This window comes from Streptomyces buecherae (assembly GCF_014295035.1).
Lineage (GTDB): Bacteria > Actinomycetota > Actinomycetes > Streptomycetales > Streptomycetaceae > Streptomyces > Streptomyces youssoufiensis.
In genome coordinates, this window is record NZ_CP060404.1 from 3336810 (window position 1) to 3566956 (window position 230147).

At 72.6% G+C, this 230147-nt stretch carries 190 protein-coding genes, 4 tRNA genes and 5 pseudogenes (2 of these 199 cut by a window edge); 64 read left to right on the forward strand and 135 right to left on the reverse strand.

Annotation, left to right across the window (positions count from 1 at the left end; all coding sequences use genetic code 11):
• Together H7H31_RS12490 and recQ are read left to right on the forward strand one after the other, a co-directional pair.
• Positions 1–329, forward strand: the 3' end of a protein-coding gene (locus H7H31_RS12490) for a trypsin-like serine peptidase (protein WP_187060456.1). 829 nt of this gene lie to the left of the window's left edge; the window shows 329 of its 1158 coding nt (coding positions 830–1158); its start codon lies off the left edge, out of view; its stop codon occupies positions 327–329.
• A 158-nt stretch (positions 330–487) separates the two neighbouring features.
• Complete coding sequence (recQ, locus tag H7H31_RS12495; protein WP_232109810.1) at positions 488–2803, forward strand: DNA helicase RecQ; 2316 nt, start codon at positions 488–490, stop codon at positions 2801–2803.
• A 161-nt stretch (positions 2804–2964) separates the two neighbouring features.
• Here recQ and H7H31_RS12500 read toward each other — a convergent pair whose 3' ends face one another.
• Complete coding sequence (locus H7H31_RS12500) at positions 2965–3396, reverse strand: OsmC family protein (RefSeq protein WP_187060457.1); 432 nt, start codon at positions 3394–3396, stop codon at positions 2965–2967.
• A 243-nt stretch (positions 3397–3639) separates the two neighbouring features.
• Between H7H31_RS12500 and H7H31_RS12505 the strand changes: the two genes are divergently transcribed.
• The 3 genes from H7H31_RS12505 to H7H31_RS12515 all read left to right on the forward strand — a co-directional run bounded on the left by H7H31_RS12505 (position 3640) and on the right by H7H31_RS12515 (position 7177).
• Positions 3640–4413 (forward strand): MerR family transcriptional regulator, encoded by a 774-nt coding sequence (locus H7H31_RS12505; RefSeq protein WP_187060458.1) that lies wholly within the window; start codon positions 3640–3642, stop codon positions 4411–4413.
• A 7-nt stretch (positions 4414–4420) separates the two neighbouring features.
• The gene (locus tag H7H31_RS12510; RefSeq protein ID WP_187117907.1) at positions 4421–5710 is read left to right on the forward strand and encodes a glycosyltransferase; all 1290 of its coding nucleotides are present in this window, start codon (positions 4421–4423) and stop codon (positions 5708–5710) included.
• A 285-nt stretch (positions 5711–5995) separates the two neighbouring features.
• A complete protein-coding gene (locus tag H7H31_RS12515; protein ID WP_187062330.1) occupies positions 5996–7177 on the forward strand; it encodes a 4-hydroxybenzoate 3-monooxygenase in 1182 nt (393 codons plus the stop codon).
• Between the two features lie 67 nt (positions 7178–7244).
• Here H7H31_RS12515 and H7H31_RS12520 read toward each other — a convergent pair whose 3' ends face one another.
• Together H7H31_RS12520 and H7H31_RS12525 are read right to left on the reverse strand one after the other, a co-directional pair.
• Positions 7245–9113, reverse strand: a complete 1869-nt coding sequence (locus tag H7H31_RS12520) for an MFS transporter (RefSeq protein WP_187062331.1) — start codon at positions 9111–9113, stop codon at positions 7245–7247.
• A 453-nt stretch (positions 9114–9566) separates the two neighbouring features.
• Positions 9567–12716: a D-alanyl-D-alanine carboxypeptidase gene (locus H7H31_RS12525; RefSeq protein WP_232109811.1), complete on the reverse strand. Its 3150-nt coding sequence runs from the start codon at positions 12714–12716 to the stop codon at positions 9567–9569.
• Positions 12717–13129: 413 nt separating this feature from the next.
• On the opposite strand from H7H31_RS12525, the gene H7H31_RS12530 reads away from it, so the two are divergent.
• From H7H31_RS12530 to H7H31_RS12545, 4 genes are all read left to right on the forward strand, one after another.
• On the forward strand, positions 13130–13885 hold the full coding sequence (locus H7H31_RS12530; protein ID WP_187062333.1) for a GOLPH3/VPS74 family protein: 756 nt from the start codon (positions 13130–13132) through the stop codon (positions 13883–13885).
• A gap of 746 nt (positions 13886–14631) precedes the next feature.
• Positions 14632–15507, forward strand: a complete 876-nt coding sequence (locus H7H31_RS12535) for a helix-turn-helix domain-containing protein (RefSeq protein WP_187062334.1) — start codon at positions 14632–14634, stop codon at positions 15505–15507.
• Positions 15508–15848: 341 nt separating this feature from the next.
• The gene (locus tag H7H31_RS12540) at positions 15849–16058 is read left to right on the forward strand and encodes a DUF397 domain-containing protein (protein WP_187062335.1); all 210 of its coding nucleotides are present in this window, start codon (positions 15849–15851) and stop codon (positions 16056–16058) included.
• Positions 16059–16695: 637 nt separating this feature from the next.
• On the forward strand, positions 16696–17886 hold the full coding sequence (locus H7H31_RS12545; RefSeq protein ID WP_187062336.1) for an aminotransferase-like domain-containing protein: 1191 nt from the start codon (positions 16696–16698) through the stop codon (positions 17884–17886).
• Positions 17887–17980: 94 nt separating this feature from the next.
• Here the strand turns inward: H7H31_RS12545 and H7H31_RS12550 are convergent, their stop codons facing one another.
• Positions 17981–19075, reverse strand: a complete 1095-nt coding sequence (locus H7H31_RS12550) for an ADP-ribosylglycohydrolase family protein (RefSeq protein ID WP_187062338.1) — start codon at positions 19073–19075, stop codon at positions 17981–17983.
• 430 nt (positions 19076–19505) lie between these two features.
• Here H7H31_RS12550 and H7H31_RS12555 point away from each other — a divergent pair, with 430 nt between their 5' ends.
• Entirely contained in the window at positions 19506–20534 is a 1029-nt protein-coding gene (locus H7H31_RS12555) for an endo alpha-1,4 polygalactosaminidase (protein ID WP_187062337.1), read from the forward strand.
• Between the two features lie 169 nt (positions 20535–20703).
• On the opposite strand, the gene H7H31_RS12560 is transcribed toward H7H31_RS12555, so the two are convergent.
• The 3 genes from H7H31_RS12560 to H7H31_RS12570 form a co-directional block, all read right to left on the reverse strand.
• Positions 20704–21570, reverse strand: coding sequence for an AraC family transcriptional regulator (locus tag H7H31_RS12560; RefSeq protein ID WP_187060014.1), 867 nt, complete (start codon positions 21568–21570; stop codon positions 20704–20706).
• Positions 21571–21728: 158 nt separating this feature from the next.
• Positions 21729–24647 carry a bifunctional FO biosynthesis protein CofGH gene (locus H7H31_RS12565; protein ID WP_269475449.1) on the reverse strand — a complete coding sequence of 973 codons (2919 nt, stop codon included), beginning with the start codon at positions 24645–24647 and terminating at the stop codon, positions 21729–21731.
• A gap of 123 nt (positions 24648–24770) precedes the next feature.
• Positions 24771–25625 carry a TIGR03619 family F420-dependent LLM class oxidoreductase gene (locus tag H7H31_RS12570; RefSeq protein WP_187059903.1) on the reverse strand — a complete coding sequence of 285 codons (855 nt, stop codon included), beginning with the start codon at positions 25623–25625 and terminating at the stop codon, positions 24771–24773.
• Positions 25626–25931: 306 nt separating this feature from the next.
• Here H7H31_RS12570 and H7H31_RS12575 point away from each other — a divergent pair, with 306 nt between their 5' ends.
• Positions 25932–27440 (forward strand): CehA/McbA family metallohydrolase, encoded by a 1509-nt coding sequence (locus H7H31_RS12575; RefSeq protein WP_187059904.1) that lies wholly within the window; start codon positions 25932–25934, stop codon positions 27438–27440.
• Between the two features lie 241 nt (positions 27441–27681).
• Here H7H31_RS12575 and H7H31_RS12580 read toward each other — a convergent pair whose 3' ends face one another.
• Positions 27682–29505: an APC family permease gene (locus H7H31_RS12580; protein ID WP_232109812.1), complete on the reverse strand. Its 1824-nt coding sequence runs from the start codon at positions 29503–29505 to the stop codon at positions 27682–27684.
• 791 nt (positions 29506–30296) lie between these two features.
• Here H7H31_RS12580 and H7H31_RS12585 point away from each other — a divergent pair.
• Positions 30297–33275 carry an AfsR/SARP family transcriptional regulator gene (locus H7H31_RS12585; protein ID WP_187062934.1) on the forward strand — a complete coding sequence of 993 codons (2979 nt, stop codon included), beginning with the start codon at positions 30297–30299 and terminating at the stop codon, positions 33273–33275.
• 65 nt (positions 33276–33340) lie between these two features.
• Here H7H31_RS12585 and H7H31_RS12590 read toward each other — a convergent pair whose 3' ends face one another.
• The 3 genes from H7H31_RS12590 to H7H31_RS12600 all read right to left on the reverse strand — a co-directional run bounded on the left by H7H31_RS12590 (position 33341) and on the right by H7H31_RS12600 (position 35575).
• A complete protein-coding gene (locus H7H31_RS12590) occupies positions 33341–34414 on the reverse strand; it encodes a hypothetical protein (RefSeq protein WP_187062935.1) in 1074 nt (357 codons plus the stop codon).
• 179 nt (positions 34415–34593) lie between these two features.
• On the reverse strand, positions 34594–35067 hold the full coding sequence (locus H7H31_RS12595; RefSeq protein ID WP_187062936.1) for a hypothetical protein: 474 nt from the start codon (positions 35065–35067) through the stop codon (positions 34594–34596).
• Entirely contained in the window at positions 35060–35575 is a 516-nt protein-coding gene (locus tag H7H31_RS12600; protein WP_187062937.1) for a hypothetical protein, read from the reverse strand. The genes H7H31_RS12595 and H7H31_RS12600 overlap by 8 nt, the downstream gene beginning before the upstream one ends.
• A gap of 1176 nt (positions 35576–36751) precedes the next feature.
• On the opposite strand from H7H31_RS12600, the gene H7H31_RS12605 reads away from it, so the two are divergent.
• A complete protein-coding gene (locus H7H31_RS12605; protein WP_187062938.1) occupies positions 36752–39673 on the forward strand; it encodes an AfsR/SARP family transcriptional regulator in 2922 nt (973 codons plus the stop codon).
• A gap of 211 nt (positions 39674–39884) precedes the next feature.
• Positions 39885–40145, forward strand: a complete 261-nt coding sequence (locus H7H31_RS12610; protein ID WP_187062939.1) for a hypothetical protein — start codon at positions 39885–39887, stop codon at positions 40143–40145.
• 536 nt (positions 40146–40681) lie between these two features.
• On the opposite strand, the gene H7H31_RS34575 is transcribed toward H7H31_RS12610, so the two are convergent.
• The gene (locus H7H31_RS34575) at positions 40682–41305 is read right to left on the reverse strand and encodes a hypothetical protein (RefSeq protein ID WP_187062940.1); all 624 of its coding nucleotides are present in this window, start codon (positions 41303–41305) and stop codon (positions 40682–40684) included.
• Positions 41306–41708: 403 nt separating this feature from the next.
• Between H7H31_RS34575 and H7H31_RS34740 the strand changes: the two genes are divergently transcribed.
• Positions 41709–42878: a hypothetical protein gene (locus H7H31_RS34740; protein ID WP_187062941.1), complete on the forward strand. Its 1170-nt coding sequence runs from the start codon at positions 41709–41711 to the stop codon at positions 42876–42878.
• A 364-nt stretch (positions 42879–43242) separates the two neighbouring features.
• Here H7H31_RS34740 and H7H31_RS12625 read toward each other — a convergent pair whose 3' ends face one another.
• Positions 43243–45987, reverse strand: coding sequence for an outer membrane protein assembly factor BamB family protein (locus tag H7H31_RS12625; RefSeq protein ID WP_372455930.1), 2745 nt, complete (start codon positions 45985–45987; stop codon positions 43243–43245).
• A 437-nt stretch (positions 45988–46424) separates the two neighbouring features.
• Positions 46425–47096 (reverse strand): hypothetical protein, encoded by a 672-nt coding sequence (locus tag H7H31_RS12630; protein ID WP_187062943.1) that lies wholly within the window; start codon positions 47094–47096, stop codon positions 46425–46427.
• A gap of 224 nt (positions 47097–47320) precedes the next feature.
• Here H7H31_RS12630 and H7H31_RS12635 point away from each other — a divergent pair, with 224 nt between their 5' ends.
• Positions 47321–47794, forward strand: a complete 474-nt coding sequence (locus H7H31_RS12635) for a MarR family winged helix-turn-helix transcriptional regulator (protein WP_176163594.1) — start codon at positions 47321–47323, stop codon at positions 47792–47794.
• 157 nt (positions 47795–47951) lie between these two features.
• Here H7H31_RS12635 and H7H31_RS12640 read toward each other — a convergent pair whose 3' ends face one another.
• The 5 genes from H7H31_RS12640 to H7H31_RS12660 all read right to left on the reverse strand — a co-directional run bounded on the left by H7H31_RS12640 (position 47952) and on the right by H7H31_RS12660 (position 53113).
• The gene (locus H7H31_RS12640; protein WP_187061639.1) at positions 47952–48749 is read right to left on the reverse strand and encodes a class I SAM-dependent methyltransferase; all 798 of its coding nucleotides are present in this window, start codon (positions 48747–48749) and stop codon (positions 47952–47954) included.
• 99 nt (positions 48750–48848) lie between these two features.
• Positions 48849–49673: a TauD/TfdA dioxygenase family protein gene (locus H7H31_RS12645; RefSeq protein WP_197995955.1), complete on the reverse strand. Its 825-nt coding sequence runs from the start codon at positions 49671–49673 to the stop codon at positions 48849–48851.
• Positions 49670–50638, reverse strand: coding sequence for an L-tyrosine/L-tryptophan isonitrile synthase family protein (locus tag H7H31_RS12650; protein ID WP_197995956.1), 969 nt, complete (start codon positions 50636–50638; stop codon positions 49670–49672). Before H7H31_RS12650 ends, H7H31_RS12645 begins: the two co-directional genes overlap by 4 nt.
• 1090 nt (positions 50639–51728) lie before the next feature.
• On the reverse strand, positions 51729–52160 hold the full coding sequence (locus H7H31_RS34580) for a response regulator transcription factor (RefSeq protein WP_308283785.1): 432 nt from the start codon (positions 52158–52160) through the stop codon (positions 51729–51731).
• Positions 52161–52297: 137 nt separating this feature from the next.
• On the reverse strand, positions 52298–53113 hold the full coding sequence (locus H7H31_RS12660; protein WP_187061640.1) for a VOC family protein: 816 nt from the start codon (positions 53111–53113) through the stop codon (positions 52298–52300).
• 423 nt (positions 53114–53536) lie between these two features.
• Between H7H31_RS12660 and H7H31_RS12665 the strand changes: the two genes are divergently transcribed.
• Positions 53537–54184 (forward strand): TetR family transcriptional regulator, encoded by a 648-nt coding sequence (locus tag H7H31_RS12665; RefSeq protein ID WP_187061641.1) that lies wholly within the window; start codon positions 53537–53539, stop codon positions 54182–54184.
• Between the two features lie 768 nt (positions 54185–54952).
• Here H7H31_RS12665 and H7H31_RS12670 read toward each other — a convergent pair.
• Positions 54953–56170 (reverse strand): S8 family peptidase, encoded by a 1218-nt coding sequence (locus H7H31_RS12670; RefSeq protein WP_187061642.1) that lies wholly within the window; start codon positions 56168–56170, stop codon positions 54953–54955.
• A 741-nt stretch (positions 56171–56911) separates the two neighbouring features.
• On the opposite strand from H7H31_RS12670, the gene H7H31_RS12675 reads away from it, so the two are divergent.
• Both H7H31_RS12675 and H7H31_RS12680 read left to right on the forward strand, forming a co-directional pair.
• On the forward strand, positions 56912–57793 hold the full coding sequence (locus H7H31_RS12675) for a hypothetical protein (RefSeq protein ID WP_187061643.1): 882 nt from the start codon (positions 56912–56914) through the stop codon (positions 57791–57793).
• A 39-nt stretch (positions 57794–57832) separates the two neighbouring features.
• Complete coding sequence (locus H7H31_RS12680) at positions 57833–58510, forward strand: pyridoxine/pyridoxamine 5'-phosphate oxidase (RefSeq protein WP_372455931.1); 678 nt, start codon at positions 57833–57835, stop codon at positions 58508–58510.
• Positions 58511–58940: 430 nt separating this feature from the next.
• On the opposite strand, the gene H7H31_RS12685 is transcribed toward H7H31_RS12680, so the two are convergent.
• Positions 58941–59606 carry a GNAT family N-acetyltransferase gene (locus H7H31_RS12685; protein WP_187117908.1) on the reverse strand — a complete coding sequence of 222 codons (666 nt, stop codon included), beginning with the start codon at positions 59604–59606 and terminating at the stop codon, positions 58941–58943.
• A gap of 279 nt (positions 59607–59885) precedes the next feature.
• Between H7H31_RS12685 and H7H31_RS12690 the strand changes: the two genes are divergently transcribed.
• Complete coding sequence (locus H7H31_RS12690) at positions 59886–61067, forward strand: flavin-containing monooxygenase (RefSeq protein WP_187059759.1); 1182 nt, start codon at positions 59886–59888, stop codon at positions 61065–61067.
• A 223-nt stretch (positions 61068–61290) separates the two neighbouring features.
• Here H7H31_RS12690 and H7H31_RS12695 read toward each other — a convergent pair whose 3' ends face one another.
• A complete protein-coding gene (locus H7H31_RS12695; protein ID WP_187117909.1) occupies positions 61291–62655 on the reverse strand; it encodes an MFS transporter in 1365 nt (454 codons plus the stop codon).
• 107 nt (positions 62656–62762) lie between these two features.
• Between H7H31_RS12695 and H7H31_RS12700 the strand changes: the two genes are divergently transcribed.
• Positions 62763–63275 (forward strand): MerR family transcriptional regulator, encoded by a 513-nt coding sequence (locus tag H7H31_RS12700; RefSeq protein WP_308283781.1) that lies wholly within the window; start codon positions 62763–62765, stop codon positions 63273–63275.
• A gap of 426 nt (positions 63276–63701) precedes the next feature.
• On the opposite strand, the gene H7H31_RS33870 is transcribed toward H7H31_RS12700, so the two are convergent.
• Positions 63702–64502: an ATP-binding protein gene (locus tag H7H31_RS33870; RefSeq protein WP_408648002.1), complete on the reverse strand. Its 801-nt coding sequence runs from the start codon at positions 64500–64502 to the stop codon at positions 63702–63704.
• A gap of 704 nt (positions 64503–65206) precedes the next feature.
• Here H7H31_RS33870 and H7H31_RS12715 point away from each other — a divergent pair.
• Positions 65207–67615: a serine/threonine-protein kinase gene (locus H7H31_RS12715; protein WP_187117910.1), complete on the forward strand. Its 2409-nt coding sequence runs from the start codon at positions 65207–65209 to the stop codon at positions 67613–67615.
• A gap of 66 nt (positions 67616–67681) precedes the next feature.
• Here H7H31_RS12715 and H7H31_RS12720 read toward each other — a convergent pair whose 3' ends face one another.
• From H7H31_RS12720 to H7H31_RS12735, 4 genes are all read right to left on the reverse strand, one after another.
• A complete protein-coding gene (locus H7H31_RS12720; protein WP_187061112.1) occupies positions 67682–67846 on the reverse strand; it encodes a hypothetical protein in 165 nt (54 codons plus the stop codon).
• Between the two features lie 313 nt (positions 67847–68159).
• Positions 68160–70823 (reverse strand): protein kinase, encoded by a 2664-nt coding sequence (locus H7H31_RS12725; RefSeq protein WP_187061113.1) that lies wholly within the window; start codon positions 70821–70823, stop codon positions 68160–68162.
• A gap of 228 nt (positions 70824–71051) precedes the next feature.
• Positions 71052–72932: a serine/threonine-protein kinase gene (locus H7H31_RS12730; RefSeq protein WP_187061114.1), complete on the reverse strand. Its 1881-nt coding sequence runs from the start codon at positions 72930–72932 to the stop codon at positions 71052–71054.
• A 437-nt stretch (positions 72933–73369) separates the two neighbouring features.
• Entirely contained in the window at positions 73370–75076 is a 1707-nt protein-coding gene (locus H7H31_RS12735) for a glycerol-3-phosphate dehydrogenase/oxidase (protein ID WP_187061115.1), read from the reverse strand.
• Between the two features lie 470 nt (positions 75077–75546).
• On the opposite strand from H7H31_RS12735, the gene H7H31_RS12740 reads away from it, so the two are divergent.
• Positions 75547–76848, forward strand: coding sequence for a nucleotide sugar dehydrogenase (locus H7H31_RS12740; protein ID WP_187063617.1), 1302 nt, complete (start codon positions 75547–75549; stop codon positions 76846–76848).
• A 215-nt stretch (positions 76849–77063) separates the two neighbouring features.
• Positions 77064–78218 (forward strand): sensor histidine kinase, encoded by a 1155-nt coding sequence (locus tag H7H31_RS12745; protein WP_187063618.1) that lies wholly within the window; start codon positions 77064–77066, stop codon positions 78216–78218.
• 181 nt (positions 78219–78399) lie between these two features.
• Here H7H31_RS12745 and H7H31_RS12750 read toward each other — a convergent pair whose 3' ends face one another.
• Entirely contained in the window at positions 78400–79593 is a 1194-nt protein-coding gene (locus H7H31_RS12750; RefSeq protein WP_187063619.1) for a rod shape-determining protein, read from the reverse strand.
• Between the two features lie 344 nt (positions 79594–79937).
• Between H7H31_RS12750 and H7H31_RS12755 the strand changes: the two genes are divergently transcribed.
• Positions 79938–80576 carry a hypothetical protein gene (locus tag H7H31_RS12755; protein WP_187063620.1) on the forward strand — a complete coding sequence of 213 codons (639 nt, stop codon included), beginning with the start codon at positions 79938–79940 and terminating at the stop codon, positions 80574–80576.
• A 168-nt stretch (positions 80577–80744) separates the two neighbouring features.
• Here H7H31_RS12755 and H7H31_RS12760 read toward each other — a convergent pair whose 3' ends face one another.
• The 5 genes from H7H31_RS12760 to H7H31_RS12780 form a co-directional block, all read right to left on the reverse strand.
• A complete protein-coding gene (locus H7H31_RS12760; protein ID WP_187063621.1) occupies positions 80745–81872 on the reverse strand; it encodes a GuaB3 family IMP dehydrogenase-related protein in 1128 nt (375 codons plus the stop codon).
• Between the two features lie 99 nt (positions 81873–81971).
• Positions 81972–82238, reverse strand: coding sequence for a hypothetical protein (locus H7H31_RS12765; protein WP_187063622.1), 267 nt, complete (start codon positions 82236–82238; stop codon positions 81972–81974).
• Positions 82239–82359: 121 nt separating this feature from the next.
• Entirely contained in the window at positions 82360–83862 is a 1503-nt protein-coding gene (gene guaB / locus H7H31_RS12770) for an IMP dehydrogenase (RefSeq protein ID WP_176163573.1), read from the reverse strand.
• A gap of 270 nt (positions 83863–84132) precedes the next feature.
• The gene (locus H7H31_RS12775; protein ID WP_176163572.1) at positions 84133–84735 is read right to left on the reverse strand and encodes a sigma-70 family RNA polymerase sigma factor; all 603 of its coding nucleotides are present in this window, start codon (positions 84733–84735) and stop codon (positions 84133–84135) included.
• A 442-nt stretch (positions 84736–85177) separates the two neighbouring features.
• On the reverse strand, positions 85178–85789 hold the full coding sequence (locus H7H31_RS12780; protein WP_003948568.1) for a response regulator transcription factor: 612 nt from the start codon (positions 85787–85789) through the stop codon (positions 85178–85180).
• 379 nt (positions 85790–86168) lie between these two features.
• Between H7H31_RS12780 and H7H31_RS12785 the strand changes: the two genes are divergently transcribed.
• A complete protein-coding gene (locus H7H31_RS12785) occupies positions 86169–86483 on the forward strand; it encodes a WhiB family transcriptional regulator (protein ID WP_176163571.1) in 315 nt (104 codons plus the stop codon).
• A 390-nt stretch (positions 86484–86873) separates the two neighbouring features.
• Here the strand turns inward: H7H31_RS12785 and H7H31_RS12790 are convergent.
• Positions 86874–87788, reverse strand: a pseudogene (locus H7H31_RS12790) (LysR family transcriptional regulator); the annotation flags it as partial.
• 79 nt (positions 87789–87867) lie between these two features.
• On the opposite strand from H7H31_RS12790, the gene H7H31_RS12795 reads away from it, so the two are divergent.
• Both H7H31_RS12795 and H7H31_RS12800 read left to right on the forward strand, forming a co-directional pair.
• The gene (locus tag H7H31_RS12795) at positions 87868–88542 is read left to right on the forward strand and encodes an MOSC domain-containing protein (protein WP_187063624.1); all 675 of its coding nucleotides are present in this window, start codon (positions 87868–87870) and stop codon (positions 88540–88542) included.
• A gap of 106 nt (positions 88543–88648) precedes the next feature.
• Positions 88649–89452 carry an SDR family NAD(P)-dependent oxidoreductase gene (locus tag H7H31_RS12800; RefSeq protein WP_187063625.1) on the forward strand — a complete coding sequence of 268 codons (804 nt, stop codon included), beginning with the start codon at positions 88649–88651 and terminating at the stop codon, positions 89450–89452.
• 296 nt (positions 89453–89748) lie between these two features.
• Here the strand turns inward: H7H31_RS12800 and groL are convergent, their stop codons facing one another.
• On the reverse strand, positions 89749–91377 hold the full coding sequence (groL, locus tag H7H31_RS12805; protein ID WP_187063626.1) for a chaperonin GroEL: 1629 nt from the start codon (positions 91375–91377) through the stop codon (positions 89749–89751).
• Between the two features lie 94 nt (positions 91378–91471).
• Positions 91472–91780: a co-chaperone GroES gene (groES, locus tag H7H31_RS12810; protein WP_014178834.1), complete on the reverse strand. Its 309-nt coding sequence runs from the start codon at positions 91778–91780 to the stop codon at positions 91472–91474.
• Between the two features lie 300 nt (positions 91781–92080).
• Here groES and H7H31_RS12815 point away from each other — a divergent pair, with 300 nt between their 5' ends.
• Both H7H31_RS12815 and H7H31_RS12820 read left to right on the forward strand, forming a co-directional pair.
• Positions 92081–93301, forward strand: a complete 1221-nt coding sequence (locus H7H31_RS12815) for a class I SAM-dependent methyltransferase (RefSeq protein ID WP_308284209.1) — start codon at positions 92081–92083, stop codon at positions 93299–93301.
• A 413-nt stretch (positions 93302–93714) separates the two neighbouring features.
• Positions 93715–94560 carry an SAM-dependent methyltransferase gene (locus H7H31_RS12820; RefSeq protein ID WP_187063628.1) on the forward strand — a complete coding sequence of 282 codons (846 nt, stop codon included), beginning with the start codon at positions 93715–93717 and terminating at the stop codon, positions 94558–94560.
• Positions 94561–94740: 180 nt separating this feature from the next.
• Here the strand turns inward: H7H31_RS12820 and H7H31_RS12825 are convergent, their stop codons facing one another.
• Entirely contained in the window at positions 94741–96267 is a 1527-nt protein-coding gene (locus tag H7H31_RS12825; RefSeq protein WP_232109815.1) for an MFS transporter, read from the reverse strand.
• 581 nt (positions 96268–96848) lie between these two features.
• Here H7H31_RS12825 and H7H31_RS12830 point away from each other — a divergent pair.
• The 4 genes from H7H31_RS12830 to H7H31_RS12845 all read left to right on the forward strand — a co-directional run bounded on the left by H7H31_RS12830 (position 96849) and on the right by H7H31_RS12845 (position 101022).
• The gene (locus tag H7H31_RS12830) at positions 96849–97469 is read left to right on the forward strand and encodes a TetR/AcrR family transcriptional regulator (RefSeq protein ID WP_232109816.1); all 621 of its coding nucleotides are present in this window, start codon (positions 96849–96851) and stop codon (positions 97467–97469) included.
• Positions 97466–99211 (forward strand): hypothetical protein, encoded by a 1746-nt coding sequence (locus tag H7H31_RS12835; RefSeq protein ID WP_187117911.1) that lies wholly within the window; start codon positions 97466–97468, stop codon positions 99209–99211. The genes H7H31_RS12830 and H7H31_RS12835 overlap by 4 nt, the downstream gene beginning before the upstream one ends.
• 366 nt (positions 99212–99577) lie before the next feature.
• Complete coding sequence (locus tag H7H31_RS34975) at positions 99578–100291, forward strand: RNase A-like domain-containing protein (protein WP_372455932.1); 714 nt, start codon at positions 99578–99580, stop codon at positions 100289–100291.
• 320 nt (positions 100292–100611) lie between these two features.
• Positions 100612–101022, forward strand: a complete 411-nt coding sequence (locus H7H31_RS12845; protein WP_187059702.1) for a contact-dependent growth inhibition system immunity protein — start codon at positions 100612–100614, stop codon at positions 101020–101022.
• 382 nt (positions 101023–101404) lie between these two features.
• On the opposite strand, the gene H7H31_RS12850 is transcribed toward H7H31_RS12845, so the two are convergent.
• The 4 genes and pseudogenes from H7H31_RS12850 to tsaB all read right to left on the reverse strand — a co-directional run bounded on the left by H7H31_RS12850 (position 101405) and on the right by tsaB (position 104412).
• A complete protein-coding gene (locus tag H7H31_RS12850; RefSeq protein WP_176163561.1) occupies positions 101405–101662 on the reverse strand; it encodes a hypothetical protein in 258 nt (85 codons plus the stop codon).
• A complete protein-coding gene (tsaD, locus tag H7H31_RS12855) occupies positions 101659–102834 on the reverse strand; it encodes a tRNA (adenosine(37)-N6)-threonylcarbamoyltransferase complex transferase subunit TsaD (RefSeq protein WP_187060123.1) in 1176 nt (391 codons plus the stop codon). Before tsaD ends, H7H31_RS12850 begins: the two co-directional genes overlap by 4 nt.
• 238 nt (positions 102835–103072) lie before the next feature.
• A pseudogene (rimI, locus tag H7H31_RS12860) lies at positions 103073–103525 on the reverse strand (ribosomal protein S18-alanine N-acetyltransferase); the annotation flags it as partial.
• Positions 103526–103704: 179 nt separating this feature from the next.
• Complete coding sequence (gene tsaB / locus H7H31_RS12865) at positions 103705–104412, reverse strand: tRNA (adenosine(37)-N6)-threonylcarbamoyltransferase complex dimerization subunit type 1 TsaB (RefSeq protein ID WP_187060124.1); 708 nt, start codon at positions 104410–104412, stop codon at positions 103705–103707.
• 98 nt (positions 104413–104510) lie between these two features.
• Between tsaB and H7H31_RS12870 the strand changes: the two genes are divergently transcribed.
• Positions 104511–105068, forward strand: a complete 558-nt coding sequence (locus tag H7H31_RS12870; RefSeq protein WP_187060125.1) for a hypothetical protein — start codon at positions 104511–104513, stop codon at positions 105066–105068.
• Positions 105069–105605: 537 nt separating this feature from the next.
• Here the strand turns inward: H7H31_RS12870 and tsaE are convergent.
• The 6 genes from tsaE to glmS all read right to left on the reverse strand — a co-directional run bounded on the left by tsaE (position 105606) and on the right by glmS (position 113127).
• On the reverse strand, positions 105606–106259 hold the full coding sequence (gene tsaE, locus H7H31_RS34750) for a tRNA (adenosine(37)-N6)-threonylcarbamoyltransferase complex ATPase subunit type 1 TsaE (protein WP_187117912.1): 654 nt from the start codon (positions 106257–106259) through the stop codon (positions 105606–105608).
• Positions 106260–106410: 151 nt separating this feature from the next.
• Positions 106411–107607 (reverse strand): alpha/beta fold hydrolase, encoded by a 1197-nt coding sequence (locus H7H31_RS12880; RefSeq protein ID WP_187059881.1) that lies wholly within the window; start codon positions 107605–107607, stop codon positions 106411–106413.
• A complete protein-coding gene (alr, locus tag H7H31_RS12885; protein ID WP_187059882.1) occupies positions 107604–108857 on the reverse strand; it encodes an alanine racemase in 1254 nt (417 codons plus the stop codon). Before alr ends, H7H31_RS12880 begins: the two co-directional genes overlap by 4 nt.
• A 173-nt stretch (positions 108858–109030) precedes the next feature.
• On the reverse strand, positions 109031–110662 hold the full coding sequence (locus H7H31_RS12890) for an NAD(P)H-hydrate dehydratase (protein ID WP_187060633.1): 1632 nt from the start codon (positions 110660–110662) through the stop codon (positions 109031–109033).
• A gap of 82 nt (positions 110663–110744) precedes the next feature.
• The gene (locus H7H31_RS12895; RefSeq protein WP_187060634.1) at positions 110745–111185 is read right to left on the reverse strand and encodes a holo-ACP synthase; all 441 of its coding nucleotides are present in this window, start codon (positions 111183–111185) and stop codon (positions 110745–110747) included.
• A gap of 94 nt (positions 111186–111279) precedes the next feature.
• On the reverse strand, positions 111280–113127 hold the full coding sequence (gene glmS, locus H7H31_RS12900) for a glutamine--fructose-6-phosphate transaminase (isomerizing) (protein WP_187060635.1): 1848 nt from the start codon (positions 113125–113127) through the stop codon (positions 111280–111282).
• A gap of 153 nt (positions 113128–113280) precedes the next feature.
• Between glmS and coaA the strand changes: the two genes are divergently transcribed.
• Positions 113281–114285: a type I pantothenate kinase gene (gene coaA / locus H7H31_RS12905; RefSeq protein ID WP_176166335.1), complete on the forward strand. Its 1005-nt coding sequence runs from the start codon at positions 113281–113283 to the stop codon at positions 114283–114285.
• A 150-nt stretch (positions 114286–114435) separates the two neighbouring features.
• Positions 114436–115386: a DUF389 domain-containing protein gene (locus H7H31_RS12910; RefSeq protein ID WP_187060636.1), complete on the forward strand. Its 951-nt coding sequence runs from the start codon at positions 114436–114438 to the stop codon at positions 115384–115386.
• Between the two features lie 114 nt (positions 115387–115500).
• Here the strand turns inward: H7H31_RS12910 and H7H31_RS12915 are convergent, their stop codons facing one another.
• From H7H31_RS12915 to H7H31_RS12935, 5 genes are all read right to left on the reverse strand, one after another.
• Positions 115501–115995 carry a GNAT family N-acetyltransferase gene (locus H7H31_RS12915; protein WP_187117913.1) on the reverse strand — a complete coding sequence of 165 codons (495 nt, stop codon included), beginning with the start codon at positions 115993–115995 and terminating at the stop codon, positions 115501–115503.
• A gap of 83 nt (positions 115996–116078) precedes the next feature.
• A complete protein-coding gene (locus H7H31_RS12920; protein WP_187060265.1) occupies positions 116079–116276 on the reverse strand; it encodes a hypothetical protein in 198 nt (65 codons plus the stop codon).
• A 125-nt stretch (positions 116277–116401) separates the two neighbouring features.
• A complete protein-coding gene (locus H7H31_RS12925; RefSeq protein WP_187060266.1) occupies positions 116402–117496 on the reverse strand; it encodes a methyltransferase in 1095 nt (364 codons plus the stop codon).
• A gap of 163 nt (positions 117497–117659) precedes the next feature.
• Positions 117660–118487 carry a helix-turn-helix domain-containing protein gene (locus H7H31_RS12930; protein ID WP_187060267.1) on the reverse strand — a complete coding sequence of 276 codons (828 nt, stop codon included), beginning with the start codon at positions 118485–118487 and terminating at the stop codon, positions 117660–117662.
• A gap of 213 nt (positions 118488–118700) precedes the next feature.
• The gene (locus H7H31_RS12935) at positions 118701–119621 is read right to left on the reverse strand and encodes an NmrA family NAD(P)-binding protein (protein ID WP_187060268.1); all 921 of its coding nucleotides are present in this window, start codon (positions 119619–119621) and stop codon (positions 118701–118703) included.
• Between the two features lie 214 nt (positions 119622–119835).
• Between H7H31_RS12935 and H7H31_RS12940 the strand changes: the two genes are divergently transcribed.
• Positions 119836–120702 (forward strand): helix-turn-helix domain-containing protein, encoded by an 867-nt coding sequence (locus H7H31_RS12940; protein WP_187060269.1) that lies wholly within the window; start codon positions 119836–119838, stop codon positions 120700–120702.
• A gap of 111 nt (positions 120703–120813) precedes the next feature.
• Here the strand turns inward: H7H31_RS12940 and H7H31_RS12945 are convergent, their stop codons facing one another.
• Positions 120814–121407 (reverse strand): hypothetical protein, encoded by a 594-nt coding sequence (locus H7H31_RS12945; protein WP_187061788.1) that lies wholly within the window; start codon positions 121405–121407, stop codon positions 120814–120816.
• A 261-nt stretch (positions 121408–121668) separates the two neighbouring features.
• Between H7H31_RS12945 and H7H31_RS12950 the strand changes: the two genes are divergently transcribed.
• The 4 genes from H7H31_RS12950 (at position 121669) to H7H31_RS12965 (ending at position 125232) form a co-directional block, all read left to right on the forward strand.
• Positions 121669–122841: a helix-turn-helix domain-containing protein gene (locus tag H7H31_RS12950; RefSeq protein ID WP_187061789.1), complete on the forward strand. Its 1173-nt coding sequence runs from the start codon at positions 121669–121671 to the stop codon at positions 122839–122841.
• A 152-nt stretch (positions 122842–122993) separates the two neighbouring features.
• On the forward strand, positions 122994–124190 hold the full coding sequence (locus H7H31_RS12955) for a helix-turn-helix domain-containing protein (RefSeq protein WP_187061790.1): 1197 nt from the start codon (positions 122994–122996) through the stop codon (positions 124188–124190).
• Positions 124191–124303: 113 nt separating this feature from the next.
• Positions 124304–124543 carry a hypothetical protein gene (locus H7H31_RS12960; protein ID WP_187061791.1) on the forward strand — a complete coding sequence of 80 codons (240 nt, stop codon included), beginning with the start codon at positions 124304–124306 and terminating at the stop codon, positions 124541–124543.
• A 38-nt stretch (positions 124544–124581) separates the two neighbouring features.
• Entirely contained in the window at positions 124582–125232 is a 651-nt protein-coding gene (locus H7H31_RS12965; RefSeq protein WP_187061792.1) for a hypothetical protein, read from the forward strand.
• Here the strand turns inward: H7H31_RS12965 and H7H31_RS12970 are convergent.
• Both H7H31_RS12970 and H7H31_RS12975 read right to left on the reverse strand, forming a co-directional pair.
• A complete protein-coding gene (locus H7H31_RS12970; RefSeq protein WP_187061793.1) occupies positions 125214–126116 on the reverse strand; it encodes a serine hydrolase in 903 nt (300 codons plus the stop codon). The two genes, H7H31_RS12965 and H7H31_RS12970, sit on opposite strands and share 19 nt — an antisense overlap.
• 236 nt (positions 126117–126352) lie before the next feature.
• A pseudogene (locus tag H7H31_RS12975) lies at positions 126353–127243 on the reverse strand (LysR family transcriptional regulator); the annotation flags it as partial.
• A 362-nt stretch (positions 127244–127605) separates the two neighbouring features.
• Here H7H31_RS12975 and bla point away from each other — a divergent pair.
• Entirely contained in the window at positions 127606–128571 is a 966-nt protein-coding gene (gene bla / locus H7H31_RS12980) for a class A beta-lactamase (RefSeq protein WP_187061794.1), read from the forward strand.
• A gap of 144 nt (positions 128572–128715) precedes the next feature.
• Here bla and H7H31_RS12985 read toward each other — a convergent pair whose 3' ends face one another.
• The 3 genes from H7H31_RS12985 to H7H31_RS12995 all read right to left on the reverse strand — a co-directional run bounded on the left by H7H31_RS12985 (position 128716) and on the right by H7H31_RS12995 (position 132360).
• Positions 128716–129063, reverse strand: a complete 348-nt coding sequence (locus tag H7H31_RS12985) for a VOC family protein (RefSeq protein WP_187061795.1) — start codon at positions 129061–129063, stop codon at positions 128716–128718.
• Positions 129064–129275: 212 nt separating this feature from the next.
• A complete protein-coding gene (locus tag H7H31_RS12990) occupies positions 129276–130658 on the reverse strand; it encodes a cryptochrome/photolyase family protein (RefSeq protein WP_187061796.1) in 1383 nt (460 codons plus the stop codon).
• A gap of 172 nt (positions 130659–130830) precedes the next feature.
• Positions 130831–132360, reverse strand: a complete 1530-nt coding sequence (locus tag H7H31_RS12995; protein ID WP_187061797.1) for an SDR family oxidoreductase — start codon at positions 132358–132360, stop codon at positions 130831–130833.
• Positions 132361–133552: 1192 nt separating this feature from the next.
• Here H7H31_RS12995 and H7H31_RS13000 point away from each other — a divergent pair.
• Positions 133553–134557, forward strand: coding sequence for an esterase/lipase family protein (locus tag H7H31_RS13000; protein WP_197995957.1), 1005 nt, complete (start codon positions 133553–133555; stop codon positions 134555–134557).
• Between the two features lie 484 nt (positions 134558–135041).
• Positions 135042–135671: a DUF4232 domain-containing protein gene (locus H7H31_RS13005; RefSeq protein WP_187060157.1), complete on the forward strand. Its 630-nt coding sequence runs from the start codon at positions 135042–135044 to the stop codon at positions 135669–135671.
• 853 nt (positions 135672–136524) lie between these two features.
• Here the strand turns inward: H7H31_RS13005 and H7H31_RS13010 are convergent.
• The 6 genes from H7H31_RS13010 to H7H31_RS13035 all read right to left on the reverse strand — a co-directional run bounded on the left by H7H31_RS13010 (position 136525) and on the right by H7H31_RS13035 (position 144525).
• Positions 136525–137040, reverse strand: a complete 516-nt coding sequence (locus tag H7H31_RS13010) for a lytic polysaccharide monooxygenase auxiliary activity family 9 protein (RefSeq protein ID WP_187060158.1) — start codon at positions 137038–137040, stop codon at positions 136525–136527.
• A 1033-nt stretch (positions 137041–138073) separates the two neighbouring features.
• Positions 138074–139273, reverse strand: a complete 1200-nt coding sequence (locus tag H7H31_RS13015) for a serine hydrolase domain-containing protein (RefSeq protein ID WP_187060241.1) — start codon at positions 139271–139273, stop codon at positions 138074–138076.
• Between the two features lie 666 nt (positions 139274–139939).
• The gene (glmM, locus tag H7H31_RS13020; RefSeq protein WP_187060242.1) at positions 139940–141298 is read right to left on the reverse strand and encodes a phosphoglucosamine mutase; all 1359 of its coding nucleotides are present in this window, start codon (positions 141296–141298) and stop codon (positions 139940–139942) included.
• Between the two features lie 161 nt (positions 141299–141459).
• Positions 141460–141975 carry a 30S ribosomal protein S9 gene (gene rpsI, locus H7H31_RS13025; RefSeq protein WP_176163527.1) on the reverse strand — a complete coding sequence of 172 codons (516 nt, stop codon included), beginning with the start codon at positions 141973–141975 and terminating at the stop codon, positions 141460–141462.
• A gap of 40 nt (positions 141976–142015) precedes the next feature.
• Positions 142016–142459: a 50S ribosomal protein L13 gene (rplM, locus tag H7H31_RS13030; protein ID WP_187060243.1), complete on the reverse strand. Its 444-nt coding sequence runs from the start codon at positions 142457–142459 to the stop codon at positions 142016–142018.
• Positions 142460–142905: 446 nt separating this feature from the next.
• Complete coding sequence (locus H7H31_RS13035; protein WP_176163525.1) at positions 142906–144525, reverse strand: ABC-F family ATP-binding cassette domain-containing protein; 1620 nt, start codon at positions 144523–144525, stop codon at positions 142906–142908.
• A gap of 98 nt (positions 144526–144623) precedes the next feature.
• On the opposite strand from H7H31_RS13035, the gene H7H31_RS13040 reads away from it, so the two are divergent.
• Together H7H31_RS13040 and H7H31_RS13045 are read left to right on the forward strand one after the other, a co-directional pair.
• Positions 144624–145463, forward strand: coding sequence for a hypothetical protein (locus H7H31_RS13040; RefSeq protein WP_187059788.1), 840 nt, complete (start codon positions 144624–144626; stop codon positions 145461–145463).
• A gap of 463 nt (positions 145464–145926) precedes the next feature.
• Complete coding sequence (locus H7H31_RS13045) at positions 145927–147993, forward strand: glycosyltransferase (protein ID WP_187064892.1); 2067 nt, start codon at positions 145927–145929, stop codon at positions 147991–147993.
• 138 nt (positions 147994–148131) lie between these two features.
• Here H7H31_RS13045 and truA read toward each other — a convergent pair whose 3' ends face one another.
• The 32 genes from truA to H7H31_RS13205 form a co-directional block, all read right to left on the reverse strand.
• A complete protein-coding gene (gene truA, locus H7H31_RS13050; protein ID WP_187064893.1) occupies positions 148132–148998 on the reverse strand; it encodes a tRNA pseudouridine(38-40) synthase TruA in 867 nt (288 codons plus the stop codon).
• A 118-nt stretch (positions 148999–149116) separates the two neighbouring features.
• Entirely contained in the window at positions 149117–149629 is a 513-nt protein-coding gene (gene rplQ / locus H7H31_RS13055) for a 50S ribosomal protein L17 (RefSeq protein WP_176163521.1), read from the reverse strand.
• Between the two features lie 153 nt (positions 149630–149782).
• Positions 149783–150805: a DNA-directed RNA polymerase subunit alpha gene (locus tag H7H31_RS13060; RefSeq protein WP_144380962.1), complete on the reverse strand. Its 1023-nt coding sequence runs from the start codon at positions 150803–150805 to the stop codon at positions 149783–149785.
• Between the two features lie 175 nt (positions 150806–150980).
• A complete protein-coding gene (rpsK, locus tag H7H31_RS13065) occupies positions 150981–151385 on the reverse strand; it encodes a 30S ribosomal protein S11 (protein WP_009715860.1) in 405 nt (134 codons plus the stop codon).
• 102 nt (positions 151386–151487) lie between these two features.
• Positions 151488–151868 carry a 30S ribosomal protein S13 gene (rpsM, locus tag H7H31_RS13070; RefSeq protein ID WP_176163520.1) on the reverse strand — a complete coding sequence of 127 codons (381 nt, stop codon included), beginning with the start codon at positions 151866–151868 and terminating at the stop codon, positions 151488–151490.
• A gap of 182 nt (positions 151869–152050) precedes the next feature.
• Positions 152051–152164, reverse strand: coding sequence for a 50S ribosomal protein L36 (gene rpmJ / locus H7H31_RS13075; protein WP_003956441.1), 114 nt, complete (start codon positions 152162–152164; stop codon positions 152051–152053).
• Positions 152165–152222: 58 nt separating this feature from the next.
• A complete protein-coding gene (gene infA, locus H7H31_RS13080) occupies positions 152223–152444 on the reverse strand; it encodes a translation initiation factor IF-1 (protein WP_030262853.1) in 222 nt (73 codons plus the stop codon).
• A gap of 322 nt (positions 152445–152766) precedes the next feature.
• Complete coding sequence (gene map, locus H7H31_RS13085) at positions 152767–153609, reverse strand: type I methionyl aminopeptidase (RefSeq protein WP_176163519.1); 843 nt, start codon at positions 153607–153609, stop codon at positions 152767–152769.
• Between the two features lie 157 nt (positions 153610–153766).
• Positions 153767–154462 (reverse strand): adenylate kinase, encoded by a 696-nt coding sequence (locus H7H31_RS13090; protein ID WP_187064894.1) that lies wholly within the window; start codon positions 154460–154462, stop codon positions 153767–153769.
• Complete coding sequence (gene secY / locus H7H31_RS13095) at positions 154462–155775, reverse strand: preprotein translocase subunit SecY (protein ID WP_187064895.1); 1314 nt, start codon at positions 155773–155775, stop codon at positions 154462–154464. Before secY ends, H7H31_RS13090 begins: the two co-directional genes overlap by 1 nt.
• Positions 155776–155976: 201 nt before the next feature.
• The gene (rplO, locus tag H7H31_RS13100; RefSeq protein WP_176163516.1) at positions 155977–156441 is read right to left on the reverse strand and encodes a 50S ribosomal protein L15; all 465 of its coding nucleotides are present in this window, start codon (positions 156439–156441) and stop codon (positions 155977–155979) included.
• 2 nt (positions 156442–156443) lie between these two features.
• Positions 156444–156626: a 50S ribosomal protein L30 gene (rpmD, locus tag H7H31_RS13105; protein ID WP_176163515.1), complete on the reverse strand. Its 183-nt coding sequence runs from the start codon at positions 156624–156626 to the stop codon at positions 156444–156446.
• Positions 156626–157228: a 30S ribosomal protein S5 gene (rpsE, locus tag H7H31_RS13110; protein WP_176163514.1), complete on the reverse strand. Its 603-nt coding sequence runs from the start codon at positions 157226–157228 to the stop codon at positions 156626–156628. Before rpsE ends, rpmD begins: the two co-directional genes overlap by 1 nt.
• Before the next feature lie 47 nt (positions 157229–157275).
• A complete protein-coding gene (gene rplR / locus H7H31_RS13115) occupies positions 157276–157659 on the reverse strand; it encodes a 50S ribosomal protein L18 (protein ID WP_176163513.1) in 384 nt (127 codons plus the stop codon).
• A 3-nt stretch (positions 157660–157662) separates the two neighbouring features.
• A complete protein-coding gene (gene rplF, locus H7H31_RS13120; protein WP_176163512.1) occupies positions 157663–158202 on the reverse strand; it encodes a 50S ribosomal protein L6 in 540 nt (179 codons plus the stop codon).
• A gap of 21 nt (positions 158203–158223) precedes the next feature.
• Positions 158224–158622, reverse strand: a complete 399-nt coding sequence (gene rpsH / locus H7H31_RS13125; RefSeq protein WP_176163511.1) for a 30S ribosomal protein S8 — start codon at positions 158620–158622, stop codon at positions 158224–158226.
• Positions 158623–158902: 280 nt separating this feature from the next.
• Positions 158903–159088: a type Z 30S ribosomal protein S14 gene (locus H7H31_RS13130; protein WP_030890724.1), complete on the reverse strand. Its 186-nt coding sequence runs from the start codon at positions 159086–159088 to the stop codon at positions 158903–158905.
• Between the two features lie 2 nt (positions 159089–159090).
• Entirely contained in the window at positions 159091–159651 is a 561-nt protein-coding gene (rplE, locus tag H7H31_RS13135) for a 50S ribosomal protein L5 (RefSeq protein WP_176163510.1), read from the reverse strand.
• Positions 159651–159974 carry a 50S ribosomal protein L24 gene (gene rplX, locus H7H31_RS13140; RefSeq protein ID WP_176163509.1) on the reverse strand — a complete coding sequence of 108 codons (324 nt, stop codon included), beginning with the start codon at positions 159972–159974 and terminating at the stop codon, positions 159651–159653. Before rplX ends, rplE begins: the two co-directional genes overlap by 1 nt.
• Positions 159975–159977: 3 nt before the next feature.
• Positions 159978–160346, reverse strand: coding sequence for a 50S ribosomal protein L14 (rplN, locus tag H7H31_RS13145; protein WP_176163508.1), 369 nt, complete (start codon positions 160344–160346; stop codon positions 159978–159980).
• A gap of 102 nt (positions 160347–160448) precedes the next feature.
• Positions 160449–160733, reverse strand: a complete 285-nt coding sequence (rpsQ, locus tag H7H31_RS13150) for a 30S ribosomal protein S17 (RefSeq protein WP_187064896.1) — start codon at positions 160731–160733, stop codon at positions 160449–160451.
• Positions 160733–160957 (reverse strand): 50S ribosomal protein L29, encoded by a 225-nt coding sequence (gene rpmC, locus H7H31_RS13155; protein WP_030890741.1) that lies wholly within the window; start codon positions 160955–160957, stop codon positions 160733–160735. Before rpmC ends, rpsQ begins: the two co-directional genes overlap by 1 nt.
• On the reverse strand, positions 160957–161376 hold the full coding sequence (rplP, locus tag H7H31_RS13160; protein ID WP_176163506.1) for a 50S ribosomal protein L16: 420 nt from the start codon (positions 161374–161376) through the stop codon (positions 160957–160959). The genes rpmC and rplP overlap by 1 nt, the downstream gene beginning before the upstream one ends.
• Before the next feature lie 5 nt (positions 161377–161381).
• A complete protein-coding gene (gene rpsC / locus H7H31_RS13165) occupies positions 161382–162218 on the reverse strand; it encodes a 30S ribosomal protein S3 (RefSeq protein WP_187064897.1) in 837 nt (278 codons plus the stop codon).
• Positions 162218–162565 carry a 50S ribosomal protein L22 gene (rplV, locus tag H7H31_RS13170; RefSeq protein WP_176166333.1) on the reverse strand — a complete coding sequence of 116 codons (348 nt, stop codon included), beginning with the start codon at positions 162563–162565 and terminating at the stop codon, positions 162218–162220. The genes rpsC and rplV overlap by 1 nt, the downstream gene beginning before the upstream one ends.
• Positions 162566–162648: 83 nt before the next feature.
• On the reverse strand, positions 162649–162930 hold the full coding sequence (rpsS, locus tag H7H31_RS13175; protein WP_014178772.1) for a 30S ribosomal protein S19: 282 nt from the start codon (positions 162928–162930) through the stop codon (positions 162649–162651).
• Between the two features lie 12 nt (positions 162931–162942).
• A complete protein-coding gene (rplB, locus tag H7H31_RS13180) occupies positions 162943–163779 on the reverse strand; it encodes a 50S ribosomal protein L2 (RefSeq protein WP_176163504.1) in 837 nt (278 codons plus the stop codon).
• A gap of 47 nt (positions 163780–163826) precedes the next feature.
• The gene (gene rplW / locus H7H31_RS13185; RefSeq protein ID WP_187064898.1) at positions 163827–164159 is read right to left on the reverse strand and encodes a 50S ribosomal protein L23; all 333 of its coding nucleotides are present in this window, start codon (positions 164157–164159) and stop codon (positions 163827–163829) included.
• On the reverse strand, positions 164159–164833 hold the full coding sequence (rplD, locus tag H7H31_RS13190; RefSeq protein ID WP_176163502.1) for a 50S ribosomal protein L4: 675 nt from the start codon (positions 164831–164833) through the stop codon (positions 164159–164161). The genes rplW and rplD overlap by 1 nt, the downstream gene beginning before the upstream one ends.
• 8 nt (positions 164834–164841) lie before the next feature.
• Positions 164842–165486, reverse strand: a complete 645-nt coding sequence (gene rplC, locus H7H31_RS13195; RefSeq protein ID WP_176163501.1) for a 50S ribosomal protein L3 — start codon at positions 165484–165486, stop codon at positions 164842–164844.
• A gap of 13 nt (positions 165487–165499) precedes the next feature.
• Entirely contained in the window at positions 165500–165808 is a 309-nt protein-coding gene (rpsJ, locus tag H7H31_RS13200) for a 30S ribosomal protein S10 (RefSeq protein ID WP_003948644.1), read from the reverse strand.
• Positions 165809–166265: 457 nt separating this feature from the next.
• Complete coding sequence (locus tag H7H31_RS13205; protein ID WP_372455063.1) at positions 166266–166847, reverse strand: Uma2 family endonuclease; 582 nt, start codon at positions 166845–166847, stop codon at positions 166266–166268.
• 404 nt (positions 166848–167251) lie between these two features.
• On the opposite strand from H7H31_RS13205, the gene H7H31_RS13210 reads away from it, so the two are divergent.
• Complete coding sequence (locus tag H7H31_RS13210) at positions 167252–169459, forward strand: PIG-L family deacetylase (RefSeq protein ID WP_232109817.1); 2208 nt, start codon at positions 167252–167254, stop codon at positions 169457–169459.
• 279 nt (positions 169460–169738) lie between these two features.
• Here the strand turns inward: H7H31_RS13210 and tuf are convergent, their stop codons facing one another.
• The 15 genes from tuf to H7H31_RS13285 form a co-directional block, all read right to left on the reverse strand.
• A complete protein-coding gene (gene tuf / locus H7H31_RS13215) occupies positions 169739–170932 on the reverse strand; it encodes an elongation factor Tu (RefSeq protein WP_176163497.1) in 1194 nt (397 codons plus the stop codon).
• 248 nt (positions 170933–171180) lie between these two features.
• Complete coding sequence (gene fusA, locus H7H31_RS13220) at positions 171181–173283, reverse strand: elongation factor G (protein WP_187064900.1); 2103 nt, start codon at positions 173281–173283, stop codon at positions 171181–171183.
• A gap of 38 nt (positions 173284–173321) precedes the next feature.
• Entirely contained in the window at positions 173322–173792 is a 471-nt protein-coding gene (rpsG, locus tag H7H31_RS13225) for a 30S ribosomal protein S7 (protein WP_176163495.1), read from the reverse strand.
• Positions 173793–173794: 2 nt separating this feature from the next.
• Positions 173795–174166, reverse strand: coding sequence for a 30S ribosomal protein S12 (rpsL, locus tag H7H31_RS13230; protein WP_003948652.1), 372 nt, complete (start codon positions 174164–174166; stop codon positions 173795–173797).
• Between the two features lie 486 nt (positions 174167–174652).
• A complete protein-coding gene (locus tag H7H31_RS13235; protein ID WP_187064914.1) occupies positions 174653–175123 on the reverse strand; it encodes a DUF1707 and DUF4190 domain-containing protein in 471 nt (156 codons plus the stop codon).
• A 224-nt stretch (positions 175124–175347) separates the two neighbouring features.
• Complete coding sequence (locus H7H31_RS13240; RefSeq protein WP_187064901.1) at positions 175348–179262, reverse strand: DNA-directed RNA polymerase subunit beta'; 3915 nt, start codon at positions 179260–179262, stop codon at positions 175348–175350.
• Positions 179263–179384: 122 nt separating this feature from the next.
• The gene (gene rpoB / locus H7H31_RS13245; RefSeq protein WP_176163493.1) at positions 179385–182867 is read right to left on the reverse strand and encodes a DNA-directed RNA polymerase subunit beta; all 3483 of its coding nucleotides are present in this window, start codon (positions 182865–182867) and stop codon (positions 179385–179387) included.
• Positions 182868–183457: 590 nt separating this feature from the next.
• The gene (rplL, locus tag H7H31_RS13250; protein WP_187064902.1) at positions 183458–183844 is read right to left on the reverse strand and encodes a 50S ribosomal protein L7/L12; all 387 of its coding nucleotides are present in this window, start codon (positions 183842–183844) and stop codon (positions 183458–183460) included.
• A gap of 130 nt (positions 183845–183974) precedes the next feature.
• Positions 183975–184505 (reverse strand): 50S ribosomal protein L10, encoded by a 531-nt coding sequence (rplJ, locus tag H7H31_RS13255; protein WP_187064903.1) that lies wholly within the window; start codon positions 184503–184505, stop codon positions 183975–183977.
• A 265-nt stretch (positions 184506–184770) separates the two neighbouring features.
• Complete coding sequence (locus H7H31_RS13260) at positions 184771–185640, reverse strand: hypothetical protein (RefSeq protein ID WP_187064904.1); 870 nt, start codon at positions 185638–185640, stop codon at positions 184771–184773.
• Between the two features lie 141 nt (positions 185641–185781).
• A complete protein-coding gene (gene rplA / locus H7H31_RS13265; RefSeq protein ID WP_187064905.1) occupies positions 185782–186498 on the reverse strand; it encodes a 50S ribosomal protein L1 in 717 nt (238 codons plus the stop codon).
• Positions 186499–186614: 116 nt separating this feature from the next.
• The gene (gene rplK / locus H7H31_RS13270; protein WP_176163488.1) at positions 186615–187049 is read right to left on the reverse strand and encodes a 50S ribosomal protein L11; all 435 of its coding nucleotides are present in this window, start codon (positions 187047–187049) and stop codon (positions 186615–186617) included.
• Positions 187050–187243: 194 nt separating this feature from the next.
• Complete coding sequence (nusG, locus tag H7H31_RS13275) at positions 187244–188167, reverse strand: transcription termination/antitermination protein NusG (RefSeq protein WP_187064906.1); 924 nt, start codon at positions 188165–188167, stop codon at positions 187244–187246.
• A gap of 81 nt (positions 188168–188248) precedes the next feature.
• Positions 188249–188536, reverse strand: coding sequence for a preprotein translocase subunit SecE (gene secE / locus H7H31_RS13280; protein WP_176163486.1), 288 nt, complete (start codon positions 188534–188536; stop codon positions 188249–188251).
• A gap of 110 nt (positions 188537–188646) precedes the next feature.
• Positions 188647–188719, reverse strand: a tRNA-Trp gene (locus tag H7H31_RS13285).
• A gap of 201 nt (positions 188720–188920) precedes the next feature.
• On the opposite strand from H7H31_RS13285, the gene H7H31_RS13290 reads away from it, so the two are divergent.
• Together H7H31_RS13290 and H7H31_RS13295 are read left to right on the forward strand one after the other, a co-directional pair.
• Positions 188921–190156, forward strand: coding sequence for a pyridoxal phosphate-dependent aminotransferase (locus tag H7H31_RS13290; RefSeq protein ID WP_187064907.1), 1236 nt, complete (start codon positions 188921–188923; stop codon positions 190154–190156).
• Positions 190157–190296: 140 nt separating this feature from the next.
• On the forward strand, positions 190297–191367 hold the full coding sequence (locus tag H7H31_RS13295) for an adenosine deaminase (RefSeq protein ID WP_187064908.1): 1071 nt from the start codon (positions 190297–190299) through the stop codon (positions 191365–191367).
• Between the two features lie 69 nt (positions 191368–191436).
• Here H7H31_RS13295 and H7H31_RS13300 read toward each other — a convergent pair whose 3' ends face one another.
• Complete coding sequence (locus tag H7H31_RS13300) at positions 191437–192018, reverse strand: TetR/AcrR family transcriptional regulator (RefSeq protein WP_187064909.1); 582 nt, start codon at positions 192016–192018, stop codon at positions 191437–191439.
• A gap of 138 nt (positions 192019–192156) precedes the next feature.
• On the opposite strand from H7H31_RS13300, the gene H7H31_RS13305 reads away from it, so the two are divergent.
• The gene (locus H7H31_RS13305) at positions 192157–192795 is read left to right on the forward strand and encodes an NAD(P)-dependent oxidoreductase (protein ID WP_187064910.1); all 639 of its coding nucleotides are present in this window, start codon (positions 192157–192159) and stop codon (positions 192793–192795) included.
• 55 nt (positions 192796–192850) lie between these two features.
• Here the strand turns inward: H7H31_RS13305 and H7H31_RS13310 are convergent, their stop codons facing one another.
• The 8 genes from H7H31_RS13310 to H7H31_RS13345 form a co-directional block, all read right to left on the reverse strand.
• Positions 192851–193930, reverse strand: a complete 1080-nt coding sequence (locus H7H31_RS13310) for a UDP-N-acetylmuramate dehydrogenase (protein ID WP_187064911.1) — start codon at positions 193928–193930, stop codon at positions 192851–192853.
• A 123-nt stretch (positions 193931–194053) separates the two neighbouring features.
• Positions 194054–195508 (reverse strand): DHA2 family efflux MFS transporter permease subunit, encoded by a 1455-nt coding sequence (locus H7H31_RS13315; protein WP_187064912.1) that lies wholly within the window; start codon positions 195506–195508, stop codon positions 194054–194056.
• Between the two features lie 247 nt (positions 195509–195755).
• Positions 195756–196379: a TetR/AcrR family transcriptional regulator gene (locus H7H31_RS13320; protein WP_232109818.1), complete on the reverse strand. Its 624-nt coding sequence runs from the start codon at positions 196377–196379 to the stop codon at positions 195756–195758.
• Positions 196380–196603: 224 nt separating this feature from the next.
• Positions 196604–197038, reverse strand: a complete 435-nt coding sequence (locus H7H31_RS13325) for a MaoC family dehydratase (protein WP_187061261.1) — start codon at positions 197036–197038, stop codon at positions 196604–196606.
• A 5-nt stretch (positions 197039–197043) separates the two neighbouring features.
• Complete coding sequence (locus H7H31_RS13330; RefSeq protein WP_176163478.1) at positions 197044–197496, reverse strand: MaoC family dehydratase N-terminal domain-containing protein; 453 nt, start codon at positions 197494–197496, stop codon at positions 197044–197046.
• Positions 197497–197586: 90 nt separating this feature from the next.
• Entirely contained in the window at positions 197587–197751 is a 165-nt protein-coding gene (gene rpmG / locus H7H31_RS13335; RefSeq protein ID WP_003956487.1) for a 50S ribosomal protein L33, read from the reverse strand.
• A 115-nt stretch (positions 197752–197866) separates the two neighbouring features.
• Positions 197867–197939, reverse strand: a tRNA-Met gene (locus tag H7H31_RS13340).
• A gap of 54 nt (positions 197940–197993) precedes the next feature.
• Positions 197994–198066 (reverse strand) — tRNA-Thr (locus H7H31_RS13345).
• 324 nt (positions 198067–198390) lie between these two features.
• Here H7H31_RS13345 and H7H31_RS13350 point away from each other — a divergent pair.
• The gene (locus H7H31_RS13350; RefSeq protein ID WP_187061262.1) at positions 198391–199665 is read left to right on the forward strand and encodes an amidohydrolase family protein; all 1275 of its coding nucleotides are present in this window, start codon (positions 198391–198393) and stop codon (positions 199663–199665) included.
• Positions 199666–199786: 121 nt separating this feature from the next.
• On the opposite strand, the gene H7H31_RS13355 is transcribed toward H7H31_RS13350, so the two are convergent.
• Entirely contained in the window at positions 199787–200794 is a 1008-nt protein-coding gene (locus H7H31_RS13355) for a hypothetical protein (RefSeq protein ID WP_187117914.1), read from the reverse strand.
• Between the two features lie 681 nt (positions 200795–201475).
• On the opposite strand from H7H31_RS13355, the gene H7H31_RS13360 reads away from it, so the two are divergent.
• The 3 genes from H7H31_RS13360 (at position 201476) to H7H31_RS13370 (ending at position 203947) form a co-directional block, all read left to right on the forward strand.
• Complete coding sequence (locus H7H31_RS13360) at positions 201476–202138, forward strand: NAD(P)H-binding protein (protein ID WP_187061264.1); 663 nt, start codon at positions 201476–201478, stop codon at positions 202136–202138.
• Positions 202139–202930: 792 nt separating this feature from the next.
• Entirely contained in the window at positions 202931–203290 is a 360-nt protein-coding gene (locus H7H31_RS13365) for a hypothetical protein (protein ID WP_187061265.1), read from the forward strand.
• A gap of 87 nt (positions 203291–203377) precedes the next feature.
• Entirely contained in the window at positions 203378–203947 is a 570-nt protein-coding gene (locus tag H7H31_RS13370) for a VanZ family protein (RefSeq protein ID WP_187061266.1), read from the forward strand.
• A 541-nt stretch (positions 203948–204488) separates the two neighbouring features.
• Here H7H31_RS13370 and H7H31_RS13375 read toward each other — a convergent pair.
• A tRNA-Tyr gene (locus H7H31_RS13375) sits at positions 204489–204570 on the reverse strand.
• A 197-nt stretch (positions 204571–204767) separates the two neighbouring features.
• Between H7H31_RS13375 and H7H31_RS13380 the strand changes: the two genes are divergently transcribed.
• Positions 204768–205256, forward strand: coding sequence for a YajQ family cyclic di-GMP-binding protein (locus tag H7H31_RS13380; RefSeq protein ID WP_176163472.1), 489 nt, complete (start codon positions 204768–204770; stop codon positions 205254–205256).
• A gap of 264 nt (positions 205257–205520) precedes the next feature.
• Positions 205521–206882 carry an HNH endonuclease gene (locus tag H7H31_RS13385; RefSeq protein WP_187061328.1) on the forward strand — a complete coding sequence of 454 codons (1362 nt, stop codon included), beginning with the start codon at positions 205521–205523 and terminating at the stop codon, positions 206880–206882.
• Between the two features lie 73 nt (positions 206883–206955).
• Here the strand turns inward: H7H31_RS13385 and H7H31_RS13390 are convergent, their stop codons facing one another.
• The 12 genes and pseudogenes from H7H31_RS13390 to H7H31_RS13445 all read right to left on the reverse strand — a co-directional run bounded on the left by H7H31_RS13390 (position 206956) and on the right by H7H31_RS13445 (position 219885).
• A complete protein-coding gene (locus tag H7H31_RS13390; protein WP_187061329.1) occupies positions 206956–207348 on the reverse strand; it encodes a YccF domain-containing protein in 393 nt (130 codons plus the stop codon).
• A gap of 4 nt (positions 207349–207352) precedes the next feature.
• Positions 207353–208210, reverse strand: coding sequence for a zinc metalloprotease HtpX (htpX, locus tag H7H31_RS13395; protein ID WP_187061330.1), 858 nt, complete (start codon positions 208208–208210; stop codon positions 207353–207355).
• Between the two features lie 273 nt (positions 208211–208483).
• Positions 208484–210193 carry an NADH-quinone oxidoreductase subunit N gene (locus tag H7H31_RS13400; RefSeq protein WP_187061331.1) on the reverse strand — a complete coding sequence of 570 codons (1710 nt, stop codon included), beginning with the start codon at positions 210191–210193 and terminating at the stop codon, positions 208484–208486.
• Positions 210193–212082, reverse strand: coding sequence for a complex I subunit 4 family protein (locus tag H7H31_RS13405; protein WP_187061333.1), 1890 nt, complete (start codon positions 212080–212082; stop codon positions 210193–210195). Before H7H31_RS13405 ends, H7H31_RS13400 begins: the two co-directional genes overlap by 1 nt.
• 217 nt (positions 212083–212299) lie before the next feature.
• Entirely contained in the window at positions 212300–214312 is a 2013-nt protein-coding gene (locus H7H31_RS13410; RefSeq protein ID WP_187061332.1) for an NADH-quinone oxidoreductase subunit 5 family protein, read from the reverse strand.
• On the reverse strand, positions 214309–214707 hold the full coding sequence (gene nuoK / locus H7H31_RS13415) for an NADH-quinone oxidoreductase subunit NuoK (RefSeq protein ID WP_176163466.1): 399 nt from the start codon (positions 214705–214707) through the stop codon (positions 214309–214311). Before nuoK ends, H7H31_RS13410 begins: the two co-directional genes overlap by 4 nt.
• Before the next feature lie 299 nt (positions 214708–215006).
• A pseudogene (locus H7H31_RS13420) lies at positions 215007–215645 on the reverse strand (NADH-quinone oxidoreductase subunit J family protein); the annotation flags it as partial.
• Complete coding sequence (locus H7H31_RS13425) at positions 215642–216289, reverse strand: NuoI/complex I 23 kDa subunit family protein (RefSeq protein WP_187059802.1); 648 nt, start codon at positions 216287–216289, stop codon at positions 215642–215644. The pseudogene H7H31_RS13420 and the gene H7H31_RS13425, both read right to left, overlap by 4 nt.
• A complete protein-coding gene (locus tag H7H31_RS13430; RefSeq protein ID WP_187059803.1) occupies positions 216289–217251 on the reverse strand; it encodes a complex I subunit 1/NuoH family protein in 963 nt (320 codons plus the stop codon). Before H7H31_RS13430 ends, H7H31_RS13425 begins: the two co-directional genes overlap by 1 nt.
• Positions 217248–218801, reverse strand: a complete 1554-nt coding sequence (locus H7H31_RS13435) for an NADH-quinone oxidoreductase subunit C (protein WP_187117915.1) — start codon at positions 218799–218801, stop codon at positions 217248–217250. Before H7H31_RS13435 ends, H7H31_RS13430 begins: the two co-directional genes overlap by 4 nt.
• Complete coding sequence (locus tag H7H31_RS13440) at positions 218798–219451, reverse strand: NADH-quinone oxidoreductase subunit B (RefSeq protein ID WP_187063671.1); 654 nt, start codon at positions 219449–219451, stop codon at positions 218798–218800. Before H7H31_RS13440 ends, H7H31_RS13435 begins: the two co-directional genes overlap by 4 nt.
• On the reverse strand, positions 219442–219885 hold the full coding sequence (locus H7H31_RS13445) for an NADH-quinone oxidoreductase subunit A (protein WP_254391085.1): 444 nt from the start codon (positions 219883–219885) through the stop codon (positions 219442–219444). The genes H7H31_RS13440 and H7H31_RS13445 overlap by 10 nt, the downstream gene beginning before the upstream one ends.
• A gap of 476 nt (positions 219886–220361) precedes the next feature.
• Here H7H31_RS13445 and H7H31_RS13450 point away from each other — a divergent pair, with 476 nt between their 5' ends.
• From H7H31_RS13450 to H7H31_RS13470, 5 genes are all read left to right on the forward strand, one after another.
• Entirely contained in the window at positions 220362–221495 is a 1134-nt protein-coding gene (locus H7H31_RS13450) for a sensor histidine kinase (protein ID WP_232110294.1), read from the forward strand.
• Positions 221496–221694: 199 nt separating this feature from the next.
• On the forward strand, positions 221695–223026 hold the full coding sequence (locus H7H31_RS13455; RefSeq protein ID WP_187063673.1) for a sensor histidine kinase: 1332 nt from the start codon (positions 221695–221697) through the stop codon (positions 223024–223026).
• Positions 223027–223282: 256 nt separating this feature from the next.
• Positions 223283–223942: a response regulator transcription factor gene (locus H7H31_RS13460; protein ID WP_187063674.1), complete on the forward strand. Its 660-nt coding sequence runs from the start codon at positions 223283–223285 to the stop codon at positions 223940–223942.
• Between the two features lie 317 nt (positions 223943–224259).
• Positions 224260–226230 (forward strand): 2-oxoacid:acceptor oxidoreductase subunit alpha, encoded by a 1971-nt coding sequence (locus H7H31_RS13465; RefSeq protein WP_187063675.1) that lies wholly within the window; start codon positions 224260–224262, stop codon positions 226228–226230.
• A 196-nt stretch (positions 226231–226426) separates the two neighbouring features.
• Positions 226427–227443 carry a 2-oxoacid:ferredoxin oxidoreductase subunit beta gene (locus H7H31_RS13470; protein WP_232109820.1) on the forward strand — a complete coding sequence of 339 codons (1017 nt, stop codon included), beginning with the start codon at positions 226427–226429 and terminating at the stop codon, positions 227441–227443.
• 512 nt (positions 227444–227955) lie between these two features.
• Here the strand turns inward: H7H31_RS13470 and H7H31_RS13475 are convergent.
• Positions 227956–228294, reverse strand: a pseudogene (locus H7H31_RS13475) (winged helix-turn-helix transcriptional regulator); the annotation flags it as partial.
• Positions 228295–228626: 332 nt separating this feature from the next.
• Here H7H31_RS13475 and H7H31_RS13480 point away from each other — a divergent pair.
• Both H7H31_RS13480 and rarD read left to right on the forward strand, forming a co-directional pair.
• The gene (locus H7H31_RS13480; protein WP_187063677.1) at positions 228627–229499 is read left to right on the forward strand and encodes an SDR family oxidoreductase; all 873 of its coding nucleotides are present in this window, start codon (positions 228627–228629) and stop codon (positions 229497–229499) included.
• Positions 229500–229812: 313 nt separating this feature from the next.
• Positions 229813–230147: the start of an EamA family transporter RarD gene (rarD, locus tag H7H31_RS13485; RefSeq protein ID WP_232110295.1), read on the forward strand. The gene runs 718 nt beyond the window's last position; 335 of the gene's 1053 nt are visible here — the first part of the coding sequence; its start codon is at positions 229813–229815; its stop codon lies off the right edge, out of view.

The following is a 230147-nucleotide window of genomic DNA, read 5'->3' on the forward strand; positions in this document are numbered from 1 at the left end:
GGGCGCCGCCCGCCGGGCGGATCAGCGGGGTCAGCGCGTACGGCTACCCGGCGGCGCCGCCCTACGACGGGGCGCGGATGTTCCGCTGCGCCGGCCCGCCCGGGCGGCTGGCCGCCGAGGGTGGGGCGCCCGCCCTGTACCGCGTCGGCTGCACGATGACCGGTGGGGCCTCCGGCGGTGGCTGGTTCGTGAGCCGGGACGGGGTCACCATGCTCGTCTCCAACAGCGCGATCGGCTCCACCGCGCACACCTGGCTCGCCGGCCCGCACCTCGGCCGCGCGGCGCGGGAGGTCTTCGACGCGGTCAGCCAGCGGTTCGCCGAGCGCTGAACCTGGCCCACGGGCCGCGCCGGCTCCCCGGTCGGCCCGGCGTACGCGGGGGCGTGGCCCGTGCGCCGGGCGTGCGCCAGCGGGCCGGGGTCGGCCCGATGATCTCCCGTGCCGGGAACGGCCCGTGCGGGGCGTCGCGGCCCCCATAGAATTGCCGAATGACTCCCCCTCCCCTCGATCACGACCTCGGCGACGTCTCCGCGGCGTCCGAGGCACTCGACGCGACCGACGCCCCCGGGGCGGCCGGCCCGTCCGGCGGCCCCGGCGGCCCCGCGAGTGCCGCCGCCGCGCCGGCCACGGGGCAGGCGGACACGGATCGCACCCCAGCCGGGTCCGCGGGCGCGGGGGGCGGCGGGGAGGAGTCGGCGGCCGTCCGCACGCTGCGCCGGGTCTTCGGTTACGACGCCTTCCGTGGCCCGCAGGAGGAGATCATCGAGCACGTCGTCGGCGGCGGCGACGCGCTCGTGCTGATGCCGACCGGTGGCGGCAAGTCGCTGTGCTACCAGATCCCCGCGCTGGTGCGCGGCGGCGTCGGCGTCGTCATCTCGCCGCTGATCGCGCTCATGCAGGACCAGGTCGACGCGCTGCGCGCGCTCGGCGTGCGCGCCGGCTTCCTCAACTCCACGCAGGACTTCGAGGAGCGGCAGGTGGTCGAGGCGTCGTTCCTCGCCGGCGAGATCGACCTGCTCTACCTGGCCCCCGAGCGGCTGCGCACGGAGTCCACACTGCGGCTGCTCGACCGTGGCCAGATCTCGCTGTTCGCGATCGACGAGGCGCACTGCGTCGCCCAGTGGGGCCACGACTTCCGGCCCGACTACCTGGCCCTGTCCGCCCTGCACGAGCGCTGGCCCACCGTGCCGCGCATCGCGCTCACCGCGACGGCCACCGAGGCCACCCACGAGGAGATCGCCGTACGGCTGAACCTCAAGGACGCCCGGCACTTCGTCGCCAGCTTCGACCGGCCCAACATCCAGTACCGCATCGCGCCGAAGAACGAGCCGAAGAAGCAGCTCCTCGCGCTGCTGCGGAGCGAGCACCCGGGCGACGCGGGCATCGTCTACTGCCTCTCGCGCGGCTCGGTCGAGAAGACCGCCGAGTTCCTGGTGCGCAGCGGCATCGACGCGCTGCCGTACCACGCGGGGCTCGACTCCCGGGTGCGCGCCGCCAACCAGGCCAGGTTCCTGCGCGAGGACGGCGTGGTCATGGTCGCCACCATCGCGTTCGGGATGGGCATCGACAAGCCGGACGTGCGGTTCGTCGCCCACCTCGACCTGCCCAAGTCCGTCGAGGGCTACTACCAGGAGACCGGCCGCGCCGGGCGCGACGGGCTGCCGTCGACGGCCTGGCTCGCCTACGGGTACCAGGACGTGGTCCAGCAGCGGAAGATGATCGATGGCTCCGAGGGCGACGCCGCCCACCGGCGCCGGCTCGGCAGCCACCTGGACGCGATGCTCGCGCTGTGCGAGACGGTCGAGTGCCGCCGGGTGCACCTGCTGGCCTACTTCGGGCAGAAGTCCACGCCGTGCGGCAACTGCGACACCTGCCTGACCCCGCCCGACTCCTGGGACGGCACGGTCGCCGCGCAGAAGCTGCTGTCCACGGTGGTGCGCCTGGACCGGGAGCGGCGCCAGAAGTTCGGCGTGGGTCAGATCGTGGACATCCTGCTCGGCAAGAAGACCGCCAAGGTGATCCAGCACGACCACGACGCGCTGTCGGTCTTCGGCATCGGCGCCGACCTGCGCGAGTCCGAATGGCGGGGCGTGGCACGGCAGTTGCTGGCCCAGCGGCTGCTGGCGGTCGAGGGTGAGTACGGCACGCTGGTGCTCACCGACACCAGCGGCGAGGTGCTCAGCGGCCAGCGCAAGGTGCCGCTGCGGCGCGACCCGGAGCCGGCCAAGCGCGCGCCCAGGGCCGAGGCCAAGGGCGGTGGCGGCGGCTCGCGGCGGGCGGCGCCGGTGGACCTGCCGGAGCCGCTGGTGCCGGTCTTCGAGCGGCTACGGACCTGGCGGACGGCGATCGCGAAGGAGCAGGGCGTCCCGGCGTACGTGATCTTCCAGAACGCGACGTTGCAGGAGATCGCCGCGAGCGCCCCGAGCACGCTCGGCGAGCTGGGCGCGATCTCCGGCGTCGGTGAGAACAAGCTGGCCAAGTACGGGCAGCCGATCCTCGACGTGCTGGCCGAGCTGCGTGCCGACGGCACCCTCCCGGCCGACGGCGGCCTTGATCACGACGCTGGTGGCGACACTGGTGACAGCGCCGGTAGCGGCGCCGGGGCGGGCGCCGGGGCGTCGGCCCAGCCCGCGCGCGCGGCGGCTCCGCGCGGCGGCCAGGCGGCGGGCGCGCGGGCGAGCGGCCCGGGCGCCGGCCCGAGCGGGAGTGGCGCGGGGCCCCGCGCGGCGGCGGCCGAATCGCTCTACGACTGGCCGGACGAGGAGCCCGAGCCGGAGCCCCCGTTCTGGGACGAGGGCGCGTAACGGGCCGAGCGCCCGGCGGGGCCGGCCGGGGCGGCGTACGACGCGACCCGGCCGGGCCCGGTGGGTGCCGCCCTGTCGAGGACGGCGGCCGGGCCCGGCCGGGTCGTGGTGCGCGGGCCGGCGGCCGGGGGTGCGTGGCGCGCCCGGGGCCGCGGGGTGCGTCAGGCCAGCAGTTCGGCCTGGAGCGTGATGTTCTTGACGCCGGCCAGCGCCTGGCTGACCGGGCAGTTGGCCTTGGCGTCCGCCGCCGCGGCCTGGAAGTCCTCCTCGGACAGGCCGGGCACGCGGGCCTTGACGGTCAGCACGATGCCCGTGATGCCCTCGCCCGGCTGGAAGGTGACGTCGGCCCGGGTGTCCACCGACTCGACGGTGAAGCCCTTGCCGGCGAGGCCGTGCGAGAAGGCCATCGAGTAGCAGGAGGAGTGCGCCGCCGCGATCAGCTCCTCGGGGCTGGTGCGGCCGGCCGGCTCCTCCGCGCGGGAGGGCCAGCTCACGTCGTACGTGCCGAGCTTGGAGGAGTCCAGGGCGACGGTGCCCTTGCCCTCCAGCAGGTTGCCTTCCCAGTGCGTCTGTGCCGTGCGCGTCGTTGCCATGCGGATGCTCCCGGGTTCTCAGCGTAAAAGCGGTGTGCGCTGCTCAGCTTAGGGGCGCGACGGTGTCGGGCGGGGTTGCTCCGGCCGGCGATCGGGCAACGCCTGGCGTACGGCGTTCCCGCGCGCGTGACGGGGCGGGGGCCGGGCCGGTGGGCGCGTGGCCCGGAGGGGGCGGGTTCGGGTCCCGGTTGACCCTCACCTCGCGTCAGGCTCCAGGCTTTTCCCGAACGGGAGGTCACCACCATGAGCTATTCAGTCGGGCAGGTCGCCGGCTTCGCGGGGGTCACGGTGCGCACCCTGCACCACTACGACAAGGCGGGGCTGCTGACGCCGAGCGAGCGCAGCCCGGCCGGTTACCGGCTCTACGGCGACGCCGACCTGGCCCGCCTCCAACAGATCCTCTTCTACCGCGAACTCGGCTTCCCCCTCGACGAGATCGCCGCCATCCTGCGTGACCCGCAGGCCAACGCGCTCGACGCGCTCCGTACCCGACACCGCGAACTCACCGCGCAGATCACCGCGTTGCGGCGGCTGGTCGAGGTCGCCGAGCAGGCCATGGAGGTGCGGCGCACGGGCGTCCAGCTCTCCCCGCGCGAGCGCTTCGAGGTGTTCGGGGAGGTGGCGTTCGACCTGAGCTACGCCACCGAGGCGCACCTGAAGTGGGGCGCGAGCGAGGGTTACCAGCAGGCGATGGCCCGCGCCGCCGAGCACACCAAGGAGGACTGGCGGCACCTGATGGCGGAGGCGGCCGAGTGGCGGAAGCGGCTGCTCGACGCGTTCGACCGGGGCGTGGCGCCCGACGGGGAACTGGCGCTGGAGCTGGCCGAGGAGCACCGCCAGCACATCGCGCGGTGGTTCGCGCCGTGCCCGCCCGAGATGCACTGCCGCATCGCCGACGACTACCTGGCCGACGCCCGCGCGTTCGCGCTGGTCGTGCCGCCGGCCGAGCAGCGGCCCGGGCTCGCCGAGTTCCTGCACGCGGCGGTGCGGGCGGGCGCCCGGCGCCGGCGGGGGTGACGCGGCGATGAAGATCCTGATCATGGCCGCCGGCTCGCGCGGCGACGTCGTCCCGTACACCGGTGTCGGCGCCAGGCTGCGCGCGGCGGGCCACGAGGTCACGCTCGCCACGCACGCGCCGTACGCGCGCGCGGCGGCCGACGCCGGCCTGGCCTTCCGCCCGCTGCCGGCCGACCCGCGCGGCGGGGACGCGCGCGAGGGCATGGGCGAGGACGAGGGCGCGGGCGGGAGTGGGGGCGCGAGCGGCGGTGGGGGCTCGGCGCCACGGGGGCGGCGGGCGCTGTTGCGGACCGCGTCCGCCTTCGTCGGGCGGCTCGGGCAGGGCATGGTCGACGCCGCGGAACCCGGCACCGACCTGCTGCTTCTGTCCACCACCACCGCCCCGCTCGGCTGGCACATCGCCGAGGCGCTGGAGGCGCCCAGCCTGGGCCTGTATCTCCAGCCGACCGCGCCCACCGGGGACTTCCCACCGGTCGTCGGCGGCACCCGGTCGCTGGGCCGGTGGGGCAACCGCGCCGCGGGAAGGCTCGCGCTGCGCGTGGTGGACCGTATCCACGCGGACGCCGCCCGCGACCTGCGGCGCCGGCTCGGGCTGCCGGCGGCCGAGGCGCGCGCGGTGCGCGGGGCCCGGGAGGCGGCCCGGTGGCTCGTGCTGCACGGGTTCAGCCAGGCGCTGGTGCCCCGGCCACGGGACTGGCGGACGGGGCTTGAGGTCACCGGCAACTGGTGGCCGCACCTGCCCGCCGACGCCGCGCTCCCCGTCGAACTCGCGGACTTCCTCGCGGCCGGCCCGCCCCCGGTGTTCGTCGGCTTCGGCAGCATGGGCGGCGGCGCCGGCGAGCGGCTGAGCGAGCTGGCCGCGCGGGCGCTGCGCGACGCCGGCGTGCGGGGCGTGGTGCAGGCGGGCTGGGCGGGCCTGGCCGCGCACGGCGACGACGTGCTGACCGTCGGGGAGGTGCCGCACGCCCTGCTCTTCCCGCACGTGGCGGCCGTGGTCCAGCACGCGGGGGCCGGCACCGCCGCGGCGGCGGCCCGCGCCGGCGTGCCGACGGTGCCGGTGCCGGTCCTGGCCGACCAGCCGTTCTGGGCCCGCCGCCTGGCGGCCAGCGGCGCGGCCACGCCCCCGATCCCGTTCGCGGAGCTGACGGCGGAGCGCCTCACGGCGGCGATCACCACGGCCGTACGGGAACCGGCGCCGCGCTCCGGCGCGCAGCGGCTCGCGCGCGCGATGGCCACGGAGGACGGGGCGGGGGCGGTGCTCCGCGCGGTGGGCGCGCTCGCGGCGGCGGGCGGATAGCGCGGGGCACGGAGGGGCGGGGCACGGAGGGGGCGGGGTGCCGGCGGGCGGAGCGGGGGGCCGCCCGCCGGCGGGCGGGGGCGGTTTCCGACCGCGTGGCGTGTCCTTCGCGTCGACTTCTCGGCGCGCGGGTGCCCGGCGGCCGGGGGCACTTCCCCCGCGGGCGGCTGGGCCCCAGGATGTGTCGCCGAGGGCGCGGGGCGGGCCGCCTCCGGCGACCGCCGCCGCGCGGCGACGAGCGTGCCAGCGGCTCGCCCAGGTCCCCGGAACCAAGGAGCAGCGGCCATGTCCGTGCCGGACGAGAACACCACCGTCGTGATCGTGGGCGCGGGCGTCGCCGGCCTCACGCTCGGCACCTTCCTGCTGCGCGGCGGCGTCGACTGCGTCGTACTGGAGCGGCGCGAGCGCGCGTACGTCGAGCGGCGGCAGCGCGCGGGGGTCGTCGACTCGCGGGCGGTGCGCATGTTCCGCGCGTGGGGCCTGGCCGACCGGGTCGTCGGCGGCGTTCCCCTGGAGCCGGTGCTGCACTTCCGCCTCGACGGCGAGCCACGACCCTTCCGGTACGCGACCGACGGCCACGCCGACGCCCGCCTGTGCCCCCAGCAGGTGCTCGTACGCAACCTCATCGACGTGTTCGTCAGCGACGGCGGCGACCTGCGCTTCGGGGCCGAGGACGTGGAGCTGGCGGACATCGCCGGTCCCCGGCCGCGCGTGCGCTACCGGGACGGCGCGGGCGTGACCCGCACTGTTGGCTGCGACGTCGTCGCCGGCTGCGACGGCGAGCACGGCGTCAGCCGGACCAGCGTCCCCGCCGGGGCGCTGACCAGCTACTCCCGGAACTTCGGGTACGCCTGGCTGTCCGTACTGGCCGATGCCCCCGCCAGCCGTCAGACCACGATGGCGATTCACGACCGGGGCTTCGCCAGCCAGTTCCCGCGCGGCCCGGGGGCGAGCCGCTGCTACCTCCAGTGCCCGCTGGACACCGTCGTCGAGGAGTGGTCGGACGATCGGGTCTGGGGGGAGATCGAGACGCGCTTCGGGGAGTCGGTCGCCGCGCGAGGGCCGATCACCAGCAAGACGCTGGTGCCGCTGCGTAGCGTCGTCCACGAGCCGATGCGCCACGGCCGCCTGTTCCTGCTCGGCGACGCCGCGCACGTCGTGCCGCCCACGGGCGGCAAGGGCATGAACCTGGCCCTGCACGACGCCGGCGTCCTCGCCACGGCCATCCTGGCGTGGTCCACGGAGCGGGACCCGAGCCTGCTGGAGGCGTACTCCGCGACCTGCCTGAGGCACGTGTGGAACTACCAGGCGTACGCCGCGTGGGTCACCGACCTCGTGCACGACGCCGGGGACGCCTCCTACCGGGGCGCGTTCCGGCACCGCCTGGCGCGCGCCGAGTTCGAACGCCTCTTCGACTCCGAGACCGCCGGCCGACTCTTCGGCGAGTTCCTCACCGGCCTGAACTGAGACCGCCCGCTCGCCCCACACCGTCCACCGCCCCGGCCCGCGTGCGGCCGGGGCTCGGGCGGGGCGCCTACTCCATGTTGTCGGGGCAGGGCGTGCCGCGCGGGAACTGGTAGGGCGCGCCGATCCGGTACGTCCCGGCGTGCGGCGCGTGCAGCACCGTCCACTCGTCCTCCGGCTGCCCGTCCTTGGCCTCCACGACGCGCTTGGTCAGGCAGCCTTTGAGGTTGACCGGCGCGCCGCCGTCGACGTCGGACTTGGGCGCCTTGATGCGGTCGCCCTTGCGGTCCACGAGGCCGAGCCAGGGCGAGTACGGGACGCGGATGAGGACCGGGCCCGGCTCCTTGACGGTGAGGGTGAGCTGGTCGGGCTCCGCGCTCACCAGCTTGCCGGGCGGCTCGGCCACCGGCGTCGGGTCCTCGACCTTGAACAGCTTCCAGCTCGCGTTGGACCAGATCTCCTCCAGGTACGGCAACCCGTCGAAGATCAACTCCGCCTCCTTCTCACCGGCGGTGTCCACCTTGCCGGTCGGCAGGACGACGTAGTGCACGGCCCAGCGGTTGAGCCAGGCGCGGTAGCTGTGCGGGGTGAGCGTGTCGTCGTAGAAGATCGGGTTGCGCTCCAGGTCGGCCTGGCGGTTCCAGCCACGGGCCAGGTTGACGTAGCGCAGCAGGGCCGAGGACTCGCGGTGGCTCTTGGCCGGCACGACCTCGACCCGGCCCTGCTCCTTGGCCTTGACCTGCTTGAGCTGGTCCAGCATGGGCGCCAGCTCACGGGCCCAGGCGGCGGACGGGGTCGTGTTGACGATGTCGTCACCCGACTTGAAGCCCTGCCACACGGTGAGGGCCACCAGCGCGGTCACCAGCGCCGTCCACTGCCGGCCGGCGCGCAGCAGCTCCGCCCGGCGGGGCCGGGTGTACTCCGACAGCGCGGCGACCAGCACCACGCCGCCGAACAGCATGCCGAGCCGGGTGATGTTGCTGCCGATCTGCGAGGGGATCAGCCAGGTGAGGAGGACGGCGAGCGAGTACAGGCCGCCGACGAAGCGCACCGTGCGCCAGCTCTTCGGGCAGAACACGACGGCGCCGATGCCGGACAGCAGCGGCAGGATCGTCGACGGGAAGGTCATCGGCTGCTCGCCGGAGAACGGGAACAGCCACCAGGACAGGGCCACCACGATGGTGGGCGTGACCCCGAGCGCGTAGGCCGCCCAGCGCCGCTTGGTCAGCCACAGGGCCGCCGCCACGATGCCCACGAACAGGCCGGCCACCGGGCTGCCCATGGTCGCCAGGGCCGCCAGCAGCGCGGCCAGCAGCCAGCGAACGACCCGGTGCAGGGCCCGCGTGGAGCGCCACCGGGTCGGCCAGGCGAAGATCACGGCGAGCGCGCCGAGCCCGAACATCGTGCCGAGCCCGAACGTCACGCGCCCCGATATCGCGTTGCAGACCAGCGCGAACGCCGCGTACAGCGCGGGCCACATCGGCCTGCTCACCGCGCGGCTGCGCACCAGGAGCAGCGCCACGAGCCCCGCGGAGAGCGTGCCCGCTATCACCATCGTGGTGCGGACCCCGAGCACGGCCATCAGATAGGGCGAGATCACGCTGTACGAGACGGGGTGCATGCCCCCGTACCAGGCCAGGTTGTACGCCGAGCCGGGGTGCTGGAGGGCGAACTCGGCCCACGCGTCCTGCGCGGCCATGTCACCGCCGCTGTTGGCCACCACCAGCACCCACACCAGGTGCAGCAGGCCGGCGAAGATCAGCGCGGCGGGAACGGGTCGCCAGAGCGCGAGGGCGATTCGGCGAAGCATGCCTGGCCGCTCCAGGGTGTCGACCGAGCCGCCTTCGCCCTCCCCCGACCGCCGCTGTGCGGGTACGCGTATCTGTCCCGTGGCGCTCGCGTCTTCCTGGTCCGTCCGCGCCGGATCAACGGTGGTCACTGCAGCTCTCCCCGTCTGCCCCGAGGGTCATCCCCCATCTTCAGCGCTCTTCGGGCTGGTCTGCCACCCGATGGTCTCGCGCTGGTCCGCGATGGGGCGCGTGCGATGACAGGCCCGGTCGGACCGTGGCGACGCTAGCACGACCGCACCCCCTGCTCTTCCCGGATCGGCGCGTGACCTCGGCTTTCGCCGACTCTTCACCGTCCGGCTGTGCGTAAGGTCACCGCGTCCGGGCGCCCCCGCACGCGGGTCGGTCACCGGCCGCGCACGGCACGCGCACCGGGCGGGCACGTTCCGGGCGTCGTGCGCCGGCGCGGGCGTACGACGCGAGTCCCTGCCCGGCGGGCGGCCCGGCCGGGCACGGCCACGCCGCCCGCCGGGAGCGGGCGGCGTGGCCGGGGCGCCGCGCGGCCTGTGTGCTGACCCCGCGGGTGGCGGGTCAGAACGGGCCGGTCAGGTGACGCGGAGCAGCTTCGTACCGAAGGACGGCTCGGCGAGGTCCTCGCCCAGCGCGACCGGGACCTTCACCTGTCCCGGGCCCTGACCCACGGTGAGGGTGCCGATCTCGGTGCCCGCGTCCTGCGTGTGCGGCAGCTTCTTGCCGCCGTCCGTCAGGTCCAGGTTCACCGTCAGGCCGGGCCAGCCCACCGCGGTCACGTCCTTGACCGCGACGACCGGCGTCTTGCCGCCGAGACCGTCGTCCACCTCGCCGACCACGTCGCCCTTCTTGACCACCTTGTGCGCCCGCAGGGTGTCCTGCGCCTTGAGGATCAGCTTCTTGCTGGCGTCCAGGGCGCCGGTCAGGATCGAGTTGTCACGCTCGGCCGGCGGCTGCGAGAGCACCGCGCCGATGATCAGCTGCGTGGTGCCGCCGATCTTCTTCTCGGCCGCGAAGACCAGGTTGCCGCCGGCCTTCGTGGTGGTGCCGGTCTTGATGCCCACCACGCCGTTGAACGGCACCAGGTGGTTCCAGTTGCCGTGCACGTCGCCGCGGCTGTCCTCGTAGTTCGGCATCTTGACGACCTCCCGGAAGACCGGGTCGTCCATCGCCTTCTTGGCCAGCTTCACCTGGTCGACGGCGGTGCTGACGGTGGTCGCGTTCAGGCCGCTGGGGTCGGTGTACGTGGTGTTCTTCATCCCCAGGTCCTTGGCGGCCTCGTTCATCTTCGCGACGAACGCGGCCTCCGACCCGGCGTCCCAGCGGGCGAGGAGCCGCGCGATGTTGTTCGCGGAAGCGATCATGATGCTCTCGATCGCCTCCCGCTGGGTGATCTGCGCACCCTCGTCCACCTTGACGACGGACTCGCCATCCGCGTCCTTCCCGGCGTCGGCCGCCGCCTTGGCGTCGATCTTGATCTTGGGCCCGTCGGTGCCCGCCTTCATCGGGTGGTCCCGCATGATCACGTACGCGGTCATCACCTTCGCCACGCTCGCTATCGGAGCGGGCTTCTGCTCCCCGTACGCGCCCAGGCTGCCGAGCCCCTCGACGTCCACGACGGCCTGCCCCTTGCCGGGCCACGGCATCGTCGGCTTGGCGCCGTCGAAGGAGAAGGAACTGTTCGCGGTGAGCTTCAGCTCGGGCGTCGGCAGCGGACGCAGCGACTGCGCGACCCCGAAGAGGATCGCGAGGACCAGCACCACCGGCGTCCAGATCTTCACCCGGCGCACGATGGTCCGGGTCAGCGTCGGCTTGGGCGGCGGCGTGTTGGTGAGCTGCGCCAACAGGTCGAGCGGCGCCGGCGGGCCGGCGGGCCGCTCGGACTCGCCGGTCGACGTGGCGCCCTTGGCCGTGGCGCCGGTGGCCGCGCCGGCCGGCAGGTCCAGCACGGGCTGCTGCGCCGTGCGCTCGGTCACGGGCGGTGTTCCAGCGCCGGCCGCGGCGGCGGGCCGCGCGCCGGCCGCCGGCTTCGCCGGCCGCTCGTCGGCGGACTTCAGCGGCACGAACTGGCTGGTCCGCTCGGCGCTCGCCGGCTCCTGGCCTCGTCCCGCGCCCTTGCCCTTGCCGCCCGCCGTGGCGCCGGCGTCGCGCGGCAGGTCGGAGGGGCGCAGCGCCTTGAACGCGGTCGTCGGGCGGTCGACGGCATCACCCGCCGGGCCCACGCCCTTGCCCGCGCCCTTGCCCTTGGCCTCGTACGCGGCGTCCTTGCCCGCGGTCTTGCCCTCGTCCTTGCTCTCGGCCTTGTCCTCGCCCTTGCCGGGGCGGGCGCCGGCGCGCTCGCCGGCCGGCGCGTCGCCGGCTTCCCTGGGTCGGAGGGTGCCGAACACGGAGGTGGGGGTGTCCACCGAAGCGGCGGCCCGGCCGGTCGCATCGGTACGGCCGGCCCCGTCAGCCCCGGAGGCCCCGTCAGCCCCGGTGGCCTTGGCGCTGTCGTCCTTGTCGTTCTTGCCGTTCTTGCCGCCGTCGCTCTTGCCGCCGGCGGCCTCGCCGTCGCTGGCCGTGGTCCCGCTGCCCTTGCCGCCGCTCGGCTTGGTCCCGCCGCCGTCGCTCGCGCCGTCGCGGGTCGCGCGGGCCGCAGCGGCGCCGTGCACCGCGCCGAACACGGCCGTGGCACGGTCGGCGGGCGTCCCGGGGACGCCGCCGGAGCCGGATGCGGAACCCGATACGGAATCGTCGTCGGACGCGGAGGACGACGCGTCGGCCGCCGAGCCGCTCGCGGCGGCTCCCGCCCCGGCCGGGGTCGCCACCGACTCGCCCTTGCCCTTGTCGCCGCCCTTGCCCTTGCCGCGATCGGCGGTGCCGGCCCCACCGGCGGGGGCGGCGGAGTCGGTACGGGCGCCGGCCTCCGACCGGCCGTCACCTGGCGCTTCCTCCCGGTCGTCGGGACCCGCCTTGGCCACCCAGGCGGCGACGGCGGCCCGCAGCCGAGCGTCGCCGACCGGCACGGCCGGCCCGTCGCCCGTCACGGACGACGCCGACGCGTCGGCGTCGTCCGCCTCGGCATCCGACGCCGAGGAAGGGGCCGACGTGGAGTCGGAGGTGTGGGAAACGGAAGCGGCGGCGGAACCGCCGTCCGCCCCCTCGTCCCCTTCTCCGTCCGCGTCCGCGTTCCCGTCCGTGGCGCCGTCGTCGGCGGGCGCCGCGTCCGTCGCGGACCGGTCGGCGCCGGGCCGCGTCGGCAACGGGCCGGTGCGCAGCACGGTGGTCACCCGGTCCTCGCCGTCGGCGGCCGAGCCCGACGTACCGTCGTCGTCCGCCTCGTCCCGCGCGCCGCCGGCGCCCTCGTCCGCCGCGTCCGATTCGCTGTCGCGAACCTTGGCCGGGCCGCCGGAGCCGGCGGCGCCCGCCGTGGCCCTGCCCGCGTTCCCACCCGGGTCGCTCGACGTGCCGGGCTCGTCCGACGCCTGGCCGGGGGTGCGACGTATCGCCGTGAAGACGGCCGTCGCCTGGTCACCGGACCGCTCGCGGCCCGCGGGCTCGCGCTGGTCGGATTCCGGTTCCGCGTCCGCCCGGGCCCCGGTCGCGCCGCCGCGACGCGCCGGAACGCCGGAGGCGCCGCGCTCGGCGCCGTCGCCGCCGGACCGACGCTCGGGCCCACCCGAGCGCTCCGAGGCGCCCGAGGAGGGCCTGGAGGCCCCACCAGGCGCCTCCGCGCGGCCGTTCACGCCCGGCGCCCTGGCGGCCGTCCGTGCGGCGCCCTCGCGCGCCGGAGCGGAGCCCGGAGTCTCCTCCGCTTCGCGCCGGTCGGTGAGCCGCGGGTCACGTTCGCCCCTGATGGTCTCCCCCGATGACTTTCGCTGCTCTGACCTGTCGGGGGACTCGCCCGCCACCGATGCCTCCTCGAAATACGTTGCGCGGGACGCACCACTGCCCGTGGCACCGCGCCCCGCCGCCCAACCGTCTATCCAGTGTCCTGTGTCGCCGCGGCGCGCCAGCACGGCCGCTCCGCCAAGGGGCGTCGCCCACCTGCTAGACGAGAACGACATACCTACCGGTTCCCGCTCGAAGTGCCCACGCGCTCTCGACAGACCAATGTGAGAGGGGTCACCCTGTCATTCATCCACGCGGGGAGGCATGGATGGGCAGGAGCCGCAGAACAATTCCGGAGGAGCTTCTGCTGCTCGCTTTGGACCCGGCCACGGGCACCACAGCGCAGCCGCAGTCGCTTGACCTCGGCCTTGCCGGGGCCCAGCTAGTAGAGCTGGCTCTGGCAGGACGGATAGCCCCAGATGGGGATCGTATAGCCGTGGTGCTACCACGGCCGACCGGAGATCCGACGTTGGACTCCGCGCTCGAACTGCTGCGCCGACGCGGCAGTCCGGTGCGCGCCGTCCACTGGATCGGCGGGCCCCGACTGGGGCTGCGCCAGACGTATCTCACGCACCTGGAGCGGTGCGGCATGGTGCATGCCGTGGCGGGTCAGATGTGTGGGGTGCTGCCGACGACGCGCTACCAAGCGACGGAGACGGCGATCAGCCGGGAGATCAGGGCCCGACTCGATAACGCGATCCGCACCGGTGTACCGCCGGACCCGCGGACCGCGGCGCTTGCCGCCCTGGCCCACGCGGTCGGGCTCGGCAAGCACCTCTACCCGGGGAACGAGGGGCGTTCATCGCGCTCCCGGCTCCGGGACCTGATCAGGCACGACCCGATGGGCGGGCTCGTGGCGCACGCCGTGATGGACGTACAGAACGGCGTCGCCGCTCAGCCAAGGCGAGCACCGGCCACTGGCCGGCAGGTCGCCGGGGCCCGGCCGACGGCGGAGGCCGCGGCGGGCGTTCCGGCGCAGTCGGCGTCCGCCAGCGGGAACATGGCCCGCGTCGGCGCCCGCTGACGAGGGTCCGGCGTCACGCGCGAGGAAAAACCGTTTCATCGATGTGCTGCCGCGCAGGACGCTGCCCGGCCGGCACATCGCCAGCCGACGCGCTGCCGGCCGACCCACCGCCCCACGGCGTCCCTTCGGCCGGCATGACGCCACGCACCATGGGCCCAGCCCAGCACCACCAGCAACATCAGGCACCACCAGCAACATTCAGCCAGCACCACGAACAACCAGAGCACCATCAGCACCACGAGCACCGCTTCCGAGCGGTGCTTCGCGCAGGACCGTACGGCCCGCGGTGCCGAGCAGACGCTCGGCACCGCTCGCACCATCCGCACGACATCTCCACCCGTGCCGCGCGGTACGGGCGACGCCACCGGCGCCGCCCCGCCACCGCACGGCACTTGGGTGCCACTGGCACCACCGGCACCACACCAGCACCGCCCGGGCGGCGTGCCGAGCACGCTTCGCCGGGGCGCACCGCGCCGCGGTCCACTGACCGGTTCGGGAGCCGCTGAAAGCGCGCGGGGTGGGGGACGGTCACCGTGACGTACGGCCGTTCCGCCGCCCCGCGCGCCCGCCCGCGCGCCGGCGGACCGCCCGCGCATCGCCGAACGTGGCCACATCAAGACCCTCTGTGTGCATTTTCCAGCGCCGCCCCGATCAGGGATGGCAGGCTGCTGAACGGCAGTGGTCTCCGTACGTACGGAGACGGTCCCAGCAACGGGCAGCAGAGTGAACCCGGAGGTGCACTTCCCGTGACATCCAGTGTGGGCCCCACGGTCAGGCGACGCCGGTTGGGCCAGGAACTGCGCAGGCTCCGCCAGGAGAAGGGCATGACGGCGGAGGAGGTGGCCGAGGAGCTGATGGTCTCCCAGTCGAAGATCAGCCGACTGGAGAACGGCCGCCGCAGCATCAGCCAGCGCGATGTGCGCGACCTGTGCCGCACGTACCGGGTCGAGGACAAGCGCCTGGTCGAGTCGCTGATGCAAATGGCCAAGGACTCGCGGCAGCAGGGCTGGTGGAACGCGTTCGGCGACGTTCCGTACAGCGTCTACATCGGCTTCGAGAACGACGCGGCCTCGCTGCGCGTTTTCGAGTCCCAGGTGGTTCCGGGGCTGCTCCAGACCCCGCAGTACGCCGAGGCGGTCATCGGCGGGGCGATCCCGGAGGGCACGGCGGAGCAACTCGCGCAGCGGGTCCAGGTGCGCATGCGCCGACAGGAGCGGATCACGGACCCGCTCAGCCCACTGCGCCTGTGGGCGGTGGTGGACGAGTCGGCGCTGCGCCGCCTGGTGGGCAACTCGCGCGTCATGGCGGAGCAGTTGGAGTACCTGATTCGCATGAGCCACGAGCCGCACGTGACCGTGCAGGCGCTGCCGTTCGACCTGGGCTCGCACCCGGGCATGAGCGGCCAGTTCTCCATTCTGGAATTCTCCGACGAGTCCGACACCAGCGTGGTCTACCTGGAGGGCGTCACCAGCGACCTGTATCTGGAGAAGCTTTCCGACGTGCAGAGCTACAGCATGATGTACGAGCACCTGCGGGCCCAGGCGCTCAATGTGGACCAGACCCGCGAGTTCATCGCGAAGGTTGCCCGGGAACACGCGCGGAACCACGAATCCGGGAAGTAGACCGCCGCGCCCGATGTCCTTTTCGGCACGCGCTGGATACGGCATTCCCCGTCGGCCCGGCAACCGGCCCCGCCCGGCGACCCACACGCGGGTCCGCCACCGCTCGCGGCGCCAGCGCGGGCCGAACTCCGTTCCCCGCGCGTCCCGTTGAGCCCTACCGACTCCGGCGCTCCGACGCGGGGAGGGAGGCTACACCGTCGCGCCCCACGCGTGGAAGGGCGCCAGGGAATGTGCCATCCGGTCGAGTGAACGCCCCATTCCCCTGGCGAGGGAGGCGAGTAGCGTCGAGCGCGTCGCCCGAATGGTGGCGAGAACCATCCGGCAAACACATCGGAGTAAACATGGCTATTCGACGCGGGGAAACCCACGCCTGGCAGAAGTCCACGCACTCCGGAGGCAACGGCGCGTGCGTGGAAGTGGCGTCTCCGGCCACCGAGGTTATCGCGGTGCGCGACTCCAAGGACCCGAGCGGCCCCTCCCTGGCGTTCTCCCCGGAGTCGTGGAACAGCTTTATCGCGGGCGTCAACGACGGTGCTTTCAAGGGGGCCTGACCCACCGGCCGCCCGCGCCACAGAGCAGTTCCCGGCAGCGCCCACCCGGCCGCGTCGAGCGGTCAGCGCGCTGACCACGCCAGGAACCGTCCCGGTCCGTTCCACAGCTCTCCTGACCGGTTCGGCTCCACCACGATCCCCACGAGCCGCTACGAGACCGTGTGAGCCGCAGCTCGCCGCGGGGGGTCGTCGCACCAGTCGCACCATCCGAGATCCACGCCTGTGACCTCGGAGTTCTTCTGTACGGCGGCGACGCGTCGCACTCGCTGACGCGCCGTCGACACGAGCCCTCTCGACCGGTCGCCGTCCCTGCCGAGGGGGCTCGCCGCCGTCCGCCACCCCCTGCCACCCCGTCACCGTCGGGAGGGGCGACCCCACATCGCCTCTCCCCGGCCGCCGTTCGCCCCCCGCGTCGCCCGCTGCCGCGCCGCCTTCCCCTCCGCGCGCCACCGACGCCGAACAGCACGGCCGAAACACCACCGCCGAACACCGCTCCCGGCAACCGGCGACCATGCCCCCATATACCCGCCCATATGCGCACATCGGTCGGTGCGTTGGTCCGCGCACGGGCGTGCACGCAGATGGTTGACCTGGCCATCTACTCCGTAGACTGCACCCGGGAGACAAGGAGCAGTCGATGCGCGCCAACACCCCCAGCCTCGCCGCCCGGGTCGGCTCGGTCGCCGGTTCGCCGGTGCGGGAGATCCTGCGGCTCACCGCCCGGCCGGAGGTCATCTCGTTCGCGGGTGGCCTGCCCGCGCCGGAACTCTTCGACACCGACGGCATCGCCGCCGCCTTCCGCCGCGTACTCGACGAGGAGCCGCGGCGCGCGCTGCAGTACTCCACCACCGAGGGCGACCCCGGACTGCGCGCGGCGGCTGCCGCGCGGCTGACGGCGCGCGGCCTGCCGACCGACCCCGCCGACCTGTTGGTCACCACCGGCTCGCAACAGGCCCTGACGCTGGTCGCCAGCGCCCTGCTCGACCCCGGCGACGTGGTCCTGGTGGAGGAGCCGTGCTACCTTGCGGCGCTCCAGTGCTTCGGGCTCGCCGGGGCGCGGGTCGTCGCGGTCCCCGGGGACGAGGAGGGTCTGGACCCGGCGGCCGTGGAGGCGGCCGTCGTACGGGAGCGGCCGAAGCTGCTCTACACCGTGCCCACCTTCCAGAACCCCACCGGCCGCACCCTGAGCGCCGCCCGGCGCCGGGCCGTCGCCGAGGTCGCCGCGCGGCGCGGGCTGTGGGTGGTCGAGGACGACCCGTACGGCGAACTGCGCTTCGAGGGCGAGCCGGTGCCGTGGATCGCCGCCTTCGCGCAGGACGCGGGCGCCGCCGACCGCACGGCGCTGATCAGCAGCTACTCCAAGATCATGGCGCCCGGGTTGCGCCTTGGCCTGCTGCGCGCGCCGGCGCCGCTGCTGCGCGCCTGCAACGTGGCCAAGCAGGCGGCCGACCTGCACACGCCGACCGTCAACCAACTCGCCGCCGCCCGCTACCTCGCCGACAACGACCTCGACGCGCACCTCGCCCGGGTCCGCGGCGCCTACCGCGAGCGCCGGGACGCGCTCATCGCCGGGCTGCCGGACGCGCTCCCCGCCGGCTCGCGGTGGAACCGGCCGCAGGGCGGCATGTTCGTCTGGGCCGCGCTGCCCGCCGGTCGGAACGCCACCGAGGCGCTGCGCGAGGTGGTCACGCACGACGTGGCGTACGTGCCGGGCGCCCCGTTCTACTCGGGCGAGCCCGACCCGACCACGCTGCGGCTCTCGTTCGTGACGCACACCCCGGACGAGATAGCCGACGGCCTGAAGCGGCTGGCCAAGGGCCTGCGGTAGCGCGCTCGCGCGCGGCGCCTCTCAACTGCGGGGCGCTCGTGCCTCCCCATCGCCGGGGCTCGCGCGTCTCCGACCCACGGGGCTCGCGCGCCGCTCAACCCCGCGGGTAGCGGGCCAGCCAGGCGGGGGACGACTTGGCCGGGGTGTGCAGGGCGGGGCCCTGGGTCATCTCCATGGCGAAGTCGTCGGCCAGCTCCAGGATCGTGCCGCGGCCCTCCAACTCGGCCAGCCAGCCGGGCGGCAGGGCCGTCTCGCCGTGCAGGGCGCCGAGCAGGTTGCCGCAGATGGAGCCGGTGGAGTCGCTGTCGCCGCCGTGGTTGACCGCGAGCAGCAGGCCGTGCCGGATGTCCTCGGCGACCAGCGCGCAGTACACGCCCATCGCCAGCGCCTCCTCGGCCGTCCACCCCTCCCCCAGGGACTCGACCCGCTCGGCCGTCGGCAGCCCCTGGCGTACGGCGCCGAGCGCGTGCTTGAGCGCGTCGGAGGTCTCCTCGTGGCCGGGCCGGGTGGCGAGCATGGCCAGCGAGCGCTGTACGGCGCCGTCCAGCGCCTCGCCGCGCGCGAGGCCGTGCACGATGAGGGCGAACGCGCCCGCCGCGAGGTAGCCGGTGGGGTGGCCGTGGCTCTGCGCGGCGCACTCGATAGCGAGTTGGAAGACGAGTTGCGGCTCCCAGCCGACGAGCAGCCCGAACGGCGCGGAACGCATCACCGCGCCGCACCCCTTGGAGTCGGGGTTCTTCGGCGCGTCCAGGGTGCCCATCGGGCCGTCGGCCAGGCCGGACAGGCAGGCCCGGCCGGGGGCGCGCTGCGCGTACAGCCACTCCTCGCGGGCGAGCCAGCCGTCGTTGTGGTTGCGCTCGTCGGGTCCCCAGTCGTGCTGGGTGGCGTACCAGCGGCGGTGGGCCGCGTACACGTCGGTGGGTGGGTGCCAGGCGCCGGTGTCGCGTCTGACCTGGGCGCGGATCAGCCCGTCCACGGTGAACAGCGTCATCTGGGTGTCGTCGGTGACGCTGCCGCGCCGGCCGTAGGCCGGGACGAGGTCCGTGACGCCGTCGGGCCCGTGCGCCTCGCGGATGGCGGCCAGCGAGTCGAACTCGATGCCGGCGCCCAGGGCGTCGCCGATCGCGCCGCCGAGCAGACAACCGCGGACCCGACTACGGAAGTCCTGCTGCTCGGCGCGGCCCCACATCGCGGACGCCGCACGGGCAGATGCGGTCACGACCTCGCCCCTTTCCGTTCGTTTCTATGGCTCTTCGCGCAGCACCCAAACTGGTTCAGCACTGTAATGGACCATGAATGATCGCTTCCGGCCCGTCGCCGAATGTGAACCACATCATCGCGACGCCCCGCGCGGAGCACCACACCCCCTCGCCGACGCCGCCGAACCGACCGCCGCGGCCCGCCTTCGCCCACATCGAACCACCCGCCCGCCGAGCGGCCCCCTAAAGGTGCGCGGCCCCGCGCCGGCCCGTACCGGGGCGCGTCCGGCCATTCCGGCACCTGTCCGAGAGGCGAGCAGCGCGGCCCGTCGCGCCACGCCGGGCCACCTAGCATCACCCCGTGCGGGGCGCGGCCGGGAACGTCGCGCTCCGGGGGACGCACGGGGGCAGGGGGAGTTCATGAGGGTGGGCGGGTTGGCGGTCGCGCTGGTGTTGGTCGCGTCCGTTCTGGCGGGTTGCGGTGAGAGCGGGCGCGCGCAGCGATCACAGGGGGCGCGCGACAGGGCCGAGCCGTCCGCGGAGGCGCGCGAGCCCACCGGCGGGGCGACCCGTGAGCCCGCCACCGGCGACTGGTGGCGCCCCCGGCCGGGCGCCGCGGCCGACTGGGACTGGCAGATCAGCGAGCCGTACGACCTGTCGGCGCCCCGGCAGATGTACGACCTCGACCTGTTCGACCTCGCGCCCGCCGGGTCCGAACTGCGCTACCCGGACGGCGAGGTGATCCCCGTACCGGCCGGCACGCTCGCCGGGAAGATCGCCACCCTGCACGCCCGTACGCCGCGTCCGATCGTCATCTGCTACGTCGACACCGGCGCGTACGAGGACTACCGGCCCGACGCCCACCGCTTCCCCGGCCACCGCGCCGCCGCCGAGGGCGGGCCGCCGAACCGGCCGCGGCGGCCCGCCGCGGGTTCCGTGATCGGCTGGGACACCGGGTGGGAGGGCGAGCGGTGGCTGGACATCCGGCGGTCGCGGCGGCACCTGTTCGCCGACGCCGTCTGGGCCCGGTTCGACCTCGCCCGGCGGATGGGGTGCGACGGCGTGGAGCCCGACCAGAACAATCCGGTCGACAACGACCCCGGGTTCCCGATCACGCTGGAGGACCAGCTCTCCTGGTACCGCGAGGTCGCCGAACAGGCCCACCGGCGCGGCCTGTCCGTGGGTCTGAAGAACGGCCACGACCAGCCGGGCTCGGCCGCCCGGCTGGTCGATGCCTTCGACTGGGCGCTACCCGAGGAGTGCGCGCAGTTCGACGAGTGCGACGAGCTGTTGCCGTTCATCAAGGAGGGCAAGGCGGTCTTCGCCGTGGACTACGCGGGCTCGGTGCGGGCCGGCCCGGCCTGCCGCCAGCACCGCTCCCGTGGCTTCGACGGCCTCATCAAGGACGAGCCACCCACCGGCGCCCACCGCGTGCCCTGTCGGTCCTGAGCCGACGGGTCGGCGGGTTGGCGGGGCGGCGGGGCGGCGGGTTGGCGGGGCCGGGTGAGCGGGCTGGCGGGGCCGGGTGAGCGGGCTGGTTCAACACCCGTCCGCCCGCTGCCCTCCTCGCACCCGCACCCGCACCCGCACCCGCGCCCCCGCCCCCGCCCCCGCCCGGTCAACTCCGGACGCGCTCCACCGGAATCCACAGCTCCGCCTCGGCCCGCGTCCCGTCCTCCGACAGGTGGGTCCGCAGGATCTCGGGCCCCGGCCTGCTCTGGTACGGGTTGGACGGGAACCACTGGGTGAACACGTCCCGCCACAGGTGCTGGAGCGTCAGCGGGAACGGACCCTCGCTGTCGAACACGGCCCAGGTGCCGGCCGGCACCTCCAACACGTCCAGGTCAGCGGGGGCGTCGGCCCCGGTCACGACGGCGTGGTAGTAGTCCAGCTCCGTCCCCTCGGCCCGGCTCGGGTCGAGGTTGTGGCTGACCCCGACCACGCCGCGCGGCTCCTGGTCGGACAGGGCGGTGATACGCCCCAGCGTCTTTCGGTCGATGCCGCGGATGAACTCCGCGATCGCCGGGTTCGCGCCCTCGTGGACGAGCGGCACCCGGGCCTTCCTGCCCACGACGTGGAACCGCTCCTTCTCCACCACTCGGTATCGCATGCTGCTACTCCCTTCGACGGTCAGCCGGAAGGAGATCCGAGGCTGCGAACACAGCGGCGCGCCATCGCGCCGCGCCTCGCCCGGGCCCACGCCGTGCACGGCCCGGAAGGCCCGCGCGAACGCCTCCCCCGAGCCGTAGCCGTAGCGCACCGCGATCTCCAGGAGCGTCCGCTCGCCGGCGAGCACCTCGGCGCCCGCGACGGTCAGCCGCCTGCGCCGGACGTACTCCGACAGCGGCATCCCGGCCAGCGCGGAGAACAGCCGCCGGAAGTGGTACTCCGACGTCACCGCGATCCGCGCCAGGTCGGCCATCTCGATCCGTTGGTCGAGGTGCGCCTCGATGTGTTCCAGGGCCTGGTTCAGCCGGTCCAGCACCTCGGTCTCCTTCCCTTACGCCCACCACGCTAGGAAGGCCGCACCCCCACGGACCCGACTTCCCGTGCCCGCTTCGGTCGGGCTCGTCGGATCGGTCGGGGCCGTCCGGTCCGCCTGGTCCGCCTGGTCCGTCCGGTCCGCCTGGTCCGTCGGGGGGTTCACACCGCGCCGTCCTCCAGCACCGGCAGCAGCTCCGGCAGGTGGCCGTCCGACGCCAGCGCCGCGGCCTGCCGCTCCGCCGGGACCTGGCCGTACGTCGTCGTCCTTGGCCGCGCCGGGCGGCCCGCCGCCTCCGCTATGGCGACCAGGTCCTGGATGGAGCGGTACGAGCCGTAACCCGAGCCCGCCATCCGGGAGATGGTCTCCTCCATCAGCGTGCCCCCCAGGTCGTTGGCGCCCGAGCGCAGCATCTCGGCCGCCCCCTCGGTGCCCAGCTTGACCCAGCTCGTCTGGATGTTGGGGATGTACGGGTGCAGCAGCAGCCGGGCCATCGCCGTGACCGCCCGGTTGTCGCGGGTGGTGGGGCCGGGGCGGGCGATGCCGGCCAGGTAGACCGGGGCGTTGGTGTGGATGAAGGGCAGGGTCACGAACTCCGTGAAGCCCGGGGCGCCCTTCTCCAGGGCGGCCCGCTGCATGCCGGCGAGCGTGCGGAAGTGGCCGAGCCAGTGCCGGGGCTGGTCCACGTGCCCGTACATCATCGTGGACGAGGAGCGCATGCCCAGCTCGTGCGCGGTGGAGACGACCTCGACCCAGGTGGCCGTGGGCAGCTTGCCCTTGGTGAGCACCCAGCGCACCTCGTCGTCGAGGATCTCGGCCGCCGTGCCCGGGATGGAGTCGAGCCCCGCCTCGCGCGCGGCGGTCAGCCACTCGCGGATGGACAGGCCGGTGCGCGAGGCGCCGTTGACGACCTCCATCGGCGAGAACGCGTGCACGTGCATGCCCGGCACGCGTTCCTTGACCGCCCGGGCGATGTCGAAGTAGGCGGTGCCCGGCAGGTCCGGGTGGATGCCGCCCTGCATGCACACCTCCACCGCGCCCACCTCCCACGCCTGCTCGGCGCGGTCGGCGACCTGGGACAGGGAGAGGGTGTAGGCGTCGGCGTCCGTGCGGCGCTGGGCGAAGGCGCAGAAGCGGCAGCCGGTGTAGCAGACGTTGGTGAAGTTGATGTTGCGCGTGACGATGTACGTGACGTCGTCGCCGACCACCGAGCGGCGCAGGTCGTCCGCCACCCGGCACAGCGCGTCCAGCGCGTCCCCGTCCGCGTGCAGCAGCGTCAGCGCCTCGTCGTCGGTGAGCCGGGTCGGGTCGTCGGCGGCCACGGCCAGCGCGGCCCGCACGTCGCCGTCGATCCGCGAGGGCACCATGCCGGGGGCCGCCGCCTCGCGCAGCGCGTCCCAGTCGCCGTAGACGTGGTCGAAGTCGGCGCGTCGGTCGCCCGTGCGGCCCTCGGTGTCGATGGTGCGGTGCAGTTCGGTGCGGCCCGTGCCGGTGGTGGGCAGCGCGAAGCCCTCGTCGGGCTCCTGCCACGGCAGCCCGGTGGGCAGGGCCTCGGCGCGGGCCAGGCCGGTCTCGGGGTCGGCGAGCGCGCCGACGTGTGGGAGCAGCCGGGGGTCGAGCCAGGGCTCGCCGCGCTGGACGAACTCCGGGTAGACCGCGAGCCGTTCGCGCAGCTCGAAGCCGGCGGCGGCGCTGTGCTCGGCGAGCGCGTCGATCTGCGGCCAGGGGCGCTCGGGGTTGACGTGGTCGGGCGTGAGCGGCGAGACGCCACCCCAGTCGTCGATGCCCGCGCCGATCAGCCGCGCGTACGCGCCACCGGCCGCCGGCTGCGTGACGTCGCCGTCCACCAGGTTGGGCGGGGCCTGGAGGTTCACGGACGGGCCGAGGATGTGCCGGGCTACGGCGACGGTGGCGACCAGGTCGTCCAACTCCGCGTCCGGCGCGGCGCGCATCGCCGTGTCGGGCTTGGCCCGGAAGTTCTGGATGATGAGTTCCTGGATGCCGTGGTAGGCGCGGGCGACGCGGCGCAGCGCGAACAGCGACTCCGCGCGCTCCTCGGGCGTCTCGCCGATGCCGATCAGCAACCCGCTGGTGAACGGCACCGAGCTGCGGCCCGCGTCCTCCAGGACCCGCAGCCGCACGGCCGGCTCCTTGTCGGGCGAGCCGTAGTGCGGCTGGCCCGGCTCGCTCCACAGCCGCTCGGCCGTGGTCTCCAGCATCATCCCCATGGACGGGGCGACCGGCTTGAGCCGCTGGAAGTCCGTCCAGGTCATGACCCCGGGGTTGAGGTGCGGCAGCAGCCCGGTCTCCTCCAGGACGCGGATGGCCATGGCGCGCACGTAGGAGATGGTGTCGTCATACCCCTCGGCCTCCAGCCACTCGCGCGCCTCGGGCCAGCGGTCCTCGGGCTTGTCGCCGAGCGTGATCAGCGCTTCCTTGCAGCCCATCTCGGCGCCACGGCGGGCGATGGCGAGCACCTCGTCCGGCGACATGTACATCCCGTGGCCGGCGCGGCGCAGCTTGCCCGGGACGGTGGCGAAGGTGCAGTAGTGGCACTTGTCCCGGCACAGCCGGGTGAGGGGGATGAAGACGCTGCGCGAGTACGTGATGACGCCGGGCCGGCCGGCGGCGGCCAGGCCCGCGTCGCGCACCCGCGCGGCGGACGCGCACAGGTCGTCCAGGTCGGCGCCGCGCGCCTGGAGCAGCACCGCGGCCTCGCCGACGTCGAGGGCCACCCCGTCGCGCGCCCGGCGCAGGGCGCGGCGCATGGCGTTGGCGGTGGGCGCGGCGGAGGGGACGGCCGGCGTGGGCAGTGGGACGGCGGGGGTGGGCGAGGCAGCCGGGGCGGCGGGGGTGGGCGAGGCGGTTTCGGCCGGCGGGGCCGTGGGGGCCGAAGTGGTCGGCGCGGGCGGCCCGTCGGGGGTCGCCGGCGCGCCGGCCGGGAGTGCCGTGCCCGCTGCCGGCCGCGGTACGGCCTGGTCAGCGGGGGTGTGATCGGGCGTGGCCGGGTGCGACTGCCGCGCCTGCCGCGACCGCTGCGGCTGTCGTTCGGGGTCCTGTCCCTCTGCGCTCGTCGTCATTCCTTGAGGATACGAGCGGCCCCTGACAGTGGCGCCGAAGATCGCTGCGGGCTATGTCACAGGTCCGGGCACGCCGCGCGCGACCGCCCCGCGCGGTGCGGGACGGCCGTGGGGCGGGTGGGGTCACAGGTACTGCGCGTAGTCGTCGAGCGCCCGCAACACGGTGTTCTCGTCGCCGGTCGGCGTCTGCAACACGACCTCGGTGATGCCCAGGTCAGCGAAGTGCGCGAGCTTCCCGGCGGAGGGCAGCACCCCGTACGGCACCACCTCGGGCTCGCCCGGGCGGCCCGCCTCCGTCCACGCCTGACGCAGCTTCGGCAGGGTCTCGACGAGGCCCTTGCCGCCGAGCGGCAGCCAGCCGTCGGCGTACTCGGTGATGTGTGCGAACAGCTTGGGCCCGGCCGCCCCGCCCACCAGGGTGCGCGGCCCGGTCAGCGGCGCGCCCGCGCGCTCCCGTGGCGCGTGCGACGGCTTGGGGTGGGCGTGGCTGGCCGGCACGGAGCCGAACTCCCCCTCGTGGCCGGTCGGCTCCGGCGCCCAGAGCGCCTGCATCAAGGCCATCCGGTCGCGTACCAGCTCACGCCGGGTGGACCAGCCGACGCCGTGGCTGGCGGCCTCCTCCACGTGCCAGCCGAAGCCGAGGCCCAGGGTGAACCGGCCGCCGGAGAGGAAGTCGAGGGTGGCGACCTGCTTGGCGAGGTCGATCGGGTCGTGCTGGGCGACCAGGGTGACGCCGGTGCCGAGGCCGAGCCGCTCGGTGACGGCAGCGGCCTGACCGAGCGCCACGAACGGGTCGAGAATGCGGCCGTACGCGCGCGGCGTGGGCTCGCCGGAGGGCAGCCGCGAGGCGGCGTCCACCGGGATGTGGGTGTGTTCGGGCAGGTAGAGCCCGGCGAACCCGCGCTCTTCCAGCTCGCGCGCCAGTCGGAGCGGGCCGATGGTCTCGTCGGTGAGCATGCTGGTGATGGAGACACGCATGGCCGGGGGTTACCTCCGCGTCGGCTGGGCTTGCTGCCCGTATGTTCTCTCACCGTCATCGGGTTATCCACAGGGCTTTCCGCCTCTGTCACAGACGCGTACAACGGTTGTCACACGGCAGTTCGGCACCCGGCCGCGAGGCGCGAGGGGGTCGTTCGGCCGGCGGTGGCGGCTGTCTCGTGCGCCGTCGCGCGAATGGGGGCACGGGCACGCGGGGCGCTGGTCGCCCGGCGCCGCGCGGGCCAGTTGGACGGGTGACGGCGACCTGCGATCGGGCAGGGCGCGGGCCGCTGATGGGGGATGGAAATGGACCGTCGATCACTGCTGAAGGCGTCGGCCGCCACCGGCGCGGCGAGCGCGCTCACGCTCTCCACCGTGACCTTCGCCCAGGCGGCGGACGGGCGCGGCGAGCAGAGCCGGCGCGTCACCGGCGAACTGCCGACCGGCGCCCCGGACTTCGTCTACCTGCCGATCGAGGTGCCGAGCGGCGTCCGCGAGATCCACGTCGCGTACTCCTACGACAGGCCCACCGTGCCCGCCGGCACCCAGGGCAACGCCTGCGACATCGGCATCTTCGACGAGCGCGGCACCGAGCTGGGCGGTCGCGGCTTCCGTGGCTGGTCCGGCGGGGCTCGTACGGAGTTCACCATCAGCGCGGAGGACGCGACGCCGGGCTATCTGCCGGGGCCGGTGGGCGCCGGCACCTGGCACGTCGTGCTCGGCCCGTACACCGTCGCGCCGCAGGGCCTGCGCTACGAGGTGACGATCACCCTGCGGCACGGCCCGCGCGGGCGCGCCCCGCGCCCGGTCTACCCGCCGCAGCGCGCCAAGGGGCGCGGGCGCGCCTGGTACCGGGGCGACAGCCACCTGCACACGGTGCACTCGGACGGCAAGCGCACCCCGCGCGAGGTGGCGACCGCCGCCCGCGCCGCCGGCCTCGACTTCATCACCACCACCGAGCACAACACGCACTCGGCGCACGCCGCGTGGGACGGGCTGTGGGGCGATGACCTGCTGATCCTCACCGGCGAGGAGGTCACCACGCGCAACGGACACGTGCTGGCGCTCGGCGTGGACCCGGGCACCTTCGTGGACTGGCGCTACCGGGCCAGGGACAACGCGTTCGGCCGCTTCGCCCGCAAGATCCGGCAGGCCGACGGCCTGGTCGTGCCGGCCCACCCGCACGCGTCCTGCGTCGGCTGCAACTGGAAGTTCGGCTTCAACGACGCGGACGCGGTCGAGGTGTGGAACGGGCCGTTCACCCTTGAGGACGACGTGTCGATCGCCGAGTGGGACAACGCCCTGGTCGCCGCGGTCCGTGGCGGCAGGCCCTGGCTCCCGGCGATGGGCAACAGCGACGCCCACCGGGAGGGCCAGACGGTGGGCCTGCCGCAGACGGTGGTGCTCGCCGACGACCTGTCGCGGCCGGCCGTCCTGGCCGGCATCAGGGCGGGGCGGAGCTGGATCGCGGAGTCCGCGGCGATCGACCTGTCGTTCACGGCGCTCGGCGGGCGCGGGCGGCACGCGGGCATAGGAGGCCGCCTGTCGGCCGCCCGGGACGAGCGGGTCACGGTCCGGCTTCGGATATCGGGCGCCCCGGCCAAGGGCACGATCCGCTTCCTCACCGACCAGGGCCAGTTGTTCGCGACGGCCACGCCCGCGTCGGGCTCGGGCACGGTCGAGTGGCAGACCACGCCCTCGTACGCCGCGTACGTCCGGGCCGAGGTCCGGCACGCCCCGGCGGACGGCGGCACGTCCGGCGTCCCCGGCCCGATGGCGGCCATGACCAACCCGATCTTCCTCGGCGACCACTGACGAGCGGCCGACCTCCGGCGCGGCGCTCGGGTGGGGCGGTCGGGCGTGGTGCTCGGGCGTGGTGCTCGGGTGCGGTGGGTCGCCACGGCGCTCGGGTGCGGTGCTCCGGCGGGGTGGGTTGCCACGGCGCTCGGGTGCGGTGCTCGGGCGGGGGCTCCGGCGCGGCGGGCCGTGCCGGGGGCGGCTTGGTGCGGCGTCCGCCGTGGACCGGTCGCGCCCGGTCGCGCCCGGTCGGGTGTGGTCAGTCCTGGACGGTCAGGGCCGGGGTGGCGCGGGTGAGGACCTCGCCTCGGAAGAAGGCCGGGCTGCGGCGGTGCATCACGGCCATGAGCACCGCCCCCAGCAGGAGCAGCCCGACGCCGATGGCGAAGACGCTGCCGACCCCGAAGAGCGAGCTGCCGCTCCCGTAGGAGGGGTCGCCCATGTCGTACAGCGTCTTGCCGAAGACGGCGGCGAGCAGCAGGCCACCGAGGGCCGGGGCGACGCCCTTGAACAGCAGGTCGCGTGCGGAGCGGCGCAGGTCGTGGCGGAAGTACCAGGCGCAGGCGAAGGCGGTGATGGAGTAGTAGAAGCAGATCATGAGGCCGAGGGCGTAGATGGTGTCGATCAGCACGTTCTCGCTGACCAGGCTCATCACGGCGTAGAACAGGCCGGTCGCCACGCCGGCGGCCACGGTCGCCACGGCCGGCGTGCGGTGGCGCGGGTGGACGCGGGCCAGGGCGGGCGGTAGCGCCTGGTACGCGCTCATCGCGAGGACGGTGCGGGCCACGGGGATGAACGTGGTCTGCAGGCTGGCCGCGGCCGAGGCGAGGACGGCCACGAACAGCAGCACCCCGAGCGCCGAGCCGAGGACCGGGTCGGCGAGCGCGGCGAAGACGTTGTCGGCGGTGTCGGGGTTACCGAGCCCGGTGCCCCGGTCCCCGACGCCGGCGTACATCTGCGCGGCGACGGCGGTCAGCAGGTACGAGCCGACGAGTACGACCATGGCCAGCAGCGCGGCCCGGCCCGGCGTGCGGTCGCTGCCCGAGGTCTCCTCGTTGACGGTCAGACAGGCGTCCCAGCCCCAGAACATGAAGATGGACAGCGAGAGGCCGGCGGTGAAGGTGGCGAAGGACCGCACCGCGAAGGGGTTGAGCCAGCTCCAGGAGAAGTCGATGGAGCCGGGGAGGTCGCCGGTGCGCGCCTTGCCGATGGCCAGGGCCACGAAGAGCACCAGTACGGCCAGTTGCAACCCGACCAGCGCGTACTGGACGCCCTTGGTCGCGGTCATGCCGCGGTAGCTGATCGCGGTGGCCAGGGCGATGAAGGCCAGGCAGGTGGTGATGTGTACGGCGGTGTTGTCGTCCAGTTCGGCGACGGCCGTGCTGCCGGTGAGTTCGCCGAGCAGGAGATAGCAGAAGGAGGTGGCGATTCCGGCGAGGTTGGAGAGCACGATGATCGTGGCCACCACCAGCCCCCAGCCGCACATCCAGCCCACGCGGGGCCCGAACGCCTTGACCGTCCAGGTGAAGGAGGTGCCGCAGTCCGGGACGGAGCGGTTCAACTCGCGGTAGGCGAAGGCGACGAGCAGCATCGGCAGGAAGCCGGCCAGGAAGACGGCGGGCGTCTGCAACCCGACCTCGCCGACGGTCGGCCCGAGGGTGGAGGTCAGGCAGTAGACGGGCGCGACCGTGGAGACGCCGATCACGGCACTCCCGAGCAACCCGACGGACCCGCCGCTCAGCCCCTTGTCCCGCACCCCGCGCCCGCCCGAGCCGGACGGCTCGGGCACATCGGGGGCATCGGGCGAGCTGGGTGGGGCGGGTGTGCCGGCTGTGTCGGGTGGGGCCAGTCGAGCGGTGGCGGCGACGCCGGCGGGGGGCACGGGGTCGGCGGGTCGGGTGGCCGGTGGGGCGGTCAGTGGGGTGGCCGGTGGAGCGGCGGGCCCGGTGGCCACCTTCGCCGCGGGGCCGTCCGCGACTCCGCTGGCGCCGGCCCGCGCGCGGCGGCCGGGCCGGCGCCAGCGCGAGGCGACGCTCCGTACCGTGTCTCCGGCCTGGGGCCGCGGGGGGTCTGCCTGAACCATGAACAGGACGTTAAGCCGTGCTGTTTTCGCAGCCGGAAGATCAAATTCCAGGCGGTGAAGCTTGATTGAGAAGCCAAAAAGCAGAACCTTGGCCGAAAATGCTCGGTAAATCGCCGCGAGATCCTGGGCTTCGGAGGCATCACGCGCCTTTACCCCTACTACGGGAATCGCATCCGCGCCCCGTTTGTCCGGGTTCAAAAATTTCCGTCACGCAGCGCGAACGGGGGTAGGCCAGCACACCCGCCCACCAGGGAGCCTCCGAGACGCACGACCCACTCGCTCGGTCCACTGACCCCCACCAACACCTCACGCCCGTCGCAAGAGGCCCGCCCGTCGCCCCGCCACCTGCGCGGGACCCGGTCGGTCGCCAGCGCCGCGCCGGAGGCGGCCCCACACCCACCGCACAGCGCCGTGGCCAGGCCGGATATCACCACGCGCCGCACCTTGGCCGCCGCGCATCGCACCCCCGTCCGACGAAGCGCCGACCGCACCGACCGAGCAGCCGCACCCCCTCCCGTACGGACTCCCGCCCGCCCGTCGCGCACGGGGTGGCAGCGCTCCTCGCGCTCTCCGCCACCATCCCCGCGCACGGCGCCCGGCCCACCGCGCGTACTGACACCAGACGCTCGCATCCCAGCCTGGCGGGCACTCGCCGCGCCCACTTCACCACCGTGGGCAACGGGTCGCGATCACGCCTCGTTGCACACAGTCTCCGCTTCTTCACTCTGCGAGGAGGAGGAAGGAGGCAAACTGACGGGCACTGCGCTGGTCTATGCCTGGGGAGGAGAGTCATGGCGAGTGGGGGTCGGCCGCGGGATGGGGCGGATGGAGGTGCTCGTGAGGTCCGCCCGGGCCTGCGGTTCGGCGTGTTGGGACCGGTCCGGGTGTGGCGCGAGGGAGCACTGCTCGACGTGGGTTCGCCGCAGCGACGCGCACTGCTGGCGGCCCTGTTGCTGCGCCAGGGGCGGACCGCGACGGCGCCGGAGCTGATCGCCGACCTGTGGGGGACCGAGTCTCCGGACGCCGCGGTCGCCGCGCTGCGCAACCACGCCTCGCGGCTGCGCAAGGTGTTCGAGGCCGACGCTGATCTGCTGGTCAGCGAGTCGGGCGGGTACGCGATGCGGATCACGGCGGATGCCCTCGACCTGGGCCGGGCCCAGGAGTTGCGCACCCTGGCCGACCGGGCGAGCGCCGCGGGCGACCACCTTGGCGCCAGGGACCTGATCCAGCGGGCGCTTGACCTGTGGGACGGCGAATCCCTGGCCGGCGTGCCGGGCCCGTACGCCGAATCCCAGCGCAACCGCCTGGAGGAGTGGCGCGTCGGTCTGCTGGAGAGCCGCCTGGAGCTGGACCTCACCACGGGACACCCCGCTGACTGCATCGCCGAGTTGACCGCGCTCACGGTCGCGCATCCGTTGCGGGAGCGGCTGCGAGAGCTGCTGATGCTGGCGCTGTACCGCTGCGGCCGGCAGGCGGAGGCGCTCGCGGTGTACGCCGACACGCGAAGGTTGCTCGCCGACGAGTTGGGCGTGGACCCGAGGGCCGAGTTGTCCGCTTTGCAGCAGCGGATTCTGCGGGCCGACCCGGCACTCGACCCGCCCGCGACCCGACACGGCGCGACACAGCGGGACGCGGCGGTCCGCCCCGCCCAGCTCCCGGCGGCGGTGGCCGACTTCACCGGGCGCGCCCGACTGGCCGCGGAGCTGCTCAGCCACCTGGCGCCGACCGAGGGCCCGACCATGGCGGTCGCGGCCGTCTCCGGAATCGGCGGCGTCGGCAAGACCACCCTCGCCGTACATGTCGCGCACGCCGCCCGGCACCACTTTCCCGACGGGCAGCTCTACGTGGACCTCCAGGGCGCGGGCCCGGGCCCGGCCGAGCCCGAGGTCGTGCTCGGGGCCTTCCTGCGCGCTCTGGGGGTGCCCGGCGCGGCAGTGCCCGACGGTGTCGAGGAGCGCGCGGCCCTCTACCGCAGCACGCTCGCCGGTCGCCGTGTCCTCGCCCTGCTGGACAACGCGCGCGACGCGGCTCAGGTCAGGCCGTTGTTGCCGGGCACCGAAGGCTGCTCTGCCCTGATCACCAGTCGCTCCCATCTCACCTTGGACGGCGCCCTGCTCCTCGACCTGACCGTGACGAGTCCGGCGGAGTCCCTCGCCCTGTTCGCCCGCATCGTGGGACCGGAACGCGTCGCCAGCGAGCAACAGGCGGCGAACGCGGTGGTGACCGCGTGCGGCCACCTCCCACTGGCCATCCGCATCGCCGCCTCCCGGCTGGCCACGCGGCCCCAGTGGACCATCGCCGTGCTCGCCGCGAAGCTCGCCAACAAACGCCGTCGACTCGACGAGCTACGCGTCGGCGACCTGGCCGTAGGAGCCAGCTTCGAACTCGGGTACACCCAGCTCACCCCGGCCCAGGCACGGGCCTTCTGCCTGCTGGGCTTGGTCGACGCCCCGGACGTCTCGCTGGCCGCCGCCACCGCCCTCCTCGACCTGCCCGCCTCCGCCACGGAGGCCCTCATCGAGTCGCTGGTCGACACGTCGCTGCTGGAGACCACGTCGCCTGGTCGCTACCGCTTCCACGACCTGGTGCGTCTCTACGCCCGGGCCCGCGCCGAGAAGGACCAGTCGCCCGCCGACCGCGAGGCCGCCCTCGCCCGGTTGCTGGACTTCTACCTGGCCAACGCGATCGCCGTGTACGCGCTGACCCGGCCCGGGGACCGCGTCGTGGATCACCTCGGGCCCGCCACGCGTCCCGGGCTGGTGTTCCCGGATACCGATGCCGCCGTGGACTGGCTGAACGTCGAGTCCACGGCGCTCCTGGCGTCCGCGCGCCAGTCAGCGGTCGGCGACACCCTGCGCCGTGCGGTGGACCTCATGCAGGCCAGCCGCGACCTCGCCGAATCAGGCGCCCACTCGCCGTCGTACCTCCAGGTCGCCCTCCACCTGGCACGCGCCGCGGAGCAGGCCAAGGACCCGATCGCCGAGGGCCGGGCCCGTACGGTGCTGGCCTACACGCACAGCCTGGCTGGCAGGTTCGACCAGGCGGCCGAGGAAGCGGAGCGCGCCATGCGCATCGGATGCGCCGAGAACGATCCGGTGCCATGCGGACAGGCCGCGAACGAGCGCGGCATCGTGGCGATCTACCAGAGACAGTGGGGGGTCGCCGAGTCGCACCTGACGCGCGCGCTGGAAGCGTTCCGCGCCGACGGCAACAGGCCCGGCGAGGCCAGCGCACTGTCGAACCTGTCGCATGTCCACGCCTCACTCAACCAGGTGCACCGCGCCCTGGAGTTGGCCGAGCGGGCCATCAACATCTACCACGAGCAGGGCAACTCGTTCCGCCTGGCCAACGGCCTGTACGCCTACGGCCGCGTGCTGGCGAAGGCCCAGCGGCCGGAACACGCCCTGCAACGGTTCACCGAGGCCCTGGCGATGTTCCGGGACAGCCGGCAGGGGCTGTGGGTCGGCATGACTCTGTACCGCATGGCAGAGGTCCACCTGGTCACCGCGCGACCGACGATGGCGGCGACGCACGCCGAGCAGGCGCTGGTCCACCTGCGGAACACGGGCGGCGCCTGGCGCCGGGCCACCGTACTCACCGCGCTCGGCCAGGCCCTCGCCGACCTCGGCGAGACCGGCCGCGCCCGCGTCTGCTGGGGCGAGGCCCTCGCCGTGCACGAGCAGCTCAACGCGCCCGAACGGCACGAGGTGCGCCGCTTGCTCGCCAAGCTCTCCTACCCCACCGTTCCTCACTCAGCGTCGTTGGCCTGACGTGTCGCCTCCCCTCACCGCCCCGCACGCGACCCCCGTGTCGTCGTGACGCGACGGGCCCGGGCTCAGCTCGCCCGGGCGGCCAGCCCCGGCACTCGGCGCAGCGTCGCCGCCGAGCCCACGCCCGGGCCCGCGGCGCCGGCCCGCCGCTCCTCGTACTGCCGGGCCAGGTAGCCCGCCTGGAAGCGGCTGTCGGCGCCGATGTCGTCCATGAGGTTCGCGATGCGGCGGCGGCAGGTGCGCAGGGATATGCCCAACCGGCGCGCTATGACCTCGTCCTTGGCGCCCGTGGTGAGGAGCCTGACGATGGCGGAGTCGATGTCCCGCGAGATGTCCCGGTCGCGCGGGCCCTGGCCGATGCCGGAGAAGGGGGTCGCGGCCATCCAGAAGATGTCGAAGACGCCCGTGAGGTAGCGGGCGACGGCCGAGTTGCGGACGACCACGCCGAGTTCGGCGGGGTCGGGGCCGGGCAGGATGGCCTGGGAGCCGTCGATGACGATCATCCGGGGCGGCAGCACGTCCAGCGTGCGGACCTCGGCTCCGGCGGCGCACAGCGCCGCGACCCCCTGCTTGGTGGTGGCGCTGTAGCGCACGCTGTGCTGGCACAGCGTGCGCTGGCGCACGCCGCGGCCGAGCAGGTTGAGGTACTTCGGCAGTCCCAGGTCCGCCTCCTCCTGGGTGCGGATGCCGAAGGGTTGGATCACGCACGCCTCGGTCTGGCTCACCGCGGTCATCTCGCTGATCATCTTGTGCAGCAGTTCGGGGTCGTCCACCACCTCCACGCCCTCGGCGGGGTACTGCCCCATGGCGGCCTCCAGGTGGACGGGCATGAACGCCTCGATCGCCGCGCGCTGCCTCGCCAGCCGGGACTGTTCCTCGCGCAGCGAGTGCTCCCGTGGGCCGAGCCGGTCGGCCGCCGCCGTCTGCGGGTTGATCGCCACCAGGCGGGTGTGCGCGACCGACAGCCGGCGCAGCAGCCCGAGTTCGCGCAGCTCGGCCAGGGCGGCAGCGGCCTCGTCCTCGGAGACCTGAAGTTGCTCGGCGGCCTGGCCCGGCTCGATGCCCCCCTCGCGCACCGCGTGCTGATAGAGCCGCATGACCGTCACGCTCTGGGTCTCACCCGGTTCGATCGGCTTCATGACTCCCCCTTCGCTCAGCCCCCGTTATCAACTCCAGGGTGTCGCATGACGCTAACCGTCCGATAAGCGATTCGCCTGCGCGGGGTAGTCCCGGCCGCACGGACGGTGGCGACGGGCGGCCCGTCGACCGTCGTACGGGGTCGGCAGACGCCGCGTCGGGGAGCCGGCGGCACCGCCCGTCAGGCGTGGGGGGTGACCTGGGGGCGCGGGCGTAGGTCGTCGTCCGCGGCGTAGTAGACGCCGGCATCCAGGTAGAGCCCGGCGCGGAACACGTGCGCGCGCAACGTGCCCACCTCGCGGAAGCCGCAGTCGAGCAGCGCGGGCAGGCCGGCGTCCGACGCGCAGGCGACGGCGGTGAACGAGGTGTAGCCGGCCGTGGCGCGCACGAGGGCCAGGAGCGCGGTCAGGGCCGCGCTGTCGTCGGCGGCCACCGCCACCCGCGCCTGGCGCGGGTTGGCGGGGTTCGGCGCGCAGCCGACGAGGGTGCCGCGCTCGGTGTCGTAGAGCGTGGCGCGCATGCTGGTGAGACGGTTCAGCAGCCACTGGTCGTTCTGCGTGAGCGGGTCGAGGCCGAGGAACCCGAGACCGCTGTCGGGCAGTCGGCGCAACCTGCGGACGGCGGTCGGCAGTTCCAGCCGTACGGGCTCAGCCATGGGCGACCAGTCCCCAGATCTCCCGCTCCACCTCGGCGCCCGCGTACCAACATCCCCGTGGTACCACCGCCTCCCAGGCGAACCCGGCCGCGCGCAACGGTGCCAGCGGGGGCCGGGCCGCCGGCGTGACCCAGCCGTGCAGGCGGCGCAGGTTCAGGACGCGACGACCGTGCGTCACGGCGGCGTCGACGAGCGCGCCGAGCAGGTCGCCCTCGCGCTCGCCGTGCTCGCCGTGCTCCCGGGCGTCCGGGTCGTCGCGCCCCTTCCCCGCGCGCGGTCCGATCTCCAACCGGGCCTGCCCACTGGCCCAGTCGATGTCCGTATAGCGCACGTACGCGATGTCGCGTACGACGTACAGCCGCTCGTCGCGGCGCTCCCGTGGCTCGGATATCCGGTGCGGTTCGGCCGCGTCCGACCAGTCGGCCGGCCGCACCCCCAACAGCTCGTCCGGTAGTCGATATCCCGTGAGCAGTGGCGCATCAGAACTGCGGTACGCGACGAGCCTCATCAACTGACCTCAACCAATCCATACAACAGCGATAACCAGTAGGCGCCCCCGTCCCGCCTCCCCGACAACGACGACCCCGCGCCGTGCCCATCTCCGCGACGGTGGGCACGGGCGGGTCCCCCGTTCGCCGAGAGCCAGTGGAATAACTGACCCCGCGACCCTCGGATTCATAAATCCCCGCGATCCTCGGGCCGCTTCGGAAGTGAGCGTGCCAGGAGTGGCGGTGCGCGTCTACGCGGTCCACCCCTCAGCAAAGGGACCGGCACTTAGCGGACACCGAATCCGTTGGTAATTTCACTAGTAAACCGTCCGACGAGTGACGCGTATACGCTGTATGGGCATATGCGACATGGTGCGCGCGGACCGTTTCACGGGATCATCGCATTCGCGAACACCGCGCCGATTGCCGCCGGTCGGCGATCCCGAAATCGACCGACCGGAACCCCTTCTCCGGCCCGCCTCGACCCCTGACCCGATCGTCCACGACCGCGAAGCCCCGGCCCCGCGCGCAAGGGGCGCGCCGCCCCGTCGGACCGGGCTCCGTGCCGCGGGCCTCCCGCCGGCCCGCACCAGCGGCGGCGCCGGACGGGGCGCGCCGTCCGCCAAGGGCCCGTTCGATGGCCTGCGCGCGCACCCCACGCGGTTACGCCCCACCCGCACCACCCGTCTCAACCCACCGCCCCGCTGACCGGATGCGGAAGGCGTTGCGCGGCGCGAATGGCGCGACCGTCAACGCGTCGACCGGCCAGTAGCGTTCGGCCTCGAACAGCCCGTACGGTGCCGATACAGCGCGTCAGAAGCCGCCTCATCGGGCAACCGACAAGCGGTTCAACCCCCGCAACGGCCCGACCCGCTGGCCAAACCGCGACCATGACGCCGCCTGAGAACACGTCACCGCGGACACCAGTGATCCACTACACAATGAAAAGTGCAGATTTATCATGGCTGGTGTGGGAATCCCGGGAACTCAACCGCCACCCGTAGCACTTCTTCCATGTCAAGCGATGACCGATCGTCGTCGGCGCACTGGGTCGCGCACGGATGCCGGTCCGGAGGATATTGCGAATCGGCCAACTCTTGCGGGCCTTGTGCAGAGGACCGGCCCCTACTGACGCGGAGGCCACCGACAGGGCAAACTGACCGGTGCGAAGCGGAGACACTCGGCAAGGGGAGACCATGGGCGGCGATCAGGGGCAGGCGCACCAATTGCGCTTCACCGTGCTCGGGCCCGTGCGGGCCTGGCGTGGCGAGGAGCAACTCAACACCGGCTCACCGCAGCAACGCGCCCTCCTCGCCGCCCTGCTGCTGCGTGACGGCCGCACGGCCACCGCCCAAGAGCTCGTTGACGGCCTGTGGGGTGAGGAGCCTCCGGAAGCCGCGATCGCCACCTTGCGCACGTATGCCTCGCGGCTGCGCAAGACGATGGGTCCGGACGCGGGAGCACTGGTCAGCGAGTCGGGCGGGTACGCGCTGCGCGTCCACCCGAACGCCCTCGACCTCGACCACGCGGAACACCTCGCCGCCCGGGCCGAGAAGGCGCGGGCCACGGGGGAGCGAACGACCGCACGCGACCTCATCGCCCAAGCCCTCGCCCTGTGGGACGGGGAGCCGCTGGCGAACCTGCCCGGGCCCTATGTGGAGAACCAGCGCACCCGACTCCTGGAGTGGCGCCTCGGCCTCGTCGAGACGCGCCTCGACCTGGAAATGGAACTGGGACACCACACCGAATCCATCTCCGAACTGACCGCCCTGACGGCCGCCCACCCGCTCCGTGAACGGCTGCGCGAACTGCTGATGCTGGCCCTGTACCGCAGCGGCCGACAGGCGGAGGCCCTGGCCGTCTACGCCGACACCCGCCGGCTGCTCGCCGACGAACTCGGGGTCGACCCGTGCCTCGAACTGGCCGCACTCCAGCAGCGCATCCTGCAAGGGGACGCAAGCCTCAGCGCACACGCACCGGAGGCCCAGGCGAAAAGTCAGCCCACCTTCGTGCGACCGGCTCAACTGCCGGCTACGGTGGCCGACTTCACCGGCCGCGCGAGCTTCGTGGTGGAGCTGAGCAACCAACTCAACACGGCCGAAGGCAGCGTGATGGCGGTCTCCGCGGTCGCCGGCATCGGGGGCGTCGGCAAGACCACGCTGGCCGTGCACGTGGCGCACGCCGCCCGGCACCACTTCCCCGACGGGCAGCTCTACGTCGACCTCCAGGGCGCGGGCCCCGTCATCGCCGAACCGGGTGCCGTACTCGGGTCGTTCCTCCGGGCGCTCGGCACGCCGGACGAGAGCATCCCGGACACGCTGGAGGACCGTGCCGCCCTCTACCGCTCCACGCTCGCCGGGCGCCGCATCCTGACCCTGCTCGACAACGCCCACGACGCCGCTCAGGTCCGCCCGCTACTGCCGGGAACCGAGGGCTGCGCGGCGCTGATCACCAGCAGGTCGCGGATGATGGACCTGGAGAGCGCCCATCTGGTCGACCTCGACGTGATGAGCCCCGAGGAGGCACTCGTCCTGTTCACGCGCATCGTGGGCGAGGACCGTACCTCCGGGGAGCGCGACGCGGCCATGGACGTCGTCGCAGCCTGCGGCTTCCTGCCGCTGGCCATCCGGATCGCGGCGTCCCGGCTCGCGGCGCGGCGCACCTGGACCGTCTCCGTCCTGGCCCGCAAGCTGGCCGACCAGCGCCACCGGCTCGACGAACTGCAGGCCGGTGACCTCGCGGTCAAGGCGACCTTCGAACTCGGCTACGACCAGTTGGAGCCCCCACAGGCCCGCGCTTTCCGGCTGCTCGGGCTCGCCGACGGCCCGGACATCTCGCTCGCGGCCGCGGCGGCCATCCTCGACCTCGACGTGTACGCGGCCGAGTCGCTGCTGGAAAGCCTGGTGGACACGAGTCTGCTGGAGTCAGCGGCCCCCGGCCGCTACCGCTTCCACGACCTCGTGAGGCTCTACGCGCGCACATGTGCCGAGCGGGACGAACTACCACCGTCCGAGCGAGACGCCGCGCTCTCCCGACTACTCGACTTCTACCTGGCCAGTGCGACGAAGGTGTTCGCCCACGCGCGACCCAGCGATCGCCTGGTGGAGCACCTGGAGAAGACCCACTACGCCGGCCTGTCCTTTCCCGACCGCGCCTCGGCGATCGACTGGCTGTTCGCCGAGGCGGGTTGCGTGCTGGCCAGCATCCAGCAGTTCGCCTCGACCAGCACGCTGCGCCGGGCCACCGATCTACTCCTCGCCTCCAAGGACCTCGCCGAGTCCGGCGCCAACTCTCGGCAGTACGAGACCGCTGCCCTCGTGGTCTGCGAGGCGGCCCAGGCGGCCGGTGACGCCCGCGCCGAGGGCCGGGCGCGGATGATGCTGACCCATGCGCACCGGCTGGCGGGCAGCTTCGACCAGGCGGACGCGGAGGCCCAGCGGGCGATCGAGCTCGCGAACTCGGTCGACGACCCGGTGCCCGCCTGTGAAGCCGTCAACGACCGGGGCATCATCGCGTTCTCCCAGAAGCGCTATGGGGACTCGGAACGGTACTTCCGCCAGGCCCTGGACGCCTTCCGGCGGGACGACAACCTCGCGGGCGTCGCCGGGACCCTGTGCAACCTCTCACGGGCACACGCCGCTTTGGGGCGCATCGAGGAGGCCATCGAGCTCGCCACCGAGGGCGTCACCACGTACAGCAGTCTGGGACTCGGCCTGCGGGTGGCGAACGGCCGTTACGCGTTGGGGTTCGCGCTTTTCCAGGCCAACCGATTCCCGGAGGCGCTGGAACAGCTCACCGCCGCTCTGGCGCTGTTCCGAGACAACCGGCAACGGTTGTGGGAGGGGTCCACCCACGCCCGGTTGGCTGAGGTGCACCTGGCCGCTCAGCGGCCGGCCGAGGCCGCCACCAACGCCGAGCGGGCCCTCGCACTCCGTTTCATGGGCGGTGAATACCGCCGGGGCGTCGTTCTCACCGTGCTCGGCAAGGCGCTGCGGGAACTCGGGCAGCTCGATCGGGCGCGCGCCTGCTGGACGGAGGCTCTCTCCATCCACGAGCGGTTGGGCTCGGGGGAGGTAGCGGAAGTGCGATCGCTGCTGGTCCCGGTACCCGTCGGCTAGCAACCTCGTCGAGCGTTCATCAATCGTTTATCGCCGCCCGCCACTCTCGTTGCGTCGATCCGCAGCACCAGGGGAGAACGGATCGGAGATACGGCCGCGCGGCTTCATCCATACGCGGCCTACGATGTCCGTCCGGCGGCCAACGGGGGAGCCGCCGGGCGGTGTTCCGACCATCCCCCGCAACGCGTCGCCACCAACGGGGAGAACAGCAATGAGCACCACTGAGTCCAACGTCGTCACGGCCGTGAACGACCGTCCAACCAACACCACCAAGCGCAAGCGGCCGGCCGTCCAGCCGCTGGACAACCACGTTGACTTCATGGACAGCGGCACTCTGGACAACCACGTCGACGGTGCGGACATCGCGCCGGAGGACAACCACGTGGACGGAAAGAAGGACGCCATGGCGGACAACCACGCCGACGACGCGGGCTCCACGACGCAGGACAACCATGTGGACGGGGCTGTATAGACGGCCACGCGCACGGCTTCCATAGCGTGTGAGGTCACGCGGAATGAGCGCCGGCATCGATGGCGAGGAGGGGGAGCCATCGGTGCCGGCCTCACTCCTTTTGGGTATACACCTCTCGCCAGCATTCGATCGCTTCAAGACAAACAGACCGATAGCGCACAGCGTCGTTGATCTCGTGCGTTTCACTCAGTGAACAACAAACACATCTCTGACAAGGAGTTGGAATGTCGCATTCACGAATGCTATGCGTCTCGCTGTTGTTCGGCGCTGCGCTGACCGTCGGCACCGCCACGTCCGCGGTCGCGGACAACCACACAGAGGGCGCGACCGCGATATCTTCGGACCACACTCCGGACAGCGCGACCGTGACTCCGCTGGACCACACCCCGGACGGTGCGCTGCGTTGATCTCGTACGGGGTCCGCGAGTACGCCTGATCGTTTCACCACGCTGGAGCGCCAGCCAGCTCGGGACAACCGACGGAAAGGGTGGCGCGGCGCGCTCTTAGCCGCCGCGCCACCCTCGCCTGGCGTCCCGCTAACTCGCGGACTTCGACGCGCTCGTCACCTGGCAGGTGTAGTACGTCTGCTCGCTGAAGGTGTAGTAGCTCGACATCGTGACCGTCTGGGACTGGCCCGGGCCCACCGTGACGCGCTCGTAGTCGGTGCCCATGGTCTGGCTGTTGGAGCTGGCCGCCCACTTGACGGTGATCGAGTAGTCGTACGACGTGACCGTGGACGGGTTGTGCACCGTGACGTCGTACTCGAGCTGGCTGGACGACTGGTCGTAGCGGCAGTTGCTGCCGTTCGTCTCGCCGGACACGTCCCCGACGTAGGTCGGCTCGGTCGGGGTGGGGGACGGCGTCGGGGTGGAGTCGTAACCGGAGGACGTGCCGCCGTTGTACGAGCCGCCGCTGTAGGAACCGCCTCCGTACGAGCCGCCCCCGTAGTCGCCGCCGGATGAGCTGTCACCCGACGAACTGCCGCCCGACGAGCTGCCGCCGGACGAACTGCCCGAGACGAAGCCGTCGCTGGACGACGACGAGCCGCTGTCGTTGTCGTCGCAGCCGCCGCCCCCGCTGCGCCGGGCGCCGGTCAGGGCGATAAAGACGACGGCAACCATGGCGACCACCCGCAGGTGGCGTCGGCGACGCACATTCATGAAATACCCCCGTGGAAAAGACCGTTACAAGCCAATAAGTGCCCATTGACGAGTGCACGCCAGCATAGAGCAACGAAGCGACGGCACCGACCCCCTCGGGGGAGGGCCGCCGCGGCCCTGCGCCCGGCCCGACTGGGTACGGGGTGAACCCGGCCGCGGCACCTGGCGGGAGTGCGTGGTGTGACGCCGTCCGGACGGTGCCGGACCGCTGGGTGGTCGCCCGCGACGGGTCTGCATTCCACCACGCCCCGGGACGGGGATCGGTTCCCTCCGGCCCCATTGGTTCATCTCTTCACCAACTCCCCCCGCACCGTTACCCAGTGTGTTCCTCGCGTGGCAGGCTCGCCGGGGCGGGCGTAGCGTCGAGAGGGAGAGCGCGTACGCGACAGGCGAGGAGTCGGGGATGGTCCGCAACGTCTTCGGGAGCCTCATCGCTCTCATCGGAGCGACGGCCGTCGTCTGGAGCCCCTTCCGTGCCTGGTACGACGGCCGTCACGGGCGCGATGTGCGGGTGGACGACCTCTTCGGCGGGCTCGACGGCGGGCGCGGCGTCGAGGTGAGCCTGCTGCGCTCGCTGTTCCTGCCCATGGCCTGCGCCGCGCTGATCGCGGTGGTGGGCCTGCTGCTGCGGTCGCGGCTGCTCGTCGCGCTGGCCGGCCTGGTGGCGCTGGGCTTCACGGTGCTGTGGATGGTCCGCCAGGGCCAGGCCGCCGGCAGCCTGACGGTGGACGGCGAGGGCAACGGCCTGGGCCTCGGCGTCGCGGGCGCGCTCGGTGGCTCGATCCTGCTGCTGAGCGCGGCGGCCCTGATGAGCGGACGCCCCGCACGCCGGGGCCGGCACGCGCTGACCGGCGAGCGGGCGGACGAGACGTACGGCGGATATGGGGCGTACCCGGTGCCGGGCCCGGGTGGCTACGGCGGGCCGCCACCGGCCGCCGGCCCGGGCGGCGGATACGGCGCCGGGACCGGTACGGGGGCGGGCTACGGCGCCGGGGCCGGTACGGGTGCGGGCTACGGCGCCGGGCACGGCAGGCCCGGCGAACGGCGGCCCGGCGGCGCGCGGGACGGTGAGCCGCCGCTGCCCGCGGGCTACGCGGCCGGGGCGTTCCAGCGCGACCCGCACGAGCCGGAGGCGTACCCGCGTGACCTGTACGCGCCACGGCCCCAGCGCGCGCCGCGGGGCCCCGAGGCGCGCGCTGGCGCGCGTCCGCCGTACGCGACCGGGACCGGGGCCGGTGCCAGCGCGAGCGGCGCCCCCACTCCCCGCGTCACCTGGCCCGCCGCCCCGGAGGCCGAGCGCGAGGACAAGACGATCGAGATGCCGCCGGTCACGGACGACACCCCCGCCCCGAGCCAGCCTCCTACCGGCCACCGCGCCCCCGCTCCGGACGCCCCCGACCAGGGCCGCGACGCCGGCCCGCCGCCCGGGGGCCCCGCGTACGACACCGGCGACGGGCCCTCGCCGGACGAGCCCGAGACCGCGCCGTGGCCCGGGCCAGCCGCCCCGGCCGAGTCGGACACCGAGCGAACGCTGCCGCAGCCCGTCCGGCGCGAGGACGACGAAACCCCCTGACGAGGCCCCTGGCAAGGCCCCTGGCAAGGCCCCTGACGACGCCCCTGACGGGGTCGCGGGGCCGGGCCGTGCGCCACGTCCCGGGAGCGACCGGCAGCCGCCTGGCGCGGCAGCGCGTACGCGACATACGAGACGTACGGGATGTACGAGACGTACCCGAGGGGCGGCAGGGCGTACGGGCGGGGCGACGAGCCGTACGGGCCACGGCAGACCGTACGGGTAACCGGGTAAGCCGAGGGGCGCGCGCCCGCGCGCGGCGGGCGCCGGGACCTCGTGGCGCCGGCGGCGTGAGGCCGCCGGTCGCGGGGCCCGGACCGGCGTCGGGGCGCCGGAAGCGACCCGGGGGCGTGTGGCGGCGGGCGGGTTACGGCTGGCGGGCGGGAGAGCGGGAGAGGCCCGTGCCCTTGGCGGCGTCCAGGGCGTAGACGCAGCGGTCCTTGCTGCAGGCGTAGACGACGCCGGCGACGGCCACCGGCGAGCCGGTGATCTCGCCGCCGGTGGCGAGCTTCCAGCGGAGTTGGCCGCCGGTGGCGTCCACCGTGTACAGGCAGTGGTCGGCGGAGCCGAAGTGCACCCGGCCGTCGGCGACGACCGGGGCGCCGATGACCTCGCCGCCCGCGGCGAACCGCCACTTCGGGGTGCCGGTCACCGCGTCCAGCGTGTACAGGGCGCCGCCACTGCCCAGATGTACGGAGCCGGCGGCGACCAGGACGGGTTCGATGGACTGCCGGGGCTCGGTGGCGATCCGCCAGCGGTCGCGCCCGTTGGCGGCGTCCAGGGCGTAGACGGTGCCCAGGTAGTCGGCGATGTAGATGCCGCCACCGGCGACGGCGGCGCCCGGCGCGAACGCGGGCGGGCTCAGGAAGACGGCCGGCGCCTCGAAGCGCCAGCGCACGTCGCCGCGGGCGATGTCGATGGCCAGCACGCGGGTGCCGGCGGCGACGTAGGCGACCCCGTCGGGCGCGTGCAGCAGCCGGACCGGCACGCCGCCGCAGGAGGCGGCGTCGCCGACGGGGTAGGACCAGCGTTCGACGCCGGTGCGCGCCTCCAGGGCGCGCAGCCGCGCGTCCGACCAGACGTAGACCGTGTCGCCGTGGATGACGGGGCCTGACTCCGGGGTCTCGAAGTCCGTCTGGGCGCCGCTCATCTCCCACAGGAGTTCGCCGTTGGCCGCCTCCCATGCCTGCACGCCGCCGCCCCGGGTGCCGGTGACGACGGTGCCGCGGTCGACCGCGAGCGAGTAGACCCAGCCCTCGGTGGCCAGCCGCCACCGCTCGGCGCCGTCGGTCGCGTCCAGCGCGTAGAGCGTGGTGCCGTCGGAGGCGTGGATGCGTCCGCCCGAGACGGCCATCGCCCAGGCCACGTCGCGGGTCTTGAAGACGCGCCGCCCGGTGCCCGTGTCCAGCGCGTGGACCTCGAAGGACGTGACGTACAGCAGGTCTCCGGCGACCGCGGGGGTGCCCCAGACGTCGTTGGACATCCGGAACCGCCAGGGCCGCCAGCGCCCCGGTCCGCCGCCCGCCGGGTCACCCTCGTGGCCCGCCTCGTCGCGGGGGCCGTGGCCGGTGGCGGGGCCGACCGCGGGGCCGTGTCCGGTACCGGGGTGGTGGCCGGCCGGGTGGCCGCCCGGGGCGCCGCCGTGTCCCACGCCGGGGCCGCCGGTCGGTGGCCTGACCCAGCCGGTGGCCGGGCCGCCGTCGAGGGCGGCCCGCCCGCTCCTGGCGTCCGCGACACGCGGCCCCGGGCCGATCGGCACCTGGGAGCCGGGCAGCCGCACGGAGCCGTCGGGCCCCTCGCTGAGCGCCGGTCCGCCGCTCGCGCCCGGCGCGGCGGCGTCCAGCGGACGCTGGGGGCCGGCGTGCGGCGCGGAGGGGGGCGGACAGGAGGCGGCCGACGAGGGTGGCGACGAGAGCGGGGGCTGCGCCGAGACCTGGGCGGAGGCGCCGGGTCCGGTGGACACCGGCGCGGGCGTGACCGGCGGCGCGGGCGCGGAGGGCGCGACGGCCGACGGCGGGCCGATGCCCGCCGCGCTGGGGGCGGCGTGCCGGCCGGCGCCGGGCGCGGGGCCGGTGAGGCCGCCGCGCGGGTCTCCGCCGGCGGCCGGGCCCCAACCGGAGCCGCCGCCGGGTTGGCCGGTGGGACCTGGCCGGTCGGACCTGGCGGGGCCGCCGCCGCTGCGGCCCTGGCGCTGGCCGCCGCCGGCGCGGGCGCCGGGGGTCCGGCCGCCGCGCCGCTCCTCGATGAGGGCGACCGCGCTGTGCGGCAGCCAGGCGGAGGCGGTGCCGCTGTCGTCGCCGGCCGAGAACAGGTGCGGGGCCAGTTGCGCCTGGAGGTCGGCGGGGGTCGGCCGGTCGTCGGCGGTCATCTGCATGCAGGACTCGATGAGCGGACGGAGTTCGTCCGGCAGGCCGGTCAGGTCCGGGCCCTCGCGCAGCAGCATGAAGACGGTCTCGACGGGGTTGGCGCCGTGGTACGGGGCGTGCCCGGTCGCGGCGAAGACCAGGGTGGAGGCGAGCGAGAAGACGTCGCTGGCGCCGGTGACGCTGCGGGAGTCGCGGGCCTGCTCGGGCGACATGTACGCCGGGGTGCCGACGGCCACGTTGGTCATGGTCAGCCGGGTGTTGGAGACGCCGGAGGCGATACCGAAGTCGATGACGCGCGGCCCGTCCTCCACGACCAGCACGTTCGACGGCTTGAGGTCGCGGTGGACGAGGCCACCGCCGTGGATGGACTGGAGTGCCTCGGCGATGCCGGCCGCCAGCCAGCGCACCGCCTGGGCCGGGAGCGGCCCGCACTCGTTGACTATTTCCTCCAGCGAAGGCGCGGGCACGTAGGCGGTGGCCAACCACGGCACGGCGGCCCGTGGATCGGCGTCCACGACGGCGGCGGTGTAGAAGCCGCTGACCGCGCGGGCGGCCTCCACCTCGCGCGTGAAGCGGACCCGGAAGAGCTGGTCCTCGGCCAGTTCGGTCCGTACGGTCTTGATCGCGACCCGTCGGCCCGAGGCCGAGCGGGCCAGGTAGACGAGCCCCATGCCGCCCGCGCCGAGCCGCCCGAGGACCTCGAACGGGCCGATCCGTCTCGGGTCCTGTTGCGTGAGCTGCTCCACTGTGCCTGCCACCTCCCCGTGGGGGCCGAAAATGTACGACCCCTTGCAGCGTCTCACCGACATAGCCCACCGGCGGTACGCAACCCGCATTCTCTCTGGCGAAGGCGCCGGTTGCGAACCCGGGGGCAATTCGCCGTGTCCCGGGCGGATCGGTGACGATCTCTCCCATGGGGGCGGCCCCGCGCGGGCCCGTACGGGAAGTGGAGGGGCTACCTCCGCGCGCGGCGCGAGCCGGCGCGCACCCTGTGCCCGCGGGCGCTCACGCGGAGCGAGGGGCGGCGGGCCGGGGCGGCGGTCGGTGCGGGAAAGGCGCCGGGGCGCGGCCTGGGGTACGGGCCGGGGCGCGGCCCGGGGCGTCGGGGTGCGGCCGGGGGAAAAAGGCCCGGCCCGCCGGGTTCCGCGGGGGATGGAAGCGGCGGGCCGGGGGTTCGGGTGGGTCAGGCGCCGGTCGTGGAGCCGGGCCGGACGACCATGAGGACCACGACGACGGCCCAGGTCAGCGAGAACAGGCCGGTCACCATGCCCAGCTTGGGCAGCCGGGCGGCCATGGCGCGCATCGCGCCCGTGTCGCGCTCCTCGTCCTCGAGCAGGGTCACGACGGCGTCCTGGTAACCGAGTACGGCGATGCCCAGCAGGATCGCGGCGACGACGGTCAACACCATCGAGGCGATCAGCCAGGTGTCTCCCATCACACCCATCTGCTGCGCGGTGAGCAGTCCGAAGGCCGGCACGGCGACGCTGAGCACCGCGTAGACCCGGCTGATGCGGTGCAGCAGCATCACCGAGGCGATGGAGCGCACCGTCTCGGCGGCGCTCGCGACCCCGGTCGTCCCCGTCGACTCGGCGTCCCCGGCCGGGCTCTCGGCGGTCCTGGCCGCCACCGCCGCCTCCCGGCCGCCCTCGCTGGCCGCGGCCACCTCGCCGGCGGCGGTCCCGCGCGCGGCGCCGGCCTGGCCGGCGGCGTCCTCGGCCGCCGACGCCGCGCCCGGGGCGCCGGCGGGCAGCAGGGCCTGCCGGGCGAAGCGGGGGAACAGGCTGGCCGCCACCGTGACGGGGCCGATGAACATCACGGCCACCAGCACGTGGATGCTGAGCAGGAGCTTGGTCATGGCACGCCCTCCCGGCGGCGCCCGACGCGGCGCCAACCCCTTGTTTCAGTCAGCCTTAAACTCGTATCGAGGCTAGCATTCGCGCCGCTGACCGATGACGGGCCGCCCCCTCCTGGAGGCCGGCCGACGAGTGGCCGCCCGGCACGGGCGGCGGAGGGCGGGAGTACGTGAGGCAGAGCCCGGTCGAGCATCCGCGCACGCCACCGGCGTCGGGGCCGGTACCGATGACGCCGCGCACGGGCATGCTGCTGCTCACCGCGGGGCGGCTGATGCGCGAGGAGATCGACAGCGCGCTGGGGGCGCGCGGGCTCTCGCTGCGGCACGTGAGCGCGCTCGGCCACCTCTCGCGCGAGCCCGGCCTGTCCTACAGCGCGCTCGCCCGCCGGGCCGGGGTCACCGCGCAGAGCATGCAGGCCACGGTGCGGCAGTTGGAGAAGGCGGGCGCGGTGGCCCGCGAGTCGCCGGCCGGCCGGGGCCGCACCGCCGAGCTGCGGGTCACCGCCCGTGGCCGGGACCTGCTCGGCGAGCTCGACGGGGTGGTGCGGGCGGCGGAGGAGCCGCTGCTCGCCGGCCTGTCGGAGGAGCAGCGCGCCGCCCTCGCGGGGGGCCTGCGGCAGGTCCTGGCCAACGGCTGGCGGGCTCGGCACAACGAGTCGCCGCCCATCCAGCCCCCGCCGCCCCTGGCGCCCACCCCGTAACCCTTCGCCCTCAAGCGCACCGTGGCGCCCCGGCCACCGCCGCGCGCCCACCGCCGCGCGCCCGCCCACCGCCGCGCCCCCGGACGACGGCGGGCGGGCCCGACCGGTGGGTCGGGCCCGCCCGGGTAGTGCGGGACACCGTGCTGGCGGGTGCGGGTCAGGCGGCGCGCCGGCCGCGGGTGGAGACCAGCGGCCACGAGGTGACGGCCACGGCCGGGTCGGCCAACAGCTCGCCCATCCGGTCGAGTTCGGCCTCCGTCGCGCCGGCGGCCAGCAGCCGGTCGCGCAGTTGCACGGTGTTGTGGGCCATCAGCCGGGCGCCGGCGCTGCCGCCCGACCAGCTCTCGGCGTGCACCCGGGTGTGCACGTCGGTGAGTCCGACGCCGGCCAGCGCGGCGTGCACCGCGTTGCCCCAGGCCGGGTCGGCGCCGCTGGCCACCAGGGATCGCTGGGTGAGGTCCACGACCCGGTCGATGACCTCGGCGTCCGCCGCGCTCGGCACGGTCAGCGGGCGCTGGAGCGAGGTCGCGTCGAACTCCTCGATCAGCAGCCAGCCGCCCGGCGCGAGCGCCTCGACCAGGGTGGCCAGGATCTCCCGCCGTTCGGGTAGGTGCCCGAGCACGAGGCGGGCGTGGATCAGGTCGTAGCGGTCGGCGGACGGCAGCGGCCCGCGCACGTCGTGCTGGCGCGTCTCCAACCCCGCCGCCGGGGCGGTCAGCCCCGGCTCGATGTCGGTGGCCAGCACGCTGCCGCCGCCGGGCCGCACCAGGTCGGCCAGGTGGTGGGCGATGGAGCCGCCGCCCGCGCCCACCTCCCAGCAGCGGGCGCCCGCCGGAAGGTCCAGCTCGGCGACGCGGGCGATGGTGATCGGGTCGTACGCGGCCTCCAGCGCCCCCAGCCGGGACGGCGCCTGCGCGGCCTGGTTGTCGAACGCGTAATCAGTGGTGACGGACATCGGGACCTTCCAGCGGTACGGGACCTCGCGGCGGTACGGGACCTTGCGGCGGTACGGGGCGGGCGGGCGCCACGGCGGCGGGGCGCCCGCGACGGGCGGTCAGAGGATCTGGACGCGCTGCAACCGGCGCGGCGACTCCTGGTGGAAGGACTCCCTGCGGTGCAGCACCGCGTGGTTGTCGATCAGCAGGAAGTCGCCGTCCTGCCAGGTGTGCGTGTAGCCCGCGTCGCCGCGGTAGAGCCGTGCGTGCAGGTCGGCCAGGAACTCGTCGTGGTCGGCGGCCGGGATGCCCTCGATGTCGAGGGTGAGCGGGTTCTCGTACTCCTCGGCCGGCAGCGGCTCCGCGTACCGCAGCGTCGCGCGCCCGGTGATCGGGTGCGGGGAGACCAGCGGCGTGGTGAAGCTGCCGCCGAAGTGGCCGCGCTTCTCGACGGTGTAGGTGATCCACACCCGTTCCCACTGCGCCCGGCGCTCCGGTTCGGCGGCGTCCAGGAGGCGGGTGGTGTCGACGAAGGTGGTCTCGCCGCCCGCGTCGGCCAGCGGCGCCCGCAGGCACTGGAAGAACATGTACGCCGGCGTCTGCTCGGCGAACGCGCCGTCCCAGTGGTAGGGCACGCAGCCGGTGGTGAAGAGGTAGTTCTTCGGGCGCTCCTGCACCACCAGGTCGAGCACCTCGCCGAAGTCCCAGGTCAACAGCGGCCCCCAGCGGCGGGCGCTGTCGGCGAACTCCTCCTTGGACAGGCCGGCGAAGCCGCGCAGCACGACCACCCGGAACTCGCCGACCCAGCGCGCGAGCAGGGCGGGCGACAGGGCGTTGACGTCCGCGTCGCCGGTCGCCTCGATCAGCGCGCCGAAGGGCTTGAGGAACGAGCGCTCGATGCGGACGGCCGCGTGGGGGGAACCGTGGGGTGGCGCCACGCTCACGACATGACCTCCTGGAGGGTGAGGTGGGGCGCGACGAAGTGGCTGGGCCGGTCGCCGCGCCACACCAGCGACGCCTTGAGCTCCTCGGCGTGGGCGCGCTTCGTCAGGAACATCCCGTCCCCGGTCTCCAGGGCCACCCCGTGCCACGGGGTCAGCCAGCGGTCCCGGGTGCGGACCAGGTGGAAGCCGATCTTCTCGGAGTGCACCGGCTGCGGGTGGATCGACAGGCGCAGCGCGTCCGGGTACGTCTCGGCGACCAGGCGGCTCCAGGCGTTGGAGCGCCGGATGACCTCCCACGCGATCGGCTTGGCCTCCTCGCGGATCTTGGAGCGGCTCTTGCCCTCGCTCACCGCGAGCCGGTCCTCGAACATGAAGCGGTGTATGCCGTTGAACATCCCGCGCACCTGCTCGTCCTGCGTGGCCCGGTGCTTGAGGCTCTCCAGCGACTCGGCGTACTTGGCCATGAGTTCGTCGCGTATGACGTCGTAATCGGTGCTGTCGTACGCGTCGGCCAGCGCGTAGAAGCCGATCGACGAGCCGTTGAAGGAGCGCACCATCGCCTCCAGCTCGGACCGGTAGCTGGTGGCGTCCTCGTCGGTGACCCCGACGACGTCGGCGAAGACGTGGCCGTCGGAGCAGATCGTGACCCGGGCGCCCGGCGCGTGGTAATGCGACAGGTGGTCACAGAAGGACTGGAGGAATTCCAGGGCCAGGCGCTCCCCCATGTCGGGCAGCGCGCCCAACGTCTTCTGCCCGTTGGGCGACTTGGCGGGGAAGGCCGGAATGACGAAGTGCAGAGGTTCCCCCGCGTCGAGGAACTTCTGCACCTTCTTCTCGTGCGGGGCGCGGCACGCCTCGCACGGCTTTTCCGCGCAGCCCCCGTCGGGGCCGGCTATCAACCGCCGGAAACGGAAGACGTGGTTGAGGATCTCGGTGCTGGCCGCCTGCTGCTTGACCTGCGTCACCGCACTCTCCTGCCTACTTATAAAGGGGTAAATGGAGGTGAAACATCCGGCCTCGTACGAGACCGATGTGCCTGCCCGGCGCCCGGGACCCGACGCGCGTAGCGGCGCCGACCCCGGGGTCGCGGACCTTGTTGCTCGAAGCCGAAAGCCCCGGGGCGCCCAAAGAGAATGAGCAGACCCGGGAATCGCGGATCGTGGGCTGGTGCGAACGGTAAAAGAACTGACCAGGTACGGGACTTCGCGAGCGAACGCGTGGAGAACGGCCGCTGCCGCCCCGCGCGTGACGGCATGAAACATGGGCATGGGTGACCGGCCGGACAGGGCGGCGCCGTGGCGGCACGGCGGCGGCCGTGGGCCACGCCGCTCGGGCGGGCGCGGCGTGCGGACCGAACGCGTACGGCACCGCGCCACGGCGAGCCGCGACGGCTCCCGCACGGTGGCGCGCCGCCGGTCGCCGCGACCGATACCCGTACTCGGCATCGATGTCAGTACCGAACGGTCGATCGGCCCCACCGCGCCCGAGATCACCGCCGACCCGCGTCACGGGAGCCCGTCTCAGCGCCACACCCCCCGTCGGTGGCGCGTCGCGCCGCGCGGCGAGCCCGACTCCGCCCTGGCGCGCGGTCACGCGGCGCGCTCGGCGTCGGGCCGCCGGACCGGACCGCGCCACCGCGCGCGACCGGCGACCGGTGCGACGCGGGCCCGTCGGGCGGGCCGGCCCCGCCGCGTCGGGCCGCCGCCGCCCACGGGACGTCGGCGCATCCGATCGAGTTCAGTAAACGGCCACGAAAGCCGCGAACGAAACCCCGCCGATAGCCATTCGATGCGTCAGAGCGCGCATTCGGCTCTCCCTCCCCGGATTCCCCCTGCGCGACCGGTCGCCGCGTCAAGACGCATGCACCGCCACCGCGTTCCCGCCATCGGCTCGTGACCGACGTGGGGGGTGGCCGCCGGGCCAGGCCCGGGCGGCAGGTCGCTCTGCCACACCTACTGTGTACGCCAATTCGAGATCACCGCTATTGCCTCTTGCGGCATAGCCGTTGTGGCTATGCCGCATCGGCTATGCCCAACCAGGCATGATCCAAACGAGCTATGCCGCTTCCGCCGTCAGCGCATTACGGTGGTTGTAGACCATTAACGCCGCCTCGACGCGTGAGCGAGCCCCCAGCTTGCGCATCAGGCTGGTCACATGGGCCCGCACCGTGCGTTCGGCGATGTTGAGCTGGCGAGCAAGCGAACGATTGGATTCCCCGTCGGCCAGTAGCAACAGGACCTCCACCTCTCGCTTGGTCAACAGTGAGAAGTCGGGAGTCGAGTGTCCCGGCCTCCCGTGCCGTCCCCATTCACCCGTGCCGATCGATTGCCCCCGTGAGTGCACGTGGCCTCCCCTAAGACCTAACCAAACCGGGTCAACTACTCGTACCCCCATGAGAACAGAGGTTCCTCCCACCGAGGCGGGCCAGCGAGTGATGAGTGACCCAAGCCACCCGCCATGCCCACCCTTTGAGGGGAGATACCTCATCAAAGTGGCGTAGTTCAGGATGAGTAGTGCGCCCGCCCTGTTGCCCGCTGCCACCGCCCCGTTGCGAGGCGCCACCCGCCCCCGTGGACCCGCCCCGGGAGGCTCCGAGTCCCGGGCCCGGATGCGGAGGTGTGGGTTCAGGCGGGCGGGCCCTCCGGGTGGGGGGCGTCGCCGCGGGTCCTGGTGTCGATGACGGCGAAGCTCGCGCCCTGGTTGTCGACCACCACCGCCGAGCGACCGTGCGGCGTGGTCACCGGGTCGATGGCGACCCGGCCGCCGAGCCGCCCGGTGGCGGCCACCGCGGCGTCGCAGTCCTCGACCACGAAGTAGGTCAGGAAGTGGGCCGGCATCTCCTCCGGATAGCCGCTGCTGATCAGCCCCCGGCCACTCACCGCGTGTCGCGCCCCCGCCGGCCGGCCCCGTGGGACCCAGCGCACGAAGTCGGGCCGCCCCGCCTCGTCGTCCACCTCGGCGCGCAGGCCGAACACGTCCTCGTAGAAGGCGTCGACGCGCTCCGGCGCGCGGGTGTAGACCTCCGCCCAGCCGTACGAGCCGGGCTGCCCCTGCTCCTCGAAGCCCGCGTGGCTGCCGGCCTGCCACAGGTTGAAGACCGCGCCGCCGGGGTCGGCGATCACCGCCATCGTGCCGAAGTCGCCCACCCGCACCGGGTCCATGATGACCGTGCCGCCCGCGGCGCGGGCCCTGACCGCCGTCCCGAAGACGTCGGCGGTGGCCAGGTAGACGTTCCACGCGGTGGGCATCCGCCCGTCGGGCTTGGCCACCAGGGCGGCGACGTTCCTGCCGCCGTGGAACGCCTGCGTGTACGAGCCGTAGTCGGGCGCGGCGGGCCCGAAGGTCCAGCCGAGCAGCTCACCGTAGAAACGCTTGCCCGCCGCGACGTCGGGCAGCGCCACATCCACCCAGCAGGGCACACCTTCCGGGAATACGGCCATGGCTCGGTGTCCTCCCGTACAGAGTGATCGACACTCGGCAAGTGCCTTATCGGCCACGCTAACGGCGCAGCGCCCATCCCGCCCGCCCCGCGACGCGGACCGGTGAAGGAGACTCCTCTACGACGGGGAGGCGAGCGGCTCCCGGGCTCCGTGCGTACGGAAGGGGAACAGTGGGCGAAGGAGGGTCGCACACACCGTCTCCACGAGCCGGGCACGAGTTATCCACCGATGTTATCCACAGGCTGTTGATAACAGGAATCATCCGTCCGGCCGAACCCACAGCGCTCGGTAGATGGGCCACTCACCGACCGCCCCGCCGCCGCCCCACCCGCTCTGAACTGGCCTTTCCCCGACTCGATCGGGCCGCACCCCATTTGCAGGCAGCCGGATCGCGCTCTGATCACCCCTCGGTAAGCTGACGGCATGACAGGACAAGTTCGCACGGTTGACGGCCGAGTGGCCGGGCGCCGCGGACAGGCGACGCGGCAGAAGCTGCTCGACTGCCTCAGCGAGATGCTCAGTTCCTCGCCGTACAGAGACGTCAAGGTCATCGATGTCGCGCGCAAGGCAGGAACCTCACCCGCGACGTTCTACCAGTACTTTCCCGACGTCGAGGGCGCCGTCCTCGAGATCGCCGAGGAGACGGCGCAGGAGGGCGCCGGCCTCACGGATCTCGTGGCGGGCCGCTCCTGGGCGGGGAAGTCGGGCTGGCAGTCGGCCGAGGAGCTTGTGGATGGCTTCCTCTCCTTCTGGCGCAAAAACGATGCCATCCTGCGGGTCGTGGACCTGGGCGCCGCCGAGGGCGACAAGCGGTTCTACAAGATCCGCATGAAGCTCATCAACGCCGTCACCAGCTCCCTGGCCGACTCCGTCAAGGAGCTCCAGACCAAGGGCAAGGTGGACAAGGACGTGAGCCCCGCGGCCGTGGCCGGGTCCCTCGTGGCGATGCTCGCCGCCGTGGCCGCACACCAGAAGGGCTTCCAGAGTTCGGGCGTCAAGCAGGCCGAACTGAAGACCAACCTGGCACTCCTGGTCCACCTGGGCGTCACGGGCCGCAAGCCGTCCAAGTAGCGCCCCAGCGGCCCACCCCGGCCCCTCCCGGGCCCCAAGCCCAGCTCACGGACGCCCACCCACCGAGGGCGCCGCCCCTCCCCCACAGCGCGCCACCGCGCGCGCCCCGCGCGCTCCGAGCGCACCCCCGCGTCGCCCCGACCGGCAGCCGCCGCCCGCCGCCCGCCGCACTCGGCCCGCTCTCCTAGCGCGCCGCTCCCGACGCGACGTACGCACGCGGTTCATGCGGCGACAGGCATGCCCGCTTTTCCAGCCCGCGTCATTCCCTGCTCCGCCCCGGCGCGGAACGCTCCAACGGCGTCACAGCGCGGCCGGCATCGCGCGACTCACCGCCGCCCCACGCCCCCACCATGAATGCGACCGGCCGCCGACCATAAGCCCAAGCTTGCTTCTCCGCCCGCTCATTCGGCATTCCACCGGCGCGATAGGTGGCAACGGAAGACAACCCCCGGCGCGAATTCGGGGGGCGCACGCGGGCGGAGAAGGGCGCGCTATTCGCGACGGAAAAGCCGCCGCCCGCAAGCCCGCGCAAGCCCGCACGCGTCCGGTGTACCAAGGGACCTATACAGCACGGAAATCCGGGCCGGACGCGGCGGTCCGTCATCATGACGGCCACCACGCCCGACCCGGTCTCATCCGAAGCGGTCAACCGCGGTCGTCGCTCCCCGTGTCCGCCATCCGGCTCGCCCGGTGGTCGTCTCGGCCCAGGGCCGGCCCGACCTGGCGCGCGCCGCGCGGCAGCGGTCGTGGGGGATGCGTCTCAGCGGCTTACTCGACCACCTTGAGCAGCTTGTTCGGCGTGCCCTGACCCGGGTTGCTGATCTTGTCCGGGGTCGCGCCGTCGGTCAGCGCCTTCGCCACCGCGTCCGGCGTGGCGTCCTGGTGGGCGCCCAGGTAGACGGCCGCCGCGCCCACGACGTGCGGGGTGGCCATCGAGGTGCCCGAGATGGTGTTGGTGGCGTCGTCGCCGGTGTTCCAGGCGGAGGTGATGTCCGAACCCGGGGCGTAGATGTCGACGATGTCGCCGTAGTTGGAGAAGCTCGACTGCTCGTCGGCGTCGGTGCTGGAGGCGACCGTGATGGCCTCGGGGACCCGCGCGGGCGAGCCCTGGCCGGCGTCGGTCGACTCGTTGCCGGCCGCGACACCGAAGGTCACGCCGGAGGCGATGGCCTTCTGCACCGCCGCGTCCAGCGCCTCGTCGGCGCCGCCGCCCAGGCTCATGTTGGCCACGGACGGGCCCTGGTGGTTCTCGGTCACCCAGTCGATGCCCGCGACGACCTGCTCGGTGGTGCCCGAGCCCTGGTCGTCCAGCACCCGCACGGCCACGATCTTGGCCTTCTTGGCCACGCCGTGGTCCGCGCCGGCGATGGTGCCGGCGACGTGCGTGCCGTGCCCGTTGCCGTCGTCCGCCGAGTCGTCGCCGTCCACGGCGTCGAAGCCGTGCGTGGCCCGGCCCTCGAAGTCCTTGTGCGTGACCCGCACGCCGGTGTCGATGACGTACGCGGTGACGCCCTCACCAGCGCTGTCCGGGTAGGTGTACGTGGAGTCGCCCTGCGTGTCGGTCTGGTCGATGCGGTCCAGGCCCCACGACGGCGGGTTGTCCTGGGTTCCGGTGGCCTTGAAGGTCTTGTTCTGGACGACCTTGGCCACGGCCGGGTCGGCGGCGAGGCGCTTGGCCTCGGTCTCGCTCAGGCCCTTGGCCGAGAAGCCGTTGATGGCCGAGTCGTAGCTGCGCGAGAGCTGGCCGCCGTACTCCTTGGCCAGGTCCTTGCCCGAGTCGGCGGCCTTGACGCTCTTGCCGCCCTTGAGCATGACGATGTAGCTGCCGTCGACGGCGCCCTTGGCGTTCGCGCCGTAGACCGTGCCCTCGGCGGGCGCGTCGGTGGCGCCGGCCGGTACGGCCACGAACGCCCCGGCGGCGACCGCCGCTGCGGCGCCTATCGCCAGGGTGAGACGACGGTTGCTCATGCGCTTGTGAGATGCCATGAAGAGTTGACCCTTCGCGTGCGTGCTGTGGGGGGAATTTGTTGCAATCACGCTTGGCAGCGGGATGATTTCCACTGCGCCTGCAAAGACTCTGCCCGGTTCTCCATGGTCATTTCAATAACCAGATCACCCTGTTACACAGTCGCCAGGACTCGGCAATAGCGAATGCCCCAAAATGTGGACATAGCCCGGGAATTGCCGCCGGATGATCTTAACGTCAGGTCCCCTTTGGCCCCGTTCGTTGATCTTTCGACGCCACTCTCGGCACCAAGTACGGACCAATTCCGCCTCGTCGTACGGCACTTCATGGTGACGGCATTCACATGGCTTTCGCGTGTCGGCGGAAGATGTGCGCATTCGGTGACGCCGATGAATCCGGCGGACACTTTCGCGGCGCGGGCGACGGGTGCGGCGGGGAGGTTTTCGCGGAGCCGACCGCGTCGCGGCGCGACGGGTGGGCGGTCAGGGCACGGCGTACGCGGGGCGCGCGGCGGTGCGACCGCGCGGCGCCAACAGGGCCCCGTGTGGCGGCACTTACCGTCCGACCGGTCGTCGGACGTGCGAGCCGGCCGGGGCGGTGACCGGGCCAACGGCCGTGCCAGCGACGGGCCTTCGGTCCGGGCGGGCGCCTCCTGCCAGGGCTTTTGGCGTGCGGGCCGCAGTTGTCAGTGGGGCGCGCTATACATGTTGCTGTACTCGCGGCATCACAACCGGTAGCCGAGGTGCGGGACGGGGGCGAGCATGAAGCTGGCGAAGGAGTTACCCGAAGGCGACGTACGGGTCATGGCGGACCGGCGCGACTTCGGCCGCTTCGTCGGGAGCGCGAAGACGGAGCGCGACGGGGTGGCCTGCCTCGGCTGCACCCTGAGCATCCTCATGTTCCTGCTGGGCGCGATCGTGACCGCCGCGAGCGTGGCATCCGACCGGGACATGGGCACGGTCGGTCGGTTCGTCGGCGTCGGGCTGGTGGTGCTCAGCGTGGTGGTGCCGATCGGCACCAGGGTCTGGCAGGAGCTCAAGGGGCCGCCGCCCGTGGTCTTCCACTGCTTCGAGCACGGCTTCGTGCTCACGCACGGCGCGGAGGTGCGCGCGCTCCCCTGGTCCGAGGCGCGGGTCAGCTCCTTCCGCGAGAGCGCGTACGCGCCGCACGGCGGGCCGGGCGAGGCCGTCGAGTGGGCCGAGGTCCGGGACCGGGCCGGACAGGTGGTGTACGCGGTGAGCGGTGAGGCCGCCGTGCGCATAGCCGAGGTGGCGACGGCCGACGAACTGCCGCGCACGGAGCACCGCCTGGGGCGCGGCGGCACGGTCGGCTACGGGCGGTTCACCCTCTCCGCCGACACCCTGTTCCTGGACGGCAGCGCCACGCCCTGGCGGGACGTGCGCCGGGTGGAGACCACCGACCAGGCCGTGCGCGTCTACCGCGCCGACGGCCCGGGCAGCCCCGCGCACTTCAGCGCGGCCCGACGCGAGACGCCGTACGCCGCGGTGGTCGTCGCCCTGGCCCGCACGTACATAGCCGCGGCCCGCCCGGGGCCGGGCGCGCGGCCGGTCGCGCACCCGGAGGGCGGCTGCCCGGTGGCCAGCGGTTCCGGGCCCCTCCCGGACGAGCCGCCCGGCGAGTAGCCGGCGCGGAGGCCGCGCGGCGGCGAGTATGGAGGGGTGATGACCCCGATGAGCGACGAGGACCAGCGGGCCTTCCGCGAACTGCTGAGGACCCTGCGGGTCTGGGAGGACCGGCTACCGCACTTCGACCCGGAGGCGGCGCCAGCCGAGCCGCTCCCCCTGTTCCAGCGCTGGCTGCGCGAGGCGGCCGACGCCGGGGCGCGGGAGCCGCACACCATGACGCTGGCGACGGCCGACGACGAGGGCCGGCCCTCCGTGCGGGTGGTGATGCTGCACGACGCGGACGAGCACGGCTGGCACTTCGCCTCCCACCGCACCAGCCGCAAGGGCCGCGACCTGGCCGCCAGACCGTACGCGGCGCTCGCCTTCTACTGGCCCGAGGTGGGGCGCCAGGTGCGGGTGGCCGGCCGCGTGGTGACGGCCGGGCCCGAGGAGAGCGCCGCCGACCTGCGCCGGCGTTCCCCGGGCGCCCTCGCCGCGGCGCTGGTCGGCCGGCAGAGCGAGGTGCTCGACGCCTACGAGGAGTTGGACCGGGCATCGGCCGCCGCCTGGGAGCGCGCCCAGCGCGAGCCGGACGCCCCGGCCCCGACCTGGACGCTGTACGTCCTGGACCCGGAGGAGGTCGAGTTCTTCCAGGGCGACGAACACCGCCGGCACGTACGGCTGCGCTACCGCGCGACCGACGACGGCTGGACCCGCGAGCTACTCTGGCCCTGACGGGCGCGGGGGCTCCGGCCGCCGGGCCGAGGTGTGCGAGCCGGACGGGGCGCGGCCCGGCTCGCGGGTCGGACGGGCCGGGCAGGCCGGACGGGTGCCGGCTCAGGGGCCGGGCGGGTCGGCTGGGGCGGAGGGCCAGGACGGGCGCGGCCTGACTCGCGGACCGGGCGGGGCCGCCAGGGCCGGTGCGCGGACCGGGCGGGGTCGGGTGGGGCGAGCTCGCGGGCTGGGCAGGCCGGACGGGTGCCGGCTCAGGGGCCGGGCGGGTCGGCTGGGGCGGAGGGCCAGGACAGGCGCGGCCTGACTCGCGGACCGGGCGGGGCCGCCAGGGCCGGTGCGCGGACCGGGCGGGTCGGCCAGGGCGTGCGGGCGGGCCCGAGTACGCGGGGCACGGCGCGAGCCGGCACGGGAACGGCGCGAGCCGGCGGGCTCAGGAGGGATGGCGCTCGCGGTCAGGGGTGGGTTGCTGGGGGGCCGTCGCCCAGGCGGGGGTGTGGGCGCGGGCGGCGTCCGCGGCCGAGGGGACGGCGGTCTGGCCGAAGCGGTACGGCGGCAGGTCGGTGGCCAGTCGGGCGTGCACGTGGATGTCGCGCGGCGTGCGCGACAGGTCCACCATGGCGCCGCGGAAGATGCCCTCGACGCGGTAGGCACAGCGGTCGGCCACCCGGCACGAGGCGTCGTTGCCCACGGCGTGGCCGAGTTCGAGCCGGTGCAGGCCGACGTGCTGGAACAGCCAGCGGGTCATCGTCTCCAGGCCGCGCGCGGCCACCCGCTGACCGCGAGCCTCGGGCAGCACCCAGTAGCCGACCCGGGCGCTGCGGTGGTCGAGGTCGAGCGTGCCGGCGTAGACGCTGCCGAGCACCTGGGAGGTCGTCAGGTCCGTGATGGCGAAGGAGGTCATGTCGCCGCGCCGCCAGCCCTCGGTGCGGGCGCGGAGGAAGTCCCGCGCGCCGTCCGGGTAGGCCGCGGGCGAGTTGACGGCGCTCCAGCGGCGGTATTCCGGATCGGCCAGGCCGCGCTCGATGGCGGGGAGGTCCTGTTCCTCCCACGGGCGCAGCACCAGCCCGTACATCTCCAACTCGACCGGCTCCAGCATCCGCGTCTCCCTTCGCACGCCGCCCCGCCCGCAGCCGCCTGTCCGTCCGCCTCCGCATTCAACACCGCCGAGGGGGAGCCGGGCCCACCGGGGGCGGCCGTTCCGCTCGGTACGGGTCCGCCGCGACGGGCCGCGCCGTAACGGGTCGTCAGGCCGGTGCCCGCCGCCCCGTCCGGACGAACCGTCGACGGCGCGCGGGTCGCGGTCCGTAATCCTTCCGCAACCGATTCGGTACCGGTTTGACCGAAACCCGTCAATGATCCGACTACGCTCACGCGTATGGCCGACAGAACTCCCGCCCCCCGCACCCCCGTGTACGTCATCGGCGGCGGCCCCGGCGGACTCGCGGCGGCTGCCGCGCTCGGCGAGCGCGGCGTGCGCGCGGTCGTCCTGGAGCGGAGCCACGCGGTGGCCGGCGCCTGGCGCGCGCACTACGACGGGCTCCGGTTGCACACCACCCGCCGCATGTCCGCGCTGCCGGGGCTGCCCATCCCGCGCGGGTACGGCCGCTGGGTGGGGCGCGACGACCTGGTGCGGTACCTGGAGCAGTACGCGGAGCACCACCGGTTGGAGTGCGTCACCGGCGTCGAGGTCGCGCGCGTGGCCCGCGCGGCGGCGGACGGCGACGTTCCGCCGAACCCCTGGGTGCTGCACGCCAGCGGCGGGCGCGAACTCACCGCGCGGGCAGTCGTCGTCGCCACCGGGTACAGCCACACGCCCTACCTCCCCGACTGGCCGGGCCGTACGGAGTACGCCGGAGAGTTGCTGCACGCGGCCGACTACCGCAACGCCAGCCCGTACCAGGGCAAGGACGTCCTCGTCGTGGGCGCCGGCAACTCGGGCGCCGAGATCGCCACCGAGCTGGCCGAGGGCGGCGCCGGCCGGGTCAGGCTCGCGGTGCGGACCGTGCCGCACGTCGTGCGCCGGTCGCGTCTCGGCTGGTCGGCGCAGCGGTCGGCGGTGCTGGCCCGCCGGTTGCCGGTGCCGGTGGCGGACCGCGTGTCGGCCGTCCGGGCCCGGCTGTGCGCGCCCGACCTCGCCGGGCACGGGCTGCCCCGCCCCGCGTCGGTCGGTGTCGCCGGGCTCTACTCGCGCGCCCGGGCGGGGGCCGTTCCGGTGCGGGACACCGGGCTGGTCCGCGCGGTGCGGGCGGGCCGGGTCGAGATCGTCGCGGCGGTCGAGTCCTTCGACGGCGACAAGCCGGTCCTGGTGGACGGCAGCCGCGTGGACGCGGAGGTGGTCATCGCCGCCACCGGCTACCGTCCCGGCCTCGACGACCTGGTCGGCCACCTCGACGTCCTCGACGCCCGGGGCCACCCGCGCGCCCACGGCGCGCGCCGCCAGGCGGCGGCCCCCGGCCTGTACTTCACGGGCTACGCCAACCCGGCCAGCGGCATGCTCAGGAAGTTGGCCACCGAGTCCCGCCGAATAGCCCAGCGGATCGCCCGCGACCTGCGGTAACCGGCCCACCCCGGGGCCTGCCGCGCCGCCCTTCCCGCACACCGGCCCGCCCTGCCTGTTCCGTACGCCCCGTCTGTCCCGTACGACCCATACCCCCCGTACGCCTCACGGGCCTTGGTCGTCTCGCGGGTTCGCGCGCACGCCTTCGGGCCGCCGCGCCCCGGACCCGGCGGCGACCCGGCCGGCGCTCCCCGACCCGCCGTCGGACGGACCACCAGGCGCCTCACTCGCCAGCGGCCCCGACCCGTCCCCCGCCGCCGGCCCCCTCGTCGGCCCCGGGCCCGCTCACCGCGCAGCCCGCCACACCGGGGCCCGCCTGCCCGGAAGCCGCGGCGTCGGCAGCCGCCGCGCCAAGAGCCGCCGCATCGGAAGCCGGCGCTCCGGAAGCCACCGCGACCGCCTGGTCGGCCCGGGTCGCGCGGCGGCGCGTGGCGGCCGACCGTCGCTCGCCGGCCCCCGCGACCAGGGTGAGCAGCAGTGCGAACCCCACCCCGCTGAGGACCGCCGTACTCGGCGACGTCGCGTTCTGTACGACGCCGGACAGGGTCGCGCTCGTCGCGTAGCCGAGCCCTACGGCCGCGTACAGCATCGAGTATCCGGCGGCGAGCGCGCTCTGTGGCAGGGCGTCGCGCAGCGACAGGTTGCGGGTCACCTGCACCCCGGACTGGAGCAGCCCCGCCAGCAGCATGGCGCCCGCGATCAGGGCGAGCCCCGGCAGCACCGCCGCGGCCGCCACGCACGCGATGACCGCGAGCAGCAGCACGAAGCTCTGCGTGCCCAGCGTTCCGGGCCACCCGCGCAGCCCGTAGAGGAAGGCACCGACGGCGGCGGCGACCGCGTAGCCCGCGAGTACCGGCCCGGCCCAGCCGACCGCGATGCCGCGCTGTTCGAGCAGGGCCGGCAGGACGAGTTCGGCGAGCGCGAGCAGCGAGAGCGCCGCGGCGCCGGTGACGTACACCGGCCAGGCGGCGGCCAGGGTGCGCAGCATCGACGCGCCCTCGCGGTCGCTCTCGTCCGCGTCCCACCCAGCCGGGAGCGCCCAGAGGCCGGCCGCGGCGCACGCCGCGAGCACCGCGCCGAGCAGCAGCGGCAGCGCCGGGTGCACGCCGAGCGCGAGCCCGGTCGCCAGCGCGGGCGAGGCCGTCCACACCCCGTAGGTGAGGATGGCCTCCATGCTGAGCGCCTGCGTGCCGAGGCGTTCCGGCACCAGGCTGGTCAGCAGCGCGCGCAGCCCGCCGGGGGCGGCGGCCGGCGCGCCACCGGCGACGACCGCGAGGGCGCCCAGCAGCACCGGATGCGCCGACCCCACACACCCGAGCGCGGCGAAGGCGGCGGCGCCGACGGCGAGGCCGAGCGCGAGGTGGGGGCGCGCGCGGGCGGAGTTCAGCCGGGCTCCCAGGGCGACGGCGCCCACCACCTCGCCGACGACGTACGCGGCGGCGAGGACCGCGCCCAGCGTGTAGCCACCGGACCGTTCCCGTACCAGGAGGACCAGGGCGAGCGGTGCCATGGCGACCGGTGTACGAGCCGCCAGGGCGACGAAAGACCAGTTCAGCACGGGGCGAGTGACGAGTTCGCGGTAGGCCATGGGGCGACGATAAAGCCTCCCATTGGTGGCATGCTCAAGACAGTGTGACGAAGTGACGCACGGGACCGGAGAGACTGGAGCGGAGACCGGGCGGAGGAGGAGAGCACATGTCGCAGGCGCGTACGCAGACCCGCGCTGGCCAGCACCCCCGGGGCGGCACCACCGCCCCGATGACGGCGCACCCCACGGACCCCGCCCCGGAGCGGACGCCGGCGTCGACGTCGGAGCCGGAAGCGGAAGCCGAGTCGGGCCCGCCGTTGCGCATCGGCCAGCTCGCGGAGCGCACGGGGGTGAGCGTGCGGCTGCTGCGGTACTACGGGCAACAGGGCCTGCTCACACCGCGCCGGCTCGGCAACGGCTACCGGGTCTACGCCGAGGACGACGTACGACTCGTGCGCTACATCAGGTCGCTGCTCGCCGCCGGCCTGACCACCGCCGTCATCGGCCGGCTGCTGCCGAGCGTGTGCGAGCGGGACGGGGTGCTACGGCCGTGCACGCCGGAACTCGCCGACGAGTTGCGGCGCGAGCGGGACCGGATCGACGCACAGGTCGCCGAACTCCTGGCCTCACGGCGGCTGCTGGAAGAGGTCATCGAAGCCGCGCCCCGCCACGCTCCCTGACGGGGGCGCGTACGTGACAGGGGTGCGTACGTGACAGGGGTGCGTACGACGCGCCGGCAGGGCCCGTACGGCGCGGCTCACCACGGCCCGTACGGCGCGGCCCGACGCGACCCGCGTCCACGGGTGAGCGCCCGCCACTCGCCCCTCGGGGAGTGCGGCCGGGCGCCACGAACCGTACCGAGCGGGGGACTTGGCTGGGCGGTGCGCTCGTGCGCGCCCCGAGCACGGCACCGCGCACCGCCAGCCCATCCGGCGCCGCCGCCCTGGAAGCGCGCCGAACCGCGATCCGCTCTCGCCGAGGACCAGGCCACGGGCGTCTCCGCACCCGGGCGCGAGCGGCCCTCGGCGTCCCCTCACGGCGTATCGCTGCACCTAAGGGTGATCAATTGAACACGCCACGTCAACACCTGGTCTGGACTTATTGACTCACATCTGCCGCGCGGCGCGGCGCCGGGTGGCGCACGCGCCCGCCAGTGACACCGCGCGCTCGATGGCCACCGCCGTCCCGGTGGCGGCCACGGTCCCGGCGGTCGTCACGGTCGCGGCAGCCGCCGCCGGGCCCAGGACCTCGGAACCGCCCGCTTCGCTCCGGGTCGCGCCGCCGACCAGCCCGTGCGGCACGACCTCGGTGGGCTCGACGTGCTCGGGGAGCTGGGCGGCCAGGTGCGCGCCGGAGTACGCCGTGGGCGGCGCGGTGGCGCCCTGGCGGTCCACCTCGCACCAGATGCTCTTGCCGTTGCCCTCCGGCTGCCAGCCCCAGCGGTCCGCGAGGCCGTCCACCAACTCCAGGCCGCGCCCGTTGGTGTCGTCGTCGTCGGCGCACCGGGGGCGCGGCGGGCAGGCGCTCGCGTCGGCGACCTCCACCCGGACCATCGCCACCGCCGGCGGGCCAACGCCGGTGGCCGGCGCGGGCGTCGGGTCGGCCCCGTACGCCCCGTCGGCCAGCGCCGCGAGCCCGGCGCCCGCGCCGGGTGGCAGCGCGGGCGTGCCCGCCACTGCCGGGTCGGCCGCGTCCAGACCCGCCGCGCCGTAGGCGGCGGCCGGGGCGCGGCCCTGGCCTCCGTCCGCGAGGTCTGCGGGATCTGTGGGGTCCGCGCACTGCGCGGGGAAGAGCATCCGCAGCACGGCGGGGCAGCCCGTGTGCACCACGGCGTTGGTCACTAGCTCTGAGATCAACAAGACGAGCGTCTCTGCCAACGGCTCGTCAACGGCCACCCCCGAGCGCACGAGGCGGGACCGCGCCCAGCGGCGCGCCCTTCCCACCTCGGCCGGGTCTGGCCGGACCTCCATCTGTACCTGAAGCACCTGCACCGCTCACACCATCCGAACCGGTGGACACATCGCTTCGCGCCTCTCCGGGATCACGGAACGTGACCCCACGACGAGACAGCATGGTTGACGTACAGTCACCTCACCAAGCACTTCGGACATATTCCAGCGCCAAGGAGTATGGGTGGTGCATACTGTGCGACGCACATCGCGGGGAGTCGAACAACGGCCCGCGCAAGGGCCGCACGCCCCGTCCGAGCAGCACCTGGGCGCGCCGCCGAAGCCGCCGTCGCGACCCGCTCCGCGTCCTCGTGCCTCCGCACAGCTCGCATCCAACGGAGCGTACCGGAGGGCGAAGCCGACTCCCCCGAGTAACGAGCCGCGCCAAGGACACAACACGGCATCGACGCTCCGTGACGATGCACTCCCGGCCGCGCGCCCCTCCCGCAGGCCGCCCTGCGCCCCGTCGAAGCCGCGCCAGATGCCGCGACGTAGGCGCCGTGAAGGTCCCCGCGTGAGTCGCCGAGGGCGGCTCGGCCGGCTCCCGCCGCGCCCCGTCGCACGCCGTCGCGCGCCGCCCTCCGTCGTCCGCGCCCGGGGCCCTCGCGCGCGACTGCCCCCTTGTGTCCCGTACGTCTCAACATCGAGCGATGATGGACGACATGACGCACGGAGGGGAGGGCGCGATGTCGGGGGAACAGCCGCCGGTGGGACGAGGCGGTGGTCCGGGGCCGTTCCACGGCCGGGGGCTGCTCGCCGGCCGCTACCGGCTCGGCGACCACCTCGGCGACGGTGCGCTGGGGACCGTATGGCAGGCCAGCGACGAACTCGTGGGCCGCGAGGTGACGGTCAAGCAGCCCCGGCTGCCCGCGGGGCTCCCGGCCGAGCAGCGCGCGGGGGCGTACGAGTTGCTCGGGCGGGCGGCGCGTGCCGCCGCCCGCATCGAGCACCCCTCCGTCATCACCGTCCACGACGTGCTCACCATCGAGGACCGGCCGTGGCTGGTGATGGAGTTGGTACGCGGTGGCTCGCTCGCGGCCACGCTGCGCGGCGCCACCCTCGGCGTGCGGCAGGCCGCGCACGTGGGCCTCGCGGTCGCCGGCGCGCTGCGGGCCGCGCACGCCGCGGGCATCGTGCACGGCGACGTGAAGCCGGGCAACATCCTCTTCGGCCGCGAGCGCCCGGCTGGCACCGGCGCCGCCCCGGGTGCGGGCGACGGTGCCCGGCGGATCGTGCTGTCCGACTTCGGCATGGTGCACGCGGTGGACCAGCAGCGACGGGCGGCGCTCGGCGACCCGGCCGGCGCGGCGCACCCCGGCACCCCGGCCCCCGGCGCGAGCGCGGCCGGGCCGGCGGCGGCCCACGGACCGGCCGGCGCGCTGGAGTTCGTCGCCCCCGAGCGGCTGGGCCCCGAGCCCGCGGCGCTGGCGCCGCCGGCGGACCTGTGGGCGCTGGGTGTCGTGCTGTACGCGGCGGTGGAGGGCGTGCTTCCGTTCCGTCGCGAGACCCCGGCGGAGACGGTGGCGGCGATGCTCGGCGCCGCGCCGCACCCACCCGTACGAACCGGGCCGCTGACCGAGCTGATCGGGCGGCTGCTGGCACGGGACCCGGCGGCCAGGCCCGGGGCCGAACAGGCCGAGGAGGCGCTGCGCGCGCTGGCGGCGGCGCCGGACCCGCAGCGGCCACGGCCCGGCAACCAGCCCCGCAAACCCTCGGCGATGGACACCATCCAGCTCCGCGCGCTACGACCGGGCGACCCCGCCCCCGACACCGGCGCTGACACCGGTGCCGGCGCCGAGCCAGGACCGCCGGCGCCGTCGCCGGCACAGCCCCAGCGCGCCCCCAGGTCCGATGACACCCAACAGCTCACCACGCTCGGCAGCCGGTCACGCCCCGCCGACCCGTCCCACCAGCCCGCACGCCCCCACCAGCCCTACCCGCAGGACCAGCACGGCCAGCACGCTCCGGCCGACCAGGGCGCCGCCCGGCCGCCGGCCGCCGGCCCGGCGGTCCCTCCGTACGGTCAGGCCGGTACGCCGCTGCCGCCGCACTCCGCCGCGTACGGGACGTCCAGCGGTGCGGGCCAGGCGGCCGGGGCCGGCAGGGCGGGCGGGTTGCCCGGCGCGCTGCCGCCGGCCGTGCCCATGACGGCGCAGGCGGCCGGCACGGCCGGCGGTGCGGAGGCCGGCAACACAGCGGGTAAGCGCGGGCCGTGGGGCGGGGTGCGGCCCCGCGTCGCCGTCGGGGCGTTGGGCGCGCTGGTGCTCGTCGTCGGGGCGGGCGTCTTCCTCCTCACGGGCCCGCTCAGCGACGACGAGGCCGCCCCCGCTCCCCCGACCAGCGCCCCGCCCAGCACGGCCGCGAGCCCCACCGCCACCCCGACGCCCACGGCCACCCCGACCGACGCCGGGCGCCCTGCGCTGCCCGCCGGCTGGCGGCTGCACCCGCACCAGCCGCTGACCGCGACGGTGGCCCTGCCCGACGGCTACGCGCTGCGCGACACGACCCGCACGCAGGCCGACTGGGTCGGCGGCGACAAGCGGGCCTTCACCATCAGCCTCAAGCGCGACGCGAGCCGCGGCGCGACCGCCACCGAGGCGTCCGAGAAGCAGATCACCTGGTACCGCACGATCAAGGACTCGGCGATGGAGGGCGTGCGCACCCGCCGGCACAGCATCGACTGGTACGGCCAGCGGGCCCGTTGGATCGAGGTCGACTACCGGGCCCGGGGCAAGCGCGAGCAGCGCCGCCGCCTGGAACTCTTCGTCCCCGGCGCCGAACAGCGCGTCTACCAACTCCTCATCGACACCACGGCGACCGGGCCACACCGCGCCGAGCAGGACGAGCTCTTCGCCATCGCCCGCGACCAACTCCGCGTCGACACCGCGCCGGACCCCTCCGCCACCCCGACCACCGACGCCAAACCCGACACCGATGCGGACGTCACTCCGAAGCCCGACGCCGATGCGGACGCGGATGTCACACCGAAGCCCGACGCCGAGGCCAAGCCCGACGCGCGGCCCGACGACCGGGAGAGCCCGACCGGGAAGCCGACGCCCAAGGGCGGCTGAGCCCGGACGGCCGACCGTCGCGCCCAGGCGGCCGGCCCGGGGCGAGCGCCCCACCCGTCGCCAAGGTCAGCCCGCCTCAGCCAGCGGCGCGCGGGTGTGCTCGCCGAGACCGCTGGCGGTGGCCTCGTCCCGTACGCCGACCAGTGCGTTGACGCGCCGGGACGGGTGGCAGCCTCCCGGGCGGACACCTGCCGGCAGCAACAGCCGCACCCCGCCCCGGCGCTCAACCACCCAGGCCGTCCGGAACCAGCTCGCCGCCGAAGCAGAGGCAGGGGCAGGGGCAGAAGGCCGCGACCGTGGTCCGTGCCTCGCGCGCCAACCGCTGTGCCTCACCCGAGCCTGGGCCGCACTCCGTTCCGCGTCAGCGCCGTCTGATCGGCCGCCCGTTCAGGGGCTCGCCGTCCGTCGTTTCGGGCTCGCCCCGTGCTGCCCGCGCCCGCCCGCCGGCGTTCGCGCCCGCCCGGTGTTCGCGCCACCCGCCGGCGTGCGTGCCACCCGGCGGCCCGGGCCAGTCGGCGGCCCCGGGCGGCCGGCGGCTCGGTGTTCAGCGGGTGGCGCGGTAGCTGGCCGCCGCCTGGTCGAAGTAGCGGTCCACGGCGCCGCGTTCGTCGGCCGGGCCGATGATCTGGAGCACGTGGTACCGGCCACTGATGATCATGGCGAGGTTGCGCACGTATACCTGCCGCCCGCTGGTGTCCTTCCACCCGAAGGCGCCCTCGGCCATCGCGGTCTGGCCCACGTCGATCCGGCGCAGCCCGGTGGCCGACGCCCAGTCGGAGTCGCGGTACGGGGCCAGCTCCGGCTCCAGGTTCTGCTGGTACTTCATGGGGTCGCCGCCGTACTCGGCGGTCTTGTCCCGGCCGGGCACGACGATCATCTCGTAGTCGCTGCCGAGGTAGCGGATCTGGCCACGGCCGTTGGGCGGGCGGCGCTTCCAGTCCTCGGCGACGGCGACCTGGAAGCCGTCCGGGTCCTTGCGCAGCGCGAATCCCTTGGCCAGGGCGGTCGGGTCGGTGGACTGCGGCTGCTGCCCGGTGGGCGCTCCGTCGCCGGACCGCTCGCCGGGGTCGACGCGGCCGGCCTCCGGGTCGGTGGCCGGCGGGCCGCTGTGCGAGGTGCCGGCGCCACGGTCCGAGCCCTCGCCCTCGTCCGCCTTGGGCATGAACAACATGGCGTACAGCACCCCGGCCGCGAGCAGCAGCAGTATCAGCACCAGGAGCAGCCGGCCCAGGTGGCGCGGGGCGCGCGCGCCGGGCGCGCGGGTGTCGCGGAGCGGGGCGGTGTCGTGCGCCTCCAGGCGCAGGTGATTCTCCTGCCGGGGCGCCGCGTCGTGCGTCTCGTGGTGCTGTCGGGGCACCCGGGGCGGCTTGCCCCGCTTGTGCCGGTGCCGGCCGTGCAGGGTCGCGGCCTGGCGTCGTCGGCGCACCAGTTCGCCGCGGCGGCGCAGGATCGGCAGCCGCCTGGGGTCGCCGGTGCCGATCGCCTCGGCGGGCGGCACGGTGACGGTGCGGCTGCCGACGTCGGGCTCGGGCGCCGACCTGATCAGCGAGCGCAGCCAGCCGCGCAACTCCTCGAAGTCCGGCCGCTCGGTGGGGTCCTGGCGCAGCAGCGACTCGACCACGGGCCGCAGCGCGCCGCACTCCTCGGCGTACGCGGGCGGCTCGGCGCACACCAGGTGGACCAGCTCGCTCGCGTTGTCCTCGGGATAGGGCGCGTGCCCCTGCACCGCGCGGAACAGGAGTACGCCGACGGCCCACAGGTCGGAGGCCGGGCCGACGGGCGGGGCCAGCCGCCAGTTCTCGTGCACCGGGCCGGCCTGCTCGGGGGCCCAGCGCTCGGTGACGGCGCCGACCACGACGATGCGCGCCTGCCGGGCCCGCTCGGCGGCGAGCGCGGAGTCGGGCCCGCGGTAGCCGTCGCCGCCCCGGGGTGCGGCGGGGGCCACGCGCGCGTCGGCGTCGTCGGCCGGCTCGCTCGCCTCGGGCGCTTCCGGTTCGGCGCCCTCCTGGTCCTCGTCCCAGTACGGCTCGTCCCGGCCCTCGGCCCACCACTCGTCCTCGACCGCCGCGCCCGGTCGCGCCCCGGCCGCGCCCGGCGCCACGGCGTGCGCGCCGGCGGCCGGGCCCGCGCCCGGTGTCGTGTCACTCCTGTCGGCGGGCGGGCCCTCGACGGCCTCGCGCGCGGCGGCCCGCGCCCCGGCGCGGTAGGCGGCGATGGCGCCGGCGCGCGGCGCGCGCGACGGCGTGGCCCGGCCGTACGGGTCGGCTCCGTTCTCGCCCGGGCCACCGCCGGCTGGCGCGGCGCCGCCCGGCGGGCCCTGGTCCCGGTAGACGGGGCCGGCGGGGCCGCGCCGTACGACCGGGGCCGAGGGCGGCGGCGTGGCGTTCCGCGTCGGGCCTGTCCCGGGCGGCGGGCCGCCCGGGGCGGCCTCCCGTACCGAGTCGGGGCCGGTGCCGGGGCGGGCCGACGGCACCGCGCCGGCGTCCACCCGTGGGGCGCCGGCCGCCGGGCGCGCGCCCGGCTCCGCCGCGCGGGCGGGGACCGCGTCGTCCAGCGGCTCGCGCGGGCGGGGGGCGCGCAGCGCCTCGGGCACCGGGTCGTAGCCGCAGAGCGCCTCCTCCGCCGCGCCCGCCGCCAGCCCGGTGAGCATCGCGCGGCCGTCGTCGCAGACCAGCACGGTGCGGGTGGTGATGTTGCGGTGCGTCCAGCCGTGCGCGTGCAGGGCGCGTAGCGCGGTCAGCACGTCGGCGGCGACCTCGGCGGCGCGGTGCGGGGTGAGCGGGCGCTCGGCGAGCAGCGCGGCAAGCGGCCGGGCCGGCACGTACTCGCTGACGATCCACAGGCTGCCGGCCTCGGCGAAGACGTGGAAGACCTGGTCGAGTCGGGGGTGGTCGGGCACCTGGGCGGCGGCGGTGGCCGCGTCGATGGCGCGCCGCACGGCCGGGTCGCCGATGCCGTCGAAGTGCGCCGGCCTGCGCCGCGCGTCGAGACCGCCGCCCGGCCGACCGCCGGCGCCGTACGCCCCGTGGGCCGCGCCCTCGCCGACCACCTCGGCCTCGACGACCTCGGGCAACGGCACCTGCCTGAGCAGGACTTCCTGGCCGCTGTAGGTGTCGAACGCGCGGGTTTCCACGAACTCGTACTCATCGGCGGGCGGCAGCGGCAGTCGATAGCGGTCGGCGAGTACCCGACCCGCGTAGTCGTCCACGACGCCTCCCCAAGCGCGCGATTCGCCCAAGGCTCACCGCGCGTCACCGTTCTACCGGTCTCTAACTCCGCGCTTGTACAGCTACCCACGACGGCGGGTTCTCACGATACGGGCCCGAGCGGCTTCCTGCCGACCGCTCCACCGACTCCGCTCGTTCGACGGTGGCCCGGCACCGCCCTTGCGCCGCAAGGGCGCCGGGCGCGCTCCCACTCCAGAGCGTACGACCCGTCAGCCGCGCGGGGTGAAGGTGCGCAGCGCGGTCTGTCGCAGCGTCGCGCACTCCTTCTCCGTCCAGGCGTCCTTGGCGCAGGTGATCATGACGGCGTAGCCGCGGTGGGCGTCCACCTTGAAGCCGCGGTTGAGCACCCGCACCGCCTGGCCGCGCTGCTGGCGCTCGAAGCTCCAGTCGGCGACGGTCGGGTAGCCCTTCCACTGCACGGGACGGATGCCCAGGCTCCGGTAGCCCTTCATCGTGCGGGAGGCCCCGGGCTCGGCGCCGCGCCACGCCTTGGCGGCGTCGGGCAGCGGCTTGGCGTTGAAGTCGACCTGTACGCGCGGGAATCCGCCGGAGGCGCTGTAGACCGTGCCGCCGCTGTAGCCCGGGATGGGCCGCTTCTGCCAGCCCTTGGGCAGCGCCATGCCGAAGTGGAACGCGTCGTCGCTCACCCGCTGGTAGCCGGCCGGAAGCGCGTCGCGCGGCTGCTCGGACTTGCCGTCCCCCTGGTCCTGTCCGTCCTTCCCCTCGCCCTGCCCGGTGGGGTCCTGGGCGCCGGTGGACGGCGCGTCCGCGTCGCCGTCGCCGGTCGGGTCGGCGTCGGTGGTCGGGTCCTGGCCGCTCGAAGCGGTGGGCTGGGCACCGGACTTGTCGCCGTCACCGCCGCCGTCCAGGGCGAAGGCGAGCACCGTACCCAGCACGGCGAGCAGGACGACGACCACGACGATGACCAGCGTCCGCTTGGGCACCACGTCGGTGATCGAGGCGCGCGAACCGCCGGCGGGCCCCGACGCGGCCGGCGCCCCCGGGACGGCGTGCGGCCGGGGCGGGGTCGTCGCGTCCCGGCGCGGTCCGGGCTGGCCGCCGCTCGCGAGGCCGGTGGCGCCCGCCGCGCGGCCCGCGGGCCGGCCGGCGGCGCCGGGCAGCGTGCCCGCGGCCGGCGCCTGGTGGGCCGCACCGGGGCGCGGCGGGGTCAACGGGCCGGTCGGCGCGGCGGGCAGCGGCATGGTGCGGGTCGGCTCGACGGCCGACACCGGCCGGTCGATGACGTCGTCGGGCGCGTTGACCGCGGCCGTCAGCAGCGCCCGCGCGCCGGCGTCGTCCAGCCGGTGCGTCGGGTCCTTGGCCAGCAGGCCGTAGATGACCTCTTCGAGCATGCCCGCGTTCTTCGGCGGGTCGAGCGGCTCGGTCATCACGGCCGTCAGCGTCGCGATGGCCGTGCTCTTGTCGTACGGCGGGACGCCCTCGACCGCCGCGTACAGCAGGCCGCCGAGCGACCACAGGTCCGACGGCGGTCCCGGCCGGTGGCCGCGGGCGCGCTCGGGGGCGATGTAGGAGGGCGCGCCGACCAGCATGCCGGTCGAGGTCACCGACGGGTCGCCCTCGACCTGCGCGATGCCGAAGTCGGTGAGCACGACCCGGCCGTCGTCGGCGATCAGCACGTTGGACGGCTTCACGTCGCGGTGCAGGATGCCCTCGCGGTGCGCCGCGCGCAGCACGTCGAGGACGGCGAGGCCGACCTCGGCGGCCCGGCGCGGGGTGAGCGCGCCGTCGTCGCGTACCACGTCGGCCAGGGAGCGGCCCTCGATCAGCTCCATGACGATCCACGGCCGGTCGTCCTCGTCGACGACGTCGTACACCGTGACCGCGCCGTTGCTCCGAATCCGGGCGATGGCCTTGGCCTCGCGCAGCGTACGGGTGATCAGGCGGCGCTTCTCGTCCTCGTCCACGCTTGACGGAAAGCGCAGTTCCTTCACCGCGACGGTGCGGCCCAGCGTCTCGTCACGGGCTCGCCAGACCGTCCCCATGCCGCCCCGGCCCAGGACTTCGCCGAGCCGGTACCGCCCAGCGAGGAGGCGCCCAGTCGTGCCCTGCGTCTGCTCCGCCTCCGACATGCGTCCCCTCTGCAATCAACCCACCCTGGCAGAGCGTCCATTGTCTCTCATCCACGAACGGGCGGAAGTACCGGCCCAGCGCGCGCGTGGGCGCGCCCCGGTCACGACACGGGGCGACGGGGTGTCGCGCGAGGCGGGCGGGGGGCCAATCATTTCCCGCCACTCCTGGTTGAGCAGGGACGTTCGACGCGGCCCCAGCGGCGCGCCGCGCCCGCTGTTCCCTCGTCATTCCGTAGATATTCGGCCAAGGTTCGGCCGGACGTGGCCTCATCGGCCGCCCGTACGGAGGGCCGGCGCGCGGCCGGGCGCCCTCCGTACGGTCCGAGCGCCCGCGCGGGCCCGGGGCCGCCGGGGCGCTAGGCGCGGGCGGTCACAGCGGCTGGATGGACTGCGGGGCGCGGCGCGGCCGGCGCCGCCGGGGCGTCGGGCGCCGGCGGTCACAGCGGCTGGATCTCCGGCGCGCCCAGCCGTGCCGCGTCCGCCGTCAGGTCGTCCGGCTGGCGCTGCGACTCGCGCTCGGCCTCCACCCGCTTCTCGTACCGCTCGACCTCCCGCTCCACCTGCCCCGCGTCCCAGCCAAGGACCGGCGCCATCAGCTCGGCGACCTCGCGGGCGCTGTGCGTGCCGCGGTCGAAGGTCTCGATGGAGATGCGGGTGCGCCGGGTCAGCACGTCGTCCAGGTGGCGGGCGCCCTCGTGGGAGGCGGCGTAGACGATCTCGGCGCGCAGGTAGTCCTCGGCGTGCGGCAGCGGTTCGCCGAGCCGTGGGTCGGCGGCGATCATCTCCAGGAGTTCGTCGGCGAGCGAGCCGTACCGGTTCAGCAGGTGCTCGACCCGGGCCACGTGCAGCCCGGCGCGGCGGCCGAGTCGGGCCCGCGCGTTCCAGCGGGCGCGGTAGCCCTCGGCGCCCACCAGCGGCACGTCCTCGGTGACGCAGCCGGCGACGCGCTGGTCGAGCCCGTGCACGGCCTCGTCCACCGCGTCCTTGGCCATCACCCGGTACGTCGTGTACTTGCCGCCCGCGACCACGACCAGGCCCGGCAGCGGGTGCGCGACGGTGTGCTCGCGTGAGAGCTTGCTGGTCGCGTCCGACTCGCCGGCCAGCAGCGGGCGCAGCCCGGCGTACACGCCCTCCACGTCGTCCCGGGTGAGCGGCGTCGCGAGCACCGAGTTGACGTGTTCGAGCAGGTAGTCGATGTCGGCGCTGGAGGCGGCGGGGTGTGCCTTGTCCAAGTCCCAGTCGGTGTCCGTGGTGCCGATGATCCAGTGCCGGCCCCAGGGGATGACGAACAGCACGCTCTTCTCGGTGCGCAGGATCAGCCCGGTCGTGGAGTGGATGCGGTCCTTGGGCACGACCAGGTGGATGCCCTTGGAGGCGCGGACGTGGAACTGGCCGCGCTCGCCGATCATGGCCTGGGTGTCGTCGGTCCACACCCCGGTGGCGTTGACGACCTGTCGGGCGCGCACCTCGAACTCGCCGCCCTGCTCCAGGTCGGAGACCCGGGCCCCGACGACGCGCTCGCCCTCGCGCAGGAAGCCGACGACGCGGGCGCGGTTGGCCACGGTCGCGCCGTACGAGGCGGCGGTGCGCACCAGGGTCGTCACGAAGCGCGCGTCGTCCATCTGGGCGTCGTAGTACTGCAACGCGCCCACCAGCGCGTCCTTGCGCAGAGCGGGCGCCACGCGCAGCGCGCGGCCGCGCGTCAGGTGGCGGTGGACGGGCAGCCCGCGGCCGTGTCCCGAGGAGACCGACATGGCGTCGTAGAGGGCGACGCCCGAGCCCGCGTACAGCCGCTCCCAGCCCTTGTGCTGCAGCGGGTACAGGAACGGCACCGGCTTGACCAGGTGCGGCGCGAGCCGCTCCAGCAGCAGCCCGCGCTCCTTCAGCGCCTCGCGTACGAGGGCGAAGTCGAGCATCTCCAGGTACCGCAGCCCGCCGTGGATCAGCTTGCTGGACCGGCTGGAGGTGCCCGCCGCCCAGTCCCGCGCCTCGACCAGGCCGGTGGCCAGGCCGCGGGTCGCGGCGTCGAGCGCGGTGCCGGCGCCGACCACGCCAGCGCCGATGACCAGCACGTCCAGCTCCTGCCCCGCCATCTGGGCGAGCGCCGTGGCGCGCTCCGCCGGTCCCAGGGTCGCTGTCCTCACCACTGCCTCCCACTGTGATCGGGGTCACGCTCACTTCTGTACGATTTTGACCGCTTGGGGCCCGCCCAGCCAGCCTGCGCCGCCGTCCCGGCCCGCTACGCCACCCGAGTGACCAGCACCGCACGCCCCACACCCGGCGGCGCGCGGCACCCGGTTCCCCGCGCCACCGCACCCCCCGCCTACCCCGCCACCCACGGCCCTGCACTCCCGCCCCACGCGCCCGCGCGCCCGCGTGATCGCGCGCCCGCGCGTGACCTCCCCGCGCCACCCGCGCCCGGTCTCGGAGATCCACGCGCCGCGTACGCCGCCCCCGCCCCCGCACGCCCCCGTCGCGGGCCGCACCACGACGGGCCAGGCCCCCAAGCGGGCTACGCCGCGTCAGGCCCGACCCTCAATCCGCGCCGTGGGTCATATTTCCGCTTAGTGTGAATTCGCGCCATCCGGAATCGCCCGGGAAGGACGGCACCTCCATGCGCGCCGATCTCGCCGTCATCGGCCTCGGCCACCTCGGCCTCCCGCTCGCCCAGGCCGCGACCGCCGCCCACCTCCAGACCATCGGCTACGACCCCGACCCGCACACCGTCGCCGAACTCACCGCCGGCCGCCCGCCCGGCGGCTGCGCCGGGGGCGGCGCGGCGCAGCAGGAACCCGGGGCCGGCCCGCCGTCCGCGGCCGGCCTGCGCCGCATGCTGGCCGGGGGCTTCCGGGCCACCACCGACCCGGCCGTGCTCGGCCGCGTGCGCACCGCCGTCATCTGCGCGCCCACCCCGCTCGCCGCCGACCGGTCGCTCGACCTGACCGCCGTCGGCGACGCCGCCCGCACCCTCGCCGGCCACCTGCGCCCGCACACGACGGTGCTGCTCGAATCCACCGTCTACCCCGGCACCACCGAGGAGTTCCTCCGCCCGATCCTCGAAGCCGGCTCGGGGCTGCGCGCCGGGCGGGACTTCCACCTCGCCTACTCGCCCAGCCGGGTGGACCCCGGCAACCGCGCCTTCGGCTACGCCAACACGCCCAAGGTCATCGGCGGCCTCACGCCGGCCTGCACCGAGGCCGCCGCCGCCTGCTACGGGCGGTTCGCGGACAAGGTGGTCCGCGCCCGTGGCCCGCGCGAGGCGGAGGCGGTCAAGGTGCTGGAGAGCAACTACCGGCACGTCAACATCGCGCTGGTCAACGAGATGGCCATCTTCTGCCACGACATCGGCGTCGACCTGTGGGACGTGGTGCGCTGCGCGGAGACCAAACCGTTCGGGTTCCAGGCGTTCCGCCCCGGGCCCGGCGTCGGCGGCCCCGGCGTCGCCGTCGACCCGGGCCACCTCGGCTACCCGGGCCGCACCCTCGGCTACCCGCTGCGGATGGTCGCACTGGCCCAGGAGGTCAACGGCCGGATGCCGCGCTACGTCACCCAGCGCTGCGCGACCCTGCTCAACGAGCACGGCAAGTCGGCGCGCGGCGCGCGGGTGCTGCTGCTCGGCGTCAGCTACAAGCCCGATGTCGCCGACCAGACCAGCGCCCCCGCCCGCGAGATCGCCTCCCGCCTCCAGGAACTGGGCGCCCAGCTCAGCTTCCACGACCCGTACGTCCCGCGCTGGCGTGTGCACGGCCGCCCGGTGCCGCGCGCCGAGTCCCCGTACGAGGCCGCGGCGGACGCCGACCTGACCGTGCTGCTCCAGCAGCACCGCACGTACGACCTCCAGGGCCTGGCCGCCAAGGCCCAACTCCTCCTGGACACCCGCGGCGCCAGCCCGGCCGGCACGGCCCACCGCCTCTAGCCCGCGCGGCCCCCTCACGCGCCCCCCGTGCCCCACGTCCTTCGGTCGTGAGCCTGGCGACATAACGGTCACACCGCCGCACATTCGCTCTATCGTGAACAGGACCCGTTCCACGCCCGTACGCGCGCGCGTACGCCGACCGGCACGCGCGCCGTGCCCCGACCCACCCCAACAGCCGGCCCCTGCGCCTTTCCACGAACCCTCCGGGCGGACCGATGCCGCGACTGAGCACGCGCCGGGCGGCGGCGTGGGCGGAGGACCGGTTCCTCGCCCTGGTCCGCTCGCCCCGCCGCGACCTGCTGCTCGCCGTCGCCGTCGCGGTCATCGTCGTCCCCGCGACGCTGCTGCGCCCGGAACTCGGGCTGGTCCGCGAACTCTGGCTGACCCTGCTGATCGCGCTGGCGGGCACCGCCGCCATCGCCGTCCGCCGCCGGCACCCGACCGCCTTCGCGGGCGCGGCGGGCGCCGTCTTCCTCGCCAGCGGGCAACACCTGCCGCTGTACGTGGCCACCTACACCGCCGTCCGGCTGCGCCGCCCCTGGCTCGCGCTCGCCACCGTCGCGGTGCCGATCGCCGCGTGGACCACCAGCCGCGCCTTCGACGGCGCGGCCCTCTTCGAGGAGCGGCCGGTCCTGAACGAACTCGGCGAACTCCTCTTCCCCGCCCTGCTCGGCCTCGCCGTGGGCGCCCAACAGACCGCCGAGCGCTCCCGGCGGGCCCAGTGGGAGAGCGAACTGCGGGCCCGCGAGCTCGACGAGCGCAACCGCATCAGCGCCCTCGTCCACGACGGCGTGGGCCACCGGATCAGCCTGATGTCGATCCAGGCCGCCTCCATCGAGGTGCAGCCCGGCACGGACGAGCGCACCCGGAACAAGTGCTGGGCCATCTCGGACGCCGCCGGCGAGGCCATGGAGGAACTCCGGGTCGCCCTGGAGATGCTGCGCCGCCCGGCCTCCGTGGCCCGCCCGAGCGAGCCCCTGCTGAACGAGCTGGAACCGCTCCTGCGCACCTACCGCGCGCACGGCATGCCGCTGGAGGCCGAGGTGTCGGCGGCGGCCCACGACGCCCCCGAGCAGGCGCAACGACTGTGCTCCCGGGTGCTGCGCGAGGGCCTGAACAACGCGGCCCGGCACGCCCGCGGCGCCGCCACCCACCTGCGCGTCACCCGCGCCGGCGACACGCTGCGGGCCAGCGTCGTCAACGCCCCACCGCCCGGGCCACGACAGTCGCTGCCGGGCACCGGTCAGGGCATCAACGCGCTGGCCGAGACGCTGGTGCGCGTCGGCGGCACGCTGCGCGCGGAACCCACACCCGACGGCGGCTTCCGCCTCACCGCCGAACTCCCCCTGACCGATCCCGACCCCGACTGACTCCGGCTCGACCACGGCCCCCGGCTGACGCTGACGCTGACGCTGACCGCGACTCCGGCTGGCCACCGCCGGGCGCGGCCCTCCCCCGTACGCCACCGGGCCCGGCCTCCCCGTACGCGGCCGGGCCCGACGTCCGCTGAACGCCACGGCCACCGTCACCGCCGTCCGGCGGGCGCGGGGCTCAGACCCGGGACATCTGCACCAGGCGCTGCGGCTGCGCGTCCAGCACCTTGCGCAGCGCGTCGAAGTCCTCCACGCACCGCCCGGTGCCCACCGCCACGCAGTCCAGCGGCTCGTCGGCGACCAGTACCGGAATGTCCAGCTCCTGGCTGAGCCGGGTGTCGAGGCCACGCAGCAGCGCCCCGCCGCCGGTCAGCACGATGCCACGGTCCATGATGTCGCCGGCCAGCTCCGGCGGCGTCTCGTCCAGCGTCTGCCGCACCGCGCTGACGATCGCCTCCACGGGTTCCGACAGCGCGTGCCGCACCTCGTCCGCCGTCAGCTCCAACGTCTTGGGCAGCCCGCTGGCGTGGTCCCGGCCGCGCACCGTGCACCGGTCCGGCGGCACCAGCGCCTGGGTACGCTCCGTGTCGCTCTCCGCCGCGCCCTCGGCCACCTGCTCGACCGCGGCGGCCTGCTCCGCGGGCAACTCCACGTCGGACCCGGCCCGCCGGCTGAGCGCGTCCAGGGTCTGCGCCGACCAGTAACCGGTGGGCGCCGCCGAGCCGATGGCCATCTTCACGTGCTCCGCCGTGCGCTCCCCCATCGCCAGCGAGTGCGCCTTCTTGACGTACGACGTGATCGCCGCGTCCATCGCGTCGCCCGCCGTACGGACCGAGCGCGCGGTGACGATGCCGCCCATCGAGATCACGGCGACCTCGGTGGTGCCGCCACCGATGTCCACGATCATGCTGCCGGTGGGCTCGCCGACCGGCAGCCCGGCGCCGATCGCCGCGGCCATCGGCTCCTCCACCAGGTGCACCTGCCGCACCCCGGCCTGCGAGGCGGCCTCGATGACCGCGCGCCGCTCCACACCGGTGATCCCGGACGGCACGCAGATCACCACCCGGGGCCGGGAGAACCGGCGCCCACCGCTGACCTTCTTGATGAAGTGCCGAAGCATCCGCTCGGCTATCTCGAAATCGGCGATGACCCCGTCCCGCAGGGGGCGCACCGCCACGATGTTGGAGGGCGTACGGCCGATGGTGCGCTTGGCCTCCGACCCCACCGACAGCACCGTGCCGTCCACCGCGTTGACGGCGACGACCGATGGTTCGTTGAGCACGATCCCCTTGCCCCGCACGTACACCAGGGTGTTCGCGGTGCCGAGGTCGATGCCCATGTCACGTCCGCTGAACGACTTACTTTGCGCCATAAGATGAGATTATTCCCTATGCCGGATTCTTATCTCGGCTTAACGCCCGCCAGATGGCGCCCCCCTGAGCCCCTTCCGACCTGCGAGACCCCCACGGCCCCCGCTCCACAAGCGGTCGCATGCTGTGGAGGCCCTGCACCAACTCTTCACGGCCGACAGCGCCGAATGGGCATATAGCGGGCCAGGTTGTCTCGGGCACGTCCCAGGCGTGTCACGGACAACTCCTCAGCTTGTCTGACCGTCCGACCAAGCTGTTAGTTTGTGGCTCGAAAATAACCAACCGCACTCCACCTTTTTCTGTCCCCGGAGCGCGGTCGCACACACCTTCATCCCCGGGGGATCTCATGAGCCAGCCTTGGCAGCAACCACAACAGCCCCAGCAGCCCCAGCAGCCAGGCGGGTACCCGCAGCAACAGGGTGGCTACGGCTACCCGCAGCAGCCCTACCCCGGGGGCCAGCAGCAGCCCCAGTACGGCGGTGGTTTCCCGCCACCGGCCCCCGCCCCCGCGCCGCAGGGCAACGTGGGCCTCGCCCTCCTGGCCGGTGTCGCCGCCGCCCTCGTCGGCGGGCTGCTCTACGCCTTCCTGCTGAGCGCGCTGGCGGACACGGACGGCCAGCAGCCGGAGATCACGCAGTTCGCCTACGCGGGTGTGGCGCTGGGCGCGCTCGTCGGCTTCGTCGTCGCCAAGCTGGGCGGGCGCAACCAGGGCCTGTGGATCGTCGGCGCGGTCTTCGCCCTCATCGCCGTCTTCCTCGGTGAGATGTACGGCTACGCGCTGGTGGCCAGCGACTTCCTGTCCAACGTCGCGGAGCGCATGGGTGGGGACAGCAGCCAGGCGCCGTCCGCCAACGAGTTCTTCTTCGACCACTTCGGCGACCTGTACGACGGCTGGAAGGAAGACGCCGACGCCCTGACGTACATCTTCATGGCGCTGTCGCCGATCGCCGCCTACGGTGCCGCGCACAAGCTGAGCAACCGCTGAGCGACGGGCTGACGCCCACCCCACGCACCAACGCCGCGCCCCGCCGAGTCAATCGGCGGGGCGCGGCGCTGTGTTGGACCGTGGCCGCCGGAAGTCGGTGAGCCGGCCGCGCGGGGCGCGGGCCGGCTCGGTGGCGGGGCGGCCGGGCAGGTCAGGGCTGGTGAGTCGTCACCGCTTGTCGTGCTGCGACGGGGCGACCGTCACCTCGACCCGCTGGAACTCCTTCAGCTCCGAGTAGCCGGTGGTGGCCATCGAGCGGCGGAGCGCGCCGAAGAAGTTCATCGAACCGTCGGGGATGTGCGAGGGGCCGAGCAGGATCTCCTCGGTGCTGCCGACCGCGCCGAGGTTCATCCGCTTGCCGCGCGGCACGTCCTCGTGGACGGCCTCCATGCCCCAGTGGTAGCCGCGACCCGGCGCGTCGGTGGCGCGGGCCAGCGGGGAACCCATCATCACGGCGTCCGCGCCGCAGGCGATCGCCTTGGGCAGGTCACCCGACCAGCCGACGCCGCCGTCGGCGATGACGTGCACGTACCGGCCGCCGGACTCGTCCATGTAGTCCCGGCGCGCGGCGGCGACGTCGGCCACCGCGGTCGCCATCGGGACCTGGATGCCCAGCACGTTGCGCGTGGTGTGCGCGGCGCCGCCACCGAAGCCGACCAGGACGCCCGCCGCGCCGGTGCGCATCAGGTGCAGGGCAGCGGTATACGTGGCGCAGCCACCGACGATGACCGGCACGTCGAGTTCGTAGATGAACTGCTTGAGGTTGAGCGGCTCGGCGGCGCCGGAGACGTGCTCGGCCGAGACGGTGGTGCCGCGGATGACGAAGATGTCCACGCCCGCGTCGACCACGGCCTTGGAGAACTGCGCGGTGCGCTGCGGGGAGAGCGCGGCGGCCGTCACGACGCCGGAGTCCCGCACCTCCTTGATGCGCTGGCCGATCAGCTCTTCCTTGATCGGGGCCTCGTAGATCTCCTGGAGCCGACGCGTGGCGGTGTGCTCGTCCAACTCGGCGATCTCGGCGAGCAGCGGCTCGGGGTCCTCGTACCGGGTCCACAGCCCTTCGAGGTTGAGCACGCCGAGTCCGCCCAGCTCACCGATGCGGATCGCGGTCCGCGGCGAGACGACCGAGTCCATCGGCGCGGCCAGGAACGGCAGCTCAAAGCGGTAGGCGTCGATCTGCCAGGCGATCGAGACCTCCTTGGGGTCCCGGGTGCGACGACTCGGCACGATGGCGATGTCGTCGAACGCGTACGCCCTGCGACCGCGCTTGCCGCGGCCGATCTCGATCTCAGTCACTGTGTGGCCCTTCCTACGGATTACGCCCCCAGTATCCCCGACCGGGGGCACTGGGGGCGCACGGGATGCCCTGCGGGCGCATCACGCGAGGCCGCGCGCTCACTCCTCGACGAGGACCTGGGTGAAGTCCACGACGTGTACCACCAGGACCAGCAGCAGGCCGTCGCTGACCAGGTACTCGATGCCGATGTTCGGGGTCAGCGCCAGCGAGCGGGTGGTCTCGTCGCCCGAGATGGGCACCGAGATCTTCGGCTGCGGGTCCTGCGCCAACACCGACAGGCCCCGCTCCAGCAGGGCCCGGCGGTCGCCGGGGAGCTCGTCGCGGACCCGGGCCGCTTCCTCAGTGAACTTCACCGCGTACAGCATCGGACCCCCTTCGGTCGGCGCCGACGAGCGTAGCGGCTGTCGGCCCGCCCCGGGGCCGGAACGGCGATCGGCCCGGCCGTGGGGCGGCCGGGCCGAGCGCACCAGTCGGTAAAGCCGCCGGTCAGCGCCGCGAGTAGTTCGGCGCCTCGCTCGTCATCTGGATGTCGTGCGGGTGGCTCTCCTTGAGGCCCGCCGCGGTGATGCGCACGAAGCGGCCCTTGTCCTTGAGCTCGGCCACGTTGGCGGAGCCGACGTACCCCATGGACGCGCGCAGGCCGCCGACGAGCTGGTGGGCGACCGAGGCGAGCGGGCCACGGTAGGGCACCTGGCCCTCGATGCCCTCGGGGACGAGCTTGTCCTCGGACAGGACGTTGTCCTGGAAGTAGCGGTCCTTGGAGAACGAACGGGCCTGGCCACGGGACTGCATGGCGCCCAGCGAGCCCATGCCCCGGTAGGACTTGAACTGCTTGCCGTTGATGAAGACCATCTCGCCGGGCGACTCCTCGCAGCCGGCGAGCAGGCTGCCCAGCATCACGGTGTCCGCGCCGGCCGCGATGGCCTTCGCGATGTCGCCCGAGTACTGCAGGCCGCCGTCGCCGATCAGCGGCACGCCCGCCGCGTGGCAGGCGCGGGCCGCCTCGTAGATCGCCGTCACCTGCGGCACGCCGATGCCGGCCACCACGCGCGTGGTGCAGATCGAGCCCGGGCCCACGCCGACCTTCACGCCGTCCACGCCGGAGTCGATCAGCGCCTGGGCGCCGTCCCGGGTGGCGACGTTGCCGCCCACGACGTCCACCCGGACGTTCGACTTGATCTTGGCGATCATGTCGAGAATGCCGCGGCTGTGCCCGTGCGCGCTGTCCACCACCAGGAAGTCGGCCCCGGCCTCCACCAGCGCCTGCGCCCGGTCGAACGCCTCGTCGCCCACGCCGACGGCCGCGCCGACGACCAGCCGGCCCTCGGCGTCCTTGGCCGCGTGCGGGTACTGCTCGGCCTTGACGAAGTCCTTGACCGTGATGAGGCCCTTGAGCACGCCCGCCTCGTCGACCAGCGGCAGCTTCTCGATCTTGTGGCGACGCAGCAACTGCATCGCGTCCTCGCCGGAGATCCCCACCTTGCCGGTGACCAGCGGCATCGGCGTCATGACCTCGCGCACCTGGCGGCTGCGGTCCAGCTCGAAGGCCATGTCGCGGTTGGTGACGATGCCGAGCAGCTTGCCCGCCTCGTCGGTGACCGGCACGCCGCTGATGCGGAACTTCGCGCAGAGCGCGTCCGCCGTGTGCAGCGAGGCGTCCGGGCGGACCGTGATCGGGTCGGTGACCATGCCGGACTCGGAGCGCTTGACCAGGTCGACCTGGTTGGCCTGGTCCTCGATGGAGAGGTTGCGGTGCAGCACGCCCGCGCCGCCCTGGCGGGCCATCGCGATCGCCATCCGCGACTCGGTGACCTTGTCCATCGCCGCGGACAGCAGGGGGATGTTGACCCGCACGTTGCGGGAGATCCTGGACGAGGTGTCCACCGCGTTGGGCAGCACCTCGGAGGCGCCCGGCAGCAGCAGCACGTCGTCGTACGTCAGCCCGAGCATCGCGAACTTCTCAGGCACTCCGTCGACGTTGTCAGTCATGACACCCTTCCAGATGGTCTTGCCTCGGCGCGGACTCCCATGCTAACGGGCGGGGCGACCCCAACATTCCGCCCTCCGGCCACCCGGATGCCGCATTCCCCTTCCGGGCCGGTCAGCCGACTCGCCACCGGCCGTACGTCCCCCGCTCCACCCGCCCAACGTCCCCGCTCGGCCGGGACCACGGGCCCGCCGGGGGGTGGAAGCGGGTGGAGCGAGAGGCGGATGGGACGGGGAGCGGGTGGGCCGGGCGAGCGGTGTGGGCGTCGGACCCTACTGCTCGGCGAGGGCTCTCAGCCGGCTCAGCGCGCGGTGCTGGGCGACCCGGACCGCGCCCGGCGACATGCCGAGCACCTGCCCGGTCTCCTCCGCGGTCAGGCCGACCGCGACCCGCAGCAGGACCAGCTCGCGCTGGTGCTCGGGGAGGTTGGCCAGCAGCTTCTTGGCCCAGGCGGCGTCGCTGCTGAGCAGGGCGCGCTCCTCGGGGCCGAGCGAGTCGTCGGGCTGCTCGGGCATCTCGTCGGAGGGCACGGCCGTGCTGCCGGGGCGGCGCATCGCGGCCCGCTGGAGATCGGCCACCTTGTGCGCGGCGATGGCGACGACGAACGCCTCGAAGGGCTTGCCCGTGTCGCGGTAGCGCGGCAGCGCGCACAGCACCGCGAGGCAGACTTCCTGCGCCAGGTCGTCCACGAAGTGCCGGGCGTCGCCCGGCAGCCGGGACAGCTTCCTGCGGCAGTACCGCAGGGCGAGTGGGTGCACGAGGGCGAGGAGGTCGTGGGTGGCCCGATCGTCGCCCGCGGTGGCGCGGCGGACGAGGGTTCCGATGTCGCCAGGGCCCGCGGCCACGGCCGACCCTGGCTTCTCGTCGTCACGCATCGGTCCATGGTGCCTTGGCGCCGCGACTTCCGTGGCACCGCGCCCGTGGTTGTACGTCGAAGCGTTATAAGCGGGAGCGTTCGCACTCACCTCGCGCGCCCTCCCCTCACGCCTGCCCAAGCCGTCCCCGAGGAACTCCATGCCTCAAGGATGCGGCAGCGCGGGCCGAACTGACACAAGCGACTGCCGCATCCGCCGCCCAGCACGCGGCCGGCTCGCCCACGGCGGTGGCCTCTTCGCTGGTCACGCGCGTGCGGAAGGTGACGTACGACCCACTCAAATCGGTTCCGGAGGCGTTCGTTCCCGCCGCCCCCGCCCACCGCGCGGCGGACGGGGCGCGTCACGCCGCCACCACGCCCCACGGGGCGACGCGGGCGGTCAGCGGCACCGTCAGCGTCGTCCACCCAGCGAGCGGGAGGCAGGCGATCCATGGCGAGGGGCCCTAGCGGACCAGACCCCAGCGGAAGCCCAGCGCGACGGCGTGGGCCCGGTCCGAGGCGCCGAGCTTCTTGAACAGCCGCCTCGCGTGCGTCTTCACCGTGTCCTCGGAGAGGAACAGCTCCCGGCCGATCTCGGCGTTCGAGCGGCCGTGGCTCATGCCCTCCAGGACCTGGATCTCGCGCGCCGTGAGCGTGGGCGCCGCGCCCATCTCGGCCGAGCGCAGCCGGCGCGGGGCCAGCCGCCAGGTCGGGTCGGCGAGCGCCTGCGTCACGGTGGCCCGCAACTCGGCGCGCGAGGCGTCCTTGTGCAGATAGCCGCGGGCGCCGGCGGCGACCGCGAGGGCCACGCCGTCCAGGTCCTCGGCGACCGTCAGCATGATGATCCGGGCACCGGGGTCGGCGGACAGCAGGCGGCGCACGGTCTCCACGCCACCGAGTCCCGGCATCCGTACGTCCATCAGAATCAGGTCCGAGCGGTCGGCGCCCCAGCGGCGGAGGACTTCCTCGCCGTTGGCCGCAGTCGTCACGCGCTCGACGCCGGGCACGGTCGCCACCGCGCGGCGCAGCGCCTCTCGGGCAAGCGGGGAGTCGTCGCAAACGAGGACGGAAGTCATGGCCGCCCTCCGGAGCTGATGCGCGTCACCTTGAGCCTCCAGGCTGGGTACTTTTCGTCACCTGAGCGGTCGATCCGTCGGACATCTGCCCGAGCGCTTCATTCATCAACCGCCTCGCACTCTCAACGACGGTCACCCGAAAGAGTTACGGGGTGAGAGGGCCACCTTCGGCACGCTCCGTGAGGGGAGGAACACGTTCCGAACCGCGAGCCGCAGGCCGCGCCTCCTTCGGATCCTTTGCCCTATTTGGTGGCTTTTACTTCATTTCGGCGGCGTCTATGGCTAGATTCGCAATGAGTCATATTTACATCTGCTTACACAGCAGATGCGCGACCACGCGACACCCCGTCCGCATCAGATCGCCTGCAAGGGGATAGCAATGGCAGATTTCTCCCGCCTTCCCGGACCCAACGCCGACCTGTGGGACTGGCAGTTGCTGGCCGCGTGCCGGGGGGTCGACAGCTCGCTCTTCTTCCACCCCGAGGGCGAGCGCGGCGCGGCGCGCAGCGCGCGTGAGACCTCGGCCAAGGAGGTGTGCATGCGGTGCCCGGTGCGCGCCGAGTGCGCGGCCCACGCGCTCGCCGTGCGGGAGCCGTACGGCGTGTGGGGCGGCCTGACGGAGGACGAGCGCGAGGAACTGATGGGGCGCGCGCGCCACCGGGCGATCGCCGCCGCCACCCCGTCGGCGAGCTGACGCCCCGCTCCGATCAGCAGAAACGTTTCTCCTGCCTGTGGGTCACCCCGAGCCTTTCCGGCCCGTCGGCCGCACCGCAACCCCCGCCGTACCGCATGAGCTGACCGCCGCACCGGCGGCCCACTTCCCACCCGTTTGGCGGAGCGCGGCGCGAGCAATGTGCGCGGGCGCGAACCCCGCTGACGCGTCGGCGGAGCGCGACCGAGGCGGGGCCCCGGTTCAGCGGGCGGCGTGCCGCGCGTCCGGCCGGCCGGACGCGGACCGTGCCGTGGCGACGGCGGCGACGGCGTCGGCCGTGGGGTCGGGTACGGCGTCGAGTGCGATGTCGGGGGCCGCGTCGGCAACGGCCGGGTCGGCGGTGGCGGCGGGCCGCGGCGGGTGGCCGACGGCGCGTCGGGAGGCGAGTTCCAGTCGGTCCAGGGTGGCCGCCACGGCCGGGACACGCGTCAGGTCGGGCAGCGTGAGCGCCACCACCTCGCGGTGCACGGCGGGCTCGACGCGCACCGTACGCACCCCCTTCGTCCGCACCGACTCCAGCGCCAGTTCGGGCAGCACCGCGACGCCCAGGCCCGCGCCGACCAGGCCGACCACGGCCGGGTAGTCGTCGGTGGCGAAGTCGATGCGGGGCGTGAAGCCCGCCTCCTCGCAGACCTCGACCAGGTGCCGGCGGCAGCGCGGACAGCCCGCGATCCACGGTTCCTCGGCCAGTTCCGCGATCCCCACCACCCGCGCCTCGGCGAACCGGTGCCCCTCGGGGACCAGGCCGATCAGCCGGTCGGTCAGCAGCGGGCGTACCGCCAGGTCGCTCCACTCGGCCGCGTCCCGCGGGGTGCCGGCCGCGCCGCCGACCCCCGGATAGCGGAAGGCCAGCGCGATCTCGCACTCGCCCGCCCGCAGCAGTTCCACCGAGCGCGGCGGCTCGGCGTCCACCAGCGAGACCTCGGTGCCCGGGTGGGCCGCGCGCAGCTCGGCCAGGGCGGTGGGCACCAGCGCGGAGCTGCCGCTCGGGAAGGAGACCAGCCGCACCCGGCCCGCGCGAAGCCCGGCGATGGCGGCCACCTCCTCCTCGGCGGCGGTCAGCCCGGCCAGGATGCCGACCGCGTGCCGCAGCAGGGCGCGGCCCGCCTCGGTCAGCCGGATCTCGCGGCCCGTACGGACCAGCAACGCGGTGCCCGCGGCCTGCTCCAGGGCCTTCATCTGCTGGCTGACCGCCGGCTGCGTACAGCCCAGGTCGCGCGCCGCCGCGGAGAAGGAACCGGTGGAGTCCACCGCGCGCAGCACTCGGAGGTGACGGGCCTCGATCATGCTTCGAGCATAAGGGACCCTTGGGGGGAAACGTAAAATTTCGCTCGACGCTTTGGGGGCGGGTCGCTACCGTGCGGGCATGTACGTGCTCTCACTGAACCTCGGCCGCCCGGAGCGCTCCGCGCACACCGACGCCGAGCACACCGGTATCGACAAGCGGCCCGTCACGGGCCCGGTGGCCGTCAGCGCCCCCGGGCCCAAGGGCGTCGGGGCCAGCGGGTTGGCCGGGGACGCCGTCTGCGACATCCGCCACCACGGCGGCGACGACCAGGCGGTCTACGCGTACGCGCGCGAGGACCTCGACATGTGGGAGGGCGAGTTGGGCCGCGCGCTGCCCAGCGGCGTCTTCGGCGAGAACCTCACCACCAGCGGGCTCGACGTCAACGGCGCGCTGATCGGGGAGCGTTGGCGGATCGGGCGCTCGCTGCTGCTCGAGGTGACCTCGCCGCGCACGCCCTGCCGCACCTTCGCGGGCTTCCTCGGCGAGCAGCGCTGGGTGAAGCGGTTCACGCAGGCCAGGTTGCCCGGCGCGTACCTGCGCGTCATCGAGCCGGGCGAGATCAGCGCCGGGGACCCGATCGAGATCGCGTACCGGCCCGAGCACGAGGTGAGCGTCGCCTTCCTGTTCCGCGCCAGCTCCGGCGAACCCGACCTGTGGCCACGGGTGTTGGCGGCCGGGCGGGCGCTGCACCCGGAGGCGTACGAGAAGGCGCTGCGGCGCGCGGAGGCGGGTGCGCGCCGCGAGAGTTCCTAGTTCGTCCCGCTCGGCCCGGATGGCGGCGCGCCGCGCGGCCGTGGCGCGGCACTGACCAGGGGCGTCCGTGCTCGCCGTCGCGCCGGGGCCGGATAGCGTGCCCCGTATGACGACTGCACTGATCACGGGAGCGACGGCGGGCATCGGCGCGGCGTTCGCGCGGCGGCTGGCCGCACAGGGAACCGCGCAGGCCAAGGGGCACGGGGCCGGGCACAACCTGGTACTGGTGGCGCGCGACGCGGGGCGGCTGCGGGAGCAGGCGGCGGAGTTGCACGACCGGCACGGCGTGGAGGTCGAGGTGATCTCCGCCGACCTGTCCGACGAGGCGGGCATCGCGGCCGTCGAGGAGCGGCTCGGGGACCGCGCGCGCCCGGTCGACCTGCTGGTCAACAACGCCGGGTTCGGCAACAAGGGCCAGTTCCTGGACGTCCCGGTGGCGGACGAGCTGACGATGCTGAAGGTGCACTGCGAGGCCGTGTTGCGGCTGACCATGGCGGCCGTGGCGCCGATGCGCGAGCGGGGTCGCGGCGGGGTGGTGAACGTGGCCTCGGTGGCGGCGTTCGTGCCGCGCGGCACGTACGGGGCGAGCAAGGCGTGGGTCGTGCAGTTCACCCAGGGCGCGGCCCACGACCTGGGCGACTCGGGGGTGCGGCTGATGGCGCTGTGCCCGGGGTTCGTGCGGACGGAGTTCCACCAGCGGGCCGGGATGGACACCGGCAACATTCCCGGCTGGATGTGGCTGGACGCGGACCGGCTGGTGGACGCGGCACTCAAGGACCTGGCGCGCGGCAAGTCGCTGTCGGTGCCCGACCCCCGGTACAAGGCCCTGACCGGCCTGGCCAGGCTCGCGCCCCGCGCCGCGCTGGCCCGCGCCTCCTCCGGGACCGGCCGCCGCTACGGGCCGCGCTGACCCCTGTCCCGGATTCTTCAACCGGTCGCGTACGTAAGCGAGTTGGCGCCTGCCCTCGCACGACCCGTACGCCTCGTACACCCCGTACGCCTCGTACGGGCACGCGGCCCCCGCCGATTGCCGTCCGGCACGGCGCGCCCCGCGCGCGGCCGGATGTCAGGGCCATGTCCAGCGGTGGCCCGCTCCGGCCGGCCCGGGCCTGGGCGCGGAGCCGGGACCGGGCCGACGCGCCGAGACCCGGCGTTCCCCCTGAGGGGAGCGCCGGGCCTCGTCGGTGGTGCTGGCTGATCCGGGGATCAGTGGGAGTGGCCGTGGCCGTGGCCGTGGCCCGCGTCGGACTCCTCCTCGGCCGGCTTCTCCACCACCAGGGTCTCGGTGGTGAGCAGCAGCGACGCGATGGACGCGGCGTTCTCCAGGGCGGAGCGGGTGACCTTGACCGGGTCGATGACGCCGGCCTTGATCAGGTCGCCGTACTCGCCGGTCGCGGCGTTGAAGCCCTGACCCTTCTCCAGGTCGGCGACCTTGGAGGTGATGACGTAGCCCTCGAGGCCGGCGTTCTCGGCGATCCAGCGCAGCGGCTCGACGACCGCGCGGCGGACGACGGCGACACCGGTGGCCTCGTCGCCCTCCTTGCCCAGGCCGTCCTCCAGCACCTTGGCGGCGTGGACGAGCGCGGAGCCACCACCGGAGACGATGCCCTCCTCGACCGCGGCGCGGGTCGCGGAGATGGCGTCCTCCAGACGGTGCTTCTTCTCCTTGAGCTCCACCTCGGTGGCCGCGCCGACGCGGATCACGCACACGCCACCGGCCAGCTTCGCGAGGCGCTCCTGGAGCTTCTCGCGGTCCCAGTCGGAGTCCGTGGCGTCGATCTCCGCCTTGATCTGCGCGACCCGGCCCTTGACGTCGTCGGCGTTGCCGCCGCCGTCCACGAGGGTGGTGTCGTCCTTGGTGATGGTCACGCGGCGGGCGGTGCCCAGCACGTCCAGGCCGGCCTGGTCGAGCTTGAGGCCGACCTCCTCGGCGATGACGGTCGCACCGGTGAGGGTGGCGATGTCGCCGAGCATGGCCTTGCGGCGGTCACCGAAGCCGGGGGCCTTGACGGCCACGGCGTTGAACGTGCCGCGGATCTTGTTGACGACGAGGGTGGACAGCGCCTCGCCCTCCACGTCCTCGGCGATGATCAGCAGCGGCTTGGAGGCACCCTGCTGGATGACCTTCTCCAGGAGCGGCAGCAGGTCCTGGATGGAGCTGATCTTGCCCTGGTGGATCAGGATGTACGGGTCGTCGAGGACGGCCTCCATACGCTCCTGGTCGGTGACCATGTACGGGGACAGGTAGCCCTTGTCGAAGGCCATGCCCTCGGTGAAGTCCAGCTCCAGGCCGAAGGTGTTGGACTCCTCGACGGTGATGACACCGTCCTTGCCGACCTTGTCCATCGCCTCGGCGACGAGCTCGCCGACCTGCTTGTCCTGGGCGGACAGACCGGCGACGGCCGCGATGTCGGACTTCTCATCGATCGGGCGGGCGGTCGCGAGGAGCTCCTCGGAGATCGCCTTGACCGCGGCGTCGATGCCCTTCTTCAGGGCGGCCGGGGAAGCGCCGGCGGCGACGTTGCGCAGGCCCTCGCGGACCAGCGCCTGGGCCAGCACGGTGGCGGTGGTGGTGCCGTCACCCGCGATGTCGTTGGTCTTGGTCGCCACCTCCTTCACGAGCTGGGCGCCCAGGTTCTCGTACGGGTCCTCGACCTCGACCTCACGGGCGATGGTGACGCCGTCGTTGGTGATGGTCGGGGCGCCGAACTTCTTGTCGATGACGACGTTGCGGCCCTTGGGGCCGATCGTCACCTTGACGGCGTCAGCGAGCTTGTTGACACCGCGTTCGAGGGCGCGACGGGCGTCCTCATCGAACTTCAGGATCTTCGCCATGGTTGCCTAGAGTCCTCTCCAGAGAACTGCGCCCCGGACGCCCGGTTGTTCAGACACGGGTGGCCGGGGCGCAGATCACGTAAAACTGGGTGAATTACTTCTCGATGATCGCGAGCACGTCGCGAGCCGAGAGGACGAGGTACTCCTCGCCGTTGTACTTCACCTCGGTGCCGCCGTACTTGCTGTACAGCACGACGTCGCCGACGGAAACGTCGAGCGGAAGACGGTTGCCGTCCTCGAAGCGGCCCGGGCCCACGGCCAGGACGACGCCCTCCTGGGGCTTCTCCTTAGCGGTGTCCGGAATGACCAGGCCCGAGGCCGTGGTCTGCTCGGCGTCGAGCGGCTGGACCACGATGCGGTCCTCAAGCGGCTTGATGGCAACCTTGGAGCTGGCGGTCGTCACGATCCGACCTCCCCCTTCGGAGATCTCACGGGGTTAACTGTCTGAGGTGGCGACCTGGTAGATCCGTCGTCGCGGGTGCCGGATCTGCCCGTCGCTGTGTTTGGCACTCCGCGATGTGGAGTGCCAGCCCTGAGACTAGGACGCGGTTAGCACTCGGTCAAGCGGAGTGCCAACGCGGCGCCGCTCGTCGGGCCACGTACGCGGCGTGTCGGGGGGCGCGTTCGGAGCGCGTGCCGGGCGCGTCCGACCGGGCCGCCCGCCCGCGCGCCCCGGTCGCGGGTGCGCTGCGAGAATGAGCCGGTGAGCGCCACCACCCCGCCCGTCGAGACCTTCCACGCCCTGTTGACCGACGAGGGGCAGGCCCTGCTCGGCGCGCTGCGCGACCTCGACCCGGCCGCCGAGCTGACCGCCGCCACCCGGCTGCGCCGCGATCACCCGGCCGAGCTGGTCTCCGCCGCGATCGGCCAGGCGCGGCTGCGCCAGCGGGCGGCGGCGAAGTTCGGCGCGGCCGACGCGTACCGGATGTACTTCACGCCCGACGGCGTCGAGCAGGCCACCCGCGCCACCGTGGCCGCGCACCGGGCGGAACGGTTCGCGGCCCTCGGGGCGCACCGACTGGCCGACCTGTGCTGCGGCGTCGGCGGCGACGCGATCGCGCTGGCGCGCGCCGGCGTGCGGGTGCTCGCCGTCGACCGCTCCCCGCTGACCTGCGCCGTCGCCCGCGCCAACGCGGCGGCGCTTGGCCTCGCCGACCTGATCGAGGTGCGCTGCGCCGACGTCGCCGACGTGGACACCGCCGGTCACGACGCGGTGTTCGTCGACCCCGCCCGGCGCGCCACCGGACGGGGCGGCTCCACGACCGGCGGCCGGGGCCGCATCTTCGACCCCGAGGCGTACTCGCCGCCGCTGTCCTGGGCCGTCGGCGCCGCCCGCGCCGTCCCGTACGCCGCGCTGAAGGTCGCGCCCGGCGTGCCGCACGAGGCGATCCCACGGGACGCCGAGGCGGAGTGGATCTCGGACGGCGGGGACGTGAAGGAGGCCGTGCTGTGGTTCGGCACGGCCCCGGGCGCCCGCCGCGCGACCCTGCTGCCCGGCGGCGCCTCGCTGACCGGCGCGGGGCTCCCGGACCCCGAGCCGGGACCGGTGGGCCGCTGGCTGTACGAGCCGGACGGGGCGGTGATCCGGGCCCACCTGGTCGCGGACGTGGCGCAGCGGGTCGGCGGGCGGCTGATCGACCCGACGATCGCGTACGTCACCGCGGACGAGCTGGTGCCGACGCCGTACGCCAGCGCGTACGAGATCACGGACGTGCTGCCGTTCAACGTCAAACGCCTCAAGGCGCTGTTGCGCGAGCGGGAGGTCGGGGTGCTGACGGTGAAGAAGCGCGGTTCGCCGGTGACGCCCGAGGAGCTGCGCAAGAAGGTCAGGCCGCAGGGCGCGGCGTCGGCGACGGTCTTCCTGACCCGGGTGGCCGGCGCGCCCTCCATGCTGATCGGCCACCCGGCACGGCCGGCCGGGTAGGACGGGCGGGCCCGGCGCGGGCGCGCGCGGGCACGCGCGGGCGATGGCGCGCGTTGGGCTGGGCGCCGTCGCGGGGCGTGGGCGCGCACTGGCCTGGGCGTCGTGGGCATGGGCACGCGCGTTGGCCTTGAGCAGGCGGTCTCCGGCGGGGCGGGCGCTCGTGAGGCCGGCTTACCGTCGCCGGACGCCTCGCCCGACTCACCTCGGTGGCACGTCGGTTGCTCCGGCACCGCTCGAATGTCTGGGCAACACTCCCGCACCAGGCGTATTTCCCCGCCCTGGATGCCGAACCGCACCGTGAACCGAGCCCGGGGCGGGAGACGCTCGGTCCGCGCCGTCCGTCGGGGTCGGCGCCAAGACGGCAGGCGGTCGGGCTCGACGGGCGGCCCTCGGCACGACGAAAGGTTCCGACGATGAACGACACCCATGTGTCCCATGCCGAGAGCATCAGCGCGATGTACGACCAGTCCACCGAGTTCTTCCTCGCAGCGCTCGGCGGCAGCATCCACTACGGCTACTGGCCGGACGCCTCGGACAGCGGCTCCATGGTGGAAGCCTCCCGGCGCATGACCGCGTTGATGATCGAGAAACTCGGCGCCACCGCCGGTCAGTCCGTGCTCGACATCGGCTGCGGCGCCGGGCGCCCGGCCGTCGAACTGGCGATGGCGACCGACGCCCGGGTGACGGGTGTGACGATCAGCCCGGAGCAGGTGCGGGTGGCCACCGAACTCGCCGCCCGGGAAGGGCTGGCCGAGACGGTGCGTTTCCAGCGAGCGGACGCGGTCGACCTGCCCTTCGCGGCGCGGAGCTTCGACGGCGCGTGGCTGTTCGAGTCCCTCCTGCACATGCCGGACCCGGAGCACGTGCTGCGGCAGACCGCGCGGGTGCTGCGCCCCGGCGCACGGGTGGTGATCTCCAACGTGGTGCTGCGCGGCCCGCTGTCCCCGGCGGACGAGGAGTTGCTGGCGACCTTCGGCGAGCTGGTGCGGGCCCCCTCGATCGTCCCGCTCGCCGCGTACCCGGAGTTGCTGGCGAGGAGCGGCCTGACGCTCAGGGAGTCGCTCGACATATCCGAGCACAGCGTCCGTGGCACGTACGAGAGCTGCCGGGACGCCGCCGAGAAGCTCCTCCAGACCATCGACGGGGGTGCCGCCGACCCGGCGGTCGTCGATCTCCTCCGGCGCACGAGGGACATCGCCGTCCGGTTCACGGGTGACACCCGGATCGGGTACGCGGTCCTGGTGGCCACCAGGGCGTAGCTGGCCGGTGACCACCGGCGCGTGGCGGCTGCTGACCACCGGCGCGTAGCCGGCTGCTGACCCGGGGCGTGGCCCCGGTCCGGGTGGCGGGCGGCCGGGCTCCGGCGACGTCGGGCCCCGCCCCCGGACCGGGTGGTCTGGTCAGCGGGACGGCGATGCGACGGGCGGGGACGAGGCCCGCTACCCGGCCGCTCCCCGTGCGCGCCCACCCTCGGCCACGGCGCCCGCCCCGGCTCCCGTCGCGGTGGCGGCGGCTTCGGCGGACGCGCCGGGCGCCAGGGCCTGGCCCCGTCCCCGTCCCCGTCCCCGTCCCCGTAGCAGCGTGGCCGCGACCAGCGCGGCGGCCAGCAGCAGGCCGGCCGAGGCGGCGAAGGCGGTGGCGTATCCGCTGGTCAGCCGCTCGGCGGCGGAGCCGTGCGCCCGGTCGGTGGCGCGGGCCGCCACGGTCACCAGGACCGCGAGGCCCAGCGAGCCCCCGATCTGCCGGAAGCTGTTGAGCAACCCGGAGGCCATGCCGGCCTCGGCCGGGGTGACGCCGGTGGTGGCGGCGGTGCCCAGCGGTACGAAGCACATGCCGACGCCCACGCTGGCGACCAGGGAGGGGCCGAGCATGGCGGTCAGGAACGTGCCGTCGGCGGAGACCGCGAGCGCGAACCAGCCGAAGCCGGCGGCCCCGACGGTCCCGCCGATCACGAGCGGCCAGCGCAGGCCGACGGCGGTCACGGCGCGGGTGGCGATCACCGAGCCGACGACGATCCCGGCGCAGAACGGCAGGAAGGACAGGCCGGCCTCGGTCGGGCCGTAGTCGAGGACCTGCTGGGTGTAGAGCGACAGGAAGTAGAACGTCGCGAACTGGCCGGAGAACAGCAGCATCACGAAGAGGTTCGCGGCCAGCAGCGGGCGGTTGGCCAGCAGCCCGATGCGCAGCAGCGGCTGCCGCGTACGCAGCTCGACCACGACGAACGCGGCGAGCAGCAGCACCGCGAGGGCGAGCGTGCCCACCGTCCCGGCCGAGGCCCAGCCGTAGCTCTCCGTTCGCACCAGGCCGAAGACGAGCGCGGTCATGCCGAGCGTGACGAGCACGGCCCCGGCCAGGTCGAGCCGCGGCGGGGCGCCGGTGCGCCGGCCGGGCGCGATCCAGCGGCGCGCGCCGAGCAGGGCGAGCGCCACGATCGGCACGTTGATCAGCAGGACGGAGCGCCAGCCGGCCGCCTCGGTGAGCAGCCCGCCCGCGAGGACGCCGACCGCGCCTCCGGCCGCGCCCGCCATCCCCCACAGGCCGAGCGCCCGGGAGCGGGCGGGCCCGGCCGGCAGGGTGACGGTGATGAGGGCGAAGGCGACGGGCGCCAGGGCCGCGGCGCCCACGCCCTGGAGCGCGCGGGCGGCTATCAGGGCGCCCGGCGAGCCGACCAGCCCGCCGCCGAGGCTCGCGGCACCGAAGACGGCGAGCCCGGCGATCAGCGTGCGCCGCCGGCCCACGAGGTCGGCGAGGCGCCCGCCGAACATCAGCAGACCGCCGAAGGCGAGCGCGTACGCGTTGACCACCCACAGCAGGTCGTCGGCGGAGAAGCCCAGGTCAGCGCGGATGTCGGGCAGCGCCACGTTCACCACGGACATGTCGAGCGCCACCAGGAACTGGACGGTCAGCACCACCGCGAGCAGTCCCCCGTGCCGCGGCTCCGGCCCCGCCTCGCCCCCCGCGTCCACGCCGCGCGGAACGGTTCGCCCGACCTCGCTACCGCTTCCGGTGGTCCCGCCCCGGGGACCGGCTTCGTACGTCACAACTCACCCTCCGGGCATGCGAATTGAGCCGACCACGCGGCCGGCTTCCAGCACTCTGCGACGCAGATTACTACACGCGTGGAAAAACTCACCGGGGCCGTTCGCCACCGCCGGCGGCCGGTGCCGTCGGGGCCGAACGGGAGGGTGGGCACGGCAGCACGGCCAGGCGCCGGGGAGGATGGGGACCAGGCGGTCGGGCGGCCGGGCGGATCGGGTGATCGGGTGGCTGGGTGGACCGGGCGGATCGGATGATCGGGCGGGCCGGATGGTCGGGTGGGCCGGGTGGCCCGGGTGGCCAGCGCGGCGGGGTGCCGGGCGCCGGGCCGGCCAGACGTCGGGACGAGAAGCGGTGAACGGGTGAACGGGTGAGCACGGAAGAGACGGCAGCGGCGCGCGAGGCGGGAGCGAGGGCCGAGACGGGAGCGGGGGCCGAGACGGGAGCGGGGGGCGCGCGCGCCACCGGGCGGCCTGTGGGGCGGCCCCCGCGCCTGGAGCGCGCGGCGATCGTGACCACCGCGCGGCGCATCCTGGAGGAGGAGGGCGTGCACGCGCTCTCTATGCGCCGGCTGGCCAAGGAGGTCGGCAGCACCCCGCGCGCGCTTTACCACCACGTGCGCGACAAGGACGAGTTGCTGCTGCTCGTCCTCGCCGGCATGGCCGCCTCCGCCCCACGCCCCGACCTGCCCCCGGCGCCGCGCGAGCGCATCTACGTCACGGCCCTACACATCCACGACGTGCTCCGACGGCTGCCGTGGGTGGTCGAGGTGCTCGGCCTCGGGCACGTCACCGACAAGGGCGCCATGTGGATGGTGGAGGAGATCCTCGACTCCGCGATCCGCTGCGGCCTGGAGCCGCGCGAGGCCATCCGCGCCTACCGCGCCATCTGGTTCTACATCTACGGCGACCTCGCCTACCACGCCGCCACCAACCGCCGCGCCAACGAGGCGACCGACGGCGTGACGCACCGCCCGATCCCCGACATGCTCACGCCCGAGGACGCGGCGACCCTGCCCCGGCTGACCTCGCTCGGCGACCAGTGGCACGAGGTCGCGAGCGCCTGCGACGTACCTAACGGACTGCACGCGCTCATCGACGGCCTGCTCGCCCGCGGGGCGGCGAGGGGATGAGCCAGCCGCTACGGATCGTGCCCGACGAGCCGTTCCCCGAGGTCGGCACGGCGTTCCACACCGCGCTGAGCGCCGACGGGCGGTGGCTGGCCGTGGTCGGCTACCTGGGCGGCGCCTTCTCCCGCTCGCGCACCGTGGACCTGCCGCACGGGTCGCGCCCCGCGCCCCGCGTGCTGGTCTACCGGCGCGCCGACCTGTCGTACCACCGCACCGTGGCGGTACCGGGCGAGTCCGTGGACACGCTCGCCTTCCATCCCACCCTGCCGCTCCTCGCGGTCGGCACGGACGAGGGGGACGAGTACGCGCGCCACGGCACGCTGCTGTTGGCCGACGTGGTGACGGGACGTCAGACGCGGGTGGTGTGCGCCGACGCGGGCGTGGCCGCGCTGCGTTGGCGGGACGCCGACACGCTCGACGTACTCCTCACCGAGACCGACCACGACCTGGCGTCGGAGGGGCTGATCCGCTACGCCGAGTCCGCCGTGCCCCGCCCGCCCTCGGGCGACTGGCTCGCCCTGGCCCCCGAGGCAGAGGAGACGTCCGAGCCGCCCCCGGACGCCCCCGAGCCCGCGCCCCTCGCCGTACGGCAACCGGCCGCGTCCGACTGGGCGGCCCGCCTACCGAAGGTGGACGTCCCGGCGCGCCACGCCGAGCTGCGCGAGCTGGCCACGGCCGGCGGGCGCGACTGGCGGGCGCGGCGCGCGGTGTGGGCGGTGGCGGCGCTGCGCGACGGCCGGGTGTTGGCCGCGCGTGAGGACAACCTGCTGGAGTGCTGGTCGCCCGAGGGGCGGCGGATGTGGACGGTGCCGCCGCCGGCCGAGTCCTTCCAGTACGTCGGCCTCCAGCTCCAGGTCACCCCCGACGAGCGCACCGCCCGCGTCACGGTGGCCACCGGTACCAGCGACAACCGTCGCTCCACCGTGCTGGCGGTCTCGCTGGCCGACGGCTCCGTGCGCACGGAGCACCACCTCCGCTACCCGGCCCTCCTCGCGTCCCGCGCCGACGGCGTCTGGGCCGCCCGCGACACCTGCGAACTCTTCCCCGCCCCGCCCTCGTGGTCCCCGTCCGCCACCCTGCTCTTCGCCCCCGACGGCACCCCGCTCGGCGCGGTCCCCCTCGGCCACTACGACGTGCGCACCGAACTCACCGTCCGCCGCGCGCCGGACCTGTACGCCCTGGTCGTACGGGACCGCCCGGCGCCACCCGGCACGGAGACCGACGCCGCACGGGCCGACGCCGCCGGAGGGTCGTACGCGTACGCCGCCGAGCAGGCGCGGCTGGCCCACCAGGAGACGTGGCTGGCCCGCGTGTCCCTCGGCGAACGGAACGCGCCCGGCGCCGTCGTGCCACTCTTCCCGCTCGGCCCGAGGACCGCCGTCCGTGGCGGCCCGGCGGTCTACGTCAACGACGCCGCCGGCCCCGCCCTCATCCTCGCCACCGCCGACTCCGGCACCCCCCGCCTCACCCGCAGGTCCCTCCCGCACGGCGAGCCGACCTGGTCGCTGCCGACCGACTCCGCCATCGCGGGCGTGGACCTGCACGCGAACACCCTCTACGCGGCCACCGCGACGGGCGACCTCCTCACCCTCTCCCCCACCACCGGCACCCTCCACACCCGCCACCCCCTCACGTCCCCGGGCGGCCACCCCTTCACCCCCCTGACCCTGACCGCGACGCCCACGGGCGACGTGGTGATCGGAACGCTGGAGGGGCGGTTGCTGGTGCGGGGGCTGTCGGCCTGACGGGTGGGGGTGGTGCGGGGGTTCGGAATGCCGTGCGGGGGTGGGGAGTTCCGGCGGTGGTTGGCCTCTCGCGGTCGGGCTGCCGGGCGTAGCGGCTCGCCCGTGAGCCCCGCTTAGCCGGCGGGTGCCTCGCGGGGCCAGCGTGGCCGAATGGGCGACGGCCATTCAGAACTCGCTGTTACAGTGCCGATCTCCAGGGTGACAAGGGGGAGGCATGCTGGACCACCGGACCGAACATGCCCGGAAGTTGGCACTCCAGCCGAAAGCGCCGCACGGGCCTTTCACCTTTCCAGAACCCTCTGACGTAGCCCTCCCACGCTTCCCGGACTTCCGACCGCAAAGCAGCTACCTCAAATTAGGGGCGCAATGAACAAGAGCGATCTTGCCGTGCCGGAGGACGGTCTGCCTGGCCTGGCCTCAGCGAGATGCAGTCCTACCTCGCGACACAGGCCAAGCGCATGGCGACCATCGTCGACGCCATCGAATCGGGTTGGCGCAGCCCGGCGGCCAGCACGTACGCCGAGTTCCAGCAGAGCGTGGCGCGCGACCTTCCACGCGGAACAGGCACGCGCCCAGGCATTCGGCGCGCGATCCCTGGACGAGTTCAAGAAGGAACACAAGTGGACCGTTCCGGGGACGTCACCGAACAGCTTCAAGCTACCCATAGACTTGGCAAATCAGGAAGGAATCAGCGGCGCCCATACAATAGACAAGCACGTAGGAAAAATAGATGCCCAACTAGCGCAACGGCTCCGCGACCAGAGCGGAATCCCAGGCTCGTCCTCTTTCGCCAACCTCAGCGACGCCCAACGGTTCACACAACAGTGCATAGAGAAGAATGAAGGTGCAATAAAAAGCTACCTCGCCTCCGGTCCCGATAGGCCGCCTTCCAAACTATTCAAAATGGTTTGCGGAACAATAACTGGAACCAGTGCCAAATTCTCCTCCAGAAGCGGCGAAGAGAGGGGTGCAGACCGACGAAGTGCGCGGCGTGCAGATCAGAGCCAAGCCGGCTCCCGACCTCGACCCTCCCTTCACTATCCTCACCTCAATGCCAGCATCAGTGACACCGTAAGATAGCGAGAGAACGCGTGCTTGACCAAGAGACTTGCAAATTTCTCCGCCTATCCGGCGCTCACGACATCCTCTCCGTGTTCCACTCGGGCGAACTCCCCGCATCGGCCGAAGCGAGAAACCGGAAACTTCAACCGGTCCTCCGTGCCGCCTGGGCCCTGAGCGAACAAGGAGGACGCACACTGCACGAGACAGCGGACCAAGTTCGCCGTATTGCTGAGATATTTTCCGCTACTCCAAAGGGAGTTCCGGGTATTGTTCGAAACATCCCGAGAGCGTCGTCCAACCAAGAAACAGCTAACATTCTGCTGGACGTAGCTGACTATGTGGAGAGCTGGCCTTACGGGAGTGGCTCCAACCTGGCAGACGCCACCCCCACCCGCCACGAGCTGAACTTCCGCTTCCCGCATCTCAACCACCTCCTCCAGGTGTACTTCGGCCAAGACGGCATTGCCTACGAGGACGACGAGACCACCGAGGTCCAGGGACTGGAGATGTACATCCAGAGCGTCCACCCCACGTGCCCCTGGCGCCTCCCCGGACTGGTCGGCGAATGCCACGAAGCGCTGGCCCTCTTCCACGACGAAGACTCCTTGTTCTGGTTCTTCCAGGAGGGCTACCTCATGGGCTCCGGCTCCCTGTCATGGACGGAATGGCTGCCGCTCATCGCGGACACGATGACGGCGCACATGCGCGAACACCACAGTTACCGTTGGCGGACTCTCCGAGAGGACTGAGCCGTTGCGTACCGGGTCTGCCGCCTATCCCGCCCGAGTAAGCATCTTGGCGACCCGAGGCCCGGTGAGTGTGCGGGCGGCGCGCGGCGCACTGAAGCGGGATACCGCCCGTGCGCAGGGCTTCACCGTTCAGACCACCTTCCCGACCTGCTTCCAGGGCGGGACACCATGCCCCTCACGCCACGTGAGCACAGCGCGGACACGCCGAGTTGGGCATGGAGGTCGACCCACCAGCCCCGTACTCCGCACGCGTCTGGCTCGCCTCGATCGCCGACCAGCTCAGCAACCGCCCCACCCCGGGCGGCCCCCCGCCGCGCGAGCCTGAGCCTGGTCAGTAGCCGGCCAGTAACCCACCCACCCGCCCGCGCGCCGCGAGCGCCCCCTACTCCCCCGCCACCGCCTCGAACCGCCAGCGGTGCACCGGACGGCTCAGCAACTCGCCCGCCGGGGTGGGGAGTTCGGGGAGGTCCGCCTCGTACGGGGCGTCCCACCAGGTGATGACGAGGACGCGGTCGCCGGGGGCGCGGAAGGTCTCGCGGCGGAGGGGGGCGGGGGTCAGGGGTTGGGCGCGGGCCCAGTCGAGAAGTTCCGGGCCGCGGCCGTCGGCGGCTCGGGCCTCCCACATCAGCGCGAGGGTCATGAGTAGAGGTTGTCCTTGCTCATCTCGTGGAAGTGGTCGTGGGAGTGGCCGTCGCCGTGGGCGTGACCGTGGTCGTGGCCGTCGCCGTGATCGTGGTCCGGGGCGTGTGGGGGCGCCGGCACGTGGGGGTCGGTGACCGGGAGGGAGGAGTCGGCCGACAGGTCCCAGGCCGACGCGGAACGGCCGCGGGCGACCATTTCCGCGCCGAGGGCGGCCACCATCGCGCCGTTGTCCGTGCACAGGCCCGGGCGCGGGACGCGGAGCACGATGCCGGCGTCCTCGCAACGGCGCTCGGCCATCGCGCGCAGCCGGGAGTTGGCGGCGACGCCGCCGCCGATCATCAGGTGCTCGACGCCGTTGTCCTTGCAGGCCCGCACCGCCTTGCGGGTCAGCACGTCCACCACCGCCTCCTGGAACGAGGCCGACACGTCGGCGACCGGCACCTCCTCGCCCGCCGCCCGCTTCGCCTCGATCCAGCGGGCGACGGAGGTCTTCAGGCCGGAGAAGGAGAAGTCGTACGCGGCGTCCCTGGGGCCGGTCAGGCCGCGCGGGAAGCGGATCGCGTCCGGGTCGCCGTCGCGGGCGATGCGGTCGATGACCGGGCCGCCGGGGAAGCCGAGGTTCAGGACGCGGGCGACCTTGTCGAACGCCTCCCCCGCCGCGTCGTCGATGGTCGAGCCCAGCGGCCGTACGTCGGAGGTGATGTCCGGGGCGAGCAGCAGCGAGGAGTGGCCGCCGGAGACGAGGAGGGCCATCGTCGGCTCGGGCAGCGCGCCGTGCTCCAACTGGTCCACACAGATGTGTGAGGCCAGGTGGTTCACCCCGTACAGCGGCTTGCCCAGCGCGTACGCGTACGCCTTCGCCGCCGACACGCCGACGAGCAGCGCGCCGGAGAGGCCGGGGCCCGCCGTGACGGCGATGCCGTCCAGGTCGCTGGCCGCGACGCCGGCCTGCTTCAGGGCCCGCTGGATGGTGGGGACCATGGCCTCAAGGTGCGCCCGGCTGGCCACCTCGGGCACCACGCCGCCGAAGCGCGCGTGCTCGTCCACGCTGGAGGCGACCGCGTCGGCCAGCAGCGTGTGACCGCGCACGATGCCGACCCCGGTCTCGTCGCAGGAGGTCTCGATGCCGAGGACGAGGGGCTCGTCTCGGCGGCCGGATGCGTCAGCCATGGGTTCCCGTCTCTGTCTCGCGCGCCGCCCGCGGCGCTGTCTCGGGAGCGCGCTCGGGCGCGTGCTCGGGTGGTTGTTCGGTTGCCGGTCCGAAGGCGTCGCCCGCGATCGGATCGGCGGGGTCTGTCACGCCGGCCATGTCTGCCGTGCCTGGCATGTCTGCCACGTCTGCCGCGTCTGTCACATCCGCCGCGTCGACCGGGTCGTCGGCCCCGTCGTCGGGTGGTGCGGCGTGGGTTGCCGGGGCCGCCGGGCCGGACAGCCGCATGACGAGGGCGTCCACGTTGCCCGGCTGGTAGTAGCCGCGCCGGAAGCCGATGGGTTCGAAGCCGAAGCGCTCGTACAGGCGCTGGGCGCGCGCGTTGTCCACCCGCACCTCGAGCAGCACCTCGTGGCACTCGAACGCGGTGGCGGCGGTCAGCAGGTCGCTCAGCAGCCGCGCGCCGAGCCCGGTGCCCCAGTGGCTAGGGGCCACGGCGATCGTCTGCACGTCGCCGGTGCCGTCCACGGCGGCGAGCCCGGCGTACCCGACGAGGCGGCCCGTAGCGTCCTCGGCGACCACGTAGTGCCGGCTCGCCCCGGCGCCCCTGGCGTGGGCCAGCTCCGACCAGAACATCCCCGGCGACCAGGCGTCCTCGGGGAACAGCTCGCCCTCGATGGCGAGCACGGCGTCCAGGTCCCACCAGCGCATCTCGCGCACCCGCGGGGCCTCGTCAGCGCCGCCGCCAGCCGCCACGGCAGCGCTCGGCCGCTCGGCTGGGCCGCCCGCCGGCCTTCCGCCGTTCGTCGCGGCGGCGCCCCCGGGAGTGACGGTGCCGGTCGGCGGCTCGGCTTCGCTGCCGGGCGGGGCGCCCGTCTCGCGCGCTTCGCTCACTTCGGGGTGACCACCTTGTAGTTCGCGGGCACCTGCGCGTCCGGGCGGCGCAGGTACAGCGGCTGGTTCGGCGGGAACTCCTCGCCGGCGGCCAGCTTCTCCACCGCGAGCGCGGCGAGCGCGGCGGCGGACTGGTGCTCGGGGAGTTCGATCCCCTCCGGAACGCCGGGCAGCGCGGCCCCGGCGCCGGCGCCCGCCGAGGCGAAGACCTCGCGGTAGAGGGTGCCGCCGGCGCCCACCACGGGGAGCCCCGCCACCTGCTCGGCGATGTCGGCCGGCCGGTCGACGGCGGGCTCGCTGACGCGGGTCCTGCCGTCCGCGTACCGCGCCCAGTAGACCTCCTTGCGCCGGGCGTCCGTGGCGACGACGAACGGCCCGGTGAGCCCGGCCTGCCCGGCGGCGTACGCGATGCCGTCCAGCGTGCACAGCCCGCGCACCGGGATGTCGAGGGCGGCGCCGAAGGCGGCGGCCGTCGCGAGTCCCACCCGCAACCCGGTGTACGGGCCGGGGCCGATCCCGGCCACGACGTCCGTCAGGTCGCCGGGTGTGGCGGAGGCCGACGCGAGCACCCGGTGCACGGCCGGCAACAGGAGCTCGCCGTGTCGGCGGGCGTCCACCTGGTGGGAGGTCGCGAGAGTGGTCCGGCCGTCGTGGAGCGCGACGGTCACGGCGGGGGTAGCGGTGTCAAGAGCGAGCAGCAGCACGCCCACAAGCCTACGACCGTGGGCCGAGCGTCGATCCCGCGCCGGCTTTCCGGGTGCTACCGTCGGCCCGGTAGAGGCGTGACGAAGGGGGCTTCAGCGTGGCACGGAACAGCTCCGGAACCATCGTGGCCGGACTCACGGCCGGGGCGATCATCGTCGTGGGCATCCTCGCCTACCACGCCTCCGCGAACGCCCCGATCAACCCGAACCAGGCGGCCCGCCCCGGTGCCTCCGACTCCGCCAAGCCCAAGGACAAGGCGAAGAAGGAGAAGTCCACCGCGATCCCGGCCAGCTCCGGCACCGGGCGGCGGGTGGTGTACGCGCTCAGCGACAAGCGGGTCTGGCTGGTCGGCGCGAACGAGCAGGCCATCCGCACGTACCCGATCTACCCCAGCTCGGTCAGCCCGGCCCCCGGCACGTACAACGTGACCTCCCGGTCCGCCAGCGTCACCGGCTCGGACGGGGTGTCCGTCGAGCACGTCGTGCGCTTCCACACCGAGGGCGACATAGTGTTCGGCTTCAGCGCCGCGGTGGACGGCTCGACGCCCGACCCGGACTCCAACCGGCGCACCGGCGGCATCCGCGAGAAGCGCGCGGACGGCGCGGCGATGTGGACCTTCGCCTCGACCGGCACCGAGGTCGTCGTCGTCCGTTAGGGACAGGCGTGGGTCATCGTCTGTCTGACGGGCGTGGGTCGTCGCCCCTGTCTGACAGGCGTGCGTGGGCGGCGGGCGTACGTGGCTGACGAGCGTGTGCGCGACAGGCGTACGGGTGTGCTCGACGGGCGTACGGGAGCGACAGGCGTCCGTGAACGAGGTGCTGAAGAGCGCGCGGAAGAGCTCGAAGGTCAGGCCGCCTCGCGGCGACAGTGCGCCGTCGGTTGGGGCTCTGTCGCCGGTTCGACCCCGGGGATCGCGTGTCCCCCGGGCGGCGTGGAGAGCTCGGTCGCCGCGGCACAAGCCGCCAGCATGTCAGCCACCGATGGCGCCTTCGGGCAGCTTCGCGCCGGCGGCTTGTTGGGCTGGTGAGTCTCCATGGGGTGCCTCCCGGTACTCCTGGGGCATGGGCGCGCACGGGCGGTTAGGTACGCCTAACTAGCGCGCTCAAGTCCATGTCACCACGCCCGGGGCGGTGAACGCAACATCTTCCCGACGGCTTGTCGGAATCTACAGCGTGACGTGACCGCCCGGCCGCTACGCCTCCAGCGGGCTCAGGTCCACGCCCGCCCAGCGCGCCCCGACGCCGGTCACGGTCACCCGGCGCACGTCGGCCGCCTCGGCGTCGGCCTCGGTCGTCGCGGCGTCGACGTCGAGGACGGCGGGGCCCGTGGCGTTGGCGGGGATCGGCTCCGGGACGTCGGCGGGGGGCGTCGTGGCGGCGGTCGCGGCGCGGGCGGCCGGGGCGGCGGGGTGCGGGGCGGCGAGTTCGCCGTCCGCGCCCACCGCGCGCTCGATCACGACGTGCAGCCGGTCGTCCGACAGTTCCTCGACCTTGCCGTCGCCCCACTCGACGACCACCACCGACTCCGGCAGCGACACGTCGAGGTCGAGGTCCTCCATCTCGTCCAGGCCGCCGCCGAGACGGTAGGCGTCCACGTGCACGAGCGGCGGCCCGTCGCCGAGCGGCGGGTGGACCCGCGCGATGACGAAGGTCGGCGAGGTCACCGCGCCCCGCACGTCGAGCCCCGCCCCGAGGCCGCGGGTCAGCGTGGTCTTGCCGGCGCCCAACTCGCCGGTGAGCAGCACCAGATCGCCGGGGCGCAGCAAGGCGGCCAGGCGGCGACCCAAGTCCCCCATGTGCTCGGGGGTGTTGACGGTGATCTGTGCGCGGGCGTACGGAACGTTCATGTTCGCCGATGGTACGGGCCCGCGCGGCCCGCCCCACACTCCCCCGACGCCTGGGGAACGGCCCCCGCGCCGACCCCGGAACATCCCGTTCCGGACGGGTGGGCCGGGCAGCCGGCCCCGCGCGTGGGGCGCGGCCCGGTAGGGGAAGCGGTCAGGTCGGGGTGGTGGGGCTCGGGTCGGTCGCGGCGGGCGCGCCGGTTGCCTCCAGGAGGCGGAGCAGGGCGGCGGTGACGGTCTCCGGGTGCTCCAGCATGACCAGGTGGCCGGCGGTGGGGACGATCTCCAGGTGGGCGTCTGGCAGGAAGTCGGCGATGGCCTCGCTGTGCTCGCTCGGCGTGATCAGGTCCCGCTCGCCCGCAAGGACCAGGACCGGCAGGGCGCCGAAGACGGGCAGCGCCTCGGACTTGTCGTGCTCGGCGAAGGCCGGGTAGAACTCGGCCACCACGTCGATCGGCGTCGCCTCGATCAGCCGCTCGGCGAACCGTGCCACGCCCGGGTCCACGTCGCGCGAGCCGAACGAGTAGCGCTTGATCACCCCGGCGAACAGGTCGGCCGTCGCCCGCCGCCCCCGCTCCACCAGCTCCGTCTGCGCGCCGAGCGCCCGCAGCGTGCTGGGCAGCACCCGCCGCACGGCGCGTACGCCGGCCGCCGGCAGCCCGAAGCTGACCTCGCTGAGCTTGCCGGCCGAGGTGCCGACGAAGGCGGCGCCGACCACCCGGCGCCGCACGAGTTCGGGGAACTGCGCGGCCAGCGCCATGATCGTCATGCCGCCCATCGAGTGGCCCACGAGGATCAGCGGTCCCTCGGGGGCCGCGGCGTCGATGACCGCCTTGAGGTCGCGGCCGAGCAGGTCGATGGTGACCGGCTCGCCGTCCTCGCGCTGGGCCCGGCCGCGCTCGGAGCGGCCGTGGCTGCGCTGGTCCCAGTAGACGGCGCGGGCGATGCCGGCCAGCGCGGCGCGCTGGAAGTGCCAGGAGTCCTGGCCGAGGCAGTAGCCGTGACAGAAGACGAGGGTGGCCGGCGGCCCGGCCGCATCGCCGCCCTCGGGCGCCCGCGCCGGACCGGGCTCGACCTCGTACGCCAGCTCCGTGCCGTCCTCGGCGACGGCCACCCCGGGAGTGCCCCGCAGGGTGCCGTACGGGCCGGCCGCGTCCAGCGCCAGCCGGGCCTTGCGACGCACGCCACGGCCCACCGTCAGCCGCTCCACGGCGACGCCGACCGCGGCGCCCGCGGCCACCACGCCTAGCGCCGCGCCCGCGAGGCCCGCGCCCCGGCGCCACCCCGCGCGGGCCGCCGCCTCGACCGCGCCGGCCGCCGCGTCGACCGCCCCGCCCGTCTCCTCGCTCATGTCGGGGTGCCCGCCCCCGCGTCCCCGGCCGGCGATACATCACCCGTACGGGCGATCTCGGCCTCCGTCGTGAGGGTGGCGGGCTCCGCCGGTGAGGACGCGCCCGGCTCGCTGTCGGCGTGCAGGTAGACGCGCGGGACGCGCTGGCCGATGCGGGTGACGATCTCGTAGGCGATCGTGCCCACGGCCTGCGCCCAGTCCTCGGCCGTCGGCTCGCCCCGGTCGCCCGGCCCGAACAGCACGGCCTCCTCGCCCACCGTCGCCCGGTCGCCGCCGAGGTCCACCACGAACTGGTCCATCGCGACCCGGCCGGCCACCGTCCGCCACTTGCCCGCCACCAGCACCGGGCCCGTGTCGGACGCCGCGCGCGGCACGCCGTCCGCGTACCCGACGGGGACCAGCGCCAGCGTCGTGTCGCCCGGCGTGCGGTAGTGGTGTCCGTACGACACGCCGTGCCCGCCCGGCACCCGCTTGACCAGCGCGATCGACGCGGAGAGCGTCATCGCCGGGCGCAGCCCGAAGTCGGCGCTGACGCCGACCTCCGGGCTCGGCGAGACGCCGTAGGTCGCGATGCCGGCCCTGACCAGGTCGAAGTGGGCGTCGGGCAGCGTCAGCAGGGCGGGCGAGTTGGCGATGTGCCGCACCTCGGGGGCGATGCCGGCGGCCTCGGCGTGCGCCAGCATCTGTCGGTACGCGGTGAGCTGGGCGGCGATCGAGGGGTGCCCCGGCTCGTCCGCGCACGCGAAGTGCGACCACACGCCGGTGACGCTGATCGTCCCGTCCGCCTCGGCCCGCCGGGCGGCGGCCACCAGGTCGGCCCAGTCGTGCGGCTGGCAACCGTTGCGCCCGAGCCCGGTGTCCGCCTTGAGCTGCACTCGCGCGGCCCGGCCCGCGGCCCGCGCCCCGGCGACGGCCTCGCGCAGCGCCCACATCCCGCTCACCGACACGTCGATGTCCGCCTCGACGGCCTCCCGCCAGGGCCCGCCCGGCGTCCACAGCCAGCACATCAGGCGCCCGGTGTCGCCGGCCGCGCGCAGCGCGATGGCCTCCTGCGGGGTGGCCGTACCCAGCCAGCTCGCGCCCGCCTGCCGGGCCGCCCGCGCGCACGGCACGGCGCCGTGGCCGTACGCGTCCGCCTTGACCACGGCCATCAGCTCGGCCCGGGGCGCGCGGGCACGCAGCGCGCGCACATTGGCCCGGAGCGCGGCCAGGTCGACCGTGGCTCGGGCACGCATCGGTGTCTCGTTCATCAAGGCCAGTGTCTCAGGCGCCCCGCGCCCCCTCCCGTGGCCCGCCTGCCCGCCCCGCCGCCGCCCGCCGGCGAGCGGCCCGCGCTCCCCTCGCCGCCCCGGTCGGCGGCCCGCCGCCGCAGCGTGCGCCGGCGCACGCCCATGGCCCGGCCCGCCCCGGCCGCGCACCCGCCTCACCCGGCCGCTGCCACGTCCCGCCAGGCCGCGCCCAGGGCATCGGCCACCTCCAACGCCGTGATGGGCGCGCCCGGGCGGCCGGGGGTCGCCGCCGCGTGGCGGGCCGCCAGGCCGTGCAGGTAGGCGCCGGCCGACGCGGCCGTGCGGGCGTCCAGGCCGGTGGCGAGCAGCGCGCCGGTCAGGCCGGAGAGCACGTCGCCGCTGCCGGCGGTGGCCAGCCAGCCGGTGCCGGTCGGGTTGACGCGGACGGGCTCGGCATCCGAGCCCGTGGCCGGGCCGGCGACCAGCGTCGTGGAGCCCTTGAGCAGCACCGTCGCCCCGGTCTTCGTCGCCAGTTCCCGCACCGCCGCCAGCCGGCCCGCCTCGACCTCCTCGCGGGAGCGGCCGAGCAGCGCCGCCGCCTCACCCGCGTGCGGGGTCAGCAGGGTCGCGGCGGTGCGCGCGCGGACGCCGTCCGGGGGCAGCAGCCGCAGCGCGTCGGCGTCCACCAGCACCGGAACGTCGCTGGCCAGCACGTCGGCCAGCGCCCGCCGGGCGTCCGCGTCGTCCCCGACGCCGGGCCCGACCACCCACGCCTGCACCCGGCCCGCCTTGCCGGGCGGGCCCGCCGACACCAGGGTCTCGGGGAAGCGGGCGATCACGGCGTCGGCGGCGGGCCCCACGTACCGCACCGCGCCCGCGCCGCCGCGCAGCGCCCCGGCCACCGCGAGCACCGCCGCGCCGGGGTATCGGGCCGAGCCCGCGACGACGCCGACCACGCCGCGCCGGTACTTGTCGCTCTCCGCCGCCGGGCGCGGCAGCACCGCCGCCACGTCCGCGTGCTGCAACGCCTCCACGTCGGGCACACGCGGCAGCCACGGGCCCAGGCCGATGTCCACCAGGCGCGGGGCGCCGGCGTGTGCGGCGGCCGGGTCGATGAGCAGCCCGGGCTTGTACGTGCCGAAGGCGACCGTCGCCGTGGCCCGTACCGCCGCGCCGCGCACCTCGCCGGTGTCGGCGTCCACGCCGCTGGGCAGGTCGACGGCGACCACCGGAACGCCGGCCTCCGCGACGGCCCGGGCCAGGTGCGCGGCGTCCGGCCGCAGCCCGCCCCGGCCGCCGATGCCCACGATCCCGTCCAGGACGAGATCGGCCCGGGCGACGGCCCGCAGCGCGGGATGGTCGTCGCGCCGCCCCGTACGGGCGCCGTCCGCGCGCCCGCCGTCGGCCCGGTCCACCGCGCCGTCGCCCGGCCCCACCGCCGGGCCCGACCCCGCGTCCAGGCCGGTCGCCTCGACCAGCCGGCCGCCCGCCGCGCGCAGGGCCGTGGCACCGCCGGCGTGGGCGCGGTCGGGGGCGAGCAACAGGGCGGTGACGGCGGCCCCACGGCGGGCCAGCCGGGCGCCGGCGTAGAGGGAGTCGCCCCCGTTGTCGCCGCTGCCGACGAGCAGCACCACCCGCGCGCCGGACACCCGCCCGCGCCGGGTCGACCCCGGCCCGGTGCGGGGCCCCGGGCCCGCGCCCAGCAGCCCGGCGCAGGCGGCGGCGAGGCCGGCCGCGGCCCGGTGCATGAGCGTTCCCTCCGGCAGCCGGGCCAACAGCTCCCGCTCGGCGGCCCGTACGGTCTCCACGCTGTACGCAGTCCTCATGCGCCCCAGTCTCCCGCGCCGGTCGCCCGCCGGCCGGGCGAGTGCCGCGCCCGGGCCCGCCGGACGCGGCGCCGGCCGCGTCCTACCGCGCCGGCCAGCCGTCGTCCGCGGGCCAGGCGTCCGCCGAGCCGTCCGGGGCGGGCTCGGCGGCCGGCTCGCCCTCGGCGATGACCACGGCCGACGCGACGCCCGCGTCGTGGCTGAGCGAGACGTGCCAGGTGCGCACGCCGAGTTCGGCCGCCCGCTCGGCGACGGTGCCGCGCACCCGCAGCCGGGGCTGGCCGCTGGGCAGCGTCCACACCTCCGCGTCCGTCCAGCGCAGCCCGCCCGGCGCGCCGAGCGCCTTGGCCAGCGCCTCCTTCGCGGCGAACCGGGCGGCCAGCGAGGCGGTGCCCCGGCGCTCGCCGCTGGGCAGCCACAGCTCCCGCCGTACGAACACGCGCTCGGCGAGCCCCGGCGTGCGCTCCATGGCCGCGCCGAACCGGTCGATCTCGGCGACGTCGATCCCCACCCCGATGATCACGCGCCCACCCCGCCCGCCACCCGGGTCGGGCCGGTCCCGAGGGGCCCGCGGCCCACGGCGGCCACCGTCCGCACTCCCACGCTCACCCTCACCCTCACTCCACCGTCACGGACTTGGCGAGGTTGCGCGGCTGGTCCACCTCGTTGCCGCGCGCCGTGGCCAGCTCGCAGGCGAACACCTGCAACGGCACGGTGGTCACCAGCGGCTGGAGCAGCGTCGGCGTGGCCGGGACCTCGATCAGGTGGTCCGCGTACGGCGCCACGCCCGCGTCGCCGCGCTCGGCGATCACGATGGTGCGGGCGCCACGGGCCCTGATCTCCTGGATGTTGGAGACGATCTTGTCGTGCAGTACGGACCGGCCGCGCGGCGAGGGGACGACCACGACCACCGGCACGCCGTCCTCGATCAGCGCGATCGGCCCGTGCTTCAGCTCGCCAGCGGCGAACCCCTCGGCGTGCATGTACGCCAGTTCCTTGAGCTTGAGGGCGCCTTCGAGGGCCACCGGGTAGCCCACGTGCCGGCCCAGGAACAGCACCGTGTCCTGGTCGGCCAGCGAGCGCGCCAGCTCGCGCACCGGCTCCATCGTCTCCAGGACCCGCTCCACCTGGGTGGCGATCTCCGACAGCTCCCGGATGACCGCGCGCACCTCGTCGCCCCACTTGGTGCCGCGCACCTGGCCGAGGTAGAGGGCGACGAGGTAGCAGGCGACGAGTTGGGTCAGGAACGCCTTGGTGGAGGCGACGGCGACCTCGGGCCCGGCGTGCGTGTAGAGCACGGCGTCGGACTCGCGCGGGATGGTCGAGCCGTTGGTGTTGCAGACGGCCAGCACCCGGGCGCCCTGCTCGCGGGCGTGCCGCAGCGCCATCAGGGTGTCCATCGTCTCGCCGGACTGGGAGATGGCGACGACCAGGGTGCGCGGGCCCAGGATCGGGTCGCGGTAGCGGAACTCGCTGGCCAGCTCCGTCTCGCAGGGAATGCGGGTCCAGTGCTCGATGGCGTACTTGGCGATCATCCCGGCGTGGAAGGCGGTGCCGCACGCCACGATGACGATCTTGTCGACCTCGCGCAGCTCGGCGGCCGGGATGCGGACCTCGTCCAGCGACAGGTCGCCGGCGGCGTCGATCCGACCGAGCAACGTGTCGGCCACGGCCTTCGGCTGCTCGGCGATCTCCTTCAGCATGAAGTAGTCGTAGCCGCCCTTCTCGGCGGCCGAGGCGTCCCAGTCCACGTGGTACGGGCGCACCGTCGCCGGCGCGCCGTCGAAGCCGGTGACCGTGACCGCGTCCCGGCGCACCTCCACCACCTGGTCCTGGCCGAGTTCGATGGCCTCGCGGGTGTGCGCGATGAACGCGGAGACGTCGGAGGCCAGGAAGTTCTCCCCGACCCCGACGCCCACCACCAGCGGCGAGTTGCGGCGCGCCCCGACCACCACGTCGGGGTCGTCGGCCACCACCGCGACCAGCGTGAACGCGCCCTCAAGCCGCCCGCACACCTGCCGCATCGACTCCGCCAGGTCGCCGGTGGAGGAGAAGGACTCGGCGAGCAGGTGCGCGACGACCTCGGTGTCGGTCTCCGACGCGAGGGCGTGGCCGCGCTCGGCCAGCTCGGCGCGGAGCGGCGCGAAGTTCTCGATGATGCCGTTGTGGACGACGGCGACCCGGCCCGCGTCGTCCAGGTGCGGGTGGGCGTTGGCGTCGGTGGGCCCGCCGTGGGTGGCCCAGCGGGTGTGGCCGATGCCGGTGGTGCCGGTCGGCAACGGCCGGTCGGCCAGCTCCTTGCGCAGGTTGGCGAGCTTGCCCGCCTTCTTCGCGGCGGCCAGGCCGCCGTCGGCGAGGACCGCGACCCCGGCCGAGTCATAGCCCCGGTACTCAAGGCGCCCGAGCCCGGCCAGAACGACATCGAGGGCGGACTGCCCTCCCACATAGCCAACGATTCCGCACATGGGGTGCAGCGTACGCGCGGCCCCCGCGCGGCGGGCCGTCGTGGCGACCCGCCACGACGGCCCGCCGGGCGGGTCGCCACGCCCCGGCGTGACCGAACGCACGCCCCGTACCGCGCCCCGACAACCCACAATGAACCAGTGATCAGGTCTTCGGTGAGTGACCAACGGCCGCACGGCGGGCAGCACGGCGGTGTTCCGCGGCGGGCCGAGTCCAGCCCGTACGTCGATCTCTCGCGCGCCCAGTGGAGCGGGCTGCGCGAGAAGACGCCGCTGCCGCTGACGGCGGAGGAGGTGGAGCGGCTGCGCGGCCTCGGTGACGTCATCGACCTCGACGAGGTGCGCGACGTGTACCTGCCGCTGTCCCGGCTGCTCAACCTCTACGTCGGCGCCACCAGCAACCTGCGGGGCGCCCTCAACACCTTCCTCGGCGACGCGGGCAGCGGTCAGGGCGCGCAGCAGGGCACGCCGTTCGTCATAGGGGTGGCCGGCAGCGTCGCGGTCGGCAAGTCCACCACCGCCCGCCTCCTGCAGGCCCTGCTCGCGCGCTGGCCCGAGCACCCGCGCGTCGAGCTGGTCACCACGGACGGCTTCCTGCTGCCCAACGCCGAACTGCACCGGCGCGGCCTGATGTCCCGCAAGGGCTTCCCCGAGTCGTACGACCGCCGGGCGCTGACCCGCTTCGTGGCCGACGTGAAGGCGGGCAAGGACGAGGTCAGCGCGCCCGTCTACTCCCACCTGGTGTACGACATCGTCCCCGACCAGCGGCTGACCGTGCGCCGCCCCGACATCCTCATCGTCGAGGGCCTGAACGTGCTCCAGCCGGCGCTGCCCGGCAAGGACGGCAGGACGCGGGTGGCGCTGGCCGACTACTTCGACTTCAGCGTGTACGTGGACGCCCGGACGGAGGACATCGAGCGCTGGTACCTGGGCCGGTTCAGCAAGCTGCGCGAGACGGCGTTCCAGAACCCGTTCTCGTACTTCCGCAAGTACACCCAGGTCTCCGAGGACGAGGCGCTCGACTACGCGCGCATGATCTGGCGCACGGTCAACCGGCCCAACCTGCAACAGAACGTGGCCCCCACCCGCGGCCGGGCCACCCTCGTGCTCCGCAAGGGCCCCGACCACAAGGTGCAACGCCTGCGGTTGCGCAAGCTGTGACCGCGCCGGGCGGCCCGCGCCTCGCCCGGCCCCGGGAACCCGTCCCGCCCCAGCCCCCGTAGGCTGCCGCTGCCCATCCGTGACCCCGGTCCGACCGCCCGTGTGACGCCCACCTGAGGCTGACGTGACGCCGACTCCGAGGAGCTTGCCGTGCTGCACCTGCGGTTGATCGTCCCCGCGCACCGCACCGACGAGGTGGTCGCGCTCTTCGAACGCAGCGTGGGCGCCACCCACCTGGCCGTACTCACCGGTGCCGGCCGCGACCCGGCCGGCGACGTGGTGCTGTGCGACGTGGCGCGGGAGGCCGCCGACGAGGTGCTCGGCGAACTGCGCGCGATCGGCATCGACGAGTGCGGTGCGATCACCGTCGAGAACATCGACCTGACGCTGTCGCACCGCGCGGACCGGGCCGAGAAGGAGGCGCCCGGCGAGGGCTCGGACGCGGTGGTGTGGGAACACCTCGCGGAGGCCACCCACGAGGAGTCCACCCTCTCCGTCACCTTCCTGGCCTTCCTGACGGTGGCGACCATGCTCGCCGCCTGCGGCGTGGTCCTCGACAACGCGATCCTCATCGTCGGCGCGATGGCCGTCGGCCCCGAGTTCGGCCCGCTCGCGGGGCTCTGCACCGCGCTGGTACGGCGCGCCCCACGGCTCGCGGTGCGCTCGCTGCTCGCCCTGCTGGTGGGGTTCGCGGTGGCGATGGCGCTGACGACGCTGTTCAGCCTGTTCATGGACGCGGTGGGACTCTTCGAGAAGGCGGACGTGGAGGCCGAGCGGCCGAACACCAACTTCATCTACCGGCCCGACCTGTTCTCCTTCGTCGTGGCCTTCCTCGCCGGCATCGCCGGCACGCTGTCGCTGACATCGGCGAAGTCGGGCGCGCTGGTCGGCGTGGCGATCTCGGTGACCACGGTCCCGGCCGCCGCCAACGCGGCCGTCGCCCTCGGCTACGGCGACCTGGGCCAGACCCGGGGCTCCACGGAACAACTCCTCCTCAACCTCGCGGGCATCGCCCTCGCCGGCACCCTGACGCTGCTGGCCCAGCGCCTGTTCTGGTCCCGCTACACCCAGTTCCGGGACGTCCGCCGCACCAAGGGCTGAGCGGCGGGGGGTGGGGGGCGGGGGGGCGCCGGGGCGGGTGACCGCGCCGGGCGGGGGCGGGCGACCGCGCAGCGCCGGGAGGTGGGGTGCCCGTGCCGCACGGCGTCGCGCGGCTCACAGGGCGATGAGCCCCGCGTCGGTGGGGGTGAAGCCGCAGCCCTCGAAGTAGAACGCGCGCAGGTGGTCGTCGAAGTCCACGTGCAGCCACTCGCACCCCGCGGCCCGGGCCCCCTCCACGGCCGCCGCCACCAGCCGCGTCCCCACCCCCGTCCGCCGAACCCCCTCGGCCACCACGGTGTCCAGCACGAACGCGTGCACCCCGCCGTCCCAGGCCACGTTGACGAACCCGACCAACTCCTCCCCCCGCCGCGCACACACCCACCCGAGGCTGTGCCGGTGCACCTGGGTGTGCCAGTCGATGTCCAACGGCGGATGGTCGAACCCCTGCGCGTGCAGGACGTTGACCTCGGGATTGGCGAAGGCCCCGCGCCAGGCGTAGGTGGTCTGGGGAGTGGCTGCGGAGGCGTTGTGAGGGGCGGTTTCGGGCGGGGTGCCGGAGACAGGCTGGGGGTGTGGGTGTGGCTGGTGCGGGGTGGTGGGCTCGGTCATGGTGGGGAGGGTAGGGGGTGGGAGCGGTGGGGGGCGCGGTATTTCGGGGCGGGCTCCGATGGGGAAGCGCGGACGCGGGCCCGTCAGTCGAGCCATTCCTCCCACCGTTTCCGAGGCCGCTCACAGCCTCCCACCTCCTGGGCTTGCAGGTAGGCGCGGTCGAGCGTCGCCTCGTCTGGCCACTGCTCGTCGCGGGGCTCGTCGCGGACTGTGATTCTGGAGAAGGCGACGACGCACTCGGCGGACGGCAGGGTCTGCGTCGCGTACCGCTCCAAAGCCACCGCCCCCAGGGCAGCCACGAGCCAGGCTATAGCGATCAACTGTTGCGCTCGCGGGCTGCGTTGGTACATCACCGGCGCATCGTACTGAGGGCCGGGCGGACGAGGGTGGGTTGTCGGACAGGCCGTCAGTCGGCCACGGCCTCGATGAGGGAGAACGGTGCGGCCTCGGCGAGGGGGGTGACCGAGGTGAGGGTCAGGCCCGCGCGGTGGCACACCTCGGTGAAGTCCTCGCGGGTGCGTTCCCTGCCGCCCACGTTCACGAGCATGTTGAGGTCGGACAGGTAGGTGATTCCGCCGTCGGTGACGTCGGCCTCGGCGTGGGGGTCGACGACCTCGGGGAGTACGGGCTCCACGATGAGGACGCGGCCACCGGGTGGGAGCACCGCGCGACAGTTGCGCAGGATGGTGACCACCTGGTCGTCCGTCCAGTCGTGCAGCACGCTCTTCATCAGGTAGAGGTCCGAGCCCGCGGGGACCGAGCGGAAGAAGTCGCCGGCGACCAGCGAGCAGCGCCCCGCCACGCCGTGCCGCTCCATCGTCGTCGGCGCCTTGGACAGGCCTTCCGCCGTGTCGAAGAGCACGCCGTTCAGGCCCGGGTGGGCGGCCAGCACGCCGGCCAGGAGGGTTCCGTCGCCCCCGCCGACGTCCGTGACCGTGGTGAAGCGGCCGAAGTCGTACGCGGATGGCAGCACGGCGGCGGTCGCCGCGACGGCCTGGCTCATCGCCGCGTTGAACTCGGCCGACAGCTCGGGGTGCTGGGCGAGGTGGCTGAAGAAGTCGGTGCCGAAGACGGCGTCGAAGGCGATGTCCCCGGTGCGGACGCTGTCGTCCAGGTGCTCCCAGGCGCGCACGATCGTCGGCTCGGTGAACATCCGCACGAACGAGGTGAGCGAGTCGGGGTTTCCGGGGTCGAGGAGGGCACCCGCGGGGGTCGCCGAGAAGTGGTCGGGGGTGTGTTCCACCAGCAGGCCGAGGCCGGCCAGGGCGCGCAGCAACCGTGTCATGGGCTGGGGTTCGGCGCCGACCTCGGCGGCCAACTCGGCGGCCGGGCGCGGCGTGGCGCCGACCCGTTCCATCACCTTCAACCGGACCGCCGCGCGCAGGGTCTGCGCGGCCATGCTCCCGAACGCGAGCCGAACGATCAGATCCCGGTCGGTCACGTCCGCTTCTCGGACTTCGACCGCCTCTCGGGCATCGCCTGTCGCTCGCACATCGCTCATTGCTCGGGCATCGGTGTTCGTCACGGGTGCTTTCCTTCCTTCGGATGGGTGGTGAGTGGTGGGTGAGGGTGGGAGGCGCGGGACGCGGGCGCGGCCCGTCACCTCCGCGCGGGGGGCCGGCCCAGCCGGCAGAGACCAACTGGCAGAGGTCAGCCGGCGGAGGTCAACCAGCAGACGTCAACTGGCGGACCAGGGCGCCGGGCGTGCACCCGGCCAGGGCCGCCACGTCCCGGTGCAGATGCGGCTGGTCGGCGTACCCGCAGGTCAGGGCGACCGTGCTGGCGCTCTCACCCGCGCACAGCGCCCGTACCGCGTGGTCGAAGCGGACCAGCATGGCGGCCCGCTTGGGGGTGAGGCCGAGTTGGGCGTGGAACCGGGTACGCAGTCGCTTGCGGCTCCAGCCGCTGGACGCGGCGAGGTCACCCACCCGTATCCGGCCTCGGCGGGCCACGATGGTGTTCCAGGCGGCGACGACCTCGGGGGCCATTGACGGGGCCGCCGCCGCCCGCTCGGTGAGGAACCCGTCCGTCAGCGCCAGGCGTTCCTGCCACGTCGGGGCCTCGGTCAACTGCTCGCGCAGGCGTCGTTCCCGCGCTCCCCACAGGTCCGCGAGGCTGGTGATCGAGCCGTCCAGTTCGGGCGGCGCGACCCCCAGCAGTCCGTAGGCGGCCCGGGGCGACAGACGCACCTCGACGCATTCGACGCGCTCGCCGCGCACCCGGGCCGGGCCGGGCGACAGCGCGGCGACCAGGCTCCGCAGGGGCCGTTGCCCGGTGGCGCTCTCCACCGTGAGCGGCTCGCTCCCGAGCCCGATGACGAGGATCACGGCCGGCTGCGGGAGCACCCGCAGGTCGAGGCCGGCGGCGGCGCGGTCGCGGTATCCGGCCATCCGTACGCCGTCGAGTGACGTACCACCGAGGGGGCGGGCGACCTCCCAGCCGCGCTCGGCATCGCGATCCGTGGGGGCGCCCCCCACTTCGTGTCTGCGCATGCCCCTACCGTCGCCGACTTCGGCACCCCTGTCTTGGACGAAAGGTCCGTGCAGCGCGGACGGACGAGTCGCAGGTCCTGGACGAACAGGCCGTACCTCTCGGGCGGAAGGCTCGTACGTCTCGCTCGGAAGGCGCCCGGGTGCGGTGTCACCGGCCGGGCGGTTCCGTCGTTCCGCCCGCCCCTCGCTACGGCAGGTGGGCGCGTACGCCGATCACCGTGCGGCCTCCTCCGGGGCCCCGGCCCGCAGCGCGGGCAGGAGGGCTCGGGCGACGAAGGTCTCGATCGTCGTCGGCGTGGTGGTGGCCGCGGACCGGGGTTGGCGGGCGGCGATGTGCCCGGAGTTGATCGAGCGGGCCACCTCGGCCATCAGGCCGGCGACGTTCGCCGACGCCCCGGCCGCGCGCTGCTCGGCCACGAACCGCTCGATCGACTGTTGCGCGTAACGCAGGCCCGGCAGGTCCGCGAGCCTGCCGATCACGGCCGTCACCTCGGCCATGCTCAGGTCGCGCTCGCCGTGCAATTCGACCACCTCCGGCGCGCCCGGGCGCGCCGGGGTCGGCCCGACGAGGTGGCGGGCGGCGGCGCGGCCGACGTCCTCGGCGGCGATGAACGGCATCGGGAGGTCGGGGGTGAAGGGTGCCGCGATCCGGCCGTCCCGGCGGATGGACTCGACCTGGCCGAGCAGGTTCTCCATGAAGTAGCCGGCCCGCAGGTGGGTGACCGCCGCGTCCAGGGTGTTCGTACGCCGCTCCAGCCGGTGCAACCCGGCCACCGGGCCGGTGCCGGCCTCCTGGTCCGCGCCCCAGCTACTCAACGTCACCACTCGCCGCACACCGGCGGCGGCCAGCGCCACCGTCATGGCCTCGACGATCCGGTGCTGGTGCGCCGCGAAGTCGGGGCTGTCGGGGATGTAGTTGGGTTGGACCATGACGTAGACACCCTCGGCGCCGTGACAGGCCGCGGCGAGCGCCTGCGCGTCGGTCGGCTCCGCCACCACCGGCTCCGCGCCGGCGGCGGCCGACGCCAGGCCACGGGCACTGCGCCCGAGCGCGCGCACGCCGTGGCCGGCGCGTACCAGCTCGTCCACGACGGCGCTGCCCGTGCGCCCGGTGGCCCCTGTCACCACGTACATACGTTGCCTCTCCTCGCTCCCACGGCGCGCCGCGCCGCCTGACCAACGGCGACGCTAGGTGCCGGCCGGCCAGCGCGGGTGGTGGTGGCACACCCACCCGCGAGCGCGAGGCCGCCGCCTAGCATGACTGGCACGGATGGCACGGATGGCACGGATGGCACGGCTGGCACGGGCGACATGGCTGGCACGGGTGGCATGGGTGAGGAGGGTGGCCATGGGTGACGCGGCTGGCGAGCGCGACAGGGGCGAGCCGGGTGCCGCGTCGAGAACAGCGGGGCCACTCGCGGAGTACCTCCGCGCCCGCCGCGCGCTCGTCCGCCCCACGGACCACGGCCTCGCCCCCGGGCCCGCCCGGCAGGTGCCGGGGCTGCGGCGTGAGGAGGTCGCGCTGCTCGCCGGCGTCAGCACCGACTACTACGTCCACCTGGAACAGGGTCGCGAGCGCCGACCCTCCCCCCAGGTGCTCGCCGCGCTGGCCCGCGCCCTACGCCTCGACGCCGCCGCCCACACCCACCTGCGCGCCCTCGCGGACCAACCCACCCCACCGACCGCCCCGGACACCCTGCCCACCGGCACCGAAGGTGCCCTCGCCCACCTCGTACGCCACTGGGTCACCGCCCCCGCCATGCTGGTCACCCCCTGGCTGGACGTGCTCGTACGCAACGGCCCCGCCGACGCGCTCTACGCCGGCCTCCCGCTGCGCGACAACCTGGCCCGGATGGCGTTCCTGGACCCCGCCGTCGGGGAGTTCGTCCCCGACCCCGAACACCTGGCCCAGTGCACCGTCGGCACGCTACGCGCGGCGGCCGGCCCCGCGCCGCACACCCCCCAGATGGCCGACCTGATCGGCGAACTCAGCGACCGCAGCGCCGCGTTCCGCCGCCTCTGGGCCCGCCACGACGTCCACCGCAAGGCCAGCGCCACCAAGCACTTCCGCCACCCGGTGGCCGGCCCGCTCACCCTGCGCCAGCACGTCCTGACCCCGCCCGACCACCCGGAACTCCAACTGTGGATCTACCAGGCCGAGCCGGGCTCCCCAACGGAACGCGCGCTTCTCACTCTTGGTGAGTCGGCTGCTTGAACGCCTGGCCGGCGGACCGCCTGAACGCCTGGCCGGTCGGTCAGCAGGCTGGCCGGCTGGGGCCAGCAGGGCTGCCCCCGCCCATGGTGGCGAGGTCATCCCCGCCCGCCCTCAACCGCGTCCGCCGCGTCCGCCGCCCGCCGCTCCCCGACGTCCCCGCGAGCCGTCAACGCTCCGGCTCCGGTTCATCGCCACGTTCCGCGTCTTCCTGCGGTGGCCCAACTCGGCGAGCAGGGCGAGTACCGCCGGGGACGTCGACTCCTCGGCGACGAGGCGCTGCATCCAGTCCGTGACCTGCGCCAACTCGGCCGCCGTCGGCACGTGACCGTCCCTGACGGACAGGTGAAACAGCCAGTCGTGGACGCGACGGCGGATGAACTCGCGGTACGCCTCCGTCCTGAGCCGGTCGACCTCCGGCAGCACCCCGGCCGCCCACCGCCGGAACTCGGCCGCCCCACTCGCCCGCATCGCGACCCCGTCCACGAGGGCGACCACCGCCGTCTTGGCCGTCATCTCGTGCGGATCGCGCAGGACCGTGGCCACGAGCGCGCGGTCACGTTCGCGGCCCGGCGCGGCAGCGGCCACCGAGACGACGCGCTGGTACGCGGCCGACCGGACGTGCTCGTCCGCGACGGCGTCCTCGACGTCCACGTCGAGGACGCCGGCCGCCGCCAGCAACCCGGCCACATCACAACGCCATGTCATCTCTTCATTCTCTGCTCACCGGGCGGGGTGGTTGACGGCGTCGCGCCGTCGCCCGCTGCCGCTGCGCGCGTTCGCCGCATGGTGTGGTGTTCGACTTCTCGGAGGTTCGGCCGCACAGGCCGAGCGTCACGCGCCCACCGTGGCACCGGCCGCCCCGGCGACTCACGTCAACGCCCCTACCAGCCAAGCCTGTTGGCCCTGACATCACGCCCGGCGACGGCGGTACCGTCTGAGTACCGACGTCAGGGCGAGGAGTCCGATATGACCGAGAACCGCGGCACGCTCGGTGAGCGCGTCTGTGACCTACGCAAGCGCCGCGGCCTCTCCCAGCGCGAGTTGGCCACCGCGTCCAAGGTGTCCTTCTCCACCGTGCGGAAGCTGGAGCAGGGCAGTGCCGGCGAGACGCGCATGGAGACGGTACGCGCGCTGGCAGCGGCCCTGCGGGTGCCGACGACAGCTCTCGTACGGCGTCAGCCACCCGAGGACCCGGCCCCGGACCCCGCCCCCTGGCAGCCGCTCCTGGAGGCCGTCGCCGCTCCCCGCCCGGCGCGCCTGGACGAGGAACCCACCACGCCCGGCCTCCTCGCGGCCCTCGCCGAGGTGCGTCGGCTGCACATCGCCAAGCGGATGGCCGACGAGGTCGCCGTCCTGGCGCCGCTGCTCCGGGAGGTCGACGCGCTGGACAGCTCACCCGAGGTGCGCTCCATCCGCGCCCAGCTCCTCCACATGGCGGGTGCCATGCTGACGCAGGCCAGGCAGTACGAGGGGGCGGAGCTGGCGCTACGCCGGGCCCTGGACGACGCGCCCGACCACGTACGCGCCGCCTCGGTTGTCGCCACCTCGTCCTGGCTGTTGCTGCGCCAGGGTCGGTTGGACAAGGCGTCCGAGCTGGCGCAGCGCTGGGCGGACGACATGGAGCCCAAGCTGTCGCGGGCGCCGGTGGAGACCATCGCGGCCTGGGGCTGGCTGCTCCTGCACGGAGCGTCCGCGAGCCTGCGCGACGCCCGCGACGGGGAGGCCGACGACATGATGCGGCTCGCCCGGGCGGCGGCGACCGTCACGGGGACGATCACCCCGAGCAGCACCCGCCCAGACCCGTGGGGGCCGGTGGTGGTCGCGTACAAGGCAGCGGAGAAGGGCGTGGTCCTCGACCGCCCGGACGAGGTCCTGCGCGCAGGCCAGCGGCTGGTGGGGTCCGGGGCGGGCCAGGAGACCGACTACCACCGCCACCGGCTCGACGTCGCCCGCGCCTACACGATGGTGCGCAAGTACCCGGAGGCGGTGGAGGTGCTCACCGCGATCCACGCCGCCCAACCCGAATGGCTCGTACAGCAGCGTTACGCGCAGGACATCATGGGCCACGTGATCAGGCGTCGGCGCACACTGACCCCCCAGATGCGCGTGCTGGCCGATGCCCTGAGTGTGCCTGCGTAACGGGTCGACAGCACCCAGACAGCGCCCCCCTGCGGCCACGGGGGTCGACCGCGACGGACGCGCTCACGCCGGGCGCACCCGTACCAACAGGGTCCGCCCGCAGCCCCGTTGAGCGCTACCGCGCCGAGTGTCAGCAGAGAACGGGGAGCATCATGTCCGACCCCACCGACACCACCGAGACCATCGGCGCGCGTGTACGCCAACTCCGTCTGATCCGCGACTACTCCCTCCAGGAACTGGGCCGGCAGGCCCACGTGTCCGCAAGCCAGCTCTGCCGCGTCGAGAGAGGGGATCGCTACCCGAGCGAGCCCGTCCTCGCCGCCGTCGCCCGCGCGCTCGGCGTCAACGTCTCCGTGCTGCGCGGCCAGCCGTACATCCAAGCCCTCCAGCGCGACCAGCTCGACGCCCTGCTCACGCCGATCAGCGCCGCGTTCGACGACTGGGACCTCCCACCAGACGACGCGCCGCCCCCGCGCCCCCTCGCCGTCCTTGAGACGGCCGTACAGGAACTCATCGCGCTGCGCGTACAGGCCGAGTTCACCAAGCTCGCCGAACGCCTCCCGGGCCTGGTCACCGAGATCGCCATCGCCAGCCAACTCCAGCCCACCGGACACCGACACGAGCGCGCCCACGTCCCGCAAGCCGAGGCCGCGCGGACGGCGGCCATCGTCGCCTATCGGCTCGGATACATGGACCTGGCCCGGCTGGCCCTCACCCGCATGGCGGTCGCCGCCCCGCACTCCGGCGATCCACGCCAGGTCGCGATCGAACGGTACGAGCGCGCCCAGATGGCGGCGGACAGCTCACGGCTGAGCCGAGGCGTCTCCCTGATGCGGCACGCACTGCGTGACCTGGACGCCGACGGCGACCCCGCCACCCTGGCCGTGAGGGGCACCCTCCAACTGCGGGCCGCCGTTCTGTCCGCCCGGGACGGCGACGACTCGGCAGCGGACGACTGGCTCGGGCAAGCCACCGAGCTGGCGAGGGTGACCGGCGAAACCCGGCACTACGCGCTGGCGTTCGGCCCGCTGAACGTACGCCTGCACCAGATCGCGACGGCCGGCGATCGCGACGACCACGCGAAGGCACTCGCATACGCCCGTACGGTCCGCTTGCCGAAGGACTACGCACCGACGAGGGCGGCGCACTACTGGATCGACCGCGCCCGCGCGGAGGCGTGGACCGCGAAACGCCCCGCCGCACTCGCCTCCCTCCACGCGGCACGCACGGCGTCGGCCCAGCTCACGCGCTATCACCACACGGTGCACGAGACCGTGGCCACGCTGCTGAGAGCACGCCAGCGCGCGGAGGAGCCGCTGCGCGAGTTCGCCGCGTGGTGTGGCATCTAGCAGCAGGGGATCACCACGTCAACAAGCGAGGCGTTGCCAATCGCGCAACGCAGTGCGCCTCGCGGCCGATCACGATGTAACGGTCAGCACGCGCACCGTTACGGAGTCGCCTCATGGTCGCCACCATCCCACCCCCACCCCACGACTGGATTCCCCCCGGCGGAGGCGTCCGCTGGACGCGGGCCGGGGAGTTGGGGTGGCACAGCCTCACGCTGCCGACGTACCTGGGCAACCACGTCCTCGCCGCCCTCGGAGAGGCCGGTGGGGGCTCACCCGACCGGCTCGTCGCCCGCGCCGACCAACTCGCGGACACCATCGCCGCGTTGCGGCCCACGACGGGCGGGCGGTCGTGATCGGACTCGGCTGGGTCCCGCCGTCGGAGGAGGGTGTGATGCTCCTGCCGGCCGGCTGCCAGCGGGACGCCGTACGCACCTCCGCCGCCATCGCGGACGCCGCCTTCCAGATCCTGGACGGTACGGAGAACTGCGCGGCCATCATCGACCCGCGCACCTCCTCCACGTACTGGCTGCTGCCGCCGGGTGAGACGGGCGGGTTCGCGTACTGGGAGCGCCTGGGCCAGTACGTCACCCTGCTCGGCGCGGGCAGCGGCACGCACTACGTGGGTGTGCCGCCCTCGCATCGGCGTACGGGGCCTGGGTTGCATTGGCGGATCACGGGCGAATGGTCGGGGCGGTACGTGGCGCAGCCGTACTACCTGGGCGCGGTGCTCACCTCCGCCGTCTTCTTCGCCCACGGGCCCGGCGCCCTGCCCACCCCATGTGCCCTGTGTGAACGGGAGTTGCACCCCAAGGAGAGCGTCACCCTCACCGCTCGCACCACCAAGCACAACGCTGGTGCACCCACCACGCCGCCCACGACCACCCCGACGGACGCCACCTGCGCTACACCGCCACCGTCACCCTCCACTGGCACATCACACCCGCAGAAGACATCGGGCCGGCCGCGCCGGCGAGGTGAGCGGCGGCCTGCGGGAGCGGCGGCATGCGGGGGCGGGCGTCCGCCTCACAGTTGTCGGAGGTGATCTCGCAACGTGCGGGACACCTGGGACATCAGGGCCTCCGCGCCCGGCTGGGAGCTGGCGGGGACCAGTGACTCGGTCAGGGCCGCGACGGCGAAGACCTGGCCGTCGGCGTGCTCCACGACGCCGATCTCGTGGCGCAGGTTGAGGAGGGTGCCGGTCTTGGAGGACCAGGTGGTGGCGTCGGAGCTGAAGTCCGGGGCGAGTCGTTGGCGGAACAGGTTGTGCGCCATCAGGTCGCGTATCCGGGCCGCCACCTCGGGGTGGATGGCCGAGGGCCGCCACAGGGCCTGGAGCAGGTCGACGTAGGCGCGGGCGCTGCCCGTGTTGGCGCGGGTGGTGTCGAGTTGGGGCACGCGGTGGCCGCGTCCGCTGGTGCCGGCGTCGATGGCCAGCGCGTGCGCGAGGTGGGCCTGGGTCGCGTCGAAGCGCTCCTCGGGGGTCTCGGACAGCTCGCGCATGCCGTGTCGGACGGTGATGTCGCGCAGGCCGAGTTCGCGCAGGATGGCGGCGACCTGGGCGGGCGGGGTGAGTTCGAAGAGCGCGTCGGCCGCCGTGCCGTCGCTCACGCACGTACTGAGGTAGAGCAGGTCGTCGACCGCCACCCGGGCCGGGTGACGGAACCGGCTCAGCCCGGTCGGGCCCGGCGTGCTGATCCGCCCGGGCTGCACCTCAAGCGCCATCGCCCCGTCCAGCTCCCCGCGCCGGATACGCTCCACCGTCGCCACCGCGAGCGGGACCTTGACCAGGGACGCGGAGGGCAGTTGGGTGTCCGGATCGATGCCCAGCTCCTCGCCGGTGTGCAGGTCCCGTACGAGCAGACAGCCGCGCAGGCCACCCTCGCGCAGCGACGCGCGCGCCGCGCGCAGCAGCGACTCGGTGTTCACGCCCCGGCCACCCCCCGCGCGTCACCGCTCCAGCGCCCGACCGCACCGGCGGCCACGTCCGGGTCGGCGGCCACGTCCGCACCGGCTGCCATGTCCGGGTCGGCGGCCACGACCGCGCCGGCTGCCGCATCCGCGCCCATCTCGTCCGCACCGGCCGTGGCGCCCGCACCGGACACGTACGCACCGGCCGCGCTCGTATCGCCCGTACTGCCCGCATCACGGGTATCGCCCGTACCGCCCGTATCGCCCGCGGCGGCCTCCTCCACGCCCAGGCAGCGGGCGATGGCCCGGCCCAGGCGGGTCTGGACGAGGTGGGGGTTGCCGTCGCCCGCCGCCGCGAGGGCGAACCCGCGGCGCAGGGCCAACTCTCCGATGGGCCGCCAGTGCAGGGCGAGTTCGTCGGCCTGGTCCGGGGAGCACAGCAGCAGGTCGCGGGTTGCCAGCACCTCCGCGGCGGCGGTGGTCAGGTCGGCCGCGGTGGCGAGTTGGGCGGGCCGCAGGCCGACCGCGTCGCGGAGTCGCGCGAGCGGGTCGCGCACGTGCGGTACGTCGTCCTCGGGCTGCACCCACACGCGTCGGGCCGGGCCGGTGCTGGCCCGGCCGACCCGGAGCGTGTCGAGGTAGACGCGCCGTACGCCCGGGTCGGCGACCCCGGCCAGGCCGAGCGGCACGGACCAGGTGGCGTCGGCGGCGGGCACCGCGAGCAGCGCGGCCCGCACCTGCTGGGCGTGCAGGAGTTCGCCGCGCTGCGCCGGCGCCGCGACCCGCAGGTCGAGCGTGACGCCCTGGCCGCGCGCGTCGGCGACGAGGCGGGCGAGCCTGGCCGTCGAGCAGATGTCGGGCACCGCGAGCCGCCACGGCTTGCGCCTGGCGGCCTCCGCCTCGTCCAGCAGCACGTCCGCCGCCTGGACGAGTTGCCTGGCCACCGGCAGCATGTCGCGGCCGAACGGGGTGAGCCGGGCGCGCCGCGAGGCGCGCTCGAACAGCGGCTCCCCGAACCGTTCCTCCAGCGCAGCCACCCGCCGACTGGCCACCGACTGGGACATGCGGGCGGCGGCGGCCCCGACGGTGAAGCTGCCGCGCTCGCTGACGCTGACGAACGCGCGACACGCTCCCACCAGATCCACGCCCGCACCTTATGTCAGCCCCGCGCCGGGCCCGGTCTCAGTCCCGTTCCGGGCACGGTGTCAGTCCCGTACGCCGGCACCGCGCTCGTTCCCCGCCCGCACCGCACCGCCCCGCACCCACTCCGCCCCCGTCCCGCTCCCGCCTCGTATGCCGTTTGCGCATGGAATCGCGCGTGGGCGCATTGGACCGCATGGCCGCCGGGCGCGAGGGTGGTCCGAGACGCCCCCGCCCGGCATCGGCGGGGCGGTCGCCCTCCTTCCGCACGCCCGCGCCCCACTCCCGCACGCCCTGCTCCGTCGTGTGCGGGGCCCGGCCACGCGCCCCGCACACGGGGCACACACCCACCGGAGGTTTCCACGCCATGCAGTACACCCGTGCCCGGCGAGCCGTCATCGGCGCGCTCGCCACGCTGACCCTCGCACCGCTCGTGGCCTGCGGCGGTGACGACTCCGCCGACGCGTCGCCCTCGGCCAGCCGGTCGGCCACCGCGTCGTCGGCGCCGCCGTCGGCCGCGACGCCCGGCACGCCGGACGCGGCGGCGTCCGCGGCCACCGACAAGATCAAGGACCTGGAGCGGAAGTTCGACGCGCGGCTCGGCGTGTACGCCGTCGACACCGGCAGCGGGCGCGAGGTGGCCTACAACGACGGCGAACGGTTTCCCTTCGCCTCCACGTTCAAGGCCCTGGAGGCCGGCGCCGTACTGCGCGAGTTCTCCCTGTCCGGCCTCGACAAGGTCATCCGGTACTCCAAGGACGACCTGGTCGCCAACTCTCCCGTGACGGAGAAGCACGTCGACACCGGGATGACCCTGCGCGCGCTCTGCGACGCCGCCGTGCGCTACAGCGACAACGCCGCGGCCAACCTGCTCTTCGAGGAGATCGGCGGCCCGAAGGGGCTGGACGCCGTGCTGAAGGGGATCGGCGACGACGTCACGCGGATGGAGCGCATCGAACCGGGGCTCAGCGACTGGGACCCGGCGTCCCCGCGCGACACCACCACGCCACGGACGCTCGCCCACAACCTGCGGGCGTTCGTTCTCGGCAGCGTGCTCCGCAAGCCGGAACGCGCCCAACTCACCACCTGGCTGCGCACCAACCAGACCGGCGACGAGCTGATCCGGGCCGGCGTGCCGAAGAGTTGGAAGGTCGGCGACAAAACCGGCGCCGGCAGCACGTACGGCGCGCGCAACGACATCGCCGTGGTGTGGCCCCCGGACTCGGCCCCGATCGTCATGGCCATCATGTCGAACCGGCGCGACAAGGACGCCGAGTACGACAACAAGCTGATCGCGGAGGCGGCCTCGGTGGTCGCGGACACGCTGTCCTGACCGCCACCCGCCCCGGCGGGCGGGCCGGGCCCCCGTCAGCGGGCGAGGATGGGTTCCGTACCCGGGCGGGGCGGATTCCGTGAGCGCGCGGGGGTGGATTCCGTCCGCAGGCGCGAGCGGGTCCCGTACGGGGGCGGGGGCGGGTCAGCGGTGGCCGAGCACGTTGACCACCCGCCCGTTGGGGTCGCGGACGAAGAACCGGCGTACGCCCCACTCCTCGTCCTGCAACGGGTGCACGATCTCCGCCCCGCTGTCGCGCACCGCCGCGTACGCCGCGTCCACGTCCTCCACCTCCACGCTCAGGTCCGGGATCACGGGCCCGGTCCTGTCCTCGGTCATGAAGCTGACCTGCGCCGCGGGTTGGGACGGGGAGGCGAGCGTCATGATCCAGCCCTGGTTCATGACCTCCTCGAAGCCGAGCAGGCCGTAGAAGTCACGGCTCTCCTCCTGCGCCTGCGAGGCGAGGTTGGGGACGACACGGCGAATGGTCATCGGGATCTCCATGAGGTGGTAGCGGTGGCGGGCGGCCCCGGGAGCGGGGCCGGGCGTGCGGGGACGAGCGGACGGCGGCGCGGCAGCGGCGAGCGACCACGAACCACGCTAAGGGCCACCACTGACACTCGCCCCCGGCCGCGCCCCGCCACCGGGCCCGACCAAGCGACCCGAACAGGCCATACGCCCAGGTCACCCCATGTCATACCCGGTCATCCCTGGTCGCGGGCGCGGTGGAAGCGGTCCCGGCCGGCGGCGAGGTCGACGATCGGGTCGGGGTAGTCGTAGCGCGCCCGCTCCTCGGCCGGCAGGGTCCACGGCTCATGCACCGCCGGCCCCGGCAGGTCGGCGAGTTCGGGCACCCAGCGGAGTACGTACGCGCCGTCCGGGTCGTACCGTCTGCCCTGGCGCACCGGGTTGAGCACCCGGCCGGGCCGGGTGTCCGTGCCGGTGCCGGCCACCCACTGCCAGTTGAGCTGGTTGTTCGCCACGTCGCCGTCGACCAGCAGGTCGAGGAAGTGGCGGGCGCCGACCCGCCAGTCCACGTACAGCGTCTTGGTCAGGAAGCTCGCGGTGAGCAGTCGGCCTCGGTTGTGCATCCAGCCCTCGTGCGCCAGTTGCCGCATCGCGGCGTCCACCACGGGGAACCCGGTGCGGCCCGAGCGCCAGGCCGCGACGTCCTCGGCTGCCTGCTCCCGGGCGTCGCGCCAGCGGTCGCCGCGCGGTCGGTAGTCTACCGAGGACGTCTCGGGGCGGGCCGCGAGCACCTGGTGGTGGAAGTCACGCCAGCACAGTTGCCGCTCGAAGGCCGCCGCGCCCGGCCCGCCGACCTTGCGCGCCCGGGCGACGAGTTCGACCGGTGACAGCGTGCCGAAGTGCAGATGGGGCGAGAAGCGCGAGGTGGCGTCGCCCGCGAGGTCGTCGTGGTTCTCCTCGTAGTCGGCCAACCCGTCGCGCAGCCAGGCGGTCATGCGCCGCCGGCCGTCCTTCTCGCCGCCGACCGCGAGCCCGGGCGAGAGCCCGCGCACGCCCCCGCGCACGGGCATCCGGTCGGAGGCGACGGACCGTTCCGGCAGTCGCACCGCGCGCGGGGCCGGCAGCGGGTCCCGTGGCGCCTGCCGGGACCAGGCGCGGAAGTACGGCGTGAACACCGCGAAGTGGCTCCCGCCCCCGGACGGGGTCACCGCGCCGGGCGAAAGGACGGTGGTCACCGCCTCGTGCACGACCAGGCGCCGCCCGTCCCGTTCGAGCGCGGCCCGCAACCGCTCCTCGCGGCGCTGCGCGTAGCCGCTGGCGCCCGCGGACACGTGCACCTCCCCGGCCAGGACCTGCGCCGCGACCCGGCACGTCTCCTCCACCACGTCGCCGGAGCGCAGCACCAGCCGGCCTCCGCGCGACCGCAGCCCCGCGTCGAGGTCGGCCAGGCAGTCGCGGAGGAACGCCTCCCGGTTGGGCGCCCCGAAGCCGGCCGTGGCGATGCCGCTGTCGCGGACGAACAGCGGCACCACCCGCCCGCCGCCGGCCAGGGCGGCCCGCAGCGGCGGGTGGTCGTGCATTCGCAGGTCGGCGGTGAACAAGACGACGGAAACCCGCATCGGCTTCCCTCCTGGTCCGGTGATCCACATGCGCACGGGGCCGCGGAGCGGGGCGGGTCCTGGCCCGGACCCGCCCCTCTCCGCGGGGTCGGCTGGCGGGTTCCGGCCCGGGCGGGCCGGCCTCGCGGGGCGCGTCCCGCGAGGCCGGCCCGCGGGATCGAGGCGGTGGCGGTCACCGTGGCACGGCGGGTGGGACCGCGTCCGGCGCCGTCTCGTGCGCGGCGGCTCCCACGATGTTGCGGGCCATGCCGCCGAAGATGAGGGCGTGGAACGGCGCGATGGCCCACCAGTAGGCGTGGCCGAGCAGCCCGCGCGGATGGAACAGCGCCCGCTGCCGGTAACGGGTCCGGCCGGTGTCCGCGTCCCGGTCGACGCGCAGTTCCAGCCAGGCGAGCCCGGGCATCCGCATCTCGGCACGCAGCCGCAACAGCCGGCCCGGTTCGACCGCCTCCACCCGCCAGAAGTCCAGCGCGTCCCCCACCCGCAGGTGCTGGCCGTCGCGCCGGCCACGGCGCAGCCCGGCCCCGCCGGCCAGCCGGTCCAACCAGCCGCGCACGGCCCAGGCGAGCGGGAAGGAGTACCAGCCGTTCTCACCCCCGATGCCCTCGATGACCCGCCACAGGGCGGCCGGCGAGACGTCCACGGTCAGCTCGCGGTGGTCGGTGTACAGGCTGCCGCCGGCCCAGTCCGGATCGGTCGGCAGCGGATCGCTCGGCGCCCCCGGCAACGCGGCCGACGACCAACGGGTGGCCACCTGCGCCTCCTGGACCCTGCGGAGGGCCAGGGCGAGGGCGGCGTCGAAGGGGAGCGGCTGGTCCGGCCCGTCGGGGACGTAGCGGGCGATGTCGTGTTCCCGGCAGACCACCTCGTGTCGCAGCGAGGCCGTGAGCGGCTTGGCGATGGCGCGCGGGACCGGCGTGACCAGGCCCACCCAGTAGCTGGAGAGCCGCGGCGTGAGCAGTGGGAGCGGCACGATCACCCGCCGCGGCAGCCTGGCGACCTCGGCGTACCGGCGCATCATCGCCACGTACGTCATGACGTCCGGCCCGCCGATGTCGAACGCGCGGCTCACGTCGGCGGGCAGTTCGGCGCAGCCGACGAGGTAGCGCAGCACGTCGCGGACGGCGATCGGCTGGATGCGGGTACGCACCCAACTCGGCGTGACCATGACCGGCAGCCGCTCGGTGAGGTAGCGCAGCATCTCGAAGGACGCGGAACCGGAACCGATGATGACGGCGGCGCGCAGCACGGCGGTGGGCACACCCGAGGCGAGCAGGATGTCACCCACCTCGGCGCGCGAGCGCAGGTGCGGCGAGAGTTCGGCGGGTGGTACGCCCTCCGGCGTGAGACCACCGAGGTAGACGAGCCGGCGCACGCCCGCGGCGGTGGCCTGTTCGGCGACGGTACGGGCGGCACGCCGGTCGGTGTCCTCGAAGCTCCGCCCGGTGCCCAACGCGTGCACCAGGTAGTACGCGACATCGATGCCGCGCAGCGCGGCGCCCATCGCGTCGGCGTCCAGCACGTCGCCGCGCACGATCTCGACCCGGTCCGCCCAGGGGTGCGCGTACAGCTTCTCGGGCGAACGCCCCACGCACCGCACCCGGTGGCCGGCCGCCAACAACTCGGGCACCAGACGGCCCCCGATGTACCCCGTCGCTCCCGTGACCAGGCAGTGCAGTCCCCCCGGGCCGTCATCGTTCACGCCGTTCACCTCGGTCGCGTGGGAGCAGATCCGATCAGAGTAGGTCGAGTCAGACCGGAACAGGCCGGATTGGGTTGGATTGGGGCGGGTCTCGTTGGGCGAGTCGGACGAGTCCGGCGGGTCGGGACGGGGCGTGGGGCGGTGGGTGGGGGGGCTGCGTGGCTGGTGGGGCGGGGGCTGCGTGGCCGTGCGGTGGGGGGCTGCGTGACTGGTGGGGTGCGGGCTGTCTGGCCGGTGTGGCGGGGTGGCGTGTGCGGTGGGTTTCGCCGGTGCGTCGGGTGCAGCGCTGCGGTGGCGGGTGCGGGCGTAGCCCTACCCGTACGCCCGCGCGTTCGCTCACCCGTCCGGCCGTGGGCTCGGCCCCGGCTCGTACGCCGGCGCGCCCACCACCGGCTCGGGCGCCCCGAGCGCCCGGGCCCCGGCCCGTCCCGCCACCCCGGCGGCCCGGCCAGCCCCCTCCGCCCCGCCCGTACGAGCCCAACCGCCGGCCCGCTCCGTACGGTCCGAAGGCCGCCCAGATTCGCTCGACGCACGACCCTTGTCATGCGCGCGACCGCAGACTTACCGTCAGGTAACACCGGCTGGACGCGCTCCTTTCGGACCGTGGCCAGCAACGTCACCACGCGCACGCCCGCGCAGCGCGGGCCCGCACGCGGTGACGTACGCACCCCCGCCCCACCCGCAGTACGCAGAGCCGCCGCACCACCCCGCACCACTCACCACCCCACGGGCACACCCGCACCACCGCGTACCACCCCCACACCCCACAAGCGCCCCACCACCGCGCGGCACCACGCCGCGCACCCCGCACCCGCCCCCGCTCCACCCGCTCCACCAGCACGCCCCCACGCGGCCCCGCCGGGTCGCTCGCTCGGGCCGCACCGGGCTGCCGCCCGGCGTCGCCACGAGTTGCCGCCGTGCGCCGGCGCGCCGAGCCCCGCGCGCCGGCGCCGCCGTCCGCGCACACCCACCGCGGAACGCCCCGCTCACGGCGGCACCCCCTGCCCCGACCCAGCTCAGGCACGCCCGCACCGCGGGTCGCGCCCCTGCCGGGCGGCGGGCCCCACGCCCGCCGTCCGGCGCTGTCCCCGTGCCGCCGTGCGCCCGCGCGGCGATCCGGCACGCCCCCACGCGCCCGGCCAGCCCCGAGTACGGGCCGGCCGCCGCCCCGCCCTTTCGGAGGTTCACCCTCATGAACCAGTCCCCCAACCGCCGGCGCCCCCTACGGTCCGTGCGCCGCTGGGCCACGGCCGTCGGCATGACCCTGTGCCTGGGCGCGGCCACCATCACCGCCGCCGGCCCGGCCCAGGCCGAACAGTCCGCCAGCACGACCCAGGCCGGGCCGAGCGTGCGGGCCGAGCACCCGGTGGGCGGCCTGTCGGAGGCCGTACGCAACTTCATCGCCAGCCCGGGCGCCGTCGAGGGCGCCAACGACTGGCGGTGCAAGCCGTCCGCCGAGCACCCGTACCCCGTCGTCCTCGTGCACGCCACCGGCGTGAACCTCGGCGCCAACTGGACGAAGATCTCCCCCACCCTCGCCAACGCGGGCCACTGCGTCTTCGCCCTCAACTACGGCATGAACCACCTCTCGCTCGGCCGCGTCGGCGGCCTGGCCGACATCCCCGCGTCGGCCCGACAGTTGAGCGCCTTCGTCGACAGGGTGCTGGCCGCGACCGGCGCGACGAAGGTCAACCTCGTCGGCCACTCGCAGGGCGGCATGATGCCGAACTACTACCTCAAGCGGCTGAACGGCGCCGGCAAGGTGGGCACCCTGGTCGCCCTGTCGCCGAGCAACCACGGCACCACGCTCTCGGGCCTGACCAACCTCGGTGAGGCGCTCGGGATCATCGGCTTCGTCAACAACCTCTTCGACTTCGTCGGCCTGCCGGCGCTCAAGCAGCAGGAGATCAACTCACGGTTCCAGAAGGACCTCTTCGCCGACGGCGACACCGTGCCCGGCGTGCGCTACCTGGTGCTCCAGACCACGAAGGACGCCGTCGTCACCCCGTACACCAACGCCTTCCTCAAGGGCGACGCGGTCCGCAACATCACCATCCAGGACCAGTGCCCCGCGGACCCGGTCGGCCATGTGGGAATGTTCGTCGACGGGCCGGCCGTGCAGCACGTGGTGAACGCGCTCGGGCCCAACGACCCGCACTTCAAGCCGACCTGCACCGACTACGGGCTGCCGCTCTAACCGCCGGCGCACCCCCTTCCGCCCCCGCCCCCTCACCCCGGCTGAGCAGCCACGCTCGCAGCGGTGCGGGTCGAAACGGCCGCCTCGGCGGCCGTTTCGTCATACGGGCCACACACCGCACGCCACCCCGCCCGCCGCACCGAACCCACGGCCGGCCACCACCCGACCTCGACTCATCCCCACTCTCTGCTGGACGACGACGCAGACGGCGCCCAAGTGGCAAACAGTGTAAGGCAGTTGAGTGCTCGACGTTGGCGCGTACGGGGCGTACGGGGCGCGCGGAACGCCCGGCCGAGGGCGCTGGGGGAGCCGGGCGCACGGCGGGGTACGCGGTCGGCGAGCTCGGGCCCGTTTTCCTGGCTGAAGGGAGACGCCTCCATTGGCCACTTCATCGGGTCACTTCTAGTACGGAATGGGAGCACTCAGGCCCATACCGACATCCCGAGCACAACGCCGGAACCGTACGAGGAGGATTCAACCCATCATGCACAGCACTCGCACCACGAGCACCGCCCACACCACGACCGTCGCACCGCGGCGCGCCGCGCGCTCAGGCCGCGCCGTTGCCGGGGGCGCTGTCCTGGCCGCGACCCTGTTAACCGCCGGGCTCACCGCGAGCAGCGCCGGCGCGGTCGGCCAGCCGGCCGGCGACCGCGGCGCGCCCGCGGCGACCGCCACGCCCACCTGCAAGCTCGCCGGCCTCAAGGTCACGCTGGACAAGGGCGGCGTGCCGGACGGCGTACGCAACGGCATGAGCCACGCGGGCATCTACCTGCGGTTCGAGAACAGCACCGACCACACCTGCATCCTGCGCGGCTACCCCGGGCTCGGCCTGGAGAACACCCAGCACAAGCCGCTCGCCACCAAGGCCGAGTGGGGCTCGACCTGGTACGCGAAGGACCCGGGCAAGACCAACGTACGCGTGGAGGCCGGCGACTCGGCATGGGCCGACCTCGCCTGGACCCATTCGGGCACGGACGCCGTGCACTCCCGGCACCTCAAGGTCACCCCGCCCGCCGAGACCCGGTCCGCGGTCCTGAACTTCGACCGCGTCGTGGACTGGGGCCGACTCCAGGTGACCGCCCTCGCGGACACGCCCCCGAAGGTCGGCTGAGGGCTGACTCAAGGCCGACTGAGGACCGGTTGAGGGCCGGTGGCTGTCGTTCCGGGCCCGGCCCGGTTGTGACTTCGACCCCTGACCTGGACCTCGGGCTACGGGTCTGACCTCGGGTACGTATCCCGGCTTGCGGGCTCCGAGCTGCGGGCCTGGCCTCGGGCATGCGTCCCGGCTCCTTGGGCTCCGATCTGCGGGCGTGACCTCGGGTTTTCGCTCCGGCTTGGTTTCCGGGCTGGGGGCTCCGGGCTGCGGCCTGACCTCGGGCCTTCGCCACGGTTTGGGCCCCGGACTGGGGAGCCCGGCCTCCGCCCCTTCACCTCGGAACTGACCTCGGTGGCGGCGCTGACTTCCGGCGCGGCCGTGAGCCAGGCCGTGGCCGTCGCCTCGGTTAAGGCTCGTGGGCTGCGTATCGGCCGAGACGGCGGGGGCCGAGCGGCTGAGATCGAGAGCGGCCGAGGTGAGGAGCGGCCGAGGCGACCGGAACCTGACGCATCCCGGGTCGCTCGGTAGGGCCCGGGGTGGCCGGTAGCGGCCGGGGGCTGTTAGCGGTCGGGGGGCTGGTCAAGTCTGGGGCGACCGGTAGGAGTCAGGGCTGTCGGGGCCTACGGGCTGCGAGCCGGCCGGAACCGGCGGGCTCAGCGCGGCTGGGGAGCGCCGGACGAGCTGGGAGTGGACACGGCGGCGTCGGCGACGACGACGGACGGCGGCCCCCGCCGTAGTTGTGCAGTCCGTCGTCGCCCCACCCCGGCGCCCCGGGGACGCCGCCGAGTGACCCGCCCCGCGCCGTGCGGCGGCGCGGCGGATCGAGCGGAGAGCGCCGGCGTGCGGCGCCGCCGTGCCCGGTTCCGGGCTAGCTGATGTTCACGTCCACGCAGGCGTAGAAGGCGTTGGACGTGTCGGCGACGTTCCAAACCGCCAACACCTTCTGCTTGCCGGACAGGCCACCGAAGTTGACCCGGTGGGTCACGGTCTCGCCGGGCCGTGCCCCGCCGTCGTTGAACTCGGCGATCTTGCTGCCGCCCACGTAGTACTGCCAGGTGCTGGTGGCGTGGCGGGCGGTCAGACGCCAGTTGAAGCTGGTGGTGCGGCTGACGGGGGTGACCTTCCAGGGCTTGCTGTCGTCGTCCAACTCGGCGAAGGCAGCGTTGCCACCGCTGCAGCTCCTGAGCCCCTTGGGGCCTTCCACGCTCTGCGGCTCGTACTTGATGGGGCCACAGGGCAGGGAGCCGGCAGCGCACTGGGCCTGGCGGCTCGGGGGCGAGTTGATGTAGCCGTGGGCGCTGGCCGTTCCGGAGGGCAGACTGACGGCCAGGATCGGCGCGATGGCCGCACCGAGAGTGACAGCCAGCTTCTTCTTACCGCGCATGGTGGAACTCCTTGAGTGGGGGGCCTGCCGTGGGGGCAGGTGACAACCGCAGGCGGCGCAGAGCCACAGGGCGTGTCAGATGGCGACCGGGTGTGGGGGCACGGGTCGTCGGCCGTAACAGCGGCCCCACGCCGCCTGCTTGGTCTAGACCATACTGATTGTCGGAGCGCGGTCAAGAGTTTGTTCCATCCGAACTTTTTCCCCTCCATCGGGGGAGTTGGATCGCGCCGCGTCGGAGTGCTGACGAGTCATCAGCCTGGAGGTTCGGGACTCCGCAGGTCAGGGGGCGTGAACCGCGCGCGGGGGCGGTACGACGTCTGCGAACGGGTGGTCCTGCAACCGGCTGTGGTTTCGACCTCCGCCGGGGCCGAGGCCACCGGCATCGGACGCGGGTTCCACCTCCGCCGGCGCCGGGGCCACCGGCATCGGCAACCGACGCCCGGTAACCGGCGCCCGCCGAGCGGCGCTCGGCGCGCGGCTGCTGGTAGCTGGCAGGGCGGGTGGGCCGGGGGCATCGCCTGCGGAGTGGGCACCTGGGGCCCCTCCCCCCTCCCCCTCCCTCCCCGCCCCCTCAGGTTCACCGCCCACGCCACCGCCCCCATCGGAGCAGGCCCCCCTCGGACCAGACCCCAGCCGGCGAGCGCCGGGGCACCTCAGCCGGACAGCCCGACCTCAGCCCACCCCAGGCACTACGCCCCCCACTCCCAGCACAGCGCCCCAACGCCAGCCCGCCCCGACCTCCCACCCCCACACGCACCCACGCACCCACGCACCCACGCACCCACGCCCAGGCTCACCCACACACCAGCACGCAGGCCAACCCACGCCCACACACCCACCCGCACCCGCACCCGCACCCGCACCCGCACCCGCACCCGCACTCCAGGCTCACCCACACGCCCCGCTCACCCGCCGCCCCACCCCCCGTACGCACCCTCCGCACGCAAGCCGCAGGCGTGACCCGAGCCCCGAGCCCAATCCCCACCTCCCCGTCCCAGCCCGAACCCCACCAACCCACCAACGCCCTACCCCCCTACCGCGGCAACTCCAACGGAAAGACGGCCCGAATGATGCGCACGCTGACCGGGTTCAACTCGCCATGCGCCTCCGTCGCGTTGACCGAATAGACCAGGGTGCGGGACAGATTCCGGGTAGCTGCGATGGCTGTCGCGTAGCCGGGTCGGGCACCGGACTTGCCCCACACCACCGTCTTCCCGTCCTCGCCTATGAAGCGCTGGAGGCCCGCGCTGTAGGTAGCGCCCTCGATCCTCGGCAGCGTGAACATCTCCCGGTCCAGCAGCGGCTGCGGCACGATCCTTCCCCGGAACAGCGCGTGCAGCAGGCGCTCCAGGTCAGCGGTGGTCGAGATCATGTCGCCGGCCGCCCACCGGTCGGAGACGTTCCACTCTGTCGCGTCCACCAACCTGCCGTCCCGCAGCAGTTGGTAGCCGCGGTGGTGCGGTCCGTGGAGGCGCGGGTCGGGTCCGCCGGGGAACGACGTGTGCCACATCCCGGTGGGCCGCAGCACGCGCACCGCCGCCTGGTGCTCGTACGAGTCGCCCGTGACCTTCTCGATCAGCATGCCGAGGACGGTGTAGCCGATGTTGCCGTACCGCTGCTTCTTGCCGGGGCCCTCGCCCGGGCCTCGGTAGGGGCCCTTGGCGACGGACGCGGCCACGACGGCCTCCGGCGTCAGGGTCTCGAAACGGCGCTCGTACCCCTCCCCGTCCGTCGGGCCGAGGTCGGCTCCCGGCTGGAGCCCACTGGTGAACGTGAGCAAGTGGCGCACGGTGATGGGCCCGAAGGCGTCGGACAGCAACCCCGGCAGGTACTCCTGCACGGTGCCGTCCAGATCGATCCGGCCCTCGGCGGCGAGTTGCAGCACGACGGCCGAGGTCACCACCTTGGTCGTCGACCCGGCGCGGAACCGGGCATCGGTCAACGCCCCGCGTCCACTGACCAGATCGCGCACCCCGGCCTTCCCGCGCCACGTGCCATGGCCGCCGACGCGCACCAGCGCCGCCGTGGCGTCCCGGTCCGGCAACCCGCGCAACGCCTTCTCCAGCGCCACGGCATCGGGCCCGTCCGCCGCGCGCCCCACCACCTGCCCGCCGGCCGCCGACGGCGCGGCAGTCGCCCGCGACACATCGCCACCGGACTGCCCGTCAGCCCACGCGGGCCCAGCCACCAACCCAGCCGACGCTGCCAACCCGACGACGACCGCGGCGGCCATCCCTGAGCGCGCCCGAACGCGAACGTGGCGCCGAGTCAGGCCACCACCTCGCGGCAATGGCCAGGGCTGACCGTCGGGTCGACGGACGGACTGGGCCTGCCGGCCAGGTTGAGGGGCAGGCTGGGGACGGGCTTTCATGCGGCACTCCCGAGACGAACGGCTCACGCGTACGCCATCCATGCTGCCGAGCGCGCCGCCCGGGGGGATCGGACCGTGGTACGGCACGCCCCCTGGCTTCACCCTGGCCGACGTTCCCTCACATGGCGTACTTGGCATCGGGGTTGTTCCCTAGGAGGAGCCCAGACGCCGAAACCCCGACGCTCCGATTCCATCGAAGCGCCGGGGGTTCGGTCCACCACGGTCATACGGCCGCACCAACCCGCGACGACCGCGCAGGACAGACGCCCAAGCGGCCCCGCCTCCGTACCGCCCCCGCCGCCAGCACTCCACGGGCACAACAGCCCAGGCAAGACACCAGCCAACAGCCGCCAGATAAAAGCTCAAGCCAAGCCCAAGCCCAAGCCAAAGCCGAAGCTCAAGGCCACACCGAAGCCCCGACCCAAACCGAAGCCCCAGCCGAAGCCCCGGCCCGAGCCGGAGCCTCACCCCCAGCCCAACGCCACCCGCCCAGCACCCCGCCAACCGGTACCGTCAGCCGTCAGCCAGCTATCCCAGAGCCGACTTCACCACGTCCGCCAGTCGACCCGCGACCGACCTGGCCTGCTCGATGTCGGCGGCCTCGACCATCACGCGCACCAGCGGCTCGGTACCCGACGGGCGCAGCAACACGCGTCCGGTGGCGCCGAGTTCGCGCTCCGCGTCGGTGACGGCGATCCGCACCTCGGGCGAGGTGGCCACGCGCGACTTGTCCACGTCCGGCACGTTGATGAGGATCTGCGGCAGCCGCTCCATGACGCCCGCCAGGTCCGCGAGCGAGCGCCCGGTGGCGGCGACGCGCGCGGCGAGCATCAGCCCGGTCAACGTACCGTCGCCGGTCGTGGCGTGGTCGAGGACGATCACGTGGCCGGACTGTTCGCCGCCCAGCGCGAAGCCGCTGCGCTTCATCTCCTCGAGCACGTACCGGTCGCCGACGGCCGTCTGCACCAGGGACAGTCCCTCGCGCTCCATGGCCAGCTTGAAGCCCAGGTTGGACATGACGGTCGCGACCACGGTGTCCTTGCGCAGCCCACCCGCGTCGCGCATGGCCAGCGCGAGGACGGCCAGGATCTGGTCGCCGTCCACCTCGGCGCCGGTCGCGTCCACGGCCAGGCAGCGGTCGGCGTCACCGTCGTGGGCGACGCCCAGGTCGGCGCCGTGCTCGACGACGGCGGCGCGCAGCTTGGCCAGGTGCGTGGAGCCGCAGCCGTCGTTGATGTTCAGGCCGTCCGGTTCGGTGCCGATCGTGATGACCTCGGCGCCGGCCCGGGCGAACGCCTCGGGCGAGACCCGCGCCGCCGCGCCGTGCGCCCCGTCGATGACGACCTTGAGCCCGTCGAGCCGGTTCGGCAACACGCCGATCAGGTGCGCGACGTAGTTGTCGAAGCCCTGGTCGTAGGTGGTGACCCGGCCCACGCCGGCGCCGGTCGGGCGGTCCCACGGCTCGCCGGCGGCGTGCGCGTGGTACGTCTCCTCGATCCGGTCCTCCAGCTCGTCGGCCAGCTTGTGTCCGCCGCGCGCGAAGAACTTGATGCCGTTGTCGGGCATCGCGTTGTGGCTGGCGGAGAGCATCACGCCGAGGTCGGCGCCGAGCGCGCCGGTCAGGTAGGCGACGGCGGGCGTCGGCAGCACGCCCACGCGCCGCACGTCCACGCCCGCGCTGGCCAGGCCGGCCACGACGGCGGCTTCAAGGAACTCCCCGGAGGCTCGCGGATCGCGTCCGACCACCGCCACCGGGCGATGGCCCTCGAACGTGCCCGCCTCGGCGAGCACATGCGCCGCCGCGACCGACAGGCCGAGCGCCAGCTCCGCTGTCAGGTCGGCGTTGGCGACACCGCGCACACCGTCCGTACCGAAGAGTCGTCCCACTGGTGTCCTCCGAGATCACGTCACATGAACCAGGGTTTACGTCCAGGTATACGCCCCTGGTTGTCCATAACCGAACGCCCCGGCAGCACGAATGGTGCCGCCGGGGCGTTGGAAGCGCAGCGAGACTCGCTGCAAACCGCTGCGAAGCGTTCTGCGCGAGATTAGCGCTTGCTGTACTGCGGGGCCTTGCGGGCCTTCTTCAGACCGGCCTTCTTGCGCTCGACCGCACGGTCGTCACGCTTGAGGAACCCGGCCTTCTTGAGGGCGCCGCGGTTGTTGTCCTCGTCGGCCTCGTTCAGCGCGCGGGCCACGCCGAGGCGCAGCGCACCGGCCTGGCCGGAGATGCCGCCGCCGCTGATGCGGGCGATGACGTCGTAGCGGTCGTCGAGCTCGAGCACCTTGAAGGGCTCGTTGACTTCCTGCTGGTGCACCTTGTTCGGGAAGTAGCCCTCAAGGGTGCGACCGTTGATCTTCCACTTGCCGGTGCCCGGAACGATGCGGACGCGGGCGATGGCGTTCTTGCGACGCCCGAGGCCCGCGGCGGGCTGCGGGTCGCCGAAGCGGGACGCGAGCGACTCGCTCGTGTACTCCTCGACGGGAACGTCGACGTCCTCGATCTGCTCGGTCGTCTCCACGACCTCGTCGACGACGGGGGTCTCTGCGGTGGTCTCGGCCACGATTCTCCTCAGATTCTTTCAGTCTTAGGGGTGGCCGGTACTACTGCGCGACCTGGGTGATCTCGAACGGGACCGGCTGCTGAGCGCCGTGCGGGTGCTCGGCACCCGAGTAGACCTTCAGCTTCGAGAGCATCTGACGGCCCAGGGTGTTCTTGGGGAGCATGCCCTTGATGGCCTTCTCGACGGCCTTCTCGGGGTTCTTCGCCAGCAGCTCGTCGTAGCGGACGGAGCGCAGACCGCCCGGGTAACCCGAGTGGCGGTAGGCCATCTTCTGGGTCCGCTTGTTGCCGGAGAGGTGCACCTTGTCGGCGTTGACGATGATGACGAAGTCACCGGTGTCGACGTGGGGCGCGTAGATCGGCTTGTGCTTGCCCCTCAGGAGGGACGCGGCCGTCGTGGCCAGACGGCCCAGGACGACGTCCTGCGCGTCAATGATGTGCCACTGGCGCTGGACATCGCCGGGCTTGGGGCTGTACGTACGCACGGTCGTAGCCTTCGCTTCTTCAGTGATGGGGTCGCCCCTGATCCGCGAGGATCAAGAGGACGAAGTCCTGACAAGGCCACCCGGACGATCACGACAGCCGTGGCGGCACGCCGGGGACGCAACCCGAGTGCCTGCCGCTGGTCATCGGCCCGGTGGACCGGCGTAAGGGCCCCTCACGTGAGATCGAGCAAGCCAATACGCATAACGAACTGGCAGAATACCGGCCCGCCCCCATCCGGGTCAAAACAGCCGACCAGCCCCCGCCCAGCCTCCGAGCTTCGGGCCCCGCCCCCAGCCTCGCCGCGTTCCCAGCCCCAACCCTGGACGCCCACCTCAGGCCCCGGGCCCCGGCCCCGGACGCCAGACCCGAACCCCGGCCCGGGCGGGCAGCCCCGAACCCCGAACTCCGAGCCCGGCCCCCGGGCGCCGGCCCGCCCGCACCGCCGTCATCGCGCGCGCCGCACCCGCCCCTCGTCCCAGACCGGCTCCGGCACCTCGCGGACCAGGCCGTCGGAGCCGAAGACCAGGAAACGGTCGAAGGACCGGGCGAACCAGCGGTCGTGGGTGACCGTGAGAACCGTGCCCTCGTACGCCGCGAGCCCCTCCTGCAACGCCTCCGCGCTCTCCAGGTCCAGGTTGTCCGTCGGCTCGTCGAGCAGCAGCGCGGTGGCGCCCGCCAGCTCCAGGAGCAGGATCTGCAACCGGGCCTGCTGGCCGCCGGAGAGCTTGTCGAAGGGCTGGTCTCCCTGCCCCTCCAGCTCGTACCGGCGCAGCACGCTCATCGCGCCCCCGCGGTCCTTGGCGTGCTCCGTCCACAGGATGTCGACCAGCGTGCGGCCCATCAGCTCCGGGTGCGCGTGGGTCTGCGCGAAGTGCCCGGGCACCACCCGCGCGCCCAGCTTCCACTTCCCCGTGTGGGCCACGTCGCCGCCGGCCAGCAGGCGCAGGAAGTGCGACTTGCCCGAGCCGTTCGAGCCCAGCACCGCGACCCGCTCGCCGAAGAAGACCTCCAGGTCGAAGGGGCGCATCAGGCCGGTCAGCTCCAGCTGCTCGCAGGTGATGGCCCGCACCCCGGTGCGCCCGCCGCGCAGCCGCATCCGGATGTCCTGCTCGCGCGGCGGCTCCTGCGGCGGGCCGGCCTCCTCGAACCGGCGCAGCCGGGTCTGGGCGGCCTGGTAGCGCGAGGCCATGTCCGCGTTGTACGCCGCCTTCTGCTTGAAGGTGAGCATCAGCCGGCGCAGCTTGGCGTGCTCCTCGTCCCAGCGCCGGCGCAGCTCCTCGAAGCGCGCGAAGCGCTCCTTGCGGGCCGCGTGGTACGTGGCGAAGCCGCCGCCGTGCACCCAGGTGTCGCTGCCGGCCGGGCCCGGCTCCACGCTGATGATCTTCTGCGCGGAGCGGGCGAGCAGTTCCCGGTCGTGGCTGACGAACAGCACCGTCTTGGGCGTCTCGCGCAGCCGCTCCTCAAGCCAGCGCTTGCCCGGCACGTCCAGGTAGTTGTCCGGCTCGTCCAGGAGCAGCACCTCGTCGGGCCCGCGCAGCAGCGCCTCAAGCACCAGCCGCTTCTGCTCGCCGCCGCTGAGCGTGCGCACCTGCCGCCACTGCGCCCGCTCGTACGGCATGCCGAGCGCGGCCATGGTGCACATGTCCCACAGCGTCTCGGCCTCGTACCCGCGCGCCTCGGCCCAGTCGCTCAGCGCCTGCGCGTACGCCATCTGGGCGGCCTCGTCGTCGACGGTCATGACCGCGTGCTCGGCCTCGTCCACCGCCCGCGCCGCCTTCCGCAACCGCGGCTGGGACACCGAGACCAGCAGGTCCCGTACGGTGCGCTCGTCCCGGACCGAGCCGACGAACTGGGGCATCACGCCCAGGCCACCGCTGACCGTCACCGTGCCGCCGTGCGGTTTCAGCTCGCCCGAGATCAGCCGCAGCAGCGTGGTCTTGCCCGCGCCGTTCGCCCCGACCAGCGCGACCGCGGAGCCCTCCCCCACCCGGAACGAGACATCGCCGAACAGCACCCGGCCGTCGGGTAGGTAGTACTCCAGATGCGCGCCCTCAACGTGTCCCATACCGGAAGTCTGGGCGCCACCCCCCGCCGCCGGCCAACCGTTTTCCGGCGCGGCCACCGGGCCCCCGGCCACCCGGGCGTGCCCATAGGATGCGCGGCATGAGCTTTGGGCAAGGGGGGCCGTACGAGCCCGGGGGATCTCAGCCGCCTACGCCGGACTGGTCGGCCCTCGCCGACACCGCGGCCCGCGACCGCCGCCGCAAGTGGCTGCTCTTCGGCGGCGGGGCGCTGGCCGCCGCCGCCATCGCCGGGATCGTCGCCACCGCCGTGATCGTGGGCGACGACGATGGGGGCAAGGGCGACCGGAGCGCCTCCCAGCTCCCCACCCCGGCCGAGCTGCCCAGCGAGTCGGCGCAGAGCGAGCCGACGTTCTCCGACGTCGACCCGCCCGCGCCGATCAGCCCGCTGGAGGTCATCTCCGACCGCTCCAAGGACACCGCGCCGATCACCGCCGCCGGCCTCTTCCCCGGCGACCGGGCCACCGTGGCCGGCCGCGACTACACCAAGGGCGCCACGGCGAGCACGAAGGACTGCGGTTCCGTGGCGCAGAAGAAGCTCTACCCCGCGCTGACCGGCAACGGCTGCCGCCAGGTGGTGCGGGCGACGTACACCAACGGCGACGTCGCCGTCACGGTCGGCATCGCCGTCTTCGACACCAAGGCCGCCGCGGAGAAGGCGAAGGCCGCCGCCGGGCCGTTCCTGGTCTCGCTGCCGGGCGACGGCGTCGAGCGCTTCTGCCGCAACACCGCCTGCCGCTCCACCAGCAACGCGATCGGCCGCTACGGCTACTTCACCATCGCCGGCAACACCGACGGCAGCCCCGTGCGCACGGACGACACTAAGGCACGACAGGCCGGGCTCGACGTCGCCGAGCACGCCTTCAGCCGCATCATGCAGCGGGCGAACGCCCAGGCGTCAGCGGCGGCCACGGCCCGCTGACCCGCGCGCCCAGCCCCACCGCGCCACCGCCGGCACCCGCCCCCTGCCGCGTCTCGCCCAGCCCCTGTCACGCCCCACCCTGGCCGACCTGCGGCGCTCGGGCGCGCCGTCGCGCCGGGCGGTCACACCACCAGGCGCCCGGCGCGCGCCCCGCCGCCCGGCCCTCACCCGCGCTCTCCCGCCCCGCCAACGCGCTCCCCGGCGCCCCCCATCGCCCCGTAGAAACTCGAAGGAACCCGAAGAAACCCGAAGAAACCTAAAGACAAATGCACCCGCGCCCGCGTGCCCGCACCCGCGGACGAGCAGAAGAGGCGGAAGGTTGTGGTGTGCTCGACGATTGTGGGCCATTGCATATCACCGCATGCACAAGCAACTTTCTGCACCCGCGATCGTCTAATGAGGCAGGCCAGGCCAGAGGGGAGGCAGCACGCAACGGACGCAAGCCGTCCTGCGTGAAGTCAAAATGAAGATCTCATTTCTGCTGCACAACGTGTACGGCATCGGTGGAACGATCCGTTCCACGTTCAATGTGGCGGGCGCCCTCGCCGAACACCACGAGGTGGAGATCGTCTCCCTCATGCGCACCGCGGAGGCCCCGAGCCTCCCGCTGAACGACGCGGTGCGCGTCGTCAACCTGATCGACCTGCGCAAGGGCCACGCCAGCGACGCGGACAACCCGCTGCTCAAGCAGATCACCCCGCGCATCCCGGCCGCCGAGGCCAACGGCACGGTGAACTTCAACGCGCTCACCGACGAGCGCGTCGCCGCCTACCTCGACGCCACCAACGCGGACGTCGTCATAGCGACCCGCCCCGGCCTGCTCATCTACCTGGCCGAGTTCGGCCGTGGCCGAGGCCGCGACTTCCTGCGCATCGGCCAGGAGCACCGGCTGTACGAGACGCACAAGCCCGCCCTGCGCGCCGCGTGCGACGCGGCCATCGCCCGGCTCGACGCCCACACCACCGTCTCCGAGGCCGACGCGGCCACCCACCGCGCCAAGCTGCCCGACATCACCACCCGTCTCGTCGGGCTGCCCAACGGCGTCCCCGCGACCGACGTCGAGCCCTCCGACGGCACCGCCAAACTGGTCGTCGCCGCCGGCCGGCTGGTCCCGGTCAAGCGCTACGACCTGCTCGTCACCGCCTGGGCGACGGTCGCCGCCGCGCACCCGGACTGGAAGCTGCGGCTGTACGGGCGCGGCCCCCAGCACGCCGCGCTGCGCCAGCAGATCGACGACCTCGGCCTGGCCGACCACATCACCCTCATGGGCCCGCACGCCCCCATCGAGACCGAGTGGGCCAAGGGCTCGATCGCTGCCGTCACCTCCCGCGAGGAGTCGTTCGGCATGACGATCGTGGAGGCCATGCACTGCGGCGTGCCCGTGGTGGCCACCAACTGCCCGCACGGCCCCGGCGAGATCATCGCGGACGGCGAGGACGGGCTGCTGGTCGCCAACGGCGACGCGGACGCCATCGCCAAGGGCCTGCTCTCCCTCATCGAGGACGAGGACCGGCGCCGCCGGATGGGCCAGGCCGCCCGTGCCGCCGCCGCCCGCTACGCGCCCGAGCACGTGGCCGCCGCGTACGAGAAGCTGATCGGCGAGCTGTACGCGGCCCGTGGTCAGGCAGCGCCCTCGCGGGGCGCCTCCGGGGCGCGGACCCAGCGCAAGCCGCTGACCGACGTGCTCAAGGCCACCGTCAAGAGCCTGGTGCGCAAGCCCCCGCTGCGGCCCGTCGCCACCTGCCGGGCCGACGGCACCGGACGCCTCACGCTCAGCGTCCGTGGCGCCGGCGTGCACGGGCCCAAGCTGGCCGTGACGCTGACCGACCGCGCCAAGGGCGACCAGTTCCGCGTCCCGCTCCAGCCGCCGGCCGAGACCGGCGGGGCCTGGACCGCGGTCGTGGACCACGAGCTGGTCCGGCTCACCGAGGGCCGCTGGGACCTGCACGTCGTCCGCGGCGACGGCGCCCGCCGCCGCCTGGCCTGCCACTACGCCGAGGGTCGCGGCCTGGTCGAGGCGCGACCGTTGGACGGCACGCCGTTCACCTGGTGGGTGCCGTACACCACCGTGGACGGCTACCTCGCCCTGCGCACCTGGTACCGCGACGCGCACGCCGAGGCCCACACCGTGCACGCCGACGACGTCGGCGTGACCGTCACCTGCACCCTGCACGGCACGACGCTGGCCGAGGACGGCACCGGCGCCGCGCCCACCGTCATCGCCAAGCCGCGCACCGCCGGCAAGGCGTTCACCGCCCCGGTGACCGTGCTCGGCCCGGACCGGTTCCGCTTCACCCTGCGCTACGAGCAGGTGCACGCCACCCGCTCCGGCAAGGAGTCGGTCGACCCGGTCTGGGACGTCAGCCTCCAGCCGGGCGGCGACGGGCCCGCGAGCCTGCGCGTCGGCCGCGTCCTAGGCGACATCCTCGACCGCAACAAGACCGACCTCTACCCCGTCGTGGGGGGCGTGCGGCCCTACTTCACCAAGGCCAACAACCTCGCCCTGACCAGCCCCAAGCGCACCGCGTAAGGCAGCCGAACGCCCCCGCGACGACAGAGCGGGCGGGCGGGCCCATCCCCCGGGCCCGCCCGCCCGCTCTTCCGCGCCCGCTCAACCGCGTCCGCCGCGTCCGCGCGGGCGCGGCGGCCCCCGGCGTACCGCCGGCCCTCAGCAGCAGCCCACGGCCCCGCCCACGCCCGGCAGCGTGCGCTTGTTCCGGGCCTCCCGGCTGCGCGCCGCGAGCAGCTCGTCGGCCGGGTAGCCGACCTCCTCCAGGGTCAGCCCGTGCGGGCGCACCACGTGTACGGCCGAGTCGCGCACGCCCGCGGCCAACACCGCGCGCGGCCAGTCCACCGGCCGGTGCCCGTCGCCCACGAAGAGCATCGCGCCCACCAGCGAGCGCACCATGTTGTGGCAGAAGGCGTCCGCCCGCACGGTCGCGGTGATCACCCCGTCCGCGCCCCGCTCCCAGGAGAACCGCTGGAGCGTACGGATCGTCGTCGCGCCCTCACGCCGCTTGCAGTACGCCGCGAAGTCGTGCTCGCCCACGAGGTGCCCGGCCGCCTCGTTCATGGCCGCCACGTCCAGCGGCCAGTCGTGCCACAGCACGTGCCCGCGCAGCAGCGGGTCCACGCCGCCCGGGTGGTCGGTCACCCGGTACGCGTACCGCCGCCAGATCGCCGAGAAGCGGGCGTTGAAGCCCGCCGGCGCCGGCTCGACCCGCCAGACGCGCACGTCGTGCGGGAGCCGCCCGGCCAGCCGGCGCAGCAGCCGCTCCCGGTGCTCCTCCCAGACCTCGACGGGCAGGTCCACATGCGCGACCTGCCCCCGCGCGTGCACCCCGGCGTCCGTGCGGCCGGCCACCGTCAGCTCGTACGTGCGCGTCGAGCGCGTCACCGTCCGCAGCGCGTCCTCGATCTCGCCCTGGACGGTGCGCCGTCCGCCCGCCTGCCGGGCCCAGCCGGAGAAGTCCCTGCCGTCGTAGCTGAGGTCCAGCCGCAGCCGTACCTGCCCGGGGGCCGCCTCGTCGCTCACTCGCCGTCCTTGTCCACGCAGCATCCCTGTCTCATGCCGAACGGGCCCGCCCCAGAGATCTGGAACGGGCCCGTTGGCAACGCCTGTCTCACGCGCCCCGCCGGAGCGGGAGCGGCAATCAGGCGTCCTTGGCCTCGGTCTCGTCGGCGGCCTCGGTCGGGGCCTGCTCGGCCTCGCCCTTCTTGAGGTCCGCGACGGCCTCGTCGCCGGCGGCGTCCTTGGCGGACCGCTTGGTGGCGGCCTCGGCCTCACCCACGGCGGTCTGCTGCACGGTCAGCGCCTCGACCAGCTCGATGACGGCCATGGGCGCGTTGTCGCCACGGCGGCTACCGATCTTGGTGATGCGGGTGTAGCCACCCGGGCGGTTCTCGTAGCGCGGCGCGATCTCCGTGAAGAGGGTGTGCACGACACCCTTGTCGCGGATGGTCTGCAGCACCAGGCGACGGTTGTGCAGGTCGCCCTTCTTCGCCTTGGTGACCAGGCGCTCGGCGACCGGACGCAGGCGGCGGGCCTTGGCCTCGGTCGTCTTGATGCGGCCGTGCTCGAACAGCGCCGTGGCGAGGTTCGCGAGCAGCAGACGCTCGTGCGCGGCGCTGCCGCCCAGACGGGCACCCTTGGCAGGCTTCGGCATGTGTTTCTCCTCGTGTCTGCACCGGCCGTATCAGGTACCGGTGTCAGTTCCCGGACGGACGATCGTCCGCCGGAACCCGGGCTCGCGCCCGGGAAGTCTCGCCGCGTCCCCGGCCGGGACGCGGGGCTGGCCCCCGCCCCGGCCGGGAGCGGCTCAGTACTGCTCGGTCTCGACGAACCCGGCGTCCGCGTCGTCGTCGGCGCCGAAGGCGTCCGCGGCGGCGGTCGGGTCGAATCCGGGCGGGCTGTCCTTGAGCGCCAGGCCCATGCCGGCCAGCTTCGCCTTGACCTCGTCGATCGACTTGGCGCCGAAGTTGCGGATGTCGAGCAGGTCCGCCTCGGAGCGGGCCACCAGCTCGCCCACCGAGTGGATGCCCTCGCGCTTGAGGCAGTTGTACGAGCGGACCGTGAGCTCCAGCTCCTCGATCGGCAGCGCCAGATCGGCGGCGAGCGCGGCGTCCGTCGGGGACGGGCCCATGTCGATGCCCTCGGCGTCCACGTTCAGCTCGCGGGCCAGGCCGAACAGCTCGACCAGGGTCTTACCGGCCGACGCCATGGCGTCGCGCGGGCGCATGGCCTGCTTGGTCTCGACGTCGACGATCAGCTTGTCGAAGTCGGTGCGCTGCTCGACACGGGTCGCCTCGACCTTGTAGGTGACCTTGAGGACCGGCGAGTAGATCGAGTCGACCGGAATGCGGCCGATCTCCTGGCCGACCTGCTTGTTCTGCACGGCGGAGACGTAGCCGCGACCGCGCTCGACGGTCAGCTCCATCTCCAGCTTGCCCTTGCCGTTCAGGGTGGCCAGGACCAGGTCCGGGTTGTGCACCTCGACGCCGGCCGGCGGGGCGATGTCCGCGGCGGTGACCAGGCCGGGGCCCTGCTTGCGCAGGTACATCACGACCGGCTCGTCGTGCTCCGAGGAGACGACGAGCTGCTTGATGTTGAGGATCAGGTCGGTGACGTCCTCTTTGACGCCCGGCACGGTGGTGAACTCGTGCAGGACCCCGTCGATCCGGATGGACGTGACCGCCGCACCGGGGATCGAGGAGAGGAGCGTACGACGCAGGGAGTTACCGAGGGTGTAGCCGAAGCCCGGCTCCAGCGGCTCGATCACGAACCGGGAGCGGTACTCGTCGACGACCTCTTCGGTCAGAGAGGGACGCTGAGCGATCAGCATGAGGTGTTGCCTCCAGTCTTCGGCACCCACTATTTGATGCCGACGGATACTGCAAGGGTACGGGCGGTACGCCGCCTTGATGGAGGTGTACCGCCCGTGACCCGTGAGCGACTACCGTCCGTAGCGCGGGTGCGCTGCTTCGGGTAGCGGCTCGACTTCTAGCCCAACCGGTCCGTCAGACCCGGCGCCGCTTCGGGGGGCGGCAGCCGTTGTGCGGGGTCGGCGTGACGTCCTGGATGGAGCCGACCTCGAGGCCGGTGGCCTGGAGCGAACGGATCGCGGTCTCACGGCCGGAGCCGGGACCCTTGACGAAGACGTCCACCTTGCGCATGCCGTGCTCCTGCGCGCGGCGCGCGGCCGACTCGGCGGCCATCTGCGCGGCGAACGGGGTCGACTTGCGCGAGCCCTTGAAGCCGACGTGGCCGGCGGAGGCCCAGGAGATCACGTTGCCCGTGGGGTCGGTGATCGAGACGATCGTGTTGTTGAACGTGCTCTTGATGTGAGCGTGCCCGTGGGCGACGTTCTTCTTCTCCTTGCGGCGCACCTTCTTGGCGCCAGCCGTACGGCTCTTCGGAGGCATTCTGATGAACTCCCGTGGAGGTGATCGGTCCTACAGCTCGGACCGCGAACTGCTCGCGGGGACCGGGGGTGAGCCCCCGGGCCGCGGCGCGTCCGGTGCGGACTACTTCTTGCCCGGCTTCTTCTTGCCGGCGATGGCGCGACGCGGGCCCTTGCGGGTGCGGGCGTTGGTGCTCGTGCGCTGACCGTGGACCGGCAGGCCACGACGGTGACGCAGACCCTGGTAGCAGCCGATCTCCACCTTGCGGCGGATGTCGGCCTGAATCTCACGACGGAGGTCACCCTCGGTCTTGAGGTTGGCGTCCACGTACTCGCGGATCTTGACCAGGTCCTCTTCGGCCAGGTCGCGCACGCGGGTGTCGGGGTTGACGCCGGTGTTCTTCAGGGTCTCCTGGGCACGGGTGCGACCAATGCCGAAGACGTAGGTGAGGGCGACCTCCACGCGCTTTTCGCGCGGGAGGTCAACGCCTGCGAGGCGTGCCATAAATCTGGCTCCAGTTGCTATTCGGAGGTCTTCCGCAACACCACTCCCGGGCCCGCGCGGTGGCGGCTACCGGGTCCCCGGCCTCCGCCGGGGGTGTCGTCCCCTGCGAGGAGGAGACGGGTGATTGCGTATGTACGAGTTGCTCGCGTCGCGCGAAGGTACTGCGAGGTGCGGGTCGTGCGTCAGCCCTGGCGCTGCTTGTGGCGCAGGTTGTCGCAGATGACCATGACCCGGCCGTGACGGCGGATCACCTTGCACTTGTCGCAGATCTTCTTGACGCTCGGCTTGACCTTCATGGGTGTGAGGTTCTCCGGGTCGTGCCATCGCCCCACGGGAGCGGGACGGCAGCGAGATCTACTTGTAGCGGTAGACGATGCGTCCGCGCGTCAGGTCGTAGGGAGACAGCTCCACCACGACCCGGTCGTCAGGGAGGATGCGGATGTAGTGCATGCGCATCTTGCCACTGATGTGCGCGAGGACCTGGTGACCGTTCTGGAGCTCCACCTTGAACATGGCGTTCGGGAGGGACTCGATCACGGTGCCCTCGATTTCGATGGCACCTTGCTTCTTGGCCACGCTTCGCCCTTCGAATCGGCTACCTTGATCAACTCTCGACACGATCACGCGCTCGCACGCCTCCGATTGAGGGAAACGAATGCGGGCGCGCGGATATACGAGAGCCGACGCATCAGTCTACGTCAGGGCTTCCCGAAAGACGAATCCAGGTCTACTGCCCGAACGTGGAGATCTTTAAGCAACGCCCCGCTCAGGGGCTACGCCAGCCGGCCGCGCCGCCACCGGCCCCGCCGCACCTGCGCCCGGGGCCCGCGACGCCGGCACCGAACCGGGCCCCGACCCGGCGCCGGCCCCCGCCTCCACGGCGCGTCAGGCTGTCGCCTCAGGCCGTCGCGAGCGGGTCCGGTGCCGTCGTCACGCCGTACTCCGCCAGCTTCGCCTTGCCGCCGTCCACCGCGGTCAGCACCAGCGGGCCCTCCTCGGTCAGCGCCACCGAGTGCTCCCAGTGGCTCGACCACGAACCGTCGTCCGTCTTGACCGTCCAGTCGTCGGCGAGCACGTGCGTGGCGGCCGTGCCCAGGCTCACCATCGGCTCGATCGCGATGCAGAAGCCCGGCACCAGCTTCGGACCCTTGCCCCGCTTGCGCGTGACGTAGTTCAGCAGGTGCGGCTCCATGTGCATCTCGCTGCCGATGCCGTGGCCGCCGTAGTCCTCGATGATCCCGTACCGACCGGACGCCGGCCGTGGCTGCCGGCGGATGTAGCCCTCGATCGCCTTGGAGATGTCCACCAGCCGGTTGCCCTTGCGCACCGCGGCGATCCCGGCCCACATGGACTCCTCGGTGACCCGGCTCAGCTCGTGCAGCTCCGGCGCGTGGCCCTCGCCCACGAAGGCGGTGAACGCCGCGTCGCCGTGCCAGCCGTCCACGATGGCGCCGGCGTCGATGGAGATGATGTCGCCGTCCTTCAGGACCGTCTCCCGGTCCGGGATGCCGTGCACCACCACGTCGTTCACCGACGTGCAGATCGTGGCCGGGAAGCCCCCGTACCCCAGGAAGTTCGACTTCGCGCCGGCGTCGGCGAGCACCTTGCGGGCGGCCTCGTCCAGGTCCCTGGTGGTGGCGCCCACGACGGCCGCCTCCCGGCACGCCTGGTGGACGCGCGCGACGACCAGCCCCGCCTCGCGCATCTTCGCGATCTGGTCCGGGGTCTTGATCTCCAGCATGGGTCGCCTTCTTCCACCTTCCGGGGTTCGTGATACCTGCACACACAACAGTACGGCCGTGGCGCTCCCAGGAGCACCACGGCCGCACACACACTGTCACCGCACCGCGGCGGGCCTTCGACGCGCACGTCGCGGCCGGCCCGCCCCGCTCGCGGACTCACGGACCGGGAACGGTCCGCCCGTCGGCCTCCGAGGCCCGCTCGGCCCGCTGCGGCAGGGCCTCCATGGCCCGCCGCGTGACCTCGGCCACCTTGCCCAGCGCCGAGATCGTCACGACCAGGCCCTGGGCCTTGTAGAAGTCGATGATCGGCTCGGTCTCGCTGTGGTAGACCTCAAGGCGCTTGCGGACCGTTTCCTCGCTGTCGTCCTCGCGCTGGTACAGGGCGCCGCCGCAGATGTCGCAGACGCCCTCCACCTTCGGCTTGCTGTACTCCACGTGGAAGGTGTGGCTGGAGTCCGTACGGCAGGTGCGCCGGCCGGCGATCCGCTTCACGACCTCGCCCTCGGGGACCTCCAGGTCCAGCACCGCGTCCAGCCGCAGCCCCTCGTCGGCCAGGAGCTGGTCGAGGACCTCGGCCTGGTGGAGGTTGCGCGGGAACCCGTCGAGCAGGAAGCCGTGCTCCGCGTCGGGCTGGGCCATGCGGTCCTTGGCCATGCCCACCGTGACCTCGTCCGGCACCAGTTGTCCGGCCTTCATGTACTCCTGGGCCTTCTGGCCCAGGGGCGTGCCCTGACTGATGTTCGCGCGGAAAAGGTCACCCGTGGAGATGTGCGGGATTGACAAGTTCTTGGCGAGGTACGCGGCCTGCGTTCCCTTGCCCGCCCCGGGAGGCCCGACGAGGACGATTCGCATCAGCGGAGGAACCCTTCGTAGTGTCGCTGCTGAAGCTGGCTCTCGATCTGCTTCACCGTCTCCAGACCCACACCCACGATGATGAGGATGCTGGTGCCACCGAACGGGAAGTTCTGGTTTGCGTTGAGCGTCACCAGCGCCACCGTCGGCACCAGAGCGATCAGGCCCAGGTAAAGCGAGCCGGGCCACGTGATGCGGTTCAGCACGTAGCTCAAGTACTCCGCAGTGGGACGACCAGCCCGGATACCCGGGATGAAGCCACCATACTTCTTCATGTTGTCAGCAACTTCTTCGGGGTTGAAGGAGATCGCGACGTAGAAGAAGGCGAAGAAGACGATCAGCAGGAAGTACGTGACGATGTAGACCGGGTGGTCGCCCGTCACGAAGTTGGCCTCGATCCAGGTCGCCCATTCCGAGTCGGAACCGCTGAACTGAGCGATCAGCGCCGGAATGTAGAGCAGCGAGGAAGCGAAGATGACCGGGATCACACCCGCCTGGTTCACCTTCAGCGGGATGTAGGTCGAGGTCCCGCCGTACGAGCGGCGGCCGATCATGCGCTTCGCGTACTGGACGGGGATGCGGCGCTGCGCCTGCTCCACGAAGACCACCAGGGCCACCATCGCCAGACCACAGAGGATGACGAGGCCGAACTCCAGCCAGCCGTCCATGATCTTGCCCTGCTGCCGGATCGCCCACAGCGCGCTCGGGAAGCCGGCGGCGATCGAGACGAACATCAGGATCGACATGCCGTTGCCGATGCCGCGGTCGGTGACGAGCTCACCGAGCCACATCACCAGCGCCGTGCCGGCGGTCATGGTGAGGACCATGGTGATCGTGACGAAGATCGACTGGTCGGGGACGATCTGGTCGCCGACGTTGCAGTTCTGGAAGAGCGAGCCGCTGCGCGCGGTGGCCACCAGGCCGGTGCCCTGCAAGATCGCCAGCGCCACCGTCAGGTAACGGGTGTACTGCGTGATCTTCGCCTGCCCGGACTGGCCCTCCTTCTTGAGGGCCTCAAGGCGGGGGATCACCACCGTGAGCAGCTGAAGGATGATGCTCGCCGTGATGTACGGCATGATCCCTAGCGCGAAGATGGTGATCTGCATGAGGGCGCCACCGCTGAACATGTTCACCAGACCGAACAGACCCTGCTGGGCCTTGGCCTCGTCCATGCACTGTTGGACGTTCTGGTAGTCGATGCCCGGCACCGGGACGTGCGCCCCGAGCCGGAACAGGACAATGATGCCCAGCGTGAAGAGCAGCTTCTTGCGCAGGTCGGGCGTCTTGAACGCTCGGGCGAACGCGGTGAGCACGGTGCCTCCTGCGCCCCCCGCGTCGAGCGCGAGAGGTGACGGTCTTGAGGATCGACGAATACAAATCAGTCAAAACCCGCGCGGACACAGGCCACGCGGAGGGTAACAGCGCACGCCACCTTACCGGCGACTGGGCCCCCCTAGGAACGACCAACCGGGGATGCCCCTTATGAGGGGCATCCCCGGCAGGTTGTCACAGGCTCAGATGAGCTCGGTGACGGTGCCGCCGGCGGCGGCGATCTTCTCCTTGGCGGAGCCGGAGACGGCGTCCACCGTCACCTGCAGCGCCACGGAGATCTCGCCGGTGCCGAGCACCTTGACGAGCTCGTTCTTGCGCACCGCGCCCTTGGCGACCAGATCGGCCACCGTGACCTCGCCACCCTGCGGGTAGAGCGACGCCAGCTTGTCCAGGTTGACGACCTGGAACTGCTTGTGCGCGGGGTTCTTGAAGCCCTTCAGCTTCGGGAGGCGCATGTGGAGGGGCATCTGCCCGCCCTCGAAGCGCTCCGGAACCTGGTAGCGGGCCTTCGTGCCCTTGGTACCACGACCGGCCGTCTTACCCTTCGACGCCTCACCACGACCCACACGGGTCTTGGCGGTCTTGGCGCCCGGGGCGGGACGGAGGTTGTGGACCTTCAGCGGCTTGCTCTCGGAGGAACCAGCCATGATCAGTCGACCTCCTCAACCGTCACGAGGTGGCGGACGGTCTTCACCATGCCGCGGAACTCGGGGCGGTCTTCCTTGACCACGACGTCGCCGAGCCTCTTCAGGCCGAGCGAGCGCAGCGTGTCACGGTGGTTCTGCTTGCTGCCGATGTACGACTTCGTCTGCGTGACCTTGAGGCGAGCCATTACGCACCCACCCCGGCACGCGCCCGCAGCAGTGCGGCGGGGGCGACGTCTTCCAGCGGCAGGCCACGGCGGGCGGCGATCTCCTCGGGACGCTGAAGCCCCTGCAGAGCCGCACGCGTGGCGTGCACGATGTTGATCGGGTTCGACGAACCGAGCGACTTGCTCAGCACGTCGTGGATGCCCGCGCACTCCAGGACGGCGCGCACCGGGCCACCGGCGATCACACCGGTACCGGGGGACGCCGGCTTGAGCAGCACGACACCCGCGGCCTCCTCACCCTGGATCGGGTGCGGGATGGTGCCCTGGATCCGGGGGACCTTGAAGAAGTTCTTCTTGGCCTCCTCAACGCCCTTGGCGATGGCGGCCGGAACCTCCTTCGCCTTCCCGTATCCGACACCCACGGTGCCGTCACCGTCGCCCACCACGACCAGCGCGGTGAAGCTGAAGCGACGACCACCCTTCACGACCTTGGCGACGCGGTTGATCGCGACAACGCGCTCAACGTACGCGGTCTTCTCGGCAGCAGCGCCGCCGTCCCGGCCCTTCCGGTCCCGCCGCTCGCCGCCACCGGCGCCGCCACCGCGGCGCTGGGGTCCAGCCATTGGTAATACCTCTCTCTGTTACGGTCCGCTAGCTCCGGAACCGGGGCTTAGAACTTCAGCCCGGCTTCGCGGGCGGCGTCCGCCAGAGCGGCGATGCGCCCGGCGTACTGATTGCCACCGCGGTCGAACACCACGGCCTCGACGCCGGCGGCCTTGGCACGCTCGGCCACCAGGGCTCCGACCTGCTGGGCCTGGGCGCTCTTGTCGCCTTCTCCGCCGCGGATCGACGCGTCCAGGGTCGACGCCGACGCGAGCGTGTGGCCCGCGATGTCGTCGATGACCTGCGCCACCATGTGGCGGTTGGAACGCGTGACCACGAGGCGGGGACGCTCGGGGGTACCCGAGATCCGCTTGCGAACGCGGATGTGGCGACGCTTGAGGGCGGCACCCTTGCGGGCGTTGCCCTTCGCGATCTTCACACCGTATGCCATGGCTTACTTACCAGCCTTTCCGACCTTGCGGCGGATGACTTCGCCCGCGTACTTCACGCCCTTGGCCTTGTACGGGTCGGGCTTGCGCAGCTTGCGGATGTTCGCGGCGACCTCGCCGACCTTCTGCTTGTCGATGCCCTCGACGCTGAGCTTGGTCGGGGACTCGACCTTGAAGGTGATGCCCTCGGGGGCCTCGATCAGGATGGGGTGGCTGTAGCCCAGCGAGAACTCCAGGTTGGAGCCCTTCGCCTGGACGCGGTAACCAACACCGCTGATCTCAAGAGCCTTGCTGTAGCCCGCGGTCACGCCGGTGATCATGTTCGCCACCAGCGTCCGGGACAGGCCGTGCAGGGCCTTGTTCTGACGCTCGTCGTTGGGGCGTGTGACGCTGAGCACGCCGTCCTCGCCCTTAGCGATCTCGATGGGCGCGGCTACGGTGTGGCTGAGGGTGCCCTTGGGGCCCTTCACCTGGACCGTACGGCCATCGATGGTGACGTCCACACCAGCGGGAACCTGGATGGGCAGCCGTCCAATACGCGACATTGGCTATTCCTCCGTTCCCGGTTACCAGACGTAGGCGAGGACTTCCCCACCCACGCCCTTCTTCTGCGCCTGCTGGCCGGTGAGGAGACCGTGCGACGTGGAGATGATCGCCACGCCCAGGCCGCCGAGCACCTTCGGCAGGTTGGTGGACTTTGCGTAGACCCGCAGGCCCGGCTTCGAGATGCGCTTGATGCCGGCGATCGAACGCTCACGGTTCGGGCCGAACTTCAGCTCGAGGATGAGGTTCTTGCCGACCTCGGCGTCCTCGACCTTCCAGCCGGTGATGTAACCCTCCTGCTGGAGGATCTCTGCGATGTGCGACTTGATCTTGCTGTGCGGCATCGCCACCGAGTCGTGGTACGCCGAGTTCGCGTTTCGCAGACGCGTCAGCATGTCTGCGATGGGATCAGTCATGGTCATGAATTGGCCTTCGGCCTCTCTCGCCGGGGTTTCCTATCTGCGCCATCCCTCTCCCCGATCAGCTCGGGACGGGTGCGGCGCGGGGACCTTCGGCGTAGTAAGCGACTTCTTGCGGACGCATCGTCCGCAGTGGTCTCGGACGGCGGGGCGCCCAACCCTTCTACCTTACGGGACGAAGAGCGGGGCCCCCGCCGATCCGATGCTTACCGAGAGCTCCGGTGAATCCGTACGGTCCGCTTCGGTGCCGCCACGAGGGGCGTTCACCAGGCGGGGAACGGTATTACCAGGAGCTCTTGGTCACGCCCGGCAGCTCGCCACGGTGGGCCATCTCACGAAGGCACACCCGGCACAGGCCGAACTTGCGGTAGACGGAGTGCGGCCGGCCACAGCGCTGGCAGCGGTTGTACGCGCGCACAGCGAACTTCGGCTTGCGGGCGGCCTTAGCGATCAGTGCCTTCTTCGCCACGGTCAGTTCTCCTTGAACGGGAAGCCGAGGTGACGAAGCAGGGCGCGGCCCTCATCGTCGTTCTGGGCGGTCGTCACCACGGTGATGTCCATGCCCCGGACCCGGTCGATCTTGTCCTGGTCGATCTCGTGGAACATGACCTGCTCCGTGAGACCGAAGGTGTAGTTGCCCCGGCCGTCGAACTGCTTGGGCGACAGGCCGCGGAAGTCGCGGATGCGCGGGAGCGCCAGCGACAGCGTGCGGTCCAGGAACTCCCACATCCGGTCACCGCGGAGGGTGACGTGGGCACCGATCGGCTGACCCTCACGCAGCTTGAACTGCGCGATGGACTTGCGGGCCTTGGTGACGGCCGGCTTCTGACCGGTGATCGTGGTGAGGTCGCGGATGGCGCCCTCGATCAGCTTGGAGTCGCGGGCGGCGTCGCCCACACCCATGTTGACCACGATCTTGGTGAGGCCGGGGACCTGCATGATGTTCTCGTACGAGAACTCCTCACGCAGCTTGGCCGTGATCTCTTCGCGGTAGCGCTGCTTCAGACGCGGCGCGTTGGTGGTGGCAGTCATCAGATGTCCTCACCGGTCCGCTTGGCAACGCGGATCTTGTTGCCCTCGTCATCGAAGCGGTACCCGACGCGGGTGACGACCTTCTGGCCGTCCTTCTCCACCACGAGCTGAACGTTGCTCACGTGGATGGGGGCCTCGGTCGTCACGATGCCGCCGGTCTTCGAACCGCGAGCGGTCTGGCCGGCCTTCGTGTGCTTCTTGACCCGGTTGACACCCTCGACCAGGACGCGGTCCTCGCGGGGGTAGGCCACGATGACCTTGCCCTGCTTGCCCTTGTCCTTACCGGTGATGACCTGGACCAGGTCGCCCTTCTTGATCTTCATCGGTTACAGCACCTCCGGCGCGAGCGAGACGATCTTCATGAACTTCTTCTCGCGCAGCTCACGGCCGACCGGGCCGAAGATACGGGTGCCGCGGGGGTCGCCGTCGTTCTTCAGAATGACGGCGGCGTTCTCGTCGAAGCGGATGTACGAGCCATCGGGGCGACGGCGCTCCTTGACGGTGCGCACGATGACCGCCTTGATGACGTCACCCTTCTTCACGTTGCCACCGGGGATCGCATCCTTGACGGTGGCGACGATGACGTCACCGATGCCCGCGTAGCGGCGACCGGAACCGCCGAGAACACGGATGCAAAGGATCTCCTTCGCACCAGTGTTGTCGGCGACGCGCAGTCGCGACTCCTGCTGGATCACGTCTATCTCCTGATCGTCTGCCGGTTCCCGGCGGGGACCCGGTCGCCCGAGTCCCCGCCGAGCCTGGCGGAACTATTCCGAGGGGGTCCCCCTCGGAGGGGATTACTTGGCCTTCTCGAGGATCTCGACGATGCGCCAGCGCTTCGTCGCGGACAGCGGCCGGGTCTCCATCAGGAGGACGCGGTCACCGACACCGGCGGCGTTCTGCTCGTCGTGCGCCTTGAGCTTGTTCGTACGACGGATGACCTTGCCGTACAGCGCGTGCTTGACGCGGTCCTCAACGGCGACGACGACGGTCTTGTCCATCTTGTCGCTGACGACCAGACCCTCACGGGTCTTGCGGAAGCCGCGGTCCTGCTTGTTCTCAGTCACATTCGTCTCGCTCATCAGGCGCTCTCCACCGTCTCGATGCCGAGCTCGCGCTCACGCATCAGGGTGTAGATCCGGGCGATGTCCTTGCGGACGGCCTTCAGCCGGCCGTGGTTCTCAAGCTGTCCGGTCGCCGCCTGGAAGCGGAGGTTGAACAGCTCCTCCTTGGCCTCGCGCAGCTTGGCGACGAGATCCTCGTCGTTCAGCTCGCGCAGCTCGGTCGCCTTGGTACCGGCCGCCATCACGACTCACCTGCCTCGCGCCGGACGATCCGGCACTTCATCGGAAGCTTGTGGGCGGCGCGGGTCAGCGCCTCCTTAGCGACCTTCTCGTTCGGGTAGGACAGCTCGAACATCACCCGACCGGGCTTGACGTTCGCGATCCACCACTCCGGCGAACCCTTACCGGAACCCATGCGGGTCTCGGCGGGCTTCTTGGTGAGCGGCCGGTCCGGGTAGATGTTGATCCAGACCTTGCCGCCACGCTTGATGTGGCGGGTCATGGCGATACGAGCGGCCTCGATCTGGCGGTTCGTGACGTACGCCGGCGTGACGGCCTGGATGCCGTACTCGCCGAACGCCAGCTCCGTGCCGCCCTTGGCCATACCCGACCGCTTCGGGTGGTGCTGCTTGCGGTGCTTGACCCTGCGAGGGATCAGCATGTCGGTCAGGCCTCCGTTCCGGTGGTCTCCGCCGGAGCAGCGGCGGCGGGCGCCTCGGCCTTGGGGGCCTCGGTCGCCGGGGCCGACTGCTGCGGCTTGCGGCCGCGGCCGCCACGCTCGCCACCCCGGCCACCACGGGCCGGGCGCTCGTTGCCGCCGCCACGCGAGGGGCGGTTGCCCGCGCGGGCCGCGGCGTTCTCGGCGCGGACCTCGGCGATGTTCTTGACGTCGCCCTTGTAGATCCACACCTTCACGCCGATGCGGCCGAAGGACGTCTTGGCCTCGAAGAAGCCGTAGTCCACGTTGGCGCGCAGGGTGTGCAGGGGCACGCGGCCCTCGCGGTAGAACTCCGAGCGGGACATCTCGGCGCCGCCGAGACGGCCACCGCACTGGATCTTGATGCCCTTGGCGCCCGCCTTCATCGTCGACTGCATGCTCTTACGCATGGCGCGACGGAAGGAGACACGCGAGGAGAGCTGCTCGGCGACGGCCTGGGCCACCAGCTGAGCGTCCGTCTCCGGGTTCTTCACCTCGAGGATGTTGAACTGGATCTGCTTGCCGGTGAGCTTCTCCAGGTTGCCCCGGAGCCGGTCGGCCTCCGCGCCGCGGCGGCCGATGACGATGCCCGGCCGGGCGGTGTGGACGTCGACGCGGACCCGGTCCCGGGTGCGCTCGATCTCGACCTTGGAGATGCCGGCCCGCTCCATGCCCTGGGTGAGCATGCGACGGATCGCGACGTCTTCCTTGACGTAGTCCTTGTACAGCTTGTCGGCGTACCAGCGGGACTTGAAGTCCGTGGTGATGCCGAGCCGGAACCCGTGCGGGTTTACCTTCTGGCCCATTACCGGGTTCCTTCCTTGCTGCTGACGACCACGGTGATGTGGCTGGTCCGCTTGCGGATCCGGTAGGCACGGCCCTGGGCGCGCGGCCGGAACCGCTTCAGGGTCGGGCCCTCATCCACGTAGGCCTCGGAGATGACGAGGCTCTGAGCGTCGGTGTGGTCGTAGTTGTGCGCGGCGTTGGCAATGGCGCTGTCGAGCACCTTGCCAACCGGCACGCTGGCGGCCTGCGGGGCGAAACGCAGGACCGCCTGAGCCTCCGTGGCATCCATGCCACGGATAAGGTCCACCACGCGGCGGGCCTTCATGGGCGTGACGCGGATGTACCGCGCCTGGGCCCTGGCTTCCATGGTTGTCCCTTCGGTGTCTGTCATGGTCGGTGCACCCCCGCCGGAGCGGGGAACCCCACCTTTCGGTCTTCGCTTTCCGCAGATCAGCGACGACGCGACTTGCGGTCGTCCTTCTCGTGGCCGCGGAAGGTGCGGGTCGGCGCAAACTCGCCGAGCTTGTGGCCGACCATCGACTCGGTGACGAACACCGGGACGTGCTTGCGGCCGTCGTGCACCGCGATCGTGTGGCCGAGCATGGCCGGGACGATCATGGAGCGGCGGGACCAGGTCTTGATGACGTTCTTGGTGCCTGCCTCGTTCTGTACGTCCACCTTCTTGATCAGGTGGTCGTCGACGAAGGGCCCCTTCTTGAGACTGCGCGGCATCTAAACCCGCTCCTAGCGCTTCTTGTTCGTCTTGCGGCGGCGGACGATGTACTTGTTGCTGGCCTTCTTCGGCGAGCGCGTACGGCCCTCCTTCTGACCCCACGGCGAGACCGGGTGGCGACCACCGGAGGTCTTGCCCTCACCACCACCGTGCGGGTGGTCGACGGGGTTCATCACGACACCGCGGACGGTCGGGCGAACGCCCTTCCAGCGCATACGGCCGGCCTTGCCCCAGTTGATGTTCGACTGCTCGGCGTTGCCGACCTCGCCGACGGTGGCGCGGCAGCGGACGTCGACCAGGCGAATCTCGCCGGACGGCATACGCAGGTGGGCCATGGAGCCCTCACGCGCCAGCAGCTGCACGGAGGCACCAGCGGAGCGGGCGAACTTCGCGCCGCCGCCGGGCCGCAGCTCGATGGCGTGGATGACCGTACCGACCGGGATGTTGCGCAGCGGCAGGTTGTTGCCCGGCTTGATGTCGGCCCCGGGGCCGTTCTCGATCCGGTCGCCCTGCTTCAGGCCAGCGGGGGCGATGATGTAGCGCTTCTCGCCGTCCGCGTAGTGCAGGAGCGCGATGCGCGCGGTGCGGTTGGGGTCGTACTCGATGTGTGCGACCTTCGCCGGGACGCCGTCCTTGTCATGACGGCGGAAGTCGATCACGCGGTACGCGCGCTTGTGTCCGCCACCCTGGTGACGAACGGTCACGCGACCGGCGTTGTTACGACCGCCCTTGCTGTGCAGCGGGCGGACCAGCGACTTCTCCGGCGTGGACCGCGTGATCTCGACGAAGTCGGCGACGCTGGAGCCACGACGGCCCGGAGTCGTCGGCTTGTACTTGCGGATACCCATTTCTCAGTCCTCGGAAGATTCCGGACTTCTGGACGTTCCGATCTCCGTTAGGAGACCGGGCCGCCGAAGATGTCGATACGGTCGCCCTCGGCGAGGGTCACGATGGCGCGCTTGGTGTCCTTGCGCTTGCCGAAACCGGTCTTGGTCCGCTTGCGCTTACCCTGCCGGTTGATCGTGTTGACCCCAGTGACCTTGACCGAGAAGACCGCCTCGACGGCCTGCTTGATCTGGGTCTTGTTCGCGCGCGGGTCGACGATGAACGTGTACTTGTTCTCGTCAAGCAGCGCGTAGCTCTTCTCCGAGACCACCGGCTTGACCAGGATGTCACGGGGGTCCGTGAAGGTCTTGCTGGTGATCGTCTGCGCGGTTGCCTCACTCATCAGGCGTCGCTCCCTTCGAGCTCGGCCTCGGAGGCGACAGCCTTGGCAGACGCGGCCGGACCGGCCACGAAGGACTCGTAGGCAGCCTGCGTGAAGACCACGTCATCGGAGACGAGCACGTCGTACGTGTTGAGCTGGCCCGGCTCCAGGATGTGCACCTGAGGCAGGTTGCGGGCGGACAGCCACGCAGCCTCGTCGGACCGGTCGACGACCAGGAGCAGGTTCTTGCGCTCGCTGATCTTGCCGAACAGGTTCTTCGCGGCCTTGGTGGAGACCTCGCCCTCGACCACGCCGGTGACGACGTGGACGCGGTTGTGACGCGCCCGGTCCGAGAGGGCACCGCGCAGGGCGGCGGCCTTCATCTTCTTCGGGGTGCGCTGCGAGTAGTCGCGCGGCACGGGGCCGTGCACGACGCCACCGCCGGCGAACTGCGGCGCGCGGGTCGAGCCCTGACGGGCGCGGCCGGTGCCCTTCTGGCGGTAGGGCTTCTTGCCACCGCCGCGGACCTCGCCACGGGTCTTGGTCTTGTGCGTGCCCTGACGGGCAGCGGCCAGCTGGGCGACGACGACCTGGTGGATCAGCGGAATGCTGACCTGCGCGTCGAAGATCTCCGAGGGGAGTTCGACGGTCCCGGCCTTGTCGCCTGCCGGCGAAAGGATGTCAATGGTGCTCATCGGTTACCTCAGGCCCCCTTGGCCGCGGTACGGACCAGGACGAGGCCGCCGTTCGGACCAGGAACCGCGCCCTTGATCAGGAGCAGGCCCTTCTCCGCGTCAACGGCATGGACGGTCAGGTTCTGGGTGGTGACCCGCTCGTTGCCCATGCGGCCAGCCATGCGCAGGCCCTTGAACACGCGACCCGGGGTGGCGCAGCCGCCGATGGAGCCGGGCGAGCGGTGCTTGCGCTGCGTGCCGTGGCCGGCGCCGAGGCCGGCGAAGCCGTGGCGCTTCATGACACCGGCGGTGCCCTTGCCCTTGCTGGTGCCGGTCACGTCGACCTTGACACCGGACTCGAACACCTCGGCCGTGACCTCCTGGCCGAGCGTGTACTCGCTGGCGTCAGCGGTACGCAGCTCCACCAGGTGGCGGCGCGGGGTCACGTCCGCCTTGGCGAAGTGGCCCTTGAGGGGCTTGTTCACCTTGCGGGGGTCGATCTCGCCGAAGGCGATCTGGACGCCGTTGTAGCCGTCCGAGTCAGCGGTACGGACCTGGGTCACGACGCACGGCCCGGCCTTGACGACGGTGACCGGAACAACGCGGTTGTTCTCGTCCCATACCTGCGTCATGCCGAGCTTCTCGCCCAGGACGCCCTTGATCTGCTTAGCCATCTCGCGCGTCACCTCAGAGCTTGATCTCGATGTCGACGCCCGCCGGCAGGTCGAGACGCATGAGCGAGTCAACGGTCTTCGGCGTGGGGTCGAGGATGTCGATGAGGCGCTTGTGCGTGCGCATCTCGAAGTGCTCGCGCGAGTCCTTGTACTTGTGCGGCGACTTGATGACGCAGTACACGTTCTTCTCAGTGGGCAGCGGCACCGGGCCCGCGACCGACGCACCAGTGCGAGTCACCGTCTCGACGATCTTCTTCGCCGAAGAGTCGATGACCTCGTGGTCGTAGGCCTTGAGCCGGATGCGGATCTTCTGTCCCGCCATGGCTACTTCGTAGTCCTGTCTCTCGTAACGCTCTGGGACCCGGTGCGTTTGCGACCTTTCCCCGACCCACGCGGTCGGGCGTGTCGCCCTCCTTCTTGTAATTCTCCACAGGAGAATTCCCTGCTGAAGGGGGTTGTGGGGGAAGATCACCCACCGGGCGCCTGGCTGGGGCCCCGCTACGCTTCCCGGAAGATTCCCGTACTTCCGCCCCTGCGCCTTGCGGCACACAGCATGGGGCGACGAGTACTGCGGGACTCGCTTCCAGTCCCCCCGGCGGGAGGCGCGCAACATCGGCACTCAACCGAGCAACCTGGACAGTGTGCCATACGGGGCATGCCGGTCGCGAATCGAGCCTTGGAGGGTACCCCACAGGAGTGGCGGCGAATCGTCACCGGGGGAAGCGACGGCGTGGCTCGGGCCCGCCGGAGGCCATGATCGGAACCCGCCACGACCCGGCTCAGCGCGAGCCCGAGGTGAGGTCGATGTCCAGGGTAAACGGGACCGACAGCCTGAGCCGCTCGTGGTGGATGCCGGTGAGCGCGTAGACCTGGGTCACCGGGTCCCGCTCGTAGGTGTGCACCACGGGGTGGTCCTCGTCGCCGGCCATCTCGACCAGCCAGAAGTGCGGGATACCGGCGGCGGCGTACTTACGGGGCTTGGTGTCGCGGTCCCTGGCCTCCGAATCCGGGGAGACCACCTCGACGACGAGCAGCACGTCCGCGGCCTCGAAGCTGGTCTGCCGGCGGCTGCGCACCGCCTCCTCGCGGACGACGAACAGGTCGGGCTCCGGCGCGTTGCGCGGCCCCAGCACCACGGTCATCTCCCGACCGACCAGCAGGTGATCCGGCACGGTCCGACGCAACCCGCTCTCCAGCAGGTACAGCGTCGCCATGTGAAAGATCCGCTGCGGGCCCGCGAAGACCAGGCTCCCGTCGATCAACTCCGTGTGGGGCGGGAGGTCGGGCAGCGTGAAGAGATCGTCCACCGTGTAGCCGTCCGGCGGCGGCACCGGCCACGGGTTCAGCGATTCGGCAGTCATGGCCCCTCCCATGGGCGAGAACCCGCACCGCCTTCTCACCGTAGCGCTCCGGCGGGCGCTCGTTGCCGCTCGTACGGGTGAAGAGGGGGGAAGCCACGGGCACCGTGCCCGCTCCGTCCTACCGTGGGCCGCCGCCCGCGCACTCCCGGCAGGCACCGCGAGGACGCGCCGACGAGCCACCGGGGGCACCGCCCTACCCGAACCCGACGGTGGCCCAACCCCCCGTCCCACCACCCCAGTTGACCTGTCCGAAAGACAGCGCAACCGTCTCGCGGTGATCAACTTGTGACCACCGAACTCCCCCATCCCGGGCAACCAACGCGCACGGCACGCCGTCTGCCCTAGCGCGAGCGCAGCCCAGGGACGTAGGTGCTGCCCTGGAACGACATCGCGAGGCACAGCAGGTGAATAGCACGACCCCGTGGTCGCCGCCGGGACGGCGACAGGTGGTGGCGGCGCTGGCGGCCCTCACGGCGGCCGGCGTCGTCGGCGGTCGGGCGCGGCACTCCAGCGCCAGCCAGACCGCGCTGCCGGGCGGCTCGGCCGCGCCCGTACGTTCGGTGGACCCGCACGCCGCCGAGCCGTTCACCACCGTCACCGGCGAGAAGGACGCGCTGCTCCTCCAGGTCCTCGCGCACCCGGACGACGACCTGTACTTCATGAACCCGGACGCCCGGCACGTGCTGGAGGCCGGCATACCCGTGGTGTCCGTGTACGTCACCGCGGGCGAGGCGCTGGGCGTCAACAACGCGCCGGGCCGCCCGCTCCCGCCGCCCGACAAGCCCGGCTACGCCTCCGCCCGACAGCAGGGGCTGCGCCAGGCGTACGCGGAGATGCTCGGGATGCACCGGTTCACCCGCTGGCAGCGCTCGGTCCTCGAACTGCCCGGCGGGCTGAGCGCCGAGACCAACTTCCTCGCGCAGGGCGCCCGTTCGGTGCGGCTGATCTTCCTGAACATCGCCACGCTCTCCGCCGCCGGCGCCCGCACCCCGCACCTGTGGGACACCCCGGGCACCACCATGGAGACGCTGCTGCCCACCGGGTCGCCGCTGCGCGCCGTCAGCACGTACCGCCACGAGACGCTGGTCGACGTGCTCGCGCACCTCATGGACCAGTTCCGGCCCACCCTCGTGCACACCATGGACCCCGACCCCGACTTCCAGGTGCACGACGCCACCCACCGGCGCGACAGCGACCAGCCGGGCTGCTCCGACCACCGCGACCACACGCCGGTCGCGCTGTTCACCTGGAAGGCGATGTTCCAGTGGGCAGCCGACGCCGCGCGCCGCGACGGCCGCGCCCCCCGGTTCACCACCACCGCCTTCCGGGGCTACTACAACCAGCGCTGGCCGAAGAACCTGCCGGCCGATGTCGTGGGCGACAAGGCCCGTTTCCTGGCCGCGTACGGCGGCGGGCCCGACTGGGAGTGCGGCAACCCGGCCGGCTGCGGCGACTACGGCCAGGGCGGCACCCGCCCGCTGCGCAACCGCAAGGGGTGGATACGCAGCACCCACTACCGCCACCCCGGCCCACGGCTCGCCCCGCTCACCGAGCCGGACGGCCGGACCGTCGCGTACGGCGTGCTCGGCACCCAGGCGGTGCGCTGGCGCGAGACCGCGCCCGGCAGCGGGCGCTGGGGCGCCCCGCACAACCTCGGCGGCGGCCCGCTGGCCCCCGCGCTGTGCGCCGTGGTCGACCGGGCCGGCCGGCAGTCGCTCTTCGCGCTGCGGTTCGCCGCCCTGGAGGGCCAGGGCGGCGCCAACGTACGGGAGTTGGTGGTCCTCGAACAGCGTCGCGCCGGCGGCCCGTTCCGGTCCTGGCGCGGGCTCGGCACCCCGGAGGAGGACCCCGAGCGGGGCCGCCGAGTGGGCTGCCCGGTCGCCATCGCGACGCCCGACGGCCGGGTCCACCTGTTCGCCCGTACGGCTGACAAGGGCCTGGCCACCCGGGTCCGCGACGCGCGCGGGGACTGGGCCCCCTGGCAGTCGATCCCCGAGGCGGGCGCGCCCGGCACCGGCGCGGCGCCCCTCGCCGAGGCCGACGAGATCCAGGACGGGCTCAGCGTCACGCTCGACGCCCACGGCCTGGTCCACGTCTTCGCCGCGGGGCGCGGCACGCTGCGCCACTGGGCGCAGACCGGCGCCGGCAGCCCGGTCAGCGCCCAGCCGCCCACCGGGCTGCCCGCCCCCGGCGAACAGCCGGCCGTCGCCCTCGCCCCCTCCGGCGCCCTGCTGCTCACCTACCGCACCCCCGCCGCGGCCGAGCCGATCAGCTACGTCTTCGGCGGCGACCAGGCCGACACCCCCGCCACGCGGCTGCGCGGCTTCGCCGGGTACGGGCCGCTGAGCACCTCGTACGCACCGGCCGACGAGGACGCCGAGGAGCCCGAGCCGCAGGCGCTGGCCCTCGGTCGGGGCCGGGACGGCGAGGCGGTCCTGCAGTACGGCACGGGCCCGGCCGTCCGCCCCCTGCGCTCACCCGCACGGCTGCGGCCGGTGGGGTTGCCGGCCCTGGTCCCGCCGGGCCCGCGGGCCTCGCCGGCCCGCGTCGTCGGCCTCTCCCCCGCTGCCACGCCCTGGCTCTGGCAGCCCCGCCCCACCGGGCAGGCGTAGCCCGACAAGCCCGGCCCGGGCCGTCGCGCGTACGCGCAGCGGCCCGGGGGCGGCCGGCGGCCGGGCACCGCGCGCGGGCCGGACGCGCACGCCGCCGGGCACCGCGCGCGGGCCGGGCGCGCGTAAGGGCCAGGCGCGCGCGTCCGGGCACGGAAAAAGCCCGGGCCCCACTCGCGGTGAAGCGAGTGGGGCCCGGGCCGATGCCGCGAGAGCGCGACCTTCCGTTCCTGGGCCGGCCACGCCCGGGGGCGGGGCCGGCTGGGAGACGGAAGCGTCAGATCACTTGTTGATCTTGGTGACCTGACCGGCGCCCACCGTCCGGCCACCCTCACGGATGGCGAACTTCAGGCCCTCTTCCATGGCGACCGGCTGGATGAGCTGGACGGACATCTCGGTGTTGTCGCCCGGCATGACCATCTCGGTGCCCTCGGGGAGGGTCACAACGCCCGTCACGTCCGTGGTACGGAAGTAGAACTGCGGGCGGTAGTTGTTGAAGAACGGGGTGTGACGGCCACCCTCGTCCTTCGACAGGATGTAGGCCTGGGCCTCGAACTCGGTGTGCGGCGTGACCGAACCGGGCTTGATGATGACCTGGCCGCGCTCGACGTCCTCGCGCTTGATGCCACGGAGGAGCAGACCGACGTTCTCACCGGCCTGGCCCTCGTCGAGCAGCTTGCGGAACATCTCGATGCCGGTGACCGTGGTGGTGGTCTTCTCCTGCTTGATCCCGATGATGTCAACGGTCTCGTTGACCTTCAGGATGCCTCGCTCGATACGACCGGTGACGACGGTGCCACGACCGGTGATCGTGAAGACGTCCTCGATCGGCATCAGGAACGGCTTGTCGACGTCGCGCTCGGGCTGCGGGATCGACTCGTCGACGGCCTTCATCAGGTCGAGGACGGACTTGCCCCACTCCGCGTCGCCCTCAAGGGCCTTGAGCGCGGAGACCTTGACGACCGGCAGGTCGTCGCCCGGGAACTCGTACTCGGAGAGCAGCTCGCGAACCTCAAGCTCGACGAGCTCCATGATCTCCTCGTCGTCCACCATGTCGGCCTTGTTCAGCGCGACAACGATGTACGGCACGCCCACCTGGCGGGCGAGGAGCACGTGCTCCTTGGTCTGCGGCATCGGACCGTCGGTCGCGGCGACCACGAGGATCGCGCCGTCCATCTGGGCGGCACCGGTGATCATGTTCTTGATGTAGTCCGCGTGACCCGGGCAGTCAACGTGGGCGTAGTGACGCGACTCGGTCTGGTACTCGACGTGCGCGATGGAGATGGTGATACCGCGCTGGCGCTCCTCAGGAGCCTTGTCGATCTGGTCGAAGGCCGAGGCCTCGTTCAGGTCCGGGTACGCGTCGTGCAGCACCTTGGTGATCGCCGCCGTAAGCGTCGTCTTACCGTGGTCAATGTGACCAATGGTGCCGATGTTGACGTGCGGCTTAGTCCGCTCGAACTTCGCCTTCGCCACTGGGGTCCTCCTGTGGACTGGTGCTGTACTCCATCCACACTTTGCGGATGGGTTCAGGTGGTCTTGACCGAACCGACCAGGACCCCGAGGGGATGCCCTTGGCCGTATTCGCTTGGGGGCCGGCGTCCGGGGCCCCGCCACAGGACGCGTGGTGCGTTCTGTGGCGGAATGCCCCGATGCCTGTGCTCCAGCCTAAAGGCTGAGCAACGGTGTGGGCTCATCCCCGCTGCTGCGGGGACGGGCCCTCGTCACTCGCCCTTGACCTTCGCGATGATCTCCTCGGCGACGTTCCGCGGAACCTCGGCGTAGGAGTCGAACTGCATGGAGTAGCTCGCGCGACCGGAGGTCTTGCTCCGCAGGTCACCGACGTAGCCGAACATCTCCGAGAGCGGAACCAGGCCCTTGACGACCTTGGCGCCGCTGCGGTCCTCCATGGACTGGATCTGTCCACGGCGGGAGTTGATGTCGCCGATGACGTCGCCCATGTAGTCCTCGGGGGTGGTGACCTCGACGGCCATCATCGGCTCCAGCAGAGCCGGCGACGCCTTGCGAGCACCCTCCTTGAACGCCATGGAGCCAGCGATCTTGAAGGCGAGCTCGGAGGAGTCGACCTCGTGGTAGGCGCCGTCGAGCAGCGTCACCTTGACGCCGGTCAGCGGGTAGCCGGCCAGCACGCCGAACTCCAGGGCCTCCTGGCAGCCCGCGTCCACGGACGGGATGTACTCCCGCGGGATGCGGCCACCGGTGACCTTGTTCTCGAACTCGTACCCGTCGCCCTCAAGCGGCTCGATCGCGATCTGCACCTTGGCGAACTGGCCGGAACCACCAGTCTGCTTCTTGTGCGTGTAGTCGATCCGCTCGACGGCCTTGCGCAGCGTCTCGCGGTACGCGACCTGCGGCTTACCGACGTTGGCCTCGACCTTGAACTCGCGCTTCATACGGTCGACCAGCACGTCGAGGTGCAGCTCGCCCATACCCGCGATGATGGTCTGGCCGGTCTCCTCGTCGGTGTGGACCTGGAAGGACGGGTCCTCCTCGGCGAGGCGCTGGATGGCGACACCCAGCTTCTCCTGGTCGCCCTTGGACTTCGGCTCGATGGCGACCTGGATCACCGGAGCCGGGAAGTTCATGGACTCCAGGATCACCGGGTTACCGGAGTCGGAGAGCGTCTCACCGGTGGTGGTCTGCTTGAGACCCATGACGGCGACGATGTCGCCGGCGCCCACGCTGGCGATCTCCTCACGCTTGTTCGCGTGCATCCGGTAGATCTTGCCGATGCGCTCCTTCTTGCCCTTCACGGAGTTCAGCACCTGGGTGCCGGCCTCCATGCGGCCGGAGTAGATCCGGACGAAGGTGAGCTTGCCGAGGTGCGGGTCGCTCATGATCTTGAAGGCAAGCGCGGCGAGCGGCTCGTCGTCCGAGGCCTTGCGGAAGATCTCGGTGTCCTCGTCGTCGACCTTGTGGCCGGTCACGCCCTCGACGTCCACGGGGGACGGGAGGTAGGCGACCACCGCGTCGAGCAGGGGCTGGACGCCCTTGTTCTTGAACGCGGTGCCACAGAAGACCGGGGTGAGGTTACCGGCGATGGTGGCGCGGCGGATGCCGGCCTTGAGCTGCTCCTCGGTGGGCTCCTGGCCCTCCAGGTACAGCTCCATCAGCTCTTCGTCGCCCTCGGCGGCGGTCTCCAGGAGCTTGTCGCGCCACTCGGCGGCGGCCTCGACGTGCGTGTCCGGGATGTCCAGGACGTCGTACATCTCACCCTTGGCCGCCTCGGCGGACCACACCAGGGCCTTCATCCGGACGAGGTCGACCACGCCCTTGAAGTCGGCCTCGGCGCCGATCGGGAGCTGCATGACGAGCGGGGTCGCACCGAGGCGGTCGACGATCATGTCGACGCAGCGGTGGAACTCGGCACCGACGCGGTCCAGCTTGTTCACGAAGCAGATGCGCGGAACGTTGTAACGGTCGGCCTGGCGCCACACCGTCTCGGACTGCGGCTCCACACCGGCGACACCGTCGAACACCGTCACGGCACCGTCGAGCACGCGCAGCGAACGCTCCACCTCGACGGTGAAGTCGACGTGGCCCGGGGTGTCGATGATGTTGATGGTGTGGTCGACGTCGTCCACCGGCCAGTGACAGGTGGTCGCGGCCGACGTGATCGTGATGCCGCGCTCCTGCTCCTGCTCCATCCAGTCCATCGTGGCAGCGCCGTCGTGGACCTCACCGATCTTGTAGCTCACACCGGTGTAGAACAGAATCCGCTCGGTGGTCGTCGTCTTGCCCGCGTCGATGTGGGCCATGATCCCGATGTTGCGGACCCTGGCCAGGTCAAGTGAAGTGGTGGCCATCTGGCTCAGTCTTCTCTCGGTTTCGATGGGGGTAGCGACTACCAGCGGTAGTGCGCGAAGGCCTTGTTGGACTCGGCCATCTTGTGGGTGTCCTCGCGACGCTTGACCGCGGCGCCCAGACCGTTGCTGGCGTCCAGGAGCTCGTTCATCAGACGCTCGGTCATGGTCTTCTCGCGACGGGCGCGCGAGTAGCCCACGAGCCAGCGCAGCGCGAGGGTGGAGGCGCGGCCGGGCTTGACCTCGACCGGCACCTGGTAGGTGGCGCCACCGACGCGGCGGGACTTCACCTCAAGGGTCGGCTTGATGTTCTCCAGAGCGCGCTTGAGCGTGATGACCGGGTCGTTGCCGGTCTTCTCGCGCAGCCCCTCCATGGCGCCGTAGACGATGCGCTCGGCGGTGGAGCGCTTGCCGTTCAGGAGCACCTTGTTGATGAGGGAGGTGACAAGAGGAGAGCTGTAGACCGGGTCGATGATGACCGGGCGCTTCGGGGCGGGGCCCTTACGAGGCATTCTTACTTCTCCTTCTTGGCGCCGTAGCGGCTGCGAGCCTGCTTGCGGTTCTTGACGCCCTGGGTGTCGAGCGAGCCACGAATGATCTTGTAGCGAACGCCCGGCAGGTCCTTCACACGACCGCCACGCACGAGCACGATCGAGTGCTCCTGCAGGTTGTGGCCCTCACCCGGAATGTAAGCGGTGACCTCGATGCCGCTGGTCAGACGCACACGCGCGACCTTACGCAGGGCCGAGTTCGGCTTCTTCGGGGTGGTCGTGAAAACACGCGTGCAGACGCCGCGACGCTGGGGGGAACCCTCCAGCGCGGGCGTCTTGTTCTTCTCGACCTTGTCCTGCCGGCCCTTGCGGACCAACTGCTGGATCGTAGGCACCGTTTCTCCGGTTTCTGTGTGCCGTCTAGTAAAGCTAACCTGGGGTTTCTCCGACCCACGCGGTCGGGTGTGTCGCGCACTCCAGACCGCTGCGATGAGCGAGAGAGTGCGGAGTTTGGTGCGGAACACCTCGGTCCCCAAAAAATTGGGGGTACTCCTCCAGGCTCCGTCCGGGGCACCTCACCTCGACGGAAGTCAAGGAAGTGTGCGCGCACGGGAGCCCAGGGACACGCCAGGCACAAGGTCAGAGCGTACCTACCGCATCGGCTCCGGTCAAAACAAATGCACACGCGTAGGACACGCCGGGCGGCTCGCGGCGCTCCCGCTTACCGTAGTGCGCCCGCTCCCGTCGCGGAAGCGCGTCTCAGCCGCCGAACCCCGGCCGCGCCGCCACGCCCCCGCGCCCCCCAGCGCCCCCGCTGACGCGCCGGGAGCCGCCGGGCTCGGAGCCGTTCGCCCAGGTCAGGGCCGTGGACCGGGAGCGGGTCAGAGGCTCACCGCCACCAGGCCGAAGAGTATGACCAACATGACCCCGAAGCTGAGCACCCCGTAGCCGAGCACCAGGCCGGCGATGGCCATGCCGTCGCCCTGCTCCCCCGTGCGACGGATCTCACCCCGCGCCTTGTGCCCCAGGATCACCGCCGGGATCGCCGTGACGCCGACCATGGTGCCGAGGATGCCGCACACCAGGGCGCCCGTCGCGCTCCCGTTGGTCCGCGCCGACGCCGGCAGGAAGGTCTGCGGCACCATCGGCGCCACCGGCCGCGGGGCGAACTGCGGCTGGGCCAGCGGCCCTTGGGGCAGGTCCCCGACCAACACCTGGAGTTCGCCGTACGTCTGCGCCTGGTAGGCCCGGGTGATGCGCTCCTCGTACTCGGGCTGTGGGAGCCGCCCCTCCGCGAAGCCGGCCTTCAGGACGTCCACCGCCCGCTCCCGCTCGGCGTGCGAGACACGCATCATCGGCGACTGATTCATCGGCTGGGCCGGTTGTCCGCCCTGCCACGGTTGGAACGCCACCCCTGTACCTCCCCCAGCTAGACAGCTCCCTCTATCATCCACGACGAACCGCGGGGCGGTCATCCCACACTGGGATGACCGCCCCGCGGTTCTACCGATGTTCCGCCACCCGGCGGGCCCGGCCGGCCCGAAGGCCGTGACCGAGCCGTACGCCGTGCGCCGGCCTACTGGTTGTACGGACCGTAGTCGTAGTCCTCCAGCGGGACGGCCTGACCCGAACCCGTCCCGAAGGGCGAGTAGTCGATGTCGTCGTAGCCGACGGCCGAGTACATCGCGGCCTTGGCCTCCTCGGTCGGCTCGACCCGGATGTTGCGGTAGCGGGACAGGCCCGTACCGGCCGGGATGAGCTTACCGATGATGACGTTCTCCTTGAGGCCGATCAGGGAGTCCGACTTGGCGTTGATCGCCGCGTCGGTGAGCACCCGGGTCGTCTCCTGGAAGGACGCCGCCGACAGCCACGACTCGGTGGCCAGCGACGCCTTGGTGATGCCCATGAGCTGCGGACGACCCGAAGCCGGGTGACCACCCTCCTGCACCACGCGGCGGTTCTCGTTCTCGAACCGCGAGCGCTCCACCAGCTCGCCCGGCAGCAGCTCCGCGTCGCCGGACTCGATGATCGTCACACGGCGCAGCATCTGCCGGATGATGATCTCGATGTGCTTGTCGTGGATCGACACACCCTGCGAGTTGTAGACCTTCTGGACCTCGCCGACCAGGTGCACCTGCACGGCACGCTGGCCGAGGATGCGCAGCACGTCGTGCGGGTTGGTGGCACCCAGCGTCAGCGCCTGGCCCACCTCGACGTGGTCGCCCTCGCCGACCAGGAGTCGGGCTCGCTTCGAGACGCCGTACGACGTCTCGTCGGAGCCGTCGTCCGGGGTGACGACGAGCTTCTTGGTCTTCTCGGTCTCCTCGATGCGCACCCGACCGGCCGCCTCCGAGATGGGGGCGACACCCTTGGGCGTACGGGCCTCGAAGAGCTCGACGACACGCGGCAGACCCTGGGTGATGTCGTCACCGGCCACACCACCGGTGTGGAAGGTACGCATCGTGAGCTGGGTGCCGGGCTCACCGATGGACTGGGCCGCGATGATGCCGACGGCCTCGCCGATGTCCACCAGCTTGCCGGTGGCCAGCGAGCGGCCGTAGCAGAAGGCGCAGGTGCCGACGGCGGACTCGCAGGTGAGGACCGAGCGGGTCTTGACCGTGGTCACACCGTGCTTGACGAGCTGGTCGATGAGGACATCGCCCAGGTCGACGTTGGCCGGCGCGATGACCTTGCCGTCCACCACGACGTCCTCGGCGAGCATCCGCGCGTACACGCTGGTCTCGACGTCCTCCGTCTTGCGCAGCACGCCGTCCGGGCCCTTGGTGGCGATGGCCAGCTTGAGGCCGCGCTCGGTACCGCAGTCCTCCTCGCGGATGATCACGTCCTGCGAGACGTCCACCAGACGACGGGTCAGGTAACCCGAGTCGGCGGTACGCAGGGCGGTGTCCGCGAGACCCTTACGGGCACCGTGGGTGGCGATGAAGTACTCCAGAACGGAGAGGCCATCACGGTAGGACGCCTTGATCGGGCGCGAGATGGTCTCGTTCTTGGCGTTGGACACCAGACCACGCATACCGGCGATCTGACGCATCTGCATCATGTTTCCGCGCGCGCCGGACTCGATCATGATGAAGATCGGGTTGGTGCGCGGGAAGTTCCGCTGCATGGCCTCGGAGACCTCGTTGGTCGCCTTGTTCCAGATGACCACGAGCTCCTGGTGACGCTCGTCCCGGGTGATCAGACCGCGCTCGAACTGCTTCTGGACGTGCAGCGCCTTGGCCTCGTACTCGTCCAGGATCGCCGGCTTCTCCGGCGGGCCGAGGATGTCGGAGAACGCGACGGTCACGCCCGAGCGGGTGGCCCAGTGGAAGCCGGCCGCCTTCAGGTTGTCCAGCGTCGCCGCCACGATGACCTTGGGGTAGCGCTCGGCCAGGTCGTTGACGATCTCGGAGAGCTGCTTCTTGCCCACCGAGTAGTCGACGAACGGGTAGTCCTCGGGCAGCAGCTCGTTGAAGAGCGCGCGGCCCAGCGAGGTGGTCAGCCGGAAGCTGTCACCCGGCTGGTACGGCCGGGTCAGCTCGCCGTGCTCGTCCTCCGTCGGCTCCGGCGGGGTCCAGCCCCGCGGCGGCATGGTGCCGACCGGGAAGCGGATGTCCACCTTGGCCTGGAGGGAGAGCTCCCGGTTGTCGAACGCCATGATCGCTTCGGCGGTCGAGCCGAAGGACCGGCCCTCGCCGATGACCTCGCGCTCCGCCTCGTCGGTGGTGAGGAAGAACAGACCGAGGACCATGTCCTGGGTCGGCATCGTCACCGGCCGGCCGTCGGCGGGCTTGAGGATGTTGTTCGAGGACAGCATCAGGATGCGGGCCTCGGCCTGCGCCTCCGCGGACAGCGGCAGGTGCACGGCCATCTGGTCACCGTCGAAGTCCGCGTTGAACGCGGTGCACACGAGCGGGTGGATCTGGATGGCCTTGCCCTCGACGAGCTGCGGCTCGAACGCCTGGATGCCGAGGCGGTGCAGGGTGGGCGCACGGTTGAGGAGCACCGGGTGTTCGGCGATGACCTCTTCGAGCACGTCGTACACCACGGTGCGACCGCGCTCGACCATCCGCTTGGCGCTCTTGATGTTCTGCGCGTGGTTCAGGTCCACCAGGCGCTTCATCACGAACGGCTTGAACAGCTCCAGCGCCATGGCCTTGGGCAGACCACACTGGTGCAGCTTGAGCTGCGGGCCGACGACGATGACGGAACGGGCCGAGTAGTCGACGCGCTTACCGAGCAGGTTCTGCCGGAAACGACCCTGCTTGCCCTTGAGCATGTCACTCAGGGACTTCAGCGGGCGGTTGCCCGGGCCGGTGACCGGACGGCCGCGGCGGCCGTTGTCGAACAGCGCGTCGACGGCCTCCTGGAGCATCCGCTTCTCGTTGTTCACGATGATCTCGGGGGCACCGAGATCAAGGAGACGCTTGAGGCGGTTGTTCCGGTTGATGACGCGGCGGTACAGGTCGTTCAGGTCCGAGGTCGCGAAGCGGCCACCGTCGAGCTGCACCATCGGGCGCAGGTCCGGCGGGATGACCGGGACGCAGTCCAGGACCATGCCGTTGGGGCTGTTGCGGGTCTGCAGGAACGCCGAGACGACCTTGAGCCGCTTGAGCGCACGGGTCTTCTTCTGGCCCTTGCCGGTGCGGATGATCTCCCGCAGCCGCTCGGCCTCCTCCTCCAGGTCGAAGGACTCCAGGCGCTTCTGCAGCGCGGCGGCGCCCATGCCACCCATGAAGTAGGTGCCGAAGCGGTCGCGCAGCTCGCGGTAGAGCAGCTCGTCGCCCTCGAGGTCCTGGACCTTGAGGTTCTTGAAGCGGTTCCACACCTCGTCCAGGCGGTCGATCTCGCGCTGGGCACGGTCGCGGAGCTGCTTCATCTCGCGCTCGGCGCCCTCGCGCACCTTACGGCGCACGTCGGCCTTGGCGCCCTCGGCCTCCAGCTCGGCCAGGTCGGTCTCGAGCTTCTTGGCCCGGGCCTCCAGGTCGGCGTCGCGGCGCTGCTCGATCTGCTGCCGCTCCACGGAGACGTGCGCCTCCAGCGACGGCAGGTCGCGGGTGCGGCGCTCCTCGTCCACCCAGGTGATCATGTACGCGGCGAAGTAGATGACCTTCTCGAGGTCCTTCGGCGCGAGGTCGAGCAGGTAGCCCAGGCGCGACGGGACGCCCTTGAAGTACCAGATGTGGGTGACGGGGGCGGCCAGCTCGATGTGGCCCATCCGCTCGCGGCGCACCTTGGCGCGGGTGACCTCAACGCCACAGCGCTCGCAGATGATGCCCTTGAACCGGACGCGCTTGTACTTGCCGCAGTAGCACTCCCAGTCCCGGGTCGGGCCGAAGATCTTCTCGCAGAAGAGTCCGTCCTTCTCGGGCTTCAGGGTGCGGTAGTTGATGGTCTCCGGCTTCTTGACCTCGCCGTGGGACCACTGCCGAATGTCGTCCGCGGTGGCCAGGCCGATCCGCAGCTCGTCGAAGAAGTTGACGTCGAGCACTTGTCGTCAATCCCTCTTTCAGGGTCGTGCCCCTCGCGTCAGCGAGAATTGGGGCTCTTCATCATGGTCTGTACGGGTCCTGGGCGACCGGGACGCCCGGGCGGGCGCCCCGGTCAGGCCCGTCAGACCTCTTCGACGCTGCTCGGCTCGCGCCGGGACAGGTCGATTCCGAGCTCCTCCGCCGCGCGGAAGACATCTTCGTCAGTGTCACGCATCTCGATGGACATGCCGTCCGAGGAGAGCACCTCCACGTTGAGGCACAGGGACTGCATCTCCTTGATGAGCACCTTGAAGGACTCCGGGATGCCGGGCTCCGGGATGTTCTCGCCCTTGACGATGGCCTCGTAGACCTTCACGCGACCGGTGACGTCGTCGGACTTGATGGTCAGCAGCTCCTGGAGGGCGTACGCGGCGCCGTAAGCCTCCAGCGCCCACACCTCCATCTCACCGAATCGCTGGCCACCGAACTGGGCCTTACCACCCAGCGGCTGCTGGGTGATCATGCTGTACGGGCCGGTGGACCGGGCGTGCAGCTTGTCGTCCACCAGGTGGTGCAGCTTGAGGATGTACATGTAGCCGACCGAGATCGGGTCCGGGAACGGCTCGCCGGAGCGGCCGTCGAACAGCCGCGCCTTGCCGGACGGCTGGACCATCCGCTCGCCGTCCCGGTTCGGGATCGCGGCCTGGAAGAGGCCGGCGATCTCGTCCTCGCGGGCGCCGTCGAAGACCGGGGTCGCGACGTTGGTGCCCGAAGCCACCTCGTCGGCGCCGATCGCCTGGAGCCGCTGCATCCAGTCCGCGTCGCCCTCGACCTTCCAACCCTGGGAGGCCAGCCAGCCGAGGTGGATCTCCAGCACCTGTCCCGGGTTCATTCGGGACGGGACACCCAGCGGGTTCAGGATGATGTCGACCGGGGTGCCGTCCTCCATGAACGGCATGTCCTCGACCGGCAGGATCTTGGAGATGACGCCCTTGTTGCCGTGGCGGCCGGCGAGCTTGTCACCGTCGGTGATCTTGCGCTTCTGCGCCACGTAGACACGGACGAGCTGGTTCACGCCGGGCGGCAGCTCGTCGCCCTCCTCGCGGTCGAAGACGCGGACGCCGATGACCTTGCCGATCTCGCCGTGCGGCACCTTGAGCGAGGTGTCACGGACCTCGCGGGCCTTCTCACCGAAGATCGCGCGCAGCAGCCGCTCCTCGGGGGTCAGCTCGGTCTCACCCTTGGGCGTGACCTTGCCGACGAGGATGTCGCCCGCGACGACCTCGGCACCGATGCGGATGATGCCGCGCTCGTCGAGGTCGGCCAGGACCTCCTCGGAGACGTTCGGGATGTCCCGGGTGATCTCCTCGGGGCCGAGCTTGGTGTCCCGCGCGTCGACCTCGTGCTCCTCGATGTGGATCGAGGAGAGGACGTCGTCCTGGACCAGCCGCTGGCTGAGGATGATCGCGTCCTCGTAGTTGTGGCCCTCCCACGGCATGAACGCCACGAGGAGGTTCTTGCCGAGCGCCATCTCACCCTCGTCGGTGGACGGACCGTCGGCGAGCACCTGACCGGTGACCACGCGGGCGCCCTCGTCCACGACGACCTTCTGGTTGAAGGAGGTGCCCTGGTTGGAGCGGGAGAACTTGGCGACCCGGTACGTGGTGTACGTGCCGTCGTCGTTGGCCACCGTCACGTAGTCGGCGGAGACCTCCTGGACGACACCGTCCTTCTCGGCCTTGATGACGTCACCGGCGTCGACCGCGCAGCGGTACTCCATGCCGGTGCCCACCAGCGGCGCCTCCGCCTTAATCAGCGGCACGGCCTGGCGCATCATGTTGGAGCCCATGAGCGCGCGGTTGGCGTCGTCGTGCTCGAGGAAGGGGATCATGGCCGTCGCGACCGACACCATCTGGCGCGGCGAGACGTCCATGTAGTCGACCTCGTCGCCCGGGATGTAGTCGACCTCGCCACCACGGCGGCGCACCAGCACGCGGGACTCGGCGAACCGCAGGTCGTCGGTGAGCGGCGCGTTGGCCTGCGCGATGACGAAGCGGTCTTCCTCGTCCGCGGTCAGGTAGTCCACGTCGTCCGTGACCTGACCGCCGGTGACCTTGCGGTACGGGGTCTCCACGAAGCCGAAGGCGTTGACCCGGCCGTAGGAGGCGAGCGAGCCGATCAGGCCGATGTTCGGGCCTTCCGGCGTCTCGATCGGACACATGCGGCCGTAGTGCGAGGGGTGCACGTCACGGACCTCGAAGCCGGCCCGCTCACGGGAGAGACCACCGGGGCCGAGCGCCGACAGACGCCGCTTGTGCGTCAGGCCCGACAGCGGGTTGGTCTGGTCCATGAACTGCGACAGCTGGCTGGTGCCGAAGAACTCCTTGATGGAGGCGACGACCGGCCGGATGTTGATCAGGGTCTGCGGCGTGATCGCCTCGACGTCCTGGGTGGTCATGCGCTCGCGCACGACGCGCTCCATCCGGGCCAGGCCGGTGCGGACCTGGTTCTGGATGAGCTCGCCGACGTTACGCAGACGACGGTTGCCGAAGTGGTCGATGTCGTCGGTCTCGACGACGATCGTGTTGCCGCTCTCGCCGGTCGTCTCGGTCTCGCCCGCGTGCAGCTTGACCAGGTACTTGATCGTCGCGATGACGTCCTCGGTGGTCAGCACGCCGGCGTCCAGCGGCTGGTCGGCACCGAGCTTCTTGTTCACCTTGTAGCGGCCGACCTTGGCGAGGTCGTAGCGCTTGGGGTTGAAGTACAGGTTCTCAAGGAGCGTCTGCGCGGCCTCACGCGTGGGGGGCTCGCCCGGACGCAGCTTGCGGTAGATGTCGAGCAGCGCGTCGTCCTGCCCCTGGGTGTGGTCCTTCTCCAGGGTGGCGCGCATGGACTCGTACTCGCCGAACTCCTCAAGGATCTGCTCGGTGGTCCAGCCGAGCGCCTTGAGCAGGACGGTGACGGACTGCTTGCGCTTGCGGTCGATGCGCACACCGACCATGTCGCGCTTGTCGACCTCCATCTCCAGCCAGGCACCCCGGGACGGGATGATCTTGGCGGTGAAGATGTCCTTGTCGGAGGTCTTGTCGATGGAGCTGTCGAAGTAGACGCCCGGGGAGCGGACCAGCTGCGAGACGACGACACGCTCGGTGCCGTTGATGCAGAAGGTGCCCTTGTTGGTCATGAGCGGGAAGTCGCCCATGAAGACCGTCTGAGACTTGATCTCGCCGGTCTCGTTGTTGGTGAACTCGGCGGTGACGAAGAGCGGCGCGGCGTACGTGAAGTCGCGCTCCTTGCACTCGTCGATCGAGTTCTTCGGAGGCTCGAAGCGATGGTCACGGAACGTGAGCGACATCGACCCAGAGAAGTCCTCGATCGGGGAGATCTCCTCGAAGATCTCCTCCAGACCGGACTTGGTGGGGACGTCCTGCCCACTCTCCAGCGCAGCCTCGACGCGAGCCTTCCAGGCGGCATTGCCGAGCAGCCAGTCGAAGCTTTCGGTCTGCAGCGCGAGGAGGTTCGGAACCCCGAGGGGCTCCTTGATCTTCGCAAATGAAATGCGCAGCGGGGCAGTGCTGTCGCCGGTGTTCGTATTGGCAGTCGAGGCGTTGCGCGAGGCGGCCAAGAGGGGGTCCTTCCGAGGGCTCGGACTCACTACGCGCATACCGGTCCCCTACGGAGCACGCAGAAAGAATTCCCTGGTCAGGGTGGATCGGTCGGCGTACTCACGTGCGGGCTTGCCCCTGGTGACGGGCAGGAGGCAGCTAAACGGCAGCGCAAAGGGTCAGTGTAGCCACTTGGCCCACTGATGTCCAGAGCGGATATCCGGAGACTGGCAGTGCCAACCTCTCCCTCCGGGAGGGGTCGCCCCCTCGTTGTCTTCCAACGCCGTCTTCCAACGCCTGCGGCAAGGCTTCCCGCTTCGCGCTCGTTCCATGCCTTCGCCCGTCGACCGATCTGAGTCCGGTCCGACCTCGCGTCCTGAGAATTGCGCGCCACGTGCCGTTCGTCAAGGGCCACCCGGGCGCCGAGATCATCACACGCACACCGGCGGGGGCAACGAAGATCACCCTACCCGCAGGCACCGACAGGCGATCGACAAGACACCGTACCCCGTGCCCGAACGCGCCAGGGCGACCACCCGCTTGGGTGATCGCCCTGGAAACGACCGAGTCAGCGACTCAGGCCACGCGCGGCAGCGCGCGGAGTGAGGTGTTACTTGACCTCGACGGAGGCGCCGGCGCCCTCGAGGGACTCCTTGGCCTTGTCCGCGGCCTCCTTGTTGACCTTCTCCAGAACCGGCTTCGGGGTGCCGTCGACGAGGTCCTTGGCCTCCTTCAGACCCAGCGAGGTCAGCTCACGCACGACCTTGATGACCTGGATCTTCTTGTCGCCCGCACCGGTGAGGATGACGTCGAACTCGTCCTTCTCCTCGACGGCCTCGGCGGCGGCGCCACCAGCGGCACCCTGCGCGACGACGGCGGCCGGGGCGGCGGCGGTGACGTCGAACTTCTCCTCGAAGGCCTTCACGAAGCCGGCGAGCTCGATGAGGGTCATCTCCTCGAACTGGGCAAGCAGGTCTTCCTGGCTGAGCTTCGCCATGATGGCGGTCCTTCCACTAATTCGGCTGGTGCCGGATGTACATGTCGGCGGGCGTGTGCCTGACGGCATTGCTCCGTAGACGGGCCCGCTGCGACCGTCGCCCTAGGCGGCGGTCAATGCGTGAGCCGAATTACTCGGCACCGCCCTGCTCGGCCTTCTGGGCGCGAAGCGCTTCCGCGGTGCGGACGAACTTCGACGGAAGCGCCTGGAAGAGCGCGGCAGCCTGGGACTGCTTGCCCTTCATGGCACCCGCCAGCTTGGCGAGCAGAACCTCGCGGGACTCGAGGTCCGCAAGCTTGTTGATCTCGTCGGCGGACAGCGCCTCACCGTCAAGGACACCGCCCTTGATGACGAGGTGGGGGTTGTCCTTGGCGAAGTCGCGCAGACCCTTCGCCGACTCCACCGGGTCACCGGTGACGAAGGCGATCGCCGTCGAACCCGTGAACAGGTCGTCGAGCGAGCTGATCCCGGCCTCGTTGGCCGCGATCTTGGTCAGCGTGTTCTTCGCCACGCGGTACTGGGCGTTCTCACCGAGAGCGCGGCGCAGCTCCTTGAGCTGCGCGACACTCAGGCCGGTGTACGCCGTGACCACTGCGGCATTGGAGCTGCGGAACTTGTCCGTCAGCTCGGCAACCGCGGCAGCCTTGTCGGGCCTCGCCATGAGCCTCGGCCTCCTTCCGGGTGATCGGACCGCATTGGCTGAAGGAAGGAGACTGGGCAAAACGAAACGCCCCGGCGCAGGCGCACGGGGCGTGGCTCAACCGGAAGAACTCCGGGAACTCATCCACAGTCACCTGCGCAGGCCGTCCGCAGCTAGCGGAATCCTTCGGTCACCGTGTCTCTTGCGGAGACACCGCGACGACCAGCGGTCTTTGGCTTCTGTGGAAGAGTACGCGAACGTGTCGCGCACGGGCAAATCGGGGCCGTCAGCCCTGCGGCATCACGTCTTCGAAGTTGATGGTGTCCGAGGCGGGCGGCTCCTCGACGGTGACCTGGGTGCCGTAGTCGGAGTAGAAGACGGTGGCGTCGAACTTGCCCTGGCTGCTGTCGGCCTGCTCGCGCTTCTTGACCAGGAGGTTGTCGCCGTCGATCCACAGGTCGATGGTCTCGGTCTCCATGCCGCTCTGCTGGAGCTGCTGCTGCAGGTCCAGCAGGTCCTGCTTGGAGAGGTCCTTGGACTGCATCTGGGCCAGCTCGGAGACGTTCACCACGCCGGTGTAGTGGGTGGCCTTCGTGCCCCGCACGTCCTCCTTGCCGACCTCGCGCACCTTGCCCGTGGCGATCAGGATCTGCACGGCCCGCGACGGGTCGGTGTTCTGCATCTGGTCCTTGAGGAACTTGCCCGAGGGACCGGCCTTCTCGACGAGGGTGGCGTAGTCGTACTTCATCCAGTGCTTGCCCTTGCCCTGCGGCGAGCTGGCCAGCTCGTCGCCGAGGTTCATGAACATCGCGTCCGGGGTGTAGCGGGCCTCGCGCGCCTTGCCGTTCGCGCCCGGCTGGCCGCCGCCGCTCTGCGTGATGTTCATCGTGGCGCGCATGCCGTTCGACCAGTCCATGCTGCCGGACATGGTGGAGGTCATGCCCGCCATGGCGGTGGTGCCGTCCACCTTCGCCGAGTGCTGCTTGGTGGTGCTCTGCGAGGCGAGCTGGAGCGCGGCTATCGCGTTCTTCGCGGGGTCTCCCGACTTCTTCGTACCCTCGCCGTCACCGGAGTCGCTCCCGCACGCCGTCAGGCCCGCCAGCAACGCCAGGCCGCCGACCGCGGCGGCGGCACGCGTGCCAATCCGTACTGCCATACCGGAACTACGCACAGGTCCCCCTCTTTAACTGCTGCTTACTGCCCCTCGCAGAGTAGCTGAGCAGAGACGGGGACAACGCGCAAGCCCCGCACCTTTGAGGAGGTGCGGGGCTCGTGTGGTCGCTCAGACGCCTGACGATCAGACGGCGTCTTCCTCCACGAGGAGGTTGCGGGTGCGGTTGGAGTCGAGCGGGATGCTCGGCCCCATGGTGGTGGTCACCGCGGCCTTCTTGATGTAGCGGCCCTTCGCGGCGGAGGGCTTCAGACGCAGGATCTCGTCCAGCGCCGCCGCGTAGTTCTCGACCAGCTGCTGCTCACCGAACGACACCTTGCCGATGATGAAGTGCAGGTTCGAGTGCTTGTCGACGCGGAACTCGATCTTGCCGCCCTTGATGTCGGTGACGGCCTTGGCGACGTCGGGGGTCACGGTGCCGGTCTTCGGGTTCGGCATCAGACCACGCGGACCGAGCACGCGGCCGAGGCGGCCGACCTTGCCCATCAGGTCCGGGGTGGCGACGACGGCGTCGAAGTCGAGGCGGCCCTTGGAGACCTCGTCGATCAGTTCGTCGGAGCCGACGATGTCGGCCCCCGCGGCCTCCGCGGCAGCAGCACGGTCACCGGTCGCGAAGACCAGGACCCGGGCGGTCTTGCCGGTGCCGTGCGGCAGGTTCACGGTGCCACGGACCATCTGGTCGGCCTTGCGCGGGTCGACGCCCAGACGCATGGCGACCTCGACGGTCGCGTCGAACTTGGTGCTGGTGGTGTCCTTCGCGAGACGGACGGCCTCAAGCGGGGCGTAGAGCCGCTCCCGGTCGATCTTCTCGTCCGCGCTGCGGAGAGCCTTGCTGCGCTTCACTGCTGCTCCTGGTAGTCACTCTCACGGCTACCGCCGCGAGTCAGGGATGGAGTCGTGGTCCGGGCCAGCGCCTGGCCCTGCCACTGGGGGCCGTGGCCCCGGGGACGTGGAGGTGCTCAGCCCTCGACCGTGACGCCCATCGAACGGGCGGTGCCCGCGATGATCTTCTCGGCGGCGTCGAGGTCGTTGGCGTTCAGGTCGGGCATCTTGGTGGTGGCGATCTCGCGGACCTGGTCGCGGGTGATCTTGGCGACCTTGGTCTTGTGCGGCTCGCCGGAGCCCTTGTCCACGCCCGCGGCCTTGAGGATCAGCTTGGCGGCCGGCGGAGTCTTGGTGATGAAGGTGAAGGAGCGGTCCTCGTAGACCGTGATCTCCACCGGCACGACCATGCCACGCTGCGACTCGGTCGCGGCGTTGTAGGCCTTGCAGAACTCCATGATGTTGACGCCGTGCTGGCCCAGCGCGGGGCCGACCGGCGGCGCCGGGTTGGCGGCACCAGCCTGGATCTGGAGCTTGATCAGCCCCGTGACCTTCTTCTTCTTGGGAGGCATGTGCTCTCTCCGGGTCTGAGTGAGAGGTTTTCGCCGGCCATCCGGTCATCCGGATGGAGGCATACCGCACAACGATAACGGGTATAGCTATGCGGCCAAAAACCAAGCAGGTCAGAAGGGGTGCCCGGGGGCCCTTGCGGGCGCCTCGGGCGGGCCTTCCGACCTGCTCGGCTGTGGCTGGGTGATCCGCGGGATCAGTTCTTCTGGATCTGGTCGAAGCTCAGCTCGACCGGGGTCTCGCGACCGAAGATCTCGACGAGGCCCTTGACCTTCTTCGAGTCGGCGTTGATCTCGTTGATCGTCGCCTGCAGCGTCGCGAACGGGCCGTCGGTGACGGTGACGGAGTCGCCCACCTCGAAGTCGAGGACCTGGACCTCGACCTTGCGGCTCGGCGCCGGGAGGCCGGACTCGGCGGCGGCGGCCTTGGCCGCTGCCTCCTCGGCCTCCGGGGCGAGCATCTTGACGATCTCGTCGAGGGTCAGCGGGTACGGGTCGTAGGCGTTGCCCACGAAGCCGGTGACACCCGGCGTGTTCCGCACGACGCCCCAGGACTCGTTCGTCAGGTCCATGCGGACCAGGACGTAGCCGGGGAGCTTGTTCTGCCGAACCGTGCGGCGGTCGCCGTTCTTGATCTGGACGACCTCCTCCTGCGGCACCTCGGCCTGGAAGATGTAGTCCTCGACGTTGAGCGAGACGGCGCGCTGCTCGAGGTTGGTCTTCACGCGGTTCTCGTAGCCCGCGTAGGTGTGGATGACGTACCACTCGCCGGGAAGCGTGCGCAGTTCCTCGCGCAGTGCCTCGACCGGGTCCACGGCCTCTTCCGCCACGGCCTCGGCGGGCTCCTCGGCGTCCTCGTCCGCTTCTTCGGTGGCCTCGTCCGTGGCCTCGGCGGGCTCGTCCGCCTCGTCCGTCGCCTCGGTGTCGGCTTCCTCCGCCGCGACGTCCGCGTCCGCCGCCTCGTCGGCCGTGCCCGGGGCGTCCGCCTCCGCGGCGTCCGTCCCCTCGGCACCGTCGAGCGCGACGCCCTCCTCGGCCGGGGCAGCCGCCGGGTCGGCCGTCGCCGCAGCCTCTTCGCCCTCGCGGGGCTCGATGGCGTCGTTCAGGTTCGGGTCAGACACGGTGGCTGCTTCTTCCTGGCTACAAGAGGGGTGGAACGTGCGATAGGGGCGCCGCACGGGATCGCGGTGCCCTACGCGGGATCAGCCGAAGATGTACTTGACGGCTTCGTTGAACCCGTAGTCAATCACGGTAACAAGACCGATCATGATGACCACGAAGACGATCACTACGGTGGTGTACGTCGAGAGCTGGTTACGCGAAGGCCAGACAACCTTGCGCAGCTCGGCGACAATCTGGCGGTAGAACAGCGCGAGGCGGCCGAACGGCCCCTTCTTCCCGCGCTTGCCCCCGCGGCGGCCCTTCTTGGCGGCCTCGTCGTCTGGACGACCGCTTTCAGGCGTCGCGGTGGAGCCAAGGGCTTCCGTCACTCGTCCTCACCTGAATCCGGATCGTGGCCGTGCCGCGTCCGGTCCGGCCGCACAGCGGTGCAATTTGAGTACTGCGCATGCACACACCCGTCCGTGCTGGATGTGTGTAGCAGGGCCGGAGGGACTTGAACCCCCAACCGCTGGTTTTGGAGACCAGTGCTCTACCAATTGAGCTACGACCCTTTGTGGCCCCCAACGTACAGCATCCGGCCGGCTGCACGGAGTGCGTGAGTGGACGCGGTTGTTGGGACCCGACGACGCATGAGTGTACGTGCTGAACGGCCAACCGTCGAACGTTCGGCTGCGCGGCGACCGCGCGGTGGCTCCGCGTTCGCCTCGCAAACCCCCGTGCCGCTCCCGCTGGCGGTCTGCGACGATGCAGACATGACCGCTGCTACTCCGCAAGAGACCGCCCCCACCGACCGACGGGTATCGACCCGGGTCGGTTCGATCTCCGAGTCCGCCACCCTCGCCGTCGACGCCAAGGCCAAGGCCCTGAAGGCCGCCGGGCGCCCGGTGATCGGATTCGGCGCGGGCGAGCCGGACTTCCCGACGCCCGACTACATCGTCGAGGCCGCGGTGGAAGCCTGCCGCGACCCGAAGAACCACCGCTACACGCCGGCCGGTGGACTGCCCGAGCTGAAGGCCGCCATCGCCGCCAAGACGCTGCGCGACTCGGGCTACGAGGTCGAGGCGTCCCAGGTGCTGATCACCAACGGTGGCAAGCAGGCGATCTACGAGGCGTTCGCCGCCATCCTCGACCCGGGCGACGAGGTCATCGTCCCCGCCCCGTACTGGACCACCTACCCCGAGTCGATCCGGCTCGCGGGCGGCGTGCCGGTGCCGGTGGTCGCGGACGAGACGACGGGGTACCGGGTCTCCGTCGAGCAGCTTGAGGCCGCGCGCACCGACCGGACCAAGGTCGTGCTGTTCGTCTCCCCCTCGAACCCGACCGGTGCCGTCTACTCACGTGAGCAGGTCGAGGCGGTCGGCCGCTGGGCCGTCGAGCACGGCCTGTGGGTGCTGACCGACGAGATCTACGAGCACCTGGTCTACGGGGACGCCGAGTTCCACTCGCTGCCGGTGGTCGTGCCCGAGCTGCGCGACAAGTGCGTCGTGGTCAACGGCGTGGCCAAGACGTACGCGATGACCGGCTGGCGGGTGGGCTGGGTCGTCGGTCCCAAGGACGTCGTCAAGGCCGCGACCAACCTCCAGTCGCACGCCACCTCCAACGTCTCCAACGTGGCGCAGCGGGCGGCGCTCGCGGCGGTCTCCGGCGAGCTGGACGCGGTGGCGGCGATGCGCGAGGCGTTCGACCGGCGGCGCAAGACGATCGTGCGGATGCTGAACGAGATCGAGGGCGTCGAGTGCCCCGTCCCCGAGGGCGCGTTCTACGCGTACCCGTCGGTGAAGGGCCTGCTCGGCAAGGAGATCCGCGGTAGGCGGCCCGCCACGTCGGTGGAGCTGGCCGAGCTGATCCTGGAGGAGGTCGAGGTGGCGGTCGTGCCGGGTGAGGCGTTCGGCACCCCGGGCTACCTGCGCCTTTCGTACGCGCTGGGCGACGAGGACCTGGCCGAGGGCGTGGGCCGGATGCAGAAGCTGCTGGCGGAGGCCCGCTGACGGTGTGTTCGGGCCGCGCCGCGGCCGATGCGGGAGGACGGGCGTCCGGCGCGAGCCGGGCGCCCGTCCACGTGTGCGGGGTCCGCGCCGATCGGGGAATCCGGCTTCCGGGCGCGTCGGGCATACGGCAAGATCTGGGGATGTTGCACTTCCCCGCCTCCGCCTCTCCCGGTGGGCGTGCCGCCGACGCGCCCACCGGACGAAACCTGCGGCTGCTGCCCAAGGCCCATCTGCATCTGCACTTCACCGGCTCGATGCGTTCGGACACGCTCATCGAACTGGCCGACAAGTACGGCGTTCACCTACCGGAGGCGCTCAGCAGCGGCGAGCCGCCCAGGCTGCGCGCGACCGACGAGCGCGGCTGGTTCCGCTTCCAACGCCTGTACGACATCGCGCGCTCGTGCCTGCGGGAGCCCGAGGACATCCAGCGGTTGGTGCGCGAGGCGGCCGAGGAGGACGTGCGGGACGGCTCCCGCTGGCTGGAGATCCAGGTCGACCCGACCTCGTACGCCCCTCGGCTCGGCGGGCTGATCCCGGCGTTGGAGATCATCCTGGACGCGGTGGACCGCGCCGCGCGCGACACGGGGCTGGGGATACGGGTGCTGGTGGCCGCCAACCGCATGAAGCACCCGCTGGACGCGCGCACCCTGGCGCGGCTCGCGGTGCGCTACGCGGACCGCGGCGTCGTGGGCTTCGGGCTCTCCAACGACGAACGGCGCGGCTTCGCCCGCGACTTCGACCGGGCGTTCGCCATCGCCCGCGAGGGTGGCCTGCTGGCCGCGCCGCACGGCGGCGAGTTGGCCGGACCCAGCAGCGTCCGCGACTGCCTGGACGACCTGCGCGCGGCCCGGGTGGGGCACGGCGTGCGGGCCGCCGAGGACCCGCGGCTGCTGCGCCGGCTGGCCGACCGGCAGGTCACCTGCGAGGTGTGCCCGGCGTCGAACGTGGCGCTCGGCGTGTACGACAAGGCGGAGGACGTGCCGTTGCGGGCGTTGTTCGAGGCCGGGGTGCCGATGGCGCTGGGCGCGGACGACCCGCTGCTGTTCGGGGCCCGGCTCGCCGACCAGTACGAGCTGGCCCGCACGCACCACGGGTTCACCGACGCGGAGCTGGCCGAGCTGGCCCGGCAGTCGATCCGTGGTTCGGCCGCGCCGACGCCGGTCCGCGACGGGTTGATCGCGGAGATCGACGCCTGGTTGGCGGCGGCGTAGCGGAGCGCGGGGCGCGCGCGGGTGCGCGGCCCGGTGGCGGGTCGCCCCGGGGCGCGCGCCGTGACGCCGTCAGCCGATGCCGCGCAGCACCGTACGGGCGAGGTCAGCGGCGAACTCCGCGAGCGGGGGCTCGTTCTCGTCCGTGCTGAGCAGGAACGCGCGCTGGCAGCAGGCGCCGAGCAGGAGCGCCGCGGCGCTGTCGCAGTCGGCGTCGGGGCGCAGGCGGCCGGCCGCGCGCTCGGCGCGCAGGTAGCCGGCGAGCCCGTCCAGCGGCCGGCGCGGGCCCGCGTTGATCTCGCGCAGCCCCTCGTTGTGCCGCTTGAGCAGGGTGGGCTCGGCGTACAGGGCCGCGATGATCGGGACGCTGGAGGCGTAGAACTCGGCGGCCCTGCGGGCGATTTCGGTCAGGTTCTCGGTCATGTCGCGCTCGCCCGGGTGCTCGGTCAGCTCGGCGAGCAGCGGGCCGAGCTTGGGCAGCCGCTCCTCCAGGACGCGTACGAAGATGTCCTCCTTGTTGCGGAAGTGCTTGTAGAGGGCCGCCTCCGAGCAGCCGGCCGCGCGGGCGATCTCCTTGGTGGTGGCGCGGGCCAGGCCGATGGTGCGCAGTAGGCGTTCGGCGGCGTCGAGGATCCGGGCCCGGGTGGGGGTCATGGGGGGGCTCCCTGGTGGCGTGGCTGTGTCGCGCGCGCCGCGTCGTCTTCGCTTGGCCTCCGGAGCGACTTGACGCGACCGTGAGTGGTTACTCACCCTAGAGGTGAGTGAATACTTACCCACCTTCGAGGGGGAGCCATGCGACTCACGGTGTTCGGCGCGACCGGCGGCACCGGTCGCCTCCTGGTGCGGCAGGCCCTGGACGCGGGCCACCAGGTCACGGCCGTGGTCAGGGACCCGGCCCGGCTGACGGTGACCCACCCGGAGCTGGCCGTCGTCACCGCCCCCGACCTCACGGACGAGCGGGCGCTGCGGCACGCCGTCGCGGGACGGGACGCGGTGCTCTCGGCCGTCGGCGCGCCCACCAACAAGCGGGCGGGGATCGCGTCGGCGGCGACCCGCGGCATCGTGCGGGCCATGGCGGCCGGTGACGTACGGCGGCTGGTCGCGATCAGCGCGGCCCCGGTCGGCGAGGTCCCACAGGGCGAGGCGCTGCTGGGCCGGGCGGTGATATGGCCGCTGGTCAGGGCGGCGTTCCGGAAGGTCTACGCGGACCTGGCGGTCATGGAGCGGGTCATCGCCGCCTCGGACACGGACTGGACCGTCGTGCGCCCGCCCCGGCTGCTCGACCGGCCGCTGACCGGCACGTACCGCACGGCGCTGGGCACCGGCGTCCGCGACGGCCACTCGCTCTCCCGCGCCGACCTGGCCCACGCGATGCTGGCGCTGCTCGACGACCCGCGGGCGGTGCGGCAGTACGTGGGCGTGGCCTGCTAGCCACGCTCCCCCGCCCGCCCCGACCTCGCGGCGAGAGCGCCGGGCGCCCGGTCGGCTACAGCTCGACGCCGACCATGACCGGCTCGTTGACCAGCGTGACCCCGAAGGCGGCGCGGACGCCTGCGACCACCTCGCGGGCCAGCGCGAGCAGGTCCTCGGTGGTGGCCGCGCCGCGGTTGGTCAGCGCCAGCGTGTGCTTGGTGGAGATGCGGGCCGTGCCCTGCCCGTACCCCTTGGTGAAGCCGGCCTTGTCGATCAGCCAGGCCGCGGACGTCTTGGTCAGCCCGTCGCCGGCGGGGTAGGCCGGCGGCAGCACGTCCGGGCCGAGCCGCTCGGCGACCCGGGCCAGGAACGCGGCGTGCTCGGCCTCGTCGAGGATCGGGTTGGTGAAGAAGGAGCCCGCCGACCAGGTGTCGTGGTCCTCGGGGTCGAGCACCATGCCCTTGCCCGCCCGCAGCCGCAGCACGGTCTCGCGGGCGGCGCCCACCGGCACCCGGTCGCCCGGCCCCACCCCGAGCGCGCGCGCCGTCTCGGCGTACCTCAGCGGCGCCGAGAGGCCGCCCGCGTCCTCCAGCGCGAACCGCACCCGCAGCACCACGTGCCGGTCCGGGTGCTGCTTGAAGCGGCTGTGCCGGTAGGAGAAGCCACACTCCGCGCGCGGGATGGTGACCACCTCGTCGGCCTGCCGGTCGTACGCCACGACCTCGGTGATGACCGAGGAGACCTCCTGCCCGTACGCCCCCACGTTCTGGATCGGGGTGGCGCCGGCGGAGCCCGGGATGCCCGCCAGGCACTCGATCCCCGCGTATCCGGCCTCGACCGTGCGGGCCACGGCGGCCGACCAGTTCTCGCCCGCCGCCAACTCCAGGTGGGCGCCGCCACCCGCCTCGGACCCCGCGCCTTCGAGGGCGAAGCCGGCGGTGGCGATGCGCAGCGCCGTGCCGTCGAAGCCCTTGTCGGAGATGACCAGGTTGCTGCCGCCGCCGACGAGCAGCAGCGGGGTGCCCGCGGCGTCGGCCTCGCGGACGGCGGCGATCACCTCGGCGTCGGTGGTGGCCGTCACCAGGCGGGTGGCGGGGCCGCCGAGCCGGAAGGTGGTCAGCGGGGCGAGGGGGGCGTCATGGAGTTCCTGCACGGGCACAAGCGTACGGAACGCCACCGACACTCGGCGCCGGGCGGGCGGCCGGCGGCCGGGCCCGCAATGGGTCCGACCACCGGATCTGACCGCCGGCGCTGCCCTGGCCGCGCGCGGCCCCGGCTACACCGGCGCGGAGTGTCGCGCCGGCCCGGGCTCGGCCAGCGCGGGCGCCGGGCCCTCCGCGACCGATCCGGCGGGGCGCTGGCGCGGGGCCAGCAGCACCAGGACCGCGGCGAGCGCCAGCGCGCCGCCGCCCACCCACAGCGCGGGGGTGAGGCCGTCGGTGAACTCGCGGGGCGCCCCGTAGCCGCCGCGCGCGCTGAAGACGGAGGCGAGCAGGGCGACGCCGAGCGTGCCGCCGATCTCGCGCAGGGCGTTGCTCGCGCCCGAGGCGATGCCCTGCTCGGCGGGGCGTACGGAGTTCATCACCAGGGCCGAGACCGGCGCGAAGAACAGGGCCATGCCCACGCCGCTGATCGCGAAGGGCGCGACCTGGGCCGCGTACGAGAGGCCGGGTTCGGCGATGGCCGCCTGCCAACCGATGCCCACCGCCATCAGCGCGAGCCCGGTGGCGACGATCAGCCGGCCGTCGATCCGGTCGGAGAGGGCGCCGGCCAGCGGCGCGATGATCATCGGCATCGCGGTCCACGGCAGCATCCGCACCCCGGCCTCCAGCGGCGAGTAGCCCTGGACGAGCTGGAGGAACTGGGTGAGCAGGAAGATCGAGCCGAACATGCCGAGGTACATCAGCAGCCCGGCCGCGTTGACCGTGCTGAACGCGCGGGAGCGGAAGAGCCGCATCGGCAGCATCGGCGCGTCGGTGTGCAGCTCCCAGCGGACGAAGGCCACCAGCAGGGCCGCGCCGAGGCCGAAGCCGGCCAGCACCGGCGCGCTCGTCCAACCGTCGATGTTGCCCTGGATCAGCGCGAAGGTGATGCCGAGGAGGCCGAGGCTGGCCAGCACGGTGCCGACGACGTCGAGCCGGTCGGCCGGGCCGCGGCTCTCGACCAGCCGCAGCCGGGCCAGCGGCAGCAGCGCGATGCCGATGGGCACGTTCAGCCAGAAGATCCACTGCCAGGAGATGTGTTCGACCACCGCGCCGCCGATCAGCGGCCCGGAGGCGACGGCGAGCCCGTTGACGGCGCCCCAGATCCCGTACGCCATGCCGCGCCGCTCCGCCGGCACGGCCGCCGTGAGCAGGGTGAGGCTGAGCGGCATCAGCAGCGCCGCGCCGACCCCCTGCGCGGCCCGGGCGGCGATCAGCAGTCCGATGTCGGAGGAGAGTGCCGCGCCGGCGGACGAGGCGGTGAACAGCGCGATGCCCACGCCGAACACGCGGCGGCGCCCGAAGCGGTCACCGAGCGCGGCGCCGAGCATCAGCAGCACGGCGAAGCTGAGCGTGTACGCGTTGACGGTCCATTCGAGTTCCTCGATGCCGCCCCCGAGGTCCTCGCCGATGTCGGGGATGGCGGTGATGACGATGAGGTTGTCCAGCGCGGCCATGAACCCGGCGATGCTGGTGATCACCAGGGTCCAGACGGCGGTGGCTTTGGTCGGTGGCCGATCCGTGAGCATGGCAGGCTCCAAGATTAGTTATTGCTTACTAAGTTTCTCGGTCATGAGGGAACGCGGAATCCCCCGAGGGGCACGCGTGGATCGCTGCGCTGTCGGTTGCGGTCATGAGGCGTCTGGTCGTGGGGTGTCTGATAGCTGGTCGTCCGGTCGTCGGGCCACGCCCGCCGAACGGCTGGCCGCCGGCTACCGAAACGCCGGCGGGCGCCGGCCGTGGGCCGCTCAGCTCACGGCCCCATCCGGCGCGGGGTCACGGCGACCCCGTCTCGGCGGCGCCGTCCGGCAGGCCATCCGCCGCGCCGCGGGCCACCGCCTGCGTCGCGGCGGCCTTGCTGTACTCGTCGAAGGCCGCCCAGCACTGGTTGTCCCCCGGCACGCCCAGCGCCACGAGCACGTTGATGAGCATTCCGCGGGAGAAGAACTCGTCCAGCTCCTCGCTCGACGCCCCGCTCAGCTCGCGAACGGTCTCCCACATGCCCGTCCAGCCCTCCCGCACGTACGCCACGACGTCCTCGTCGTCCGAGCCGCCGGCGGTGACGTAGAGCTGCATCTGCATCAGCAGCAGCTCGCGGTCGACGATCAGCTCGGAGTACGCCTGGCCCATCGCCTCCAGCGCCTCTTCGCCGTACAGCCCGTCGGCGACGCGTACGAAGGTCTCGGTCGTCCGCGTGAAGCACAGTTCGGCGGCGGCCTTGAAGAGGGCCCGCTTGTTGGGAAAGAGCCGGAACAGGTACGGCTGGGAGACCCCGACGCGCCGCGCGATGGCCTCGGTCGAGGTGCCGTAGTACCCGCCCTTGGCGAACTCCGACATCGCCACCCGGACCGCGACCCTACGCCGCTCGTCCGCGCTCATACGGGGTGTGGAGTGCGCCATAGCCATAAGTTATTACTCAATAACTTTCGCCGTCAAGTGACGTCGGCCACCGCGACGCGGCAACCGCGCACCCCCGGGCCGACCCCGACCACCGCTCCCGCCCCGACGCCCCCGACCACCCGGCCGGCCGGCGGCCCGGCCGGCCCGCCCCCGGGCGAGCGACGCGCGGGGCCGCCGCACCCCCTGACCAGGGCGGACGGCGGCCCGGCGGCGACAGGCGGCGATCAGGCGAGGCGCACGACGGCGCGGGAGCGCCCCAGCACCTTCTGGTCGTTGCTGACCGCCGTGAGGTCGACGCGCACGGTGCGCGCCTCGTCGTCGAGCTTGGCGCCGACCTTGGCGCTGACCTCGATGAGCGCGCCCTTGTCGTCGTTCGGCACGACGACGGGCTTGGTGAACCGCACCCCGTACTCCGCGACGGCCGCCGGGTCCCCGACCCAGTCGGTCACCACACGGATCGCGGAGGCCATGGTGAACATGCCGTGCGCGATCACGTCCGGCAGCCCGACCTCCTTGGCGAACTTCTCGTTCCAGTGGATCGGATTGAAGTCGCCGGACGCCCCCGCGTAGCGCACGAGGGTCTCACGCGTCACCGGAAAGGACTGGCCAGGCAGTTCGGTACCGACCTCGACCTCGTCGTACGAAATCTTCGCTGTCATCTGTCTCACTTCCCGTCAGCGCCACGGGCCACGAGCATCGTGCGCGCGGTCACCACGAGTTCGCCGCTCTTATCGTGCACGTCGCCGCGCACGACGAGGATGTCGTTACCCGCCATGGTTCTGACCGACTCAATGGTGGAAGTGACCGACAGGCAGTCGCCCGCCCGCACGGGGCGGACGTAGCTGAAGGCTTGATCGCCGTGCACGACCCGGTTGTAGTCGAGACCGAGTTGCGGGTCGTGAATGACCTGGTGCGCCGCGCGATAGGAGATGGAGAACACAAAAGTCGGCGGGGCGATCACGTCGGGATGCCCGAGCGCCCGCGCGGCCGTGGGGTCGGTGTAGACGCCGTTCGTCTCCCCGATCGCCTCGGCGAACTCCCGGATCTTCTCGCGACCCACCTCGTACGGCTCGGTGGGCGGATAGGCCCGTCCGACGTAGCTCTCATCGAGCGGCATCGCTCGCACCTCCTGCGACTGTCGTGATCTTTACGTAGAACGCCACGAGGCCGCCCCCAGGCTGGGAGCGGCCTCGTGAACGAGCCTGAATTATCGCGTCTCGCGGTGCGCGGTGTGCGAGTTGCAACGAGGGCAGTGCTTCTTCATCTCAAGACGGTCCGGGTTGTTACGCCGGTTCTTCTTGGTGATGTAGTTCCGCTCCTTGCACTCCACGCAGGCCAGCGTGATCTTCGGGCGGACGTCGGTGGCAGCCACGTGAGTGCTCCTTGAACGTGGGGCCGCCCCAGGGGATCAGCCCGAGGGGACGGATGGATGAACGCAGAAAAGAGTAGCCGATCGAAGGACCGACCCCACAATCGGCTACTGTCAGTAGCGGTGACCGGACTTGAACCGGTGACACAGCGATTATGAGCCGCTTGCTCTACCGACTGAGCTACACCGCTGTGATGCGAGTGGCACCTACCCGATTATCTCGGGTAGGCAACCTCACACATCAGAGCCCCAATACGGAATCGAACCGTAGACCTTCTCCTTACCATGGAGACGCTCTGCCGACTGAGCTATTGGGGCGAGCGATGAAGACATTACACGCTCTGCCGCCGATCGTGAAATCCGTATCCACCCGCCCTGCGGCGGCTGGCGGATGCCTCCCGCACCACACCGGTACGACTATTCGGCTCCTCCTCGAAGCGGTCCCGGCCGCGCCCTAGGCTCGGAGCGCACCGAGTGATCTTGGCGCAGCGCGCCCCCGCGCGCCCGCGCACGCCCCGTCGCCCGCGCTGGCTCCCGCCCGGAACCCAGCACCCGTCCCCGACTCGCCCCGTGGCCGCCCGGCCGCCGGACGCCGCAGGTCACCGCCCCCAGCCCGCACTTCTCGCCACTCACAGGAGCGCGATGCCTGACAGCCAGCCGCAGCAGCCCCCGAGAAACGACGGCGCGGCATCCGACGCGACCGCGCTGCTGCTCAGCGGCGCCCGGCTTGCGGACGGGCGCACCGTCGACGTACGGCTCAGCGGCGGTCGCGTCGACGCGGTGGGCACCGCGGGCAGCCTCGCCCCCGGAGCCCGCGTCGACCTCAGCGGCTACCTCCTGCTGCCCGCCCCCGCCGAACCCCACGCCCACTGTGACCTCGCCCTCACCGCCGACGCGGACGGCCCAGCCGCGTACGCCCCCGACGAGGTCCAGCGCCGCACCACCGAGGCCGCGCTGCTGCAACTCGGCCATGGCGCGACCGCGCTGCGTACCCACGTGCGCGTCGGGGACGTGTCGGGGCTCGGCGCGCTGGAGGCGGTGCTGCTCGCCCGCAGGGCGCTGGGTGGGCTCATCGACGTCTCGGCGGTGGCCATGCCGCGCACGCTGACCGGGATCGCCGGGGCCGAGGGGCTCGCGATGCTGCGGGACGCGGTCAAGATGGGCGCCGGCGTCATCGGCGGCTGCCCCGACCTCGATCCCGACCCGACCGGCCACGTGGAGGCCGTCCTGGCGCTGGCCGCCGAGCACGGCTGCGCCGTCGACCTGCACCTGGACGGCGACGACCCGGCCCTGCTCGCCCGCTTCGCGGCGATGGCCGGCGGGCTGCGCCCCGGCGTCACGCTCGGCCCGTGCGGCGGCCTCACCCGGCTGCCGCGCCAGCTCGCCACGCGGGCGGCCGACCAGCTCGCCGCGGCCGGGATCACGGTGTGCGCGCTGCCGCAGGCCGAGTGCGGCGCGCTGGAGGAACGGCGCTCGCCGGTTTCGCCGTGCGCGCCGGTGCGGCTGCTGCGCGCCGCCGGCGTACGCGTCGCCGCGGGCAGCGGCGCCCTGCGCGACACGGCCAACCCGGTGGGGCGCGGCGACCCGCTGGAGGCCGGGTTCCTGCTCGCCTCGCGCGAGGGGCTGACCCCGGAGGAGGCGTACGAGGCGGTCAGTGGCCAGGCGAGGGCGGCCATGGGGCTGCCGGAGGTGCGGGTGGAGGCGGGGTTCCCCGCGGAGTTGCTGGCCGTGCGCGGCGAGAGCGTGGCCGGCGCCCTCTCGCTCGCGTACAGCCGCCTGGTGGTGCACCGGGGCCGGGTGGTGGCGCGGACCAGCGCGGTGCGCGAGTACTGCGACTCGGCCGCCGTGGTCGCGCTCGACCTGCCCCGCCAGGCGCGTACGACGCAGGGCGACGGCCGCCAGCCACCCCGGAACTAGCCGCCGCGCGCCGCGCCCCGGGGCGGCGCCGGCGCGGAACGCGCTCGCTAAAACGCCGGCAGGGGCGCTCGCGCGTGGCGGGCGCCCCTGCCGGACGGACTGATCTGACGGTTGGTCGCGGTTACTCGAGGCCCGCGAAGCTCTCGTCGAGGGAGCCGTCGCCGCCGAACGGGTCGTCGGTGGCGCCGGCCGCGTCGTCCTCGCCCAGGCCGCCGGTGAAGAGGGAGCCGAGGCCCATCATGAGCTGCTTGACGTCCACCTTGACGGCGTCGGACGGGGCGCTGACGTCGACGGGCTCGTCGAACGACAGGTTCATCGGCAGCTTTCCGTCACCCTGACCGGCCAGCTTCTTCTTGAGCTTGTTGTCGAATTCGGTCAGGTCCACCGTGGCGCCGCTGAGTTCGCTGCCCTTGACCGCGAAATCGACCGTGACCTTGTTGTTGGGAACGTCCTTCAGGTCCTTCTCGGTCGGCAGTTCCTTCTCGCCACCGGGCAGTTCCTTCGCGATCGGCCGCAGCCCGTTCACGATGGCCGTGGCCAACGGCCGCACCGGCACCGTGGCCAACACGTGGTCAGCCCCGTCCTTGCGGCCGGCCTCCTTGGTGGTGACCTGGCCCGCGAAGGCGTTCCGGATGGAGTTCAGCAGCTTCTTGCTGGTCTCCGGGCTCAGGGTGGGGTCCTCGGTGGGCGCGTCGGCGCCGCCCTCGGACTTCGCCATGTCCGTCATGTCGCGCCGGAGGTTCTCGAGGTCGGCCGCCTCGATCTTGATCCACTTCCCGGTGAGAAGCGCCTCACCGGCCTCGAAGCCCTTGGGGAGCTGGCCCTTCAGCTCGTCCGCCGAGGGCATCGTCTCGCCGCTGAGCTTGGCGAACTGCTGCAGGTCCAGCCGGTAGTACGCGGTCTTGTCCACCAGCCGGTACTCGGCCACGTCCCCGCCGGGGCCCGATATCTTGAGCTGGCTGCTCGTCATGTCCTTCTCCCCTGAGGATTCCAGGGGCTTATCGGACTTCGCGGAGAACGTCACCTTCATCTTGGACAGGAATTCGGCCACCTCGGGCGGCATCGGGTCGTCCGAGTCCTCGGCGAACAGCCGCATCTTCTCGGGCGTGGCGTCGAAGGACATCTGCACGGAGATCGCGTCCCGCTCACCGAGGTTGTCGGTGGCACGCGAAAGGCGCTGCCCGGCGGAGAGGTTTTCCTCGCTACCGCAGGCAGTGGAACCGGCTGCGAGCGCGACCGTGCAGCCGACAGCGACCAGGGACTTACGGATGGCGGTAATGGCAAGCTCCTCTTGCGTGGCGGCACGAGCGAGGCTGCCCCTCCCCCGCGCTCCCCTTGGTGACCACGTGTGTTCTCGCGTGGATCATGACGTGTCCCGGCCGGCGAGCCGGTGCGTCCCCGCACCGCCGCGCCCCCACCGCGAGACGACTGACGCACAGATGGTACGTACCCGGGAGGTCGTTGACTCCCGGATATCGGTCACCGTGCGCAACGCTCACCCCCCAACTTCGGCTCGGGCCGGTGCCGTACGCACCGTGCCGCGTGCCGTGTCGGAGTGCCGCGCCGTACGCGGTGCCGTACGCGGTGCCGTACGCGCACCGCGAGCCCGCGCGCCCCGCGGCGCCCACACCATCGCGATACGCGGGCGCGTGGCGCCCGCGCGACCCCGCACCCGCCCAACCCTGCGTCCGTACCCCGCGACCGACGCGCCGCGGCGAACGGACACATCCACGACAACCGGTCAGGGACGGATAAGAGACGCGTGAGTGGCGCCGATGGTTGCACGCCGCTCCGGCGTACGGTCGAGGGCATGCGCATTGTCATCGCTGGTGGACACGGTCAGATCGCGCTCCGGCTTGAGCGGTTGCTCGCCGGGCGCGGGGACGAGGTCGCGGGGATCATCCGCAGGCCGGAGCAGGCGGGCGACCTGCTGGCGGCGGGCGCGGAGCCCGTCGTGTGCGATCTGGAACACGCCTCGCTCGCCGAGGTGGCCCAGCATCTGGAGGGTGCGGACGCGGCGGTCTTCGCGGCGGGAGCCGGCCCTGGCAGCGGCGTGGACCGCAAGCAGACGGTGGACCACGCGGCAGCGGTCCTTTTCGCGGACGCGGCCGAGCGCGCCGGCGTACGCCGCTTCATCGTGGTCTCCGCGATGGGCGCCGACCGGGAGCCGAGCGCGGACACCGACCCGGTCTTCGCGGCGTACCTACGCGCCAAGGGCGCGGCCGACGCCGACGTACGCGCCCGCTCCGCGCTCGACTGGACCATCCTGCGCCCCGGCCGCCTCACCGACGACCCCGGCACCGACCTGGTCACCCTCGCCGAGTCCACGGGCCGGGCGGAGGTCACCCGGCAGGACGTGGCCGCGGTCCTGGCCGCCCTCCTCGACGAGCCGGCCACCGCGGGCCGGACCCTGGAACTCATCGGCGGCACCACCCCGATCGCGGAAGCCGTGCGGGCGGCAGCCGCACGCTGACCGAGAGGCCGGGCCGGGCTGGGGCCCGGCTGGACCCCCGCACGACGGTCCAGCCCGACCACGGCCCGGCCCTGGTCCAGCCCGGCCCGGCCCTGGTCCAGCCCGGTCCAGCCCTGGTCCCGTCCGGCCCGGCCCTGGTCCCTCCGGTCCGGAGGAAGACGTTCCAAGGCGTTATCGGACACGACCCGCACGGTGTGCCGCACGCCGCGACGCTGCCCGGGCCCGCGACGCCCGGGCAGCCTGCTGAGGCCCGCGGTGCTGCCTGGGCCGCTGGCGCGTACGAGTCTCCGCGATGCCGCTGGGCCTGATGGGACGCCTCAGGCACGCGGGGCGTGACAGAGCGGTCCCGCGAGGCGGATGTGACGCCTGAGCCGAACGCGACCCCGCACCTCCGGCGGAGCCGGCCACCCTCCACGCGCCGGCCCCGGCCACCACGAGGCCGGCGATGACGCGCGTGGCGCACCCCTAGCCTTGCCACCGTTGGCAAGCGACCCGAGCCCCCGCCGACGCCCCCACAGCGTTCCGCGACGGCTCCGCCCCTGATGGGACGCGGCACCCGGCATCAGGGCCGCCCGTGGTGAACCAAACGGCGTCCTTTTTCGACACAAGAAGAATCGATACGTCATGCGAAGCGCCCATTTACGCCCCTTTGGCGCGTTTATCTCCCACATGGACCGTATCCAGTTGGTAGCGTAATAAAGGCCCACCAGGGCCACTCCCACGCATATCGAAACGCCAATTCGAATGGGAGGGGAGATGCACGCTGTACACCCACTCGGAATATCCATAGCCTTGGCGGCCATTCTCGGCAGCACGGTGACGTTCGCTCCAGCGGCGAGCGCGACACCGGCGGGCTGCGGAGACCTCTCCAAGGGATCGCTCTGCATCAAGGGTGGAAAGGTCGGAAAAACCGGCTCCTTCACCTGGAGAGTCAGGTACGTGCGCCACCAGGGCGGCGAGATCAAGGTCAAGCTCGGATCGCAGCGCAAGAACTCTGATATCACCGCCTGGGAGCTTTGGTTCGGCACCAAGAAAACGAAGAACGGCGTCGCCGAATTACGCAAGAAACACGAGATCAACAAGGACGAGTGCATTCGCGGCGTGATGGAGTACAAGAACAAGGTGTACGTCACCAAGTGGCGCTGCCCCTGACCCGCTCAACGGGCTGGGCACCTCCGAAACAGGAGCCCAGCCTCGACGCCCACCACACCAGGGCCCTATACCTACGAGGAAGTGCGCATGTGGCAGGTCGTGCTGTACGTGAGCCCGGCAACCCTTGCCCTTTTCCTCACGGCAACCGTGGGACTGTGCCTCGCCGGCGCCCGGTGGCTCGCCCGCGACAGCGACCGGGCTTCCCGCGCGGCGCGCGCCCTCCTCCTGCTGTGGGCCGGCATCACCCTGGTGGCCACGGTGGCCCCCACTCAGCCGCTGGGCACCGGCGGCCACGCGATCGCCTGGATTCCCGGTGAGGGGATGTGGCAGCCCAGCGGCCACAGCGGCGCCGGCCTCTTCGCCGAAGAACGCGACATGATCGTGCGCCTCCAGATCGCCAACGCCGCCATGTTCACCCCCCTGGCGGCGCTGCTGCTGTTTTCCTTCCCCTCACTCGGCACCACTTCCGCAGTGCTTTCCTGCCTGCTCGCCAGCGCCACCATCGAGGCCACGCAGTTCCTCATGGCCGCGGGCCGCACCGTCGACATAGACGATCTCCTCTTCAACACCCTCGGCGGCGCCATCGGCGCCCTCATCGCCCGCTTCTCCCGCTATGCGGTGCGGGTTCACGCGCCGGCGGGGAGACATCGGGCTTGATGGGTGGGCTTTCGCTCGCCGAAGTCATCGGCCGGTCAATTCATCTCGTCATTCGCCCGCCTGCTCACGACTACGAACCTGCCGGCTTCGAAATTCATATAGCGCCACTGCCGGCACCTCAACAACGCACTCCATTCAGCGGTCGCATCAGTGCCGCAGCGCTTCATCCGAAGCGGTCAAGGCACGAGAAGCAGGCCACCGAGAAGGGGGCTACAGACCATCACCACCGCGCGATCGCAGCGAGAAGCAACGGCGGGGTGCCGCACATCGACGCCGGTGATTGTCCGCTCTCCGCTCGCTTCCGGCGACGGGCGAACGGACACCGACCGCGCGAGCGCCAGACACGGAACACGCACATACCCTGCCCCACCTGGACGTCACCGCGGGCTCACTATCGACGTCGCGTCCAGGCCCCGTCCATAAGCGCTGGTCGAGAACGTGCGGGCATCGGGGCAGCGAGGCACTACGCCCCACTCACCGCTCGCAACAAAAACGGCCCCCAATCCGCGTTTCCGCAGATCAGGGGCCGTCTCCCAGTGCGTGGCGGCGCCAGGATTCGAACCTGGGTAGGCTAAGCCGACGGATTTACAGTCCGCTCCCATTGGCCACTCGGGCACACCGCCTGGGATGTAGCCAAGAATTCCGCCCTTTGCTGAGATTGCTTGGGGCTCCCTGGCAACGACATAAACCATACCCGATGCCGGGGGGTGGTCCGCCACCGGGTTGATCGCCGCTGGAGCGTGGCCGAGGTAGCTAGGCTGGCAGCGCGGCCTGCTGGGCCGCTTCCCTGACGGATCTACGTACGAGGAGCCAACTCAACATGGCCGACTCCAGTTTCGACATCGTCTCGAAGGTCGAGCGGCAGGAGGTCGACAACGCGCTCAACCAGGCCGCCAAGGAGATCGCGCAGCGCTATGACTTCAAGGGCGTCGACGCGTCGATCGCCTGGTCGGGCGAGAAGATCGAGATGCGGGCCAACGCCGAGGAGCGGGTGAAGGCCGTTCTCGACATCTTCGAGACGAAGCTGGTCAAGCGTGGGATCTCGCTGAAGGCGCTGGACGCGGGCGAGCCGCAGGCGTCCGGCAAGGAGTACAAGATCTTCGCCTCGTTGCAGGAGGGGATCTCGCAGGACAACGCCAAGAAGGTCGCCAAGATCATCCGTGACGAGGGCCCGAAGGGCGTCAAGGCGCAGGTCCAGGGCGACGAGCTGCGGGTCTCCTCCAAGAGCCGCGACGACCTGCAGGCCGTGCAGGCGCTCCTCAAGGGCAAGGACCTCGACTTCGCGCTGCAGTTCGTGAACTACCGGTAACCGGCGTCTCTTCGTCGCCAGGCTGCCGCCGGTCGGAGGTCGACCCGCGGCAGCCCGGCGCCCCGGGCGCGGGCGGGGCGAGACCACGGTGGGCGTTCAGCGCCCGGGACCGGTCGCCGCGCCCGCTCCGTGGGCGGGTGATGACCGCGCCCCGCGCCCACCGGCTCCCGCGCCTCCCGCCGGCCCCCCGTCTCCCTCCACCCCCGGCCCCGGCCCCGGCCCCGGCCCCGGCTGATTGTCAGTGCCGTCGCTTACCGTGCGTGCATGGCCTTGCGAGACATCACACGCGTGGAGGTGCTCCGCGCCATCGAGGAGTGCGACCGGCTCGGTCGGGACGCCTTCCTGCGTGCGTACGGGTTCGGGGAGGCGCGTCGGCTGCGGCTTTCGTACGAGGGGAAGCTGTACGACTCCAAGGCGATCGTCGGCGCCGCGCACGGGCATCTGCCGGGGCGGTCGGCCCTGGCGGCGGAGGAGTTCTCCGGCGGGGTGGCGACCGTGGGCTCGCTGCTGCGGCAGCTCGGGTTCGCGGTGGTCGACACGGGGGCCGGGCAGGACGACGGGGAGCGGGGGCCTGGCCTGGAGTACAGCGCGTTCGAGGCGGCCATAGCCGATCTGCGGATGCGGTCGACCCGCCAGGGCCCAGCGCTCTACCAGCCGATCCTGCTGCTGTGGGCCGTCGGGCGGGCCCGGCGTGGCGACTCGCGTCTCGATACGTGGAGCACGACCGAGCGCGAGGTGGGGCGGCTGCTCTCGCAGCACGGCGCGCGGGGTGAGCGACCGCGCCCCGACTATCCCGCCGCCGCCCTGCATCGCGCCGGCCTGTGGGACATGCACGACCACCGCGGCCCGGTGCCGAGCGCGCACGGCGACAACAACATCGCGCGGTGGTTCGCGACCCACCAGCCGCGTACGGGCCTGTCGCTTCCCGTGTACGAGCGGATGCGGGATTCCGCATCGGACCGCGCCCGCGCCGTCGGCACGTTGCTCACCTACTTCGACGGCGTGGACCCGCAAGCCGTTCGCGCGCTGCTCATCGATGTCGGGCTCGACGAGGAGGCCACGCACGCGCCCGCCGGCGCGGACGGCGAGGTTCCGCACGCCGCGCGGGTCGCGGCGCAGTACGACCGGCTGTGCCGGTCGGTCGAGCGCGACGAGGCGACGCGACACGGCCGGCGCGTTCCGCGACAGAGCCAGCGGCCACTGCGCTCCGCCCCGGCCCGGGAGGCCGTCCTGCTGCGCTGCGGAGGGCGTTGCGAGAACCCGCGTTGTCCCGGTCAGCCGGACGATCGGACGGACGCTGGCCAGCCGATACTTGAGGTCGATCACGTCGTGGAGATCACCGCGGACGGGCGCGACCACCCCTCGCAGATGGTCGCGCTGTGCCCGAACTGCCATGCAGTGAAGACCCGGGGCAGCACGCGGGAGGCGTTCCGCGCCGAGTTGCTCGAGGTCGCCGCGCGGCTGCACCAGGCGATACGGCCCCAGCCCGGGCCTGGGACGCGGGCTGAGACCGTGCCCACACCCACACCCGCGTCCACTCCCGCGTCTACGCCTACGTCAGCGTCCACGCCCGCGTTCCCGTCAGTGACCGCGTCTGAGCGAGGTGGCCCGGCACCCGGCGCGTAGCCGCGCGCCGGGCGGTCAGGTGCCGGGGCCAGGCCGGTCGGCGGAGGTCGGCCCGACGTCGTGTCGGGGCCGATCAGCGGGCGGCGAAGGGCTGGTCCGTCGGGACGATGTCCCGGCCCAGGGGGGTCAGTGAGACCGGGATCAGCTTGAAGTTGGCCACGCCCAGCGGGATGCCGATGATCGTGACGCAGAGCAGGAGGCCCGTCACGACGTGGCTGAGCGCGAGCCACCAGCCGGCGAGGAGCAGCCAGAGGACGTTGCCGACGCAGGACGGGGCGCCGGCGTCGCGTCGCTCGACGGCGGTGTAGCCGAAGGGCCACAGCGCGAAGCGGGCGATGCGGAAGGAGGCGATGCCGAAGGGGATGCCGATGATCGTGATGCACAGGATGAGGCCCGCCAGGACGTACGCGCAGGCCAACCAGAAGCCGGACAGGACCAGCCAGATGACGTTCAGGATCGTCTTCATCGGGTTAGTGTCCCGCCATTTTCTCGAGGCGGCTGATGCGCTCCGCCATGGGTGGGTGGGTCGAGAAGAGCTTGGCCATGCCGGCGCCCGGGCGGAAGGGGTTCGCGATCATCATGTGGCTCGCGGTCTCCAGCCGTGGCTCCGGCGGCAGCGGGAGCGCCTTCGTGCCCGCTTCCAGCTTCCGCAGGGCGCTCGCGAGGGCCATCGGGTCGCCGGTGAGCTGGGCGCCCGACGCGTCGGCCTCGTACTCGCGCGAGCGGCTGACCGCGAGCTGGATGACGGAGGCGGCCAGCGGGCCGAGGATCATGATCAGCAGCATGCCGAGGAAGCCGGGGCCGTCGTCGTCGTCGGATCGGCCGATGGGGATCAGCCAGGCGAAGTTGACCAGGAACATCACCACGCTCGCGAGGGCGCCCGCGATGGAGGAGATGAGGATGTCGCGGTTGTAGACGTGGCTCAGCTCGTGGCCGATGACGCCGCGCAGCTCGCGCTCGTTCAGCAGCCGGAGGATGCCGTCGGTGCAGCACACAGCCGCGTTGCGCGGGTTGCGGCCGGTGGCGAAGGCGTTCGGGGCGTCGGTGGGCGAGAGGTACAGCCGGGGCATCGGCTGTCGCGCGGCCGTGGACAGCTCCCGGACCATGCGGTAGAGCTGGGGCGCCTCGAACTCGCTGACCGGGCGGGCCCGCATCGCCCGCAGGGCCAGCTTGTCGCTGTTCCAGTACGCGTACGCGTTGGTGCCGAGCGCGACGAGGACGGCGATGATCAGTCCCGTGCGGCCGAACATCCCACCGAAGGCGATGATGAGTGCGGACAGTCCCCCGAGGAGTACGGCGGTCTTGAGCCCATTGTGCCGGCGGTGCACGGTACGCCCTCCAAGTGGTACGGCAGGGGGAACCCTTTCGCGGTTTCTCCAGCTTTCAGTGGACCCTCCATCACTGGTCAACGCCAGATGAGAGGGGCTAGTTCCCTTGTGCCGGGGGTGCGGACAGCGGCCCCGCCGGGACGCGGCGGGGCGCTGGCGTGGGCCGCGGGCGGGCGGCTCGGCGTGCGGCCTGCCCAGTTCACCGGCATCGCGGCAGGTCAGCCGGGTGACGGTGGGGCCGGGCGGGGCCGTGGGGTGCGGGGGCCGTGCGGGTTAGAAGAGGGTCCCGGAGGCGAAGTGCAGCACGAGCTGCGGGGCGCCGGACAGGGCGACGCCGATCACGGTGGTCAGGGCGACCGTGGCGGTCAGCGAGGCGGGGACCCGGGGCCGGGCGCCGTCCGTCGTGGCGTCCGTAGCGCGGGCGCGTTCGCCGGCCGGGGCCGCCGTGCGTACCGCGAGCGCGCCGGCTTCCGGGCCGGGCCCGGACGGTGCGCCGGAGTCGGCGGCGGCGTCCGAGGTGGAGGCGGCCGGCTGGCCGGAGCCCGGGGCGGGGGTAGCGGTGGCCGGGGCCTCGGCGGGGGCGGGCGCGCGGAAGAGGGCGGCCGTCCACTGGAGGTAGTAGTAGAGCGCGATCACGACGTTCACCGCCATGACGACGGCGAGCCAGCCCAGGCCCGCGTCGACCACCGCGGAGAAGACGGCCACCTTGGCGAACAGGCCGATCACGCCCGGCGGCAGGCCGGCCAGGCAAAGCAGGAAGAAGCCGAGCGCGAGGGCGGCCAGCGGGCGGGTGGCGTACAGGGAGCGGTGGTCCGTGAGGCGCAGGCCCGTGCTGGCCCCGGGACGGGTCGCGGCGTGGGCCACGAGCGCCACCACGGCGAACGCCCCGAGGTTGACCGCGGCGTACATCAGCGCGTAGGCGACCGTGGCGCCGATGGCGTGTTCCGCGTCGGCGGCGGAGTCGGCGTAGCCGGCCGCGGCGATGGGGACCAGCAGATAGCCGGCCTGGCCGACGGAGGACCAGGCCAGCAGGCGTACGGCGCTGCGCGCGTGGTCGGGGCGCTGGCGCAGCGCGGCCACGTTGCCCACGGTCATCGTGAGCGCGGCCAGCACGGCGGTCGCCGGCCCCCACACGTCCGCGTAGGAGGGGAAGGCGCGGACGGTCACGACGATCAGGCCGGTGAAGCCGACGGCCTTGCCGATGACGGAGAGGTAGGCGGCGATCGGTAGCGGTGCGCCGACGTAGGTGTCGGGGACCCAGAAGTGGAAGGGGACGGCCGCCGTCTTGAAGGCGAAGCCGATCAGGGTGAGGGCCACGCCCGTCTGCGCGAGGGTTTCCAGGCGCGGGTCGACGTGGGTGAGGCCGTCGGCGACGCGGGCGACGTGCATGCTGCCGGTGGTGGCGTAGACGAAGCTCACGCCGAGCAGTGTGACCGCGGTGGCCGCGACCGAGGAGAGGAAGAACTTGAGCGCCGCCTCGGAGGAGCGGCGGTCGTCCCGGCGCAGGCCGACCAGGGCGAAGGCCGGGAGGGAGGCGACCTCGAGGGCGATGACGAGGGTGGCCAGGTCGCGGGAGGCGGGCAGCAGTGCCGCGCCGGCGGCGGAGGACAGCAGCAGGAACCAGTACTCGCCGGCCGGAAGCTTCTGTTCCGCCACGGTGTGCAGCGAAAGGAGGGCGGTCAGGAGTGCCCCGCCGAGTACCAGGAGCTGGATGGCGACGGTGAAGTCGTCGGCGACGTAGCTGCACACGTCACCGTCGGAGACCAGGCAGAACGTCGCCTTGTCGCCGCCCCGCAGCGGCAGCAGGGACAGTCCGGCGACGGCGAGCCCGGCGATCGAGACCCAGCCGAGCAGCGGCTTGTGCCGTTCGGCCAGGAACAGGTCGGCGACCAGCACGACGAGGCCGACGACGGCGGTGAGGGTGGGCGGGGCGATGGCCAGCCAGTCGATGGACTGGACGGCGCTCGCGGCGGTGGTGTTCATCAGCTCCCGCCTCCGAGGAGGTGCTGCACGGCCGGGTCGGTCAGCCCCAGCAGGGCCGCGGGCCAGAGCCCGGCGAGGACGGTGAGGACGACGAGCGGCGTCCAGGCGGCGAGTTCGTGGCCCTGGACGTCGGCGATCGCGTCATCGCGGCGCGGGCTCCCGACGGTCGCCACGGCGGCGGGCGACGCGGGGCCGGGCGAGCCGGGGTCGGACGGTGCCGTGTCGGTGGGCGCGGCGGCGGGCGGGGTCTCGGCCGCACGGGTCGTACCGTTCGCCGCCGTGGGGGCGCCGACGGCGGCCGGGACCGCCGTGGAGGGCGTGCCGTCCGGCGCCGGGGCGCCGGCCGTGGCGAGGGCGCCGCCGGCGGCGGGCTCGCCCATGCACACGCGCCGCACCACGATCAGCAGGTACGCGGCGGTCAGCAGGGTGCCGAGGCCGGCGAGTGCGAGGAAGGTGAGGTAGGCGGGGCGGCTGAGGCCGTCCGCCGGCTCGTACGCGCCGAACATGGCCAGCATCTCGCCCCAGAAGCCGGCGAGGCCGGGCAGGCCGAGCGAGGCGACGGCGCCGAAGGCCAGCAGGCCGCCGAGGCGCGGAGCCCTGCCGTACAGCGCGGCGCCCGAGGCGCGCGCGCCGCCCGCGAGCTGGTCGAGGTCGGTGCTGCCGAAGCGCTCCTTGAGGGCCCCGACCAGGAAGAACAGCAGGCCGGTGATGAGGCCGTGCGCGATGTTGGCGAACAGCGCGCCGTTGACGCCGGTCGGCGTGAGGGTGGCGATGCCGAGGAGGACGAAGCCCATGTGGCCGACCGAGGAGTAGGCGATGAGGCGCTTGAGGTCGGCCTTGGGGCGGGCGGGGGTCAGCGCGGCGGCGGGGCCGAGCCCGTCGCCGCGGTCCGAGGTGGGCAGGGCCAGGGCGAGGCAGGCGAGGGAGCCGTAGAGGATGCCAACGACGGCGAAGGCGGCGAGGTACGGCGCGAGGGTGTGGGCGCCGTCGGGGGCCATCGGGAGCGCGATGCGGACGAGGCCGTAGGTGCCCATCTTCAGCAGCACGCCGGCCAGGAGGACGGAGCCCACGGTGGGGGCCGCGGTGTGCGCGTCGGGCAGCCAACTGTGCAGCGGCCACATCGGGGCCTTCACCGCGAGCCCGACGCCGATCGCGAGCACGGCGATGACCTGCGTGGAGTGGCTGAGCCCGGCCCCGTTGTCAGAGGCGAGTGCCACCATGTCGAAGGTGCCGCCCTTGAGGCCGATGAGGAGGAGGCCGAGCAGCATGACGACGGAACCGAGCAGCGTGTAGAGGATGAAACGCCAGGCGGCCCGCTCGCGGTCGCTGCCGGCCGGGGCGTCGGAGCCGGCCGGGGCGTCGGCCGCGGTGGGAGTGGCGCCCGCCGTGTTCTCCTGGCCGCCCCAGCGGGCGATCAGGAAGTACATCGGGATGAGCACCATCTCGAACGCGAGGAAGAAGAGGATCAGGTCCAGGACGGCGAAGGTGGCGAGCGTGCCGGCCTCCAGGACCAGGAGCAGCGCGACGAACGCCGTCGGGGAGCCGCCCGGGGGCATCCGGAAGTAGCTGTAGAGCGCGCAGAGGAAGGTGAGCAGCGCGGTCATGACGAGCAGGGGGAGCGAGATGCCGTCGATGCCCAGGTGGACGCGGATATCCAGGGCCGGGATCCACCGGACGTCGGTGGTGGCCTGCATCGCCTCGGCGCGGTCGTAGTCGAAGCCGATCGCGAGGGCGACGGACAGGACGAGGACCAGTCCGGTGACGGTGACGCCGTGCCGCAGCACGGCCTGCTCGGGGTCGCGCCCGCGCAGTCCGGGCGGGGCGGGCAACAGCGCGGCGACCGCGCCGAGCAGGGGGAGGACGACGATGGCCGCGAGGAGGAGTTGCATCACGTTCTGACTCACCTCAAAGGCTCCTCGGGGTGGCGGCCGGGTGGCGGTCGGCCCGGAGCGGGCCGGGCCGGTCGGCCGGCTGTGCGGCGCGCGCGATCGAGCCGGGCAGCGGACGGCGTCCGGGCGGGGCGGAAGACGGACCCGGCGCGGCTACGCCGTACGGGTGACGGCCGGCGGCTTGGGGCGTGGCGGCGTACGGGGGAAGCGGCATGGTTCAGCCTCCCGTCGCGGTGACGACGACGGCGACGACGAGCACCAGCGAGCCGGCGAGCAGCGCACTCAGGTACGTCTGGACGTTGCCGGTCTGCGTCCTGCGGACGGCCGCGCCCAGCAGCCCGGGCGCGGTGGCGGCGCCCCTGACGTACGTCTCGACGACCTCGCGGTCGAGGAAGCGGACGAGGCGGGCGGCGGCGCGTACGGGGCGGACGAAGGCCGCCGCGTAGATCGCGTCCAGGTGGAAGCCGACCGCCGCGTGCCGGTGCAGCGGGCCGAGCAGGAGCCGGCCGGGGTCGGCCGGATCGGGCGCGGAGGCGATGCTGCCGTAGGCGGGCTCGTGGCTGGCGATGGCCTCGGCCTCGGAGACGGCGGGCTCGGCCCGCGGGTGCGCGGCGACGGCGCCGAGCGGGGGCCGGCCGGCGAGCGCGGTGGTGTGCCGCCAGGTCGCGTACGTCATGATGCCGCCGACCAGGGCGAAGCCGGTGCCGAGGACGGAGGTGGCGAGGGTCGGGTCGAGCGAGTGGTCGTCGAACCAGCTCGGGAGGTGGCCGGTGGCCACCCCGAGCCCGGCGGCCGGCACGAACAGGACCCACAGCACGACGTTCATGGCGAGCGGCTGCTTGCCGTGGTCGGGCGCCTCGGGGCCGCTGCCGCGGAAGGCGAGGAGCCACAGCCGGGTGGCGTACCCGGCGGTGAGCAGGGCCGTCACCAGGCCGGCGACGAGCACGACCCAGCCGACGGCGCCGGGCACGTCGTACGCGGGCTCGGTGGCGCCGTGCCCGGTGGCGACGGACTCGGCCGCGCCGAGCACCGCCTCCTTGGAGAAGAAACCGGCGAACGGCGGGATCGCGGCGAGCGCGAGCAGCGCGACGCTCATCGTCCAGTACGCGTCGGGGATGCGGCGTGCGAGGCCGCCCATCCGGGACATGGCGGCGAGCGAGTTGGTGCCGGCGGCGTGGATGATGACGCCCGCGCCGAGGAAGAGCAGGGCCTTGAACGCGCCGTGCGACATCAGGTGGAACACGGCGGCGCCACGGTCGCCGACGGCCAGCGCGCCGGTCATGTAGCCGAGTTGGCCGACGGTCGAGTAGGCCAGCACGCGTTTGATGTCGTCCTGGGCGAGCGCGGCGAGCGCGGAGCCCACCATCGTGACGGCGGCCATGACGGCGAGGACGGCCAGCGCGGCGGCGGACGCGGCGAACACGGGCAGCAGCCGGGCGATGAAGTAGACGCCGGCCGCGACCATCGTCGCGGCATGGATCAGCGCGGAGACCGGGGTCGGGCCGGCCATCGCGTCCGGCAGCCAGGTGTGCAGCGGGAACTGGGCCGACTTGCCCGCGACGCCGGCGAGCAGCAGCAGCGCGATGACCGTCGGGTGGTCGAGCGTGTGGCCGCCGCCGGTCAGAGCGGCGTAGATCTCGCTGATCCGGAACGTCCCGGCGTCGGCCGCCAGCGCGAAGATGCCGATCAGGAACGGCACGTCGCCGAGCTTGGTGACCAGGAACGCCTTGAGCGAGGCCGAGCGCGCGGCGGCCGTCTCCCAGTAGTGCCCGACCAGGAAGTACGAGCAGATGCCCATGACCTCCCAGCCGACGAGCAGCACGATCAGGTCGTCGGAGTAGACGACGAGCAGCATCGCGGAGGTGAAGAGGGAGACGAGCGCGGCGTACGAGGGGTAGCGCGGGTCGGTGCGCAGGTAGCCGACGGAGAAGCTCTGGACGCAGGTGGCGACGGTGGCGACCAGGATGGCGACGAGCGCGGCGAAGCCGTCGACGTGCAGCGCGAGGTCGATCGGGATCGAGCCGGTGTCGGTGAGCTTGGTGGCCGCGTCGATCGGCGCGTCGCCGCCCTGCCGGACGGCCACGACGACGGCGAGCACGGCGGCGGCGAGCGTGGGCAGCACGGCCAGCGGCCGGACGAAGCCGGGGGCGCGGCGGCCACACGACAGCCCCGCGACGGCGCCCAGGAAGGGCAGCAGGGGGACGAGGGCGGCGGTGGTCGTGGTCGTCACGCGGCGGCCTCTCCGCTGGTCAGACGCTTGCCGTCGGCGACGTCGGGGGCGTTGTCAGTGGTGCCTGGCATGCTGTCGGCAGCGGTGGGGACGTCGGCGAGGTCGCGCAGCCTGTCGACATCGGAGGTGCCGCGGTTGCGGTAGACGAGCAGCACGATGGACAGGCCGATGCCGATCTCGGCGGCGGCGATGGCGATGGTGAACAGGGTGAGCGCCTGGCCCGCGTGCAGGGTGTCGCGGAGCCAGACGTCGAAGGCGACCAGGTTGAGGTTGACGGCGTTGAGCATCAGCTCGACGGACATCAGGACCAGGATCGCGTTGCGCCGGGCGAGTACGCCGTAGAGGCCGACGCAGAAGAGGAGGGCGGCGAGCACGGCGGGATAGACGAGGTGCATCAGCTGGTGCCCTCCCTGGGGGCGCGCTCGGCAGCGTCGTCGCCGGCGGAGCTGGTGGGTTCGACGGGCTCGGTGACGGCGGGCCCGCTCACCGCGGGGTCGGTCGCGGCGGCGCCGGGGGCGTGGGCACGGGGGGCGGCGGTGTCGCGGTCGGCGGGGGCCCGACCGGCGGCGTTGCCCCGCGCACCGGTGGGGGTCCGGCCTGCCGAGGCTCGGGGTGCCGGCGCGCCGGATGCCGCGGTGCCGGTGCCGGCGGCGCCGATCCGGGTCGCTCCGGTTCCGGTGGTCCGTACGCCGGGTCGGCGGCCGGACCGGCCGCTCGACGGGCCGGTGCCGCCGCCCCGGCGGGCTCCGCGGCCGGCGGTGCCGCCGCCGGCCTTGGGGTCCTCGCGGTCCCTGCGGGAGAGCACGATGGCGCCGACGAGCGCGGCGAGCAGCAGGACGGAGAGCGCCTCGAACGGCAGCACCCAGTGCCGGAAGAGGAACTCGCCGGTCACCCGGGTCGAGCCGGCCCCGGCCTCGGCGCCGGCCGTGGCCTCGTCCAGGTCGATCCAGGTGGAGCGGAAGGCGTCCACGACCACCCACACCAGGGTGGCCGCGGCGGCGAGGGCCACCGCGAGGGCGGCCCACCGGTTGCCGGAGTCCGCGTCCGGTGACCGCCCGATGGGCGCCTTGGTCAGCATCAGCCCGAACAGCAGGAGGACGACCACGGAACCGACGTAGATCAGCACCTGCACCCAGGCGATGAACTCCGCCGTGAGCAGCAGGTACTCGACGGCCAGGCCGCCGAGGGCCACCACGAGCCACAGTGCCGCGTGCACGAGTTGCTTGGTGGTGACGGTGATGACGGCCGCGCCGAGCGTCGCGACGCCGACGAGGAGGAAGGCGATCTCGACGCCCGTGGGCGAGAGGAAGCCCTGGCCCGCAGCGAGGGTCATGAGGGCGCTCCCTCACCCGGGGCACCGGGAGCGCCGGGTTGGCCGGGCGCGTCCGAGGGGCCGGGCGCGGCTGCCGCCGCGGCCTCGGCCGCCTGCGCGGCGGCGAGCTTGTCGGCCGTCTTGCGCGCGGCGGCGATCTCCTTGGGCTCCTCGGCCCCGGGGTCGAGCGCGGGCGGCTCGGGCACGGTCCACATCCACTCGCGGAGCTTGTCCCGCTCATGGGTCAGATCCCGGATGTCGGTCTCCGCGTACTCGAACTCCGGCGACCAGAACAGCGCGTCGAAGGGGCACACCTCGATGCAGATACCGCAGTACATGCACAGGGCGAAGTCGATGGCGAAGCGGTCGAGCACGTTCTGGCTGCGCTCTCGGCCGCCCGGGGTGGCCGCGGGCACCGTCTCCTTGTGGGAGTCGATGTAGATGCACCAGTCGGGGCACTCGCGCGCGCAGAGCATGCAGACCGTGCAGTTCTCCTCGAACAGCCCGATGACGCCGCGGCTGCGCGGCGGCAGTTCGGGCAGCGTGTCGGGGTACTGCGCGGTGTGCGTCTTGCGGGTCATCGTGCGCAGCGTGACGGCCAGCCCCTTGGCCAGGCCGGAGCCGGGCCAACCGGACTTCTTCTGCGCCAGGTCGTCCAGTGCCATCAGGAAATCGCCACCTTCACCACGCCGGTCAGGGCGATCTGGGCCAGCGCGAGCGGGATGAGTACGGTCCAGGCGAGCTTCTGCAACTGGTCCTCGCGCAGGCGCGGGTAGGTCGCGCGGAGCCAGATCACGACGAACGCCAGGGCCAGCGTCTTGAGCAGCGTCCACAGCCAGCCGAGTTCGTCGGCGAAGGGCCCGTGCCAGCCGCCGAGGAAGAGCACGGCCGTCAGCCCCGAGAGCACGACGATCCCGGCGTACTCGGCGAGCAGGAACAGCGCGAAGCGCAGGCCGGTGTACTCCGTGTACGCGCCGAAGATGATCTCGGAGTCGGCCACCGGGGCGTCGAAGGGCGGCCGTTGCAGTTCGGCGAGGCCGGCGACGAAGAACACCACGCCGCCCACGATCTGCCACGGCACCCACCACCACTCGAAGGCGTCGAGCATGCCGGGCAGCGAGACCGTGCCGGCGGCCATGGCCACCGAGGCGGCGGTGAGCAGCATCGGCAGTTCGTACGCCAGGAGCTGGGCCGCGGTGCGCAGGCCGCCCAGGAGGGAGAACTTGTTGGCCGACGCCCATCCCGCCATGAGGGAGCCGAGCACGCCGACGCCCATCACCGCGAGGACGAAGAAGATGCCCGCGTCGATGGCCTCGCCGACGGCGTTGTCGGGGCCGATCGGGATGGCGACGAGCACCAGCAGGTACGGCAGCAGCGCGACGGCGGGCGCGAGCTGGAAGACGCGTCGGTCGGCGTTGGCCGGGACGACGTCCTCCTTCTGCGCGAACTTCACGCCGTCCGCGACGAGCTGGGCCCAGCCGTGGAAGCCGCCGGCGTACATGGGTCCGAGGCGCCCTTGCATGTGGGCCATGACCTTGTGCTCGGTCTGGCCGATGACCAGCGGGAGCACCAGGAAGATCACGAAGACGGCGAGCAGTCGCAGCGCGACTTCGAGGGTGTCGTTCACGCGTCGCCTCCGTCAGCCCGTCCGTCACGGTCCGCGGACCCGTTCCCAGGCGCGGATTCTCCCCCGGGCTCGGCCTCGGCCTCGGGCCCGGACTCGCTCTCGCCCCCGGGTGCGGGCGCCGGCTCGGACGCGCTCTCGGCCTCGGTCGCGGCCTTGGCCTCCGGTTCGGACGGGGTCGCGGGCTCGGGTCCATCCGCGCCGCCCGCCTCGGTGGACGCGGCCGGAGCCGCCTGTTCACCGGCTGCGGCGGGCGCGGCCGGCGGCGTCTCGGGGTCCGGGGCGGGCGTGGCCGCGGGGACCTCGGGGGCCGAGGCGGGCGTGGCCTCGGTGTCCGGGGCGGGCGTGGTGGCGCGCGGGGCGGCCGGGCGTTCCCGACTTACCGACGGCGTGTCGGTTGCCGGGCGGGCGTCGTGCCACGGGGCGTCGGGGGTCCGCCGGGCGGGGCGCGCCGCGGGGGTCGCGGCCTCGTCCGCGCCGGCGTGCTCCTCGCCCGCGGCTCGCTGGCTGGCCGAACCGGCGCTCGCGCTCCGGGCGCGCCGGGGCGGGCGCGCGGCGGGCGCGCCGGCTTGCGCGGCACCCTCCGGGCCCGGCTCGACGGCGGCGCCCTGGGCGCCCTGGGCGTCGGTCGCGGCCTGTTGACTGGCCGAGCCGGCGCTCACCGAGCGGGTGCGCCGGACCGGGCGGTCGCCCTTGGCGGCCGGTCCGCCCGCCGCGCGTGCGCCGCGCGCCGGGCGGGCCGGCGCGGGCGGGAGCTGGCCCTTGAGCGGGCCCCAGTCGTTGGGGTCGGGCACGCCGGGCGGCAGCATCTGCCGCCGCTTGGGCCCGCCGTGGTCGGACTCCCCCGGCTCCTTGGCGCCCGGCCACGCCTTGGCGACCCGCGCCGCCAGCACGAAGTCCTTGCGCAGCGGGTGGCCCTCGAACCCGTCGGGCAGCAGCAGCGGCACCAGGTTCGGGTGGTCGGTGAAGTCGACGCCGAACATCTCGTGCGTCTCGCGCTCGTGCCAGGCGGCGCCCGGGTAGACGTCGATGGCCGTGGGCAGCGTCGGCGCGTCGTGCGGAACGGTCGTACGGACCAGCAGCCGCCGCAGCCCCGTGGGGCCGGCCGGCTCGGCGCCGCCCGGCGCGTGCTCGGGCAGCTCAGCGCCGTCCTGCGCGCCGGCGCTCGCGGCGCGCTCCGCCCGGGCCACCGCGTCGGCGGTGGGCAGGGCGGCGACGTGCGCGGCGACGCGCAGGCCCGTGCCCGGCTCGTCCACCGCGCTCAGCCAGTCGAAGTAGGTGCAACCCAGCTCGGTGCGGGCGGCCTGGAGCGCGGGGATCCAGGACTCGGCCGGCACGTCGACGGTCAGCAGCTCGTAGGTCTCCTCGGCGCGCGCGCCGGCGCCGAACAGGTCCTCCGCGGAGCGCGGCAGCCAGCCCACCGGCGCCGCCGGCTCGGGACTGGTCCCCGTACCGCCCACGGCGTCCCCGCCGTCGGCGGCGGCTCGGGCCGTGGCCGCGTCGCCCGCGCTGACCGCGTCCGCGGCCCGCCCGGGATCGTCCGGCGTGCTCATCGCGCGTCCTCCCCGGTCGGCTCCCGCCGCTCCGGCGCCGGCACCAGCGAGCTGCGCAGCGCGTCGGTGGAGGGGCGCGGCGCGGGGCCGTGCGGGTAGCGGCCCGCCAGCGACTCGTCGGCGATCTTCTCCTGGAGCTTGAGGATGCCCTGGAGGAGCGCCTCGGGCCGGGGCGGGCAGCCCGGCACGTACACGTCGACGGGGATGATCTGGTCGACGCCCTTGGTGACGGAGTACGAGTCCCAGTACGGGCCGCCGCAGTTGGAGCAGGCGCCGAAGGAGATCACGTACTTCGGCTCGGGCATCTGCTCGTACAGCCGCTTGATGGCGGGCGCCATCTTGTCCGTCACCGTGCCCGAGACGAGCATGAGGTCGGCTTGGCGCGGCCCCGGCGCGAAGGGGATCACGCCGAGCCGGATGAAGTCGTGTCGGGCCATCGACGCGGCGATGAACTCGATCGCGCAGCAGGCCAGGCCGAAGTTGAAGACCCAGAGGCTGTAGCGGCGGCCCCAGTTGAGGATGACCTTCATCGGTTCGGGTGCCAGCCGGGCCAGCGGGCCGAGCCGGCTCGCGCCACGCACGGCGTCAGCGGGTCGCGCGACCGTGGGCGTGGGCAGGTCCACGGGGGTCGTCCGGGGGGTCACGTCCATTCGAGGACGCCCTTCTTCCATGCGTACAACAGGCCGACGGTCAGGAAGCCGAGGAAGACGAACATCTCCACCAGGGTGGTGCCGCCGAAGCCGGGTTCGGCGAAGACGGTCGCCCAGGGGAAGAGGAAGATCGAGTCCACCGCGAAGATCACGTACAGGAAGGCGTACACGTAGTAGCGCACCTGGGTGTGTGCCCAGCCCTCGCCGACCGGGTCCACGCCGCACTCGTAGGTGAGCAGCTTCTCCGGCGTCGGCACCACGGGGCGCAGCAGCCGGCCGCCCACGAAGGCGACGGTCAGGAAGAGGACGCCGACGACCGCGAGGAGACCGACGGTCGAGTAGCCGTCGAAGTACGCGGCGGCCCACTGGGTGGGGGTGTCCGCGGCGGGGACCGCCCCGTGGCCCGGGGGCCCGCCGGCGGGCGCGACCGCCATCTCCGGCACGTCCGTCACATACGTCACGTCCGTCCCTCGCTCCCTCTGCCGCTCTTCGGCCTGGTGGATGCTTGCCGCCCAGCTCACCGCCGCTTTCCGCAGAGGCGGTACCGGCGATCCATACGGACGGGAGTCTAGGCCCTGCGCGCACCCCGATGGCCAGCCTGTCCACAGGGGGTGGGGTTATCCCCAGGTCGCCGGGTGGACTTTCCCCATGGCCTTTTGGGGACTTGGCCCGGCAGGCTTGGGGTATGAACGCCAGACCTGCGGCCGATTCACCTGTGAATGTGTCCGGTGCCACGTCCGCCGGCACCGCCCCCGGCACCCAGACCGACGGCCGCGCCACCACCGCTCGTCGTCACCCCGCGCCGGGCGCGGGCCACGAAGCCGCGCGCCCCGCCTCGACCGCCACCGAGCCCGGCCGGGCGGCCGGGGCCACGACCGGGCCCACCGAGACCGTCGAAGACCAGGACCGGCTGCCGCGCCCGCCGGCCTTCGGGTTTCCGGGCGCCACCTGGCGCGAGATCGCGCACCTGCTCACCAACCTGCCGGTGGGCATGTTCGGGTTCGTCTACGTGGCGAGTTGGTTCTCCACCGGCGTCGCCCTGTCGATCACCGTCGTGGGGCTGCCGATGCTGGCGCTCGGGTTGCTCGGCAGCCGGCAGATCGGCAAGTTCGAGCGGCGGCGCGCCCAGGTGCTGCTCGACGTGCACGTCGACGAGCCGAGCCCGTTGCGGCACCGCACGCACGGCGGCTTCTTCCCCTGGTTGTGGACGAGCCTGAAGGACACCGTCGGCTGGCGGCACACGCTCTACCTGCTCGTACGTCTGCCGTGGGACGTGCTGACCTTCACCGTCACGCTGGTCGGCCTGTTCGTCGCCTGGCCGGTGCTGCCGTGGGTGGCGCGCGGCCTGGCCCATGTGGACCGGGCGATGGTGCGCGGGCTGCTCTCGCCCTCCGACGAGTTGGAGCGGCGCATCGCGGAGCTGGAGTCGGATCGCGGCGTCGTGGTCGACACCGCCGCCGCCGACCTGCGCCGCATCGAACGCGACCTGCACGACGGAGCCCAGGCCCGCCTCGTCGCCCTCGCCATGGACCTCGGCCTCGCCAAGGAAAAACTCACCGAAGACCCCGAAGCCGCCGCCAAAATGGTCGACGAAGCCCACGGCGAAGTGAAAATAGCCCTCCAAGAACTCCGCGACCTCGCCCGCGGCATCCACCCCGCCATCCTCACCGACCGCGGCCTCGGCCCCGCCCTGTCCTCACTGGCCGCCCGCTGTACGGTCCGCACCACCATCTCCGTCGATCTGGACGAGCGCCCCGCCCCGGCGATCGAGGGCATCGCGTACTTCACCGTCTCCGAACTCCTCCAGAACATCAGCAAGCACAGCCAGGCCCGGGCGGCGACGGTCGAGCTGTGGCGTACCGAGCACCGGCTGCTGGTCCAGGTGTGGGACAACGGCGTGGGCGGCGCCGACACCAGCGGCGGCGGGCTGGCCGGGCTCGCGGAGCGGCTGGGCTCGGTCGACGGCCTGCTCGTCATCGCCTCGCCGGCCGGCGGCCCGACGACGATCACCGCCGAACTGCCCTGGCGCGACCGCACCCCGTAGCGGCCCGGGAGGGGGCCAGGAACACGGTCGGGTACCGGGGACCCACCGGTCGGGGTAGGGAAAACCCCCTCCCGAAGAGGGCGACGGCCTCCATGGTCGAAACCGGCCCGGTCCGACAGCCTTGAGGTAGTTCAGGGGCGAGGCGCCCTCCGAGCCGCACGTGGCGGCACGGGCGAAGGACCGGAGGACGGACGAGAAGATGGCTACCGCATACGGATCTGATCCGCACAGTGCCGAGCTGGGCAGCCACCGGCTGCCGGCCGGCCTGCGCGCCCCCTTCGAGGCCCGCACCTGGCGCGAGCTGTGCCACCTCCTCCTCAACCTGCCGATCGCCCTGCTGACCTTCACGTACGCGATCGTCATGTTCTCGCTCGGCGTCGGCTTGCTGGTGACCTTCCTCGGGGTGCCGATCCTGGCCCTGACGCTGCTCGGGGCGCGGGGGCTCGGCGTCGTGGAGCGGGGGCGCGCCCGCCTGCTGCTGCGCCACGACGTCGCCGCGCCCGCCCCCGTGGTGCGCCCGGGCGACAAGCACGGCGCGTTCGCCTGGATGGGGGCGATGCTCAAGAGCGGCGACTCGTGGCGGCAGTTGTTGTACGCCGTGCTGCTCTTCCCGTGGTCGCTGTGCACCTTCGTCATCAGCGTGGTCGTCACCGTGAACGGTTGGGTCCTGCTGACCTATCCGCTGTGGCACTGGACCATCCCGCGTTACTCGGACCAGCCCGGCATGCAGCTCTGGTCGGACGGGGACAACGGCTTCTACCTGGACACGGCCTTCGAGTTGGCATTCACCAGCGCGGTCGGCGCCGCGTTCGTGCTGACCGCGCCGTGGATGATCCGGGGCATGGCGTTCGTGGACCGGCTGATGGTGTCGGGGCTGCTCGGCCCGTCGCAGCTCGCGAGCCGGGTCACCGAGCTGGAGTCGGATCGCGGCGTCGTGGTCGACACCGCCGCCGCCGACCTGCGCCGCATCGAACGCGACCTGCACGACGGAGCCCAGGCCCGCCTCGTCGCCCTCGCCATGGACCTCGGCCTCGCCAAGGAAAAACTCACCGAAGACCCCGAAGCCGCCGCCAAAATGGTCGACGAAGCCCACGGCGAAGTGAAAATAGCCCTCCAAGAACTCCGCGACCTCGCCCGCGGCATCCACCCCGCCATCCTCACCGACCGCGGCCTCGGCCCCGCCCTCTCCGCCCTCGCGGCCCGCTGCACCGTCCCCGTGAAGGTGCTCGTGGACCTCACCGCGCGGCCGGCCCCCGCGATCGAGGGCATCGCGTACTTCACCGTCTCCGAACTCCTCCAGAACATCAGCAAGCACAGCCAGGCCCGCACGGCCGGGGTCGACGTGTGGCGTGCCGACACCCGGCTGATGTTGCAGGTCACGGACGACGGCAAGGGCGGCGCGGACACCTCGGCGGGCTCAGGGCTCGCCGGCCTGGCCGAGCGGCTCGACGCGGTGGACGGCCTGCTGGTCGTGGACTCCCCGGTGGGCGGGCCGACGACGGTCACGGCCGAGCTGCCCTGGCGGGGCTGAGCCCCGCTGGGCCGCGGTGGCCAAACCCGCGGTGGCCCCGTAGCGGCGCGAAAGACCACCCCTGGTCGCCCCCTGCGGTGCGCGGCGCGACCTCACCTTCCCCCCCAGGTCGCCTGGCGCCCCTGGTCGTCGGGCGGGAAAACGTCCCCCTACATCTCGGCATTCGGTCCCGGAGCACGCCGCTCCGGGACTGATTGCTGAGATGCTGTGCCCCAAGGGGTCGGTGCCGGGGGGCAAGAACACTGTGGAGGCAAGGGTGCGGGTGGTCATCGCCGAAGATTCGGTGCTGCTTCGGGAGGGCCTGACCCGGCTCTTGACCGACCGCGGACACGATGTCGTCGCCGGGGTGGGCGACGCGGAGGCGCTGCTCAAGTCGGTGGCGGCGCTGGCCGCGGACGGCGCGCTGCCGGATGTGGTGGTGGCGGACGTACGCATGCCGCCGACCCACACCGACGAGGGCGTACGCGCCGCCGTGCAGCTCCGGCGCGACCACCCCGACCTGGGCGTCCTGGTGCTGTCGCAGTACGTCGAGGAGCAGTACGCCACGGAGTTGCTGGCCGGCAGCAGCCGCGGGGTGGGGTACCTCCTCAAGGACCGGGTGGCCGAGGTCCGCGAGTTCGCCGACGCCGTGGTCCGGGTGGCCGAGGGCGGCACGGCCCTCGACCCCGAGGTGGTCGCCCAGCTCCTCGGCCGCAGCCGCAAGCAGGACGTGCTGGCCGGTCTGACGCCGCGCGAGCGCGAGGTCCTAGGACTTATGGCCGAGGGACGGACGAATTCCGCCATTGCCCGCCAGCTCGTCGTCAGCGACGGCGCCGTGGAGAAACACGTCAGCAATATCTTCCTGAAACTGGGCCTCTCCCAGAGCGACGGCGACCACCGTCGCGTACTGGCCGTGCTCACCTATATCAACTCCTGACAACCGGCCGATCGACGACGCAGCAAATGCACGCCGGTCGGCCGAGCGAGTCGTACAACAAAAGTCCGGCGGAGAACACCACCGCAGCGATGACAGAGCCCGCCCGGAAATGGACGCAAAGGGCGAACAAACCGTGGCAAAGCGCGCCACGCATGTGGCACGCACCACCGTCCACCATGTGATCCGTCCCGGGGAAGGTGACCCTTACCCACGTACGATGGGCAAGGGACGACCCATTGGCATCGCCCGGGGTCCGGGGGCATTCCCGGCGCCAACCAGCCCGTCGCGAGCCGCCGCCTCGAAGGAGGTCCGAAGCAGTGACCAGCCAGGTCAACAGCACGGCCGAGCAGGCCGACCATGCCAAGCCGGCCGATTCAGCCGCCGCCAGCCAGACCGGGCCAGCGCCCACCGAAGGCCAGCACGGGGCCGGCACAAGCAAAGAAACCCGCCAGCTAGACCGAGTCATTATCCGTTTTGCGGGTGATTCGGGTGATGGTATGCAGTTGACGGGTGATCGGTTTACTTCGGAGACGGCGTCGTTTGGGAATGACTTGTCGACGTTGCCGAATTTCCCGGCGGAGATTCGTGCGCCGGCTGGGACGTTGCCGGGTGTGTCGTCGTTCCAGTTGCATTTCGCGGATCATGACATTCTGACGCCGGGGGATGCGCCGGATGTGTTGGTCGCGATGAATCCGGCGGCGTTGAAGGCGAACGTGGGGGATCTGCCGGCGGGTGCGGTGTTGATCGTGAACACGGATGAGTTCACGAAGCGTCCGATGGCGAAGGTGGGGTATGCGACCAGTCCGTTGGAGGACGGGTCGCTGGAAGCGTTCCAGGTGCATGGGGTGCCGTTGACGACGTTGACGGTCGAGGCACTCAAGGAGTTCGGGCTCAGTCGTAAGGAGGCTGAGCGGAGTAAGAACATGTTCGCGCTTGGCCTGTTGTCGTGGATGTATCACCGTCCGACGGAGGGTACTGAGGCGTATTTGCGGAAGAAGTTCGCGAAGAAGCCGCAGTTGGCGCAGGCGAACGTGACCGCGTTCCGCGCGGGGTGGAACTTCGGGGAGACCACGGAGGATTTCGCGGTCTCCTATGAGGTGGCTCCGGCCTCGTCCGCGTTCCAGGCTGGGGTGTATCGCAACATCTCCGGGAACCTGGCGTTGGCCTACGGCCTGGTCGCGGCCTCGGTGCAGGCGGAGTTGCCCCTGTTCCTGGGCTCGTATCCGATCACTCCGGCGTCGGATATTTTGCATGAGTTGTCGCGGCACAAGAACTTCGGGGTGCGCTCGTTCCAGGCTGAGGATGAGATCGCGGGGATCGGGGCGGCGTTGGGGGCGGCCTTTGGTGGGTCGTTGGCGGTGACGACGACCTCGGGGCCTGGGGTGGCGCTCAAGTCGGAGACGATCGGGCTCGCGGTCTCGCTGGAACTCCCGTTGGTGGTGGTGGATATTCAGCGGGGTGGGCCTTCTACGGGGTTGCCGACGAAGACGGAGCAGGCGGACTTGTTGCAGGCCATGTATGGCCGTAACGGTGAGGCTCCGGTGCCGATCGTGGCGCCGTCGACGCCGGCGGACTGTTTCGATGCGGCGTTGGAGGCGGCGCGGATCGCGTTGGTGTATCGCACGCCGGTGTTCTTGCTCTCGGATGGGTATTTGGCCAATGGTTCGGAGCCGTGGCGGGTGCCGGATGTGGAGGGGTTGCCGGATTTGCGGGTGCGGTTCGCCTCGGGGCCCAATCATGAGTTGGCGGATGGGTCGCGGGTGTTTTGGCCGTATAAGCGGGATGCGGTGACGTTCGCGCGGCCGTGGGCGGTGCCGGGGACGGCGGGGTTGGAGCATCGGATCGGTGGGATTGAGAAGCAGGATGGCAGTGGGAACATTTCCTACGATCCGGCTAATCATGAGTTGATGGTCCGCACCCGTCAGGCCAAGATCGATGGTGTCGCGGTCGAGGATGTGCGGGTGGATGACCCGGGTGGGGCGCGGGTGTTGGTGTTGGGGTGGGGTTCGACGTATGGGCCGATCGCGGCGGCGGTCCGGCGGTTGCGGGGTGAGGGTGTGGCGTTGGCCCAGGCCCACCTGCGGCATCTCAATCCCTTCCCGGCGAATCTGGGTGAGGTGCTTGCCTCGTATGAGCGGGTGGTGATCCCGGAGATGAATCTGGGACAGCTCGCGACGTTGATCCGCGCGAAGTACGCGATCGATGCCCGGTCCCACACCCAGGTCAACGGAATGCCGTTCAAGGCCGAGGAGTTGGCCAACGCGTTGAAGGAGGCCATCAATGCCTAACCCCACCACCCCCCAAACACCCACCACCACGCCCGAAACGTCCACGCCCGCCGGTGCCACCACGCCCACTGCTGCTGGCACTTCCGGTGCTGCCGCGTCCGGTGTTGCCGGCGTGCCCGCTGTTTCTCCCACTGGTTCGCAGGGTGGGGGGCGGGGGTTGTTGTCGTTGGTGCCGCGGGCTGAGGGTAAGCAGTCGATGAAGGACTTCAAGTCCGATCAGGAAGTGCGGTGGTGTCCGGGGTGTGGGGACTACGCGGTGTTGGCGGCCGTGCAGGGTTTCATGCCGGAGTTGGGCCTGGCGCGGGAGAACATCGTGTTCGTGTCCGGGATCGGGTGTTCCAGCCGTTTCCCGTACTACATGAACACCTACGGCATGCACTCCATTCACGGGCGGGCACCGGCGATCGCGACCGGGTTGGCGACCTCGCGACGGGATCTGTCGGTATGGGTGGTCACCGGTGACGGCGACGCGCTCTCGATCGGTGGGAACCATCTCATCCACGCGTTGCGACGCAACGTGAACCTGAAGATCCTGTTGTTCAACAACCGGATCTACGGGCTGACCAAGGGCCAGTACTCCCCGACCTCGGAGGTCGGGAAGATCACGAAGTCGACACCGATGGGTTCCCTGGACGCCCCCTTCAACCCCCTCTCCCTCGCCCTGGGCGCCGAAGCCTCGTTCGTGGCACGGACGGTGGACTCCGACCGCCAGCACCTGACGAGCGTGTTGCGCGCGGCGGCCGCGCATCCGGGCACGGCGTTGGTGGAGATCTACCAGAACTGCAACATCTTCAACGACGGCGCCTTCGAGGTCCTCAAGGACAAGGACCGCGCGCTGGAGGCCGTGATCCGACTGGAACACGGCCAACCGATCCGCTTCGGCGCGCCCGCCGAGGACGGACTGGGTTCCAAGGGCGTGGTTCGTGACCAGGCCAGTGGGGATCTGCGGGTGGTGGACGTGCGGGAGGAAGGCACGGACGGCGTGTTGGTTCATGACGCGCGGGCCGCGTCCCCGACCACCGCGTTCGCGCTGACCCGGCTCGCGGACGCCGACACCCTCCACCACACACCCATCGGCGTGTTGCGCAGTGTGGAGCGCCCGGTCTACGACACGTTGATGAGCGACCAACTCGACCAGGCCATCGAAGCCCAGGGCAAGGGCGACCTCGCCACCCTCCTCGCCGGCAACGACACCTGGACCGTCACCCACTAGCCATTCCATCGGCGCGCTTGCCCGCGCATCGGCGCGCCGGCCTACCGGCTGGCCACCGGCCCACCGTGGCCGCTCGGGCAGCGCCCCACCCGGGCGCCCCAGCGCCGGCCTCCGGCCGCTGGCGCGCGCCGGCGCGGATGACACGGCCCGGACCCGAACTCCATCGGGTCCGGGCCGTCGCGCGCCGGGGCCCGTCCTCGCGGCCTGGCCACCCCCGACCTGGCCCCCCGCGTCCGGGCACCCGCGCGCCCTGGCACCGTTCCCTGATCGCGCCCGTACGCCAAGCCCGCTCCAGCCCGCGCCCCTCTCCGGGCGCCCCGACCTGTGGTTTCGGCCTCCCCGACCTCGTGGCCGCGCTACCTGGCGGCCCCGCCCGACGGTGCGCCGTGCGCCGCCTCCGCACGTCGCGGACCGCTCCGTCGCGTACCGGGGTTCGGCGCCCCGCCCGGTTCGGCGGTTGCTCGCCTCACCCCCGTGTGGCGCCCGCTGCCCTGCTCCGCGCCGGCCCGCGTGCTGTCGCTCCGCCGCGCGTCGTACTGCTCCCGCGCCGCCTGCACCTCCGGGACCCGGCGCTCGGACCAGCGAGCCAGCGCCCACACCTGCTGCGCGGCCTCCTCCCCCAGCGGGGTCAGCGAGTACTCCACCCGCGGGGGGATCACCGGGTACGCCTCGCGGTGCACGAAGCCGTCGCGCTCCAACGTCTGGAGGGTCTGGGCGAGCATCTTCTCGCTGACGCCACCGACGCGTCGGCGCAGCTCGCTGAACCGGTGCGTCCGCTCCCACAGCGCCGCCAGCGCCAACACTCCCCACCGGCTGGTGACGTGCTCAAGGACGAGCCGGGAGGGGCACATCGGCGCGTTCACATCCGGCTCCTTCAACACACCGAGGGCGCGGAGCCGGTCGCCTTCGGCGGCCTCGGCACCGCCGCTCCCGGCGTCAGCGACGCGCCCGGCACCGCCCCCGACGGCGTGGTCGGCGCCGCCCTCCTCGGCCGCGCCGTGCGCGTCGGCACCGTGTTCCGTACCGTGGCGGTCGACCCCCGCGGCTTCGGCGGCTTCCTCGCGCTCTCCCATGTCAGAGCCCCTTCCCTTGACACTAGTACCGTACTTCAAAGTGGGTACTTACGAATAATTAGCTACTTGCCTACGGTGGCCCCATCACGTCCGATCAAGGAGAGACCGAGATGATCGTCGTCACCGGAGCCACCGGCCACCTGGGCCGCCTCGTTATCGAAGAACTGCTGGCCAAGGTGGCCACGGGTGAGCTGCCCGCCGGCCAGATCGCGGCCGTCGTGCGCGACCGCGCCAAGGCCGCCGACCTCGCGGCGCGCGGCGTCGAGCTGCGCATCGCCGACTACAGCGATCCGCGGTCCCTGACCAGGGCCTTCCGCGCCGGCGAGCGGGTGCTGTTGATCTCGGGCAGCGAGGTGGGGCAGCGCGTGCCACAGCACCAGGCGGTGATCGACGCGGCGAAGGAGGCCGGCGTCGCGCTGCTCGCCTACACCGGCATCCTGGGCGGCCCGAACGCCGACTTCGAGCTGGCCGCCGAGCACAAGGTCACCGAGCAGGCGATCCTCGATGCCGGACTGCCCCACGTCTTCCTGCGCAACGGCTGGTACAACGAGAACTACACCGAGCGCCTGGCGTCGGTCCTCGACCACGGCACCGTGGTGAGCAGCGCGGGCAACGGGCGGGTGGCGTCGGCCGCGCGCGCCGACTACGCGGCGGCGGCCGTCACCGTACTGACCGAGGACGGTCACGCGGGCGCCGCCTACGAGCTGAGCGGCGACGTGGCCTGGAGCTTCGACGAGTACGCGGCCGAGGTCGCGACCCAGTCCGGCAAGGCGATCACGCACTCGGTCGTCACGGCCGCCCAGCATCAGGAGATCCTGACCGGCGCTGGACTGCCCGAGCCGTTCGCCGCGCTGCTGACCGATGTCGACGCGGCGATCGCGCGCGGACTGCTGGCGGGCACGAGCGGCGACCTGTCCCGGCTCATCGGCCGCCCGACGACGCCGATCGGCCAGTCCATCGCGGCAGCGCTGGCGTTGCGCTGATCACGTCGCCACCCCGTCGCTCGACAACACCACCGGCCGCTGCCTGCCCCGCAAACCCGCAGGCGCCCCGCGCCCCCGTCCTTTCCGCAGCTCAGCGAGGTGCGGGGCGCGCGGCCCGGGCTGGGACGACGGGCCGGCGCTCGTCAGGCCGGTCCGCATGTCATGACCGTATGGCGATACGGGGCTGACAGACCGACCTTGGCAGCGCTACGTTCTGACCGTCGGCACCCACAGCGGGCAGATCGGGGAGGAAGCGTTGACGTCGGCCAACGAGACGCGCACCGGCCTTGCGTACGGCTTCGCCGCGTATGGCATGTGGGGTCTCTTCCCCCTGTACTGGCCGCTGCTGGAGCCGACCGGCGCGGTCGAGATCCTGGCCCACCGCATGGTGTGGTCGCTGGCTGCCGTGATCATCATCCTGCTGGTGCTGCGGCGCTGGTCGTGGATACGGCCGCTGCTGCGACAGCCCAAGCGACTGGGCTTGATCGCCCTCGCCGCCACCGTGATCTCCGTCAACTGGGGCATCTACATCTGGGGCGTCAACTCGGGCCACGTGGTCGAGGCGGCCCTGGGGTACTTCATCAATCCGCTGGTCAGCATCGCGTTCGGGGTGCTGCTGCTGCACGAGCGGCTGCGCCCGGCGCAGTG

What these genes read in the sequence shown, in the direction of transcription:
- H7H31_RS13370 (WP_187061266.1), top strand. Translation starts at nt 203,378, where the DNA reads ATGTGGCAGGTCGTGCTGTACGTGAGCCCGGCAACCCTTGCCCTTTTC.
- H7H31_RS13330 (WP_176163478.1), bottom strand. Translation starts at nt 197,496, where the DNA reads ATGCCGCTCGATGAGAGCTACGTCGGACGGGCCTATCCGCCCACCGAG.
- H7H31_RS13290 (WP_187064907.1), top strand. Translation starts at nt 188,921, where the DNA reads ATGACCGCTGCTACTCCGCAAGAGACCGCCCCCACCGACCGACGGGTA.
- H7H31_RS12960 (WP_187061791.1), top strand. Translation starts at nt 124,304, where the DNA reads ATGGTCGCCACCATCCCACCCCCACCCCACGACTGGATTCCCCCCGGC.
- H7H31_RS13300 (WP_187064909.1), bottom strand. Translation starts at nt 192,018, where the DNA reads ATGACCCCCACCCGGGCCCGGATCCTCGACGCCGCCGAACGCCTACTG.
- H7H31_RS12670 (WP_187061642.1), bottom strand. Translation starts at nt 56,170, where the DNA reads ATGGCATCTCACAAGCGCATGAGCAACCGTCGTCTCACCCTGGCGATA.
- H7H31_RS34580 (WP_308283785.1), bottom strand. Translation starts at nt 52,160, where the DNA reads ATGAGGTATCTCCCCTCAAAGGGTGGGCATGGCGGGTGGCTTGGGTCA.
- rpsQ (WP_187064896.1), bottom strand. Translation starts at nt 160,733, where the DNA reads ATGAGCGAGACGAATGTGACTGAGAACAAGCAGGACCGCGGCTTCCGC.
- H7H31_RS13440 (WP_187063671.1), bottom strand. Translation starts at nt 219,451, where the DNA reads ATGGACGTGACCCCCCGGACGACCCCCGTGGACCTGCCCACGCCCACG.
- H7H31_RS12555 (WP_187062337.1), top strand. Translation starts at nt 19,506, where the DNA reads ATGAGGGTGGGCGGGTTGGCGGTCGCGCTGGTGTTGGTCGCGTCCGTT.
- H7H31_RS13425 (WP_187059802.1), bottom strand. Translation starts at nt 216,289, where the DNA reads ATGGCACTGGACGACCTGGCGCAGAAGAAGTCCGGTTGGCCCGGCTCC.
- H7H31_RS13005 (WP_187060157.1), top strand. Translation starts at nt 135,042, where the DNA reads ATGCACAGCACTCGCACCACGAGCACCGCCCACACCACGACCGTCGCA.
- rpmC (WP_030890741.1), bottom strand. Translation starts at nt 160,957, where the DNA reads ATGGCGGCCGGTACCAAGGCGACCGAGCTGCGCGAGCTGAACGACGAG.
- H7H31_RS13305 (WP_187064910.1), top strand. Translation starts at nt 192,157, where the DNA reads ATGCGACTCACGGTGTTCGGCGCGACCGGCGGCACCGGTCGCCTCCTG.
- H7H31_RS13260 (WP_187064904.1), bottom strand. Translation starts at nt 185,640, where the DNA reads ATGGCAGTACGGATTGGCACGCGTGCCGCCGCCGCGGTCGGCGGCCTG.
- H7H31_RS13400 (WP_187061331.1), bottom strand. Translation starts at nt 210,193, where the DNA reads ATGAACACCACCGCCGCGAGCGCCGTCCAGTCCATCGACTGGCTGGCC.
- H7H31_RS13455 (WP_187063673.1), top strand. Translation starts at nt 221,695, where the DNA reads ATGGCTACCGCATACGGATCTGATCCGCACAGTGCCGAGCTGGGCAGC.
- H7H31_RS13010 (WP_187060158.1), bottom strand. Translation starts at nt 137,040, where the DNA reads ATGCGCGGTAAGAAGAAGCTGGCTGTCACTCTCGGTGCGGCCATCGCG.
- tsaE (WP_187117912.1), bottom strand. Translation starts at nt 106,259, where the DNA reads ATGAACGTTCCGTACGCCCGCGCACAGATCACCGTCAACACCCCCGAG.
- rplB (WP_176163504.1), bottom strand. Translation starts at nt 163,779, where the DNA reads ATGGGTATCCGCAAGTACAAGCCGACGACTCCGGGCCGTCGTGGCTCC.
- H7H31_RS12785 (WP_176163571.1), top strand. Translation starts at nt 86,169, where the DNA reads ATGGCAGATTTCTCCCGCCTTCCCGGACCCAACGCCGACCTGTGGGAC.
- H7H31_RS12950 (WP_187061789.1), top strand. Translation starts at nt 121,669, where the DNA reads ATGACCGAGAACCGCGGCACGCTCGGTGAGCGCGTCTGTGACCTACGC.
- guaB (WP_176163573.1), bottom strand. Translation starts at nt 83,862, where the DNA reads ATGACTGACAACGTCGACGGAGTGCCTGAGAAGTTCGCGATGCTCGGG.
- rplW (WP_187064898.1), bottom strand. Translation starts at nt 164,159, where the DNA reads ATGAGTGAGGCAACCGCGCAGACGATCACCAGCAAGACCTTCACGGAC.
- rpsE (WP_176163514.1), bottom strand. Translation starts at nt 157,228, where the DNA reads ATGGCTGGACCCCAGCGCCGCGGTGGCGGCGCCGGTGGCGGCGAGCGG.
- tsaD (WP_187060123.1), bottom strand. Translation starts at nt 102,834, where the DNA reads ATGGCTGACGCATCCGGCCGCCGAGACGAGCCCCTCGTCCTCGGCATC.
- H7H31_RS13380 (WP_176163472.1), top strand. Translation starts at nt 204,768, where the DNA reads ATGGCCGACTCCAGTTTCGACATCGTCTCGAAGGTCGAGCGGCAGGAG.
- H7H31_RS12740 (WP_187063617.1), top strand. Translation starts at nt 75,547, where the DNA reads ATGCGCGCCGATCTCGCCGTCATCGGCCTCGGCCACCTCGGCCTCCCG.
- H7H31_RS12575 (WP_187059904.1), top strand. Translation starts at nt 25,932, where the DNA reads ATGGACCGTCGATCACTGCTGAAGGCGTCGGCCGCCACCGGCGCGGCG.
- H7H31_RS12600 (WP_187062937.1), bottom strand. Translation starts at nt 35,575, where the DNA reads ATGAGGCTCGTCGCGTACCGCAGTTCTGATGCGCCACTGCTCACGGGA.
- H7H31_RS13470 (WP_232109820.1), top strand. Translation starts at nt 226,427, where the DNA reads ATGAAGGACTTCAAGTCCGATCAGGAAGTGCGGTGGTGTCCGGGGTGT.
- rplL (WP_187064902.1), bottom strand. Translation starts at nt 183,844, where the DNA reads ATGGCGAAGCTCAGCCAGGAAGACCTGCTTGCCCAGTTCGAGGAGATG.
- alr (WP_187059882.1), bottom strand. Translation starts at nt 108,857, where the DNA reads ATGAACGAGACACCGATGCGTGCCCGAGCCACGGTCGACCTGGCCGCG.
- H7H31_RS12915 (WP_187117913.1), bottom strand. Translation starts at nt 115,995, where the DNA reads ATGACCGAGCCCACCACCCCGCACCAGCCACACCCACACCCCCAGCCT.
- H7H31_RS12550 (WP_187062338.1), bottom strand. Translation starts at nt 19,075, where the DNA reads ATGTGGGGCCGCGCCGAGCAGCAGGACTTCCGTAGTCGGGTCCGCGGT.
- H7H31_RS12750 (WP_187063619.1), bottom strand. Translation starts at nt 79,593, where the DNA reads ATGGCGCAAAGTAAGTCGTTCAGCGGACGTGACATGGGCATCGACCTC.
- rpsG (WP_176163495.1), bottom strand. Translation starts at nt 173,792, where the DNA reads ATGCCTCGTAAGGGCCCCGCCCCGAAGCGCCCGGTCATCATCGACCCG.
- rplF (WP_176163512.1), bottom strand. Translation starts at nt 158,202, where the DNA reads ATGTCGCGTATTGGACGGCTGCCCATCCAGGTTCCCGCTGGTGTGGAC.
- H7H31_RS12510 (WP_187117907.1), top strand. Translation starts at nt 4,421, where the DNA reads ATGAAGATCCTGATCATGGCCGCCGGCTCGCGCGGCGACGTCGTCCCG.
- H7H31_RS12755 (WP_187063620.1), top strand. Translation starts at nt 79,938, where the DNA reads ATGAGCCAGCCTTGGCAGCAACCACAACAGCCCCAGCAGCCCCAGCAG.
- H7H31_RS12850 (WP_176163561.1), bottom strand. Translation starts at nt 101,662, where the DNA reads ATGACCCTCGCGCTGATGTGGGAGGCCCGAGCCGCCGACGGCCGCGGC.
- H7H31_RS12765 (WP_187063622.1), bottom strand. Translation starts at nt 82,238, where the DNA reads ATGCTGTACGCGGTGAAGTTCACTGAGGAAGCGGCCCGGGTCCGCGAC.
- rplD (WP_176163502.1), bottom strand. Translation starts at nt 164,833, where the DNA reads ATGAGCACCATTGACATCCTTTCGCCGGCAGGCGACAAGGCCGGGACC.
- H7H31_RS13350 (WP_187061262.1), top strand. Translation starts at nt 198,391, where the DNA reads ATGCCTGACAGCCAGCCGCAGCAGCCCCCGAGAAACGACGGCGCGGCA.
- rpsK (WP_009715860.1), bottom strand. Translation starts at nt 151,385, where the DNA reads ATGCCTCCGAAGAGCCGTACGGCTGGCGCCAAGAAGGTGCGCCGCAAG.
- H7H31_RS13040 (WP_187059788.1), top strand. Translation starts at nt 144,624, where the DNA reads ATGAGCTTTGGGCAAGGGGGGCCGTACGAGCCCGGGGGATCTCAGCCG.
- H7H31_RS13205 (WP_372455063.1), bottom strand. Translation starts at nt 166,847, where the DNA reads ATGACTGCCGAATCGCTGAACCCGTGGCCGGTGCCGCCGCCGGACGGC.
- rpsJ (WP_003948644.1), bottom strand. Translation starts at nt 165,808, where the DNA reads ATGGCGGGACAGAAGATCCGCATCCGGCTCAAGGCCTACGACCACGAG.
- rpsM (WP_176163520.1), bottom strand. Translation starts at nt 151,868, where the DNA reads ATGGCACGCCTCGCAGGCGTTGACCTCCCGCGCGAAAAGCGCGTGGAG.
- rplC (WP_176163501.1), bottom strand. Translation starts at nt 165,486, where the DNA reads ATGGCTAAGCAGATCAAGGGCGTCCTGGGCGAGAAGCTCGGCATGACG.
- H7H31_RS12630 (WP_187062943.1), bottom strand. Translation starts at nt 47,096, where the DNA reads ATGACCAAGCTCCTGCTCAGCATCCACGTGCTGGTGGCCGTGATGTTC.
- rpsC (WP_187064897.1), bottom strand. Translation starts at nt 162,218, where the DNA reads ATGGGCCAGAAGGTAAACCCGCACGGGTTCCGGCTCGGCATCACCACG.
- groL (WP_187063626.1), bottom strand. Translation starts at nt 91,377, where the DNA reads ATGGCGAAGATCCTGAAGTTCGATGAGGACGCCCGTCGCGCCCTCGAA.
- H7H31_RS13235 (WP_187064914.1), bottom strand. Translation starts at nt 175,123, where the DNA reads ATGCGTGTCTCGCACGCCGAGCGGGAGCGGGCGGTGGACGTCCTGAAG.
- rplR (WP_176163513.1), bottom strand. Translation starts at nt 157,659, where the DNA reads ATGGCATACGGTGTGAAGATCGCGAAGGGCAACGCCCGCAAGGGTGCC.
- H7H31_RS12690 (WP_187059759.1), top strand. Translation starts at nt 59,886, where the DNA reads ATGGCCGACAGAACTCCCGCCCCCCGCACCCCCGTGTACGTCATCGGC.
- H7H31_RS12700 (WP_308283781.1), top strand. Translation starts at nt 62,763, where the DNA reads ATGTCGCAGGCGCGTACGCAGACCCGCGCTGGCCAGCACCCCCGGGGC.
- glmS (WP_187060635.1), bottom strand. Translation starts at nt 113,127, where the DNA reads ATGTGCGGAATCGTTGGCTATGTGGGAGGGCAGTCCGCCCTCGATGTC.
- fusA (WP_187064900.1), bottom strand. Translation starts at nt 173,283, where the DNA reads ATGGCCACCACTTCACTTGACCTGGCCAGGGTCCGCAACATCGGGATC.
- H7H31_RS13325 (WP_187061261.1), bottom strand. Translation starts at nt 197,038, where the DNA reads ATGACAGCGAAGATTTCGTACGACGAGGTCGAGGTCGGTACCGAACTG.
- rplV (WP_176166333.1), bottom strand. Translation starts at nt 162,565, where the DNA reads ATGGAAGCCAGGGCCCAGGCGCGGTACATCCGCGTCACGCCCATGAAG.
- H7H31_RS13435 (WP_187117915.1), bottom strand. Translation starts at nt 218,801, where the DNA reads ATGAGCACGCCGGACGATCCCGGGCGGGCCGCGGACGCGGTCAGCGCG.
- H7H31_RS12935 (WP_187060268.1), bottom strand. Translation starts at nt 119,621, where the DNA reads ATGTACGTGGTGACAGGGGCCACCGGGCGCACGGGCAGCGCCGTCGTG.
- H7H31_RS12835 (WP_187117911.1), top strand. Translation starts at nt 97,466, where the DNA reads ATGAGCCAGCCGCTACGGATCGTGCCCGACGAGCCGTTCCCCGAGGTC.
- rpsS (WP_014178772.1), bottom strand. Translation starts at nt 162,930, where the DNA reads ATGCCGCGCAGTCTCAAGAAGGGGCCCTTCGTCGACGACCACCTGATC.
- H7H31_RS12945 (WP_187061788.1), bottom strand. Translation starts at nt 121,407, where the DNA reads ATGACATGGCGTTGTGATGTGGCCGGGTTGCTGGCGGCGGCCGGCGTC.
- H7H31_RS12965 (WP_187061792.1), top strand. Translation starts at nt 124,582, where the DNA reads ATGCTCCTGCCGGCCGGCTGCCAGCGGGACGCCGTACGCACCTCCGCC.
- H7H31_RS12665 (WP_187061641.1), top strand. Translation starts at nt 53,537, where the DNA reads ATGACAGGACAAGTTCGCACGGTTGACGGCCGAGTGGCCGGGCGCCGC.
- H7H31_RS12515 (WP_187062330.1), top strand. Translation starts at nt 5,996, where the DNA reads ATGTCCGTGCCGGACGAGAACACCACCGTCGTGATCGTGGGCGCGGGC.
- rpmD (WP_176163515.1), bottom strand. Translation starts at nt 156,626, where the DNA reads ATGGCTCGCCTCAAGGTCACGCAGACGAAGTCGTACATCGGCAGCAAG.
- H7H31_RS34975 (WP_372455932.1), top strand. Translation starts at nt 99,578, where the DNA reads ATGAACAAGAGCGATCTTGCCGTGCCGGAGGACGGTCTGCCTGGCCTG.
- H7H31_RS12610 (WP_187062939.1), top strand. Translation starts at nt 39,885, where the DNA reads ATGAGCACCACTGAGTCCAACGTCGTCACGGCCGTGAACGACCGTCCA.
- H7H31_RS12695 (WP_187117909.1), bottom strand. Translation starts at nt 62,655, where the DNA reads ATGGCCTACCGCGAACTCGTCACTCGCCCCGTGCTGAACTGGTCTTTC.
- H7H31_RS12545 (WP_187062336.1), top strand. Translation starts at nt 16,696, where the DNA reads ATGCGCGCCAACACCCCCAGCCTCGCCGCCCGGGTCGGCTCGGTCGCC.
- H7H31_RS12715 (WP_187117910.1), top strand. Translation starts at nt 65,207, where the DNA reads ATGACGCACGGAGGGGAGGGCGCGATGTCGGGGGAACAGCCGCCGGTG.
- H7H31_RS12745 (WP_187063618.1), top strand. Translation starts at nt 77,064, where the DNA reads ATGCCGCGACTGAGCACGCGCCGGGCGGCGGCGTGGGCGGAGGACCGG.
- H7H31_RS12775 (WP_176163572.1), bottom strand. Translation starts at nt 84,735, where the DNA reads ATGCGTGACGACGAGAAGCCAGGGTCGGCCGTGGCCGCGGGCCCTGGC.
- H7H31_RS12780 (WP_003948568.1), bottom strand. Translation starts at nt 85,789, where the DNA reads ATGACTTCCGTCCTCGTTTGCGACGACTCCCCGCTTGCCCGAGAGGCG.
- H7H31_RS34740 (WP_187062941.1), top strand. Translation starts at nt 41,709, where the DNA reads ATGGTCCGCAACGTCTTCGGGAGCCTCATCGCTCTCATCGGAGCGACG.
- H7H31_RS12930 (WP_187060267.1), bottom strand. Translation starts at nt 118,487, where the DNA reads ATGCGCAGACACGAAGTGGGGGGCGCCCCCACGGATCGCGATGCCGAG.
- H7H31_RS12955 (WP_187061790.1), top strand. Translation starts at nt 122,994, where the DNA reads ATGTCCGACCCCACCGACACCACCGAGACCATCGGCGCGCGTGTACGC.
- H7H31_RS12990 (WP_187061796.1), bottom strand. Translation starts at nt 130,658, where the DNA reads ATGCGGGTTTCCGTCGTCTTGTTCACCGCCGACCTGCGAATGCACGAC.
- H7H31_RS12925 (WP_187060266.1), bottom strand. Translation starts at nt 117,496, where the DNA reads ATGAGCGATGTGCGAGCGACAGGCGATGCCCGAGAGGCGGTCGAAGTC.
- H7H31_RS12570 (WP_187059903.1), bottom strand. Translation starts at nt 25,625, where the DNA reads ATGCGTGTCTCCATCACCAGCATGCTCACCGACGAGACCATCGGCCCG.
- H7H31_RS12595 (WP_187062936.1), bottom strand. Translation starts at nt 35,067, where the DNA reads ATGGCTGAGCCCGTACGGCTGGAACTGCCGACCGCCGTCCGCAGGTTG.
- rpmJ (WP_003956441.1), bottom strand. Translation starts at nt 152,164, where the DNA reads ATGAAGGTCAAGCCGAGCGTCAAGAAGATCTGCGACAAGTGCAAGGTG.
- H7H31_RS13295 (WP_187064908.1), top strand. Translation starts at nt 190,297, where the DNA reads ATGTTGCACTTCCCCGCCTCCGCCTCTCCCGGTGGGCGTGCCGCCGAC.
- H7H31_RS12530 (WP_187062333.1), top strand. Translation starts at nt 13,130, where the DNA reads ATGGGCAGGAGCCGCAGAACAATTCCGGAGGAGCTTCTGCTGCTCGCT.
- H7H31_RS12685 (WP_187117908.1), bottom strand. Translation starts at nt 59,606, where the DNA reads ATGCTGGAGCCGGTCGAGTTGGAGATGTACGGGCTGGTGCTGCGCCCG.
- H7H31_RS13035 (WP_176163525.1), bottom strand. Translation starts at nt 144,525, where the DNA reads ATGGGACACGTTGAGGGCGCGCATCTGGAGTACTACCTACCCGACGGC.
- H7H31_RS12660 (WP_187061640.1), bottom strand. Translation starts at nt 53,113, where the DNA reads ATGGCCGTATTCCCGGAAGGTGTGCCCTGCTGGGTGGATGTGGCGCTG.
- H7H31_RS12890 (WP_187060633.1), bottom strand. Translation starts at nt 110,662, where the DNA reads ATGAGGACTGCGTACAGCGTGGAGACCGTACGGGCCGCCGAGCGGGAG.
- H7H31_RS13320 (WP_232109818.1), bottom strand. Translation starts at nt 196,379, where the DNA reads ATGGCGCACTCCACACCCCGTATGAGCGCGGACGAGCGGCGTAGGGTC.
- H7H31_RS12635 (WP_176163594.1), top strand. Translation starts at nt 47,321, where the DNA reads ATGACGCCGCGCACGGGCATGCTGCTGCTCACCGCGGGGCGGCTGATG.
- rplO (WP_176163516.1), bottom strand. Translation starts at nt 156,441, where the DNA reads ATGGCTGGTTCCTCCGAGAGCAAGCCGCTGAAGGTCCACAACCTCCGT.
- H7H31_RS13060 (WP_144380962.1), bottom strand. Translation starts at nt 150,805, where the DNA reads ATGCTGATCGCTCAGCGTCCCTCTCTGACCGAAGAGGTCGTCGACGAG.
- H7H31_RS34575 (WP_187062940.1), bottom strand. Translation starts at nt 41,305, where the DNA reads ATGAATGTGCGTCGCCGACGCCACCTGCGGGTGGTCGCCATGGTTGCC.
- H7H31_RS13090 (WP_187064894.1), bottom strand. Translation starts at nt 154,462, where the DNA reads ATGCGAATCGTCCTCGTCGGGCCTCCCGGGGCGGGCAAGGGAACGCAG.
- H7H31_RS13480 (WP_187063677.1), top strand. Translation starts at nt 228,627, where the DNA reads ATGATCGTCGTCACCGGAGCCACCGGCCACCTGGGCCGCCTCGTTATC.
- H7H31_RS13445 (WP_254391085.1), bottom strand. Translation starts at nt 219,885, where the DNA reads ATGGCGGTCGCGCCCGCCGGCGGGCCCCCGGGCCACGGGGCGGTCCCC.
- map (WP_176163519.1), bottom strand. Translation starts at nt 153,609, where the DNA reads ATGCTGGAGATCAAGACCCCGGACCAGATCGCGAAGATGCGCGAGGCG.
- rplX (WP_176163509.1), bottom strand. Translation starts at nt 159,974, where the DNA reads ATGAAGATCAAGAAGGGCGACCTGGTCCAGGTCATCACCGGTAAGGAC.
- rplP (WP_176163506.1), bottom strand. Translation starts at nt 161,376, where the DNA reads ATGCTGATCCCTCGCAGGGTCAAGCACCGCAAGCAGCACCACCCGAAG.
- H7H31_RS12820 (WP_187063628.1), top strand. Translation starts at nt 93,715, where the DNA reads ATGAACGACACCCATGTGTCCCATGCCGAGAGCATCAGCGCGATGTAC.
- rpsH (WP_176163511.1), bottom strand. Translation starts at nt 158,622, where the DNA reads ATGACCATGACTGATCCCATCGCAGACATGCTGACGCGTCTGCGAAAC.
- rplJ (WP_187064903.1), bottom strand. Translation starts at nt 184,505, where the DNA reads ATGGCGAGGCCCGACAAGGCTGCCGCGGTTGCCGAGCTGACGGACAAG.
- H7H31_RS12680 (WP_372455931.1), top strand. Translation starts at nt 57,833, where the DNA reads ATGACCCCGATGAGCGACGAGGACCAGCGGGCCTTCCGCGAACTGCTG.
- H7H31_RS13015 (WP_187060241.1), bottom strand. Translation starts at nt 139,273, where the DNA reads ATGGCCGCCGCGGTCGTCGTCGGGTTGGCAGCGTCGGCTGGGTTGGTG.
- H7H31_RS13390 (WP_187061329.1), bottom strand. Translation starts at nt 207,348, where the DNA reads ATGAAGACGATCCTGAACGTCATCTGGCTGGTCCTGTCCGGCTTCTGG.
- rplK (WP_176163488.1), bottom strand. Translation starts at nt 187,049, where the DNA reads ATGCCTCCCAAGAAGAAGAAGGTCACGGGGCTGATCAAGCTCCAGATC.
- H7H31_RS12500 (WP_187060457.1), bottom strand. Translation starts at nt 3,396, where the DNA reads ATGGCAACGACGCGCACGGCACAGACGCACTGGGAAGGCAACCTGCTG.
- bla (WP_187061794.1), top strand. Translation starts at nt 127,606, where the DNA reads ATGCAGTACACCCGTGCCCGGCGAGCCGTCATCGGCGCGCTCGCCACG.
- H7H31_RS12880 (WP_187059881.1), bottom strand. Translation starts at nt 107,607, where the DNA reads ATGAGCGAGGAGACGGGCGGGGCGGTCGACGCGGCGGCCGGCGCGGTC.
- H7H31_RS12795 (WP_187063624.1), top strand. Translation starts at nt 87,868, where the DNA reads ATGTACGTGCTCTCACTGAACCTCGGCCGCCCGGAGCGCTCCGCGCAC.
- H7H31_RS13000 (WP_197995957.1), top strand. Translation starts at nt 133,553, where the DNA reads ATGAACCAGTCCCCCAACCGCCGGCGCCCCCTACGGTCCGTGCGCCGC.
- H7H31_RS13360 (WP_187061264.1), top strand. Translation starts at nt 201,476, where the DNA reads ATGCGCATTGTCATCGCTGGTGGACACGGTCAGATCGCGCTCCGGCTT.
- H7H31_RS12565 (WP_269475449.1), bottom strand. Translation starts at nt 24,647, where the DNA reads ATGACGACGAGCGCAGAGGGACAGGACCCCGAACGACAGCCGCAGCGG.
- H7H31_RS12585 (WP_187062934.1), top strand. Translation starts at nt 30,297, where the DNA reads ATGGCGAGTGGGGGTCGGCCGCGGGATGGGGCGGATGGAGGTGCTCGT.
- rplE (WP_176163510.1), bottom strand. Translation starts at nt 159,651, where the DNA reads ATGACTGCCACCACCAACGCGCCGCGTCTGAAGCAGCGCTACCGCGAA.
- rplQ (WP_176163521.1), bottom strand. Translation starts at nt 149,629, where the DNA reads ATGCCGAAGCCTGCCAAGGGTGCCCGTCTGGGCGGCAGCGCCGCGCAC.
- H7H31_RS13385 (WP_187061328.1), top strand. Translation starts at nt 205,521, where the DNA reads ATGGCCTTGCGAGACATCACACGCGTGGAGGTGCTCCGCGCCATCGAG.
- H7H31_RS12800 (WP_187063625.1), top strand. Translation starts at nt 88,649, where the DNA reads ATGACGACTGCACTGATCACGGGAGCGACGGCGGGCATCGGCGCGGCG.
- H7H31_RS12605 (WP_187062938.1), top strand. Translation starts at nt 36,752, where the DNA reads ATGGGCGGCGATCAGGGGCAGGCGCACCAATTGCGCTTCACCGTGCTC.
- H7H31_RS12580 (WP_232109812.1), bottom strand. Translation starts at nt 29,505, where the DNA reads ATGGTTCAGGCAGACCCCCCGCGGCCCCAGGCCGGAGACACGGTACGG.
- H7H31_RS13045 (WP_187064892.1), top strand. Translation starts at nt 145,927, where the DNA reads ATGAAGATCTCATTTCTGCTGCACAACGTGTACGGCATCGGTGGAACG.
- nuoK (WP_176163466.1), bottom strand. Translation starts at nt 214,707, where the DNA reads ATGCACCTCGTCTATCCCGCCGTGCTCGCCGCCCTCCTCTTCTGCGTC.
- H7H31_RS12985 (WP_187061795.1), bottom strand. Translation starts at nt 129,063, where the DNA reads ATGACCATTCGCCGTGTCGTCCCCAACCTCGCCTCGCAGGCGCAGGAG.
- H7H31_RS12540 (WP_187062335.1), top strand. Translation starts at nt 15,849, where the DNA reads ATGGCTATTCGACGCGGGGAAACCCACGCCTGGCAGAAGTCCACGCAC.
- H7H31_RS12940 (WP_187060269.1), top strand. Translation starts at nt 119,836, where the DNA reads ATGGGTGACGCGGCTGGCGAGCGCGACAGGGGCGAGCCGGGTGCCGCG.
- recQ (WP_232109810.1), top strand. Translation starts at nt 488, where the DNA reads ATGACTCCCCCTCCCCTCGATCACGACCTCGGCGACGTCTCCGCGGCG.
- H7H31_RS13315 (WP_187064912.1), bottom strand. Translation starts at nt 195,508, where the DNA reads ATGCTCACGGATCGGCCACCGACCAAAGCCACCGCCGTCTGGACCCTG.
- H7H31_RS12505 (WP_187060458.1), top strand. Translation starts at nt 3,640, where the DNA reads ATGAGCTATTCAGTCGGGCAGGTCGCCGGCTTCGCGGGGGTCACGGTG.
- H7H31_RS12675 (WP_187061643.1), top strand. Translation starts at nt 56,912, where the DNA reads ATGAAGCTGGCGAAGGAGTTACCCGAAGGCGACGTACGGGTCATGGCG.
- H7H31_RS12640 (WP_187061639.1), bottom strand. Translation starts at nt 48,749, where the DNA reads ATGTCCGTCACCACTGATTACGCGTTCGACAACCAGGCCGCGCAGGCG.
- H7H31_RS12590 (WP_187062935.1), bottom strand. Translation starts at nt 34,414, where the DNA reads ATGAAGCCGATCGAACCGGGTGAGACCCAGAGCGTGACGGTCATGCGG.
- H7H31_RS12730 (WP_187061114.1), bottom strand. Translation starts at nt 72,932, where the DNA reads ATGTCGGAGGCGGAGCAGACGCAGGGCACGACTGGGCGCCTCCTCGCT.
- H7H31_RS13405 (WP_187061333.1), bottom strand. Translation starts at nt 212,082, where the DNA reads ATGCAACTCCTCCTCGCGGCCATCGTCGTCCTCCCCCTGCTCGGCGCG.